The sequence below is a fragment of the Novosphingobium mathurense genome, assembly GCF_900168325.1.
Classification (GTDB): domain Bacteria; phylum Pseudomonadota; class Alphaproteobacteria; order Sphingomonadales; family Sphingomonadaceae; genus Novosphingobium; species Novosphingobium mathurense.
Window position 1 is genome coordinate 172,662 of record NZ_FVZE01000003.1, and the last position, 230,686, is coordinate 403,347.

Here is a 230,686-nt window from a genome sequence, read left to right on the forward strand (position 1 = left end):
TCGCAGCTATGAGGTGGACTGCAACGTCAAGGTCCTGCTCGATGCCTTTCTCGAGGTCTATCACCTCAAGTCGATCCACATCGACACGGTCGATCGCTTCCTGGACCACCGCGCGATGATCGTGAGCCTCTGGCCCAACGGCCACAGCCGCATGGCCACTCCCAACCGCCGTCCCGACTGGGTCGATCCCGGTACCGTGGGTATGCCGGAGATCCCGACGATCGGCGAGTTTCCGGCCAAGAACAACGTCAGCTACCAGATCTATCCCAACTTCGTGATGCCCCCGGCACCGACCGGCATCCCGATCCTGCAGTTCTGGCCGCTGGGGCCCAGGCGCTCGCGCGTCGTGTCGAGCTGGCTGGCCCCGGATCACGATCCGGAGAATCCGCACCCGCTTTGGCCCACGCGCCTCAACAACTGGGAACGGATCCTCTACGAGGACCTGCAGTACGCGCCGCAAATCCAGGAATCGCTGGAAAGCCCCGGCTTCAAGGGCATGCCGCTCAACTACCAGGAGCGCCGGATCTACCATTGGCACGAGGAACTGGACCGACGCATCGGCCTCAACCGCGTGCCCGAACATGCCCGCGTCGAACAGGTCCTGGATCCCTGGGTGCAGAAGGACTGATCCGCCACCGCGCAATCGACGCTAACAACGAACGGCAAAAGACAATCGGGAGAGAGCATGGCACATCTGGCAGGCAAGGTTGCCGTGGTGATCGGCGCGGCGAACCGCGACAACATGGCGCAGGTCATCGCCCGGCGGCTTGCCCATGATGGTGCGAAAGTCGTCGTCGCGGGCAGGAAAGCCGAGGAGCTTGAGCGGCTCGCAGCCGAAATTTCCGGCCATGCGGTCGCCGATTGCGATCTGACCAGCGAGGAAGACCTTGCCCGGCTTGCACAGGTGGCGGTCGAGACGTTCGGCGGCATCGACATTGCCGTCAACGCCACCGGCTGGGGGCTTCTCAAGCCCTTCCTCGATACGACCAAGGCCGAGATCGAGCGCATGGCAGCGCTGCAGTTCACCGGCGCGGTCCTGTTCTACCAGGCCATGCTGCGCGCGATGCGCGACGGCGGTTCCCTGATCCAGATTTCCTCGGCCACGGCTTCGATCATGCTGGAGGATCATGCCGCCTACATGGGGACCAAGGCCGGAGCGGATCATGTGATCCGCTGCGTCGCCAACGAGTTCGGCCACCGCGGCATTCGCGCCAATTCGGTGGCCCCGGGCTTCACCGTCACTCCGATGACCGGCAAGGCCGCGCAGAACCCCGCGATCATCGAGAGTTTCACCAAAGAGTATCCGCTGGGCCGTGTCGGCACGAGCGAGGACATCGCCGAGGCCGTCGCCTGGCTTGCCAGCGATGCCTGCTTCATGACCGGGCAGGTCCTGCAAGTGAACGGCGGCCTCACGTTGCGGCGCAATCCCACCAATGCCGAGATCGTCAGCGCGGTGAAGGCAGCGCGGGCTTCGGCATGATCCGCGGGGTTCATCACCTTGCGATCTCGACGCCGGATCTCGAGCGCTTCATCGACCATTACCGTCGCTGGTTCGGGTTCGAGCGGGTCGGCGAAGGTGGCTGGGAGCGCGGCAATTCCCGCATCGACACGATGGTCGGGCTGGAGGACAGCGCAGCGCGCTATGCCATGATCCGGCTGGGCAACCTGCACATCGAGGTGTTCGAGTATGCCAGCAACGACCCACGCGAGGTACACCCGCGCATGTGCGATCGCGGCATTACCCACTTATGCCTCTACTGCGACGATGTCTTTGCCGAATACGAACGGCTGAAGGGACTGGGCATGGCATTCAACTGCCCGCCCGGCGGATCGGGCATGACCCGTGCGACATATGGGCGGGACTGCGACGGCAATGTCGTGGAACTGCTGCAGATCGTCGATCCCGATTGCACCTTCGCCTTCGAAAAGCAGTGCGTGACCTGCTAGGCTCCAGTGATCCCGGCTGCGCACAGCGGTCCGACTGCGGCCCTGCCGTGCCGACTGAATCTCAACCGAAAGGGTCGCCTAAAGTGTCTGCCGCCAATCCTTTCCCGGACGATCCCGAAGTCGAACGTGAACTGGCCTATGCCTTCGAGACGATCGGCGAGGACCGCTTCCGGGTGGACCCGGTGCCGAGCGGTCTGCTGCGGCTCTACGGCGGAATGGTCGTTTCCCAGTGCCTGGCGGCAGCGCGATTGACCGTAGAGGAAGGCAAGGAAGCGCACAGCCTGCATGGCTATTTCTACAAGCCGGGCCAGGTCGACCTCGCCAATGAATTTGCCGTGACACGGGAAATGGACGGGCGCAGCTTCTCCAACCGCCTGGTGCGCATGTCGCAGAACGGCCATCCGCTCATGAATCTCATGGTCTCGTTCAAGACGCCGGAACCCTCCGCCTCGCACACCATGACGATACCCGACGTGCCGCCGCCCGAGGCCCTGCCCCGCGTCATCGATCTCGTCGAGGATTTCGGCCCTGCCCTGCCGGAACGCCACCGCCCCTTCTGGCAACGCCGCCAGCAGGTTGAATGGCGACCGGTCGAACCCTTCCCTTTCGACAACCGGGAAATCCTGCCGGCAACGCGGCATTTCTGGTTCCGGATAAGCGGGCCATTAGGCGACGAACTCCACGTCCATCAGCGCCTGCTCGCCTATGCATCGGATCTGCACATCTTCCATACCGGACTTGGCCCAATGGCGCTGGGCTGGGCCAACGATTACCTGCAGACCGCCAGCCTCGATCACGCGATCTGGTTCCACCAGCCGTTCCGCATCGACGAATGGCTGCTCTATGCTCTCGACAGTCCGGCTGCGAGCAATGCCCTCGCGCTGGGTCGCGGCAATGTGTTCCGACGCGACGGCACACTGGTCGCCACCGTCAGCCAGCAGGGGCTTGCGCGCGTTCTCGACGGGAAAAGGGAAGACAAGCTGTGAGCACTGCCGCATTCAAGCCGCGTGAACCCTATCGCACTTTCGAAGACCTCGTCGTCGGTGAAAAGCGAAAGTCGCGCTCACGCACGGTGACGCAGGAAGAGATCCTCGAGTTCGCCCGGGCCTACGATCCGCAATGGTTCCACACCGATCCCGAGAGTGCAAAGCAATCGGTCTTCGGGCAAGTGGTGGCCAGCGGTATCCATGTCCTCGCCTTGTGGCGCCAGCTCGATCACGAGATCAACTGGGACATCGATTTCGTGTGCGGCGTAGGCTGGGACGAGTTACGCCTCAGGCGCGCCATCCGCGCCGGCGACACGATCCACGTGACCAGCGAGATCGTCTCACTCGAGCCTTCGAAGTCGCGAGCCGACCGGGGGACTGCGAAGACGCACTATGCCGTGGTGCTGGAAGACGGTACCGAGGCCGTGACCTTCACCAGCATCAATCTGGTCTATACCCTCGAGGGTCGTCAACGGATGGCGGGCACCGCGCAGTAATCCGCGCGATGCCCACTCACCCCCTCATGGATCAACGCCGCTGATCGAAACGGCGGCCGAGCATGGCACCGGCAATATTGACCTTCTGGATGTCGATGGCGCCGCCGGCGATGCCCCAGCCCCAGGAATCGCGCAGGCGGCGTTCCATCGGGAAGTCCTTTGAATAGCCGTAAGCGCCCATCAACTGCATGGCATCGCCCGTGACTTCGCGGGCAATGGTGTTGGCAAAGCACTTGCCGGTCGAACTGTGCAGGACCGAGGGCAATCCATCCTCGGCCTGCGAAGCGGCGCGCCAGATCAGCAGGCGGGCGGCCTCCACCTTCATCTGCATTTCCGCCAGCTTGAGCTGCACGGCCTGGAACTCGGCGATCGGCTTGCCGAACTGCTTGCGCTCCTGAACGTATTCGCACACGTCCTCCAGCGCACCCGAGGCCTGGGCCAGCGACATCGTCGCATTGCCGCAGCGTTCGAGATCGAAGGCTTCCATCAGCTTCTTGAAACCGCCAGCAGGCACGATCACGTTGTCCAGCGGGATCTCGCAATCATCGAAGTTCAGGTCCGATGACGGGATGCCGCGAAAGCCCATGAGTTGCTCATTGGGGCCGAACGACAGGCCCGGCGTGCCTTTCTCGACCAGCACCGCGCCAATGCCCTTGGCACCGGGATCGTCCGACAGGCGGCAGTACACGACATAGGCGTCGGCATGGCCGCCGCCCGAACACCAGCGCTTGGTACCGTTGATCACGACCTTGTCGCCCCGGACCACACCCTTGGTCTTGAGATCGGTCAGCGCACTCCCGGCGTCGGGCTCGGACATCGAGACGGCAACCACCATGTCGCCGCTGCACACGGCCGGAACGATACGCTTGCGCAGCGCGTCGGAACCGAAATGCTCGATGGCGCGGACCGGCCCCACCGAAGATTCAAAGATCGGGAATCCTACTGCCGAGGAGATCTTGCCGAATTCTTCCAGAACGATCAGCGCCTCGATGTTGCCGAGGCCTAGTCCGCCCAGATCGCTGGACACGTTGATGCCCAGAAAGCCCAGGTCGGCATAGCGCTTGACCAGTTCGCGGCTGGGCGGACGGTTTTCGCGTTCGAGTTCGGCGGCGATGGCCGGCAGTTCGGCACGGGCGAATTCGCGGGCCGCTTCCTGCAGTTGCACCTGGTCGTCAGTCAGCGTGAAGTTCATGGTCGTGGTTCTTTCAAAGCAAATGAGGCTGTTCGATCAGGTTCGCGAGCGCGGCCATGAAGCGGCCGCCGTCGGCGCCGTCGATGGCCCGGTGATCGCACGAGAGCGAGAGATTGAGGACCGGCACGATGCGAATGGCACCGGCATCGTCGATCGGTTCGGGCCGCGCCGTGCCAACCGCAAGGATCGCGCCTTGCGGCGGGTTGATGATGGCATCGAACTGCTCGACGCCAAAGCCGCCCAGGTTCGACAGCGAAAAGCTCCCGCCGGTGAATTCCTCCGGCCTCAGCTTGCCGCTGCGTGCCTTCTGGGCGAGCCCTTTCATCGCCGTACCGATCTGCGCGACAGTCATGTCGTCGGCATTGAAGACGATCGGTGTGACAAGGCCCCTCTCGGTCGCTACGGCGACCGAGATGTCGGATGCGGCATAGCGGTGGATGTCGTTGCCATGGACCTGAATGTTGACCGCTGGCACTTCCATCAAAGCTAGCGCGCAGGCCCTGATCAGGTAATCGTTGACGCTCGGCCTCTCGCCTTCAACCCCGGCACGCATGGCAAGCAGCCGGTCAGCACGGACCCGACGCCGCACGTAAAAGTGCGGGATCTGCTGCTTGGATTCGCTCAGACGCCGCGCGATGGTGCGCCGCATCGACGACATCGGGGCAACGTCGAACCGGTCTCCTGAAACCGAAACGACCTGCGGTTGAGGTTGCCGCCTTGGCGCAGGCTGCGGCACAGCTTCGGCCGTCGGCGTATCCTGCTTGGGCAGAGCGGCCAGCACATCTGCCTTGCGCACGCGCCCGCGCGGCCCCGATCCGGCAAGGGACGAAAGATCGACACCTTCATTCGCGGCGATCCGCCGGGCGACCGGCGTGGCGAAGGCATCGCCTTCGGGCGTTGGCGGCAACACGCCGACAAGTTCGGGATTCGCTTCGGGTCTTGCCACCTGGTGGACGTCCTGCGCGGAGATTTTCCCGCCCCGGCCCGAACCGGAAATGACGGTCACATCGACACCCAGCCGCTCCGCCTCCTCGCGAGCCTTGGGAGTGATGGCAATGCCCTCGGGCACCGTGACTCTGGCTGGCGCCGCCTCTTCGCGCGGCGGTGCCGGAGCAGGCGATGCGACACCATCGTCATCCGGCCCGAAGCCGGATTCCGAAGGCGTAAAGCCCGAGATCAGCGCGTCGACTTCTTCGGCCGTCGCCTCGCCCCCATCCGAAAGGACGGCGAGCAACGCACCGACCGGATAAGTCTGGCCCGGCTCGGCCATGATCCGCACGAAGCGGCCGTCGCGTTCGGCTTCGACTTCGTTGGTGATCTTGTCGGTTTCGATGAGCGTCAGGACCGTGCCGCGGACGAAGGGCTCATTCTCGCCCACCATCCATTCGGCAATCGTACCTTCTGCCATCTCGATACCCCACTTGGGCATGGTGAAAGGCGTAAGTTTCGCCATGACCGGCCCTCCTAGCGGAATGCGAGGACGCGGCGCACGGCATCCTCGATCTTCTGCGGGGAAGGCACCCAGGCGCGCTCGAGGTTGCGGGCAAACGGGATCGGGCTGTGCGGCGCGGTGACCATCGCCGGCGGCGCCTTGAGACTGGTGAAGGCCCGCTCGGACACCATCGCGGCAATGTCTGCGGCCAGGCTGCAGCGCGGCGGGCTTTCATCGACGACGACAAGACGCCCGGTCTGTTCCACCGATTCCAGGATCGCATCCTCGTCGAGCGGGCTGGTCGTGCGCAAGTCGAGCAGGTCCATGCCAATTCCATCGGCACCCAGCTTGTCGGCCGCCTTTTCCGAAAAGCTCACCATGCGCCCGCAGGCGACCACGGTGACATCCCCGCCTTCGCGCACGACGCGCGCCTCGCCGAAACGCTGGCGAAAATCGCCATCAGGCACTTCACCCTTCACGCCATAGAGCGTCTTGTGCTCGAAGAACATGACCGGATCGTCGCCGCGCAGCGCTTCGGTCAGCAGGCCCTTGGCATCCGCCGGGGTCGTCGGCAGGACGACCTTGAGGCCCGGCATCGAGGTCAACATCGCATAGACCGACTGGCTGTGTTGCGCTGCTGTCTGCATGCCGGCGCCGTAGACCAGCCGCACGACGGCGGGGCACTTGGTCTTGCCTCCGAACATGTAGCGGAACTTGGCCATCTGGTTCCAGATCTGGTCGAGGCTGACGCCCACGAAATCGGCGAACATCAGTTCGGCAACCGGCCGCTTGCCCGAAAGCGCCGCGCCTGCCGCCGCGCCGATGATCGCGCTTTCCGAAATCGGCGTATCGATCACGCGTTCAGGGCCGAATTTCTCCCAAAGACCCGGGCTGGTACCCCAGATGCCGCCAATCGCCTCGGGACCGCCGGCGGTGCCGTTACCGCCCACGACGTCCTCGCCCAGAACGATGATGTCCTCGTCTCGCTCCATTTCGGCGTGGAGCGTACTGACGATGGCCTCGCGGATATTCATGACTGCCATGACGAGGCTCCCTCAGTAGTATTCGACATAGACGTCGTCGGCGACGCCTGCGGGATCGGGCAGATCGTCGGCCCGGGCCTCGGCTACGGCCTCGTCGATCAACGCTTCGACTTCGCTGTCGATGGCATCGAGCTCATCCGCCGAAAGGAGCACGGCCTCGGTCACCCGCGCGCGGAAAGCCTTCAGGCAATCTCGCTCCTCGCGCAGACGGTCGAGTTCGCCCTTGCCGCGATAGCGCTGGGGATCGCCCTCGAAGTGGCCATAGAAACGCTCGGTGTCGAGCTCGATGGCGGCCGGACCGTTGCCCGCCCGGACATATTCGAGCAGCTGTGCAAAAGTGGAATAAGTATCGAAGTAGTCGCAGCCATTGGCCCGCCACGCCTTCATGCCGAAGCCCTCGGCACGACTGGCGATATCGTTCGACGTACCGACCGCGTAGGCATCGCCGGTGTGCTCAGAATAGTGGTTGTTCTCGAAAACGAAGATGGCCGGGACCTTGGTTACGACCGCGAGGTTCATCGCCTCGAAGGTGGTGCCCTGATTACAGGCGCCGTCACCCGAAAAGGCGATGCCGACCCGTCCCTTGCCCTGCAGGCGCGCGGCAATCGCCGCGCCGACCGCCTGCGGGGCACCGCCGCCGACGATACCGTTGGCACCCAGCATGCCCACTTCAAGGTCGGCAATGTGCATCGAGCCGCCACGGCCCTTGCACAGCCCGCCGGCCTTTCCGTAGATCTCCTTCATCATGCCCTTCACGTCGCAGCCCTTGGCGATGCAATGACCATGGCCGCGGTGCGTCGAGACGATCTTGTCGTCCACGGTAAGCTGGTCGCAGATGCCCACGGCAACTGCCTCCTGCCCGGCATAGAGATGGGTGAAGCCGGCAATCTCGCCGGTCTTGATTTCGTCGTGCAGGCGTTCCTCGAACGCGCGGATCGTCTTCATCCGGCGATAGGCACCGAGCAGTTCGTCGCGATTGAATTGCATGCCCTCTCCCCGGCAAATGCGTGTGGCTAGATATCGCCCGGCTGCTTTTTCCCGGGTCCGTAGATGTAATCGTCGAGTGCGGAGTGAAAGTGCCTGATCCGCAGTTCCTGGTCCCCGATCCAGAGTCCCGGAAAATGATCTGACTGCATGCCCTGCTGCACAGTCGGCAGGTTGAAGGCATCCTGATCGAGCACCTGCCCGATTGTCTTGTCACCGTGACGGAAGCGCTGGTGGCGCACGCGCTCGGGCCATTCCTCGCCTTCGGGAACGAGCTCGAACATCCAGATGTCGTAATACATCTTGTTCGGGTCGCTCGCGTGCGGACGCTGGCGGAACAGCATGATATCGTCGGCATGCACATTGACCGAGATGTTCGGGAATATCAGGTAGTGATAATCGTCGGTCAGCTGATCGTCGTTGAGTTCGGAATAGTCCTTGCCCTGCTCGGCCCCGTGTTCACGCTTGAACAACTGGACGTCACGGCGAATATCGCTGACGCGACCTTCATATTCGGCCGGGTCCATGCCGGCATTGACCATGATCTCGTGAATGGCCGGCGGGATCTGGCTGGGCATGGCGACGCGCGGACTGATGGCCGCGAACGGGATCAGATAGCGGCTGTGCTTGCCATAGCAGTCGATCTGGACGTTGATGTCATCGAGATACCACTTCAGCTGCGGGTGAATGCCCTGCACGTGATAGGTCTCGTTGAAGGCATCGACCGATGTCTTCCAGTTGCAGTCCCATTCCACGGTTATGTCGCGTTTCCACGCCATGCGCTCGGGATGATAGGGCTCCAGATGCTGACGCATCGGCGCGATGAAATCGTCGAACGGCTCTACCTCGGGATCGAGCGAGAACCACACGAAGCTGTTCCATTCCACGCAGGGCAGCGGCGTGGCCGTCATTCCGGGAGGGCCGCCCTGGAAGAAGGTGCATATGTCCGGAATGTGCTCGAGCTTGCCGTCGAGACCGTAAGTCCAGTGATGGTACATGCACTTGAAATTCTCGGCATTGCCGCGCCCTTCGGGACGCAGGCGATTGCCGCGATGCAGGCAGACATTGGGGAAGCATCGCACCGATCCGTCGACCTGACGCACGATGAGCACCGATTCCTTCCCGATGTCGGTGCAGATGTAGTCACCCGGCTCCCTGATATCGTCCGAGCGGCCGCCAAGGAGCCAGACCTTGGTCCAGACCCGTTCCCATTCGAGTTTCATGAACTCGGGAGAATAGTAACGTTCGGCCGGGATCAGCGCGGTACCCAGCTCCGGATCGGGTGCCTTTTCGACCGGGGTTCCGTTGCCGGTGGTCTCCGGGTCGACACGCGGCACATCGACGACGCGTTTCACGTCCATCGCTGCCGCGTCCCATCCCATGACATGCCGTTTCATCAGAAGTGCGTCCGGTTGGTATAGCCCCCGTCGACAACGAGGTGCGATCCGTTGCACCAGCTCGCCGCCTCGCTGGCGAGGAAGACGATGGCCTTGGCCACTTCGTCGGGCCGACCGAGGCGCCCCATGGGCTGCTGGCGAAGCTGGGCATTGTAGAATTTCTCCATCGTGCCCTTGATCATGTCCCAGTTGCCGCCTTCGAACTCGATCGGCCCGGGGGAAACGACGTTGACGCGAATGCCGTCCTTTCCGTGGAACAGAGCGAGCTGCTTGCCCCAGGTGACCAGGCTGGCCTTGAGAGCGTTGTAGGGTTGCGGCCCGCCCATCGCTTCGAGCACGGAGGTCGTCGCAATCAGGACGATCGACCCCTTGCCCTGCTCGGTCATCGTCGGCACGACGCCTTCGACTGCGCGCACGGCGCCCATCAGGTCCAGTTCGAAAGCATTGTACCAGTACTTCTCGGTGCCCATGCCGCTGCCGGCCGAAGTGAAGGGCACCAGGATGTCAACGCCATCGAGCTCTTCGATCGCCCATTCGATCCAGGCCTTGTACTCGTCCGGCTGCCTGGCATTCGCCGGCTTGCCAACCACGCGGGTGCCGTACTTGCTCAGTTCGGCGACGGCGTCCTTGACGCTGTCTTCGCTGCGCGCGGTCAGCGCAATGTCGCAGCCTTCACGTGCGAGAACTTCCGCGACGGCATAGCCGATGCCGCGTGCGGCCCCCACGAGGATCGCTTTCTTGCCTGCCAATCCCAGATCCATCTCACCTCGTCCTTGTCGTTTCCCGGGTCGCGACTTTCTTGCCCTGCGACCGCCTTGCATTTTCATCCCAAGCCTAAAACCTTCGGCCCGCCCTGCGCAATAAAAAAGACAGTCACGACTGCTTTTTATAGTTTAGCGCAAAGGCATCATGCTGCCTGCAATTCGGCAATGAGATCCTCGCGCAGGCGGAACTTCTGGATCTTCGAAGTCGACATCGGCCATTCCTCGACGAAGCGGACATGGCGGGGCACCTTGAAGCCGGCAATGCGGCCTTTGCAGTGTTCGATCAGTTCCTGCTCGCTGACGCTTTCGCCTTGCGCCAGTTCAACGAAGGCAGCGGGCACTTCGACATAACGTTCGTCTGGAAGACCGACGACTTGCGCCAGCTTCACCGCGGGATGGGTCTGCAGCATGGCCTCGATCTCGGCCGCTGCGACATTCTCGCCGCCGACCTTGAGCATGTCCTTCAGCCGGCCATGGAACATCACGTTGCCATCGGCATCGATCGAGCCGATGTCACCGGTATGGAACCAGCCATCGCGGATCGCCTCAGCGGTCTTTTCCGGGGCATTGTAATAGCCCTTGAGCACGTTGGGACCGCCCAGCACGATCTCGCCACGCTCGTCCGGTCCGCAATCGACACCGGTTTCGGGATCGACGATCCGCACCTTCCATTCATCCAGCGGTACGCCGCACCGCCCGGTGCGGACTTCATAGCTGTCGGAGAGACGGCTGGTCGAAACCGTACCGGCCGCCTCGGTGAGGCCATAAGTACCTACCTGGATCGTGTGCGGCATCGCTTCGGCGACGGCGAGCTTGATCCATTCGGGCTGGACCGCGAAGTTCGAATTCATGACGCGCAAGCGCGAAAGGTCCGTCCGTTCGAAACTCGGGTGCGTGATCAGGCCCTGCATGATCGTCACGAAACTGGGGTAGGCGATAGTTGCCCCCTCTCGGCCCAGCATCTCCAGTCCGACGCCGGCATCGAAATGGGGAATGGTCATGTAGGCACCGCCCAGATCCAGGATCATCGTCATCGGCAGGATGCCCGCAATGTGGAAGATCGGCAGCGGAGACCAGACCTTGTCCTGCGAAGTGCACTCGTAACGCACGCCAAGGTTGCGGCTGTTCGCCACTTGCGCCCGGTGACTGATCATCGCGCCCTTGGGGTTGGCGGTCGTTCCCGATGTGTAGAGGATCATCGAGGTATCGCCGGGCTGCACGGCATCGATGCGCGCATCGATCTCGCGTTCGGCCACCGCTTCGCCTGCCCCCAGCGCAGCCTTGGCAGGAACGAGATAAGACGCGCAGTTGTCATCCAGACAGACCACGTTGCGCAGGCGAGGCGCCTCAGCAAGGGAAAGGTGCCAGGGGTCCTTCTGCTCGACGAGCGAAGGCATCGCTGCCTGAAGCCGGCAACCGAAATCAAGGTTTTCGGCAACCTTGCCGGTGGTGATCACTGTCACGAGATCGGCATTGTCCACCACATAGCCCAGCTCGCTGGCCTGGTAACGCGCATTGACCGGCACCGCGACGGCCCCGGCCATGGTGATCCCGTAGAATGCCGTGATGAAATCGACGCAGGTGGGCAGGAGAATGCCGACGTGTTCGCCGGGCTTCACACCCATCGCCACCAGCGCCCTGGCCCAATCGCGCGCAGCCCTGTTCAACTCTGCGTAGCTCAGCCGCCTGTCGGGGAACACGATCGCATCGCTTTTGGAATGACGCTCCGCCGAAGCACGGATCATCGCACCCATTGTCAGGATCGGCTTTCCATCGCCCATCGCCTGTTCTCCCAATCTTTTTTTTGCCCGCGATGCGCCCGTCGATCGACGAGTCAGGCCGGGGCTGTTCATTTGCAGCGAGCTTACCAAGGCAAATGGAAAATACAATCATTCATGTCTGTTTTAATTTTAGAAGTGCGGCGCGTTCCGGAGAGGCGATTTCCGCCAGCAGCGCAGGTCTCTGGCGACTCGCCGTGCTTGCGCTCAATATTGCATTGGGATTACAGGGCCTGTCCAAACAGATAGCCGCAGCCTTTCGCGGCTCGATACTATCAGGCGAATCACATGGCCCTCTCGCGCACCAAGTCGACCCGCACCGCCAAGGCAGCACCGAGCCGCAACACCGGCGGCACGCTGCAGGCCGCCAAGGCCGCACAGACGCGCAGCCGGTTGATCGAGGCTACGATCCGCTGCCTGGTCAAGTACGGCTATGCGAATACGACGACCCCGCGCGTTGCGCAGGAGGCGGGACTGTCGCGCGGTGCGATGATGCACCATTTCGAAAACGGCGCAGCCCTGATCAAGGCCACGATCATCGAGTTGCACGAGCGCCGACTGCGCGCCTTTCGCCGCGCCGCGGAAAAGCCCGAACACGATGTCGACAACCTGACCGAGACTTACTGGGCACAGGTTCAGAAGCCCGGTTTCATCGCCTTCCACGAACTGGCCGTTGCCGCGCGCACCGACAAGGAGCTGTCCGACATCCTGGTGCCGCTGCAGGAGGAATTCCGGGACCGCTTCAATGATCAGGCACAGGCGCTCTTCCCCGAGTGGCGCAGTTCGCCCGAAAAGTTCGACCTGGCCATGAACCTTTCGCAGACGATTCTCGAAGGCATGTCCATTGCGGTCCAGACAGGCGCGATGTCGTCCGAGAAGGTTCCGGCGATGCTGCACCACTTGGAAAACCAGATTCGCGAGCTCATGCCGCGCGAACAGTCCTGAGCACAAACATCGCGGGCTTGTGCGCCTCGACAGAAGCCCGATAACCTTAAAAACAATCTTGTTTGTCTTTTTGGTGCTCTGGCGTTACGTTGCTTTCCGGCAGAGGGAACAAACGGCGCAGTCCGGCCCTTGCCGTTGATAAGCAAGGACAAACGAATTGAGCGCCCCAAAGACCTTCGAACCCAAGATCTTCCGGCCCGAAGACGACGGTCCCGACCGGCCGCGCCGGGGCCTGGACGACGAATCGCTGCGCACGCAGACGACGATCTACCGCGACGACCTGCTTGCCGGGCAGACCATGCTGATCACCGGAGCCGGGAGCGGCATGGGCAAGGCCGCAGCCTACCTCGCCGCAAGGCTGGGGGCTCAGGTCGCAATCTGCGGGCGTGACCCGGACAAGCTGGACACCACGGTCAAGCTGGTGCGCGAAGAGACCGGCAGCGAAGTGCTCGCCGTGCCTACGAACATTCGCGATCCGGAAGCGGTCGAGGCGCTGATCGACAAGGTGCACGGCCACTTCGGCGGCATCGACACCATCGTCAACAATGCCGGCGGGCAATTCCCGCAGGACGCCATCGACTTTTCCCGCAAGGGCTGGCTGGCCGTCATCGACACCAATCTCAACGGCACCTGGTGGATGATGCAGGAAGCCGCCAAGCGCTGGCGCGAGATCGGCAAGCCGGGCAACATCATCAACATCGTCGCCAACGTCGAGCGCGGCATGCCGCAGGCAGCGCACACCTGCGCCGCGCGGGCCGGGGTGATCTACCTGTCCAAGACGCTGGCGACCGAATGGTCGCGCTGGAACATTCGCGTGAACTGCATCGGTCCCGGCGTGATCGAAACCGAAGGCTTCCGCATGTACCCGGAAGAGGCGCTCGCCCGCTTCCACAAGGCCAACCCGATGAAGATGCGCGGCAATGCCTGGGACGTGGCCGAAGCTATTGCCTATCTTTCTTCGCCTGCCGCCCGTTTCATCAATGGCGACCTGCTGATCATCGACGGCGGACAGGCGCAATGGGGTGTCATCTGGCCGGCCGGGATGCCGGACTATTTCAGCGAAGACGGCGCGGCCTGAAGCGCCGCCAAACCGTCAAAGAAACGAACATAGACGAAACGGGAGAAAAGGATGGGCCGGGTAGAAGGCAAAGTCGCGCTGGTCACCGGCGGCGGATCGGGACTGGGCGCTGCGGATTGCGAAGCCCTGGCGCGCGAAGGCGCAACCGTGGTGGTCACCGACGTTAAGCTTGAGCCCGCGCTGGCCGTGGCCGACCGGATCGGAAACGGCGCACTCGCGATGGCGCTCGACGTTTCCGACGAAGCTCAATGGATCGCGGTCATGCAGGAAATCGAGGCGCGCTTCGGTCGGCTCGACGTGCTCGTCAACAATGCTGGCGTCGTGCTCAATGCCGATGTCGAGGACACGACCCTGGAGCAGTACCGCTGGGTCAACGCGATCATGTCCGACGGTGTGTTCCTTGGCTGCAAGCATGCAATCCCGCTGATGAACCGCAACGACGGCGGTTCGATCATCAACATGAGTTCGACCGGCGCCCTGCTCGGCTATCCCATCTTTTTCGCCTATTCCGCCGCCAAGGGCGCAGTGCGGGCGATGACCAAGTCGATTGCGGTCATGTGCCAGGAAAAGGGCTACAAGATCCGCTGCAATTCAGTCCACCCCGGCGCGATCGAGACACCGATGGTGCAGACCGCTGAAGGCCGCGCGCCGCAGGAGGTGGCCGAAGGCGTATTGCCCCCGGGAACGCCGGGTCACCCCAAGGACGTCGCCGCCCTCGTTCTGTTCCTGGCCTCGGATGAATCGCGCTTCATCAACGGCGCAGAAATGGTCATCGACAACGGCGTGACAATCCGCCCGTTCTGATCCGACCCCAAGAAATTCGTCGCTGCGAACTTCCTTGGGGCGGTTCACAGCGACGACGGGAAGTGCGCAAGGCTGGTCTCCAAGCCCTCGCTTCTAGTTTTCCATCCAGCGATCCAGTTCCTTGTGGAAGTGGCGCAGGCGCGCTTCCTGTTCGCACCAGAGCGGACCGCGAAATCCCCGTGAGCGCGCGCCCTTCTGGACGATCGGCAGCAGGTCCGAGTCCTGGTCCAGCACTTCACCCATCCCCGGCGGCTCGCCAAGGCCGGTATGCACGACTTCGGGCCGCGTCGCGCCGGTCACGTCGACGTCCTCGCCCAGCCCCATCCAGCCCGGGGCCCCGTAACCGGGCGCATCGACATGGCGGTACATGATCGTGGTGTCGTAGGTGAACTGTTCCGGATCGCTTTCGTGCGGCTTGAAGCGATGGAGAAAGACCGCCTCGGGGTGGCAGCCGATCTGCATGTTGGGGAAGATCCCGAAGATGGTGCTGTCGGTCAGCTGCGCATCGGAGAAGTGCGAGTAGTCGAGTCCGATCTTCGCGGCCCGCTCGCGTTTGGCACGGGCTACGGCCTCACGGCTTTCCATCGCCGTGCCCGAGAAGCTTTCCGGATCGATACCGGCGTCTGCCAGCAGCATGGCTATGCCCGGATTGATGCCCTCCTGATCGGGAAAGTGCGAATTGGGCTGCGCCATCGGCACGAACTGGCGGCTGAGGCCACCGGGGAACAGGTCGATATGGGTGCGATCGTCGATCACGCCCATCGTCTGCGGGTGGATCGCATGGAGATGATAGCTCTCGTAGAAAGCATCGATCCCGCCCTTCCAGTTCGCCGCCCAGTCCGACCGGCGATGCTGGACGACATGCATCAGGTCGATCCGATAGGTTTCCAGCATCGGCAGCAGGGGGCCCAGATACGCCCTCAGCGGCGGCACGTCATCCGACATCGAGATGAACACCAGCCCTACCGCTTCCTCTGCGCGCACCGTCGAAAGGTCGGTGCCGTGGCACAGGACTTCCGGCCGGAAAGTATCCTCATCGGTGATCTTCCGGTTCTTGCCGTCCAGGCCGAAGCGCCAGGAATGGAACGGGCAGGTAAAGCTGTCCTGACTACCCATCTCGCCCGTCACCAACTGACTGCCGCGATGAGGGCAAACGTTGTAGTGGGCGGCGACGGAACCGTCGTTCTGCCGCACCACGATGAAGCTCTCCGGGCCGATGTCGAACTTTACCCAGTCGCCCGGTTCGGGCAGGTCGCTTGCCGGTGCGGCGAGCAGCCACGTCTTGGTGAAGACCTTCTCCCATTCGCGCGCGGAGAACTCGGGCAAGGTGTAGCGGATCGGGTCTGGCCGCTCCGTGCCATTGTCGATGGCAGGGGCCGGCTTGTCGAAGGGATGCTGAGAGCCCTTGTGAACTGCCCAGCTTCTGGGGTCGTAGTTCACGCGCTCTTCTCCCCTTTCATCCGGCGATCCAGCTCGGCGTGGAAGTGGCGCAGACGGCCTTCCTGCTCGCTCCACAGGGGACCGCGAAATCCGCGCGAACGCGCACCCTTCTGGACAATCGGCAAGAGGTCGGAGTCCTGGTCGAGCACTTCGCCCAGACCCGGTGGTTCGCCAAGCCCGGTGTGCACGATCTCCGGGCGCGTGGCGCCCGTTAGATCCACATCTTCCCCCAGTCCCATCCAGGCCGGAGCACTGTACCCCGGCGCGTCGACGTGCCGATAGAGGATGCAGGTGTCGTAAGTGAACTGGTTGGGGTCACTCTCATGCGGGACGAAGCGATGGAGGAAGATCGCTTCGGGATGGCACCCGATCTGTACATTCGGAAAGAGCGAGTAGACCACGGAATCGCTGAGCTGGCTGTCGCTGAAACGTTCGTATCCAAGGCCCAGTTCCTCTGAACGCTTGCGCTTGGCCTGCTGGACGGCCTCGCGGGTCTCAGCGGCTGTGCCATGGTAGTTTTCCGGATCGATGCCGGCGTCGCGCAGCATGAGCTGGATCCCCGGGTTGACCGTCTCCTGATCGGGATAGCGCGCGGCAGGCTGGGCGAAGGGAACGAACTGGCGGGACAGGCCACCCGGCCACAAGTCGATCTGGGTGCGATCGTCCATCAGGCACTGGGTCTGCGGATGAACTGCGTGCAGGTGGTAGATTTCCGCGAAGGCATCGACGCCGCCCTTCCAGTTCGCGCCCCAGTCGGACCGGCGGTGCTGAACGACGTACATCTTGTCGATATCGTAAAGTTCAAGCTGCGGCAGGATCGGGGCAAGCCACGTCTGCAACGGCTCGATCTGCGGATCCATCGAGATAAACACGAGGCCGACCGCGACTTCGCAGCGCACCGAAGTCAGGTTGCGGTCGTGGCACAGCACTTCGGGGCGGAAGGTCTCTTCATCCGTAACCGCGACATTCTTGCCCTCAAGGTCGAACTTCCAGCTGTGGAACGGGCAGGTGAAGCGTTCGAGCGATCCGAAGTCGTTCGTCACCAGCTGGCTGCCGCGGTGCGGGCAGACATTGTAGTGCGCGCGGACCTCACCGTCGTCGCCACGCACGATGATGAAACTTTCCGGGCCGATGTCGAACTTGAAGAAGTCGCCCGCCTCGGGGATGTCGGAAGCAGGACCGGCAAGCAGCCAGCTCTTGGCGAAGACCTTGTCCCATTCCTCGCGCATGAAGTCGTGATCGAAATACCGTTCAGGCGCGGGGCGGCCGGTGCCGTTGTCGATCTGCGGCGCGCGTTCGTTGAACGGGTGGGGCGCGCCGACATGGATGTTCCAGTCGTCGAAATCGAGCTTCATCATGGTCATCCCTCTCCATTTGGGATTTGTAACGGCGTTTGACCTTGCCGTCCTGATCCTTCCCCGGTCCGTCTTCCAGTCAGTCCGAATCCGATGGGGGTAGACTTGCATTAAAAAACAGTCATGATTGTTTTGCAAGATGCTTTGCGAATTGTTCGATATTCAGCGGCACGGGAGAGACGAAAGATGAGCCTGACTTACGGAAAGACATTCCAGATCGCCTATGTCGTGCCCGATGTGGACGCGGCGATCGATCACTGGACCGGCGCGATGGGTGTCGGCCCCTTTTTCGAATTCCCCCTGCCCCTGCCCTTCGAGGAACTGGCAGTGCGCGAAGAGGCCGTTCCGCTCGACGCCGACATCTTCGGCGCGATTGCCGTGAGCTACAGCGGCGACACGATGATCGAGCTGATCCAGCCGGGCACTGCCCCCTCCACCTATCGCGAATTCCTGGAATCGGGACAAAGCGGGGTCCACCACTTCGGGACATTCGTGGACGACTACGAAGCGTGCATGGCGCGCGCGCGTGCACAAGGCGTGCCGGTCCTGCTGGAAGGACGCCTGCCGCTTTCGCGCTTTGCCTACCTCGACACCGCCCGCCCGGGTCTCAGCCCGATCATCGAGATCATCGAGCCCTATCCGGCCATGCACGAAACATTTGCCATGATCCGCGAAGCCGTCGCCACCTGGGATGGCAAGGATGCGCGGCGAGCGCTGTAACGCCGCCGAGAGCGGAAAGGGGCGGACTGGCCGGAGCGATCCGCCCCCTCGCCCCAATTTCTTGTCGGGCAGCCCTTATTGCGTAGCAGGCAGCGCGAAGGCGACGACATAGTCGCCCGGCGTCGTACCCATGTACATGTGCCCACCCGATGCGATCACCACATACTGCCGCCCCGTCTTTGACGAGACGTAAGTGATCGGTGTGGCCTGCCCGCCTGCGGGAAGCCTGCCCTTCCACAACTCGCGGCCCGTCGCCGTCTCGAAGGCGCGCACGTAGTTGTCCATGGAAGCACCGATGAAGGTAACACCGCTGACGGTGTTGACCGACCCGCCCAGGTTGAAGGCGCCCGGCACCTGAACGCCCAGGGGCGCCGTATCCTGTGAAGTCCCGAAAGTGCGTTTCCACGCAAGCTTGCGCGTCTTCAGATCGATCGCGGCAATATGGCCCCATGGCGGCGCCTCGCAGGGAATGCCAAGCGGCGAGAGCATCGGCAACAGGCTCACGCCGTAGTTCGTGCCGACCTGCGGCAGATACCCGGGCGCATGGGAATCCGTGGCGTCAGCCGGCCTGTCGCTATCGGCACCGTGTCGGAACAGGCGCACTTCCTGCGGAACGGCCGAAGAATTGACGATAATCAGCTGCCGCTGCGGATCAATGCTGACGCTGCCCCAGTTGAGTATCCCGAAAGTACCCGGCCACTGGATCGCCCCCCGCTCGGACGGCGGGGTAAAGGCCCCGACATAATCGAGCGAGCGAAAGCGTATTCGACACCACATCTGGTCCAGCGGCGTGGTGCCCCACATCCCCGCCTCGGTCAGTGGATCGGGCGCAAAGGAAGGGAAGCCGGTGACGAAAGGCTGGGTCGGCGAATAGGTCTCGCCGGGCAGCTTGCCCTTGGGCACGGCGCGCTCCTCCACGCCGACAAGCGGCTTGCCGGTCGCGCGATCGAGAATGAAGATGTCGCCGCGCTTGGTCGGTGCGGCCAGCGCCGGGACCGTGCGATTGCCGACCGGGAAATCGAACAACACCGGTTGGGCGGGCACGTCGTAGTCCCACAAGTCATGATGCACGGTCTGGAAATGCCAGCGCACCGTGCCGGTCGCCGCATCGAGCGCGACGATAGAACTGGCATAGCGCTCGAGCATCGGCGTGCGATGGGTGCCGACATGGTCAGGCGTGGCGTTGCCGGTTGGCAGGTAGACGAGACCGAGCTTCGGATCGGCGCTGAACACGCTCCATGCATTGGCCGAACCGCGCGTCCAACTCTGGCCATGGCCGGGCCTTGGCGCATCGTCGGGTCGGCCGCTGTCCCAGGCCCATAGCAGCTTGCCGGTCTTTACGTCATAGGCGCGCACCACGCCCGATGGATCAAACTTCGAGAAGTTGTCGCGCACATAGGATCCCAGGATCGCGGTATTCCCCACGATCGCGGGCGGCGAAGTCGTATAGGACATGAGCGGGTCGATTGGTCCCATGCCGGCATCGAGATCGACGCTGCCGTCCTTCCCGAAGTCGGCGCAAGGCTTGCCGGTCAGGGCATCGCTCGCCAGCAGTCGGCCGTCGAGAGTCGCACTGATCACGCGCTTGGCGCATGAACCGGCCGCGGCAGGATCGCTGTGATAGGAAACGCCCCGGCAGTTGAACATCTGCGCATTGGCAGGATTCGCCTGGGGATCGCGCATCCACAGCTGCTTGCCGGTATCGGCATCGAGCGCAAAGACCTTGCCCGTCGGCGAGCAGAAGTAGAGCCGGTCCCCGACCATCAGCGGGGTCGCCATGAACGAGATCGGCGCCTTGATTTCGGGCCGCTTCTCGAGCGTATCGCCCGTCTCGAACGACCAGACCTTTTCCAGCTTCGGCGCATTTCCCGGCGTGATCTGCCCCGCAAGCGAATGACGCGTGCCCGAGGCGTTGCCGCCGTAGGCCGTCCATTGCGTTGCCGCCGGATCCACGGCAGGCACCGGCAAGGCCTGGGCCTGCCGTCCCGCTCCGACCAGATAGACAGGGACATTGGCGTAAGTAACGACAAGCAAGAGAACGCACAGCAGACCCGCGATGCCGGGGAGAAAGCGCGTGGCCGTGTCCCCGGCCCGGGTCAGCGTCCGGCGTACCGCCGGCAGGGCCAGAACCAGCGCGATCACTGCGGGCCCGGCAAGGCGCGGCAGAAGTTGCCAGAAGGCGCCGCCCACTTCCCACAGCGCCCAGCCCAGCGTTGCCAGCAGCATCGCGGCATAGAGCCACAGGCCCCGGCGATCCGCACGCCAGATCAGTCCCGCCGAGACAAGGCAGGCAAGCCCCGCAAGCAGATAGTAGAGAGAACCGCCCAGCATGAGGAGGCGCAGCCCCCCGCCGGCCAGAACCAGACCGACGATTGCCAGAAACCCGCCGACCAACCATCGCGGCCAGCGCGGCGAACCGTTCGCTTGCGCCATCTTCATGCTCTCCCGTACCCTTATAGTCCTGTCACCGGTCCATGGCCGGCACCTCTCGACCGGCGCGGGAGATCAGCCGGTTTCGATCACTGCAATCGGCGCGCGAACGTCCACCGTTTCGCCTTCCCGGGCAACGATTTCCAGCAGCGTGCCGGAAACCGGCGAAGGCACTTCGACCGTCGTCTTGGCCGCTTCGACTTCGACGAGGCTCTCGCCCTCTTCGACCTTGTCTCCGGGGCCCTTGAGCCATTTGACGATTTCGCCGTCCTGCATTCCCATGCCGTATTGCGGAAGAACGACCGTATATTGCGCCATGCGTATTCCTCCTCAGGCTGGAACGGGTGCGACCGCGCCGACGAGCCTGCGCGCGGCGTCGACGATGCGCTCGACCGAGGGATAGAGCGGCTTTTCGATGTGCGGACTGAACGGCAGGTGCGTGTCCGGCGTCGTTACGCGCACGACCGGCGCGCGCAGGGCGTGGAATGCGTGTTCCACGATCGTTGCCGATATCTCGCTGGCCGCGCTGCAGGTCATGTGCGCGGGATCGACGCAGATCGCGCGGCCCGTCTTGCGTACCGACTGCAGGATCAGGTCGCGGTCGAGCGGAGCCAGCGTGCGCGGATCGACAACTTCGATCGAGATGCCTTCCCTGGCCAATTGCTCGGCGGCCCTGAGAGCCACGTTGACACCGCCCGCAACACCAATGACGCTAATGTCGGTACCTTCGCGCTTGATGTCGCCCTTGCCCAGCGGAATCACGAAATCGGGATCGTCGGGAAGCTCGGACTTGTTCATCCAGCAGGTCGAGTCCTCGAAGCTGAGGACGGGATTGTCATCGCGTACGGCGCCCTTGAGCAGGCCCTTCATGTCATAGGCATTGGACGGGGCGATGATCTTGAGGCCCGGCATGTTCATGAACATGGAATAGGGGCGGTCGGAGTGCTGCGCCGCGTTGGAATTACCGTAAAAGAGGCACGACCGCAGCACCAGTGGAAGGCGCGCCTGCCCGCCGTAGATGTAGCGTGACTTGGCGATGATCGAGCAGATCTGGTCCATCGCCGGAAACAGGAACGATGAAATCGTGGCATCGACGATGGGCCGCATGCCGACCATCGCCGCGCCGCCGGCCGCGCCAATGAAGCCGTTTTCCGAGATCGGCGTATCGCGCACGCGCTCCTCGCCGAACAGGTCGACGAAGCCGGTCGTGGTGCCGAAGACATTGCAGCGAATATCCTCGCCCATCATGAAGACGCGCTCGTCGCGCTGCATTTCCTCCATCTGGGCCTGCCGGATCGCGTCGAGATAGGTTGCCTTTGCCATGTTGCTCTCCTTCTCAGGCGTGGGCCCGGACGTCGTCGGGAATGGGAAGACGCTCGACCAGGACATGGTCGAAGGCTTCCTCGAATTCGGGATAGGCGCTTTCGCGTGCGAAGCTCAGGGCATCTGCCACTTCTCCGGCGACCGCCTTGTCGATGGCGTCGAGATCGGCTGCTGACACTCCGGCCGCTTCCAGCCGCGCCCGGTAAAGCGTGATCGGATCGCGGCCGAGCCACTCGTCGTGCTCCGGTCCACGCGGGGTCAGTTCGCGGCCCATGTTTACGGCATGGTCGCCATAGCGATAGGTCTTCGTCTCTATCAGCGTCGGCCCCAGCCCTGCGCGGGCGCGATCGACGGCCTCGCGCACCGCATCTTCCACCGCATCGACGTCCTGCCCGTCGACGATCACGCCCGGAATGCCATAGCCCCTGGCGCGATCCGCGACATTTTCTCCGGCAACTGCATGGGCGGTCGGCGTGGACATGCCGAAGCGGTTGTTCTCGCACACGAAGATCGCGGGGAGCTTCCACACGGCGGCCAGGTTCATGCCTTCATGGACCGCACCTTCGCTGGAGGCACCATCGCCGAAGAAGCACAGCGCCACGCGGTCCAGCCCCTGCAGCTTGGCCCCCAGTGCCGCGCCTGCGGCAACGGGAGCGCCCGAGCCGACGATGCTCGTCTCACCAAGACTGCCCATCGCGAAATCGGACAGGTGCATCGAGCCACCCTTGCCCCTGCAAACACCGGTCGCCTTGCCGAGCAGTTCGGCCATGAGCGGGCGCAGGGCCGCGCCCTTGGCGATCGGGTGACCGTGACTGCGGTGATTGCCGACCATGTAGTCGTCATCGCGCAGCGCCATGCAGGCGCCGACGCCGGAAGCTTCCATCCCGGCGTAAGTATGCAGGGCGCCCGGGATCTCGCCCTGGGCATGGATGGCTTCCGCCTTCGCCTCGAACTGGCGAATGCGCTGCATCCGCCGGTACTTTTCGATCTTGCGGTCGTTATCGCCTGCAATGCTCATGTTATCGTTCCTCTCTCAAACAGCACCGGCAGGCTGCGCCATGGCGCGGTCCGCGGCTTGGGCCACGATCAGTTCGAGTGGGGCCTGGTACATCGATTCAGGCCCGTCATTCGTGATCGCGTAGACGTTTTCCATGTGGCAGGGGCCGAGCTTCGCGCCGAAGTAGAGACTGTCGAGCGAGATCAGCATGTCCTCTTCGAGGACGAAGCCCTCCTTGACCCCGGCAAGGCCCGCGGAAGGATAGGGCAACGGGATTTCCAGCGGCATGAGGCCGATCCCATGCGCCACGACCAGCAGCTTCTCAGGCGTGGCGACACCCTTGGACTTCAAGTGTTCATACCCGATTTGCGGCAGGCTGGCGGTGCTGACGCCCGGGCGCAGCTGTTCCACCATCATCAGGAAGGCATCCCGCAGGATATCGTGCTGCCGCCGGTATTCGGCGCTCGGTTCGCCGATGACGGCGGTGCGGTTGATGTCGACCCAGAAGCCATCGTGGATACCCTGGGTCTCGAGGATGACGATGTCGCCCCGCCGCAGGGCCCGATTGCCCTGAGTACGAAAAAGATCCGGGATGAAGTCATCCTGCTCGTAGGCACCGCCGAAGAGCATGGCGCCTTCGTCGACGGGGATGACTTCGTGGCGGACCATGAAATCGCAGATGCGTGCCTGAACGTCGCTCCAGTCCGCCCCTTCGTGCAGCAAAGAGCCGGCATGGGCGATGATCGCGTCGGCAATCCTGCCCACCTTGCGATAGCGCGCCAGTTCCTCGCCCGTCTTGACCACCCGCACGCGGATCATGAAGTCGAGTGCGTCCGAATATTCATGCTTCAGCCGAGACCGCAGCTTTTCCGACACGCGCGGTTCGTCGAAGCCGATCGCCTTTCCGGCCATGCCGTGATCGACCAGCGCCGAAGCGATCGCAGCCACGATGTCGCTCTGGCACTCTCCGGCAATCGCCCCGGACAGCGCCATCGCGTCCTGCGCCAGTTGTCCGCCCTTGCGATCGGGATCGATGTAGCGGCTCACTTCGCAGAAGTTGAGCATCTCGAACGTGCGGACTTCCCCGAAGGTGCAGCGTTCTTCCTGCCGGTTGAGCACGGCAACGATGCCCAGGTTCGCCTCGGGAATGACCAGCGTGAGCGGCTTGGCCGGATCGGCGTAGACGATCGCGGCAGCCACCGGCTCCATCTGGCCCCAGCGTTCGAGGACCGAGTGGTAGCCCGTGGCATAGCGGACGTCATGGGGGTGACTGAGCACGACAGCGGCCAGCCCTTCCCCGGCAAGCATGGCGCGCAGGCGATCCGCGCGCGGATTGGACGGGCTGGTCATGCCGCTTCTTCCATTCCTTCGTTGGCAATGTTGGAGCGGGCCGCGCCGCTGACGACATCGCGCAGGAACTCGTGATTGAGGATGAAGCGGATCTCGCCGTTCTCTTCTGTGAAGGCCACCGCGCCGTGGCCCATGAACAGGTATTCGGTCACTTCCTCGCAGCGCGCTTCGCTGTGGCGGGAGCCTATCGGCTCGTATCCGTAGGTCCCTGCCGGTGCCGAGCCGACATCGTAGATGAGCTCACCCTTGGTGACGAAGTACTGGCCGTGGCCCAGATGCCAGTGCGGCGCGAAAGTCGCGCCCGGTTCCATGTGTACCCAGAGCACCCAGTCGCCGGTTTCCTCGCTGTAGCGCAGCAACCGGATCGTCGTGCCCGTGCCAAGTTCGACTTCGCGGCAATCATTGATGTTGACGATCAAGTCACCCAGTTTTCCCGGATCATGTTCTTTCGTCATGGTCGCTCTCCTTTTTGGGTTTGTTCTGTCTTGTGTGGCTGAATCGTGCGCGTGTCCGTGCGGACAATGTTTCAGGTTCCGGCGAAAACGGGTCACTGCGCCGTGTAGCCGCCGTCCACGACGAGTTCCGAGCCATGCATATACCCCGATTCATCCGATGCGAGGAATCGCACCGCCTTGGCGATGTCGATGGGTTCGGCCATGCGGCCGATCGGATGGGCCGGGGCAAGACCTTCGGCAGCCTGTTCGACGGACTCGGCAAAACCGTTGTCGACGAAGCGCTGCAGAATGTGATCGACCATGCCCGTTTTCACGCCACTGGGATGGACACTGTTGAAGCGCACCTTGTAACCGAGAGCGGAAAATTCCATCGCGCAGGCCTTGGCGAACAGCCGCACCGCGCCCTTGGACGCGCAATAACCGGTATGCAGCGGAGAACCGATCAACCCTGCGACCGAGGAAATGACGACAATAGACGCGCCATGCGGCAATTGCTGGCCCGAGCGGCTCATAAGAGGGATGGCCGCCTTGGTGCCGAGGAACACCCCGTCGACATTCACAGCCATCTGCTTGCGCCACTGTTCGAGCGAAGTGTTCTCCAGTTTCTCGACCACGACGATGCCCGCGATATGGACAAGGATGTCGAGCTTGCCGTGATCGCGTTCCACCGCTGCGAGGACCTGTTGCCAGGAAGCCTCGTCGGTCACGTCCAGCCGGTGATAGGCACAGGACCCGATGCCCTCGTTCCAGTCGCCACCATCCTCGGGCAGGTCCGCGCCGATCACCGTAGCGCCCGCCGCGCCCAGAGCACGGCTGGTCTCCTTGCCGATCCCCCCGGTGCAGCCGGTAACCAGGGCAATGCGTCCTTCAAGCGATCCGATCATGCAGTCTCTCCCATAACTGGTGCATCTCCAAGCAGCTCGAAGCTGCGAATGTCGGCCTCCCCGTCGACGCAGGACCAGCCCTCGTCCGCCATCGCGACGTGGTAAGGACGCTTGGCGTGGTCCTTCCACGCCCGGTGGCTGGTAAAGATCTCGGTAAAGGCGAAGGCATTGGGCTCCGCTTCGGAGCGCATGACCTGAAACAGCAGGGTCTCCGGCTCGTTCGCACGCACATCCTTCTGCAGCTGGGTAATCAGCTCGATGAAGCGCTCCGTCTTGTCCGGCTTGGTGCGGACATGCATGATGACGCCAATCATGGGAGAGACCTTTCTGTATGTGGGGGCAATTGCTGGAAGACGCTGCAAAAGCGGCGCAAGGCCCGAACCCGGAAACGGCCAGACCGCTGATCGCGCGCCTGCTCGAAGCGGCACCCGGCAATGCCGACGCGCTTACGCTGGCTGGCATCGTCGCCCAGCGCACGGGTGACGGCGATGGCGCCCTCGCCGCCTTCGCCGCGGCGCGCGATGCCGATCCCGGCGATCCGGGACGGCATCAGAACCTTGCCGTCGCGCTCAAGAACAAGGGCGCCATCGAAGAGGCGCTGGCTGCCTTCGGCGCGGCACTGAAACTGCGGCCGGGCCACGCGGCCACGATGGCCAACCTGGGTTCCTGCCTGATCGCCGCGCAGCGTTACGGTGAAGCGGTGGATACGCTCGAAACCGTGCTCAAGACCGCACCGGGCCATCCCGACGCCCTGGTCAACATGGGCGTGGCACTCTCGCGCCTCGGCCGTCACGAAGAGGCCGCGCGCCGTTACCGGCAGGCGCTGGATGCAAGGCCCGGCCACGTCGAAAGCGCGCTCAACCTCGTCGATGCGCTTGCCGCGCTCGGCCGCAGGGACGAAGCCGAAACCCTCGCCCGGCAAGTGCTGACCGCCCTGCCCGGCCATGTCCGCGCGACGAACCAGCTCGGGCTGCTGCGTGAAGCAGCCGGCGATGCCCGGGGCGCTGCCGAGGTATTTCGCGCCGGGTTCGATCCCGCTGCGCCCAACCATGCGCTGGGCGTGAACCTTGCCCGCGCGCTGATCCGCGCCGAACGCTGCGAAGAAGCGCTTAAGGTCACCGGCTTTCTGCAAAACGCCTCGCCGACGATCACCACGCCGCTCGCCCTCTCGCTCGCAGCGCTGGAAAAACTCAGCCGCGCCGAGGAGCGCGACGCGCTCATGGCGATCGACCGCTTCGTCACCGTGCACGACATCGAGGCCGTCCACGGTTTCGCCGATCTGCAGCAATTCAACGCCAAGCTCGTCCATGAGCTGCGCGATCATCCCTCGCTCACCGAAGAACCCGAAGGGCTGGTAACCCGTGGCGGGCGGCAGAGCGACGATTTGGCCAAGGCGCAAAGTCCGGCCATCGCAGCCCTGTGCGCGCTGGCGACGGCGAGGCTTGCCGACGAGCACGCGCGTCTGGCCGCCATGGCAGCCGACCATCCCTTTCTCCGCGCCCTGCCCGCAGACTGGAGCCTCACCCTGTGGGGCACGATCCTGCGGCCCGGCGGCGAAGTGGGCGCGCATATCCATGCGCCCAACTGGATTTCCGGGGTCTATTATCCCGAATACAGGGCGCCCGCCGCTTCCGGCGACGAAGGCGCCTTTGCCATCGGCACCCTCCCGCAAGAGCTTGGCGGCGGCGGTCGAATGCGCGTGATGCAGCCCCGGGCAGGCCGCATGATCCTGTTCCCCTCCTACCTCTGGCACGCCACGATGCCCTTCGGCGGCAATGAGGAGCGCATCAGCTTTGCCTTCGATCTCGTTCCGACAGGCGTCGGTCAGCCGCATCGCCTGCGATAGCGCGGGGGCAGTCCCCCGGGGCGGGAACGGGATCCACCCCGGGAGACGACCGCTGGCGCTGAGGCAAGGAGAAGCCCCCGGCACCATCGATCAGAACTTCGCCGAGCCTTCGACGCCGAAGGAACGCGGCGGCGCATAGTTCGTGAAGTTGAACAGGCCGGCGACCGAGTTGGCCGAGACGCGATAGACTTCGTCCAGCAGGTTGCGGCCGAATACGGCAATGCGATACCTGTCGCTGGGGTCGGTCCAGGCGATGCTCGCCCCGACCAGGGTCCGCGCCTCGCCCTGCGAGAAATCGGCATTGAGCGTCGTGGATTCGAATTCCGACTGGTAGTTCACATCGGCACTGAGTGCGATAGTGCCCCATTCGGCCGGCGGGAATTCGTAGCGGGCATTGCCACTGAGCGTCCACTTGGGCGCGTTGCGCAAGTGGAGATAGGACGCATCGTCATTGGTCCCATCGCCATTCACGTCGGTGAAGAACTCAAGGTACTTGGCCCGCTGCCAGCCGAGCGCGGCACCAAGCGTCAGTCCCTCTGTAGGCGCGGCCGAAGCTTCGACTTCAAGGCCGTAGACCTTGGCCTTACCCGCGTTGGTGGTGCGGGTCTCCTGTCCCGGCAGACCGGTAATCGGATCGATGAAAGGAACCACGGCGTCGCGCTGGAGATCGTTGTACTTCACGTAGAAGGCAGCAAGGTTGACGCGCAGAACGCGGTCCGCCGTTTCCGTTTTCAGGCCGAATTCGAAGCTGTCTGCGGTCTCTTCCTTGAAGGGAAGCGCGGACGTGGCGGACATCGCCTGTTCGTTGTAGCCACCCGACTTGTAGCCCTGGCTATAGGTGAAGTAATTGTTGATGCCCGGTGCGATTTCCCAGCGGTAGCCGGCACGCATGGTCGGACGATCGAACTTGGCGCTGTCGGAATACTGCGGCCAGAACCCGGTTTCGACCAGCGAGCGGCGGACCTGCGGCTGCACCGCGAAGCTCTTGTCCTCCTTGGTATACCGCGCGCCGACAAAGATCGAGAACGGATCGGCCACCTTGTATTCGGCCTCGCCGAATACCGCGTAGGAATCGACCTTGTAGTACGCGGTAGACAGGTTCGGATCGGTCAGCGCGGTCGGATCGCCGAGGAAGCGCAGGAATCCCAGGAAGCTGGTCGCATTGGCGTCCATCTTCTGGCCCCAGTACATCCCGCCGACCGTGAACTTGATGCGGTCGGAGAAGTCCGAAGAGAAGCGCGCCTCGACACTGTACTGCTTGCGCGTATCGTCGCGAGTGGAGACGAACAGGTAGGCGTTCTCGCCGGTATAGTCTGACGGCAGCGAGGATTTCACCCGGCGCCAGCCGCCGACCACGGTGATCGTGCCCGCGCCTTCAAAGCTATGCTCACCGCGCAGGTACAACCCGTCGACATCGATGCGATGCCCGCTCAGGGTGCCCGGACAGGTCGCTCCGGTGGCCGAGCCTTCGCATAGCGTCGTACCGGTATCGAACGGGCTGGCGCCGGTCGTCTGAATGCCCGGGAAGCCCACGACATCGAACAGGAAGCCCGGCGGCGTCTCGTTCACCGATGGCGGAGAATCCCCGCGATCGCGCAGGATCTCGTAAGTGGCCATGATGTTGGTATCGGCGGTCGGCTCCCACAGAAGCTTGGCACGGCCGCTGAAATACCTCGATCCGCCCCAGCGCTGGCCACGTCCAGGGACACCCTGGATACCGTCGACGTCGTTGTTCTTCGTCAGGTGGTAATAGCCGTCGCTTTCCTGGAACGAGCCGGCGGCGCGGAAGTAGAGGTTGTCGGTGAAGGGGATGTTTATCGCCGCCTTCACATCCTTGGTGTTGAAGCTTGAATAACCAAGGCGGACTTCACCGCTGAAGCCCGGTTCGGGGCGCTTGGTGATCACGTTGACGACACCGCCGACGGTATTCTTGCCGAACAGGGTGCCCTGCGGCCCGCGCAGGACTTCGATGCGGTCGATGTCGAACAGGTCGAAGAGCTGGGTCTGAACGTGCGCAAGCACGAAGTCGTCGACGACGACTGCAACGGCCGGCTCGAAAGTCAGGATGATGTCGCCGGTGGATTGGCCGCGAATGCCGATCGAGGCGGCGTTGAAACCCGGGACATTCGTGATGACCACGTTCGGCACGTCGCCGGCGAGGCCGCGAATGTCGGTGGCGAACTTGTTGTCGATGGCCGATGCGGTGAAGGCGGAAACCGCGACAGGCGTATCCTGAAGCGATTCCGAGACACGCCTTGCGGTCACGATGATTTCTTCAAGGCCGCTGGCCTTCTGCGGAGCACCCCCGCCTTCACCGGCGGCATCGGGCGCCGTCTGGGCCAGGGCTGTCGTGCTTGCCGATGCGAGCAAACCGGTAACGAGCAGTTTCAGGGCGCAATTCAGGTGTCTGTTGCCGATCATAACGTTCCCCTCATCCATCGACTGCCTTGCTGTCGCGGCAGTTCGAATCACCGCGCCGTTTTTCGTGCGGCCCCTATAAATGAGTGCACATGTTCATTTTTGTGAAGACAAAAAATACAAACATGTATGATCTTTTTCTGCCGCATCGCAACGGCAGGCAAACAAGAGGGGATTGCTTTGGGCGCACCTACGCTCCTAGAAAACGGCAGAACGGCAAAAGGAACCGCTGTGCCAGAACGCGATGCTGCAACGCAAAAACGGCCCGCGAAAAAAGTGCCATCGATTCGGCGTCGCTACACCAGTCCTGCCATGCGCGAGCGGCGAAAGCGCATTGTCGACACCGCCCACCGCATCCTTGGCGAAGGCGGAGTGACCAGCCTGACGATCCGACGCCTGTCGCTTGAGGCGGAAGTCGCGCAGCGCACGATCTATCGCCTGTTCGGAGACAAGGACGGCGTGGTGTGTGCGACCGTCGTCGATCGCATGAAGGAAGTGCGCGCGCACATTGCCCGACGCCAGCAGACCTATACGCTGGACGTCGTCTTTTCCGAGCTCGACTGGATGGTCAGCGAAATGGAACGCGACACGCTCTATGCCCGGGTTGTCGTCGGTTTCGTGTTCGCCTCGGAACAGCGGCAACTCGAAGTGCAGGAACTCACCTCGGTCGCCCATAATCGCCTCATGGCGTGGTACGCGGTGATGAAGGCACAAGGCAGGGTACGCGACGATCTCGACATCGAGCAACTCGCCCGCGAGCATGTGATGCACGAATTCCTGGTCTATCGCCGCTGGTCGCTGGGCATCTGCGAGAGCCCGCAATGCCGCCTGGAACTGCACGCCTGCTTCCTGAAAACCGCGGCACTGGTACTTCTGGGAGATGACCGCGAAGAATACCTGCGCAAACTCAGCGAGATCCAGAAGCAGCTGAACGAGTTGGCACCTCAACCAAGCGACAAATGACGCCACAAGGCGCAAACGGGAGACAACCTGAAATGACCCAGGCTGAAATGAATCTGGCAGAGCTTTTCGCGCGCGAAGCCATTCGCGAACTGCGCGTCGCCTATTCGACCGGTTTCGACACCATCGACGAAGAGGCCGTCAGACAAAACTTCGCGAGCGACATCGTCTGCGCCTATCCCGCGGCCTATGGCGGCAGCTTCGAAGGAGCCGACGCCGTGATCGACCTGTTTCGCCAGACATGGGAACATTGCCAGGGACCACTGGACACCCTGCACCTGATCGCCAACCACTCGATCACATTGACCGGCCCCGACACGGCCAAGGGGCATTGCCTGCTGCTCGACCTCATAACCCGCCAGACCGCGACCTCGCCTTTCGCCACACGCGGCGGGCATGACAATCCGCTTTTCCTGATCGGTCGCTACGACGACGAATACGTGCGCGAGAACGGTCGCTGGAAGTTCCGCAGGATCGCCCTTACAGCGCTCTGGCCCGAGCGGCACTGAGACAGCCGGGCAGCGACATCGTCTTGAACAGCGAACAGGCCCTGCTCGCCGACCTCGACAGTGCCGGGGTCGTCTTCACCGTCCACGAGCATATCGCCGTGGCGACCGTGGAGGATAGCGCCGAGGTGACCGGCCATATCCCCGGCTATCACACCAAGAACCTGTTCCTGAAAGACAAGGCAGGCCGCTACTGGCTCGTCACCATGCCGGGTGAAGAGCGCGCCGACCTCAGGTTCATCGCCTCCCGGCTGGGCGCGGGACGCTTCTCCTTCGGCAAGCCCGAGGCGATGAAGGAACTGCTGGGCGTGACCCCCGGGGCAGTCACGCCGCTCGCCGCCTTCAACGATCGGGCCGGAAAGGTCACCGTCGTGCTGGACGCGGCGTTCGCGCCCGACGGGACCATCAACGTCCACCCCTTGCGCAATACCGCGACGCTGTCCCTGCGCACGACCGACCTGGTTGCCGCACTGGAACGGTGGGGTCACGCTCCGCTCGTGCTTTCGCTTCAGCCCGAAGACTGAGGATCAGCCCTCGCCGCTCGTTTCCATATCCTCACGCTTCACGCTGCGGTGATCGTCCTCGTTGAGGCCCAGCTTCCAGTAGCTGGAGATATAAAGTTCGGCCGTTCCCAGGCCCCGCTCAGTCCGCAGGTACTGGCGCATTCCGCGCATTGCCGTGAATTCGCTTGCGGCCCAGGCGTAGACCTTGCCCTCGGGCCAGGCGACGGCACGCACCGCATCGACCAGCAGATCGGGCTGCGAGCCCGGAACAGGGTTAATTAGCCAGGTAACCGCCACACCTTCGGGTGCGTCGATGGCCTGCTTGTCCGCCTCGCTCTGGATTTCGATGATGGCATTGCCCCGGGCATCCCGGTCGAGCGCTTCGAGGTTGACACCAATTGCCGGCAAAGCCGTCATGTCACCCGCGACGATGTAGTAGTCGAAGCCCGAGGGAAGCGGCTTTGCAGCCCCCGGACCGCCAAGCTCGATGGTCTGTCCGGGCTCGGCCTGCAGGGCCCATGTGGTGGCAGGACCCGCATGGCTTTCGCCGTCTCCATGCAGCGCGAAGTCGATATCGATCTCGCCCTCGCGCTGGTTGCGAATGGTATAGGTCCGCACGGTCGGCTTCATAGCGCCGGGAGCGGGAGGAAACATGAACTTCACGTAGCCGCCTGCATTCCCTTCGGGATAGCCGACCATACCGTCCCCACCCAGCGTGACGCGCAAAAGCGAAGGTGAAACCTGGCGGCTGGAAACGACTGTCATCTGACGGGGTGCAGGTCTGGGCACGCGAGAGCCTCCTTGTTGCGATCAATTTGCAGCAAGGGATAGAGGCACACGGGCTCAATGCAATCGCTGCCGCCATCGCACCGGTCTGATCCTAGCCATTTGCAATACCGGCACCGCCAAACTTATCACGCCATGAAAGGTGCGCTGCGAAGATCAATCGCCCGGTTTCATGACCGATCCGGCTACATCCTCCTTGTCGCCCTCGCGCAGCAGGTCTGCGCGCGAGCGGATATACTGACGCAGTCCATCGAGATCGGTCCGGGAGAGTTCCCCGAACTGGGGCATGCCGTTCGGCACGAGCGCTCCGGCCTTTACGACGGATGCAAAAGCCTCGGCATCGGGTGGGATGGGCGAGGTGCGCAAATCCGGCGCCGTGCCGCCACCGATCGCCGCAGTGCCGTGACAAACCGCGCAACGCACGTTGAAGATCCGCTCACCCTTCTGCGCCAATGCGGCATCGGGTTTGTAACCGGGATCGTCGAAAGCGACCGCCTTGTATGGTGTCTTGGCCGGCAAGGTCCCCTTTGCGCCGAGCGCGAAGGTGAGCACGCGGCGCTGCTGCGTACGATAGTCGATGCCGTACTTGGCAAACATCGGACCGAACAGACCGGCGCTCGTCCCGATACCGGCGACGACCGTGACGTATTGCTTCCCCTTGACGCTGTAGGTGATCGGCGGCGCGACGACCCCTGCCTTGGCATCGAAGTTCCACAAGCGCTTGCCGGATTCGGCATTATAGGCAGAGAAGCCGCCGTCCGGCCTGCCCTGGAACACGAGGTTGCCGCCGGTCGCCATGATCCCGCCATTGAGGTGCACTTCCATCGGGATCTTCCAGCGCGCCTTTTGCGCCACCGGGTCCCACGCGATCAGCCAGCCGGTGACATCCTTTCCACCATCGCCGATTGAATAGCCCACGCCGGGCGACAAACCCATGCCCCCTGCCCACTTGAAGGTCTCACGCGTGATCCCGGTATCGTCGTAAGTGACCTGCAGATCGATCGCCGGGATATAGGTCAGTCCGGTCTTCGGGCTGAAGGCCATCGGCATCCAGCTATGTGCGCCGAGCGGGGTCGGTCGGAAGGTCACCGGACCATCTTCGTAACGCACGTTGGGCGCTTCGACCGGGCGGCCGGTCTTCAGGTCGATCCTGCTCGCCCAGGTGACATCGACGAAAGGTTCGGCAGAGATCAACTTACCGTTCCTGCGGTCGATGACGTAGAAGAAGCCGTTCTTCGGGGCAGTCATGACTACCTGACGCGGTTTTCCGTCGATCTCCAGATCAGCCAGCTCCATGTCCATGGCGGCATTGAAATCCCAGCTCTCGCCCGGATTGATCTGGTAGTGCCACTTGTACTTGCCGGTCTTGGCATCGAGCGCGACGATCGAGCAGACGAACAGGTTGTCTCCCTTGCCCATCGAACGGATCTTGTGGTTCCATGGCGCCCCGTTGCCGGTGCCGATCAGGATCTGGTCGTTAGCCCTGTCATACGTGATGGCGTTCCAGACGCTGCCGCCGCCGCCATAGTTCCACCAGTCCCCGGACCAGGTCTTTGCCGCCATCTTCATGGCATCGTCTTCAAAGCCGTCTGCAGGATTGCCGGGCACGGTATAGAATTTCCAGAGGAACTTGCCGGTATCGGCATCCCAGGCGGTGACGAACCCACGCACCGGGCTTTCGTCCGAGCCGCCGTTGCCAATGATCACCTTGCCGTCGAACACCCGGGGCGGGCCGGAGATGAAAAGGGGATCATCCTTGGAGAGGGTCTCGGCAGTCCAGATCGGCTTGCCGGTCTTTTCGTCAATCGCGATAAGGCGGCCATCCTGCGTCGCGATGATGACCTTGTGGTTCCAGTAGGCAATGCCGCGACTGCCCCAGCCCTGCCGCAGCTTGATGCCGGCCATTTCAGGCGCATGCGGATCGTAAGTCCACTTCACCTTGCCGGTTTCGACGTCGATCGCCCGTACGACGCTGTATCCACTCGCCAGATAGACGGTCCCGCCCACCTCGATCGGTCCGGTCGCCGGATTGCCCGGCGGAAGATCGACCGACCAGGCAAGACCGAGCCGATCGACGTTGCCGTCATTGATCTGATTGAGCGGACTGTAATGCTGCTCCCCGTAAGTCCGCCCAAAGGCGGGCCAGTCCTTGCCATCGCTGCCATCGTCGAGTTGGGCGAGCCATTGCCGGTCCGTATCAGTGCCGATGCGGGCCTGATTATCGCCGCCGCTGCAGGAGGTCAGGGCAAGGGCGGCGACAGTCACCAGCATCAGGCGCGGCGCGGCATGCGGGGGGATATGTTTCACGCTTATCCTCTCTCGGGGCCACTTGCCTGCACCAAGCCGGACGCAGCCTCTTGCTTTGCGACACAAAAAATTAGGGGCTCCGGCGGTCCTACCGACAGAAGCCCCCTTTTCTTTACTGGTATTCGCCAAACTTAACGCCCAGCTCGACACCGAAGTAGCGCGGTGCACCATATTGCGAGTTGAGCCAGAGGCCGGCAACATTCTGGACACCGATACGATAACGCTCGTTGGTCAGGTTCTTGCCGACCGCACGAATATAGTACTTGTCATCCGTCTGTGCGAGCGTGATCGAAGCGTTAACGAGCGTCCGGGCATTGAGGAAAGTATTGCCCAGCGGGTCGTCGATCGCCTGCGTATTCAGGTTGCGTCCGGTATAGGCGACATTGCCATTGAGTGTGATCTTGTACTGGTCTCCAAGCGGCAAGCTATAGGAACCGTCAAGTGTCCACTGCCACTTCGGCGCTCGGTCGAGAGGAGCGCTCGAAAGGTCGTATCCGGCATTGTCCGCCGTATACGAGTTGTACTTGCCGTCCTGGTAGCCCAGCACGCCGCGCAGCGTCAGACCATCCACCGGGTTTGCCTGCGCTTCGACTTCGAGACCTTTCACCGTCGCGCTGGCGGCATTGACGAACAGCGTTACCTGATTGGGCTGACCATTCACCTCGATCGGCACGTTGAGCTGCTTTTGCAGATCCTTGTACTTCACGTAGAAGGCAGTCGCGTTGAACCTCAGACGATTGTCGAGGAATTGCGACTTGAAGCCCACTTCGTAGCTGTCGGCCTTTTCCGGATCCGTGGCGCGGGCAGCGGCGCGGAACGCGTCGAGATCCTCGCCGAAAGCCGCGAAGCCACCGATCTGGTCGTTGAAGCCGCCGCCCTTGTAGCCATGCGAGTACGTGCCGTAGACGAAGAGGTCGTCAGTCGCCTGGTAGCTCAGGCTTGCGCGGTAGGTCGGTTCACGCCACTTGTCCGATACGGTGACGACGCCTGCAGGGTACTTGTAGACACTGGCGTCGAGCGCGTTTTCGATGGTGATCGAGGGATCGAAACCACCGCCAAGCGCCGGGATAAAAGTCTGCTGGCGACCATACCAGGTCTTGTCGTCCCAGGTATAACGCCCGCCAGCCGACAAGGTCAGCTTGTCGTTGAACTTGAATGTACCTTCGAAGAACAGGGCGCGCGACTTGGCCTTCTGCGCGTTGCACAGCAGGTAAGGCGTGTTGTTCCACTCGCCAAAATCCAGTGGCCCGGAAGTCAGGTCGAGGAAGCCGAGAATCTGCGAAACGCAGAAGTCGATCTTGTCACGCTGGTAGAAACCGCCGGCAACGAAGTTGAACGGCCCCTGGAAGTCCGAGGCGAAGCGCAGTTCCTGCTGCCAGGTCTTGCGGTCGTCGTCACGGGTTGCGTCGAAGAAGGAGAGCAGTTGGCCGTCGCTGCCCTGTGCCGTCGCACCGGCATAGGAGTTCGGAATGCGCGAGCGCTGGAAACGATAGCCGGATACCGAGGTGAAAGTACCGAAGTCGGCATTGTATTCGATGTTGGCATAGATGCCATCCACCGAGATGCGCTGTCCCTTGCCCATCTTGAGCAGGGCATCGTTGCGACCGGTATAGGCCGCGCGGTCGAGGGGATCGGTCCCCTGCGCAGTGGGGTCGGTCAGGCCGAGCAGATCGGTGAGGAAAGCGTTCTCGCCGGTATAGAGATAGTTCTCGTTGACCGACGGAACGACCTCGGAGCGGTCGCGGATCCATTCGTACTGGAAGAGCGCGCTGAGTTGCGGGGTCGGTTCGACCAAGAGCTTGGCGCGCGCCTGCCAGACGTCCTTGCCGCCAAGCGTCGCGTTGTCGAGGCATCCCGTCGCGCCTTCGAACTTGCTGTCCACGAACCCGGTCACAGGACCGTAGCACGCCCCGTTCTTGTAATAGCCATCAGACTTTTCGTATCCGCCGACAAGCCGCACCGCGGCGATATCGCTGATCGGCACGTTCATCGCGGCCTGGATCTTCTTCTCGCCGAAGTCGCCGAATTCCACGCGACCTTCGACGCCCACGTAATTGATGATCGGCTTCTTCGTACGCACGGTCACGACACCGCCCGTGGTGTTCTTGCCGAACAGGGTACCCTGCGGTCCGCGCAGGACTTCGACCTGGGCGACATCGAAGGTATCGAGCAGCTGGGTCTGGACCGAAGGGACCACGAAGTCGTCGACGAGAACCGCGACCGGCGGCTCGAAGTAAACGATGATCGATGTCTGGCCCACGCCGCGCATGGCGAAGCTGGCTGCGTTGAAGTTCGCGATCGTTGCGGCGGAGAAGTTCGGCACGAACGCGGCGAGATCGCCAAGGTCGCGCGGGCTTGCCTGCTGGATCAGGGAACTGTCGACCGCCGACACCGAAACCGGGGTCGACTGAAGGTCGGTGGCGCGGCGGGTAGCAGTCACGACGATTTCGGCCAGGCCGGTGGACGTCACCTGCGTTTTGGCCGGTTGCACCGCATCCTGAGTGCCCGCTTCATCGGTTGCATCTTGCGCCCAGGCGGGGCTGGCCAACATTCCCGTAATCAGTGCCAGCGCACATGTTGACCCATAGAGCCTTTTCGTCAGCATTCGCTCTCTCCTTGTGGCCTCGCCATTGTTTGCGAGTTGATGGACTGGATAACAGGATTTTTCCGTTAAGCAATCAATCATGTTTGTTTTTATTGGGGGTGTCGGGAAGTGTGCTCTTACCGCATCACCCGATCGGCTGCCCTTCTTGCCGATCTCACGGGGGCTCCCGCGATACGAGGCATATATGATGCATTCATGATTGTTTTTATTTCGCTCTCGCCTATGCTGCCGCGAAGACCAGGCCGACGGCAACGAGTGCCGCGGCGAAGGCCCGGGAGAGCAACGAGTGAATGGACTGGAAGCCCGCGTTGCGAGGCTTGAAGCCGAATCGCAGATTCGGCAGCTCATCGCCCATTACAGCTTCGATATCGACGATCGCAAAATCGAAGCCGTGCGCTCGTTATTCACCGAAGACGGCGTTCTCAAATCCGCCGACGGGGTCATGTATGCCAAGGGCCGCGATGCCATCATCGAACAGTACCATGGCCGTTTCGATGTCCTGGGGCCCGGCCATCACTTCATGCACGACGTCCAGATCGACTTCACAGGCGATGGGAAGAGCGAGGCCACAGGACGCGTCTCGGGTCATGCCGAACTGATGCGCAAGGGCCAGATGATGGTTGCCGGGCTGCGCTATGCCGACCGCTACCGCAATACCGAACAGGGCTGGAAGTTCGCCGAGCGCGAGATCTCGTTTCTCTATTACGTGCCCTTGTCCGATTACCCGGACATCCTGCTCAAGCCCGACCGCAACCGGGCCTACGATACGCCCGCTCTGGCGGACTTCCCCGAACACCTGCCGTCCTGGATCGCCTACGAAAGATCGCGCGGCCGCGCCTGAGGAGAGAGTACATGGCCTTCAGTTTCCTGTCCCGTTTTCGCATCAAGGACGAAAGGCAAGACGATTTCATCGCCATGGCACGGCAGATGGAAGAGCTTTCCAAGCAGGAGCCGGGAACGCTGCACTACCAGTTCTTCCGACTTGGCGAGCCGGGCATGTTTGCCGTCTACGAAAGCTTCGCCGATGAAGGCGCCGACAAGGCGCACATGGAGTACGATCACAACAAGGATCTGATCGACCGCATCGTCGGCTGCATGGACGGCAGTTACGAGCGCGAACTTCTGTTCGATCTCGAACCCCATCCGAAGGGCTGAACCGATGGCTGGCAAGAGCTTCATTGCGCGCCTGTGCACCAAGCCGGAAATGCGCGAGCGCATGATCGAATTGCAGGCGGAGCTGAAGGGCCTCGTCTTCGAACATGAACCCGATGCGCTGGTCTACGAGTTTCTCCAGTCGGAAGACGATCCGGACCTGTTCCACGTGGTCGCCACCTTCCGGGACGAGGCGGCCTTCGAGAAGCACATGCACATCGACTTTCACGACCGCCTCGTGCCCGGCATTCTCGAATGCCTGGCGCAGGACATGGAACTCGCGTTTCACGCCTCGCTCGGTTAGGCGGATCAGCCCGGCGCTCTCCGCAAGGAGGATCGCCGGGCCCAGCCGTATTTATTCACCCTGCTCCTTGAGAAACAGCAGCGCCCCGGCTCCAATGAGCGACCCCATCGCCATGAGCAGTGATACGTAGCCAAGGCTCAGTCCGACATTGAACAGCAGGCCGGCCACTATCGGCCCGAGCGCGGCACCGCCACGGCCGATGCCGATAGCAAAGCCGGTACCGCCGGCCCGCACCGATGTGGGAAAACCCTTGGCGAAAAGGGCATAGAGACCGACCACCGCCGCGTTCGTGCAGAAGCCGGCGGCCGCAGCCACGATTGCCAGCCCGGTGAGCGTTTCCTGTTCCTGCCCGAACAGCGAAACGAGCACGGTCGATGCGAGCATTGCCGCGATCACCAGCGCGCGAACGCCGAAGCGGTAAGTGAGCACACTCAGCAGCGCGGCGCCGAGCAGGCCGCCGACATTGGCCCAGACCAGCACGTCGCCTGCCTTCGAAGCGGCGTAACCCATGTCGACGACGATCTTCGGGATCCACTTGATGATGTAGTAGAAGGTCATGATGTGGCAGAAATAGGCGAGCGTCAGCACGATGGTGACGCGCGCCAGTCCCGGTGCGAAGAGCTGCGCGACCGATACCTTGCGCGCCTTCTCGGGGGCGGGTGGCAATGCCTGCGCGATCTCGTGACCGAAGCGCCGCAAGGTCGCATTGATCCGCTCAAGCGCATTGGGGCCGCGCTTTTGCGCCAGATAGCCGATCGATTCCGGCAGCAGAAGCCATGCGATCGGCAGGAACACTGCGGTAATGATCGCACCGAAGGTGAACACGTCGCGCCAGTGTCCATCCGCGAGCAGGTTGGTCGCGATGGAACCGCCAATGATCGCACCCATCGGATAGCCCGCCGCCATGATTGCGACAGCGAGATTGCGATGACGGTCATTGGAGAACTCGGCGACCAGAGCATTGGTGCAGGCAAGCATGCCGCCGATACCAAGCCCGGTGACGAGACGTATCGCCGACAGTTCGATGACCGAATTGGCCAACGTTGCCATGCCCATGCCGCCGGCCATGATGACCAGACAGCCCAGCACGGTGGGACGACGTCCGATGCGGTCGGCAACGTTACCCAGCACCAGCGAGCCGGCGGCCATGCCGATCAGTTCCATCGACAGGACAAGGCCGAGGGCGGCACGGTCGATGCCCCACTCACTGGCGATGCCCGGAGAGGCAAAGCTGATCGCCAGCACGTCGAAGCCGTCGAGCGCGTTGAGCAGGATACACAGGGCCACGGCCGCAATCTGGAGCGGCCGCATCGCGCCCTGGGACAGGATGGACTGGGGGTCTTTGGTCATCGTCTCACTTGATCGTTAGGCATCGCATGCCGGGGCGATTGATTGTCTGTGGCGCGGTCGATCCGGCCATATGTCCTGTCGAGCCAGAATGCGGCGAGCATGATCACCGGCACCGGAAACGCCAGGCTGAGCAGGGCCGTGCCGCCGGCAACGTCGTGCATCGTCACGAAACCGATCAGCAACGGTCCGCAAAGCGCGCCGAACCGGCCCAGGCCAAGGGCCCAGCCGATCCCCGTCGAACGCAACCGGGGGGGATAGAACTGGGATGCAGCCGCAATCATGCCCTTCTGCCCGCCACCGATACCGATGCCGGCAAGCACTGCGGCAAGCAGGAACAGCCTGCCCCCCTCTCCCGTGCTCAGCCCCAACAGGACGATGCCGGCAAGGCCGATTGCGCTTACGCAAACAAGCGCCCGGAACGGCCCCATGCGGTCAGCCCACCAGATCATCGGCACGGCGCCGACGGCATTGCCCACGGTGAACAGGTTCGCAGCCGTCACGGCATTGGCATAATTCATGCCCTCGCGTGCGGAGAGCAGAGGCAGCCACCCCTGCACGGCATAGAAAAGACCGAGCCCGATCGAGCACATCAGCCAGAACAGCAAAGTGCCCTGCCGCAGGTCCGAGGTGAACAGGGAAGCGAGCGGGCGCGATTGCGGCGCGTGGGGCAGACGCGCGGGAAGCGCATCCCACAAGAGTCCCGCAGCGATCAACGCGGCCGGAAGGGTCAAGCCCCAGGCCGCACGCCAGCCATGCAGGGGAACCAGCCAGCCGCTTGCCAAACCGGCAGCGAGAAATCCGAACGAATAGGCGACATAGATCCCGACGACCTTTGCGCCGCGCCAACGCTGCATGCCGTGCTGGCTGGCCGCCGATACCGCGCAAGGGAACGCCGCGCCGATGGCAATGCCGATAAGAACCCGCCCCAGGATCAGGACTTCGACATTCGGGGCGAGGAGACATATCCCGGCTGAGGCGGCAAGGCCCAGCATGGCCGGGCAGACCACGGCGCGCGGTCCCAGCCGGTCGGCAAGGGGTGCCATGAAAAGGTAGCCGAGCAAGAGGCCGAAAATGGCCGCGCTGAGAAGAGGCCCGATCAGGCCTTCGGGCAGGTTCCAGTCGCGCACCAGCCCGGGCATTGAGAAGCTCAATGTCTGGAATGCAAAACCGCCCGCGAAAAGGGCCATGGCGCAACCCAGGATGAGTTGGACGCCATGGAATTTGCCTAGGATCACCCGGTACACCTCTCCCGCCAGCAGCCCTGCCGACGGGAAACGGCCCAACACTCCGGCCGGCATGGCAAGCAGGAATACCGGACCGGTCACGGCATCAGAACCGCAAGGTCAACATCGTCTTCACGAACAGGTTATCGCCATAACCTGCGCGACGTAAGACCTTTCCGGCATCGACATAGTTGATCATGCCGGCCAGGGCGACGTGAGGGTTGAGAGTCCAGTTGGCCTTGAGGCGTGCGATGTTCGCCACGTGCTTTCCGGCAACGTTCTGGGTACCGGCATAGGCCTGCGCATTCCCGCGATACGCCGCGTCATTCTCGTCCGGGCGCCAGTAGGATCCCCATTCGGCACTCACTTGCAGCTTGCGCGTGGGGGAGAAGCTGATCGTGGGCGCAATGCCCATGGTGTTGATCGCACCGACGAAGTTGTCATCGCTGAAGATCACCGTGGCATTGTAGAGAAAATTGAACGAGCCGACCTTACCGGCGGTGTCATAGTTTCCGCCACCCGACGCATAATCGGCATGAAAACCCAGCCGCGGCGCCGACTTGCCCTTGCCCAGCCCGACCGACTGGTTGGTGCTCACCGCCCAGGCATCGACACGCCGACCGGCAAAGCGGCCGTCCTGCTTGATCGCCGTCCAGTCGAAGGACAGGTTACCGCGCGATCCCCAGAGCCGCGCGCCATAAGTCTCGCGCCGGTCCTTGCCGCTGATCACGCCGAGTTTCCGGTCGGTATCCTCGAAATGGTAATAGAACGGATCGAAGAAGATCTGGCCCTTCGCGGCATTGCCCACGCCGGTGAGCAGGAAGCTGCCGTAGGCACCGGTCAGGGTTTCGCCATTGCCGATGCCGTCATCGAGGAAGCCCTTGCCCGGATCGGTCGGCTCGAAATAGAACGCGCTGAAGCGGAACCGCTTCCAGTCCATGGAGAGCCGCGCACCGTTCATCGAGACGCGGATGTTCGGGTTGTCGCGCGGGCTGATGATGAATCGCGGACCGTCGAAGAATTCCTGCCGGCCGATCGTGACGCGCGCCACGCCCGATGCCACTGGAGCACGCACCTCGGCGAAGAGCTGCTGGACCACGAGATCGTTCTCGAAGTTGGCGACGTGACGGGTCTCGTTCTTGCCGAAGATATGACCCGAGGTGAGTTCGCCATAGACCCGCACGGCCGGGCCGATCCTGAGGTCTGCGCCCAGGGTCGTGCGCGAGAGAACCTCGATGCGATCTGCCGAATCCTTGAGTACCGGGCGCGTCGCCACGCTGACACTGGTGCGCTGGTCGCCGTTGAGCGACAGGGAAATGCCGCCGTCGCCATCAAGCGGAATGTACTTGAGAGGGGAAGCCCAATCGCGCTTGGCCTTGGGATTGGCCAGGAATCGCCAATCCTCCGCGCCGCGCAGCATCGTGTAGTTCGGGCCCGTGCGCGGCCCCTGCCCATCGGCTGGTGCAGGGTAAGGCGACTTCAGCGGGTCACGCACCGACGGCGTGGCTGCGGCCTTGGCATTCGAGGGAGTCGCATCGGCGATCGGCTGCGCAGGCGCCTGCCGGTCGTCTCCGGTCGTGGCTGCGAAAGCGCAACCCGGTACCGTGAGACCGAACAGGAGTGCCGCGGACAGGCTTCGATCGCGCAGCGGATATATCCGGTTACGCTTCGTCATGTCCCTGGCTTTTCTCATCCGAGGGGAATTTCCATCAGGTCGCGACCCACCACGATCTCGCCCTTGTAGTGCTTGGCGACTTCGTCGCGCCACATGTCGTCGGTGATCCATTCCATGTCACCGGGCACGAAGTGGCTCAGCACCAGTTTCTTCACGCCTGCGCGCTTGGCGATCATGCCTACCTGCTCTGCCGAAGTATGGCTTTCGAGCAGGTGGTTGCGGAATTCGGGCGTGCCATTAGCCCGCTTCACGAGGGCATCCACGCCCGGGACATAAAGCACTTCGTGAACCAGGACATCTGCGCCCTTGGCAAAGTCGGCCAGGGCCGGGTTGTATGCAGTGTCCCCGGAGTAGACGACCGAACCGTAAGGCGTCTCGAACCGGTAGGCGAGGTTTTCCATGGGCGGATGCGGTGTCGTGAACGCGGTAACCGTCACACCGTCTGCAGACATGACTGTGCCCTGGCTCTGGCGGAAATCATTCGCGCGAAGGAGAGTATCGGGATGAGCCTTGCCTTCGTCAGCCATGCGGATGCGGATGTCCTCTCGGTTGAGGTGCCAGTAATCCGCAGCCAGCGCCTCCATGCCCGCCGGGCCATAGGCGTCGATCGGACGCCGCAGGACGCCTGCGGCCCACATGTTGTAGACCAGGTTGCCGAATTCGAGCTCGTGGTCCGAATGCATGTGCGAGATGAAGATCGCGCGAATGTCGGAGAGATTGAGCCCCGCCTTCACGAACTGCGAAGTCACGCCCATGCCGGTGTCGATGACGTAGACATTGTTGTCCACGACCAGGGCGTTCGCCGGATTTGAGCGCTTGCCACCCACGCGCGGACCGCCCTTGGTGCCCAGCAGAACGAGCTTCGCGCCCTTCGCACTCTTGGTGTCTGGTGCGGTGGTCGATGCTGCCAGAGACATGGCGGGAGTAGCGATCAGGCCACCAGCAGTCAGCGCCATTGCGGCGCGCAGCATGGTGCGACGGTTCAGCACAGACATGCGTGATTCGGAAAACATCGAATTCCTCTCCTCCACAATCGGACGCGGCATTGAGCCGATTGCCGGGGATCTATCATCGAGTCTGAGGTGGCGTCAATACGAATGCGAGTCTCATTCGGCTTTCAATTGGCTGGACAAGGACGCCCGGATCGGCGATCCCACGCTGCATGGCTGAAGGGGCAGCGAATTTCGATATCGAGGAAAACCTGACGAAAGTCGGGGTGATTCCGACACTTCAGGCACGCAGTCGGACCTTGCGCGATCGACTGATCCAGGAGGCACTGCGGATCGCGCGCAAGGTCCCGTTCGACGATGTCAGCATCAACGAAATCTGCGCTGCGGCGGACTGCTCAACCGGCGCCTTCTACTCGCGCTTTCCGGACAAGGTCACGCTTTTCAAGGCGGTTATGATCTTCGCCGCCGCCGAATCGGGCCCCATGCTCGAAAGCATGGTGCGCACCCTGCCTTTCGAGGAAATCCTGCCCAAGTTGATGGCAAGGCAAGTCGAACGCTTCCAGGAACAGGAAACCTTCTTCCGTTCCGCCTTCAAGGTCAGCCTCGATTCGCCCGAGGCATGGGAACCGTTCCGGCGCAATGCCAACAGCCTTGCCAATGCCTTCCTCGAACGCGTGCAATCCCATCCGGATATCGATCAGGAACAGGTCAGGTCGGATCAGGTCCAATTCGCCTTCCAGGTGATGTACGGTGTGCTGAACAACACGATCATCAACCGCCCCGGTCCCTTCCTGATCCAGAACAAGGATTTCCCTATCCTGCTTCAGGAGGCCATGCTGGCCACCATGCAACTCCCCCTGCGTAGGACCTGAGATTGCGCCGGGCCCCCTCGGGCCGGTTCAGAAGAGATCGAGGATGCGGCGTGCCTGAACGAGATGCGGCCTGTCGACCATCTTGCCATCGAGCTTGAGTGCCCCGACACCGGGATTGGCGGCAAAGGCTTCGACGATAGCGCGGGCATGAACAACTTCTGCTTCGCTCGGCGTGAAACCGCGATTTATCGTCTCCACTTGTGCCGGATGGATCGCCATCATCCCGGTAAACCCGTCCCGCCGGGCCCGCGCAACATATGCAGCAAGAGCATCGGGCGCATCGATATGCGGAAACACCGTCTCGATTGCGCGGGTCTGCGCGGCATGGGCGCCGAACAGGCACAGGCTGCGCACCATTTCGTAAGGAGCGGTATAACTGCCGTCTTCTTCGCGAGACGTCGCTGCCCCGATGGCAGCGGGCAGGTCCTCCGCCCCCCAGGTCAAGCCGGCGAGACGTTCTGCAACTTCACCATAAGTGCCGAGTTGGAACACCGCTGCGGCCGTTTCCGTGGCGATCGGCAGGATCGGCGCAATAGCCTCCGTCCCTTTGATCTGCGTCTCCATCAGGGCGGCAAGCCGGCGCACGCTCGACGCCCCTTCGGCCTTGGGCAGGACGATCCCATCGGGCTTGCCAGGCAAAACGGCACCGAGATCATCGGTCGTCAGATCGCCGTCGAGCGGATTGACGCGCACGAAAGTCGGAACCTTGCGATCACCTTCAAGCCACTCGGCGATCGCTTCGCGTCCGACCTGCTTCTTTTCGGGCGCGACCGAATCCTCAAGGTCGAGGATCAGCGCGTCCGCACCGCTCGCCGCAGCCTTGCCGAAGCGCTCGGGGCGGTCAGCCGGTACGAACAACAGGGAACGCAGTTTCATGCCACTCTCCGCATCCGGGATACTGCCGGGGATACGCCCCGGTTAGGCGCCGATCAGTTCACGACCGATCAGCATGCGCCTGATTTCATTGGTGCCCGCACCGATGTCCAGCAGTTTGGCATCGCGCATGAAGCGCTCGACCGGCCAATCCTTGGTATAGCCTGCCCCGCCCAGCGCCTGCACCGCCTCAAGCGCGGTTTTCATGGCATTTTCCGAAGCCAGCAGAATCGCCCCGGCGGCATCGAAGCGCGTTGTCCTGCCCGCATCGCAAGCGCGCGCGACCGCATAGACGTAGGCCCGAGCGCTGTTGAGCGCGACGTACATGTCGGCGATCTTCGCCTGCATCAGCTGGAATGCCCCGATGGGCTTGCCGAACTGCTTGCGCTCCCGGACATAGGGGAGAACGACATCGAGACAGGCCTGCATAATGCCCAATTGGATACCGGACAGAACCGTACGTTCGTAGTCGAGACCCGACATCAGCACACCGACGCCGCCGCCGACCGGGCCCATCACGTTCTCTTCAGGAACTTCGCAGTCTTCGAAGACCAGTTCCGCCGTGGGGGAGCCGCGCATGCCGACCTTGTCGATCTTCTGTCCGATCGAGAAGCCCTTGAAGTCCTTCTCGATCAGGAACGTCGTGATGCCGCGCGATCCTTCGCCGGTCTTGGCGTAGACGACCAAAGTATCGGCATAAGTGGCATTGGTGATCCAGAACTTGGTGCCGTTCAGGATATAGCGGTCGCCCTTCTTCTCGGCCTTCAGCTTCATCGATACGACGTCGGAACCTGCGCCTGCCTCGGACATCGCCAAGCTGCCCACGTGCTCGCCGGAAATCAGCTTGGGCAGATATCGCGCCTTTTGCTCTTCATTGCCCCAGCGCCGGATCTGGTTGATACACAGGTTCGAATGCGCGCCGTATGACAGGCCGATCGAGGCCGAAGCGCGCGCCACTTCCTCCTGCGCAACGACATGCTCGAGATAACCAAGGCCGAGCCCGCCCCACTGCTCTTCAACCGTGATACCGTGCAGGCCGAGTTCGCCCATCTGCGGCCAGAGTTCGCGCGGGAACCAGTCCTTCTCGTCGATTTCCGCTGCAAGCGGGGCAATGCGATCCGTCGCAAAGCGCCACGTACTCTCGCGGATCATGTCGGCGGTTTCACCGAGGGCAAAATCGAAATCGGTCATTGCGTCTCTCCTTGCCGTTCCTGATAGCGCGGTTCAGTGCATAGGAAAAATTGAACCTACCTCAACGACTGCATTGGCATTATCTATAGCGCAAAACGCTTGCCTCCCGGAGCCCGCTTATGCTGGATCGTTACCTGCTTCGCTATTTCCTCGCCGTCGTCGACCAGGGTAACTTCTCCCGCGCAGCCGCTCATTGCAATGTTTCTCAGCCAACGCTCTCCGTCGGCATTGCCAAGCTGGAAAGGATCCTCGGTCACGCGCTGTTCGTTCGCTCGAACCAGCGCGTGGAACTCACAGACGCCGGCTCGCGACTTCTGGCGCACGCCCGGCGGATCGAGCGCGAGTTCAATCTGGCGCAACAGGCAATGGAACCGGCAAGCGCCCTGCCTTCGCTCCGGCTCGGCGTTCTGTCAACCATCCCGGCTCGCGTCATTGCCGGCTCCATCGCCAGGGTCCGGCCGCAGGAGATGTATCGCTTCGAACTCCTGTTCGGCAGCGAGAGGGAACTGACCAGCCAGCTTGCAAAAGGCCGCATCGACCTGGCTCTGACGCTGGTCGAAAGAGGCGCCGACCGCTTTCTCGAACGCAGCATCCTGACCGAAGGCTATGCACTGGCCATGGCACAAGATCACCCCCTTGCCGGTGCAGAGGCCATCGAGGCGGGACAGCTTGTCCATGAAGTGATGATCGTGCGCCGCCATTGCGAGGCCCTGTCCGATATCAGCCGGCATTTCACCGAGAGCGGTGTCAGACCCCACTTCTCGTTACGCTCCACCAATGACGAACGTGTTCTCGAAATGGTGGCCGCAGGACTCGGGCTCACCGTCATGCCCGAATGCTATGTCCACGAAGGCGTCGCGCGGCCGCGCCTTGCAGGATTTCCCGACAAGCGGACGATCGGATGGATGGCGGCCCACCATGCAGAACACCTTTTGGCGGGACCGGAGAAGATCATCGACACCATCGAAGCAGAATTGCGTGCCCTGCGGGGAAGCACAGCGAATTGAAGACGCCCCCACCGCGCGTTCCGTTGGCCGATGACATTGAGTCCGAGAGGGTGTATAGCAATTTTCGATTTACTATACATTGTTTTTAAATCTATGATTTATTGAGTTTTTTATGCCCGATTCCGAAGCCTGCCCCCCCGAACAGGATCCTGCGGTGCTCTCAGCCCTATATCTTGGGAGGATACAGGCAGCGGTTTCACAGGCCAATGACGGCGCCATGTGCGTTCTCGCCGGTCGACTGATCCGCGAAAGCCTTGTCACTGCACTGCGACAGGAAGGTCATTCCTTCACCGATGAGCGCTTCTTCGACTGGTTCGCCGGGCTCAGCACACTATCAGACGTCTCGGCACACAAGCTGCGCCCTCCCCGCGCCCTTTGCCAGGCAATCCTGACCGAGTTCCGGCACAATCCCTGGTCCCATCTCGCAGAGGCTTCGGAGAGAATGGCCAGAGCATTCCTTGCCCCGGTAGACCTTGAGCGGAACGAAGGGCACGAGGATACCAATGCCTTGCTGGCTGAGGCGAGGCTTGTGGTGGACGCTATCGAGCCATGCGATACGGACCTTCCCTTCACGCCCGTGTCCGCCCTTTTTTCGGCTGCCCGCAAATCGCTACGCTTTGCCAGGCAGGAGCGCGGGATCGAACTGATCAAGGGGCCGCGATCGGCCGTTGCGGTGGAAGTCAATGAGCAGACCCATTCGCGCTGGGCGCTGGACATCCTCTCCGGCAATTACCTGGCCCCCAAACACGGCCTTCCTATTTCCGCCCCCCTGCCCGGCCTGCTGACTTTCGCGACAGAGCATAACGATCCCTTCGACGATGACATGCCTTCTATCGCCCGGCCTTCCGGCAGCAACAGGGAAAGCCTCATTGCCCTGCGCGACGCGCTTTGGTCTCTAGATCGTCGCCTCCTGGATGCAATCAGGGATGCCCACTGCATTGCCGACAAGCTGCAGAACCGCCGCTCCAACGGCCGCGCGGGAGATGTCGCATTCTATCTCGCAGGCTTTGGCATCCTGCGCGGCGTCCAGATCGAGAGGGTGATCGGTGCCTCACGTCTGGGCGTTCGCACGATTATGTCCACGCTTGTACAAGCGGGCTTGGTCGAAGGTGAGACCTCTCGTAATGCAGCGACCATGTTCCGCTTCGCTCCACGGGAGGTGAACCATCCTCACGCGGCGCAAGACCCGGAAGACTTCGCGTTCTCATCTCAGGCGATCGACGAATTCCAATCTTCCATGGATGCCATCGACGAATTGCTTCGCCGCACTTCACGAAGTCAGAGCGAGGATGGGTGCTAAGCAGCAGCGCTGCAACATGGGCAGATTGATAGCTGCGCATGGCCTGCTGGGCCATCTGCCTATTTTTTAGGCGACACAGAAGCCCGCAGAACGCAAAAACATGGCCACCGTGACCCAAGGGTTATCAGAGGATCGCCCTCACCCCACAGGCCATCTGAAGCGGAATTTCGCGAGAAAGCCGCCCATCACGGCTCCAAACTTGCAAAATCGGTCCTCCAGTCACTGCCGATACGAAAAGGGGCAGGATCGCGCCCTGCCCCTTCAGCGACACTGAAAGTAACGCCAGTCAGGCGTCGAGAAGCTTTCGAATGGCCTCGAGCACTTCATCGGTCGTCGCGCCCGATCGCGGCAGCACCTTGAGATTGAGCCCGCCTCTTGCCGGACGAGCGTAGCGCAGCATGGGCTTGCCCTTGCGTGTCTTGACCAGCTCCTCCTGCGCTCCCTTCTTCGACGTCGCGACCGTCGCCTTCACCAATCGCTTGGCGACTTCGGGACCGGTCAACTTCACGCCCAGATCGTCACGCTCAGCGATGATCGCCTGACCTTCTGCGACCATCAGACCCAGCGCGCGCTGATCGCCGGTCAGTGGCTTGAGGTCGCGTGCGACGCGGACCGTGATGTCATGGGTGTCGGCAAAGACATTCACGATCTCATTCGGCAGACGCGCCACGTCAAGCAAGCGCGTCAACCACGAGCGGGAGATCTTGAGATGCTCGGCCATCTCGCTCTGCGATCCATCGTAGAACTCGTCGAGCGCGCGCAGATATTCATTCGCGCGCTCCCAATCGGAGATGTCCTTGCGTGATCGATTCTCGATATCGGAGACCCGGAAGGCCTCTTCATCGGAGACGTGCTGGATGGTGACGAGGTACTCGTACTCGGGATGATGATGCTCGCGCAGCCACTGCACCGTCCACCAACGGCGCACACCGGCGATGATCTCGTAGTCATATTCCGGATCGTCGTGAAGCTTGCGGACGATGGCCGGGATGCGCTGCTTCTTGGCGGAGAGGAAGGCATCGATAAGGTCGCGGCAGGTCTCCTCATTGAGGTGATCGATGTCGCGATTGTGGAGACGCCAGGGCCTGCAGCGTGCCGGGTCGACCCATTCGGTCCGGTCGGTCACAACCTTGCCCGACGCAAGGCGCGCGAGGGTCTGGCTGCGGCTTGCCATGATGCTTTCAGCCGGCGCCGAGACATCCAGTTCACTATCCTCCAAGCCTTCGGTGAGGCTGCTTCCGAAGCCGCGATTGCCTTTAGCCATGATGCATTTCCTGTCTTCCGCCGCCGTTCTCACGAGCCGGTTGCCACGTGGCAACAAGCCCATTCCGATCCTCTTCCCAAGCCCACTTCAAGCCAGCCTGAACGAGGCATCCTTCATCGTGCAGGCTGACTTTTGCAGCCCCCTGCCCCGCAGTTGCCACGTGGCAACCGATCACGAAAATTGCTCCGCGCGACTCTCCCACGAGCGCAGAACATCCTGCTCTATGTCATGGCAGACGTCGCCAAGGAACTTGACGCAGCGGTTGTGCACTTCGTGCGACGTGACCGGCCGATCGAGCTCGAAAACCGTCTTCATGCGCGAGCTGGCATTGTCGATTTCCGCGCTCGTCTTCAGCACGGAATTGATCATCGAACCGCCGAACACCTGCCGCATCATCGACAGGATCTCGCGGTGCATCGACTTGCTGTCATCGACACGACTGCCCACAAGCCGGATGAAATTATAAGCTGGCTTCACCCTGCCACCGAGCTTCTCAAGCTGGTGCATGGTGGTGCGCGCCATGTCGATGAACGAGACAGTCGAGGCGAAGTCGATGACACTCGGCGGCATCGGAATGACCATCGCATTGGCGGCCTGAAGCACAGCCATCGAAACCATGCCCAGCGCCGGCGGCGGGTCCATGATGACGATGTCATAATCGTCGACGACGCTGTCGATCGCCTGGGCAATGAGGTCGATGATGTCGAAGCTCTGGTGCTGCGCAAGGTAGCCCGCGATCTCGTACTCCAGATTATAGAGCTTGAGGTTCGCCGGGATCAGGTCGAGCCCGAAGAAATGCGTCTTGCGGATGATCGAACGCACGCCGAGCAGTTCCGGATTATGGAAGTGACCATAGAGAGTGTCATCCTCGCCAAGGTCGACGTCGGGCCGATAGCCGAACATCATGGTCGAACTTGCCTGACTGTCGCAGTCGATGAACAGGACACGGTAACCACGGATGGCAAAGTGCTGGGCAAGGTGCAGGGCAATCGTCGATTTGCCGACACCGCCCTTGAAGTTCGAAACCGAGATGATCGCCGGCGTGTCGGTCGGCTCGCGCCAGGGCCGCGTCCCGAAGACCTCGCGCATGTGATCGAGTTCCTGCAGGGTATATTGCACCCGGTGCCCCGAGGCCGTCCGGTCACGCGGCGGCAACCTCCCGTCACGCTCGGCCTCACGAATGGCTGACGCCGTTCGTCCGACGAGCGAGGCCGCCTTTGAAATGGGATAGGAGGGCCCGACCTTGTGACCGGTTTCCGGATCGAGAGCACCGTCCCTGATCCTTTTCAGGATCGTCAGGGCTTTCCTGTGGAGCAGGCCAAGGCCATCATTGGTCAGGTCGTCAGCCTGAATTTCAAGACTGGGATGTGTCGCCATATACACCAACTTGTGAGATTGAGGCCGCACAGTAGCCTCGTTGCAAGTTTCGAGCAATGAACGTCCATCAATCTTACAACTTCACCGATGATCTCCGTGCCAAAAGGCTTCCTGACCATGTTTGGCAGGGCAGGGCAGGGGTAGCCGACCGATGATCTCCGTGCCGTTTGCCCCGCAATCGAATCGTTCCGAGTCGAAATTTCCGCCCATCCGAGACGAAGGAGGCCCGATCTATACCTGAACCGATGATCTCGGTGCCAACCGATGATGAGCGTGTGTTTTACCGATGATCTCAGTGCCATAGCCACCGATGATCTCGGAGCGCATACCTATTACAAGAATCCCTAATCAAAATCCGATTCGCGAATCGGCTTCAATGGGTTTGGAAGGGTTTTTGCAGTGCCTCGGGGAAAGGGCACCGAGATCATCGGTCGATTTGTAGGTTTCAACCGCGAAAACACACCAAAACTGCCAACCTGCTTGCCAATCCTGCTCAAAGCTGTTGTTACATAAGGACCTTAGGCCCCGGATTCGGGAAGGGATGGGCGACATGAGCGGGGATACGAGCAAACCGATCGGGCACCAATATGCTCTGGCCATGCTGGATGGCGGTGAGGACCGTGTCCGCTCATTGGCCAAGACTGCCGGCACACAGCTCACGATGGATGCCTTTCTGCGCGTTCAGGACGAGGAACCGGTTCCGGCCTTTCTCCACTCGGCGCTTTGCGCGATGTCATTGCCCACAAAGCGGCCCAAGGATGAGACGCAACCCATCCTGCGCGAAGACGGAAAGTATGCTCTGGCCATCAATCCGCGGCCTGTCCTGCAGACTGTCGATGGCAAGCCGGTGCTCAGGAGCCTTGGTGTTCCCTATGGCGCCTATCCACGTGTCGCGCTTATCTACCTGCTTTCGCAAGCCGTCACGAAGCGCTCACGTGACGTCTATCTCGGTCGCAACTTCACCGAATGGATGCGTCGGCTCGGCTATCAGACCGTGTCTTATGGACCGCGCGGTACTGCCAACCGTATGCGCGAGCAGGTGGACCGCTTGCTGGCCTGTGAATGGCAGATCCGATGGGATGGCACAGAAGCGGGCGACAATGCCTTTGCCGTGCGCGATGTGAAGATCTCGAACGAATATGCAGGCTCGCTTGAAAAGAACGGTGCCTTTGCGCGCGAAATTCGCATGTCGGAGGCGTTCTACAGCCACTTGATCGAACACGCCGTGCCTCTGAACGAGATCGCAATCCGGGAATTGAAGGGCACGCCTACTGCGCTCGATCTCTATACCTATCTGGCTTACCGCCTGCCGCGCATTACGAGCAACAAGGGCCAAACCATCTCCTGGGACCAACTCGCACGCCATCTTGGCAACAGCGCGGATTCCAAACGGTTCCGCCAGACCGTGCGCGAGACGATGCAGCTGGTTTCAGCCGTTTATCCCAACGCCAATGTCGATCTCTCGGGCCGCAAGGTCGTGCTTCACCCGTCTCCGGCCCCGCTCGAGCGCAAGCTGGTCGGGCCGCACCTGCGATTGGTCGGGGCTGCCGCACCGGAAAAGGCACCGAGATCATCGGTCGCTCTCGAGCGGAAGATCCGCCGCGAAACACCGCAACTGACCGAAGAACTCCGAGCCTTTCCGGAAGGCAGCCTGAGCTTCGGCACACGCGAAGCTGCATTTCGCAAGATCGGTCTCGAGAAAGGACAACCCTGGTCAGTCGATACCATGGCGGACGCCTTCAGGGCTGGCTTTCCCGGAATCGCCAAGCTGCGCACTGACACCGAATGGCTGCGCGTATGGGAAGCCTTCGTCGTCAGCTATGCCAAGCGCCGGTCGCAGGATGGAGCCGACTGACCGATGATCTCGGTGCCATTAACATACTAATCAGAGAAGAATGGCGGAGGCCACAAGAAGTAGGCAAATTCAGATCGCGGTACTTTTCACCCTGATGAGGGAAATCGAGTGCCGCTGCGTATAGCCGTGCAAGCGAAAGTTTTTCAGGATAGCACTCAATGGACGATCTCGAACGGTTCATAGCCCAATTGCGGGACGAACCTGTGCCGGCCAGGCTTGGCGCGCTGGAGAATTCGGTCATGGCCGGGCTGAACACAGCGCGCGAGCGCCTGGTGGCTCGGCGCGGTATCGCGCTTGCCTGTGCGGTTGCAGGACTGATCGGGTTGTGGGGCGGGCTGGCAATGCCGGGTGCACCTACAGGACATGAGGATCCGCTCCTCGGTCTACCCGCGGCCGCGCCTTCGCACTTGCTGGTTTCCTGATCATGGCGGGCCTGCGCGGCTACCTTCTTGCCATTGCCCTGGCTTTTCTTGCAGCGCTGGCCGCTCTTCTGATCGGGCAGAAGCTGCGCGCGGGTGACAATCATGAAAGCCGGCTTCATGCCGTGCTGCACGAGGAACTCGATCTCGATCCGGCACAGGAAGCGCAGATTGATCGCCTTGAGCACGATTTTGCCGAAAGGCGCAAGCTGCTCGACGGGCGCTTGCGTCAGGCCAATGCGCAGCTGGCAGAGGCGATCGAGCGTGAGCATACGTATGGTCCGGCAGTCGAGAAGGCGGTCGACCAATCGCATATGGCGATGGGCGAGTTGCAGAAGGCGACGCTTCGGCATGTATTCTCCATGCGCGCCGTGCTCCAGCCGGATCAGGCCAGGCGGTTTGATTCCGCTGTTGCGCACGCCCTGACCACGCCGCCAGAGGAATGATCCGGCGTGTCCGGGCAGGGGGGGCAAACCGGAAAAGATAGGGTCGGTCAAGGCGACGATGCATCGGCGGTGGCAGCTGCCCTTGCCGGTCGTCAGTCCGGATTCGATGTCCTCATGAAACACCACCGAGAGGCGGTGTTCCGTTTCGTGCATGGCCTGACCGGCAACGAAAGTGACGCGCTCGACGTCACCCAGGAGAGCTTTGTCGCCGCGTTCCTCGCTCTCAACCGCTATGATCGCACGCGTCCTTTCCGCGCCTGGATCCTGCGCATCGCGCGTAACAAATGCCATGATTGGGCCCGGCGGCGAACGGTGCGTCGGTTCTTTTCCTTCGCCGTGCCGATCGACGATGCCATCGACATTGCCGACCCCGAGGAGAACCCGGAGGAGGCCCTGTCATCGCGTCGGGGCGTGGAGAGAATCCACGCGGCGATTGCCAGTCTGCCGGCCAACCTCAAGGAACCGCTGCTGCTATGTTCGCTGGAAGACATGACGCAGGACGAGGCTGCCGAAGTCCTCGGTATCAGCCGCAAGGCGGTGGAAACCCGAATTTACCGGGCTCGCCAGAAATTGTCGCAATTGCTTGAGGGGTGAGCGCCGGATCTGCGTATTATCGGCGATGACTGCTCTCGATCCATTCAACCGCCGCCGTTTCCTTGCCTTGTCCGGTATGCTTGCCGGGGGCCTTGGGCTTTCCGCAATGACACCCGCCTGGGCCCGCAGCGGCACCCCGGGTACGGCAGGCTTCGGCACGCTCTCGGGCGATTCCATTGCGCTCCAGATCGGCGAAAGCCACTTCGCGACCGGCGGCCGTTCGGCCCATGCGATTACCGTCAACGGTACGCTGCCCGCACCGCTCCTGCGTTTGCGCGAAGGGCAGAATGTACGCCTTGCCGTGACCAATACCTTGCGGGAACAGAGTTCGATTCACTGGCACGGCCTGCTACTTCCCTTCCAGATGGACGGGGTACCCGGCGTCAGCTTCCCCGGCATCGATCCGGGCGAGACGTTCGTGTACGAGTTCCCGATCGTCCATTCCGGCACATTCTGGTACCACAGCCATTCCGGGATGCAGGAAGCCGTCGGACTTTACGGCCCCATCGTCATAGATCCGGCCGGTCCCGATCCGATTGCCTATGACCGCGAGCATGTTCTGGTCCTGTCGGACTGGAGCCCGATGCATCCGCATGAGCAATTGCGGCGCCTCAAGATGATGGGCGGCTACTTCAACCGCCAAAAGCAGACCCTTGCCGGATTGCTGGCAGGCAAGGACCAGAGCCTTTCCGATCGCCTGGAATGGGCGCAAATGCGCATGGATGCGACCGACATCTCGGATGTGACCGGCTCCACCTACAGCTTCCTGATCAATGGCCATGGCACACAGGAAAACTGGACGGGCCTGTTCAGCCCCGGAGAGAAGGTCCGGTTGCGGGTGATCAATGCCTCGGCCATGACGAACTTCAATTTCCGCGTACCCGGCCTTCCGCTGAAGGTCGTCGCGGCCGACGGCAACCACGTCCAGCCCATCGAAACCGATGAAGTTCAGATCGCGATCGCCGAGACGTACGATTTCATCGTCGAGCCGGGTGAGGCGGACAGCTACGCGATTGTCGCCGAGGCGATCGACCGTTCCGGCCTCGTACGCGCGTCGCTGGCGCAGCGGCCCGGGCTTGTGGCGCCGGTTCCGGCGCTGCGTGAAAGGCCGCTGCTCACCATGCGCGACATGGGCATGGACATGTCCGGGATGGACATGGGTGAGGGCGGCATGATCGACCTGAGCAAGCCTGCCAATGAATCGATGGACGGGCATTCCATGTCGATGCGCGATCCCTCGGTCGCGCCCGGCGTGAAGATGGGGCCGGGCGTGGCGACGCTTTCGCCGATGCCGGTCGACCGGCTTGCGGATCGGCCGACCGGACTGGAAAACGTCGACCACCGCGTCCTGACTTATGCGGATCTGCGCGCGCTCGATCCCAATCCCGATCCGCGCACCCCAAGCCGGGAAATCGACGTCCATCTCACGGCGAACATGGAACGCTACATGTGGTCGATCGACGGCGAGGCGCTTTCGGAGGGCCCCGATCCGATTCCGTTCCGACTCAACGAACGGGTTCGCGTGAACCTCATCAACGACACGATGATGCCGCATCCGATCCACCTGCACGGTCACTTCTTCGAACTGGTCAGCGGCGAGCCCGGGCACCGGGTGCGCAAGCACACCGTCAATGTGCTGCCGGGCGGGAAAGTGTCGTTCGACCTGACTGCAGACGGGGAGGGCGACTGGGCCTTCCACTGCCACATGCTGCTGCACATGCATTCCGGGATGATGCGCATCGTCACGGTTCGCGATGAGGGGGAGGCGGCATGATGGCCCGTCTCTCGATCCGCACGGCAGCTTCGGCATCGCTACTTGTCATCGCCCTGCTCTCGCCGGAAATGGCTGCGGCACAGCAGCAGGAAGCGCCCATGGACCATTCGCAGATGGACCATGGGAGCATGGATCATTCCATGCACGGATCCGTGGAGGATCAGAACGGCATGAACATGCCGATGGAAGGCAGCGAGGCCATGCCCGCCGGCGACCATGCGATGCATGATATGCAGGACATGCCGATGGAAGGCAGCGAGGCCATGCCCGCCGGCGACCATGCGATGCATGATATGCAGGACATGCCGATGGACATGCCCATGGGTGAGGACCATTCGGCCCACGCCGGCCACACGATGTCCGCGCCGCAAGTTGTCGATCAGCCGGGTAAGGCGCCGCCACCCCAAGTGCCGACCGATCATCCTGCCGACCGCTATTTCCCCCAGGACCGGATGCAGGCGGCGCGCGATGCGCTGTTGAAGCATTCCGCCTTCTCTACGCTCGCGCTCCAGGTCGATCGCCTCGAATATCGTATGAAGGACGGCAAGGACGGTTATGGCTGGGAGGGGGAAGCCTGGTACGGCGGCGATATCGACCGGATCGTCGTTGCCAGCGAAGGAGAGGGCACCTTCGGCGAAGCTGCGGAACGCATCGAGGTCGCAGCCTATTGGCGCCATGCTCTCGACCCCTGGTTCAATCTGCAGGTCGGGGCTCGGCATGACTTTCGTCCCGATCCGCAGCGCACTTATGCGTTGCTGGGTATCCAGGGGCTTGCGCCTTACTGGTTCGAGGTCGAAGGGCAGTTGCTCGTATCCGACAAGGGCGACGTGCACGCCCGGGGCAAGGCTTCCTATGACCAGCGCCTGACTCAGGTGCTGGTGCTCGAGCCTGAAGTCGAATTCGACTTCGCCTTCCAGGACGTGCCGGAGATCGGTGTCGGAGCCGGCTTCGAACGGGTAGAGATGGGCGCGCGTCTGCGCTACGATGCCAACCGTTCGCTTGCACCGTACATTGGCGTGAACTGGGAACGCAAGCTCGGCGAAACCGCCCGCATCGCCCGCGCGGCGGGAGAGGGGGCTTCCGATGTTTCTGCCGTGGTGGGCATACGCGCCATGTTCTGATCGCCCGATCGCGCTCAGAGAAGCGAGTTGGCGTCAATAACCCTGGACCGAAGAAAAGCGGCGCAGCCATATTCGCTGCGCCGCCTGTAATTTTAGATCGGTATTCGTATCTGGCTGTCTTTCCGGCGACCGAAAGCTACGGCCGCCGGAATTTCAGGTCATCAGAATTCTACGCTGCCACGAATGCCATAGGTGCGGGGCGGCTGGAACTGGTATGTATTGTTGTTGGCCACGAAGTTCTGCGCTGCATAGGACAGAATGTTCTTGTCGAAGATATTGCGCACATAGGCCTGGATCTTCCAACCATTGTCGGAAGCATAGCCGAGCGAGGCGTTGGCTACGAAGTAGCTGCTCGATTCCACGTCCGGCAAGTTGAAGACCGAATAGTAGAAGTCCGAGGAATACTTGCCGTCGACATGCGCCGTGACCTTCCCGCTCGAAAGCGGCACGTCCTGGTCGAGCGATACAGTAGCCGTGAAGCTCGGCGCATTGGGCAGTTCGTTGCCGCCGATATTGAAGGGAACGTCGTCGCCATTGTTGACGATGATGTTTTTGCCGAACTTGGTGTGGAGCCATGAAGCATTGACCCCGGCACGTGTATTCTGTCCGAGCAGAGCCTTCACTTCGCCTTCAACACCGTAGATCTTGGCGCTGCCCACGTTGAAGACGCCGGCACCTCCATTAAGTGCATCCGAGTTCTGCGAGGCCTGGTAACCGCGGTAATCGAAGTAGAATGCCGCGGCATTGACCTGCAGTGTATTGCCCAACAGCGAGTTCTTGGTGCCGAATTCGAAGGCGTCGAGTTGCTCGGGACCGTAGTCCACGGAAGCGCTGCTGCCGTTGGAATTGAAGCCGCCCGACTTGTACCCGCGATCGTACTTCGCATAGATCAGCGTGTCCGGCGTCGGGTGGTAGTTCAGGCCGACATGCCAGGTCGGCTGGCTGTCACTGATTTTGCCGTTGCCCGGAGTGGTCAGCAGGAACGGCGGGCACGAGCCGTCTGCGGGGAAGTCGTTCGCGCAAAGCGGGAAGGCTAGCGCGGGCAGGTTGAGAACTGCCTGACCGACGCGGGTCTTCTTGTCCCAGGTGTAACGCCCGCCGACGCTCAGCTCGAGCTGATCGGTGAGGTCGAAATCGATCTGTCCGAACACGGCCTGCGAGCGGGTCTTGATGCGGTAATCGAACTTGATGCCGTAACGGAAGGACTGGTCGGCATTGGGTGCGCCTGCCAGGAACCCGGTTTCGGGATCGAACAGGCCGGTCATCTCGCGGTTGAACAGTCCGGAATCGACTGTGTTTGTCTCCTGGAAGCGGAAATAGCCTGCCTGGAAGAAAACGCGGTTGGCTGGATCATTGCTGACGCGGAATTCATGGTTCCAGGTTTCGGGCTTCTCGCTTTGGCGGAACTGGCGATTGGCCGGATAAACCGGGCCGGTCGCATCGAGCACGTTGCGCCAGCTCTGTTTGTCGTAACCGCCAGAATAGATGAAATTGATGCCGAAATCGGCATCGTAGGACAGTTCCCAGCGGAAGCGATCACCGACAACGTCCGTCGAAATCGGAGCTGTATTGGGGAATGCCGCCAGATCGCTGAAATCGGGCTTGGGACTACCAAGGGGCACCGCCAGGGAGGCATCACCATTCACCTTGCGGGAATCGTGCTGGTAGGAAGCCCAGGCGGTGAGACCGCCGGACTGGTAGAGGGCCTGGATGCGGCCCGAAGCGAAGTCTTCGTCATCGCCTTCGCGGGCAGGACCGTCAAGATCGCGATATCCGTCATGGTGCATGAACGTGCCCGACGCACGCACTGCCAGACTGTCGGTCACGGCCAGATTGCCGCCCATTTCGCCGTTGAAGGTGCCGAAATTACCGACTTCAACCGAACTGTATCCGCCGTTGCGGAATTCCGGGCGCTTGGTGATGATGCTGACAAGGCCGCCGGTCGAGTTGCGTCCGTTGAGGGTGCCCTGGGGACCCTTCAGGACTTCGATACGTTCGATGTCGTACATCGAAGAATTGATCGAGAAGGAACGGTTCGTATAGAATCCGTCCCGTGCAATCGGGACCGACGGATCCCCGATTTCGGTGGTGTCGGTAGAAGCGATACCGCGCACCGCGATATAGGCCGCGCCGGCGTTGTTGGAGATGTTGACGCTGGGATCGATCGCACTGAGGTTGCGGATCGAGTTGATTCCCTGATCGCGAAGGGCGTCGCCGGAATATACGTTGAGCGCAATCGGGGTGTCCTGCGCGTCGGAAGCGGTACGGTTCGCGGTGACGATGATATCGCCGAGCCCCGCTTCGTTCTGCGCATCGTCGGAAGCATTTTGCGCCAAGGCCACACCGGGCATTGCCAACGCGGATACAGAAATAAGAAGTAGATTCAACCTCATGCACATCTCCCTTGCCGTGTGGCCATCTCTTGCGGCCAATAGCGTTTAAAACAGGAACGCTAATTCGATTTAGCCCAACTATTGGCCACACCGGGCATTGTCAATGAGGACTCAGGAATCCGTCCAGTGTAGTGCGAAAAAGCAACATCTGCATCGACGGCGATTATAAATCACTGTATTTGCGCGGCTTTTGAGGGCCCCATCTTTGCATGAAAGGTGGAGGTGTATAAAACGCCCGGAGAAGCTCAATCTGCTCGTTCGAGGACCGGCTCAACCATGCATGATGGCTCTGCCTGCATGGCTTTCCCGTTCCTGCGCAAAGAGAGGGCGATCGTCAAATTCTCGATTCTCTGAAGCCAGTGCGTATCGCCAACGACAACGTCTGAGGTAGCGTGGGGCTGTGGCGACGCGGCGGCAGGGAAGGAGCGGCAATGAGCCGCGTTCCCTTCTGGCGTCGATCAGGCTCGGTAGATATGACTCACAGATCGGCGCTGAGGTAAGCGAGGCACATTCTGCCGAGTTCGATCTTGAGTTCAGCCCAGTCCTGCTGGAGGGCGCCTTCGCCGGTGGAACCGAGGCTGAGTTGCCTTGCAAGGGTGGCGAAGATGATCTGGTAGGCGGCGTTGGCCTTTTTCTCGCATTCGTTGCCGCCGAACTGGTCGCGGTATTCGAGCATGGACTCGATGCCGAGCGCGGCGGCCCGGTTGGCGCTGGTGCGGCCCGGTTCGGCGACGAGCGGATCGAAGGAGGCGCGTTGCATGCTCAGGCGCAGGAGCGGGGCATGCTTCTTGAGCAGTTCGGCAAAGGCTTCGACGTACTGCGGCACGAGGGTGGCGAGCGAGGTGGCCTTGCTGCGCACCCTGGCGATCATCGCGTCCTCGTCGGCAGCCATCTTGGCCAGGTGGTTGCCGATGACGGCGCGAACGAGGTTCTCCTTGCTCTCGAAGCGCAGGTAGATCGACCCGATCGAGACGTTGCCGCTATGGCTGACGTCCTGCAGGGTAAACTCCTCGCTGCCGCGTTCGAGCATGAGCTTCTCGGCGGCGACGAGCATGCGCTCCAGAGAAGCCTTGCTGCGGCCCTGCAGTGGCGTCTTGCTGACCGTATCGACGCTCAGCGTCGCCTTGGCATCCTTTGTTTTTGCTTTTCTCGGCATAGGTTTCTTCTGGAGCCCGCATAAAAAAGGAACGTCAATTCTATTTCATCGCGGCAATCCGGATGCCCGCGGCCGTGGCGCGACATCTCGAGGCTCCCTGTGCAACGGCAAGTCCCTTTCGCCATCAGGTCAAACGAAGGACTGCCAGCGGTTCAAGCCGCCTTAAAGGCCCAGTTTGAGCGCATCGACCGTGAACTTGGCACCGATGATCAGCGCGTCCTTCGTCGGACTACCGCGAAACGGATCGCCGGTCCGGTCGGGATTGTGGATGTACTGGATATTGGGCGAGAGCCGGATCGCGGGGCCGATCTGCGCGCTGTAGGACAGCTCCATCATGACCTGGTGGCGCGAGACCCTTGCGCTGCCGCCAGCGGCCAGATCCGCGGCCCGCATGCGCTGCATCGCCAGATTGCTGAAGCGCTGGTCGCTGATCATGAAGCCGATACTGTCTTCGTCCCGCCCCGGGAAGGTGCCGGTCTGGACCAGCCCGAGGTCGAAGAAGCGGCTTTCCTCCACGCGACCGGACAGGTTGGTCATGGCAACGCCGTAGACACTTAGCCCTCGCTTCGATGTCGGATCGGGGCGGGTGAGTTGCTGTTCGAAGCGGAAATAGAGGCCCGAGCGGCCATTGTGGACCTGGGCCGGACGACCGCTGAGAATGGCAATGCCGCCCATGTCGTCACGCAGCGGGTCGTCATAGTCGCCCTTGTCGATCCAGCCGCCAAGAATGTAGCGGAACGGCAGGAGTGCCGACTCTCCACTTTCGTAGCTCAATTCCCAAGGAACGATCACGCCGGTCGCATTGCCGATGCCGAAATCCGTGCCGTGGTCGCTGGCCTGTTTGCGATCCGGGTTCACTTCATAAGCGCCGACATGCGCAAAGATGTTATCCGTCAACTGCGCCTTGGCGTGGATCATCCAGCTCGACGCCGGGAAATAGGTGAAGTTGCTGTTCTTGAAGACGAAGGTCGGGTTGCCGCAGCCCGAGTTGCCCTGGAACTGGCAGTAGAGCGGAGAATTGAGGAAATGGATGTTTGCCTGGCTGCGGCCTGCCTCGATCACCAGCCGGTCGTCGAAAAGGTGCTGCTCCCAGGTGAGGATCGCGAGGTGGGTGTTCTGGGTGCCCCAGATTTCCTGAACCGAAGTGTTGTTGCCGATGGCGATTGCCGAAAGGCTTTTTCCATGGCGGTTGGTCACCGCGACATGAAGGGTACCGCCGCCGATGCCGGCGATCCGGTCCATGTCGAAATCGGCTCCGGCATAAACCTGCCCGGCGTAAGCTGCCTCCTTGCGCAGCCCTCCACTGACGTTGCCAGCCGCTTCGCCCGTATAGCTGAGCGTCAGGGTGATGCCCTGATCGGCGAGCGGCTGGAAGGACTGCGGTTGCTCTGCAGGAGCGGCCGGGGCGGGGGCCGCATTGCCCACTTCGCCTTCGCTCTGCGATTGCGCCCGGGCCGAATGCGGCGCGGCGGCGATGGACAAGGCGAGGGCGGCTGCGCCAGCAAGAGCGGCGCATTTGGAGGATACTGAAGGCATTGGATTATCCTTTGCGGATGTTCTTTTCTTGTTGTTGTCGCAGGCCGTTCAAGCCGCAGCGGTTGTCACCGGGGGGCGTTTGAGCAGCCCCACCAGCACGGCGCTGATCAGTGTCCCGGCGACAATGGCGATGGCGTAAGTCGCAAGGTGGGTCACGGCGCCCGGAATGGGCAGGACGAAGATGCCGCCATGGGGAACCTTCAGCTCCACGCCTGAAGCCATCGAGATCGCCCCGGCCGTGGCCGAACCGGCCATCAGTGAGGGGATGACCCGCAGGGGATCGCGCGCGGCGAAGGGAATGGCGCCTTCGGTAATGTAGGCAAGACCCAGTGCCGCTGCCGCCCCGCCTGCTTCGCGCTCCTCGAGCGTAAAGCGATTGCGGAACAGGCGCGTCGCCAGCGCCACGGCAAGGGGCGGCGTCATTCCGGCGGCCATCGTTGCGGCCATCGGAGTATAGACATTGCTGGCGATCAGCCCGACCGAGAAGGCATAGGCCGCCTTGTTGACCGGTCCGCCCATGTCGAAGGCCGACATCGCACCCAGGATCATGCCCAGGAGCAGTGCACTCGAACCCTGCATCGAACGCAGCCATTCGGTCAGGAAGGCCAGTACGGCGGCCACGGGTGTGCCGATCGCATAGACCATCAGCAGGCCGGTCAGCAGCGTGCCCAGCAGCGGCAGGATCAGGACCGGCTTCAACCCCTGCAGGTTCTTGGGCAGGCGGATCAGGCGGTTGAGGACTTCCACGCCGTACCCGGCGATGAAGCCCGCCGCGATGCCGCCAAGGAAACCGGCGCCGATCTGCGCGGCGAGCATTCCGCCCACCATGCCCGGGGCAATGCCGGGACGGTCGGCAATGGAAAAGGCGATGTATCCAGCCAGCGCGGGAACGATGAGCGCGAAGGCGCCCTGCGCGCCGATCTGGAACAGCGTATGCGCCAGCGTGCCCTGTGCGGCATCGGCATTGGCGCCGATGCCGCCGAGTGCAAAGGCAATGGCAATCAGCAGGCCGCCTGCCACCACGAAAGGCAGCATGAACGACACGCCGGTCATCAGGTGCTTGTAGGGTCCTGCACGCTCTTTCAGTCCCGTGGGTGCCTTGATGTCGGCACTCGCGGCGGCTTCGCCGCCTTGGACCTTCGCTTCGGCCAACGCCCGCTCGATCAATTTCGCGCCGCCTGAAATCGCGGGTTTGGTGCTGGAGGCAAAGACGCGCTTTCCGGCAAACCGGGCGCGGTCGACCTCGCGGTCGGCGGCGATCATCACGACATCGGCTTCGGCGATTTCATCGGCGGTGAGGGGAGTACCCGCACCGACCGAACCCTGCGTTTCGACGCGGATCGGATAGCCGAGCTGCCGGGCGCCTTCGGTCAGACCCTCGGCGGCCATGAAGGTATGCGCAATGCCGGTCGGGCAGGAGGTGATCGCGACGATGCGCGGAGCGGCCTGATCGGCAGTCGGGTCATCGGCCTCGTCGTCACCATCGAAGACCAGCGCGGCGGCGGGGTCGGCGAGGACGGCTTCGAGTGTCATGTGTCGGTCGGCGCGATGGGCGAGCGTATCGTCGGCCAATTCGTCGGCGACCAGCAGCAGTCTTGTACCGGCGCCTGCCGCATCGTCGCCCAGAGGGTTGAGCACGCCTTGTTCTGTGCGCACCTCGATCTCGATATCGTGGCCTTCGGTGCGGGCCGCGAGACGCAGGGCCTCGCCCGCCAATACGCCCTGTACGGAAGAGGACCCGGCCTCAACGATCGCAAAGACCTTTTTCATCATGCCTCTCCTGCCGTCGTTCTCGCGGCTGTTGAAATCGGGGTTAGCGTCACTTCGTCGGCGAGCGCGTCGACAGTGGCGAGCGCGGGCAGGTTCGGGCCGGCCATGCCCAGCTTCGCCACCGCGAAGGCCGTGGCGAGCCGCGCGGTTCGCTCCAGCGAAGCGCTCTCGAGCAGGGCTGCCGCAATTCCGGCGACCATTGCATCGCCGGCACCGACCGTGCTGGCCAGTTCGCCGATCGCGAGTTGGGCTGTCAGTGCGCCTTCATGGGAAACGAACAGCGCGCCGTCTTCCCCCATCGAGACAACGACCAGTTCGACGCCGCTGCTCCGCAACAGGTCCGCCGCCTCTACCAGCGCTGGCAGGTCGGGCAGGTCGCGGCCGAGCAATTGCGCAAGCTCGTCGCGGTTAGGCTTGACCACATGCGGTGCCTTTGCAGCTTCCAGTGCGCATTTCAGCGGCAGGCCGCTGGTATCGAGTATGATCCGGCAACCACATGCGCGCAGCCGTTCGAGCAGCGTGGCGTAAGTATCTGGCGGACAGCCGGGGGGAAGGCTGCCCGCCAGCACGACGAGGTCGCCTTCGCGGGCCGCGTCGCAGATCGTGGCGGTGACCATCTCGGCCCGCCCTGCATCGACGGCCAGGCCATCGAGATTGATGTCGGTTGTGCCCGCGGGATCGACCAGCTTGAGGTTGACCCGGGTGGCTCCGGCAATGCGGATGAAGCGGTCTTCGATGCCCTTGGCGGCGAACAGCGCGTCGAACGGGGCCGCATTGTCGCTTCCCAGCAATCCGTAAGCGGAAACATCGACGCCCCAGTCGGCCAGGCAGCTGGCGACGTTGACGCCTTTGCCGCCGGCGTTCTGGCGCACGGCATGGGCGCGGTGGACGGCGCCCGGTTCCAGCCGGTCGAGCGTTACGGTCTGGTCGATGGCCGGGTTGAAGGTGACGGTGAGGGTGCGCATCAGATTGCCTTTCCGTCGAGCGCGCGCACTTGCGCCGCCCCGTCCATGGCCAGGGCACGTGCGGCCAGGTCGGCCAGTTCGCCGCGGTCGCAGCCGCGCAGCCTTGCCTTGACCGCAGGAATGTCGCGCGGGGTCATCGACAGTTCGTCAACGCCGAGGCCGATCAGCAGCGCGGCGCCGAACGGGTCGCCGGCGATGCCGCCGCATACGCCGACCCATCGGCCGTGGGCCCGGGCGCCTTCGACGGTGGTGGCGATCATGCGCAGGACTGCCGGGTGCAGGCTGTCGGCTTCACCGGCCAATTCCGGGTTCTGGCGATCGATCGCGAGGGTGTACTGGGTCAGGTCGTTGGTGCCGATCGAGAAGAAGTCGGCATGGGCCGCGAGCTGGGCTGCCTGCACCGCCGCTGCGGGCACTTCGATCATGATGCCGATCGGCACTTGCGGCGCATCCAGTTCGGCGCGGACGGCTTCGCAGCGCTCGCGAAGGGCAAGCAGTTCGTGGGCCGATGTGATCATCGGGAACATGATCGAAAGATTGCCGCCTGCCTTGGCCGTCCGGTACAGCGCGCGCAGCTGGGGCTCGAGAAGGTCGGGGCGGCGCAGCAGCAGGCGCGCGCCGCGCACGCCGAGGAAGGGGTTTTCTTCAACCGGCAGTTCGAGGTGGGGCACCTGCTTGTCGCCGCCGATGTCGAGTGCGCGCACGATCAGCGGACGCTCTTCGTTTTCAGTGGAAAGAGCATCGATCATGGCGCGGTAAACGGCGAATTGTTCGTCCTCACCGGGGGTGTTGCCGCTTTCCAGAAAGAGGAATTCGGTGCGCATAAGGCCCACGCCTTCGCCACCCTGGGCCAGTGCGAAGCCGACCTGGTCCGGGCGGTTGACGTTGGCCGCGATTTCTACCCGGTGGCCGTCGCGGGTGATCGCGGGTTTGCCGCGCTCTTCTTCCTCGGCGATGCGCTGGGCCGTAAGTTCGGCAATCCAGTCGCGTGCAGAGGCAAGGTCTTCTTCCGAAGGTTCGAGCCAGACGCGGCCGCCGTCGCCATCGACGATGGCGGTCGAGCCCGGGGCCATCGCCAGCAGGTCTGCCCCACCGGCGACGACAGAGGGCAGGCCAAGCGTGCGCGCAAGGATCGCACTGTGCGAAGTCGGTCCGCCAAGCGCAGTGGCGATACCGGCGACCCTCGATGTGTCGAGCGTAGCGGTATCGGACGGGGACAGGTCGGCGGCAACGAGGATGCAGGGTTCTTCGGGCAGGTCCGCGAGCGTTCCGGTGACGAGCCCGGGCTCGATCTCTGCAAGGACGCGGCGGCCGACGTCTTCGAGGTCGGCAGCACGCGCAGCCAGAACCGGATTGCCCAGTGCCGAAAGCTTGCCGGCAATGCGCTGAACGGCCTGATGCCAGGACCAGGCCACGCCGTGGCCTTCGACCATGAGCTGGCAGGTCAGCGTGATGATGTCGGTATCTTCGAGCAGTTCGGTCTGCGCCTTGAAGATGGCGGCCTCCGAAGCGCCGAGGCGCCGGGTGGTATCGTCGATCAGCGCCTTCATCTGCGCGCGCGTGCGCACCAGTGCTTCGTTGAGCAGTTCGCCGCCGCTTACCAGGTCGACCGGTGCATCGGGCACGGACAGCTCGCTTGCGGAAAGGACGTGGATCGGCCCGATCGCAAGGCCCGGGCTGGCGGCGACGCCCGCGATCATGCGCGGGCTGCCGACCGGCGTCCAGCAACGCACGGGCGCCTTGCGCTTCTCGGCGGCGCGCGCGGCGTCTTCCTTTTCGCGAGAGGTCAGGCCCCGGACGGTAGCGACGAACTTCCCGAGCGCGCCTTGCGCTGCCGGACCTTCGGCCGAGAAAGTGACTTCGTCCCCGCAACGCAGGCCGAGCTGCAGCAGGGCCACGAGATTGCGCGGATCGGCGCTTTCGTTTCCGTGACGCACACGCAGGCGTACGGCGCTGGCACGGGCAGCTTCCACCCATGTCGATGCGGGGCGGGCGTGCAGTCCGGTCGGATAGTCGACGATCCAGGCGGCGGTATGGGCCAGGTCCTCAGCCGGAGTGGAGGCAGCGGCCGGGGCTCCATCCTCGAGCAGCGCGCGAGAGAACGCGGCGGGGTCGTCGGTTGCGATCAGGGCCTGCAGGCGTTCCTCGTCCTGGATGAGCCGGGTAAGCCGGCGCAGGATGGTAATGTGGCTGTCCGAGTTGGCGGCGATGCCAACGACGATGTGCGCGCGCTGTCCCGGGTTCCAGTCGATGCCTTCGCGAAGCTGGAGGATGGCGATGCCGTCGTTCCGGACAAGGCCCTTGTCCTCGCCCAGTCCATGCGGGATCGCGACGCCGGAGCCGAGAAACGTATTGGCCACGGCTTCGCGGCGAACCATGCTTTCCTCATATCCGGGCGCAACGCAACCGGCGGCGACGAGGAGTTGGCCGACCTGGCGAATCGCATCGGTCTTGTCGGTAGCGCTGGCATCGATCCGGACGAGATCGGCCGCGTGCGACGCGGGAATGGCGTCTGCGAGCATGGTATTTCCTCTCCTCTTGCTTCGATGAGAAAACGTTTTCTCAATGAAATTGTCAAGAGGGCTTGTGATTTTCGTCGATCCTGAGGCATAGTCTGAAGGATCGAGAGGGCGTTTGCCGTAACGATAAGAGAACGATTTCCAATGGCGGTAGGTATCAAGGAGGTGGCCAAAGTTGCCGGTGTTTCCCCAGCTACGGTGTCCCGAGTCCTGGCAGGACGCGCCGTGGATCCGGAGATGTCGGAACGTGTGCTCGCCGCCGTCAAATCCACGGGTTACCGCCCGAATCTCGCCGCGCGGCGCCTGCGGTCACAACATACCAACACAATCGGGCTCGTCGTCGCGGACATCCGCAACCCGTTCTTCACGGCCGTATCGCGCGCCGTTGAAAGCCTTGCGGCTGCGCGTGGCCTGCGGGTCATTCTGTGCAATACCGACGAAGATCCCGAGAAGGAGGCCGCCTATCTCGAGCTCCTGCACGAGGAGCGCGTATCGGGTGTAATTCTGGCTCCGACTCGCCAGCGGGTCGCTGCGGCCGGACGGCTGGAACTGGATTACCCGGTCGTCCTCATCGACCGCTCGACACCCGATGGTGAGTTCGACAGCGTCGTGCTCGACAATGCGCGCATGGCTGAAGTGCTTGTTGAGCACTTGCATGTGCAGGGCCATCGGCGGGTCATTGGCCTGTTCGGCGCTGCGAGTTCCACCGGCATCGAACGGCGCGAAGGTTTCTGCAAGGCAGCCGAGCGGCTGGGACTGGAAGTGGAAGCCGTAGCCGTACCGCATGCAGCGCAGGCAGCGGCACAGGCGATCGCGGACCTGCTGGGGTCCCCCAAACGACCCGATGCCCTGATTGCCAGCAACGGTGTGATGCTGGTCAACGTCTTGCGGGCCCTGCGCGGTCTGGGCCTGGAAGTGCCCCGCGACATTGCCCTTGCCGGTTTCGACAACAACGACTGGATGGAGTTTGTCGGTGGGGGGATCAGCGTGATCGAGCAGCCGGTAGAGGAGATCGGGCGCACGGCGATGACGATGCTGCTCGATCGCCTCGACCATCCCGATGCTCCGGCGCGCAAGGTCGTGCTCGGCGGGCGACTGGTTGCTCGTGGGTCGAGCCTTCGTGCCGGTGCGGAATGCGGCGTAGCCGGGGCATGAGCTTCAGGGAACGCACCAGTATCGGCCGCGAAACGCGCTTGTGCATGTCGCTTTCGGGACGACCGGGCAATGCCGGATCGCGCCTGCACAACTGGCTCTACGGCCATTACGGACTGGATTACGTTTACAAGTCCTTCTCTACCGGCGACCTGGCCGCGGCGGTCGGTGGCATACGCGCGCTGGGGATACGCGGCTGCGCGGTCTCCATGCCGTTCAAGGAGGAAGTCATCCCGATGCTGGACGGGCTCGAAGCATCTGCCAGGGCCATCGACAGCGTCAACACGATCGTCAACGATGACGGCGCACTCACCGGTTACAACACCGACTACGTGGCCGTCCGTGACCTGCTGGCGCGTCGCGGAATCGACCCGGCAATGCCGTTCCTGCTGCGGGGAAGCGGCGGCATGGCAAAGGCCGTGGTCGCCGCCCTGCGCGACAGCGGCTTTTGCCACGGCACCATCGTCGCGCGAAATCGCCGGAGTGGAGCTGCGCTCGCGGCCCAGTATGGCTTTGCGTGGCGAGAGGACATGCCCGCTACGGAAGCGCCGCTGCTGATCAATGTCACGCCGCTCGGGATGGAAGGGAGCCAGGCAGATCGTCTCGCCTTTCCGGCAGAGCAGATCGGGGCCTGCGAGATCGCCTTCGACGTGGTTGCCCAGCCCGCGAACACGCCCTTCATCCGCGCCGCGCAGGCTGCAGGGAAAGTGACGGTCTCGGGCGCGGAAGTGATCGTGCTGCAGGCAATCGAACAATTCGCGCTTTATACAGGCGTGCGACCGGACGCGAAAGCAGTGGCGCAGGCCGCCGCTTTCGCCCATGGCGACGAAGTTGCGGAGAAGCTGCGAGAGGCGTAACCGCCATCCAGGTTCTTCCAGGGACCCAATGACAGGCGCCGATCCGGGGCGTGCAAGGCGAAGGATAACGATGCAACCGATCACACTGACCCGCTTCCTCATCGAGCAACAGCGTCGCGAGGACAGCGCCTGCCCCGCCGAACTGCGCCTGCTGATCGAGACGGTCGCCCGGGCCTGCAAGACGATTGCCCACGCCATTTCCAAGGGTGCGCTCGGCGATGTGCTGGGCAGCCTCGGTTCGGAGAACATCCAGGGCGAAGTGCAGAAGAAGCTCGACGTCATCGCCAACGAAATCCTGCTCGACGCCAATGAATGGGGCGGTCACCTAGCGGGCATGGCCTCGGAAGAGATGGAGACGATCCACCCCATTCCGAACCGCTTCCCCAAGGGCGAATACCTGCTGCTGTTCGATCCGATCGACGGGTCCAGCAACATTGACGTGGACCTGTCGGTGGGGACGATCTTCTCGGTGCTGCGCGCGCCGGAGAACTCTGCGGGCCGCGATGTGATCGAGGACGATTTCCTTCAGTCCGGCCGCGATCAGGTCGCGGCAGGCTATGCGATCTACGGGCCGCAGACGCTGCTGGTCCTCACCCTGGGCAATGGCGTCTACGAATTTACGCTGGATCGCGAAATGGGCGCCTGGCGCATGACCGACGGCCCGCTGAAGATTCCGTCGGGCACGAAGGAAGTGGCGATCAACATGGCGCGGCGCGAGCAGTGGTCGCCCGAAGTGCGTCGCTACATCGACGATCGCGTGGGCTGCGAGGCCGGGCCGTTGGCCGGGCAGTACAATATGCGCTGGACGGCATCGATGGTCGCGGACATCCACCGCATTCTCAAGCGCGGCGGAGTGTTCCTCTACCCGGCCGACCACCGCCAGCCCGGCAAGGCCCGCCTGCGTCTGCTTTATGAGGCCAACCCGATGAGCATGCTGATCGAGCAGGCAGGCGGTCGCTCCAGCGATGGCGCTGCCTCCATTCTCGACGCGCAGCCGACCAGCCTGCACCAGCGCATCGGCGTCGCCCTTGGCGATCCGGAAGAAATCGAAGCGCTGCTCTCGCAGACCGTCTGAAAACGTCAGGGCCCGTCACGGGCCCTGACAACGGAAGTTGGCAGGGTGGTCTCAGTCCGGCTGGTCACCCAGCGATACGTATAGCCGCGAGATTCTTGAGGTCTGGATGCGCCACTGGCCATCCTGCCTGCGATAGGTCTCGTGGTAGTGACCGCAGCCGTGCAGGGTGAGAACGGTCCCGCTTTCGTCCCAGATCTGGTCTTCCATGGCGATGACGCCGCGGGCCGTGTCCGCAGAGAGAATGTCGACCTCGTGGCAATGCCCGTGGTGGACGGTGCGGCTCGTTTCCACTGCACCCACGATGAACTGGGTGATCACGTCGCCGCCTTCATAGACCCAGTCGTTGCTGTCCGCCGCGCGGCCGCCTTCCCCCTTGCCGTCGACGCTGAGCGAGGCTCGAGCGTCAAACACCGCATCGTCTGCAAAGACAGTGCGCAGGTTCACCCAGTCCTTGGTGTCCATGTAGCGAAAATAGCGGCTTTTAAGCTGCTTGATCTCCTCAATCGCGAGCAGGCGTTCGCTGGCATCCATCGGCATTCTCCCGGAATTTATCGTTGAAGCGGGCAGGCTTGTTCCTGTCCGATCATCGCGCATGCCGAAGACACCTGCACCTCGCCGAGTTGCTAGGCCGAAGGCCGGGTGTGGCCGCGGCGGGACAAGGGCCAAACCGAAGGCTTAGCCCGGATGCCAAGCGGCCATCGGCGCGCGGGAGCCTTCGAGTTCCGGGAGGTTTTCCGGTCCAGCTCTTATGACTTTGCGAGGTCAGCCGTTGTTGCGAAAGTGGGGCATGACGTCGCTGGCGAGGAGACGCAGTGTCCGGTTGCCCCATTCCAGGCGCTGCTGGGTGACGGGACCGGTGGTGGTGCCACACAGGATGTTGCCGATGCCCAGTTCGGCATAGGGTTCAAGGTGCTCGCGCACGGTCTTCGGGCTTCCATAGAGACACCAGGTCGCGATCCAGTCCTCGGTGAGGGCCATAGGAGTTTCGTCGGTCTTGGTGTTGGCGGCGTCTTGTTCGGCCTTGTCGCCGTAGAGCTTCTCGCGATCGACGGCGGCCTGGTAGCCCTTGAGGATCGCTTCGAGCTCCTCGCGAGCCTGGTCGTCGCTCTCCGCAACGTGGACGCACTGGTAGCTGTGGGTGGTCCAGGAAAGGGCATCTGCGACAGTTTCGTCGCTGTGGCCGGCCGCAAGCAGCATGTCGCGGTAGGCAGTGAAGTACTTGGTGACGTGCTTGAGCGGCTCGGTTCCGCCGATTTTTGGTGGTGTGAAGGCCGGGATAAAGGCAGGCCAACCATGCTCGGCCGCACGACGCGCGCTGGCTTCCTTCATGGCCACGGGCATGAGGCGTGCGTGTCCCTTGGAATAGGGGGCAGGCGCGATGCGCTGAAGGACCTTGCCGCGATAGGTGCCGTTGTCGAATTCGACAGGCGCGTCGGCCATGGTCTTGGCCCAGAGCTGCTCGGCGATGGCAAGGTTGGATTCGGAGACTGGGGAGGCGTCCTTGTAGTTGACGCCGAAGCCGATCATTTCTTCAGGGGTGGTGCCAGAGCCGACGCCGACGAGCAGCTTGCCCTTGGTCAGCTGATCCAGGATATTGATTCGCTCGACGAAGCGCACCGGACTGTGCAGCGGGACGGACGTGACTGAGAAGCCGAAGTGCAGCTCGGGAAACTTGGCAGTCAGGTATGCAGCGAACATCATCGGGTCGCTGGCCACGGGCATGTAGCCGGTGAAGTGATGATCGGGCAGAAATACGGCATCGAAGCCCAGTTCGGCCGCAAGACCGGCATGCTCTATATTGTCCAGGATGAACTGCTGATCCTGCTCCGGCGCCGTAGTCCGGCCAGCAAGAAATACGGAAAAGCGCATGGCGGCTGTGTCCTCTCATCACAAGCAGCCGGAAGCTCCGGCCTGTGTCGTTCTTGATTAATATTAGAACTATAATTCCTTTAATGCAAGTGCCACGATTGCACTTGCCGCGCGGCACGGACTCAGTACCGGCCGATATAGGCGCGCGTCCCATCCACGCAGCTCCATGCGGGCGCGATGCTTTGTCGAAAAGCAGAACAACGGTACTTGGTTCAGAAATCTTGCCCGGAGACGGGACCGGGAAGCGCCGATACGGTTGTCCGATCAAGACGTCCGACAGTGGTTCAGCATGCTGCTCGCTGGTTCAGTGCACGATAGCCCGGAAAGGTCTCACAGATCGGCGCTGAGGTAAGCGAGGCACATTCTGCCGAGTTCGATCTTGAGTTCGGCCCAGTCCTGGGGGTGTACGGCTTCGCCGGTGGAACCGAGGCTGAGTTGCCTTGCAAGGGTCGCGAAGATGATCTGGTAGGCGGCGTTGGCCTTTTTCTCGCATTCGTTGCCGCCGAACTGGTCGCGGTATTCGAGCATGGACTCGATGCCGAGCGCGGCGGCCCGGTTGGCGCTGGCGCGGCCCGGTTCGGAGACGAGCGGATCGAAGGAGGCGCGTTGCATGCTCAGGCGCAGGAGCGGGGCATGCTTCTTGAGCAGTTCGGCAAAGGCTTCGACGTACTGCGGCACGAGGGTGGCGAGCGAGGTGGCCTTGCTGCGCACCCTGGCGATCATCGCGTCCTCGTCGGCAGCCATCTTGGCCAGGTGATTGCCGATGACGGCGCGAACGAGGTTCTCCTTGCTCTCGAAGCGCAGGTAGATCGACCCGATCGAGACGTTGCCGCTATGGCTGACGTCCTGCAGGGTAAACTCCTCGCTGCCGCGTTCGAGCATGAGCTTCTCGGCGGCGACGAGCATGCGCTCCAGAGAAGCCTTGCTGCGGCCCTGCAGTGGCGTCTTGCTGACCGTATCGACGCTCAGCGTCGCCTTGGCATCCTTTGTTTTTGCTTTTCTCGGCATAGGTTTCTTCTGGAGCCCGCATAAAAAAGGAACGTCAATTCTATTTCATCGCGGCAATCCGGTTTCTGCCAGCTGATAGGCCATGCGCAATGGGGCAGGGCTCAGGCCAGTTCGGGGCGGCGGGCACGGCCGCTGGCGAACAGCGCAAAAATGCCGATCATCACCGCCAGCGCCAAACTGCCGGCAAGGAGGAAGGCACCCTGCATCGTTCCGCTGGCAAGGTTGAACTTGTGCACGAACCAGGGCGAGGCGAACTGGCCGAAGAAGAAGGCACCGGTCCAGATGCCCATACCGGTGCCGCGGTGCTCGAAGGGAAAGCGGGTCTGGGCCCAGGCGATGAGTGTGGGGACGGTCATGCCCGCGCCGGTCTGCTGGATGGCAAGGCCTACGACCATTTCGGCCGGGGTACGCGCAAGGCCGATGATGGCCAGACCCGAGCCGAGAATGAACAGGAAGGTACCAAGCTGCACGGCATTCGGGCGCGACGCCATGACGCGGAAGATCACTGCGCCGAGCATGACGAAGAGGCTGGGCAGGAAGGTGATCTTGCTGACCGCTGCCGGGTCGCTCACGCCGACTTCGCCGAAGGCGATGCTGCCATTGACGATGAAGACGTAGTAGAGCGCGGCTGAGAAGAAGGTCATGGCCGCAACCGCCAGCGCATGGCCGAGCGGGAAGGGGCGACGCTGCTCGCCGGCGAGAGGCTTGGCCGTCTTTTCTGCTTCCTGATCCTGACCCGAGCGCTTGGGTTCGTAGAGGCAGGCGAGCATGGCGAAGTAGATCGGGAAGGCAACGAGGTAGACCAGAAAGCCGCCGTTCCAGCGCACCGATGCGACAAGACCTGACAGGAGAATCACACCCGAGGCGAGGAAGGGGCCGACGAGACCTTGCAGGAAAAGCCAGTTATGGCGTCCCTTCTCGTCCCAGTAATCGGCGATGAGCGTGTTGACGATGGTCAGGATGCCAGCCTCGCACACCCCCAGCGCCAGGCGCGAGGCGAAGATATGGTCGAGATCGTCGAGGAAGAAAGGTGCCGTGCCGAAGACGCCGTAGAAGAAGGTGCAGAACAGGAGCAGCCGGCGCCGGCCGAAGCGGTCGACGAAGAAGCCAGCGAAAGGCGCGAGGATGGCGATGGTCAGGCCCGGGGCGGTGACCATCATCGGCACCTTGGTGGCGGCATCGGGATCGGTGCGGAAATGCTGGATCATCGCTGCCACGATCGGGAACATCGAGACGATCGCGAAGATCGGCAGAAAGCCGGCAGCGACCAGGGTGATTCCCTGGGGCTTCATCGTGAGATTGCTGAAAAAGCGGCGAATCGGTGTCATTCCACTCCCACTCCGTGCCATTGCGGCAGCGTGTATTAGAATTCGAATTTCTATCGGCTACTGGCCTTTCGCCGATCGGTCAATCCAGTTCACGCGCGACTCATGGGCTTGACCGATCACCCCGACAGCAATTAGAACAGCCATTTCAAACCTAACGGCAGATGGGGAGGAATTCTCGCAATGTCCCGATTGCGGATGGGCATGATTGGCGGCGGTCCCGGCGCATTTATCGGTCCCGTGCATCGAATCGCAGCAGAGCTTGATCGCGAGATTGAGCTGGTCGCCGGTGCTTTCAGCAGCGATCCCGAACGCTCGCGCAAGGCTGGGGAATCCTATCGGATCGAGCCGGCCCGCGCCTATCCCGATGTCGCGACCATGCTGCGAGAAGAAGCCGCGCGCGAAGACGGCATCGACTTCGTTGCGGTTACCACGCCCAATCATCATCACCTTCCGGCTGTGCGCGCTGCGCTGCAGGTCGGATTGCCTGTCATCTGCGACAAGCCAGCGACCGCAACGCTGGATGAGGCGATCGAGATGGCCGAGCTGGTCGCTTCCGCCGGTCTGCCTTTCGCGCTGACCTACACGTATTCGGGCTACCCGCTCGTGCGTGAGATGCGGGCGCGCATCGCTGCCGGCGATCTGGGCCAGATCCGCAAGGTCATTGTCGAATATCCGCAAGGCTGGCTGGCGCAGCAAGCCGAAGGCAAGCAGGCCGAATGGCGGGTCGATCCCGGCCGGGCCGGGATCGGCGGGTGCATCGCCGACATTGGCGTCCACGCTTTCCAGCTCGCCGAATTCGTGACCGGTCTCAAGGTCACGCGCATCATGGCCGATCTCGGCGCCGTGGTGCCGGGGCGCGTCCTCGACGACGATTGTCAGATCCTTCTGCGCTTCGAGAACGGTGCGCGCGGCGCGCTGCTCGCCAGCCAGATCTCGGTCGGTGAACGCAATGGCCTGCGCATTCGCGTCTATGGCGAGAAGGGGGGTATCGACTGGCGACAGGAAAGCCCCAATGCCTTTGCTCTCTATCACCTCGATGGCCGTACCGAGCTGGTTCAGGCCGGCGATCCGGGGCTGGGCGCTGCAGCTGTTGCCGCCAGCCGCACGCCGGGCGGCCATCCGGAGGGCTATCTGGAGGCTTTCGCCAACCTCTACCGCGATTTCGCCAAGCAGTTGCGCGGTGAGCCGGGATCGCTGGTGCCGGGCATGGCCGATGGCCTGCGCGGCATGCAACTGATTGACCTTGCCGTGCGTGCCAGCCGGGAAGAGCTTGGCTGGATCGATTTTCCGGCCTGACGATACAACAGAGAGAACTGCCATGAAGACGATCAAGGGTCCGGCCATTTTCCTTGCCCAGTTCGCCGGGGACGAAGCACCGTTCAATTCGCTCGATGCGATTGGCGACTGGGTCGCCTCGCTGGGGTACAAGGGCGTGCAGATCCCGAGCTGGGACGCGCGCCTGTTCGACTTGGCCAAGGCTGCCGAAAGCCAGGACTATTGCGACGAGGTGAAGGGCTCGCTTGCCGCGAAGGGACTGGCGATCACCGAGCTTTCGACGCACCTTCAGGGCCAGCTTGTGGCGGTTCATCCTGCCTATGACGTGCAGTTCGACGGATTCGCGGCAGAGCATGTCCGCGGCAACCCCAAGGCCCGGCAGGAATGGGCGGTCGATCAGCTCACGCTTGCCGCAAAGGCAAGCAGGCGGCTCGGCCTGAATGCCCACGCCAGTTTCTCGGGCGCGCTGGCATGGCCCTACGTCTATCCCTGGCCGCAGCGTCCGGCAGGCCTGGTCGAGGACGCCTTTGAAGAACTGGCTCGCCGCTGGAAGCCGATCCTCGATACCTTCGACGAGAACGGCGTCGATCTCGCCTACGAAATCCATCCGGGCGAAGATCTGCATGACGGCGCAACCTTCGAGATGTTCCTTGAGCGGGTTGGCAATCACCCGCGTGCGAACATTCTCTACGATCCTTCGCACTTCGTGCTGCAACAGCTCGATTACCTGGCGTTCCTCGACATCTATCGCGAGCGCGTGAAGTGCTTTCACGTCAAGGATGCCGAATTCCGTCCCTCGGGGCGCATGGGCGTCTATGGCGGTTACCAGTCGTGGGTCGATCGACCGGGACGCTTCCGGTCGCTGGGCGACGGGCAGGTCGATTTCGCACAGATCTTTTCGAAGATGGCGCAGTACGATTTTGGCGGGTGGGCCGTGCTTGAGTGGGAATGCGCGCTCAAGCATCCCGAAGCCGGTGCGGCCGAAGGGGCACCCTTCATCGCCGATCACATCATTCGCGTGACCGAGAAAGCCTTCGACGATTTCGCGGACAGCGGCAGCGACCGCGAGGTCAATGCACGGATCATGGGAATCGGCGCATGAGCGGCACGTCTTCCGGCTGGACCCGGCGCGATTTCGCCGGGGGGGCGGCACTTTTCGCGCTTGCCTTGGGCATCCCGGCCGCAGCGGTCAAGCTTACCGACCTTGATGCGGCCGACGCGCCGAGCGATCGCCAGCGCAAGCTTATCGCCGAAGTGTCCGAGCTGGTGATTCCGAAGACCGATACTCCTGGCGCTGCCGAAGTTGGCGTCGGCGATTTCGTCATTCTCGCCCTGGCACACGGGCTTTCGGGCACGCGCGATCCAGTGGCAACGGGCGTGATAACGCCTGCCCTCGCGCCATTCCGCCGCCGAGACGGGTCCCTGAGTCACCTTGACTGGCTGGAGAGCCGGCTCGATCATGCCGCGGGAGGCGATTTTTTGCGTCGCGGCCAGGATGAGCAATTGCGCCTGCTGACCGCGATCGACGGCGAAGCCATGGCCCGAGGCGCGGAATATTCGCCCTGGGTCGCGATCAAGGGACTGATCCTGACTGGTTACTACACCAGCGAAGTCGGCGGATCGCAGGAGCTGCGGTACGAACTCGTGCCGGGCAAGTGGGAGCCCGATATTCCGATACAGCCCGGCGACAGGGCCTTCTCAAGTGACTGGACTGCGGTGGATTTCGGCTGATAACAATGGAAAATCTGCAATTTGATGCGATCGTCGTCGGCTCGGGCATCACCGGAGGCTGGGCTGCCAAGCAGCTGACCGAAGCGGGCCTCAAGGTGCTCATGCTCGAACGCGGGCGCAAGATCGAGCATCAGGTCGACTACGAGAACGAGACCAAGGCGCCTTGGGAAATGCCGTTCCGCGGCGTTGGCGATACCGAGCTCTACAATCGTGAATACTCGGTGCAGATGCTCAACCGGCACTTCACCGAATTCACGCAGGATCACTTCGTCAACGATGCCGACCAGCCTTACCAGAAGACGAAGGGGAGCGATTTTGACTGGTTCCGTTCCTACCAGCTCGGCGGGCGTTCGCTGACCTGGGGACGCCAGTGCTATCGCTGGTCTGACTACGATTTCGGCGCGAACAAGCGCGACGGCTTCGGCACCGATTGGCCGATCCGTTACGCCGATCTCGCTCCGTGGTACGACATGGTCGAGGACTTCGTCGGTGTTTCCGGCTCGCATGAAGGGCTGCCCCAGCTACCCGACGGCAAGTTCCTCCCGCCGATGGAGCTCAACTGCGTCGAGGCTGCCCTGCGTGAGCGTATCCTTGCGAAGTATCCCGATCGCTTGATCACCATCGGCCGCACCGCAAACCTGACAGAGGCTCGTCCCGAACAGGGCCGGGCGCATTGCCAGTATCGTTCGATCTGCGCGCGCGGTTGCTCCTACGGCGCCTATTTCTCGACCCAGTCGGCAACGCTTCCGGCTGCGAAGAAGACCGGCCTGTTGACTGTTGTAACCGACGCGCAGGTCACGAAGCTGGAATATGATGCCCAGACCAGACGCGTCAGCGCCGTTCACTGGATCGACACCAAGACCAGTGAGCGTAAGCGGGCCAGCTCGCGCATTGTCTTCCTCAACGCCGGTGCCTTCAACTCGGTGCACGTCCTGCTCAATTCTGCAAGCGAGACCATGCCCAACGGTCTTGCCAATTCGAGCGGTGTATTGGGCACGCACATCATGGATCATGCCAATACCATGGCGGCGATGGCCGTCGTGCCCGGTTTCGAAGACAGGACCAGCTTCGGGAACCGGCCGACCGGTATCGTGATTCCCCGATTCCGCAACCTGGACAAGCTGGATGGTGACGGCTTCACCCGCGGATACTCATTCCAGGGCGGCGCCCTGCAGGGTACCTGGACGCGCGGCAAGCGCATGCCGGGCATTGGAGAGGACTTCAAGGAAGAGCTCCACAAGATCGGTCCCTGGTCGATGGTGCTTGTCGTCTTCGCCGATTCCATGCCGCGGGCCAGCAACCGTCTGACCCTCAGCAAGCGTCTCGATCCGCGGGGCGTGCCGCAGCTTGAGATTGCATTCGCCCACGGCAAGGAAGAGCTCGCAGCACTCGCCGACGCCAAGAAAGAGGCTGCGGCCATGCTCAATTCGGCTGGAGCGCACGTGGTCATGGGCTTCGACCAGCCCGGCCATGGTGGCACTGCCATCCATGAAATGGGCGGTGCACGCATGGGTTGGGATCCGAAGACTTCGGTCCTCAACCGCTGGAGCCAGTCCCACGACGTGGCGAACCTGTTCGTGACCGATGGCGCACAGATGAGTTCGTCTGCCTGCCAGAATCCCTCGCTTACGTACATGGCCCTCACTGCAAGAGCCTGCGACGCGGCAGTGAAGATGCTCAAGGAAGGCGTCATTTGACCGAAGTTGCGTCGCCGCCGCTTGCGGTGCACCAGAGCGTAGAAGATACCGCCGGAAACCTGACCGATCGCCAGAAGACCCTTGCCTACCTGACACTGATGGTGGCGCTGGTCCTGGAAATCGTTGACGTTACCATCGTCAACACGGCCCTGCCCGTGATCGAAAAGGATTTCGGTTCAGCTGCCGCCGAAGCGCAATGGGTGTCGGCCGGGTACTCGCTTGCCTTTGCGCTGCTCCTGATGCTGGGCGGCCGTTTGGGTGATGCGCTGGGCTATCGCCGTCTGTTCATCGGGGGCGTGGCCGGCTTTACGCTGGCTTCGGTCCTGTGCGGTCTTTCGACAAGTCCCGAACAACTGATTGCCGCGCGCGTGGCGCAGGGCTGTGCCGGGGCGATGATGGCACCGCAGGTCATGGCCTTGATCCAGGTCCTGTTCGAGCCTCTGGAACGCGTGGCAAAATTGGCCTGGGTTGGCGTGATAGGCGGTCTTTCCGCCATCGCCGGGCCGATCATCGGTGGCCTGCTCATTCACGCCAACCTCTTCGGGCTCGGCTGGCGTAGTGTCTTCCTCATCAATGCGCCGGTAGGCATGATCGCCTTGATCGTTGCCTGGAAGCTTTTGCCCAAGGCTCGCTCCGAACATGCCCGCGGCATCGACGGTTGGGGAACCCTCATGTTCGCGGCGGGTATGGCAAGTCTGCTGTTCCCGCTCGTACGCGGGAGCGACCTCGGCTGGCAACCCTGGCACTTCGCGCTTCTTCTGGCTGCGCCGGTCCTGCTGTTGCTGGTGTGGCGGCGGACGCAGCAGAGGACCGAACGCGGCGCTGCCAGCATGTTCCACCCCGAACTCTTTTCCCAGAAGCAGTTCCCTATGGGCCTGATGCTGGCATTGCTTTTCGGTACTTCGACGAGTGGCTTCCTTTTCGTTTTCGCCTTCGGCGTGCAGAAGATTTTGGGATACTCGCCGCTTCAGACTGGCCTCCTGCACATTCCATTCAGTGTCGGGGTCATGATTGGCATTGCCTTCCTGGGGCGCAAGCTGATTGCCAGCCATGGCAAGTGGGTCCTTGTTGGCGGGGTTACCTGCATGGTCTTGTTCTCGGCCGGTACGCTTGGTTGGATCGCAACGGGCGGACAGGGCTGGTGGGTGCTTGGCTGCCTTGCGCTGGCAGGCGCAGGGATGGGTATGACCAATGGCCCGTTGACCCCGGTGATCCTTGCTCGTGTCGACCGGCAGCATGCAGGCGCGGCCAGCGGGCTGATAAAGACGGTGCAGGAACTGGGGATGGCTCTTGGCGTGGCGATAGTCGGCACCGCCTTTTTCGCGAGCGCGCAGGCAGGAGAGGTGGGACAGGTCCTGCCGGCCATATTTGTGATCGTGGCTCTGTTGCTCGGGTGTCTCGTCCTGGCCATTCGCCTTCCTGCCCCATTGTTCCCCGAGCACGACGCTTGACCGGAAATTAGGTTCCAAGTCGGCGCTCTTGGCGCCTGACTTTGAGTTACCTGCTTGGATCGCCGGCGCGGTAGTGGGCGGCTGCCGTCGGCCCAACTGAACTGCGGGCGAATGGCAAGTTTTCAGGCTTTTGATCTGGAAGACGCTTTTCCGGCTCCGCCAACGAAACGAGCGTATAACGCAACGGTCATTCACAGCCGCACAGAGGGTGTTCTTGACCTGGACCGATCAATCGAATCTGTCATGTCCTCGTGTGAGTGAACCCGAGATGGATATGGTCCGTGCGGCGTGATACGCGCTATTCCCATCCTCGATAACATACCGGATGGGATACAAGATGGCCGACCTGAAACTTGAAACGATGACCGTGCATGCCGGGTGCGAACCCGATCCGACAACCAATGCCCGGATCACTCCCATCTACCAGACGGCTAGCTATGTGTTCGACAGTGCCGAACATGCCGCGGATCTGTTCGCGCTGAAGCAGTTCGGTAACATCTATTCGCGGATCATGAATCCCACAAACGACGTGCTGGAGAAGAAGATCGCAGCACTTGAGGGAGGTGTCGGCGCGCTCGGCGTGGCAAGCGGCCACGCGGCGCAGTTGGTGGCGTTTCACACCTTGATGGAACCGGGTTGCAATATCGTCGCCGCGCGCAGGCTGTATGGCGGTTCGCTCAACCAGATGGGCGAAGCGTTCCGTAAGTTCGGCTGGGAAACCCGCTTCGTCGATGTCGACGATCCTGAGAATGTCCGCGCCGCGATCGATGAAAAGACTCGCTGCGTCTTCATCGAGAGCCTTGCCAACCCCGGCGGCGTAGTGACCGACATCGCGGCCATTGCAGACATCGCCCATGAAGGCGGTGTTCCCCTGATCGTCGACAATACGATGGCCAGCCCGATGCTGTGTCGCCCATTCGAGCATGGGGCCGACATAGTTACCCACTCGACGACCAAGTTCCTCAACGGACATGGCAATTCCGTCGGCGGCGTGATCGTCGATTCCGGGCGGTTCGACTGGAAGGCGCAAGCGCACAAGTTTCCCAGCCTGACGCAGCCGAACGGTTCATATCACGGAGCGGTCCTTGTCGATGCGCTGGAGCCGGTCGGTCCCATTGCTTTCATCATCGCCTGCCGCGTTCTTGGCTTGCGTGACTTGGGGCCGGCCATGGCACCGCAGAACGCATGGCTCGCGCTCACCGGCATGGAGACGCTGGCACTGCGTATGGAGCGACATTGTGACAACGCACTGGCGGTCGCAAAATGGCTCGAACAGCACGAAAAGATCGAATGGGTTTCCTATGCCGGGCTTGAGGGCAATCGTTACAAGCCCCTTGCCGACAAATACCTCGGCGGCAGGGGCGGGGCGGTCTTCACCTTCGGGGTGAAAGGCGGATTTGAGGCGGGCGTGAAGCTGGTTTCCAGTGTCAAGCTGTTCAGCCATCTTGCCAATATCGGCGATACGCGCTCGCTCATCATCCACCCCGCCTCGACCACGCACAGCCAGCTTGAAGGTGACGAACTCATTGCTGCCGGGGCGGGCCCGGACGTCGTGCGTATATCGGTTGGCATCGAGCATATCGACGACATCATTGCAGACCTCGAAACGGGGCTGAGCAGTATCTGATTTGCACGCCGGCAATTCTTCTGGCTGACAGGACGGTGCAAACCGGCCTGTCAGCGCGGAGCCGTGGCCGTCAACGACCGCGGCGTCGGCGCAGTCGGTGCTACCATCCGCGCCGGGCATCGAGCGCGATTCCGGCAAGGTTCTGCTCGCGCTTGATCCAACGGATTCTTCCGGGCCGATATTGCTCAATAAGTGAAAGGAACGCGGCTGCATGGTCCGACCGTGCTTGCCCGGTCGACGCCGCGAAGTTGGCCTGCCGGGTCACGTCCAGGGAATCGCCGACAAATTCGACATTCCGCTCTCCGAGTTCTTGAGCCAATTTGATCGCGAAGAGCAAGGCCAGCCATTCAGCGTCCGTGTTGGACCCCGTTCCCAAATCGTCGAAGAACTGCGCCTGACCGCGCACTACCACTGCGGCTTCCATAAAGCCCGGGTTGGGGCGACAACCACCATCGAAGAATACCTTGAGCCTGCGTTTCATGATTGCAGCGTATCATCCCATCGGCGCGCGCGACACCTGCCAAGGATGCATGGCACCGCGTTTCCGGGACCACCCCCTTTGCCGAAGCCTCCTTGCGCGGCCGCTTGGTCAGCGCCAGCGGTTAGCCCAAAGCTCGATATCTGAATGACCTGAAGGCAACCTTTCCCTGACCGGAAGCGAACAGCGCCGGTCTCAGGCTGAGCAGATTGTCGACCGTATTCGCATTGTAACCGGATACGTAGGTCCGCACGGCGTGGCGGGTCCAGGCCTTGCCGTCGAGACTGTAGTAGAAGGTGACGACCTGGTCCCGGTTGGAGATGCGCATGTGCATGTGCCGCACGGCGGGCGCAGGCTCGGGCCAGTAGGACGCCTTGCCGCCGCGATAGGTCGTCATCCGCTGGCCGTCGATGCCCATGCCAAGAAACAGGCGATCGTCGAAGAAGAGCAGAAGGCCGCCCTGCACCTCGCCGGTAAGTTCTAGTTCGACCTCGATCTCGTAGGCGCGGTCGCCCACCTGCTGCGTAAGCGGCGAACTGTCGGCAGGCCCCGTGCCCTTGCCTGCAAGGGTCAGCTGGCCGTCGGCCACGACGACCCGCGCCACCTCGTCGGGTGCGCTGGCGTAGAGGCTCCAGAGCCGGCCCAGCGCAGTAACCCGGAAGGAGTCCGAGTGCGCCATGCCGTGCGTCTGCGCCAGACCGGCGGGCTTGCGCAGCGGCTGCGATAGGTCTCCTCCGGCTGCGCGGAACCAGCCGTCCGGCGTCCATTCGATCGGCTCGAGCAATGTCTGCCGCCCAAGCGTCTGATACCCGTTCTCGTAGCCGTGGTAGACCATGAACCAGCGTCCGTCGGGGCCTTCGACGCATGTCGCGTGGCCGCGCGACCACCACAGTTCGTCCGCCGAGCGCGTCCGAACGATCGGGTTGTGCGGGCAATGCTCCCAGGGGCCGTTGACCGATCTCGAGCGCGCGACGACGATCATGTGTCCGGTGGCCGGTCCGCTGGTCCCGCCGACGGCGTTGACGAGATAGAACCAGGCGCCGCGACGGAACAGCTTGGGTCCCTCGGGCGACCAGGCTTCGGTGATCCAGTCGTCGGGATAGCGCCAGGCCTCGTAGGCCGTCTCGACCGGTCCCGCCGTTGCAAGACCGTCAGGCGTGAGGCGGACGTGCTTGCCGTCGTTGAAGAACAGGTAGCGGTGGCCGTCCTCGCCGACAACGTGACCCGGATCGATCAACCCGCCGATGCCCAGATCGATGGGGTCACTCCACGGACCTTCCATGGAAGGCGCGTGGATGACGTAGATGTTCGCGAAGCTGGCAAGCGGCGGCGACCAGGGCGCCTTCATGAAGGGAATGTAGATGAAATAGCGGTCGCCGTGCTTCGCGATGTCTACGGCGAAGACCGTGCCCAGCGGCCTTGCCAGCGCGGGGCCGAGCGGGCGCCAGTTCACCAGATCGCGCGAATGCCAGATCAGCAGACCCGGCGCTGCGTCGAACGACGAATGCGTCATGTAGTAGTCTTCGCCGTCCTTGAGCACCGACGGGTCGGGATAGTCTCCGGCAAGCACCGGGTTGAGGAACCGGCCGTCGCCGAGGTCGGCCTTGCGCTGGCCTTCGATGCCTCGTGGCCACTTGGGGGCTGAAGCCTTGCATGTATCGCCTGCGGGATCGGGTCCGGCGGCCTCTACGCGACTGGCACCTGACACCAGGACAGTGCCGGCAAGCGCAAGTTTGATTGCATCGCGGCGAGACTCCATTCATCCCTCCAATTATTAGAATTTGTCTTCCAGTAACGGGAGGGGTGAGGGTTGCAAGCCGCTTCATGGATATTCACCGACGCGCGTCGCAATGTTCAGGGAGAACCGGTTGGCTTGTCCAGCGAATGCAGCGTCTGGATGGTCGCCTTTATTCTGCCAGATCATTGCCGAAATGAATGGTCGGCCGCGATTGACGCTGGCGCACCGTTTTTCTAAGCGCGCTCACTTGAACAACCCACGGGGTGTCCTGGCGCTGTCAGGGCTGAGAGGTGGATCGCGGCGCATTCCGGCGTCCAGTCCGCAAACCCGCGAACCTGATCCGGTTCATGCCGGCGGAGGAATAGGGACAATGCGACGCCAAGCCACACGTTCGTCTGCCATTTTCACGGTGCTCGGCGCCGGCCTCTCCATGGGCATGCTCGCCCCTGCGCACGCTGAGGAAGTGGCCAGCGAAGACCCTATCGTCGTCACTGCACGCGGTCGGCCCGAGGCGCAGATCGCAGTGCCCGATACCGTGACCGTGTTCACGCAGGACGACATCGTCCGCCGCAAGCTGACCACCATCGACGAGTTCGTCGCCGCGACGCCCGGCGTGTTCATGATCAACGATCAGGACCCCGGCACCAACATGATAACGGTGCGCGGCGTTTCGACCAACCGCAACCAGTCGCCGTCGATCGCCTACGTGGTGGACGGCCTGGCGCTTGCCGATTCCGAGCTTTTCACCCTGCGCACGTACGATGTCGCGCGCGTCGAAATCCTGAAAGGCCCGCAGGGCGCGCTCTTCGGACGCTCGGCATCGGGCGGCGCTGTGAACATCGCCACCAACGATCCCTCCGACGTTGCGGGCGGCATGGCCTCGCTCGGGATGGGCAATGGCTTTACCTGGACGGCGGACGGCGTGGTCAACGCGCCGGTTTCGGACAGGGTGCAACTGCGCCTCGCGGGCTCCTATCGCAACAGCGACGGCTTCATTCGCAACAGCTACCTCGACAGGAAGGTCGACGGCTTCATCAGCCGCAACCTGCGCCTGAAAGCCAACATTGCAACCTCCGAAACGAGCACGCTCAAGCTGCGGATCGGGTGGGCGAACGAGGAAGGCGGCGCGGCCTACATCTCGTCCGAGAACGTCACGGGCCGCAACGACGGGCGGCTTTCCGGTGCGATCCTTACCGATCCGCAGGGCGATTTCGAGGGCCGTGCATCGCGTGAGTGGTGGGGTGCCCAGGCGACCTTCGAGCAGGAACTGGGCGATGCCCTGATGCTCACATGGTCGGGTGGTTACGACAGCTACCACAAGGACTTCGTCGAGGAACTGGATTTTCGCCACGATACTCCCGTTACGCTGGGCGGCGTGCCGCTGTTCCCGAACGGTATCCAGCCCATCTCGCAGCCGGTCGACATCGAGGCATGGACCAGCGAACTGCGCCTGACATCGCAAGGGGCCGGGCCCCTGCGCTGGCACGCGGGCTTCTTCTTCCAGCGTCTCGAACGCGACCGGACCGATGATTTCGGCCCGCTCCTTTTCGGTGCCGAGCCGCAGCGCGCCGAGACCCGCTCCAACCAGATCGGCCTCTTCGCTCAGGCCAGCTACGACATGCTGCCCTCGTTCGAGGCAACGCTGGGCCTTCGTTACGACCGCGACCGCCGCAAGGAAGACACCGTCGGCACCGATACCGCGACAATCTACGCCCGCCGCGCGAAGACATTCGACAAGTGGCAGCCCAAGATCTCGCTGGCCTGGCACCCGACACAGGACTTTACCGCCTATGTCACCGGCAGCGTCGGCTTCAAGGCGGGCGGCTTCAACCCGCTTCCCGGCGCCTCGGACATCTGGACCGCCAACTTTGCGGCGGAAACCGTCAAGTCGCTGGAAGCGGGCGTCAAGGGGCGCCTCGCTGACGGGCGCGTGCGCTTGGCGCTGGCGGGCTTCGTTACCGACTACAGCAATTTCCAGAACACCGTCTTCCTCGGCAATTCGGTGGTGCTCTCGGTGCCCAAGGTGGACGTCCACGGGTTGGAAGCTTCGGCGCAGGCCGAACTCGGCCTCGGCTTCCGCCTCGATGGTGCCGCGGCATGGACGCACAGCCGCGTCGGTCGCTACACCACGCCCAATCCCACGCCCGAACCCGGCGAACCGGCGACGATCGACCTTACCGGCAATCGCACGCCCAATGCCCCCGACTGGACGCTGAACGGGGGGATCGGCTGGCAGGGCGATGCGGGACCCGCCAAGGTCGACGCGCGCCTCAGCGTCGCGTACGTCTCGCGCGTGGACTTCGAGATCGACAATATCCTGCATACGCCCGGATATGCTTCGGTCGACGGCAGGGTCGGCGTCGACCTCGGTCCGTGGAGCCTTGAGGTCTGGGCGAAGAACCTCTTCGACAAGCGATGGGCGATCTCCGCGTTCGGCCAGCAGCAGTTGCCGCTGCTCCTTGGCCTTGGTCCCGACGGCCCGTTCGACAGCTTCACGATCAACTCCGGCCGCCAGTTCGGCGTCGGCGCCACCCACCGTTTCTGAGGGAAGGACGAGCCCATGAGCTTCTGCGACACGATCTGGCAGGACGTGACCCCGCTGCGCCGCGCGATCCTTGCCCAGCCTTTCCTTGCGGAACTGGCCGACGGTTCGCTTCCGCCCGAAAGCTTCCGGCACTACATGCTGCAGGACAGCCTCTACCTCGCCGAATATGCCCGCGTGCTTGCGATCGCCTCCGCCCGCGCGCCGACGGCTGCCGGACGGCTCGAATTTTCGGATGGCGCCAAGGTCGCGGTGCAGGTGGAAGAGGCGCTGCATCAGGCCTTCTTCGCGCAGTTCGGCGTCACTCCAGAAATGGCGCGCGAGGCCGAGGCGACGCCCGCCTGCCTTGGCTACACCGGCTACCTCGCCAGCCTTGCCGCGACGCGCAGCTACGAGGAACTGATCGCGGGCGTCTTGCCCTGCTTCTGGGTCTACTGGGAAGTCGGCTGCGACATCAAGCCGCGTGCCGCCTCGCCCAATCCCTACGCGGCCTGGATCGACACTTACGCGGCCCCCTCTTTCGGCGAGGCCACAGCCCGCGTGCGCGCGCTGGTGGACGAGGCCGCCGCCAACGCCACCCCGGCGACCCGCGCCGCGATGGAAACGGCCTTTCGTATCGCCACGCGCTATGAATGGATGTTCTGGGATTCCGCCTACCGGCGCGAGACCTGGCCGATCTGAGCGGCTCTGATGAACGTCGGCTTCGAATTGGCGCCGACGTTCATCTGCTTGCCCCTAAGCAAGCATCAATTGCCCACCTGAGCTTCATCGGCAGCCTCGGCCCGGCGTAGCTGCATCATGCGCCGGCGTGCGCGGATCGCGCCTGCATCTGTCTCCAGAATGGCTGGACGTGCATCCCAGAAATCGCGTGTGCCAAGCGATTGTTGCGCCGCTTCGATCATCGGCTCGTCCTCTTCGATAAAGACTTTCCGCGCGAGGACTTCTGCCTCGCGAGTGGCTTCATGATCGTAGAAGTAGTGGCTGCTCGTCGAGGTCTCGGGCGTGATGATGTGCGGATTGACCATTTCCGGCACTACCATGTCCCGCCGTTCTGTACCCGTTCGCGACAGGCCGACGGTGAGCGCCATCGCTGCAGGGGCGTGCCAGCGCATGTATAACCACTGGTCAACTCGCGCACCGTCAGCGACCATCGGCGCGGCCCATGCCGGGGCCGGGACAGCTTCCATGTCCCAGTTGTTCCAGATCGCGCCGCTCTCGTCGGTCACCACCGATTGACGGCCAGCGAAGATCGAACCGTTGACGCCGAAACTCTCGACATGGAGAAACTCTATGTGCGTAAGATCCATCAGGTTGTCGGTCACAAGTTCATAATGGCCCTGTATCACAAGATGGCTGCGCTGCATGCCGTCGCGGTCAACGAAACCGAAATCGGGGATGAGGCGAGCGTCGGCCTTATTCGGGTCGCCGGGCCAGAACCACAAGGCGCGATGGCGCAGAATTACCGGCATCGTTCGCGCTCTCACATGAGCTGGCGGCGGTCCCGGGAAAGGACTATGTACGCAGGTTCCAGTGCGGTCAAAGCCGAGCCCGTGATACGGGCAATGGATGACATCGGCCTCGAGTTTCCCTTTGCTGAGCGGGACGAAACGGTGCGGGCAGCTATCGGCAAGCATGGCGTACGTTCCGTCGGAGAGGCTGGCGATCAGCCATTTCTCGCCAAGCAGCGTGCGCGAAAGCATGCCGCCATCGGGAATTTCATGATCCCACGCCGCCATATACCATAAGTTGCGAACGTAATCGGCCATCGGGTTCTCCCAGTTCTTCGACATGGGAGGGGACGATGTTTTTGCATACCGCGCCGCCTCCCGAAGGATCGTCCCGAAGGACAAAGCGGCCTGCAGCATGGCAGCGCCGGGCCTGGCCCTCACGCTACCTTCCCAAGCAAAGCATGTAACATGCTTCGCTACCAGGCTTGGCAATCTGCTAACTAGAATACCCTTTCCAGTCAAGATTCGCTGATGAGTCTCGTCGGATGGTCAACGAGCTGGCGCGTGGCATAGGAGAGTGGACGGGCGGCTTGCCAGCCTATCAAAGCCTTCACCATTGGTGCGGTTCAGCCGCCGAATTACGCATCCCAGAAGCGGACTGTCCGCTTATTTCTCAGAAGAGTGCACAAGTGCTTTGTGTGGATGATTTTTAATGAGCGATCTGCGCGTTCAGTAACCCATTGTTTACCATCAATTCCTACTGCCGATCCCAGATTGTGATGGGGCAATAGGGGCGAATAATGGCAACTGCTACGGGGCAGGACCCTCGGCTAGTCCGGGGCGGTGGATTTTTATGGATTGCAGAACTTGTCGTAGCGTTTGGCCTGGCCATCCCCTCCGTCGCCCAGGCCCAGTCTGTCCCCCTGACGCCGCCAGCTCGAAGCGATCTGGAGCCGCTGCCGCAGGAACAGGCTGCCCCTCGACCGCGATTGACGGTTGACGAGCGCATCGAGCGCGCGCCCTGCGCGCTGGAAGATCCGGCCTACTCCTCGATCAAGATCAGGATTGCCACAGCCACGTTTCGCAATCTGGGTCCGGTAGATGCCAGCGAACTGGCTGATACCTATGGCGATTTCGTCGGCACCGAACAGCCGATCAGCGTGGTGTGCCGGATTCGCGATGCGGCCGCGACCAAGCTTCGGAAACTGGGCTATATCGCCGCAGTTCAGGTGCCCGCCCAGCGCATCGAAGATGGTGCAGTCAATTTCGAAGTGCTCTACGCCAAGGTCACGTCGATCCGCGTGGTGGGCAAGGTCGGCCGTAATGAGCGGTTGATTGAGAACTATCTATCCAAGCTGGCCGACGGTCAGCTGTTCAACCGCTTCCAGGCCGAACGCTACCTGCTGCTGGCCCGCGACATTCCGGGCTATCAGGTGCGCCTTTCGCTCAAGCCAGCAGGCACCGGCGCGGGCGAGATGATCGGCGAAGTGCGGATCGACTACACCCCGGTCACGGTCGACTTCAGCGCGCAAAATTATGCCGGTCCCGGCACCGGCCGCTATGGCGGGCAGCTGCGGGCGGTGTTCAACGGCCTTACCGGCATGGGCGATCGCACGACGCTGTCCTTTTATTCGACGGCGCAGGTCCATGAGCAGAATATCCTGCAGGCGGGTCATGAAATGGCGCTGGGCGGAAATGGCCTGCGGATCGGTGGGCGCGTAACCTATGCCTGGACCCGACCCGATTTGGGGCCTGCCGTCCCCGACGTTTCGGCGCGTACGCTGTTTGCGAACGTCGAGGCGATCTACCCCTTCCTTCGCAAGCAGGCGGTTACCATCCGCGCTGCCGCCGGTCTGGATTTCGTCAACCAGAAAGTCGATTTCGGTGGCATCCCCCTCAGCGAAGATCGTCTGCGGGTGGGCTATGTGCGGCTCGACCTGGACGCGATCGATCTCAAGGGCATGGGGCCGGGCGGCTCGATCCTCTGGAAATTCAACGGATCGCTGGAGGCGCGCAAGGGTCTCTCCATCTTCGGTGCCAGCCCTGATTGCATGACCCAGCAGGCGACCTGCCTTGCGACCGGCTTCGTTCCGCCCAGCCTGATCGGCGGCGATCCCAATGCCTCCGTTTTCCGCTTCAACGCCAATCTCGAACTGCATCCGCTGCGCCGTTTCGCCGTGACATTCTCGCCGCGCGCGCAGGTCAGCACGGCAGGGCTGTTCTCCTTCGATCGCTTTTCCATGGGCAATTACACGGTCGGGCGGGGCTTCGATCCGGGCACTGTGACCGGCGACGATGGCATTGGTATCCAGACCGAGCTGCGGCATGAAGGTTTCCGGCTCAATCCGCGCAGCAATGTGGAATTTCAGCCCTATCTGTTTCTCGACAATGGCTGGACCTGGGACCGTTCATCGCCGACGGGCGGCGCGCAGCCGCTGCATTCTCTGGGCGGTGGCCTGCGAAGCCGTGTCGGCGGCCGTGCGCGTCTCGACCTTGCCGTCGCCTTCCCCCTGACGACCCTACCCGGCGAGACGGGACGCCGCGATCCGCGCTTCCTTGTCACCTATTCGATGAATCTTTTGCCCTGGAGCACCCGCTGATGCGCCCCCGTTCGTCTCTCTCCCTACTGCGTAACGCCTCGCTCGTCGCGCTGCTCGCGGCGATGCCGCAGGTGGTCTGGGCGCAGGCCTTTCAGGGCACCGGCACGGTCGATTTCGGCAGCGCGACCATCGATTCTTCGGTCGCAGGCGTCGACAATATTACCGTCGACACCGCGCACACAACGATCACCTGGACGCCCACCGACACCGGAACGGGCGGCGGCGCGATCAACTTCCTGGCCAGTGGTGACACGGTCAATTTCGCGGCGAACGGTGCGCTGGGCAGCAACTATGTCGTGCTGAATCGCATCGTGCCCGTCGACCAAACGCGTGCGGTGCGGCTTGACGGCAACATCACCAGCGACGCGGCCGGCAGCGTGTGGTTCTACAGTCCCGGAGGCCTGCTGGTGGGCAGCACGGCGCGGATCGATGTCGGCAGCCTGTTGCTCACAACGGGCGATCCGGTGGTCGACGGCACGGGCGATTTCATGGCTAATGCCGGTCAGTTCAGCATCGGTCCGCAGTCAGGCAGCACATCGGCCATTGTGGTCGAGGCCGGGGCCGAGGTGCGCTCTGAAAACGTAGGGCAGAACAATTATATCGTCGCTGTCGCACCACGCATCCAGCAGGACGGCCTGCTGAGCGCGCGCGGTTCCGTGGCGCTGGTCGCGGCGGAAAGCGCCGACTTCGCGATTGATAACACTGGGCTTTTCAACATCAGTGTTACGAGCGGATCCGGGGTTGCGACCAACACCTTTACCCATACAGGTTCTACCGGCGGTCCTGATGTCGCCGGGGTCGGTGAGACGCGCCGGGTCTATATGGTGGCGGTTCCCAAGAACAACGCGATCACGATGGCGATCGAATCGAGCGGTTCGATCGGCTTCGACGTCGCAGGCGCGGCCAGCCTTGACGGCAACACCATCGTTTTGTCGGCCGGGCACAATATCGCCGACAGCGGCTCGGGCAATCCGATTGCCGTGGGTCCGGCAAGTTCGGGCACGGCGGACATCAGCATCGCCCGGGGCAGCTATACTTCGAACGGCTATGTCAGCGCAGTCGGCAACGTCACTGTTACCGACATGACCGCAGGCGGGACGCCCGACATAAGCTTTGCGTCCAATCTTTCGATCCACGCCAACAATGCCGCAATACTGCGTGCCGAACAGGGCACCATTTCGATAGGCGGCGACCTGGTGCTCGAGGCGGACGCAGGCAGTACCGGTGCGGGCAGCGCGTCGCTGGAGGCAGGTCTGGCCGGAACCGCGGTCAATATCGGTGGCAATCTTCTGGTTTCTGCCAGCGAGATCAACACAAGCAACTTCTATGCATCGGGTGGCGCAGCCCAGTTGCTGAGTGATGGCGGTCTCATCACCGTCGGCGGATCGGCAGTCGTGGCAGCCAATGCCATTGGCTTCGATACCGGCATCGGCAGCGGCGGATCGGCCTATGGCGGCTCTGCAATTGTCACGATCGGTGCGGGCGGTGGGCTGCTCGTCTCGGGTGGTTCGTTGACGGTCGACGCGTCTGCAAAGGGCGGGGCCGCCGGTGATGGCTCCGGCGATCTCGGTGGCGATGCCTATGGCGGGTTTGTGAAGGTCGAAACCACGGGCGGCACCATTGGCGTGGCAGGCACCCTTGCCATCGGCAGCAGCGCTATTGCGGGCGACGCGGGGCTGACGAACGGAACCGGCGGTGAAGCCTTGGCCTATCAAGCACCGGAACTGCTGATCCAAGGCGCGATCACGACCGGTGGTCTTTCGCTGGACGCCCGGGTAAAGGGTGGCAGTGGCAGCAGCGGCGGCAACGCCTATGCTTCATCGCCCATTTTCACCCTTAGCCCGGGAAGTATGCTGACTGTATCGGGCGACGCGCTATTCGATACCTCGGCCCATGGCGGCGACGGAGCCGTCGGAACCGGCGGCTACGCCGTAGCGGGCAACGTCAAACTCGCAGTCGGGGACAGCGCGGCGACGATCGATCTGCAATCCAATGTCGGGTTCAATGCATCGGCCATTGGCGGCAACAGCGCGAGCGCCGCCGGTGGTGCTGCGACCGGCGGAACGGTGCTTCTGGCCGCCGATGCCGGCACGTTCAAACTGGCGAGCACAGGCGGGTCGCTGGCCTTTGACACCAGCGTTCAGGCCGGAACAGGCACCATCAGCGGCGTTGCCCAGAATGGCTTTACGCTGTTCAGCGCAGCATCGAACGCCACGGCATCCCTTGGCGCGGGGGGCGGCTCGCCGGGCGACATCGTCATCAACGCGCCGATTACGGTCGGCGGCAACAGCCATCTCAAGATCCTCGCCGCAGGGTCGATCGACGTGGCGGGCACGGTGACTGGCAGCGGCGCGAACGCGCACCTTACCCTGCAGGCGGATTCGGACGGCAATGCCGCCGGAACGGTTACGGCACAGTCCGGCCTGTTCAACCTGACCGGCACGGGCAACCAGATCGACATCTATTATAATCCGGCCAGTTTCGGCACCCCTACGGATTTCTCCGGCAGCGTAGTGGCCGGTAACCTGACTGCCTATCAGTTGGTCTATACCCTGGCCGACCTTCAGGGGATCAACAACTTCCTCGGCCAGAATTTCGCGCTGGGCACCGACATTGACGCTTCTGCGACCATCGGCTGGAACGGTGGCGCGGGTTTTGTGCCGCTGGGCACGGGATCGCAGTATACCGGCAATTTCGATGGCCTGGGCCATGTCATCACCAACCTGACCATCAACAGGCCGGGCGTGACGCAGGTCGGTCTGTTCGCCTTGGCCGGTGGACCGGCTTCCCAGCCGGCCATTTCGATCCGCAATGTCGGCTTGATCAACGCCAGCATCATCGGCGGCGACAGTGTCGGCGGCCTGATCGGCGCAACCGCCAATTGCGGCTTCTGCGGCGCGGTCAAGGTTTCGAACAGTTTCGTGACGGGGACCGTGACCGGCCAAAGCAATGTCGGCGGCCTGATCGGCGGTACCGGCATGAATACGTTCGTCGACGGGTCGCATTCGACCGCGGCCGTGATCGGAAGCGGCAGTAGGATCGGTGGCCTGATCGGCGGGGCCTATCATGCCGTGGTCACCCGGTCATTCTCGACGGGCATCGTCTCCGGCGCGGACAACAGCACCGAAGTCGGTGGCCTGATCGGCTGGCATGACTATGGCAGCATTGATCAGTCCTATGCCAGCGGCGACGTCGTAGTGGGCGCGGGCGCGCAATTTGTCGGCGGGTTGACCGGTACCAACTGGGTTTCGGTGTCTCGCTCATACGCGCTGGGCGATGTGATTGCAGGATCGGGCAGCGACAGTATTGGCGGTTTGGTCGGGCGGAATATCGGTCCGGGTTATGGCACCATCAGCGCCAGCTACTCGACCGGCGCGGTTATCGCGCAGGGCGGAACCAATGTCGGTGGTTTCGTCGGCGACAATGCGGGCGGCGTCATCTCCAGCAGCTATTGGGACGGCTTTACCAGCGGTCTGTCGGCAGGCTTTGGCGCCAACACCGGTACGATTACCAACCTGCTGTCGGTGACCGGCGACCCCAGCCAGTCGGGGGCAGGCAACTATGCCTTTGGTTCGACGGCCTATGCCAACCTGAACCCCAACGACTGGATCTGGATCAAGAACGCTACGCGGCCGATCGGCATTTGGGAACAGCCCCAGTTCCAGTCCGGCGTGGCATCGATCGGCAGCATCCATCAAATGCAACTGGTAAGCCTCGCGCTCGAACGCAATTATCGACTGTCCCATAACATCGATGCGACGGAGACTGCACGTCTGAGTGGCGTGTGGGGGCAGGACGGCTTCATCCCGCTCGGTGATGGCGAGCCACCATTTCTGGGCGTATTCGATGGTGCGGGCCATGTCATTTCCGGTCTGGCGATCAACCGGCCTTCGGAAAGCGAGGTTGGCCTGTTCCGTTATAATGCCGGCACGATCCGCGACCTTGGCCTTGTCGATGTCAATATCCTTGGCGGTCTGGGCTGGGTTGGGGCGATTGCGGGAGGCAATTCGGGAACGATCACGGGGTCCTTCGTGACTGGCGTCATCAACTCCGGCGGGTCGGACACGGGTGGTCTGGTCGGCATGAATCAGAGCACCGGGATCATTGACAATAGCTGGTCCGGAGTGAACGTCAGCGGAGGCAATTATATTGGCGGTATCGCCGGTTCCAATGATGGCAGCATATCCTTCACCTTCGCCAATGGCGTCGTGACGGGGGCTGGCGCCGGCGGTCTCGTCGGCTCCAACTCGCCGTCCGGTTCGATCCTCAACAGCTATTGGGACAGCGAAGCATCGGGCGTGTCTGTGGCCTGCTCTATCGACGGCGGAACAAGCTGCGCTAACGCCGGCATGTTGACCACCGCCCAGTCGAGGCTGGCTTCCAGCTTTGCAGGCTGGTCGCTCGATACGACCGGCACCGACACTGCGATCTGGCGTATATACGACGGGCTATCGACCCCGCTGCTCAAGGCGTTCCTTCGCCCTCTGGTGGTCGGACCAACCGACACGACATTGGTCTATGACGGGACCGTGCCGCTGCTCAATGCCATCCCCCTGGGCGCGGACCTGAACCATCTGTTCGGCACGGCGGGGATCAGCGGCGCCGGGCGCAATGCAGGCAGTTATTCCGTCAGCTATTCGGGCGGGCTGTCGTCCGACCAGCTGGGCTATAATATCATTACGGCCCCCGCGGCGACTTTGACGATCACGCCAGCGGCACTGACTCTGAACGCCGTCACGGATGGACGCATCTATGATGCTACGATCCTGTCGAGCGGATCGGTCGGCATCGTCGGTCTCCAGGGCGCCGATAGCATTAGCGGCCTGACGCAGTCGTTCGACAGTGCCAATGCCGGCACGCGTACGCTGTCCGTCGATACGGGGTACACGATCAACGACGGTAACGGCGGGGGCAACTATACCGTCTCGTTCAACACGGCCTCGGGCAGCATCACCCCGGCGGCGCTGGTTCTGAGTGCTGTAAGTGATACGCGCACTTACGATGCCACGGTCGGTTCGACTGGAAGCATTGGCATCAGCGGCCTGCAGGGCGCCGATAGCATTGGCGGCCTGACGCAGTCGTTTGACAGCGCCAATGCCGGCACGCGTACGCTGTCCGTCGACACGGGGTATACGATCAACGACGGTAATGGCGGGGGCAACTATACCGTCTCGTTCAATACGGCCTCGGGCAGCATTACTCCCGCCGCCGCGACAATCACCTATACCGCGAATCCGGTCAGCAGCGCTTACGGCGATGCGCTGGCTGGGCTGACCGGCACGGAGAGCGCGAGTGGGTTGTTCGGATCGGACACGCTGGCCACGGTAACGACCGGCACCGCGGTCTATTCTACCTCTGCCAGCGCACTGAGCAACGTTGGCAATTATGCCGTTACGGGATCGGGACTGAGCGGAAATTCGGCGAACTACAGCTTCTCCTTTGTCCAGGACCCTACGAACGCCATCGCCCATTCGGTTATCGCGCGGGCGATTACAGTAAACGGCGATTTGCGCGACCGGCTCTATGGCGATGCCAACCCGATCCTGACCTATACGGTCGGCGGTGCGGGACTGGTCAATGGCGACACGCTGACCGGATCGCTCAGCACCACGGCGGACACATTGTCGGGCGTCGGTTCCTATGCAGTGACGCAAGGCACGCTGGCTGCTTCGTCCAACTACGCGCTGACTTATGTCGATGGATCGCTGAGCGTCACGCCCCGGTCGCTCATCATTAGCGCCGACCCCGCAAGTCGCGTGCAATTCGACCCCAATCCGGCGTTGACCTACACGGTAGGCGGCGATGGTCTGGTAAATGGCGACAGCCTGGCCGGCGCGCTGACGACTACCGCGACGATCGCTTCGCCTGCAGGGTCGTATCCCATCACGCAGGGCACGCTGGCTGCTTCGTCCAACTATACTGTGACCTACACCGGCAATGACCTCACGGTTCTTCCCTGCAGCGCGGCCAATGGTTGCGCCGGATCGACCGTGCCCACGATCGCAAATCAGGTGAGCAGTTCGGTGCAGCAGCAGGAACAGAGCGCGGCATCGCAGACCGAAGAGGAGCAGAAGGAACAGGCCGCGGCCGAAAGCACGGGCAATCCCAAGGTTGTGGTCAACAGCGTGATAGACACCAGGAAAGTCAGCCAGCCGCCACCGGTAGACGAGCCGGTCTCGGGAACCGGCAATTCATCCCTCTGGATTCCGGGAGACCTATGATGAAGCGTATTGTTCCATGGCTGGCTGCCACGGCATTTGCCCTTGCCCAGGGTCCTGCCCTCGCATCGCCAGTTGCCATATCGGCATCCGACAGTTTCCGCGTCGGCGATCACGGCGTGCTGTGCACCGCGCAGAGGCGCAGCGAAGACAGCCGGTTCACATCCATGTTCGATCGGGGCTATGATGTGGTCTGCCGCGACGCCGCAACGCCGGTTGCACGGCTCTATGCGCTCAAGGCACCTGCAGGCGACCCGGCGAAGGGAACGGACAAGGACCTGTCCTGCGCCAACCCGGCGGAAGCGACGATAGCCGATCTGGGCGGCGTTGCAAAAGTCGAGTGCCGCAATAGCGCCGGCCTCAATTACACCATCTACCGCCTGCGGCGCGGCGGCGAAACGCTGAGCGCGGAAGGCCTGTCGGCCTATGACAGCGCGCTGCAGGTCGGACTGCGCGCGCTTGCCGCGGATCGCCCGGTGAGCGGCGAGATTTCCGTCGCTACCACCAATGCCGGCGACCCCGCCGCGTTTGCGCGGGTCCAAGCGGCCAGCCTCGATCCCGCTCAGGCGCTTGCTGCCGGTTATGACCGCAATATTGAAGGCAGCTACGCCGAAGCGTCGGAGTTTTTCGAGGCGCTGGTTGGCCGGGTTCGGATCAACGACAGCGAGGCCAACAAGGCGGCGGAATATTACGCCAATGCCGCCATGCAGCAGTCGAACCTGGGCCATATGGCCGAGGCGGACCGCCTTTTCGCTGACGCGGCCAAGGTTGCCGACGGGTCGGACGCCCTGTTCGGACGCTTGTTTCGCAACCTGCAGGCGATGCACAGGCTCAATCAGCTCGATGCCGAAGGCGCCCTTGTCGCTCTCGACACCGCGGTTCCGGCCATCGCTGAGGCGGCGGGATCGAGCGAACGGCTGACCGGCGGTTTCATCGACAAGCAGCTTTCGCAGCGGCTTCAGGTCGATGACGACGCCATGATCAAGCTGGGCGGAGGTGCGACCCACCTGTCCGAAACCGAGCGCGGCACATTGCTGGATGCCCAATCCCATTATCTGCGCGGCGTCGCCCGGCGGATGAAGGGCGAACCTGATGCGGCCAGATCGGAATTTGCAACGGCAATGTCCGATTATGCGTCGGTACGTGGCGGGGCGGTGCGATCGATGCACTGGATGATCGCCAGCATCTTCACCGAACAGGCCCAGTTGGCAGAGGCTCAAGGCAAAGGCAGCCTGGCGGAAAGCCATTTGCGCGAGGCTCTGCGCATCTATGAGGATGATTATCCGGAATCGGCGACGGTTCTGTCCGCCAAGGCGCGGTTGGCTGCATTGCAGGCCAGGCATGGAGCCATGAGCGATGCCATCCCTGCCTATCGCCAACTGGTGCGCGATGCCGCGCACGTTCCGGGCGGCAGTGAAGCTCTGCGCGCCCTTATCAAGCCCTATTTCGAGGCGCTTGTCGCCAAGGGCGATATGCAGTCCGCCAACGACTTCTTCCTGGCCAGCCAGGCTATGGTGCGTCCGGGCGTCGCCCAGACACAGGCCGTGTTCGCGCGCGAATTGTCGGGCGGTAGCGATGAGGCATCGAGCCTGTTTCGCCAGTCGATCAGCCTGACCCGCGATATTGTCGTCACCGATGCTGAGATCGCCCGCCTTGGCGCGATTGACACGCGTACACCGGAGGAAAATCAGCTGCTTGTTGCTGCGCAGGCGCATCGCCAGCAGGTGGGCGCCGATCAGACCGCGTTGCTGGCCCAACTGGCTGCATTCCCCAAGTTTCGCGTCATGGCGAGCTCGACCCTGGAACTGGAAGGAATGCAGGCCGCGCTCAAGCCCGGCGAAGCCTATTACAAGCTGCTGATTGTGGATGAGACGGCCTATGGCATGCTCGTGCGACCGGATAACAGCCGGATTTTCAAGATCAAGGCTACCCGCGACGAGCTGGAAAAGCTGACCGATGCCATCCGCGATTCCATCGTCATCGAGGAATCGAACCAGCTCGTGACCAATCCCTTCAATCTTGTCGCCGCGCACAAAATGTATGACCTGCTCTTTGGAGCGGTGGCCGGGGAAGTTCCGTCGATCAGGCATCTGGTGTTCGAACCCGATGGGCCGCTGCTCAAGTTGCCGGCCAACGTATTGGTCATGGATCAGGCCAGCGTCGACGCCTATGTCGCGCGCCAGAAGGCCAAGAATCCGGACGAATTCGACTTCACCGGCACCGCTTGGCTGGGCCGCGACCGCATGATCTCCACAGCCGTTTCCGCACAATCGTTCATCGACGTGCGTCGCCTGCCCGCTTCCCGTGCCGCGCGGAATTATCTCGGCATGGGGCAAAACGCACCGGCAGCCAGGCTGGAATGGGCACCGCATAGCGAGCAAGGCCGCGACCCTTGCGACTGGGCCCTTTCCGTCTGGAACAAGCCAATCTCCTCGGCCGAACTCAGGCTTGCTTCGCTGCGCCTGGGCGGAATGGATAATGAGGTTGTGACGGAGGAGGGATTTTCCGACACCGCTCTGCGCGAGCGTGAGGATCTCAAGGATTTCCGCATCATCCAGTTCGCGACCCATGGCCTCGTCACCGCGCCGCGTCCTGGCTGCCCGGCGCGTCCGGCGCTGGTGACCTCCTTTGGTCAGCGGGATTCCGACGGACTTCTGAGCTTCAAGGAGATCTTCGACCTTCGGCTGGACGCTGACACGGTGATCCTCTCAGCCTGCGACACCGCTGGCGCGGCGACGGCGGCGGCGACGCGCGAAGCGGGCATTGGCACCGGCGGCAATTTCGCGCTCGACGGTCTGGTGCGCGCCTTTGTCGGCGCCGGAGCGCGATCGGTCATCGCAAGCCACTGGCCGGTACCCGATGATTATGACGCCACCAAAAGGCTGATGTCGCTGATCTACGAGGATAGCAGTACCCGCCCGATCGGCGAATCCATGCGCTTGTCGGAGAACCTGCTGATGGACGATCCCTTGACCTCCCATCCTTATTATTGGGCAGCCTTCGCCATTGTCGGCGACGCTGCAAAGCCGCTGTCCAGCGGCGGAACCGGCCAATTGGCCGACACGCAGGGTGCTGTGAACCAGAAGGAAACCCACCAATGAGCGATCGCCAGGAGAAAGCAGCCAGAGGCTTTTCCAAAAGGCTGGGCAAGCTGGCGACGCAGATCGGCCGGACCCGCATCGCGCTATCGCTGGTCGGGCTGGTTCTGGCTGTGCTGGTTGCCAAATTCAGCTGGAACCTGCCTTTCGCCATCGATGCCGAACATGCCCTGTTCGATGCGCGGATCATCGCCACCGCTCCAACGGTGGAGCAGGACACTCGTGTCGTCATGGTCCCCTATACGGACGAGACGCTGATCCGCACGGGCAAGCGGTCGCCGCTGGACCGCACCACCCTGGCCAAGGCGCTGGCGCGGATCGACGGCATGGGGGCGAAGGGGATCGGAATCGATATCCTGATCGACCAACCGCAGAGTGACGACGACCTGCTCATCAAGACCTTCCAGTCGATGAAGACGCCGACTTTCCTCGCCCATGCCTCCATCGACACGGCGAGCGACAAGATTCTCTACGAACAGCAGCAGTTTCTGGAGAATTTCCAGAAGGAAATCGCCAAGGGCGGCAATGTCCATCCGACTAGCATCGTCATTCAGACCGATTCCGACAATGTCATGCGCAAATGGGCGGACATCATCCCAGGTGCGCCGCCGCGCATGCCCAATGCGCTCAATCCCGGCGACAAGGCCTTCGCCGATTATACCGGCAGCCTGGCCTATCGTCGCCCTGCGCTGAAGGATCAGCCGATTTTCGCGGCCATCCCCATCGACACCTTTGCCAATGACGATCTGTTCCAGTCGCCCGAGGCGTCGGCCATGTTCGCGCAGCAGATCAAGGGCAAATATGTCCTTATCGGCGGCAATATCCAGGATATCGATATTTTCCAGACCCCGCTGACCCGCGGTGCGGCCGAGGACGAAGCGAAGAATATCTGGGGGGTGGAGCTATTCGCGCACATGCTGGCCCAGATGATGGATGGTCGGCTTCTGAAGCCGGTTCCGAACTTCGTGCTTTGGTTGGCGGCGATCGCCGCCGTCATTGCCGGCGCCTTTACCGCCTCTTTCAATCGTAAGCCGCTTGTGTCCGGTTCACTGCTCGCGGTCCAGATTGCGGCGTTGGGCGGCATTCCGTTCCTGCTCGCCGCCAATGACATCGAAACCTATGGCCTTCCCGCCTTCGGCTGGATCGTGGGCTGGCTGGCCGCCTTCATCATTGCCGGATCGGCGGCGCGAGCGCTGAGCGCCGAACAGCGCCGCTTTGCGCAGGGCGCGCTGGGCAAATATCTGCCTGCCGACATTGCCGCGGAAATCATGAAGGACCCCGATTCCCTTCAGCTTGGCGGACAGAAGCGCGAAATTTTCGTGATCTTCTCCGACCTTGAGGGCTTCACCAAACTGAGCCACGCCATCGAACCGGAAATGGTGGCGAAACTGCTGAACCGATATCTCGACATGTTGAGCGACGTGGTGTTGGCCCATGGCGGGACCATCGACAAGTTCGTCGGTGACGCCGTCGTTGCCTTCTGGGGGGCGCCGATCAGCCGCCCGGACGACGGCGAACGCGCGGTTAAGGCGGCGCTTGCCATGCATGCTGCCGGCGAGGAGTTTCGCCGGACCGTGCCCGAAGGCGTGCCGCCGATCGGCATGACCCGCGTGGGCCTGCATTATGGCGAGGCCATCGTCGGCAATTTCGGCGGCGAAGGGCGCATTCAGTATACCGCGCTGGGTGACAGCATGAACACCGCTGCGCGCCTTGAATCGGCCAACAAGCAGACCAAGTCGGCCGTGCTTGTCAGCGAGAGCGCGAAGGAGCGTTGCGGCATGGATATCTTTCGGCCGCTGGGCAATGTCGTGCTGCGCGGCCGGGCTTCGTCGATTGGCATTTTCGAACCGGTTCCCGACATGCCCGTGGCCGAGCGCAGGCAGTTCTGCGAAATAGCCGACAAGGCTATCGGCGGCTGCTCGGATGCCTTGAGCGAGCTTGAAAAGAAATCGGAAACCATAGTGGCCGACAAGGCCTTAACGCAGTTGATTTACCGACTGAAAAACCAAGAAGCTGGAGGGTATTTTGTTCTCGACTAAGAAGTTGTCGGCACTTGCAGGCGCCGTTCTCGCCCTGACCGCCGCCGATGCGGCGCTTGCCGGAACCATCGTCGTCCGTTCGTCCGGGCCCTCGGCTGCCTCCTATCCGGTGGGCAAGTCTCTCGCGGCGGGTGCGAAGCTGACGCTGAAGCCCGGTGACGTGATCACCGTGCTCGATGCCAGCGGCACGCGTGTGCTTAAGGGACCCGGGCAGGTCGCGGTTACCGGTTCGGGCGCGGCGACGGGTTCGGGCCTGACCGCTCTGCTCGCCAACACCGGCGCGCGCCAGTCGCGCACCGGGGCGACCCGCAGTGCCATTGGCGGCGGTCCTGCGCGTAGCCCGAACGTCTGGTATGTCGATGCCTCGCGCGGTGGCACGCAATGCCTGGCCGACGCCAACCTGACGGCGATCTGGCGTCCGGACAACGCTACGGAGGGTTCGGCGACCCTGACCCGGGAGAGCGACGGCAAGAGCGCAGTCGTGGATTTCCGCGCAGGCCAGTCGGTTCGCGCCTGGCCGGTCGAGGAACTGCCCGTTGCCGAAGGGGCGCGTTTCAAGATCGCGCTGACGGGCGCGGCGCAGTCCGTCACAGTCAAGGTCGCCATGGTGAATCCGGCCAACGCCGATCTCGATGGTGTCGCCTCGGCGTTGCTGGCCAAGGGCTGCAATAACCAGATGGACGTTCTGGTCGAAGGTTCCAAGCAGGAAGCCGGACCGGGGCTCGCGTCGAACTGATGGTTTCTGGCCGGGTTGGGGGACCCGGCTGGTGCCACGCACTTCTGAGGGGCAACAGGTGCTGATAGCGCAAATCACTGACATTCATCTGGGCTTCGAGCCGGGCAATCCAAGTGAACTGAACAGGCAGCGGCTCGACATGGTGCTCGCTCGTTTAATGAGCGGGCCGAACCGGCCTGACCTGTTGCTCGTCACGGGCGATCTCACCGACAAGGGGGATAGCGAGAGCTATGCACGGTTGGAAGAGGCGCTGGCGAGCTGCCCGTTTCCGGTGTACCTGTGTGTCGGCAATCATGACCTGCGCGATGCATTCCGGGCGCAGTTTCCTAACGTCCCGGTCGCCTCCGGCTTCATCCAATATGCGATTGAGTTCGATGCGCTGCGCATTCTCGTGCTGGATACGCTTGAGGAAGGGCGTCACGGCGGAGCGTTCTGCGAAACCCGGGCGGCCTGGCTTCGCGCTACACTGGCGGAAAGGCCTGACGTGCCCACCGTCATCGCCATGCACCACCCGCCGACGGAGATGGGAATCGACTGGATGGACACGGTGTCCCAGGAACCCTGGGTCGCCCGTTTCGGGCGAACGGTCTGGTGTGCCGATCAGGTGAAAGCCATAGTCTGCGGCCATGTCCATCGGCCGATCATGACGCTTTGGCAAGGGCGGCAACTGACCGTGTGCGCGTCATCTTCTCCCGAAGTCGCGCTGGATTTCCGTCCGATCGATCCCGATGCGACCGATGGACGCGCGATGATCGTCGCTGAAGCGCCGGGACTGGCGTTTCACCGTTGGGATGGCGAACGGTTGATTACGCATTTCGACGTTGGTGGCCAGCGCCAGATCCTGGCGACATATGATGCGAAGATGCAGGCGTTAGTCCGGCATTTGCTTGAAGAGCGTCCGGCCGAAGCGGGCGATCCTGCCTCCTCTCTCGATTGGAAGCGTCCCGCACAATCGCGCACCGCCTAGTTCTCCATTTCATTCCGTTAGCCAAGCGGAACGGGATCGTCGGGTTTGAAGCGCCGCCGGTTCCTCAAGCGATGCGCGAGCCCCGGTGAGCGGGCCCGCTGCCGGGCAACGGGCCCAGGCGCTGTCGTGGCCAGGGGAGGCGCACCAACAGGGGCGAAGGCTGCGCATGGGCGTAGCGTTCCCGGTTGCTTTCCCCCTTCGGCTGCATCGCTGCGGTCCCTGGCTATAACCCCCTGAATTGAAATGCAGATCGGCCGGCCCTGACTCTCCGATCTGTCCCGGGATTAGCAGGCACATCGTAGTCGCGGCCAAGGCCGCAGCAACGGCCGTGCGCTATTCATCAATCCGACCGCTCTTCTGGCGGGCATTGACTCTACTCGGAAACGAGTTACATATCGCGTTATATAATATGGTATGGAAAATGACATGGACGACGTAATTGGCGATATGGGGCCGTCGTTTCTGGGCAGTCGGCTTAAGCGGCTGGCTGAGCGGATGCAGGCTGGCGCGATGAGCACAATCGCTGATGCGGGGCTACCGCTCCAGCCGGGGCACATGGCCGTATTGGCGGCGCTGCGCGGCGGGGCCATGACTATCGGACAGCTTGCCCGCGTAATCGGGATCAGCCAGCCCGGCATTACCCGCAGCGTTGGCCAGCTGGCAAAACTCGGGATTATCGCCGACGTCCACGCGGCAGACCAGCGCACCCGTTGCGTCGAGTTGACCACAGCTGGGCACGCCGCGGCCGAGCGGGCGGCAACCGATCTATGGCCTCGTATCGGCATGGCTGCCGAGGAAGTGATCGCCAACCTGTCGGGCCCGTTCATGGCCCAGCTTGCCGCGATCGAACGGGCACTCGACGAAGCCTCGATAGCTGAACGTGCAGCACGGGCAGAGCCCGGCGGCCTCAGGCTTCGCGAGTATGAGGACGCGCTGGCGCGCGACTTTCACGACATTAACGTTCAGTGGATTACATCGATGTTCTCTCTGGAACGGACCGACCGCGAGGTGCTGGAGAACCCCCGAGCGAGGATTCTGGAACCGGGAGGCGCAATCCTTTTCGTCGAGGCGCCGGGCTTGGGCGTGGTCGGCACATGTGCGTTGCAGAAGACCGGCGCCTCGAGCTTTGAACTGACCAAGATGGGCGTGCGCGAGAGTGCGCGCGGCCTCAAGGCCGGGGAATTCCTGCTGGATGCGACGATTGCTCGCGCAAAGGCGATGGGAGCTGACCCGCTTTATCTGCTTACCAACCAAAAGTGTGCAGCGGCGATCCACCTTTACGAGAAACTCGGCTTTGTTCACGATGCGGGGATCATGGCGCAATTTGGAGCGCGGTATGAGCGCTGCGATGTAGCGATGCTATATGCAGGGGACCGGCAGAAGGAAGCATAGGCGCGCGCCCCTTGGCGATCGCCTATAAATGCCAGAGTCGAGACAGTGCATTTGTAATGACCCACGATGGCAATGACGAGCTGGCGACAGGAGCCGACAATCCTGTGAAACCGATATTGCGTCCGGACGGTGTGAAGCAGCAATTCGCCCGATTTTCACGGAAGCGTCAGTCGGGTGCATGTGCCGCTGCCAGAAGCGCCTCTATTGCCCATTGACGCACCAATCGTGCTTCTTGCTCGTCCAGGCCCACAACATCACTCAGGGCGATAAACCCTTCGGCTCCCACGATCATCGATAGCGCAGAGACGAGGCGTCTGAACACCGTTTGGTTCAATTGAGGCTCAAGCGAGGCAAGAGCAGTCTCGATCATGGGCTGTCGTCGGTTCTGACGAAGCGGCGGCTCGTCCGATGCGTGCGTGACCGAACGCTCGAGGGTACGGGCAAGCATAAGGCGCAGCGCTGCCTCCTGTTTGCGGCAGGCGGTATCAAGAATGTCATCGACCAGTGCCAGGCGTTGTGCCGGATCGGTTGTCTCACAGCCATCGAAAGCATGGGTTGCATCGGGCACCAACACATCGACCATGGCTTCGTTGAGCAACGCATCCAGCCCGGGGAAATAACGATAGGCTGTGGCCCTCGCGACGCCAGCTTCGATCGCAATTTCATCCAAACTCGGCTTTTCGCCGCGAGCGAGCAGCACTCCCGTGGCGCGAAGAATTGCTTGGCGCGTCCGGGCTTTCTGGTTCGATCTGTTACCTGTCATGAAAGCTGCTGCGCAATGGCCGCGCTATCGACCCAGACATTTTCCCGTCGAATTTGGCCTTCCTCGGAGAATTCAAGAACATGAAGCAGACGAAAAGTGAGGGGACGTCCCCGTCCCTCAAACCCGAACGGTCTGCCAACCGCTGTTCCGCTCCATACTGATTCATCGATAAGGAAATTCTCGCCGTAGAGACGGCGTACGGTTCGCACGCTGCCATCCGCCAAGTCGGCGAAAAGGCTTTCGTAGAACGCGCGTGCTTCGCCCGGACCATGACTGGGGCCGAGTGGCCAACCGACGATATCATGCACCACGTCGTCGGTCAGGGTGGACAGTACGCCTTCCACATCATCGCGGGCTTCGAACCCGAAATGTTCGTCCAGCTTTGCATCCATCAGGTCGCGGGTCAGCATACGATTCGACTCCTCACGCAATTGAGACCAAAATCTCATAGTGAGATTTTGGTCTCATGCAAAGTTGATATCGAGTTCTGCCATGCTTGAGAGGTGCCTTTGGGCAGTCAGTCCGCACGGTCCACTGCGTTGGGAAAGGGCAATCAGGCAAAGATCCTCAGGTCGCAGAGCCTTTCGATCTGCTGCACGATATCGGACTGCTCTGTCTCCCGTGCGACATGGTCGCCGAGGATCTCTGCAGCAGTCCGGAAGGCTGGCTCGCGAAGGATTCGGGCGGCAGCGTCACCGATGTCCTTTGCGGAAGCCGTCGGCGCTAGGGTCAGGCCAGCGCCGTGCGCGGCTATGCGCGCTGCATTGCCATCCTGGTCCCTGCCGTGCGGAATGACGAGCAGCGGGAGCCTGTTGACCATAGCGCGGGCGAGCGTGCCGTGCCCTCCATGGGTGATGACGAGTGAGGCATCGCGCATGAGCGGACCGTGCGGCGCGCTCGCAACGAGTTGGATGTTGTCCGCCGCCGACAGTTCTTCCTTGGCGATTGTTGGGCCGAGCGTCACCACCGCCCGAACCGGCAATCGCGCCAGGCCATCGATTACCCGCTGGAGCACGGCTATGTGGTTTTGGAATGTCGTACTGAACGAGACGACAACCAGCGGCCGCCGGTCCTTCGGTTCGCTGTCCACCGATGAAGCATCCCACGGATCAGTCCAGGCTGTCTCGTCGATCTGCGGACCGACGTAGCGATAGGCTGGCGGCACCGGTTCCCGCACCATGTCGAAATGCCGACTGATGGCAATCAGCGTCATGCGTAGACAGGCGAGTTGATCGAGCAGTCGATCGAGTGGCTTCAGTCCGAGTAACGCACGCGCAGTGTTGAGCGCAGGCAGGCCGGAGTCGAACACGGCGCGAAAGCCTTCGGCCATGGCAGCTGCCTGCACCATTTCCTCTGGGGTCGGGAGTCGCTCTGGCATCGGGCCAGCCTGTGGGGCGTTTTCAACCGGGAAAAGGTGGATGTTGCAGGCCATGGCGATCACCGGCTGGCCAAAGGATTCGCACCCGGCCATGACCCCGAAGAGGAAGTCGTTGGTGATGACGAGGTCGGCAGACTCACGCCGGAGTTCCTCGATAACATCCGCGGCATAAGCATAGGCGGGGCCGGCAAAGACTTGCTCAATTGCCTGCGCAAATCCTTCCGCAGGTGTCGCAGCAGCCCAATCGCGGATGAGTTCGCTTTCGCGTCTGCGGTCGGTGCGGTTGGGTGCCCGATTCCAAGGGATGAAGCGTAGCCCGATAGCCTCGGCTTCGGGTCGGTTGCATTCATCGGACATGACGCGCACTTCGTGCCCGGCGTCGCGCAGCTTGCGGGCGAGCGTCAGCATCGGGCCTACCGACCCACCGCCTTCCCAGGTCGTGATGAGTAAATTCAGCTTTTTCCCGGCATCAGACATCGATGGTCTCCCGCGCTTTGAAAGTTTCGGCGCCAAAGGCTTCGGGCGCAATAGCCAAAGCTCCCGCGCAAAGGTCGCGCATGGTCCGCCGAAGTTCAGGTACACCTCGGCGCATATCGACCCGCACGAGCTTCCAGATGTAGATATCGAGCGCGACCACGAGGGCATCATGGGCCTGCAAGCGCCATTCTGACGGCATGCCGTCAAGCCACGGCGCGAAGACCTCTCCAACCCAGGCGCGGTGATGCCGCCGTCCCGTATCGGTCACCGCCTTGATCTGGGCGTGACGATCTTCCTGTGCCAGCAGGCGCATGACAAGCCCGCCCAGTTCCTCATATTCGGCGATGATCACATCGAGAGCTTTGGCTACATCGCCCGCCGTCACGCGGCGCGCTGACGTGATCGAACTTTCCATGACATTCTGCCCGGCGTCGAGCAAACCATCCTTGCCGCCGAAACGGCGGATCACGGTCTGGACCGTCACGCCCGCATCGCTGGCCACATCTTCCAGGCGGATCTCATCAAACCAGTAACGCTCCATACGCGCCATGAAGGCCGAGAGGATGCGTTCGCCGGTCTCCGCTGCTGCCGCAGCTCGGGCAGTTTGGCGATAGGGGCGAGAGGTCGATTCGTCTTTCATGTAACATCAGGTAACATGAAAGACGCGCCGTGTAAATTCCATGTTTGTTCGACTAACATGGAATTTACACGGCGCGTGGGTATTTCAAGTCGGGAACGGCATTTGCGCCGGGTGGCAAGGAATGCCTGATAAGGCCGCGTGGCATTCTCAATCGGTCGGACCGCGAATGGCAACGAGGCCGTTATCCGGGCATTCGAGTGCCAACCCGCTACGCGGCAGTAGCGTTCGGATCTGATGTCGTGCTGATCCTGCCGGAACTCGGTGAACGGAGAGCTATATTCAATGCGACCAGTTGAGGCGCTGAATATCAGTGAGGGTGTTAGGCGAGGGTTTCGACGAGCTCGGCGATTTCGAAGGTGAAGCCTTTCCATCCTCGCGTCCGGGAAGCTTCTTCGGCAGGTACACGTTTGCGTCTGGCCTCCGCGAGCGAGCGGCTATGCCCCCAAAACACTTCCGTCTTACCGTTTTCGAGCTCTGCCACAATTCGCCAATAATGGGTGAAGCTGTCGGTTGTAGGCCCGATAGTCTTTACATAGCCATCAGGCATGGTCGCAGTGAGATACCGACGCCTTTTCTTCATGGGTATCCCATTCACTCAACGTCGGCTCAATGCAATATGGTTGTTCGGACTCTCCAAACATGCAGGCGAACAGCTTGGTCCTTCACGCTTAACGCTGCGGCCTGCAACCTTATCTGACTACCGAAACTGTTCACTCGCACATTGCAGTGCCCTGTCGAGGGCCAGAAGCGCCCAAGGCCCGCCGGATGCAATCACGATTGGCCCAACAGGACTACGCGCCTTGCTCCGGACAGTGGATGGCTGGTTCACGATGAACCTCAACCTCCAGTATACCTTCTTCGCCGCGAGCTATGGTTACGATGCCGGCCTGGCGAGCGGCGAAGGGCGAGGCTTCTGTACTTCGCTGCAAACGCGCTTTCGATTGCAGCCGATTTTGATCGCAAGGATTGACGACCCCGTCCAGAAGGACGGGGTCGTTCCCTATGAAAGAGGCGCCCTAGGGCCGCTTCGTTGATGTCTGGTGTGAGCTGAAAGGGTGGATGGTCGTCAGAAGGTGACGCGCTTGACGTCGGTATTGACCGAAGGGAACGGCAGGTACGACACGCGAAGCTGTTCAACCAGCGAGAGTTCGTGTTCACCCTTCGGGAAGCCGCCCGGATATTGGACCGAGATCGTTGCCGGGGTTCCGAATGGCCAGCGGCGGTCGTAAGCGGTTTCCATCTCGTCGAGCGAGATCGGGCCTTTGCCTTCGTCGAAGCGCACCGCATCGCGGGCAACGGTCTCGCCATCGATGGAGACATCGAGCTTCTCGATCATCGAGAGACCGATGCCACGGTAGTAGCCAAGCTTGGCTTCGAAAGCGAACCCGGTGGGCGCGTCGGCCGGACCGGTGTTGCGCAGGGTAGTTTCGTCGATCAGGTATTTGTCAAACATCAGGCGTTCTCCAGCTCGGCTTCTGCCTTTGCGATGAGGCGGTCGAACATGACGTGCTGGCGGCGAACCTGCTCGCGGCTGTCGACTTCCATCACGTCCTGGATCCAGCGATTGCCTTCGTACTCGCTCGAAAGCGTGCCTTCCCAACCGCACTTCACCAGCTCGGGAATGACGTCCTCGTAGGCCAGCGATGGATCGGTGCAGTCCTCGTTCATTTCGTAGAACTTGGCCTGGATGTGGCGGAAGTAGGGCGCGTAGTCCTTCAGGCGCTTCGGGTTGGCGTATGGCGCGTGGCGCAGCGTCTCGGCCATGGCGATCTCGGCCTTGTTGCCGCCCATCTTCACCGCGACTTCGTAGATCGTGTACTCGCACATGATCTTCTGTTCATGCTGATCGACGATGAACTGGGTAATCTCCGGACGGGCGCCCTGGCGTTCGAAGCGCGCGCGGAAGGCTGGCGGATAGTGCTTCATGAAGATGCCCATGTCGGGCAGGATGCCCAGGTGCTTGGTCTTCAGACGATCGGCAACGTCGATCGTGCGCAGGATCCAGGCATGTTCAAGGTGCCAGGGAGCGTGCACTTCGACGCCCATGTGGATGTCCAGTTCCTCGGCGAGCGGTACGCACTTTTCGAGGATGTCGGGGCGCACGAAGATGAGGATGCGCATGTTCTTGATGCCGAAGCGATGGCAAAGGCGCAGGTCGCGCTCGATGCTGGCGACCTGTTCCTCGTCGGACAGGAGCTCGCCCTTGCGCAGCTTGGTGTCGAGGAACATGTCGTAGCAGGTGAAGTGCGTGCCGTGACGCTCCATCATTTCCTTCCAGCGCTCGACTTCGGCGTCGCTGATGTCGGGGAAGGTAGGCATGTTCTGCTCAGGCAAGATCTCGATGCCCTTGGCGCCGATAGATGCGGCGTAGGCTACGCAGTCCTCCACGCTCATCTGGCCGAGGAACATCTCCTCCTGGAAGCTGTAGAGGCTGACGCCTCGTTGTATCTTGGACATTCGTCGCTCCGTGTGTTTGTCCGGGACCCGGTCGGGTAGGGGATGTTTTCGTGTTATACTGAGGGGCACGCCCCGGTCCGATCGCAGGGCACCGGCTATGAAATTCAGACAGTGATTCGCGTCGATGATCCAGTCGCATCGGCTGGCAGTTTCTCGGCTCGACGCTCCCTTGTTCGCGCGCTCCTCTTCGCGGTTTACAGCTCGTTCGGCCCGTGAGCATTGCGCCGCTTACTTCGCCAAAACCCCAATCATGGATGATGCTTGGGGCGGGCTGAGCCGCCTCAACGTCAAGACTTGGCACTATTATCAATCGCGCCTGCTTGCAATTAAAAACTAAAACCGTCATTCGTATTCATGGATGCTGGTTGCGCTTGACGACGCCTGCGGCTCGGACTAGAACCAAATTCTAGTTTCGGTCGCCGCGGAGCTTCAGGGCAATCGTGGCGTGCGAAATTCGGCGTATAGGCTTGGGAGAGTTCTTTGGAATCAATGGAGACAGACGGCGCCTTGCGGCGGCGGCGCTCGATGCAGGTTGCTGATGGCGATTCCCTTGCTGTGCTGCCGATGCATTCGCCCCAATATTCAAATAGGCGCGCGCCTCGGTCCCTGTCCGGCAGTGTCTCGTCCGTTCCTATCTCAATTTTCGACTATCTGAGGTTTCCGCAATGAAAGATCTGAGCGCGCTTATCATCGGCGGCGGCATCGGCGGCCTTTCGGCTGCGATCGCGCTGCGCCGTGCCGGTCACCGGGTGACGGTGATCGAGAAGGACCCGGCGTGGTCGGTTTATGGCGTGGGCATCATCCAACAGGCGAACGTGGTGCGCGCGATGGACCAGTTGGGTGTGCTCGATACCTTTCTCGATGCTGCCTGCGGGTTCGATGCGGTAGAGGTCTACCTGCCTGACGGCACCCGCGTGGCGCGGGTGCCTTCGCCGGCGTTGGTCGAAGGCAAGCCCGCCAATGTCGGCATCGGCCGGCGCGCGCTGCAGAAGGTTCTGGGCGACAGTGCCAAAGAACTGGGTGCCGAGATCCGCCTGGGCGTGACGGCTGAACGCCTTGACGATGACGGTGCAGGCGTGAACGTGACTTTGTCCGACGGGCGGGAAGAGCGCTTCGACGTCGTCGTGGGCGCTGACGGTGTCTATTCGCAGACCCGCGAGGCGATTCTGCCCGACGCAGAGACGCCGCAGTTCACGGGTCAAGCGGTGTGGCGCTACAACTTCCCGCGCCCGGCAGATCTCGATGCGCTGCACGTATACAACGGTCCGATCGGATCCGGCCTTGTGCCGATGTCCGAAGACCTGATGTATATGTACGTGACGACGCCCGAGCCGGATAATCCCTGGTACCCCACCGAGGGCATCGCTGCGGCCATGCGTTCCAAGCTTGCCAAGGCAGCCCCGCAGATTCGTGCGCTGGCCGATCAGATCACTGAGGACGAAGGCGTCGTCTATCGTCCGCTTGAGGGCATGATGCTTTACGGCCCCTGGAGCAAGGGCCGCATCGCGCTGATGGGCGATGCCGTCCATGCGACCACGCCCCATCTGGGCCAGGGCGCCGGCATGGCGATCGAGGATGCCCTCGTTCTTGCCGATGAGCTGACCAAGGCCGACACGCCCGAAGCCGCCTTCGAGGCCTACCGCAGCAGACGTTTCGAGCGCTGCCGCTACATCGTCGAGAAGTCGCTCGAGATCTGCCACGGCCAGATCGGCAAGGGCCCGCCGGTCGACAATCACAAGGCTACCGCGGAGATGTTCGCGGTGGTTTCGCAGCCCATCTGATCAGTCAATCTTCAAGGACCAATGCCATGAGCCGAGTAACCGAAATCCGCTATGTCGGATATGGCGTCGAGGACTTCGATGCCGAACGCAAATTCTACACCGATGACTGGGGGCTCGTCGAAGTCCCCGGTTCTGCCGACAAGGGCGACATGGCCTGGTTCAAGACCCAGGGTCATGGCGAACACCACGTCGTGCGCCTGCACAAGTCGGATGCCAACCACGTCGAAGTGATCGCGCTTGCCGCCGACAGCCGCGCCGATGTCGATGCGCTGTTCGGCAAGATCGAGGCGGCGGGTTGCAAGGTCATCTTCGCACCCAGGGAATTGGATGCTCCTGGCGGCGGCTATGGCTTCCGCTTCTTCAGCCCCGATGGCCTGCCCTTCGAGATCTCGGCCGGCGTCGAGACGCTCGACGCCCGCGAACTCGAGCGCTGGGAAGGCGTGCCGCTCAAGATCAGCCACATCGTCCTGCACTCGCCCGACCACCAGGCGATGGTGAAGTTCTTCACCGACGTGCTGGGTTTCAAGATCTCCGACTGGCTCGGCGACTTCATGTGCTTCCTGCGCTGCAATGAGGCGCACCACCGCGTCGCCATCCTGCCCGGACCGCCGTGCCTCAACCACGTCGCTTACGACATGCTGAGCATCGACGACATGTTCCGTGGCGCGCATCGCCTCAAGCAGCACGGCACCGACATCCGCTGGGGTCCGGGCCGTCATACCGCGGGCAACAACACGTTCAGCTACTTCGTCACTCCGGGTGGCTTTGCCGTCGAGTACACTTCCGAGCTGGAAGTGGTCGACTTCGAGACGCACGAGTACAAGGTGCACAAGCCCGCGCCGATGGTCATGGACCAGTGGGGCATCGGTACCGGCGGCCCGCAGACGATGCCGCATCCGGCACCCGACGCTCGGCTGTTCCAGGCATCGGAGGTCTGATCGATGGCTCTTTTCGAATATTTTCCGAACTACATCTGGAACCTCTCGGTCGCGATCGCGATGGAGAGCGGCGGTCGGATCGGCGAAGTCATCGACATGTGCAAGCCGATCAAGGATGCGGCCGATGCCGGGGCCGATGCGGGCACGCCCGCGTTCATGAAGCAGTGGGTGGCGATGGGCGACAAGCTCATCGAACTTGCTGCCGAGGACGAGGCCAAGGGCCGTCTGTTCTCCGCCTCGAACAAGCTGGAGCGCGCCGCGCTCTACATGTTCACCGGCGAGCGCATGCAGGGCCACGGCCATCCTGGCCGCAAGGAGACTTACGCCAAGGCCCGCGCGGCCTTCGACAAGTCGACACAGTTCGGCAAGATCAACCGCGAACGCGTGGAGATTCCGCTGGAGACGGGCACGATGCCCGCGCTGTTCACCCGCGCGCCGGGCGAGGGCCGCAAGCCGGTGGTGGTCTTCTGCAATGGCCTCGATAGCTGCAAGGAACTGCTCTACTGGACGCAGCTGCCCGAGCAGCTTGCCCGCCGCGGCATCTCGACCCTGTGTGTCGACCAGCCGGGCTCGGGCGAGGCGCTTCGCCTGCAGGACCTGCCGGTCGATCCGCATTCGGAAAGCTGGGCCAGCAAGGCCGTCGACTGGCTCGAGCAGCAGGACAACGTCGACCCCAAGGCGATCGGCATGACCGGCATTTCGTTGGGTGGCCACTTCGCGCCGCGCGCGGTTGCCTACGAGCCGCGTTTCGCTTCGGGCGCGGTCTGGGGCGCCAACCACAACTGGCGCGAAGTGCAGGACAAGCGCATGGCGCGCGAGGGCGAGAACCCGGTCCCGCACTACTGGGCGCACGTCCACTGGGCTTTCGGGGCCAAGGACCAGGACGATTTCCTCGAGAAGTCGTCCGCGATGAACCTCAATGGTCACATGGACAGCATCAAGGTGCCCTTCCTCGTGACGCATGGTGCCAATGACCGCCAGATCAGCCCGCAGTACGCCGACGATCTCTATGACCAGCTGGTCAATTCGCCGCGCCGCGAGAAGGTGATCTTCACCGCCCGCGAAGGCGGTGTCGAGCACGTGGGCGCCGACAACATGAGCTACGGCCGCGATCTCATCTCCGACTGGTTCGCCGAAACCCTCGGAGGCAAGACCGCCTGAACTCCAGCCCGTAATGGGCTGCACAAGGCCGGCGCATCGCCCGATCCTCCTCTCCTCCGGTCGGGCGATGCGCCGGTATCAATATTGAAAACAGCGCGTATTCCATGACATGCGCGCGAACGAATGGGAAAACCGCCTATGGCCCGCCGCTTCGTCGACCTGTCGATCACGCTGTGCAACGATGTCGTCAGCGATCCGCCTTTTCTGAAGCCGGAAATCACCTACCAGACCCATGGCGAGACGCTGGGCGAGCTGGGGCACTTCTTCCCGGGCATCACGGCCGAGCAGACCCCTGACGGCGCCGGCTTCGCCGCGGCCGAATGGGTCAAGCTGACCACCCACAGTGGCACGCACCTCGATGCCCCCTGGCACTTCCACCCGACTCAGGACGGCGGCAAGCCCTCGCTGACGATCGACGAGATCCCGCTTGAATGGTGCTTTCAGCCCGGCGTGAAGCTCGACTTCCGGCACTTCGAGGATGGCTATGTCGTCACCGCCAAGGATGTCGAGGAAGAACTCGCGCGCATCGGCCATGAGCTCAAGCCGCTGGAGATCGTCGTCATCAACACCACGGCGGGCAAGGCGCTGGGCGATCCCGACTACGTCAGCCGCGGTTGCGGCATGGGCTACGAAGCGACCATGTACCTGACCGAACGCGGCGTGCGCGTGACCGGCACCGATGCCTGGTCGTGGGATGCTCCCTTCGTGCACACTGCCAGGAAGGTGGAAGAGACCGGCGATACCTCGCTGATCTGGGAAGGACACAAGGCGGGTCGTGACATCGGCTACTGCCACATCGAAAAGCTGCACAACCTGGAAGTGCTGCCCGCTGACGGCTTCACGATCTCGTGCTTCCCGCACAAGATCAAGGGCGCCTCGGCAGGTTGGATCCGCGCTGTCGCCATCTTCGAGGACTAAAACCCCATGCGTCTAGCCACGATTGCGGGTGCCACGCCCGACGGAACCCTTGTCGTCGTCTCCCAGGACGGGAGCCGCATGCTCGCGGCCGGTCCGGACATGCCGAACCTGCTGGGCGTCATGGAACGCTGGGATGCGGCGCAGCCGAAGCTTGCGGACCTGGCCCGGCGCCTTGAGGCCGGTGAGGGCGAGCCGCTCGATTCCGCGGCCCTGCGCGCGCCTCTGCCGCGATCGTGGCAGTGGCTCGACGGTTCTGCGTTCGGCACCCACGGCGATCTCATGCAGATCGCCTTCAAGCTCCCGCCGATCGAGACCGACAGGCCACTCATGTACCAGGGACTGTCCGACCGTTTCTACGGTCCGACCGATCCGGTGCCGTTCCCCGATCCGGCGGATGGTATCGACTTCGAAGGCGAGTTCGGCGTGATCGTCGATGCCGTGCCGATGGGGACCACGCCCGAAGAGGCGATGAAGCACATCCGGCTTGTCGTGCAGATCAACGACTGGTCGCTGCGCACGATCGCTCCGGTCGAGATGAAGACCGGCTTCGGCTGGGTGCAGGCCAAGCCCGCCTGTTCCATGGCGCCTTTCGCCGTGACGCCAGAGGCGCTCGGTGACGGCTGGCAGAATGGCCGCGTATGCCTGGACCTCGCGATCGAATGGAACGGCAAGGCTTTCGGCCACGCCAATGGCGCAGCGATGGACTTCGGCTTCCATGAGCTGGTCGCGCATGCCGCCCGGACGCGCGATCTTGTTGCGGGAACCGTGATCGGATCGGGAACCGTCTCCAATCCCAATTATGCCGAGGTGGGATCGAGCTGCATCAGCGAAGTGCGCGCGATCGAGATGATTGCCGAGGGCAAGCCATCGACCGCGTTCATGGGCTATGGCGATACGATCCGCATGGAAGCACAGGACAGTGATGGCTTTGCCCCCTTCGGGGCGATCGACCAGCGCGTGGCCGAACCTGCCGCACGCTGATCGATCGGGAATATCCGGGAATGCCTGTGTTTAGGCATTCCCGGTTACTGTCTGGTCCTTAGCGGCGCTATCAGGCCGGCTTGCGCCAGAGTGCGAAGATCTTCGCCACGTCCACCTGGCTGTCCCAGCTGCATTCCGCACCCTGTTCGATGATGAAGGTGTCGCCCTTGGAAAAGGTCGACTCGCGGCCATCGGCATCGACGAACGTCACGCTGCCTGCAAGCAGGTGCATCAGTTCGCAATGGTGGAAGAAGATCGGCTTGCGCTGATAGGGCGTGGAATCCCACACTCCGCATTTGAACGCCTCATCCGCCGAGGCAAACATCGTGTTTGACCGGCAGGACGGTGTTTCGCCCAACAGGAGCTCGGCCGCGGGCGGATTGGACGGAGACAACGCGGCATCATTGGCGATGGGCGAGATGCCGGGAGTGCCGGGATTCCCCTCCAGGTAGCGCATGAACAGCAGCTTGGCCGGAGCCGAGCAGGACCATGTAAAGGCGGTGCCGCGCGCCACGCCGCAGCTCTCGCCGGCTGCGAGATCGAGAGAACCGGTTGCATCTGCCAGGGTTACGGCGCCTTCGAGTACGAAGACCCAGGTATCTCCCCGATCTTCGCGTGTCTCGCCCTTGCCAGCGGCAAGGGCGAACAGGCCGACTTCACATGGGCCGCTGCGTATATCCACGAGGTGCGCACCGCTGGTGAAGGGGTCGGCGTCGTCGTTGCCTGCTGCGGGAAGGTTAGCGGCCATGGCGCGCAAATCGATGAAAGTGGGACAGCCAGTCAGGGTGTTCACATTGGTCTCCGGAAATATGAGAGTGGACTCGATAGCCCGAGAGGTCGTTGGTCCTTCGACCTTTTGGGAAAATGGCAGGTATCAATCATTGTGTTCGCGTGTCGCAGGACACGGACCGGGATTGGAGGCATCGGCTCAAGGGTATTTGGGCCAGAACGTCGGCGGCCGCTCAGATCGCCAGGCCGCGTCAATCGGCGTGACTGGGTGCAATATCGGCAAGTGGCCGTGCCGAGGCTTTGCGTCGAACAGGGGCTGCCCGATGACAGCGACGTTTGCCATGTCCGGTTCTGTCCTTTCCGCCGAGCCAGCCGTTTTGCCTGCCCCGATCGATTGCATTCTTCGATGCCTCCATCGTGACCAATTCCTTGCGGCATTTCCTGTGGAAGTTGCATTTGGCACAGGGAGATGCGCGCGGGCATCGGCCATGGTGGCAGTAGATGCTGCCGCAGCTTGGCGAGTTTGGGGATCCTTGGCCGTGGTCACGCACCGATCAGGGGGCGGCAAAGGCGGAGGGAATCGTCTGGCCCCAAGGCACACTGGCTGCGCATCTGCTGAAAGTGCGCATCTTTTCAGTGCAATCTTCCGAGCCCGGGATGCCATGTGTCTGGGAACGGGAGCATATGCTTCTCACCTGTCCGGGCATTGCCACGTAGAACCGAGGTCTCGCATCCATGTCTCCAGTCGTCGAGCGAATTCACAGTGACGAGAAACTGCCTGCCGCCGCCGATGTCGTGATCGTCGGTGCCGGTATAGTCGGCTCGGCGACTGCCTATTATCTCGCCAAGCGCGGACTTTCGGTGGCGTTGATCGAAAAGGGCAATGTCGGTTGCGAGCAGTCGAGCCGTAACTGGGGCTGGTGTCGCCAACAGAACCGCGACGCCCGGGAAATGCCGCTCTCGCTGCTTTCGATGCGCCTCTGGGACGAACTGGCGGGCGAGATCGGCAAGGATCTCGGCTTCCGGCGCTGCGGCCTCGTATACGCGACCGACGACGAAAAGATGCTGGCCGGGTGGGACAGCTGGCGCCCGGTGGCCAAGGAGTTCGGCGTCAACACCCGCATGTTGAGCGCGACCGAGGCGGCTGACCGCATTCCGACGACGCGGCGCAAGTGGGTCGGCGGATTGCACTCGGCGGACGATGGCAAGGCCGAACCGGCCCTCGCCGCACCGGTTCTTGCCGAAGGTGCGCGCGCATTGGGTGCCACGATTCACCAGCAATGCGCCGCGCGTGGTCTGGATATCGCGAACGGCCAGGTCGTGGGCGTACACACCGAAAGGGGCACGATCCGAACCAGCGCCGTGCTCTGTTCTGCCGGTGCGTGGGCCTCACGCTTCCTGCGCCCTCATGGGGTGAGCTTTCCGCAAGCCAGCGTTCGCCAGACTGCACTGCGGACCAAGCCTACGGCGAATGTCGGTGAAGTTCTCTATTCACCGGACTTTGCCATGACCCGCAGGCTCGACGGCAGTTACACTTTGGCGATCAGCGGCCGTGCAGTGCTTGAACTGACGCCGAAGGGCATTCGCTATGCGCGCGAGTTCATGCCGCAATTCATCCAGCGGCTGAAAGCCGTCCACGTCGGTATCGGCAAGTCTTTCCTGACAGGTCCGGATTCTGCATCGGCCATGCTGCTGAACGATCAGAAGATCTTTGAGAAGACACGGGTCCTCGATCCCGAGCCTCTGAGCGGTCAGGTGCGGCAGATCATGCACAACGTCCGTACGACTTTCCCGGAACTGGCGAACGTCGAGATCGACAGTGCCTGGGGGGCCTTCGTCGACTGCACGCCCGATGCCGTCCCGGTGATCTCGCCGGTAGAAAAGATTGACGGCCTGTTTCTTGCCGCTGGCTGTTCGGGCCACGGTTTCGGTGTCGGGCCGGGCATCGGCTACCTTGCCGCCCAGCTCATCGTCAACGACACGCCCAGCGTCGATCCCACGCCTTTCCGTCTCTCGCGGCTTGTCGATGGATCGAAGGTGGAAGTCGGCGCGCTCTGATAACGGGCATGCTGGGGTGCCTTAGAAGGCACCGGTCAACAAGGCCGCTTTCAGGACCGCTCGCGCTTGGGCGGTCCTACCACGCTTCCCACAGTGGCTTGTGCCGCCGTCTGTCGGCGGCGGTTTGCTCGGGCAGCTTGTCGAAGGCAGGCCAGAAGCCCAGCGTTTCGTACATGGAGCGTTCCAGATAAGGATAGGCGTCGCCGGCGGCGCTATCCACGCGGGCGCATTCGCCCAGTTCGGGAAGGCTTATGCGATAAAGTCCGTGTCGCTTGCGCGAGTGCATCACTGACTCCCAGGCTCGTTTCCGTGTCCGGGTACGGGCAAATACCCGATCGCATCCATCCGAGCGAATCCAAAATGGGGGTAGGGGGCCGGGGAGGTCATGCGGCCTTGGCGCTTTTTCCCTGAACCTTCGCGATATAGCCGCTCACATGCCCGGCCTCGATCGGCCGGCTGTAGAAGTATCCCTGAAGGTGGGTGCATCCGGCGCTTCGGGTAGGGCCGACCAGATGATCCTCGCTGATGCCTTCGGCAACCACTTCAGCGCCGACATGACGCGCCATAGTTACCGCCGCTTCGAGGACGGCCAGCGACGCGGGATCCTGCCCGAGGTCCATGACGAGGCTGCGGTCCAGCTTCATTCGGTCGAACTTGAAGCTCTTTACCATCGAGAGCGAGGAATAGCCCGTGCCGAAATCGTCGAGGGCGATGCGAAAACCCAGGTTGCGCAGCAGGTTCAAGGTCAACAGCGCGCGGGTGTTGCGTTCGATGGAAAGCGACTCGGTCACTTCCAGGAAGAGCCTTTGCGGTGCGATCCCGTTCTGGCGGCAACAATCGAGCAGGAAAGTGCTGAACCCGTCATGCTGCAACTGCAACGGCGATAGGTTGAGGCTCATCTGGATGTCTGGCCACTGGGCGAAGTCTTGCAGCGCCCTGCGGATGATCCATTCGCCCAGGCGAACCATCAGCCCGCTCCGCTCGGCGGCAGGGATGAAAGTGGAGGGCGGGACTTCGCCCAGTTCGGGGTGCTTCCAGCGCACCAGAGCCTCGACCTCGCGACAATCCTCGTCGATCGAGTGGATCGGCTGATAGACCATGCGCAACTGTCCGGCATCGAACGCAGCTTCCAGGTCCTTTTCGAGGGCACGGTCGATCGAGCGTTCCTCAGCCATGTGCGCGGCGAAGGCCGTGGCGCAATTGCGACCGTTCTTCTTCGAGGCATAGAGCGCAAGGTCGGCGTTCCTGAGGATGGCATCGACATCCGATCCGGTAGGCAGTTGGACCTCGACCACGCCCAGAGAGACAGTGGAGGCGACGGAAAATTCGCCCAGGCTGAAAGGTTCGCGCATTGCCTCGACAAGCGCCGAGCCCATCGCGATGGCGGACGCCTGTCTTGTCAGCGGCAAGGAAACGGCGAATTCGTCGCCGCCGACGCGCGCCACCACGCTGCGCTCGCCGAGGAAATCTTTCATTCGCGCGCCGATGATGCGGACCAGTTCGTCCCCAGTGGCATGGCCGTAATCGTCATTGATGTGCTTGAAGCGGTCGATGTCGATCAGCATGAAGGCGAAGCGTCCTTCCTTGCTGCCATTCAGCAGCTTCTCGGTCGCTTCCTGGAACGCGCGGCGGTTCGGCATTCCCGTAGCCGCATCGGTAAAGGCAAGGTTCTTGACCGCCTTGGCGTTCCGCCGAAAGGTTTCGAGCGGTCCGGAAAGGGCCTGCAATTCCTTCAGCCGGAATTCGCCGATCTCTATATCGAGGTCGCCGTCGGCCAGTCGCTGCAGCGCGCGGTGCATGCGGCGAACCGCGGGCAGGATGTTCCTCATCAGGTCGAACAGGACGATGAGGACGACCAGTATCGTGACGCCGCCGGTGCCCAGCACGAGGAATTGCCAGCGTTCGATCGAGGTGACCAGTCGGGCTTGTGCTGCCTGACGATGGGCATGGGCCTTTTCGACCACCTGGGTCGCAAGGGTTTCCATGGCCGCGTTCTTCGCCTCGACTTTCGCGATCAGCCCCGCCTTGCCGCCGTTGGCGGTCTGGACCTTGAGGATAGCGCTGACATGCTGGTCGAGATCGGCGAAGAGTTGGGAAGCTGTCTGCAAGTCGGAGAGTACCGTACCGCTGTCGCGAAGTTTGGCGAGCCGGTCTCCGATAGCGATGGCGGCATCGGTCAAGGCATCGCTGGTCGTCGAAATGTTACTGGCAACGAGCCCGCGATTGGTGGCCGTGCGCAGTTTGCCGACTGCTTCCGCGAACTGATCGGCGTTTTCGGCAAGCGCAGAGGCGCGCACGAGGGCGTCGCTTTCCCGCTGCAGCCCGAAAGCTTCCCTTTGCGAGACGAACTGCAGCAGCAGCGTCAATGCGACAATCAAGGCCATGGCGCCGATCAGGCGCTTTTCCAGCGAACCGAAGAACCTGCCAGCAATCGCAATACAGTTTGTCATCTTGCACCCGAAACTGCGCGAGCGACGACATGCCTCCGCGCCTGATATCTGCGGGGCTGATAGGAGCGATTCCCTAAAAAAGTCTAATTATAACAGAGCTTTATGTCCTAAATTCGTCATTAAACTGTCACAATCGAGGATCGCCGTGCGGGGATTGCCGAAAGGTGCTCTTGGGGATTGGCAGCATGCTGCCGACCTCTCCTATACAAGTCAGGCCGGACCCACGCGCGTGGGTCCGGCCTGATTCTTCGCTGATGCCTGGATGGATCAGTCTGGTTCGTATCCGAGGATGGCCTTGACCTCGAGGAACTCTTCCATGCCCTCGATACCGTATTCCCGGCCGTTACCGGATCGCTTGTAGCCGCCGAAGGGTGCCTGCGGGTCCCATGCCGGATAGTTGATCAGGACCTGCCCCGACCGGATGCGACCGGCCACGGCGCGCGCCTGCTCCATGTCCGTGCCCTGGACGTGAGCGCCAAGGCCATAGATCGTGTCATTCGCAATCGCGACGGCTTCCTCGATGCTGTCATAGGGTATGATGACCAGGACCGGCCCGAACACTTCTTCCTGCGCGATCGCCATTTCGGTCGTGACCTCGGAGAAAATCGTCGGCTTGGCGAAATAGCCGCACTCCAGCCCCTCGGGCTTGCCAGTCCCGCCGCACAGAAGTTTCGCGCCTTCGGAGATCCCGACACCGATCATGTATTGCACGCGCTCGAACTGGGCGCGATTGGCGATGGGGCCATGTGTCGTGCGTTCGTCGCGCGGATCGCCGACGACAAACTGAGCCGCAGTTTCGGCCGCGATCCGTTCCACTTCGGCGAGCCTGTCGCGTGGGACGATCATGCGGGTAGGCGCGCTGCAGGATTGCCCAACGTTGCGGCAGCTCGAAGCGACGCCCGGCGGAACGGCCTTGTTCAGGTCGGCATCGGGCAGGATGACGTTCGGCGACTTGCCCCCCAATTCCAGGGCAACCCGCTTGACGGTATCGGCCGCGGATTTCGATACCAGCACGCCGGCACGGGTCGAGCCGGTGATCGAAATCATATCGATGTCGGGATGCGCGGAGAGGGCTTCGCCCACTTCCGGCCCGGTGCCGCTGACAAGATTGAATACGCCAGCGGGAATGCCAGCATCGCAAACGATCTCGGCGAAGAGCAGCGCGCTCAACGGGGCGAGTTCGCTGGGCTTGAGTACGACCGTGCAGCCGGCCGCAAGAGCCGGTGCGACTTTAGCGGTGATCTGGTAGAGCGGCCAGTTCCACGGGGTGATGAGGCCACACACGCCGATCGGCTCGCGCGCGATCGCGGTTGTCCCGCGCATGTGCAGGAAGGGGTAAGCGGCAAGATTTTCCGCAGCGACGCGAACGTGCTCGGCCGCGAAGGGCACTTGCGCCGTACGGGCAAAGGTCATGGCCGCACCCATTTCGCGCGAGATTGCCTGTGCGAGAATATCGGCTCGCTCGAGGATCAGTTCATGGACCCGCAGGAGCAGGCGCGCCCGTTCGGCCACCGGCGTCGCCGCCCAGCCGGGGAAAGCGCCGCGTGCAGCCGAAACGGCGGCATCAACATCCTCGCGGGTGGCAAGGACGATCTCGGCGATCGTCTCTTCGTTTGCGGGATCGATGACCGGCGCTGTCCCGGTGGACAGCGACTCGATCCAGTGACCGCCGACGAGGATGCGGTCGAAGCGGCGGGAGGCTGAGAGGTGGGAGATGGGATCGGTCACGTGAAACGGTCCTTCAGATCAGTATCTATGCCCACCATGGGCAGGGAACGGAACTCGGCAAGATGCCCGGAGGACAGCGGATCTCCGAGACTTGTGGATCACTTCGGATGGCATGCCAGCGTGCTTCACGCGCGACCTAGCCCAGCGATTGGCTGGCAAGGCCATAGACGCGGGCGGGGCCGCTCGGCTGGGGTGGGTCGCCGCGCACCATGGTATTGAGGGTGTCGACATGCGCCAGGCCCTGAGTTACCAGCCACGCTCCCAATTCCGAGCCGATTGACGTGTCGATCCGCACGAATTTTCCCTGCAGGCGCGACAGCGCGTCGGCGAGCAGCTTGCGGGCATCGTCACTGCTTTCGGCAACGACCGGCCCGATCACATGTCCGCGCCCGAATTCGCGGGTAATTGCAAAGCCATGCGGACGTCCGTCCTGACCCCGCAGAACACGCAAGTCTCCCGCTTCGATCAGGCGGGCGATCAGCTCGCGTCTGGTCATGGCCGTTGCCGCACCATCGAGTTCGAGGACCGCGGGAAGATCGGTGCCTTCGGCCGGTTCAACGCCTTGCGATGCGCGATCTTCGGTCAGGTTTGCTGCAATGCCCTGATACTGGCAGTTCTGGTCGAAAGTCACGAAGCCGCGCCGTCGATAGAGCTCGAGCCCATCGAGAGTCGCGACAAGGATGACCGAACGACCGCCGAGCGTGGACATGAGGGCATCGAAGATGCGTGAACCCAGCCGCTGGCCCTGGAACTGGTTGTCGACGATGATCGAGCCGACGGTGGCGAACTTATCGCCATAACTCCAGGCGCATGCGCTGGCGATGAGCCTATCGCCAATTCGCAATGCCAGGCCATGACCCAGCCCGCAGGCGAAGCGCCAGTCCTCGAGGCGATGCGGCCAGGACAGCGCAGCGGAAAGGGCGACCGCCTGGGGCAGGTCTTCGGCAGTAAGTGCATCCGGTCCGGAAATTGCGTCCGTCATAATCTCATCGACCACATGGGGCCTTTCGCTGGTTTAGGCCTGTAGCTTGCAGGATAGGCATCGGCCCGCCACCATTGTGCTGCTTTGGCAGTGGCAACCGCATATGCTGCCAAATATTCTCCTGCGCTCGGATTATGGCACTGCCGCAAGAAAGAAGCGTCATTATTCGGCCAGATCACATGGGCGCGACGCGCGGCAGAATGTGCCCTTGGACGAGAGCCTTATAAACCGGACGGATCGAACACGCCGGCGAATGCCACCAGAACGAGAATTCCCACTGCGCAGCCGGTTTCGACAATCAGCGAGCGGGTGAGGCGTTGCCTGGCACCCGGAAGGCCGGCTTCGAGCGCGGGCACGAGTCGCCAGCGATTGCCGGCTGCCAACCCCAGCATGGCGATGAAAAGCAGGACTTTCGCAGCGATGAGCAGCGACCAGGCGCTTTCCGGCACCAAGCCGGAAGGTGCAGTGATCAGGTATCCGTTGGCAATGCCGGTGACGGCAAGAAGGACGACGATCAGCGTGCCGGTGCCGGCAAAGCGTGAAAGTGCCTTGAGCTTGTCGGTCTCATCGGTGCGGCCAAGGGCGTCATTAACGAAGCAGGCGAGGGCGCCCAGCCATGTCGCCGCGGCGAGGAGGTGGATCACGTCCGAGATCTGATGAAGCGTGCCGCTCGCTCCTTCACCGGCGCCGGCATGGCCGGTCCACGCGCACGTCGCCAGGGCGAGCGCCCCAAATGGGGCCAGCGCGGCGTGGCGCGGGAAGGTCAGGGCGAGCAGGAGTAGCACCGCAAGTGCGGCGGCACGTACGATGAGTACGTCGCCGAGCGGGGTTGCGCCCAGCACGGCCGTGACCGTCGCCGCGTCCAGATCGGAGACGGAACTGGCGGCCATGACGGCGACGGAAGCCAAGGCCCAGAGGCACGAAACCGCGAATGCAGCAAGGGCAAGCGTGGCCATGAGCCAGCGCTGTCCCCTGCCTGCAGTCCGCCGTCCGTCGGTCAGTTGGTAGATCGGCAGTCCCGCCGCGAGCAGGAGCAGAATGAAAGCCGCAAGCCGCGACGCGATCAGGATGCCGTCTGCCACGGGAATCAGCGAACGGTGAAGCTGTAGCTGCCTTCGATGCGGTGCTGGTCGGAAGCGACCGCATGCCATTTGAGCGTGTAGCTGCCGGCAGGAAGGGCGCGGGGCAGTTTCACCTTGATGCTCTTGCCTTCGGCCTTGGTTGTGAAGCCGCTGATCGGCATGGGCTTGTGACTGGCCATCCCCGGCATACCGGTCATCACCAGTTCGATGCCCGAAAGGGGGCCGACCAGCGTCTCATTGAAGTTCAATGTGATCTCGGTCGGCTTGGCGACGCTGGAATCGGCGGCAGGCGTGGAGGACACCAGCTTCGGGTGAGCCATGGCGATACCGGGAACGACAAGTGCCAGAGCGGCCAGCGATGCCAGCGCGGAAGTGAGGGGCAGGCGGGGCATAGTGAATTTCTCCTAGGCATGGCCGGTTTAGTGCGGCGCATGAAGGCAATACGCGTCGTGCCGGCCGATCCCTCACCTCGCCTCAAAAAAGTGGCAGCAGGCATTATCAGCATTCGACGATCTGACCGAATTTGCCGAGACGGAGTGCCTTCCCGGCATGACGTGACGGACCGGGTATCGAGAAAAGCAGCCGCTGTCGCGGACCCGGAGATAGCTTGTATTCATGCTTTCTAGATCCGTCCTGGCGGCCCTGGCCGCCCTGCCTTTCCTGTCGGTTCCAGCTCATGCGCAGGCGGAGCTGGCGGGTCAGGTCGATCTACTGGAGATGCATGTCGGCAAGGGCGATGACCATTTCCTGTTCGACAGCACCTTCACGCTCAGCGGCGAGCGTCACGGCGTGGCGCTCAAGCTCGAAGGAGGCAGCGATGTCGGGGCGCATATCGATGAAGTTACCGCCCAGATGCTCTACAGGTATTCGCCAAGCGGCAACACGAATATACTTCTTGGCGCACGCAACGACTTTCGGTCCGGCAGCGATCTCAGCCATGCCACATTGGGTGTCGAGGTCCAGCTGACCTCGGCGATCTCCGGTGAACATTACCTCTGGCTTTCCGAAGATGGCGATATAACCGGCGCGGCGATGGTCGTTGGCACGCTGTCGCTGGGCGAGGAGCTTTGGCTTGAGCCGCGCGTTGCTGTCGGCTGGTCGGCGCGGGCGATACCGGCCGAGGACGTCGGAGCAGGCATCGGAGAACTGGAACTGTCCGCTCGCCTGCGGCGGCAGATCGGTCCGCTCTTCAATGTCTATGGTGGCATCATCGACGAGCGATTGGTCGGAGATACACGCGACATCGCCAGAACGCAGGGTGACAATGGACATGTCACCCGCGCGGTCATCGGGCTTGGCCTGAACTTCTGAACCTGCGGCTGCTGAACCGCAGGGGTCGCGTCAGTCCTGCAGCCAGTGCCGGGCAAGGGCGACGTGCAGGCGAATGCCGGTTTCCATCACGTCGTCGTTGAAATCGTAATGCGGGTTGTGCAGCGGCGGCGGATTGTCGCCGCGGCCCTGGCCCAGCCAGAGATAGGCGCCGGGCCGTTCCTGCAACATGAAGGAGAAGTCCTCGGACGTCGGCGCCGGTTCGGGTGCCAGCTCCGCGCGCGCGACCGTCGCAGCAACTTCCAGCGCATCCTTCGCTGCATCCGCATCATTGATCGTCGCGGGGTAATAGCGATCGTATTCAAGCGAACCGCGCACTTCGAACGAGGTCTCGATTCCCTTGATCATCTGGCGCATGCGCTCCTCGATCCGGTCCTGCACGACCGGATCGAAACTGCGCACGGTGCCGCCGATGCGCACGCTGGCAGGCAGCACGTTGTGCGCATGGCCGCCGGCGATCTCGGTGACGGAGAGAACGGCGTTGGCGCTGGGCGGGATGTCGCGGCCGATAACGGTATTGAGCTGCTGTACGAGGCTGGCGGCGGCAAGGATTGCGTCGGGCGTGTCATGCGGAAGCGCGGCGTGACCGCCCTTGCCTTCCAGCACGATATTGAACTTGTCGGCCGCGCCCATGATTGCGCCGGGGCGCGTGGAGATCGTACCTGCAGGCAGGCCCGGCCAGTTATGCAGGGCATAGACCCGCTCGCAGTCGAAGCGTTCGAACAGCCCGTCCTCGATCATGTGCCGCGCGCCGCCGAGCCCTTCCTCGGCGGGCTGGAAGATGAAGTTGAGCGTGCCCGAGAAACCCGGGTCGCGGGCAAGAACCTGCGCTGCGCCAAGCAGCATGGCCACGTGTCCGTCATGGCCGCAGCCGTGAAAACAGCCGGGAACCGTGCTCGACCAGGCGGCATTGGTCCGTTCCTCGATGGGCAGAGCGTCCATGTCGGCGCGCAGGCCCAGCGTGCGCTTGCCATTACCGCAGCGCAAGACGGCGACGATACCGGTCCCGCCAATTCCTTCGTGCACTTCCAGCCCGATCGCGCGAAGCTGCTCGGCGATGCGCTGCGCGGTGCGATGCTCTGCAAATCCCAGTTCGGGATGGGCGTGGATGTCGCGGCGGAAGGCAATCAGCGGTTCGAGCAGGTCGGCAATATCGTTCATCGGTCTCGCATTCGTCCGGTCATTCGCCGAACAGGTTCTGGATCGGGAAGTGGTGCTTGATGAAAGGGCTCTTGATCACGACGTAGCTGAAATACTTTTCGATACCATAGTCGCTTTCGAGCATTTCCTCGATGATCGACTGGTAGTGGGTCACGCCGCGGGCCACGAACTTGAGGAGGTAGTCGTAGCCGCCGCTGACGAGGTGGCATTCAACGATTTCGTCGATCTTGGCGATGCGCATCTCAAAGCGGGAGAAGTCGCCCCGGCGGTGCTCGCTCAGCGTCACTTCGGTAAACACGGTGAGAAATTCGCCGAGCTTGTTGAGATTGATGTGGGCGCCATAGCCGGTAACGTATCCGGCGCTTTCCAGGCGCTTGACGCGTGTCAGGCATGGGCTGGGCGAAAGCCCCACGGCATCGGAAAGTTCGACATTGGTGATGCGACCGGATTGCTGCAGCATCGCCAGGATCTTGAGATCGATGCGATCAAGTTTCGGCCCCAGTGCCATGTTATTTTCTCCTCAGCCGAGCGCTTGGCGAACGTCGGGCATTTCCAGCAATTGATCGAGCGACCTTTCGACACGCTGGAATATCAGGTCCATCTCGCTTTCGGAACAGCAGAGTGCGGGCGCGAAGCCGATTACGGCATTGGCGAAGCAGCGCACGATCACACCGTTGTCCCAGGTGAGCTGGGAAAGCCTGCCCGCGATGTCGAGATCGGCCGCGAAACCGGCCTTGGTTTCCTTGTTGCTGACCAGTTCGATTGCGCCGAGCAGGCCGCGGCCGCGGGTATCGCCGACGAGCGGGTGCGCACGGATGCGCTCGAGGTGATGGTCGAAGCGCTTGCCGGTCTGCACACCGTTTTCGAGCAGGCCGTTCTCGTAGAGCCGGATCACTTCGAGGCCGACTGCGGCGCTGACCGGATGGCCGGAGTAGGTGAAGCCGTGGCCTACGGGCAGGGCCGCCGGGGCGGAGTCGGCGATCGACTGGTAGACGTGATCGGCCATGAGCACCGCGCCCATCGGGGCGTAGCCGGAGGTCAGGCCCTTGGCGAGCGTCAGGAAATCGGGCGAGACGCCTTCGTCGTCGCAGGCAAACATCGGGCCGGTGCGGCCAAAGCCGGTAATGACTTCGTCGACGAGCATAAGGATGCCGAGCCGGTCACAGGTTTCCCGGATCGCCTTGAGCCAGCCGCGCGGGGGGACGATGACACCGCCCGAGCCCTGGATCGGTTCGCAGCAGAAGGCCGCGACCTTGTCTGCACCCAGTTCTGCCACCTTCGCTTCGATCGCAGCGACGGTCGAGGCGATCACCGCGGCATCGTCATGGCCCTCGGGATGGCGATAGGGATAGGGAGATGCGATATGATGCTGCCAGGGACGCGGCAGGTCGAAGCCGCGATGGAAATTCGCCAGTGCGGTCAGCCCCGCGCCGTTAGAGCTGGAACCATGGTAGCCCCATTCCAATGCGATGAACTGCTTCTTCTCCGGCTTGCCGATCGCATTGAAGTAGTGGGTGATGTAGCGGATCGCGCTGTCCACTGCGTCGGAACCGCCCAGCGTGAAATAGACATGGTCGAGCCCTTCCGGCGCAAGCGAGGCTAGCTTGTCTGCCAGCAGGATCGCCGGTTCACTGCCGAAGTGGAAGTAACCCGTGGCGTAGGGAAGGCGGCGCATTTGTTCCATCGCCACTTCGACGATCGATTCCTGTCCGTAGCCGACGTTGACGCACCACAAGCCGGCGAAGGCGTCGAGAACCTTCTTGCCTTCGATATCGGTGAGCCACATTCCATCGCCCGACTCCAGGACGCGCGCGCCGTGCGCCTCGTGCCCCCGGAACGATGTGACCGGGTGGATCAGGTGCCGCCTGTCGAGATCGACAAGCGACTGGTTGGAACGATGTGCGGGAGAGCGGGAGGGAGCGTTTTCCATGCTGCCGATGCTATCGCACGGAACCGGCGGGTTGCGCTGAAATGAGGCCTGTCAGTACTGTCGAAGGACAAATCGCGGCAGGGCGACGGCAGATTGTGCCGCGCCCTGCCGGCACCATTTCAGCCGATCAGCGAAGCCACGGCCTTGCCGCAGGAAACGGTGTCTGCCTTGCCGCCCAGATCGCCGGTGCGTCCGGTTTCGGTGGCAAGAGTCTCCTCAATGGCGCGCATGATCGAGGCCGCCGCTTCGGCTTCGCCGAGGTGTTCCAGCATCATCGCCGCGGACCAGATCTGGCCGACCGGATTGGCAATGCCCTTGCCGGCGATATCCGGTGCTGAGCCGTGGACCGGTTCGAAGAGCGAAGGATGCGTCCCGTCGGGATTGATGTTGCCTGACGGGGCGACGCCGATCGTGCCGGTGCAGGCAGGACCGAGGTCAGACAGGATATCGCCGAAGAGGTTGGAAGCGACGACGACGTCGAAACGCTGCGGGTTCATGACGAACTGCGCGGTGAGAATGTCGATGTGGTACTTGTCGTGCGTAACCCCGGGATATTCCGCCCCGATGGCTTCGACCCGCTTGTCCCAGAACGGCATGGTGATGGCAATGCCGTTGGACTTGGTGGCGCTCGTCACGTGCTTGCGTTCGCGCTTCGTGGCGAGGTCGAAGGCATAGCGCAGGACGCGGTCCACGCCGTGGCGCGTCATGACCGTTTCCTGGATCACGATTTCGCGTTCGGTGCCCGGGAACATGTGTCCGCCCACGGAACTGTATTCGCCCTCGGTGTTCTCACGCACGACCCAGAAGTCGATGTCGCCCGGCTTGCGGCCCGCCAGCGGGCAGGGCACGCCGGGCATCAGGCGCACCGGGCGCAGGTTCACGTACTGGTCGAATTCACGGCGGAACTGCAGCAGGGACTGCCACAGGGAAATATGATCCGGGACCGTGTCGGGCCAACCGACTGCGCCGAAGAAGATTGCGTCGACCTTGCCGATGCGATCCTTCCAGTCGTCGGGCATCATCTGGCCGTGTTTGGCGTAGTAGTCGCAGCTGGCAAAATCATGCCACTGCAGGTCGACTTCGAAGCCGTGTGCGGAGGCCGCGGCTTCAAGAGCGCGCGTGCCTTCTGGCATGACTTCCTTGCCGATGCCGTCGCCCGGGATGACCGCGATCGAATAGCGGCGCTGCGCGCTCATGCCTTTGCCCCTTACAGTTCCAGCCCGCCGATGTGGAAGGCTTTGGTTTCCAGATATTCCTCGATGCCCGCCGTGCCGCCCTCGCGGCCGAGGCCCGATGCCTTCATGCCGCCGAAAGGCGCCATTTCCATGGCAATCGAACCGGTATTGAGTGCGACCATTCCTGTCTCGAGTGCCTCGGCGACCCGGAAGGAACGCGAAAGGTCGCGGGTGTAGAAGTAGCTGGCCAATCCGTAAGGCGTGTCATTCGCCATGGCGATGGCCTGGGCTTCGTTCTCGAAGCGGAACAGGGGTGCGATCGGTCCGAAGGTCTCTTCGCTGGCAAGGCGCATTTCGGCATGGGCATCGGCGATGACCACGGGCCGCACGAAGTTGCCGTCCTCGCGCCCGCTACCCGAGGCGACAAGCCGTCCGCCGCGATCGAGCGCATCGGCGATGTGCTCGGATACCTTGGTGACCGCAGCGGCATTGATCAGCGGGCCTACGGTTGCCCCGGTCTCGAAGCCGGGTGCCGCGTGCAGTGCTGAAACTGCCGCGGAAAGCTTCGCGGCAAATTCGTCATGCACCGCTTCGTGCACGAAGATGCGGTTGGCGCATACGCAGGTCTGGCCCGAATTGCGGAACTTGCTGACCATGGTGGCCTTGACCGCCAGATCGAGGTCGGCGTCCTCGAAAACGATCAGGGGGGCATTGCCGCCCAGTTCCAGGCTTACCCGCTTGATGGTGTCCGCGCACTGGCGCATGAGCAGAGATCCGACCCGGGTCGAACCGGTGAAGGAGAGCTTGCGCACGTCGGGGCTGGCCGCAAAAGTCGCGCCAATTTCCTGCGGCATGCCGGTCAGGACATGGACGAGGCCGGAAGGAATGCCGGCCCGCAACGCGAGCTGGATGAGCGCCAGCGCGGTGAAAGGCGTGAATTCCGAAGGCTTGATGATCACCGGACAGCCGGCGGCCAGCGCAGGTGCACACTTGCGGGTGATCATGGCGGCAGGGAAGTTCCATGGCGTGATGATCGCACTGGGACCAACCGGCTCCGTCAACACGAGGATGCGGCGATCGCGTTCCGGCGAAGCGACATTGCGCGCGCCGACCCGGCGACCTTCTTCGGCAAACCACTTGATGAAGGTGGCTGCATAGCGAATTTCGCCCTGTGCTTCGGCCAATGGCTTGCCTTGTTCGGCCGTCATGATCCGGGCCAGGTCGTCGGCATTTTCAAGGACCAGGTCGTACCAGCGCTCGACAAGGGCGCAACGTTCACCGGCCGTGCGGGCGCGCCACTCGGGCCAGGCGGCCATCGCCGCATCGATCGCGGCCTGAGTCTCGGACTGGCCGCAAGGAGGTACGAGGCCGACGAGACTGTCGTCGGCCGGGTTGTTGACGGCAATGCCGGTCGCCTTGTCCGCCATCAGCCATTCGCCGGCAACGAGGGCTGCTTCGCGCAGCAGCGAGGGGTCGCGCAGTTCCAGCATCAGCCGAACGCCTGCGAAGCGACAGCGAATATCTTGGCCGCGCCGGAACCCCGCGGTGGCTTGCCCCGGACCATCGTCGTGACCTTGCCTACACAGGGCAGGCCGATATCCTCGAGCCATTCGGACAGGCCGGTCCCGACCAGCGCGTCGATCCGGCAGAACCTGCCCGCCTTGGCACCCAGCCAGTGCGTGACCAGCGCCTGCGCACCGCCAAGGTCAGGCGCTACGATCGGGGCGATGACGCGACCGCGACCGAAGCGGCGCAGCAGGGCAAATCCGACGGGTTCGTGATCGCGCGAGAGTACCACCGACTGGCTGTCGCGCGCGATGCGCCGCAAAAAGAAGTCGCGGTCCATGCCAAGTGCTTGGCTGTACATTGCAGGCAACATGTCGTCGGTCCCTCCCATCGGGCGCACGCGCTCGCCCGGGCGCAGTTCGGCCAGTGGCATCGTCGGCGCCAGCCCCTGGTGCTGATGCACGGTGGCGAACGGTTCGAAGCCGAGCTTGGCATAGAGCGGAATGCCGTCCGCCGTTGCGTTGAGCGTGACGTTCCAGCCTTCGAGCCGAGCAAGCATGGCTTCCATCAGTTGGCGGCCGATGCCCTCGCGCTGCTTTTCCGGGGTGACGATGACCATGCCGATCGAGGCGAAGTTGCCGCCATAACGCCAGACCATGATCGAACCGACGACCTTGCCCTCGCTCTCGGCAACGATCCCTTCGCCCAGTTCGTAGAAGAGCTCCCAGTCCTCGGTCCGGTGCGGCCACGACTGCTCGGCGGAAAGTTCGACTGCGCGCTGCAGGTCCTCGATAGTCATGTCACGCAATACGTTGGAGGCCTTGGTCGCAACCACCATGTCGATTTCTCCGCTTCGGCCCGGCGGATTTCAGGATGCCGGACCGTTGAATTCAGCTGCCCTCTAACGTTTGTGAGAAGGCATGGGATGCCGGTTTTCCCGGTTAATCGGAACAATATTGCGCTTTGCCGGAGGGTTCCCCGGCATGATCTAACTGACTTCCGCCAGGCCCGCCGATGAAAGATTGGCAAGCGTGTGATGGCATAGAATCGCCTGCCCTTCGCCCTCGCGCAGCGGTGCAGGCATGGCATCGCATGTCCCCGCGATGGCTACAGGGCAGCGCGGCAAAAAGCGGCACAGGGCCTCTCCAGCCGAATTCTTGAGCGAGGCGCCTGGCATTGCGGCACGTTCGACGGCGGCGCGCTGGGCGAGCCATGTGCGATCCATGTCGGGCACCGAGTCGACCAGCAGTCGCGTGTACGGGTGACTGATCGCACCGGCGAATTTGGCCTGTCGGGACAGTTCCACGGCGGTGCCCGAATAGAGCACGAGCATGTTGTCGCAGAACGCCTTCACGGTCGAAATGTCGTGGCTGATGAACACCGTCGCGATGCCGAGGTCGCGTCGCAGTTCGTCGATCAATTCGAGGATCGCTGCGCCGACAACCGTGTCGAGTGCGGACGTCACTTCATCGCATAGCAGCACGTCCGGCTCGGCCGCCAGCGCGCGCGCAAGGTTGATGCGCTGTTTCTGGCCGCCCGAAAGTTCGGTACTGCGGCGCGTTTCCAACCCGCGCGGCAGACGGATCAGATCGAGCAGTTCGGCAACCCGTGCAGCTGCCGCGCCACCCTTGAGTTGGTGGTAGAAGGCCAGCGGCCGGGACAGGATCTCTCCAACGGTGTGCGCCGGGTTGAGCGCAGTGTCCGCGTTCTGGAAAACGAGCTGGATGCGCCGCAATTGCTCTCGGCTGCGATCCGCCATGTCGGCTGGAAGCACTTCGCCATCCAGGCAGACTTCACCACCGGCCGCCGGCAGGAGCCCGGCGATGACGCGCGCCAGCGTCGACTTGCCCGATCCGGATTCGCCGATGACGCCGATGGTCGCTCCGCGCTTCAGCGCGAAACCTACATCGCTGAGCACGGGGATCGCTGGCTTGCCGTTTGTGATGCGACCATAGCCCGCCTCGATAGCCGAAACGGTCAGAACCTTGTCTTCGCTGGCATCGGCGGACGGACGTATGGCCGGACGCGCGGCAGCGAGAAGGGAGCGGGTATAGTCGCTCGAAGGGGCCTCGAGCACTTGCCCGGCGGTGCCTTCTTCGCTCGTGCGCCCATTCTTGAGCACGACGATGCGGTCCGCGACCTGGGCGACGACGGCAAGGTCGTGACTGACATAGATCGCCGTGGCGCCGCTGGCGGCGATGGCGGCCTTGAAGGTGCGCAGGACTTCTACCTGGGTGGTAACGTCGAGTGCCGTCGTGGGCTCGTCGAGGATTACCAGTTCGGGATCGGTGATGAGCGCCATGGCGGCCATGAGCCGCTGCAGCTGACCACCGGAAACCTGGTGTGGGTAGCGCCGGCCGATTGTCTCGGGCGAGGGCAGGGCGAGAGAGCGGAAGATCTCGATCGCCTTGGCTTCCGCCTCCTTGCGGTTCGCAAGGCGGTGAACCAGCAGCGGTTCGATGACCTGCGCCATGATCGGGCGCGAGGGGTTGAAGGCCGCTGCCGCGCTTTGCGCGATGTATGAAATGCGCCGTCCGCGAACCTTGGGCAGCTCGTTCGCATTCAACTGGTCGATGCGCATGTCGCCTACGCGAATGGTGTCTGCCGTAATGCGCGCACCGAAACGCGAGTAGCCCATCATCGCGAGGGCGATAGTCGTCTTGCCCGATCCGGATTCGCCGATGAGTGCGAGCACTTCGCCCTTGGGAATTGCGAAAGAGACGTCCTCGACGATGGCCTTCCTTGTGCCATCGGGCAGGGTGACGTCGATGACGAGGCCGTTAACTTCAACTGCAGGCGCGCTCATGCCTTGCCTCCCGGCTTGAGGGCATCGATCAGCAGGTTGGCGCCCACTGTCAGCGTGGCGATCGCCAGGGCGGGGACGATGATCGCCAGCGCGCCTTCCGTGATGCCGGAGATGTTCTCACGAACCAGTGAGCCGAGGTCGGCATGGGGCGGCTGGACGCCAAGGCCGAGGAAGCTCAGGCCCGAAAGCAGGAGCACGACGAACACGAAGCGCAGACCGGTATCGGCGAGGAGGGGGTGGATCATGTTGGGCAGGACTTCGCGAAGGGCGATATGCACCGGGCCTTCACCGCGGGCGCGGGCAACCTGCACGAAATCGAGTGCGACAAGGTTCATCGCCAGCGCCCTGGCAATGCGGAAATTGCCGGGAACGTATGTCAATGTGGCGATGAGAAGCAGCAGCGGGAGCGAGGAGCCGAATGCCGCCACGAGGACCAACGCGAAAATCTTCGACGGGATGGAAATGAACGTGTCCATCGCTCGGGAGATGACTTCGTCGGTCCAGCCGCCACGGATCGCGGCCAGCAGTGCAAACGACGTTCCGATGCAGACAGCAAGGATCGCTGCGCCCAGCGCGAGGAACACGGTGTAGCGCGATCCCCACAGGACGCGGCTGAGCACGTCACGGCCAAGGTAGTCGCTGCCGAGCCAGAACCGGGAAGAGGCTCCGCTGAATACGTCCTGGTCGACGAAGGCGCCGACGGAATAGGGCGCCAGCGATGGGCCGGCGAGCGCAATGGCGAGCCAGAAGACGACGAGGGTCAGCCCTATGCGGCCCGATGCCGGCAGATTGCGCAAGAAGGAGGTGAGCTTTCCGGTCATGCGCGCAGTCTCGGATTGGCGAGGATGGCGACGATGTCCGCGACCAGCATGAGGGCGAGGTATGTCGCGCAGAAGATCATCGCGCAGGATTGCAGCAGGGGCATATCTCGGCTCGTCACGGCATTGACCATAAGGCTGGCCAGGCCGGGGAAATTGAAAATAGTCTCTACGATGATCGCACCGCCCATGAGGTAGGAGAGCGAGAGCGCCATGGCATTGACTACCGGACCGACGGCATTGGGCATGACGTGGAACAGGACGATGCGCGAGAAGGGCACGCCTTTGAGCTTGGCCATTTCGACATAGGGCCGGTCGAGCTGGTCGGCGACGGCAGCACGCGTCATGCGGGCCATCTGCGCAACGACCACGCAGGTCAGCGAGAAGACCGGCAGCGCCATAGAGCGCAACATTTGCCCCCAGCTTGCATCGGGCGTGACCAGGGCGATCGAGGGCAGCCACAGAAGCTTCACCGAGAAGACGAGAACACCCAGTGTCGCGATCAGGAATTCTGGCATGGCGACCAGCGAGAGGGTCGTGATGTTCAGCATGCTGTCAAGCTTGCCGCCACGATTGATCGCGCTCGATATGCCGATGGTCAGGGCAATGACGGTCGAGATGACCGCGGTGATCCCGGCAAGCGTCAACGAGTTGGGCAGGCGGTTGGAAATGATCTGGCCGACCGGCATGTTGGCGACGTAGGACATGCCGGCATTGCCCCGCACGATTCCGCCTAGCCAATCGACGTAGCGGACGTGAGCAGGGCGATCGAGACCCATTTCGTGTCGCAGTGAGGCAACCTGTTCAGGCGTCGCGCTCTGGCCCAGGAGTTCCTGCGCCGCATCGCCGGGGAGAAGGCCGCTCACCGTAAATATCACAAGGGAAACGAGGAACAGCGTGAGCAACGAAGAGAGCACGCGCTTGCCGATCAGCGGCACGAGCTTGGCTAGCGAGGATTGGGGTTTTTCTGGAGCCGACATCAGTCTTCCCACCAGACATATTCGGCGAAGCGGTAGCCCATGAAGGCACCGAGCGGGACCGGGCGCAGCCCCTTGAGGCGGCGATCGTAGCCGTCGATGAGGCTGATGAAGACCGGGATCGCCACGCCGCACTTGTCGTGCACGATGCGTTGCATCTCGCCGTAGAGTTCACCGCGACGTGCTTCGTCGGCTTCACCGCGCGCTTCGATGAGCAGGCGGTCGAAGCGTTCGTTCTTCCAGCCGCTCTCGTTCCAGTCTGCCTTCGAGTCGAAGAACAGGCTGAAAATTAGGTCGGCGGTTGGCCGCGGATTGCAGTTTCCGAAGCTCATGGGATGGCGCATCCAGTGCGTCGACCAGTAGCCGTCGGCGGGTACGCGGTTGACTGCAAAGTTCAGCCCGACCTTCGAGCCGTATTCCTGCAGGATCGAGGCCATGTCGACCGACCCTTCAGCCGCGGTTGAGGCGAAGACGGGAAGGCGCACGCCGCTCAGCCCGGCGCGCTGCACATGCCAGCGCGCCTTGTCGAGATCGAGCACGGTCTGCGGCACGTCCGGATTGAAATAGGGCTGGAAGGGCGCGATTGGCTGATCGTTGGCGATGGTGGCGTAATTGCGGAACAGGGCGCGCTTGATCAGCGGACGGTCGATCATCAGCTTAACCGCTTGCACGAAATCCGCATTGCCGGTCGGCAACTGGTCCTGGCGCATGACCAGATCGGTGAAAAGCGCGGAAGGGGTTGCCATCACCGCATAGGCGGGATCGACCTCGACGCGCCGGGTCGAGCGCGGATTAATGGCGTTGCACAGCTGGATGTCGCCCGAGAGCAGCGCGTTCACGCGGCTTACCTCGTCCGGGATTGCGATCAGTTCGACACGCTCCAGGTGCGGGCGCCCCGGGATCCAGTACTCTTCGTTGCGAATGACCTCGGTGCGCACACCCGCCTGGAACTTGGCGAGACGGAAGGGGCCGGTCCCCGTGCCGTCGGGAGAGCTTTGTCCGGCGCGCACGATCAGGAAGTGCGGCTGGGCCATGATCGTGGGCAGGTCGGCATTGGCGCCGGTGAGGCGGAGCACTACCCCATAGCGACCGTCCGCGCGTATTTCGGCGAACTGGCTGGCGATGGTTGCCATTTTGGACGCGACCGCCGGGTCTTTGTGACGCAGCAGTGAATAGACGACGTCTTCTGACGTCAATTCGCTGCCGTCGTGAAAGCGCACGCCACGTTGAAGTTCGAAATGCCAGGTGATCCGGTCCGCGCTTTCGATGGTCTTTGCCAACGAAGGACGCGGTATGAGGCTTTCGTCCTCGATACAGGTCAGTCCGTTGTAGAGCATGAAATGGCGAACGTAGTCCGTGGACAACGAGCCTTTGGCCGGGTCGAGCGTATCGGCAGTAGAGGCGGCCTGGGTCGCGACCCGAATGCTGCCGCCCTTTTTCGGTGCAGCCTTATGCTCGTTGCTTCCGCAGCCGCCCAGGGCCAATATGCCAGCCCCGGCAAGTCCTGCGCCGATTACGCTTCGCCTCGACAGGTTGTTGCCGATCAGCATGCCCTGAAGTCCTTCGCGCGGCTTCGTGACCCAGCCGCCAACGCCTCGCGCCGCCCCGATCGGGGGAACGGGTGACGCGAGACGCGGCGGGTGAGCGGGATTGTCACGTTGCAGGCGATCAGAGGCCGACGACTGCCGGCAGGCAACCGATGTGCGGGATCTCAATGTCGCGGTAGTTCGCATTCGACGGCTCATGGCCGCGGCCGACGAATACGCGGCAGCCGAAGCCGAGGTCCGTTGCCGTATTCTGGTCGTAGCGGAAGCTGGAAGAGACGTGCATCATCACTTCGGGGCCGCAACCAAGCTGGTCGAACATGTATTCGAATGCCTGCATGCGCGGCTTGTAGGCCTGGGCGCTTTCGGCCGTGTAGACACGGTGGAAGGGCGCGCCGAGCAGGGCGACGTTGTGCGGGATCTGATCGTTCATCGCGTTGGAGAGGATGACGAGCGGGATCTTGTCGGCAATCTTCGAAAGGCCGCCGGGCACGTCGGGATGCGGACCCCACTTGGGAACCATGTGGTAGATGGAATCGGCGTCGGCTTCGCGGTATTCGACGCCGAACGCCTTTGCGGTGCGGCGCACGGCGTTGCGAATGACTTCCTGATAGGGCTTCCAGGGGCCCAGTGTCTCGTCGAAGCGGTAGGTCGAGAAGACGGAACACATGTGATCCATGGCCTCGGCCGGGATACGATCTGCAAAGAACTCGCGGGCCATTTCCGACATTTGGAAACGGATCAGCGTGCCGTAGCAGTCGAAGCTGATGTACTTGGGCCGGAACGCGGGGGTGAAGCTGGGACTGGCGCTGGTCATCTCGTCGCTTGATCCTCTTGCGCGGGCCACACATGCCTCGCGCTTCTCGATATGAATAAGGCCACTTCCGCCGCGTCACTTGCTTCCGATTGCAGGGAAGAAGTGAGGCAATTTGCGGCTTTGTCCTCGTGAATTCGGCATAGCATGCCGCAGCTCAATATCCCCTTGCACGGTCCACTTCGCCGTCCGGTTCTTCGCCCGCAAGGACGCGGCGCAGATTGGCGATCAGCGAATGCACCGCTGTTTCCCTGCGGGTGACGCCGGCTATGTGCGGAGTAAGGAAAATCGCAGGATGCGAATAGAATGGATGGCCCTGCGGCAGCGGCTCCGGACTCGCCACATCGAGGAACGCTGCCGACAGTTGGCCTTCGTCAAGTGCTGCGCACAGGTCTTCGGCAATGAGGTGGCCGCCGCGCGCGGCATTGATGATCGCCGCCCCGTGCGGCAGGCGATCGAAGAGTTTGCGGCACAGTATGCCGCGGGTCTCTTCGGTTAGTGGAAGCAGGCAGACTAGGATTTCGCAGCGGGCGAGGAACGGATCCAGACCGTCCGGCCCGGCATAAGTCTCGACACCCTCGATATCGGCTCCACAGCGGCTCCAGCCCAGCAGGTTGAAGCTGAGCGGCCTCAGGGCCTGGATGGACGCGCGCGCCAGTTCGCCGAGGCCAAGGAATCCGACCGTGCGTTCGGAGCAGAGCAGGACGTCGCGCTGGGTCCATCGGCCCGCGCGCTGCTCTGCCAGGTAGAACGGCAGGTCTCGGTGAAGGGCCAGCGCCGCCATGACGATGTATTGCGCCATGGTTACGGTAATGCCCGGCTCGATCATGCGCACGACGCGAACATGCGGCGGGACGAGCGAGAGATCGAGCTGGTCGACGCCCGCGCCGATGCTGAAAAGGACTTCCAGATTAGGCAGGCTTGCGATCAGTTCGGGCGTCAGGGTCCAGGCGACGAGGAAGCGGATCTCCTTCGCATCGCCAAGGTCGGGCCAGCAGCGAAAATCGACTTCGGGCATTTCGCGTGCGAAGATGTCGCGCCAGAGCGTGCCGCGCTCTTCATCGCCGCAGTGTAGGATCGAGGTCATTTCTTGGTTCCCGGTCGAGAGGAGCGGCTGCGCCACCATTGCAGAGGGCCGCTGATGCAAAGGAAAATGAGTGCGAGAGCTTCGATCATGAGCAGCAGGCGGCCGGGAAGGCCGAAACTGTCTCCGGCATGGAGCGGCAGGACAGTCAGCCACAGTGCAGGATTTTCCCGGGACTTCAGGACTCCGTCGATACTGGGCGCGGTGGCATCGATGCTCACGACGTCGACGGCGCGTGGACCGGCCTCGTCTGCGAAAAGGTTGACGGCAAGCGTGCCGTCGGTCGCGAACCGGATGTCGCGGACGTGGGCTTGGGGAAGGCGATCGTGCAGAAGCGCGATGGCGCTGTCTATCTGGTCGTCGCTCAGGGAAGTTGTGCGGATCGGGGCCGTGGGCGATGGTCCAAGCGGAAGGTCGGCGGCGGCGAGCAGTAAGCCGGTTATCGCGCTGAACAGCACCAGGATCGAGGCGATGGCCCCGGCGCTGCGATGATAGAGCCGCAGCTTGATGCGCGAAGGCAGGCTGCGGCGCACCTTGAGCGAGGCGATGATGCGGCCGCGTCCCGGCCACCAGTGTTTTACTCCGCTGGCGCCGATCAGGAAGAGCGCGAGGCCGTTGAGCGCAACGATGGCGATGCCGAGCCAGTCGCCCAGCAGTCGGTAATGGATCTGCAGCGCCGCCTCGATCGGAAAGCGCCAGATCGGCCCAGAGGCAAGTACATGGGCATTGCCTGGATCGACCGAAGCGTAACGCACTTCTCCTTGCGCACCGGAAAGCTGCGCAAAGGCGGCCGCGTCGGCGTTCGAAGGCATGAAGAGGCGGGTAATCCGCATGGTCGGGAAGCTGTGGTGAACGCTGTCGAGCAGGGTCGATACTGGCGCCGGTTGTGTGCCAGGGTTGCTCTGGCGCGTCATTGCGGCGGGATCGATCATCTGCGCCAGCGGCTCGCGAAACAGGATCAACGCTCCTGTCAGGGCCTGGATCAGCAGCAGGGGGGCAAAGGCCAGGGCGATCCAGCGATGGATGCGAAGGAAAGTACCGGGTTTCATGGCTGTCCTGAATATAGCGGCCGCCGCTCCCTGCTGGGAAGGGAGCGGCGGGAACGCTGTCGGGAGGCCGTCCTTAGAAGGAGAAGTCAACCCGGAAAGTTACCGCGCGCGGCTGGCCCGGCGAGACCCAGTACCGGTGGTAAGATGCCGGATAGTAGGTCACGTTGAACAGGTTTGTGGCATCGACGCTGAGCTTGACGCCATCGCTGGGCGCATAACTCGCCAGGGCGCGAACCAGCGTGTAGTCGGGCAGGTAGAAGTCGATGCCCGTTTCGCCGAGACGCTTGCTGGTGTAGTTGACTCCGCCGCCGATGGTTACGACGCCGGCATCGCCGAGATCGAATTCCTTGGTCACGAGCAGGTTGGCTGCGTGCTTGGGAATGTTGATCAGCGGATCGCCGGGCTGAATGTTCAGGCCGAAGCTGACGTCGAGTGCAGCGCTGGTCCACACGGCGTCGGTGTAGGCGTATGTCGCGAAGACATTCAGCCCGCCGGGCAACTTGGCGTTGACGTCCGCCTCGATGCCCCGGCTGCGAGCCTTGCCGGCTGCAAGCGAGAAACCGGCATTTACCGGGTCGCTCGTCAGGATGTTGTTCTTCTTCATTGTATAGGCGGCAAGCGTTGCAGTGATCATGTTATTAGGTGACACGAAGCGCAGGCCGGCCTCGTAGGACTTGCTGGTTTCCGGTGCGAACGGGTTGCCGGCAAAGTCGATACCGCTGTTGGGACGGAAACCCGTGCCGTAGCTGGCATAAACGCTCAGTGTGTCGGTGAGCTGGTAGAGCGCGCCGATCGTCGGGCTGAACCGCTTCTTGACGACTATGGTGGTTGTGCCGTTGAGGTTGTTCACGATCTCCTGGCGGAAGTGGTCATAGCGACCGCCGCCACGGATCTTGAACGCATCGGTGATGTCGATCTGGTCCTGGAAATAGACGCCCCAGGACTTCTGGGTTTCTCTGGAGTCTTGGATCGTCGAGGTCGGGATTGGAAGCTGACCATAGACCGGATTGTATATGTCAATCGCGTTGTTCGCAGCCGTAATCGGAGTGCCGGCCGTATAAGGACTTGGACGGAACCGCATCTGGTTCAGATTGATCTTGAAGCGATCCCAGTCAGCGCCAACGAGGACATGGTGCGCGATCGAACCGGTGTAGAGTTTGCCCGAGATCTCGCCGCGGAACACCAGGTTGGTGGTGTTGTAATCGCGGTGGCGGCGCTGCCTGGAAAGGTAGTTACCGGTCTCTTCAAGCGTCTGGCGGCTGCCAGCCAGTTCAGGATCGCTCGAATAGCCCCTGAACTTGGTATCGCGGTAGCCGAAACCGGCCAGGAAGACCCAGTCCTTTGCGATGTCCTGCTGGAACTGGACCTGGTGACCGAGTACCTTGACCTTGGTCGGGCCATCGCCGGGTTCACCAAGGAACGTTGAGCGCGGGATCAGGCCGAGTACACCGTCGACGGCAACTACGCCGCGATCGAAGGGCACTTCCTGATCGACGAACTCCATTTCGTAGCTGATGCTCGTCGAGGACGAGGGTTCGAACAGTACGGAGGGCGATGCGACGATCTTGTTCGAATCGACCGTGTCGCGGAAGCTGCCGGCATCCTGCGCGGCGCCATTGAGACGAATCGCAACCTTGTCGGTCAGGGCAAGGTTGTAGTCGCCTTCGACGCGATAGGTCGAGAAGCTGCCGGCCGAAGCTGCAAAACTGCCGAAGGTGCTGTCGAGCGTTGCCTTCTTGGTGATGATATTCACCGTACCGCCGGGCTCGCCACGGCCGAATACGGCGCCGTTCGGGCCCTTGAGGACTTCGATGCGCTCGATGTTCGAAGCATCGCGCGGGCCGCCGTAACCGCGGCCACCGTTGAAGCCGTTGACGAGGAAGCCGCTCGGGAAGTTCTCATCGCCGGCAAAGCCACGGACCGCGAATGCATCCCACAGGCCGCCGAAATTGTTCTGACGGGCGATGCCGCTTGCCAGGTCGAGGGCGGTATCGAGTCGGGTTATATTCAGGTCCTGGAGCATCTTGCCGTCGATCTGCTGGACCGACTGCGGGATCTCTGCGAGCGGAACATCGCCGCGATACTGCTGGCGCTGGCCGACGACGGTAATCGTGTCGTCAGTGCCGGCATCATTCGGCGCATCGTCTGCCATGGCAATGGTTGGGAAGGCGATCATTGCCGTCCCTGCCAACAGGGAAGCTTGAACTGCGGAATTTAGAATTCTCATCTTCTGACCCCTCACTTGAGTTGTTCCCACGTCCTGCAAATTCCATTCGAGCAGATCTTGTGCGCTACATACTCCGCCAATTTCCGCGGATTCAGCGACCTGTCCGCTTCTTTTTGCTACGTCGAGGCTATCTGGAGCCTGACAAATCTTTCATCGTAACTGGGGGGGGCGAGCGAATGATTATGACGAATTGTGGTCATAGTCCAATTATTCTGCCGTGCCCTTGTCGAAAGGTTGTTCAGCAGGACCTGCCGGTCCCGATAAGTTGATTGTGCACTTGCGATATTGATGGGTTGATGATTGGGCGGATGCTGGATTCGCTGTTTAGTTATGCATTTGTGCGACGCAGCATTATGGTGACGTGCCTGCACTATGTCGGCTCCAGTCAAACCCATTCCGGGGCTCCGGAACAAATTATTATGCTCTTTCTAATTTCGGCGGGGCAAAAAAGAAGGGCGAAGCGCCGGATGGAAGCGCTTCGCCCTTGTTCAGGCTCGGGAATGTCCCGGGTGGATCAGGGTTTGAAAAGATCTTTGTAAAAGCCGGCCACCTTGACAGTCACCTTGACCGGGGTGTCGCCCTTGTTGCGCCAATACCAGCCATGCGTGCCGTCGAAAGTCGCAGTGAAATCGCCTTGACCCGCTTCACTCTGGCGTTCTTTCCAGTAGCTGGTGAATTCATCGTCTGCGGCGTTCACGGGTTCACCGTGCATATCGACCTTTACCGCTCCGCCCGTCGAACGCCACGAAAAGACGAAGCTGTCGCCCTTGACCATGTGCGCCTTGATTTCTGCGCCGCTGTGCGGAGCCAGGTCGAGGGTAAGCTCGTCTTCGCGCCAGGGGGTAGCGCGTTCGATAGAAGCGCGCGTCGGCGTTGCCAGTGCGGAAGTCGGGCCTGTCACGGCGGGGGCGGTATCGTCTTCCTCTTCCAATACGGCCATGCCGGAGATGCCCAGTCTGGCGCCGATGCCGGTTGGATCGATGCCATATTCGGCAGGCAGGACGAACAGGGTGAGGACGCCCCCCGCCGCGACGGCGGCACCAAGGCAAGCCTTGGCGAGTGTGGCCGGAGTGGCCTGGACGTTGCGCGGAAGCGCGGCGGTATCGGTGGGATAGGAAGTGGCCATGTCAGGCTCCCTGGGTGAAGTAGCCGGTCAGCTGGTAGCCGACGAGGACGAAGCCGGCGCACATCAGCGCCGCGTTTGCAGCGATGGCGCTGCGCTGGAAACTTCCGCTCAGGCGCCAGATGTTCATGGCAATGAGGATCAGGCCAAGTGCCATGAACTGCCCAAGCTCGACGCCGACATTGAACGACAGCAGGTTCGGTATCATACCCTCGGGCGAGAGAGTAAGGTCCTGCAGTTTGGTCGCGAGGCCGAAGCCGTGGAACAGGCCGAATACGAATACCGCGGCACGCGGATTGGGCGCCCAGCCGAACATCGTGCGAAAACCGTCAAGGTTGTCGATTGCCTTGTAGGCGACGGACAGGCCGATGATGGCATCGACGATGTAGGGATTGGCTCGAATGTCGAAGATCGTGCCGATCAGCAGAGTGGAGCTGTGACCGATCGCGAACAGCGTGACGTAAGTCCCGATGTCCTTCATCCGGTACAGGAAGAAGATGACCCCTGCGAGGAAGAGCAGGTGATCATATCCCGTCACCATGTGCTTCGCGCCGAGGTACATGTAGGGCAGGATGGCGATGCCCGAACTGCCCTCGATAAAGGCTCTGTCAGCCTCTCCCACGCCGTGGGCCTGGGCCGTTGCCGCCAAAGCCAATGCAGCGAAAAGTGCGCCGCCTGTTGCCAGCGGACGTCCCGCCGCACCAAGGCGGCGGGACGCAGCAAGGAATGCCTCGCGCATTGGCGTCAGATCTTGAAGCTGGCGAACGTCTTCGCGCCGCTGCTCTTGTTGACCATCGAGACGACGACCTTTGAACCGGCCTGGAGTTTGACGCCGGGCGCAGCGAATTGGTTCCCCTTGACCGCACTCATTGCCGAAGTGGACTTGGCACCCGAGGCACTCGTCACGATCAGCTTGGCGCTGAAATCGCTGGCCGGCAGGGGTTCGTCTTCCTCGCTGATGTAGACATCGACGCCCTTGGCGCCCTTGACGAGTTCGAAAAGGGTTTCGCCCGACATCTGGACCATGCCGCCGTGTTGGGGCTTCATGCTGCCGTGCGCATAGGCGGCGCCCGGGATCAGGGCGGCAGGGGCCGCGACCAGCAGGCTTGCGGCGAACATGGCGGGAAATGCGGAAATCTTCATCGTTGTATCTCCGTGTATCGGATGCGCGATTACCGGCTTTGTCGGCCGATACCGCGGATCATTCAGGCAGATGCGGCAGAACGAACGAAAGCGAAGAGCGATGTTCGACCTGGTCGTACTTCGTAGGCTGGTCAGAGGGTGCGACGTAGATGCCGACCAGGACATTGAGGCCCTGATTGCGCAAGGTGATCGTGGCCGTGCCGTCAGCATCGGTCTTCACCGGGACCTGGTCGGGATCGGTGACGTAGTCGGAAATGATCTGGACGCCTGCTGTGGGCTTTCCGTTGAGATAGGCGCGGACCTTGAGTGGCTTGCCCTTGTCTTCGGGAATCGTGCCGACCGGAACGAGTTGGAGTGTCATGCCTTCGAAAAGCGGTACTTGTGTCTTCGGCAGCTTTTCGAGGTGCAGAGCGTATTTCCAGTTGTGCTCGGACAGGGCGACGTCGGCAACTTCATCCTTCGTCGTGTTGTGCCATACCCCGCTATTGTCCTTGGTCCAGTTGCCGTAGTCCATGACTGCCGTCACAGCTTGGATCGGCTCGTCACTGTCGACAACAGGAACGATGCCGGCTTCGCGCAGTGTCGTTTCCACCGGCTGCCAGTTTTCGTCATAGCCCTTCACGAGCGTGATATGTTTCATGCGGCCAACGGCATCGAGATCGTCGGCGCCCACGCCGTAGATCAGGGCGACTTGCTTGGCGCGTTGTGCGAACCAGATGGCATGGGCATCGGCAGGCGTTATCGAGGTAAGTCCAAGCGCCAGGGCTGAGGCTAGAGTGGATGCGAGCAGGAAGGGCGAACGTCGCGACAATGATCTTCTCCTCGGGTTTTGTTGAACGCAGCATGAGGTGATGCCAGCGCAACATATTGCTTTTTGTGCGAGCCCGATCGGAAGCAAATTGCGAAATAGCCAGCTGCGCAGCAGCATCGCATGCTGCGGCCTTTATTGGTCGCATTGCGGTTATGCAGTGGGCCGGCTCTGTCCACAGGCGCTTGCAGGGCGCCGATTTCCGGCCTTTGGGAAGATTATCGCTGGGCGGCTAGAGGTGCCTGCCCCTGCGTTACGGCAATGCCCATTGCCTCCAGGGCGATGCGAATGTCCCGGATGTTGCCGAGCTGGAACGTGCCGCTTATCTGCGCTTGCGCATCAGCGGGGTCATCGAGGACGAGCGGTCTTGACAGGTAGGGGTTGAGCTTTTCCAGAACCTGCGAGACCGGTTGGGCATCGAAGCTGACCGCCCCCGTCGTCCACTCGCTGACGCTGGCAGGATCGCTCTTTGCGATGATGTAGCTGCCGCTCATGTCCCGGGACAGTTCCTCTCCAGGTATGAGTTCGGCAGTCTGGACGCTGTCGGCAACCCGTACCTTGCCCTGTGAAAGCATGACGATCGGATCGTCGCGGCGTTGCGACACCATGAAGCGCGTTCCCAATGCGGTCACGCTGCTATCGCCCGAAGTGACGATGAAGGGGCGGTCGGCGTCATGCGCGACGTCAAAGAAGGCGCGGCCCTGTTTCAGGGTCAGGCGACGTGCATCGTTGGACAGCGATACTTCCACGCGCGAGACCGCGTCGAGCGTCACGGTAGAGCCATCGGAAAGCCGATAGGCACGGGGCGCCTCGTGTCCGTTCGCCAACACCTGCAGCGCCTGGGAAGCGGTTACGCCGGGGCGGTCGACCCAGATATAGCTGCCCAGTCCGAAGACGAGGAGCAGGCAGGCGGCAATCGGGGCCCAGTGAGCAAGCGTGCGACGCGGCGAACGTGCCTCGGTCTCGCTATCGTCTTCTTCGTCGGCGCCATCATTGGCAGCCAGCCGCGCACGCGCTGCCGATCGCATGGAAAGGATGCGCGGATCGTCCTTCACGGCATCGAGCGATCGCCACAGGTCTTCGGCTTCCTGCAGCGCTTGCGGCTTTTCCCCCGAAGGCCGTGTCTTGCCTGAAGGGTCGCGCAGGAAAGCAGCCAGTTCCCTGTCGCTCATGCCATCGCCTTGCGAATGCCGATCAGTCATCGCTCTGCTCCAGCAATGTGCGCATCGCCTTCATCATATGCTTCTCGACCGCGCTGACCGAAATGCACATGGCTGCCGCAATCTGGCGGTTATTCAGATTTTCAAACCTGCTCAACACGAAGATATCTCGCGTACGCTCCGGCAACCGGCCGATGCGCGCAACGATCCTTTCCATCTCATCCTTGCCCATCAAGACGCGCTCGGGCGTGATCTCCTCAACAGGATGGCGAACTTCGGTCAATTCATCGTGCCGGTTGGCGGCTCTGACCTCACTGCGGCGGAAGCGATCAGTCACCACGCTGCTGGCAGTGCGAAACAGATAGGCGCGCGGATTTTCGATGACGCTCCTGTCGGGAAGCCGGCAAAGGCGCATCCAGACGTCCTGCACGACATCATCCACATCCTCGGCTCGATCGATGCGACGCAGCAGCCATTGTCGCAGTACGGGCAGATGCGGGATAATCGCGTTGTGCAGGGTGTTAAGTTCGCTCATCCGTGGCCCAAGTGTGAAAAAACTCGTGCGCCGACTGTCATGAACGGCGAATCGGGTTAGGGTAGCCAAACATACGCGCATCAGGAAACACGCAAGAGACTTCGAATTTGGCAATCTTACGGCTGGCCCTGATCGTTGCCGCGGCGTGGACCTTTTCCGCACTCGCGGGATCACATGCGTTCGCCGCGCCGAACCGCATTTCGCTGGCCGATGCCCTGCAGGCTCTGGCGCGGCGCGGGCACCTGTCCATTCTCTTTCGGCCGGAAACGGTATCCGGAATCACCGCGGAGCAGCCCGGCAAGTCGGTCAGTCCTGAAGCCGGCCTCGAGGCCGTGCTGCGCGGAACGGGCCTGCGTGCAAAGCGCATTGCGCCGCGGTCCTTCGTGATCGAGCGCGTGGAACAGGGCAAGGCCGAGAGCATTGGACATGCTTCTACAATAGAGGTCGAGCGAGCGGTACACCCAAGCGCCCCTTCTTCCATCGTTGTGACCGCACTGCGAAGACCAACGCTCTTGCTCGATACGCCGGTCAGCATGGTCGTACTGGGCGGGGATGAGTGGCGCAGGTTCGCCGGACGGACCAATGCCGACGTCGTCAAGCTGGCTCCAAGCCTGGCGATTTCTTCGCCGGGCTCGGGTCTGGACCGCATGTCCCTGCGCGGTGTGTTCAGTGCGGGCGAGCCGAGCGTCGGGCTCTACTACGGCAACGTACCGGTGCTGGGGCCTTCGGGCTCATCTTCGGATCCGGGCCTCATGACGCCCAATCTCCTCCTGGTAGATGTCGAGCGGATCGAGGTGCTGCGCGGGCCGCAGGGCACGCTCTATGGCGCAGGCTCCCTTGCGGGGACGATGCGGGTCCTGTTTCGCCAGCCTGAACTGGATGCCAACTCCGGCAGCGTGGATGCCTCGGTGTCGCTGGTGGAAGGCGGAGGCACGGGCTTCGATGCCTCCACGGTGGTCAACATGGTCGTTGCGCCCGATCGCGCGGCCCTGCGCGCAGTTGCCTATCGCAGGCGCGAAGCCGGTTTCGTGGACAACGTTCCGTTGAGGAAGAGCGATATCGGCACCAGGGATGATGTGGGCGCGCGGCTCTCCCTGATGTGGGAGCCCGAAGTCGATTGGTTTCTCTCTCTCGAGGGCGCCTACCAGGAGACCGATTTCGATGATTTTGGCAGCAGTAGCGGAGACCTTGGCACCTATCGGACAGGCCGTGAAGTGCGTCTGCCCTTCTCGAGCCGGTTCTGGATGGTTTCGGGCATAGTTCGGGGCGCGCTTGGCAGAGCCGACATGGAGCTTTCGGCGTCGCGCTATCGGTGGGTGCCGCGCCGCAGCCTCGATTTCACCAGAGTGCTGGAAGATCTGCGCGGAGACCAGCATGCCTGTGCGGGCTACTTCGGGCGTTTGCCCGAAATCGGGTGTTCGACCGGGGAACTGGCCGATTTTGGCAACTATCTGGATTCGGTAACCCCGGCAGTCCTGGATCAACCGCTGCGCGTGACCGGCACATCGGCGGAGCTGCGCGTTTCGGGGAGCGGTAAGCTCGACTGGACGACCGGACTTTTCTTCAATCGTCGGATCGATAGCGGTGAAAGCTCAGCCCACCGGGTCGATGGCGAAGGCATGATCGACGGTGAGACGCCTGCACAGAGCCTGCGAAGGTTCTCAGGTGCGCTGAGGCAGTTTGCGGCCTTCGGCGATCTGACATGGCACGTTACCGACCTGCTCGATATCACAGCCGGCGGGCGTTATTTTCGCTATCGGCGTTACGCCAGCGGAGAGAGTCTGTGGCGCAATCCGGCAACCGAACTCTATGGCAGTGATGCTCCGGTCTCCTATGGCTACTCGACGAGAGGAACTGCAGGCCGCATCCGCTTGGATTTCCATCCCGGCGCCGATTGGTTGATCTACGGAGAAGTCGCACAGGGGTTTCGGCCGGGCGGCGTCAACATCATACCGGGCTTGCCGAGTGAGGCGGCCGTTTATCGTGGGGACCGGATCGTCAGTCGTGAACTGGGCTCGCGCCTGTCGCTTGCGCGTGACGCGGTTCAGATCAGTGGTGCGCTGTTTCGCCAGACTTGGTCGGACATGGAAGTCTCGGCGATCACCAACAATGGCGCCTTTGCCATTATCAGCAATCTTGGCAATGCGCGCATCGATGGGGTCGAACTGGGGTTGGACGCGCGCGCTGGCGAGCATTTCGAGGCGCGGGTGCAGACGACATACCTCGATGCCCGCCTCACCTCCAACCAGTTGAGTGAGATCGCGCAGGCAACGGGTCGGCGGGGCGACCGGCTGCCTTATGTCGCCCCGCTCATCGTCAGCAGCGTTCTGACAGGGCGCTGGAACCTGGATGAGGGTATGCGTCTCACAGTCGGCTTATATGGGCATTATACTGGCCGGCATTATTCGAGGTCGGATCGCGGCGACATTCGCGCAATGCGGCTCGGGGGCGGCGGATCGATCGATCTTCGCGCGAGTTTGGAATTGGCCGGGCATTCCTTGTCCGTCGGTGTGAGCAACCTGACAGGGAGTCACGAACGGGTCTGGGCAGCCGATACCGTATTCGCACCGCGAACAGTCACGCGGATCCAGCCGCGGACAGTCTCGGTCGGTCTGAGTTCAAGATTCTGATTTACAATATTATTTTTTCGCCCCCTGCTGCACTGCAAAAAAACTTTCACATTCCGGTACGGACTCGTCGCGGATTTGCGTCTTCCTGATTGAATACCCTTCGGGTCGCACCAGAGGGTAAGTCGGAGATGTGGCGCTGTGACCGGATTGAACGGCAATGCAGACGGAAAAATCGGGCAGCTGTCCGTAATCCTGTTGCCTGCCGAAGCGATCGGTCGGCTCCGGCCCCTGCTCCGCCTTCAAAGTCCAGAACAACAGAACAAGAGACGTCAGGGAAGGATCGCTCGGAAGGCTGGCAGACCGCCAGACATAATCGTCCTGAACCAAGGGGGGCATTCTTCCATATGAAGTCTTCGATCACCACGGCCACACTTCTGGCCGCCGTATCCCTGTTTCCGATGGCAACAATGGCCCAAACGGCAAATTCCGTTGCCGATAACGAAAGTGCCGGAGCCAACGAAGGCATTCTCGCTTCGGGCGACATCGTCGTCACGGCCCTGCGGCGCGATTCCACCCTGCAGGAAACTCCGATCAGTATCGCGGCGATGAGCGGCGAGACGCTGCGCGACATGGGTTCCAGCGAACTCTCCGGTTACTTCCGCCAGGTTCCCAACCTCAACGTGACGCAGGGCCAGATCGGCAGCAGCCGCATCAGCATCCGCGGTGTCAACGCGGCCGGTGAAGCCACCGTTGGACTTTATTACGACGAGACGCCGGTCACCGGGCCTAGCGGCACGACGCAGGACCCCGGTGCGGTGGCAGCCAACCTGAACCTCTTCGATGTCGAGCGCGTGGAAGTTCTGCGCGGTCCGCAAGGTACGCTTTACGGCGCAAGCTCCATGGCAGGTACCTTGCGCATCATCTTCAATAAGCCCGATGCCTCGACTTACGAGACGGCTGCAGAGGCCGAAGCATCGGCGATCGACGGCGGCGGTACCGGATATGGCGCCAAGGCCATGGTCAACATGCCCATCGTGGAAGACAAGCTGGCGGTTCGTCTTGTCGGCTACTATCAGAAAAAGCCGGGCTTCATCGACAATGTCCGTTACGGCGACAGGAACATCAACGACAGCACGGCGCGCGGCGTTCGCGCCCTGATCGGCTACGAGCCGGGGCCGGACACGACCGTCACGGCCACTGCCATTTACGAGAAGTCCACGGCTGACGATCAGCAGGGCTGGTATCCCCAGGTCGGTCGCTACAAGACGGACTCCTACGTGCGCCTGCCCTTCAACAGCGAGATGCAGCTTTACAATCTCAAGGCGGACCAGGACTTCGGCTTCGCCACGCTGACCGCGACGGGCACCTACTACAAGTTCAACATCGTGCGCACCGTCGACTTCACTCCCGCAGTGGCCGCGCTCGGCTCGCTGCCCAGCACTTGCAGCGCCTACTACGGGTTGAGCGCCGCGTGCTCGGCGGACCAGCAGAGCGCCTTCAGCGATTATGCGTCCTCCGTCCTGCCTGCGATCGGGTATCAGCCGGCATGGCTCAAGTCGCAGAACTACGAAGTGCGGCTGGCGTCCAACGGCACCAACTTCATCGACTGGACGATCGGCGGCTACTACGAGCACCGCAAGGACCACATCGACAGCAACGTGACCAGCGTCAGCGCCGTGGACGGGGCGATCCCCGACCCGCTGCGTAACCTGAGCTATCGTTACGTCGAGACGAAGGTGCGGCAGATGGCCGGGTTCGGCGAAGTAACCCTGCATCCGACCGACAAGCTCAGCCTGACGGGCGGCCTGCGGTATTACGACTACACGAAGTCCACCGGTGGCGAGGCGACGCTCGCCAGCCCGCTGACCGCCAGCATGCTCGCTGACTATTCGAAGGTGAAGGCGAGCGCTCACGGCCTGATCGAGAAATTCAACGTCAGCTACAACTTCACGCCGGATCTCATGGCCTATGCCACCGCGGCCAAGGGTTTCCGCCCGGGCGGTGCGAACAATATTCCGATCCTGCCGGAAAACCTCATTGCCTATGACGCCGATAGCCTGTGGAACTATGAAGCCGGCATTAAGACCAGCTGGCTGGGCGGCGATGTGGTCTTCAACGCTGCCGTGTTCCAGATCGACTGGAGCAACATGCAGCTGAGTGCGCGCACGGCCGACGGCCTCTACTCCTTCCTGACCAATGCAGGTGCAGCGCGCATCCGCGGCGGTGAAGTGGACCTGACGGTCCGCCCTCTGGCAGGTCTCTCGCTGTCCGTTTCGGGCGGCTACACCGATGGCAAGCTGACCGAAGACCAGGCAAACGACGACATCCTCGTGACTGCATCGAGCGGCAGGAAGGGCGATCGTCTGCCCAACAGCCCAAAGTGGAGCAGCGCTGCTTCGGCTTCCTACAAGTGGGCACTGAACGATCGCTTCGACGGTTTGCTGCGCGCGGACTTTGCCTACACGGGCAAGATGAAGTCGAATGTCAGCAGCACCGATCCGTACCTTACCTACTACGGGGACTACGCAACCCTGAACCTCAGGGCTGGTGTTGAGAACGAGACCTGGGGCATGGCGGTCTACGTCAACAATGTCACCGATACGGTGGGTAACGTCAGCCAGACCAACGGCTTCGGCTACAGCAACCTGACCTTCTCGATCCAGCCGCGCACGTTCGGCGTGAATTTCCACTTTGCAATGTAAGGAGACCCAACCGATGAAGAAGTCACCACTCTTGCTGATTCTGGCGGGACTGGCTGCCTCTCCGGCGGTTGCGGCTACGCCCGACCCCAAGGCAGACCTTGCGCGGATCGATGCCGTGCTCGACAAGAACTATCCGCAGCTCCAGGCGCTCTACGAGGACATTCACGCGCATCCCGAAGTCGCCTTTCAGGAAACGCGTACGGCGGCATTGCTGGCTGGCAAGATGCGCAAGCTCGGCTTTACCGTGACCGAGAAGGTCGGCGGCACCGGCATCGTTGCGATCTATCGCAACGGTGACGGGCCTACCGTCCTCGTGCGGACCGAGCTTGACGGTCTGCCAGTTCTCGAAAAGACCGGCTTGCCCTATGCCAGCCATTACACGCAGGAGATCGACGGAAAGGTCACGCCTACGATGCATGCCTGCGGGCATGACATCCACATGACCTGGTGGGTTGCCACGGCGGAAGCCCTGCTGGCGATGAAGGATCGTTGGCACGGAACGTTGATGTTCATCGGCCAGCCCGCCGAAGAAACCGTCAGCGGTGCCAAGGCCATGCTCGACGATGGCCTGTTCACGCGCTTCCCCAAGCCCGACTATGGCTTCGCCGCCCATGTCGGACCCGATGCCACCGGCAATGTGCGTTTCAAGGAAGGCATGTCTTCCTCGGCCTCGGATCAGCTGCGCATCACCTTCAAGGGCAAGGGCGCACACGGCTCGATGCCGGCATCGAGCATCGATCCGATCGTGATGGGCGGGCACTTCGTGAGCGACGTCCAGTCGATCCGCAGCCGGGAGGTCGATCCGGCCAAGTTCGGCGTGATCACAGTCGGCAGCTTCCATGCCGGAACGGCAGCCAACATCATTCCCGATACGTCGGTCCTGCAACTCACCTTGCGTTCGCATGAGCCCAAGGTGCGGCAACAGCTGATGGACGGCGTGAAGAAGACGGCCGACGCCGTTTCGGCCATGGCCGGCGCGCCAGACCCGCAGATCGATTACCTCTATGGCACTGCGGCACTCTACAACGATCCGAAGCTGACGGATTCCGTTGCGGCCGTGGTCAGGGAGGCTGTGGGCGGTAATGTCACGGTGGAATCGGAAGACAAGCCGGCGGCTTCGGGCAGCGAAGACTATTCGGAATTCGTTACGGCAGGCGTCCCGTCGGTCTTCGTGGGCATTGGCGGAGTCGATGCGGACGTGCTGGCAGGTTACGTCAAGAAGGGCGAGAAGCCCCCGGTGAACCACTCGCCGTTCTTTGCGCCCGATCCCGAACCGGCAATTCGCGCGGGCGCGCAGGCGCTTTCGCTGGCCGTGCTCACGGTAGCAGGCACCGAATAACCCTGGGTCAGGGGAGCGCTCCTGCGTTCCCCCAAAGATCCCCTGCATGAAAAAGCCCCGCATGTCGCAGTGTCATGCGGGGCTTTTTTCTGGCCGATAACGGCGCCTCCGGGCGCCTTACCGGCGTGTCGCTTACTTGAAGACCGGCGAAAGCTTCGGACGGTCCTTGCGGGCCGGCTTCGAGCTGGCGGAACTGTCGGCAGTCGAAGGCGCGGCAGCGCTCTTGCTTTCGGGGGCCGGACTGGTCGCGCTTGCAGCGGGAGCCGGCGTTGCTGCCGGAGCCGAAGCAGGGGCGTCCTTTTTGCTGTCCTGTGCCGCAGTGGTCTTGGCGGCAGCCTTGGGTGCAGCAGCCTTCTTGGCCGCAGGAGCCTTCTTTGCACGGGGCTTGGCCGGGGCCTTGGTCGCCTTCTTGGCAGGCGCGGCCTTGGCCGCCGCGGGCGCTGCGTCTTTCTTGGCATCGGGCGCGGTGGCTGCCGGCTTCGCGGCGGTATCAGCTGCCTTCGCAGCCGGTGCGCTCTTTGCCTTTGCAGTCGTGGCACTCTTCGCGGCGGTCGTCTTCGCAGCAGCCCTGGGCTTGGTTGCGGTCTTCTTGGCAGCAGCGGACTTCGCCTTCGCCGGAGCCTGCGCCTTGGCCGGTGCGGCTTCCTTGGCCTTGGCCGCAGGAGCGGCGGTGTCCTGGCCGCTGCGATCGATGTTCTTGGCTACCTTGCGGCGCAGCTCGGAATAGGCCCGGGCCACGATCGGGTAGTCCGAAGGCAGGTCGTAGCGTGCCTTGTATTCGGCTTCGGTCAGGCCGTGCTTGCGCAGGTGGCGCTTGAGCGTCTTGAACTTCTCACCGGTGATGAGCGAGACGATGAAGTTCGGATCGCTGTGCGATTCCTTGGCGGATACGGCCGGTTTGACTGCGGCGGCAGGCTTGGCCGGCTCAGCGGTTTCGGCCTTGGCAGCCGACTGCTCTGCCTTCGGCGCTGCGGCCGGTTTTGCGGCGGCGGGCTTGGCAGGAGCCTTGTCCTCGGTCTTCGCCAACGCGGGCATCGGCGCATCTTCGCCGAATTCCGAAACGGCCTTGAATACATCGCTGAGCAGCGAAGGTAGCTGAGAGGCATTCAGCTTGTTGTTGTTCACAAAGGCTGTGACAAGGTCCAGCGAAGCCTGACGTGCGTCGAAATCTGCCATATCCATCCAACTTGAAAGTAGCTCTGCGCGAGCAGGGGAGTCTCAAAACGGGCCCATAGACACTATTGGTATATTAGATGTCAAATATTCGATTGCATAGAGTGAAATGTCCGTTCCCGTGATGGGACAGCGCTACCGGGGTAATGGGCATGAAAAACCCCGGGGGCTTGCCTTGAAGCCCCCGGGGTCGGATTTGTTTCCGTCAGGTCAGAATTCTTTGCGCACCGTCATCCCGATCTTGCGCGGGCTGCCGATGTTATATCCGAGACGCGCCCGGCCGCCGCGTTCGCGATCCAGCGACATCAGGGCGTTCTTGTCCAGCAGGTTGTTGACGTAGAGCGACACGGACAGGCCGTTGTCGAGGCTTACGCTCGTCGAGAGATTGACGAGATCGTAGGACGGAAGGCGATAGGATCCGAAGTCATAGGCTCCTGTTCCGAATGCGCCGGTCGCGGGATCGTAGAATATCGAATTGGTAAACGATCCTGCGCCCGGTTCCTGGTCGGCAAGCTGGGTGAAGCGATTGCCGACGTGCTGGTAGCTTGCGGTGAAGGCCCAGTCGATGCCGTCACTGATCTCGGTTTCGTATGTGGCCGAAGCCGAGATCTGGAACTTCGGGACAGTCGGCAGGCGATTGCCCTTGCGGATACCGGCGATGACCGCGCCCGAACCGTCGAGGACGGTGCTGTCGATCTTGGAATCGATGTAGCTGCCGTTCACGCTGACGTCGAAACCGTCCATGAGCCGGGCCGCGAGTTCGGCCTCGACGCCGGTCGTATGGGCCTTGGGTACGTTGAACAGCACGCGCGAAGAGCAGCTGCCGGCATCGGCGGTGACTTGGAGATTCCTGATCTCGTTATGGAACACCGCACCGTTGAAGGTGATGCCACCAGTATGCGCCTTGATGCCGCCTTCGTAGTTCCACAGCGTTTCGTCGTCGAAGGTCGGGCGGTTGCCGTATGTCGCTGCGTCCGGACCGGTCGCTCCTCCCGAACAGAGCGGGATATTCAATGGATCGTTGACGCCACCGAGGCGGAAGCCTTTCGATGCCTGAAGGTTCAACGTGACGTCCGGACTGGCTTCAAAGCTGGCGATGAAGCGTGGCGAGAAGCCTGTGGAACTGGTCTTGTCGCCGATATTGTTGTCGCCATTCGCGAAGATGCCGCCAGAGACGAAGTCGCGCTTTTCCTTGAAGTCATAGTAGCGACCGCCGGCGGTGAGCTTGAACTGCCCCAACTTGTAGCTGGCCTCGCCGAATACCGCCGCCTGCTTGATGATGTACGGGATGTCGGCATTGTAGGGCGAGTCTGCCGGGAAGCCGTTTGCGACCGAGGCTGAAGTTCCGGCACCAAGTGTGGCGTCGACGATCGCATCGTATCCAGGAGTCGGCAGGCGCTGCGCGTATGTGCGGTCGACGTGGCTGTAGAAGCCGCCGAACACCCACTGGAATGGCCCGGTGCCGGTGGAAGCCAGGCGCAGTTCCTGGGTCCATTGCTTGAGCTTCGTTCTGTCGCGCAGTTCGGAAGGCAGGTTCGCCAGCGATCCGTCGACACCCAGGTCAAGGGCGAAGGGCGAAACGGAGACCGAGCCGGTCAGCGCCGAAGCATCGCGAGCGACCAGAATGTTGCGATGGATATAAGTCGTGACCGAGGTGACGGCGATCGTGTCGGTCACGTCTGCATTGATCGTCAGGTCCGCCAGCGTCGTCTTGTCGCGGAACTGTTCACGCAGCTTGAGGTACTGGGTCCGCTCCGGAAGGATCTGCGAGGCATCGATCAGCGGATTGTAGTAGAGGTGGTAAGTATCCTCGCGGTTGAAGCCGTTGGTCTTGATATCCTGATAGATGATGCGCGGGGTCACCTTGATGCCCGGGCTCGGTTCCCACAAAACGCTGGCACGTCCGCCGTAGCGATTGCCATCGTTGATGTTCTTGCCCGCTGCCGGGCCGATCGCATCGACGAAACCGGCGTAGTGTTCGGCATAGCCTACAAGCCTGATCGCCGCGGTTTCGCCGAGCGGTACGTTGACGGCCGCCTTGCCGTCATATCCGACATCGCCGCCTTTCAACACATTTGCACCAGCTTCCACAGTGCCTTCGACGATGTCGAGCTTGGGCTGCTTGGTGATATAGCGGACCGTGCCGCCTTCGGAGCCGGAACCGAACAGCGTGCCCTGCGGGCCACGCAGCGTCTCGATACGATCGAGGTCGAACAAGTCGAAGTCGGGCGTGAACAGTGACAGTGAGATCACCGATTCATCCATGTAGACGCCAACCTGCTCCTTCACGCCGGGCTGGTCGCGTACGACCTGGCCGGCGGAGACGCCGCGGATCGAGACCTGGCTCTGGCCGGGGCCGAGGTTTTGGACGGTCAGGCCGGCGATGGAGCGTGAAACGTCCTCGATCGAGGTGGCTCCCGAACGGCGCATGGCTTCTGCGGTCTGAGCATTGATCGAAAACGGAACGTCCTGGATGGATTCGTTGCGCTTGGTGGCGGTGACGATGATTTCGTTGTTGTAGGTTTCCCCGCCGCCCTGATTGGCTTCGTCCTGCGCTGCAGCAGCAGCGGAAAAGGCGATCAGGCTGAAACAGACGCCGCCGACAAACATGGCCTTGGATTGAAGTCTCGTATTCATTTCGTTCCCCTCCCTAATGGAGAAATGATTGAATATTATGTATATAGTTCTACGAGAATTGGATTTTCAGGTTTTGTGTTCCTCCTGCACGAACATGTAATCCGTTCTTTCGCCTTTGGCGCGTGGCAGGTGCATGGCGGCTGTAATTTTTGCGCCGCCGTTGCACTTTCGCCACGTATCGCACTGGCCGGCCTGAACGTGTAATCGTCGAACCCGTACGAACTGGGGAAAGGGTCTTTCGATACGATCCTGTGGAAGAATGCGCGGTTGCATTATCCTGGCACGTGGTTGGGCCAATTGCAGAAAGAAAATTGCGCGGGGCATAACCCTGATGGGTTATGCCCGAAGTCGACCCAGAGCCTACCAGAGTCCCCGGAGAATTGATTACGGGAACATGCAATGAGTGATGGCAAGTCAAGGCGTTCGATCAGGAGCGCAATCATCGGCGCGGGGATGGCGGGGATTCTCGCTGCAATAAAGCTGAAGCAGCGCGGCGAGGATTTCGTTGTGTTCGAGAAGGCGGACCGCATCGGCGGGACCTGGCGCGAAAATCGCTATCCCGGTCTGACCTGCGACGTACCCTCGCACGCCTATACCTACTCTTTCGAGCCCTATCCCGACTGGAAGGCCAACTTTGCCGACGGTGCCGAGATCCACGGTTACTTCGAGATGGTAACCGACAAGTACGGTATTCGCGATCAGATCCGGTTCGGGTGCGAGGTCACCGCAGTCGATTGGGATGATGCGACCAGCAGTTGGACCGTGACCATCGCATCGGGAGAGACTTATGTCGCCGATGTGGTCATCGCGGCCTCGGGTGTTCTGCACCATCCCAAACTGCCCGAAATAGAAGGGCTGGATAGTTTCGAGGGCAAGTCTTTCCACACGGCTCGTTGGGATGACGAGGCAAAGATAGACGGCGGATGCGTCGGCCTGATCGGGTGCGGGTCGACCGGGATCCAGATCGTTACCGCCATCAACAGGCGGGTCGAGCGGCTGGTGCATTTCCAGCGCAGCCCGCAGTGGATCCTGCCGGTTCAGCAGTTCGCGTTCACTGACGAGCAACGCGCCGCCTTCCGGGCCGATCCGAAGCTGATCGATGCCATCCGCTACAGCGATGAATACCTCGGCGCGGTCCTTCGCTTCACGCGCGCGATTACGGATATCGACGGAGCGCAGATGCAGGAGATCGAGGAGATCTGCAGGCAGAACCTGGAGACGTCGGTGCGGGATCCGGAGCTGCGCGAGAAGCTGCGGCCCGATTATCGCGCTGCCTGCAAGCGTCTGATCTATTCCTGGAGCTACTACGAAGAGGTCCAGCACCCAGCGGTCTTCGTGGAAACTGGTGGCATCGCTCAGGTCGAACCCAAGGGCGTGCGCATGGCCGACGGCACTTTCCATGAACTGGACACGCTGATCCTGGCAACCGGCTTTCGTGCCGATCGCTTCATCCGGCCGGCCGGTGTGACGGGGCAGGGCGGCAGGACGCTCGATGATTTCTGGTCGGTCCGGCCCAGTGCCTATTATGCGGTGACCCTGCCGGATTTTCCGAACTTTTTCATGCTCAATGGTCCGACCGGTCCAGTCGGCAACTTTTCGCTGATCGACATTGCCGAGCGGCAGTGGGCCTATATCGACCAGTTGATGGATCTCCTGCGCACCGGTGAAGCGCGCGCCGTTGCTCCGAAGGCGAGTGCCCATGCCGATTACGAGGAGCGCCGTATCGCGGCAGCGAAGACGACGATCTTCGGATCCGGGTGCTCGAGCTGGTATCTCGATGCCACCGGCGTCCCGTCAAGCTGGCCATGGGGTTACGAGGACTTTGCCGAAGCCATGACCGTGCCGAAATTCGAAGACTACGCGATCGCTGCCTGAGCGGGCGAATGAAAGGGGAGTCGGGTGCTATGCGCCCGGCTCCCCTTTCGATTCCGGCCTTACCGGTTATCCTCGCTGCGAGGAAATGTTGCCGCCGTCGACGACCACTTCGGCCGCGGTGATGTAACTGGCTTCATCCGAGAGCAGGAAACGCACGACGCGCCCCACTTCTTCGGGCGCGCCGAGCCGTTCAAGCAGGATACGCTTCTCGAAGTGGCCCTTTTCCAGGTTCTCTACTGCAGGGCGCATCATGGCGGTGAGGATCTGGCCGGGCGATACGGAGTTGATCCGGATGCCGTCGCGCGCCAGTCGGTCGGCCAGCGAGCGTACGAGCGAGAGCATGCCGCCCTTGGCTGCCGAATAGATCGGATTCATGGCGTTGCCGAGCGTGGCGTTGATCGAAGTGATGGCTACGATCGCCGACCCCGGGTTCCGCGCAAGGTCGGCTGCCATGGCCTGGGTCATGAACGCCAGGGCGCGCAGGTGGATGTCGATGCCCGTCTGCCAGCTCTCAGGCGTGATGCCTTCCAGCGAGCCGGTGTCGACGACGCCGGCGCAGTGAACCAGGCCGCCCAGCGGAGGGAGAGCTGCGCGGCACCGTTCCAGCGCGGCCTCGAAGTTCTCAAGCCGGCGCATGTCCACTTCTTCGAAATGGCATTTCGTGCCTGTGTCTTGTGCCACGAGGGCGGCGGCGCGCTCTGCCGCCTCACCGTTGATGTCCCAGATGGCTACGGGGCGGCCCACCGCGGCGAGGGCGTGGGCAGAGGCAAGGCCGATGCCCGAGGCGCCGCCGGTAACGATCACGGCGCTGCCGGGGCTGCTGAGTCTGGGTGAATACGTGCTGGTCAAAACGGATACCTTTCCTGGAGTCGTTGTACTGCGGGGCTAGGCTGCGTTGAAGTGGCGCCACGCAGCACAGCTGTCGGGTTACTTCTTGCCCGAGAGGCGGTTGATGAGCTTGCGGGCAATGCCGGTGGTGTGTTTGTCTTGCGCGCCATAGCCCGGCTGCATCACCGAAACGGTAATGGCATCGCGCACGACGATGCTTTCGTCCCGAGCCTGCGCGGGCGTTGGGGCGGCCTTGTTTAGATCGATGACCACGCCAGGCAGGCTCTGTCCGCCCGCGCCCATGGCGCGCGCCACGGGGGACTGGCTCATGTCCTCGGTGAAGTGGACATCGTAGGCGTTGTAGGTGCCCACGCGGGTTAGCTTCCAGCTGTCCTTTGCAAGGTCATCGGGAAAGTTGACATTGAGCGAAATGCCCGCGGGTAGCAGGGACCTGCCGGCCGCACCTGCGTCCAGCGCGTCGACCAGTTCGGCAGACAGCGCCGCAACGGTCGCGGATTGCGGATTGGCGAGGCCGGTATTGTCGGTCGTGCCGACGCCGGCGCTGAGGGCCACGGCCGGGATGCCACGGGCCGATGCATATTGCACGACATTGACAGTGCCCGAGCTGACGATGATCTGGCCGACGTTTTGCCCCTCGTTCGGGCCGGACAGGACAAGGTCGGGTGCCTTCGCCCAACGCTTTTGCGCCAGGACATCTATCCCGTAGAGGACGGCCATCACCGGAGTCCCGTCGACATAGTTGAAGTCTTGCGCGGGGATTCCTTCGCGGTCGATCGGGCCGACGCCGGGTGCGCCTTTCTTCGCAGCGCCATTGTGGCAATCCTGCGAAAGCGGGCCGAGCGGGCGCATGAACTTCACGGCGCCGCCCATGCCGCTCTGGCCTGTGCAGGGGATCGATACGATGACATCGTGCCCCTCGGCCTTCAGCGCCTTGTACAGTGCTACCACGTTGCTGGTGAGGCCGTCGTCGTTCGAGACAACGATGTTGCGTGCCTCAGCGAGCGCGGGGGCGGCGACAAGGGCGGTTGCAAGCAGCAATCGCGTCAGCATCGGGTATATCCTTTCTTGTGTTTGATGGGGCCCTTGCATGTCTTGCGAGGGCCAGTCGTCTCGCGTCTAGGATCGAGCTTTTTCTGTTTTATGTCAGTTATTTCGGTCAATCACGGTTCGCCTTGAAGAACGGCTGCCCGGATCAGTCGGCGCAGCAAGCGGCGATATTCGTTCAAAGTGTCGGGATCGCCCGGCTCATAGCGGCGGCTGTCACCGATAAGATTGCTGTTGTTCACGTAGAAGAGGATGCCTCCCGCCACGCCGTTCAGCACGAACATCGGGGAGACCGGACGGAAGCTGCCACTCGCCACCCCCTCGTTGACGATGGCTTCCAGATCGTCGAGCGCCACGAACGAGAACTCGATGGGATTGCCGCCGCGCGGACGCACATCGGCGATCAGGCGCTGGATGATCCGCGCAGCGGTGGGCCGGGCAACCATGAAATCCAGCCAGGCGTCGGTCAGCGCGATGAGGCGCTCCAACGGACCGGTGATAGTCTCCAGACGCTCGCGTGAGAACTCGTGCATGGCATTGAAGATGTCCGCTTCGACGGCATCGTAGAGCTCCTGCTTGCCGGCGAAGTAATAGACCATGGAAGGGCGGCGCACGCCGACGATCTGCGCGATGTCTTCAAGGCGTGCATCGCCGAATCCCACGTCGGCAAAGACGGTTTCAGCGGCTTTCACGATCGCCTCGCGCGTTGCCTTGCCGCGTAGGTTTCTGGCTGCCTTCATTAACTTCTCCCTGCCTCACGATCCGACCGGGACACGATAGTCGGTCGAAGCACCGCTTGCTTTTCTACCTTCATGTAGGTAGAAAAGCAAATGCGTAAGCAATGCTGCTTTATGATACGCATTGGGAGGATGCATGAAACACTTTTCAAAAACCCGCGCATTTCTGTGCGCTGGCGCCGCGACGATGGCCTTGGCGGTTCCTGCAATGGCTGAAGAAGCCGGCAACGAATCGGGCTTTAACGAAATCGTGGTCACCGCACAGAAGCGTGAAGAGTCGCTCAAGGACGTGCCGGTTTCCATCGTCGCGCTCGGCCTCGCGGACCTTGAAAACAAGGGCGTTACCGACCTTACCGATCTCAAGACCCAGGTGCCGGGCCTGCAGGTAACGCCTCACCCGAACAGCGCGATTACTGCGCGCGTGTTCATGCGCGGGGTCGGTAACAACGACGACCAGATCACCATGGACCCCAGCGTCGCGGTCTATATCGACGGCGTCTATGTCGCACGCAGCCAGGGTCTTGCCTCCGATGTCGCCGAATTGGAGCGGGTCGAAGTGCTGCGCGGTCCGCAGGGATCGCTCTACGGTCGCAATGCCACCGGCGGCGCAATCAACTTCATTACCCGTGCGCCCGAGCTTGGCCAGTTCGGATTCGAACAGAAGCTGACTTATGGCAACTACGATCAGTTCCGCTCGCGCACCCGCGTGAACATTCCTGTAGGCAATACGCTGGCGGTCGAACTGGGTTATCTACATGCGCAGCTCGATGGCTACGTCGACAACCTGGGAACGGGCGTGAAGCGCTTCGGGGATCAGCGCCGCGACGGCTATCGCGCAGCGGCCCTGTGGCAGCCGGGCGATACGGTGCAGGTGCGCTATACTTACGATCGTTCCGAAATCGACGATACGCCGGCATTCATCGCCTACGTCCCGTTCTATCCGCAAATGGCCGACCGTCCCACCGCAGGCTCGCCTTCGGTCAGCAACCTGCAGGCCAATGCGGTCGTCTCGCAGGGGCACAATTTGACGGCAAGCTGGGATGTCTCGGATGACGTCACGATCAAGTCGATCACCGGCTACCGCAAGCTGCGCAATCGCACGATGCAGGACTATCACAGCGGCGTCTTCGGACCTTTCCCGTTGTTCCGTACGGCCTTCGATTCCAGCCAGGACCAGTTCAGTCAGGAACTCCAACTGATCGGCAGCGCCTTCGACAAGCGGCTGGAATATGTCCTGGGTCTCTACTATTTCGATGAGAGCGCGCACAGCTTCGACACCACGGTTGTTCCCGGGCGCCCGCGAAGCGAACGCACCGTCACTATCGATAACAGGGCCTATGCCGTCTACGCACAGGCTACATACAACCCGGCTATCCTCGATGATCGGCTTTTCGTCACGTTGGGCGGTCGCTGGTCGCGCGATGAGCGCAAGGCGACCCTGCAGGACGTGGCGGTGCCTTCTGCGGGCGACCCCATCGTCGGTACGCCGGGGAACGGTGATCGCGCATTCGAGAATTTCAGCCCCAGTGCCTCGCTGCGCCTAGCGCTGAGCGACACTACGAGCATCTATGGCAAGGTCGTCTCCGGCTACAAGACCGGTGGCTTCAATGTGCGCGCCAGTTCGGTCGATCGCTTCAACGCAGGCTTCGGGCAGGAGACGTTGACCTCTTACGAATTCGGCGTGAAATCGGAACTGCTCGACCGGCGTCTGCGGGTGAATGCGGCGCTCTTCACCACCAAGTACGACGACATCCAGGTCAACGTGCAGTCCGATCCCAACAACATCGCCCGAACCGACGTGCTCAATGCAGGCAAGGCGACGATCAAGGGCTTCGAGCTCGACTTCTCGCTGCGCCCGACGAACGGCCTGACGATCTCGGCCAACTATGCCTACCTCGATGCCAAGTACGATCGCATCGTCGACGGCGCGGGCAATGATGTCACTGCGCAGTTCACTTACATCCAGGCACCCAAGCATACACTAGTGACCAGCGTGGAATACGAGTTCCCGCCTAGCCCCATCGGGACCTTCGCTATCTATGCGGATTACTTCACCAAGAGCCGCTATTCCTCGTCGACTTCGGACCCGCGCTATATCATCGGCGACTATGGTCTGCTTAACGGTCGTATCACGCTGTCGGACATTCCGGTCGGCTTCGGCAACTGGCAACTTGCCGTCTTCGGTCGCAACCTGACCGACAAGGTCTACTACGCCGATCACTTCAACGCCGGTGTTCCGAGCGCCTTCTTCGGCCAGCCGCGCACGTACGGCGTGGAGCTGTCCTTCAAATACTGACAGGGAAAGGGCCGCGATCATCCTCCCGATGGTCGCGGCCCTTTCGTGGCTGTGCTCCGTTAGGGGAACTGGCTGCAGGCGGGGCCGTCACGATCCCGCCTTTCGTGCGAAGCCTTGTTTGGATCAGGCAGCCTTGGCCGTAATCGGAGCGAGGCGACCGAGGCTGCCATTGGCCCAGCCCAATATCTCTTGCCCCCCGTTCGAACGCAGGTCGTAGACCTTGCCGACAAGCACGTCATGCGTGCCGAAAGGCAGGCATTCCCCTATCTCGCAGAACAGGTTGGCCGGCGCGCTATCGATATACCAGACTTTGCCGGAGCGCTGCCATTCGGGGCCGACAAATCGCCGGTCGCGGCCATGGTAGCTGGCAAAGGGCTCCAGTGCGGCGTGGTGCTCGCTTGCCAGCAGGTTCACACAGAAACGGCCGGCACGGATCATCGCGTCATGAGCGGAGCCCGAGCGGTTGATGGCTATCGCCATCGCGCAAGGTTCGAGCGAAACCGGCATCATGGCCGACATCGCAAGGCCCACGGGTTCCTCGGTCTGGGGATCGTAACTGGTCACGATGCCGACCGGTGCGGGAAGGTGCCTGAGGACCCGCTTCATCTGGTCTGCAAAGGCGGAGTTTTCTGTTTGCTGCATGACCGTGCCTCCTTTGATACGCAAAATCGGCAATCAAATGCGATTAAGGCAATGCTTGCACTGTATCATAGAGCATATCTAACGCAAATCGTCAATTGCGGGCGCGCAAGGTCGCGGGCTGGTTATCCCGCCAGTCAGGTGGAAAGGATCAGTCGGATTCGCCGGGCTTGGTGATCTTCGCCATTCGGGCGTTGTACTTGATCGTCTTGACCGCAATCGAAGTCTCGACGTGATGCACGCCTTCGATCGTGAGAATGCGGTCGGAGGCGGTCTCGACCAGCGTGTCAAGTTCCTCGAACAGGCCGAAGGCGGTAATGTTGAACTGACCCATGGTCAGCAGGACGGCATTGATCAGCGGAACCTGGGCGATGGCGTCGGCCACTTCGCGGACCCGGTCCACTTCCGCCTGGACGTTGATGAAGGCCAGGCGTGTCTTGCTGGCAATCTCGTATCCCGTGATGGCGGTGAAGGCGAGCAGTCCGTCCTGCTGCAGCCTTTTTATGCGACCGCGTACGGTGCCTTCGGTCACGCCAAGGTCGGTCGCGATCCGCCGGTTGGACACGCGCGCATCGCGGGCCAGAAGGCGGATCAGATCCTGGTCCAGTTCGTCGAGGACGATATCGCTCATGTTACTGGCCCTCTTCGATCGGGGCGACGTCGAACTGGTATTTCACCACGTCGACGACAACGGCCGGGGTCATCGAGCGGATGCCCCGAACTTTCGAGAGCGTATCGAACAGGAACGCATTGAGTTCGGAAAATTCCTTGAGTGCAACCAGCACGTCGATGTCGTAGCGGCCAGTGACGAGATGGACGGCGAAAATCTCCGGCAGCTCGGCAAGTTCATGGGCGACATCAGACGCACGGCGGCCATCGATTTCGATGGCAATCTTCATCAGGACGTTGAAGCCATGCGCCGAAAAGTCCGAGACGCCGACGACGCGCAACTGGTTGGCGTCTTCCATGCGCTTGATGCGCGTGGAAACCGTTGTGGCCGTAAGACCCAGCGTTTCAGCGATCTGCTGGTTGTTGGCACGTCCATTGAGACGCAGTTGCTCGACGATCGCGTGATCGGTAGCATCGAAACTGAACGACTGGCTCATATCCCCCGGGCGTACCTGATTTGCCTTACGCGCCGATGATTTGCGCGTCGCTGCCCCCTTCGTCAACCGTGGCACCGGCTTTTTCAGACTTTCCCGGTACGCGATGGGGCCAGGGCAATGCCTCGTGCGGGGGCGATGCGATCATCCATGGGTCAGTTCTCCCTGTTTTGCGCGGGCCGGTTCCAAGCCGCAGACTTGGGCCACGGCATCGGCGGCGCCGCGCATGGCGCCTTCGATGTAGCTGACGCCGGTGGCATCGCCGAAGACATGCACTTTCATGCCGGCGGCCTCGATCGCTTCCGCCAGCGAGGTATCGCCATGTGCGCCGCGCGCGACGATCACGTGCCCTGCGCGCACGGATCGGTTCTCGCCGGACGCATCTGTGAAGGTCACGTGATTCTTGGTGATGGCGATGTCGGATGCGCCGGCATGAAGCCCAACGCCATGTTCGGCAAGCTCGGCCAGCATACGCATGCGGCGCACCAGCATCAGGCCCTTGCCCATGCGCGGGGCCTCGTCGATGACGTGAACCTTGCGGCCGCGCTCGACTAGGAATTCAGCCAGTTCCAGCCCGACCAGCTCGCCGCCGATGATGGCGATCTCATCGGCCAGCGGCATCCAGGTCCGTGTGGCCTTGCGGACCAGCGACAGGTTCGCGCTCGCGCCGGTCGCTGCGCCGATCTTCGTTGCCATGCGCGAAAACAGCGAAGTCTTGCGCTTGAGTTCGCTGGTCGTCTCGCCCAGCATCATGTTGCGCATGTCGTCGCCCGAATAGACATGCTCCAGGTCGCTGCCCGGCAGGGGCGGCATATCGCGCACGGCGCCGGTCGCGACGAGCACCGTCTCGACGCCAAGGCCGGCCAGAAGCTCGGGGGTCGCCTCGGTGGAGAGGCGGACGTCGATACCGGCTTCGGCGACCTGACGGCGCAGCCAGTTGAGGATGCGCTCGTTGGGTTCATAGGCGAGCGAGGCGAAGCGCAGCGTTCCGCCAAGCCGATCCGATTTCTCGATCAGCGTTACCTTGCGCCCGCGCGCTGCCAGCCTGCGGGCTGCTTCCATGCCGCCCGGTCCGCCGCCGACGACGGCGATGCGTCCGGCTTGCGGGGCTTGCGGAGCTGCGCCAGCGGATTTGCGGCATCGCGATTCAAAGCCGAGGTCGGGGTTCACCGCGCATCGCACCACCTCGCCCATGTAGATCGCCGAGATGCAGGTGTAGCAGTAGATGCAGGGACGCACTTCGTCGGGAGCGCCCCGTGTCAGCTTGGCGGGCAGGTGTGGATCGGCCAGCAATTTGCGGCCCATCGCAATGAAGTCGAGCTCGCTCTTGCCGATGGCCCTGTCCGCGACTTCGGGTTCGACCCGGCCCGAGCCGATCACCGGAATCGATACGGCAGAGCGGATCTGCGCCGTTGCCTCCAGGTTCCATGCCTCTATCTGCGGGGTATGCGATTGCGAATGAAGTTTGCCGTTGCCCGTCTCATGGTAGGCGGTGACGGTGATCGCGTCGGCGCCGGCCCGTTCGACCAGTCTGGCAAGGTCCTTCGCAAGATCGATGGTGATGGCACCTTCCTTGCCGACCTCGCGGGAGTCGATCTTCATCCAGACGGGGAAGTCGGGGCCCACTTCGGCACGAACCGCGCGGATCACCTCGAGCGCCAAGCGCGCGCGGTTTTCGAGAGGACCGCCATACTCGTCTGTGCGCTTGTTCGAATAGGGCGAGATGAACGAAGACAGGAGGTAGCCGTGGCCACCGTGGATTTCGATGCCGTCGAATCCTGCCTGCCTGGCGCGGCGCGCTGCCTCGGCGAACTGCCGAACGACCAGGTCGATGTCGGATTTCTCAAGCACCTTGATCTGCGGGACCGGCAGGCCCTGCATGCCGGCCAGTTCCTCCATCAGGAAGTAGTCGGTGAAATTGCCTTTGGGATTGGGCGGAAATCCCGGTGCCCAGAGCGGTTCGCCATAAGCGAAAGCGGAATGGGCGGCGACGAGGCCGCCATGGTGGAGCTGCGCGGCGATCTTGGCCCCGTGCGTGTGCACGCGGCGGGTCAGCTCTTGCAGCCCGGGCAGGAAGCGGTCGTCGGATATGGCGGTCTGGTTGATCGACACTGCGCCGACCGGCCATGCCACCCCGGTAACGCCTGAAATGATCAGTCCAGCACCACCGCGCGCCTGTTCCTCGTGGTAGGCGATCAGGCGCTCGCCAACCGTTCCGTCCGGTTCCGACAGGCTAACGCCCATCGCCGTAACTGCGATCCGGTTGCGCAATGTCATCGAACCGATGCGGCCCTCCGACAGGAGATAAGGAAACTGGTTTGACGCCACGATACTTTTGCTCCGCCCTCTGGGCCTCTCCATACTGCGTCCGTTGCCGCAGCCTGCTTGAGATCGGTTCTAGCCGGAAATCAAATAAACGCAATAAACAAGCTTTATAGTAACGCAAAATGTGCATTATTGGCGTCAAAATACCTGAAAACGCGTACATCTGGGCGTGATGTCATCCGCCTTGAGTGTCAGGCGTGGAGAGAATCCGTGCCTGCGAGGCTGGTGGGCAAAGTCGTAACGCCTGTCGGCGTCGGGACAGGCATCTGGGCGCACACGATCAGCGTAAACTTGCGCGGGCATCTGCTGTACACCCGGGCAGCCGTGCCCGCCTTGCCTAGGGGCGGGGGAGGTTCGCGTGTCAGTACGTCTCCCGATGCCAGCCGGAGCGGCCATACTGCGCCATTTCCAAAAGTGGACTGAATGCCCCGGTGCGCCCTGTCGCCATTCGCTGGCTCAATGGTCAGATGCCCCACGTGAATGGCGGCGCGCTCTATCGCTAGCCCGTCAGGTGGGCGATGAGCGAGACGAGCTGGGCCTGACGATGAACGCCGGTCTTTGCGAAGACGCTACGCAACTGCACTTTCGCGGTATTGTGGGCAATCCCGATCAGTCTGGCCGCGTTGACGAGTGTCTCGCCGCCGGCCAGCACGGCGGCAAGGCGCGCTTCTGCCGGGGTAAGGCCGAAGAGGTCGCGCAGGACTTGCGGCGATGGCGGGCCGTCCTGCCCGGGGCGGGAAAGCAGCAAGGCGAGCGCGCCGCTTCCCGCGCCGACGGCAGGAACGTCGATCGGCCTTGCGGTTGCCACCAGATCGCCGTTTGCCGGCCGCTCGATCCGGAAGCGGATTGGGCCGTCGGCATAACTTTCGGCCAGCATGGCATCGATGCGTCGCGCATCGGCCTGTAGGTCGAAGGTGAGCCGTTCGCCGGAAAGGCGCAAGCCTTCGCCTTCTATCAGGAGTTTTTCGGCAAGGGCGTTCTGGCTGACGACCCGGCGTTCACGGTCGAGAACGATCAACGCGAGGCCCAATCCCTGCGTCGCGGAATGGAAGGCACCATGCTGGGCGCCGGCGAACTGCAGCTTTTCGAACAGGCCTGCGGCGATACGCAAATGGGGAACGATCGCCTGCAGGCGTTTGCGTTCTTCGGGCCGGAACTCGGCTTCGTCCTCCTGTCGGGTCACCCGGAATCGCGCTTCGAATCCGCGCGGGAAGCGCAGATCGACACCGATTACCTGCTCACTGTGCGCCTCGCGCATGTAGTCGCTGAAGACTGCGTAGGTTTCTTCGGGAAGACCGGCAAGAAATCCGCGATAGGTGAGCACTTCGCCTTCGGGCAGTCCGCGAAAGGGATCGTGGGCGAAGTAGGTCCGGATATAGTCCTCGCTGCGCTGGGGATCGGCGCCGGGCGTCACGAAAGTGCCTGGCATATCGTTGTCGGGCGTCGTGATGATGAGCGTTGCGAAGGCCGCATCCATCCAGTCGGCCAGCGCCTGGAGGAAGGCCTGCCAGGGGCGCTCGCCATCGATCCCGCCGTAAAGCGTGGCCAGCAGGGCCGACAGGGCAGCGGTATCGTCCTTCATGAGGTTTCGATACCGCGAGCGGGTCGGCTGAGCCAGCCCCGGTCCGCCCCGCCGCGACGATTTCCCTGCGATCAGCCCACTTCGGCCAGTTCTTGCGCCTTGCGCGCTTCCTGCGCCCGGAAATGCGGGATGACCTTGTCCCCGATATTGGTAATCGTCTTCATGATCGCCTCATGCGGGATGCCGCCCATCTGGAAGATAAAGAGGATTTCGTCGGCCCCGGCATCGATCAGGCGCTGGACGTAGCGAATGCAATCGTCCGGCGTTCCATAGGCGTCCTGCGCTACGGTGTAGTTCGAGAGATGCTCGTCACCGACGGGAATGGCTTCTTCGGACAGGTAGGCGACGGTCTGCTGCTTTTCCTGCTCGAGAATCGCTGCCTGCTCGTCGCCGCTGAGTTCCTCGTCGACAGTCGGTTTGGGGCCGCCCTGATACCAGTAAGCGATCGATTCGGCGAAGAAGCGCTGGCCTCGCAGGCCGATCCGGCGGGCCTCTTCGCGGTCGTCGAGCACGGTTGCGGCGCAAAGCGCGGCAAGATGTTCGGTGGGGCGGAACCCGACCTGGTCCTCGGCCTTGCGGTTGCGGAATGCCTCGCGGTAGATTGCGTTCTTCTTGGCGATTTCCTCCGGGCCGGAGAAGCCGAGGACGAGAGCGCCGATACCGCGGGCTCCGGCCGCGATCAGCGTGTTTTCGCGCGTGCAGGCCATGTACATCGGCGGGTGGGGATCCTGATAGGGCTTCGGATGGATCGGCCGCTTGGGGATCTGGATGTACTGGCCATCGTGCTCGATCTCATCCTGCACCATGATCCTAGGGATGAGGTACATCGATTCATCGATCATCGGCTGCAATTCGCCCAGGTCGTATCCGAAGGTGCCCGCTTCCTGCTGGGTTCCGCCCTTGCCAACGCCAAAATGCAGCCTTCCCTGAGACAGAATGTCTAGCGTCGCGATGCGCTCTGCCACCTTGACCGGGTGGTTCATGGCCGGGGGCAGGCAGACCACACCGTGCCCGACGTGGATGCGGCTCGTCGCGCCAGCGATGAAGGCGAGAACGGTTTCCGGCGCCGACATATGGGCGTACTGGGTCAGGGCAGTGTGTTCGACGCACCAGATGCAGTCGAAGTCCTTCTCTTCGGCGAGCTTGGCCTGTTCCACGATCTGGAGGAACACGGCCTGCTCGTTTTCGCGGCTGGTATCCACCATCTGTGCTTCGTAAATGATTGAGAATTTCATGTTCTGCAGCTCTCCCCGGCCGATGACACGGCGCGATTCCTTCTCTGATTCTTGCACGCTAACGGAGGGCGGGGCGGCTTTCATAACCCGATCGGGCTATCCGGCGCCCGAATGATCATATCGAGCTTAAGGAACGCAATGGAAATTCAATTTAGCCATTATTTGTTGTAATGCGTAATATGGTTGTTATTTGTCAGCGCAAATATCAATAAGCTGATTGAAATGAATTTTGGAGAGACCTGATGAACGATGTCGTTGCCGATCTGGCCGCGCGCCTCGCTGCTCTGGAGGACAAGGAGGCGATCCGCCTGCTCAAGTCCCGTTACCTGCGGGCCTGCGATCTCAAGGACGTCGAGACTGTACGAGACTGCTTCGATCCCGACGAAGTCGCGATCGCATATCAGGGCTTTCCCGTTTTTCACCGGCGCGACGATTTCGTCGAGGTTTTCCGGCAGATGGGATGCCAGCCGGGCGTGCACGATATCCATCATGCCACGAACTGGGAGATCGAAATTACTGGCCCCGATAAAGCCAGGGGCCTTTGGTCGCTGAACTTTCGCACGATCCTCGTTGGACTGCGACAGATCACACGGCTCGCCGTCGAGTACGAGGATGTCTACAGGCGCAAGGGCGAGCGCTGGTACATCGCCGAAACGGTCAGCAGGGTTACATCCGTCATTACCGAGGAAGTCGACGAAGCCGGTGCGATCAAGGTCGTCAGCTACGGCGAAATGCCTCAGGCCCCGGCCGAGCCCGGCTGACCGGCAGGCGGAGCCCGGAACGCCGGCTTCGGCATCAATCGGTCAGGGCAGGGTAATCGATGTAGCCGCGCTCTTCGCCGGTATAGAGGCGGGCGTAATCCGGCTTGGCGAGCGGCGCGTTCGTGCGCAGCCGTTCGACGAAATCGGGATTCGCGATGAAGGGGCGACCGAAGGAGATCGCCTCGGCCCGGCCGCTTTCCAGTAGTTCGCAGCCAGTGTCCAGCGTCAGCATGTTGTTGGCGATGACGGGGCCTGAGAAGTGCCCGCGCACGAAGGACAATGTGTCGAGCGTTTCCAGTTTCATGTCGACGACATGCAGGTAGGCGCAATGCAGCGGATCGATGGCATCGAGGAACGGGGCGAACGTGGCTGCCGGATCGGGATCGGTCATGCCGTTGTACGCATTGCCGGGCGAAATGCGCACGCCGACGCGGTCGGCCCCGATGGCAGCGGCGAGTGCCTCGACCACCATGGTCGGAAAGCGTGCGCGCCGCAGGGCATCGCCGCCATAGGCATCGTCGCGCCGGTTGCTGTTCGCATTGAGGAACTGGTTGATGAGGTATCCGCTCGAGCAGTGCAGTTCCACCCCATCGATGCCTGCCTCGCGCGCATTGCGCGCGGCCTGGGCGAACTGGGCGGCAACGCCGGGCAACTCTTCGGCATCCAGCGCGCGGGGCATGGCGCATTCGACTGGCACACCGTCCGGCCCGGGCACCCTGTCGGGACAGGGCAGGGCGCTGGGGGCGACGATATCGGCCTCGAAACCGCGGTTTTCAGGCACGACGACGCGGCCCACGTGCATGAGTTGCATGACGATGCGACCGCCCTCGGCATGGACGGCATCGGCCACCTTGCGCCACCCGTCGATCTGGGCATCGGAATGGATGCCGGGCGTGCGCCAGTATCCCTTGCCTTCCGGGCAGGGCTGGGTGCCTTCGGTGACGATCAGGCCTGCGCCGGCTCGCTGCCGGTAGTACTCGATCATCATCGGCCCGGGCGCATCGCCGGAACCGGCGCGGTCGCGGGTCATCGGAGACATGACGACGCGATTGGACAAGTCCAGGCTCCCTAGCGTTATAGGGGAAAAGATGGACCTCATAATCCGCATTCTCCATATCAAATACGTAATTGACGTTGATTTGCGTTACAGGTTAGACGAAGAAATGCGATATGCAAGAGGAGTGAGAGGATGATCGACTACGGCCTGGAGGGCAAGGTTGCCCTTGTGACCGGCGCGAGCGGTGGAATCGGCCGCGCAGCGGCACTGGCGTTCGCCCGTTCGGGAGCGAAGGTGCTGGTCTGCGACGTCAAGGACGAGGAAGGTCGCGAGACCGTCTCGATGATCGAGGCGGCAGGCGGCACGGCGATCTGGCAGCGTTGCGACGTCAGCAGCTCGTCCGAAATCAAGGCGATGGTGGGCCGGGCGGTCGATGCCTGGGGCCGTCTCGACTGCGCGTTCAACAATGCCGGCGTCAATCTCCTCGGTCGCGACGAGTTCGCGGACGAGAACTGGGACGTCGCGATCTCGATCAATCTGACGGGCGTCATGCGCTGCATTCGCGAGGAGGCCGAGGTGATGCTGCGCAATGGCGGGGGGGCGATCGTCAACACCTCGTCGATCAACGGCCTGGTCGGCAATCCCAATCAGCCCGGCTACGTCGCATCCAAGCACGGAGTCGTGGGACTGACGCGCCAGGCGGCGCTGAAGTGGGCTAAGGAGGGCATTCGCGTCAACGCGGTCTGTCCCGGCGTAATCGAAACGCCGATGACCGCTCCGATCGTATCCGATCCGCAGCTTCGTTCGCTGGTGGACTCGATGACGCCCATGGGCCGCTTCGGCAAGCCTGAGGAGATTGCCGAAGCGGTGGTTTGGCTCTGTTCGGATGCGGCCAGCTTCGTGACCGGCCATCCGATGGTGATCGATGGCGGTGCGATCGCATTCTGATCGCGTTCGGGAGGAAAAGACGCAGGGCGCCGGCCGTCAGGCCAGCGCCTCACGCAGCCGGGCACTGGCGCGGTCCAGATAGGGCAACGCATCGGGTACGGCCGAGAACATGGAGGCAAAGCCGTGGATCATGCCCGGCGCGATCTCGGCTTCCGTCGGCACCCCGGCCTCGGCAAGCCGCGCAGCATAGGCCATGCCTTCGTCGCGAAGCGGATCGAACTCCGCGGTGATCACTGTCGCCGGGGGCAGGCCAGCCAGATCCTCCGTCCGGTGGACGGTCGCCAGCGGGACATGTCCGGAGTTCCTCGGCCCCACGTAGTGATCCCAGAACCATTGCATCATCGCCGTCGACAGGAAGCCGCCGTTTTGGCCGTGCTCTGCATAGGACGATAGCGTGAAGTCATTGTCGGTGACCGGGTAGATCAGCAGTTGGTGCCGCAGGGGCGGGCCGCTCTCGTCGCGAGCGCGGATGGCAACGGCTGCGGCAAGGTTCCCCCCTGCGCTGTCTCCTGCGACCGCCAGCCTGGTGGTGTCGACGCCCAGAGCCTTCCCGTTCGCGGCGGCCCATGCGAGTGCATCGTAGCAATCGTCGAGGCCGGCCGGGAAGGGATGCTCCGGGGCAAGCCGATAGCCGACCGAAAGAACGGCCGATCCGCTCTCACGCGCAAGCTGGCGGCATAGCGCGTCGTGGGTGTCGAGGGTGCCGACAACCCATCCGCCGCCATGGTAGAACAAGGTCAATGCCACGTCGGCAGCCGTTCCCTCGGGTACATAGAGGCGCGCCGGGACGCTTCGTCCCTCCAACGCGAGATCGATGTCCTCGACCCGGGCAAGAGTCAGTCCCTCGGCATCGAACATCGGGTTGTCGTTGAGGGCGCGGACCTGCTCGGGAGTCGCTTCCGGGAAGGAGGGCATCTCCATTTCGGCCATTGCGCCGAGCAGGGCTTCGATCTGGGGATTGAGGGGCATGGTCCTGATTGTTCCTTCGGTCAGGCCGGTCAGGCGGATTGCACGGCGAACTGCGCTACGATGTCCCGCACCGCCGCAGCGATGTCATTGCGGGTATAGCCCAGGAGCGCGACTTCGTCCGCATCGGGCTCATAGGCAATCGTGTTCCCGCGTCCCTGCGGGATTGCCACGTCGGGCAGCAGCGGCAGTTCGGCATCACGCTCCTCCATCACCACCGTGCTGCCCACGGCATCGAAGAAGAGCTGGAAGTATTCGCGGAAGGTGAGGTTTTCGTCACCTACGAGATAGGCTTTGCCCGGCTCACCGCGTTCGAGTGCACCGGCGATGGCTTCGGAAAGCGAGCGGAACGACATGAAGTTGGTGCCGCCCGGCGGTGCGAAGTGCTCGATCGGGATCTGGCCCAGCGCCCACTGCACATAAGGTTCGAAGATCGCGCTGGGCAGGCCCGGCACGGTTCCGACCATGAATGGTGCATTGACGCTGATTACGTCGAATCCGGCGCAGCCCTGTGCTCGCGCGCCTTCGCAGGCGGCCTTGCGCGACTGGATATAGACATTGCCCGCCACCAGCTCCGGACTTGCCTGCGGATAGAAGCTGCCAAGCTGGATAGCGCGGGTGACACCTGCTTCGCGCGCGGCGGCGAAGAAAGCGGGGATGGACTCGGCATTGGCGTGCATGAAGTGGGCGGCAATGTCGCTTCCTTGCGGGATGTGGCGCGGGTCGTTGCCGGCTGCGAAGACGACCCAGTCGAAGCCACGCAGACGTTCGGGCGTGAAGTCGCCTGCAACATAGTCACCCTTGAGGAACGGCATGTCGGCCATGGGCGTGCCGATCGAAGGCGTATTGCGCCCGGCCACGGTTACCTGATGGCCGAGGCCCGCGAGGTGGATGGCGGCATGGCCGCCAAGGGCGCCGGTGCCGCCGACGACGAGGACTTTCTTGCTCATGATATGTTGGCTCCAATGGAGGGTCGGACCGCGATCCCTGTATCGGGACTGCGATGAAGCAGGTTGCTGCCATCGACGGTCGCGATGACAATGTTGAGGTGCTGCGCGATGTTCCAGGTCATGCAGGAAGCCCGCGCAATGGCGCCGGTTATGGGTGCAGTCTGTTCTGCCAGCGCGCCGTTCACGCCTGTTGCACCTTGACCGGGCGGGTCTCTTCCCAATCGATCACGAGGCGCCGGTGAGCGATGCGCCACAGCCCTTCTTCGTGCCGCCATCGGTCGATGTAGCGGATCGACCAGGACAGGATCACGTCGCCGTCCTGCAGCAGGTGGTCTGCGGTCGCGTAAGTTTCGCTGCGTGCTTCATGCCCTTCGAACTCGGCATGGACCTGATGGACGGTATGGCGGGTCGTGCGAAACATGCGCGAGAGCAGGTCGAGCGATCCGAGGTTCGTATCGAGTCCTTCCGAGCGAAAACCGGGCCCTTCAATGACGCAGTCTTGTGTCAGCACGGCGCGCCACAGGTTCTTGTCTCGCCGGTCGGCGCCAAGGGCATAAGTTTCGCAGGCGTGCCGCAGCGCAGCCACTTCGGCGATCTCGATTGCCGTCATGAAGGGATCCTTATGCCGTTGCCCGAGACGATGGGAACAACGGTCCATTCACCGTCCTGCGTGCGCGTCCATCCCGATGCGGCCAGCGCGCCACCGTCGACATGGATGGCGGTGCCCGTAACCCAGCTGGCAAGCGGACTGGCGAGGTAGAGCGCAGCCCCGGCGCAGTCTTGCGGGCGGCCAAGCCGGCCAAGCGGTATCCATTTGTCCTCATGCACGCGATTTTCCGCAGGGATCATGTAGTCCAGCGGAACCTGTCGGGTGTCGGTCGTTTCCGGCGCTATGTCGTTGACCCGGATGCCTTCGGGACCGAGCTCAAGGGCAAGGCTCTTGGTAAACCCGGCGATGCCTGCCTTGGCGGCGGCATAGACCGAGCAGCCCGGAATGCCGCGATAGGCTTCAATCGAGGTGACGTTGATGATTGCACTGCCCGGCGCCGATCTGCGTAACAGCGGCAGCATGGCAGACGTCATCCGCAGCAGTTGGCCGAGATTGACGTCGAGTACCTCGCCCGCTTCTGCGGACGACAGCATGGCAAAGGGGCGAGGATGCACGAAGTGGCCGACGTTGTTGACGAGGACATCGAGCTTGCCGCTGACCTGGGCAACCCGTTCGGCTCCAATCGCCGGAAATTCCGGTGCGCAGACATCGCCCTTCAGAACATGCATTCCCGCCGTTTCGAGGTCGGCGCAGAGATCCCCGTCGATTTCGGCTGCAAAGACCTGGGCGCCGCAGGCGTGGAAGGCGTCGGCAATGGCTCTGCCGATTCCCGATCCGGCGCCGGTTACAAGGACGCTCTTTTCGCTGAAATCGAAGGCAATGCCGCGCGTGATGGGGGGATCGGATGGCACGATTTCTCCTCTTCCATTTTCTTCTTTGTTACGAATAGTGATGATTGATCGATATGAAGTCAATCAAATGCGCAAAAATATATTGCCGTTGTGACGACTTCACGCATAAAGGGTGAAAAAGGGAGAATCCAATGAACAGGCTTGAAGGAAAGGTCGCGCTCGTGACCGGCGGATCGCGCGGCATCGGCGAGGGAATCGTTCGCCGCTTCGTCGAGGAAGGCGCGCGGGTGATGCTCACCGATGTACTTGTCGACGAAGGCGAGGCCCTGGCTTCGCAGTTGGGCGATGCCGCCCGCTTCCTGCGGCATGACGTTACCTCGCGCACGGATTGGAACGATGTGATCGCCGGAACCGAAGAGGCCTTTGGCCGCATCGACGTGCTGGTCAACAATGCCGGCGTGATCGTCTTCAAGGCCTTCGAGGATCTGAGTGAGGCCGAGATCGACAGGCTGATCGACATCAACCTGAAGGGTGTCATCAATGGCTGCCAGGCCGTGGTGCCCGCGCTTGAGCGCGCCGGTGGCGGCGCGATCGTCAACATGAGCAGCGCCGACGGCATTTCGGGGGCGAACGGGGTTACCGTCTATTGCGCGACCAAGTTCGCCGTGCGCGGCTTGACGAAGGCGCTCGCGATGGAGCTGGGGCCGCGCAAGATCCGGGTCAATTCGATCCACCCCGGCGGCATCTATACACCGCTCGCCAATCCGATGAATGCACCGAAGGCGGAATACGACAAGGGGTTCTGGATCTACCCGGCGCAATGTGCCGGGGAGCCCAGCGATATCGGAGCCGCGGCGGCCTATCTAGCGTCCGAAGATGCACGCTATTGCATGGGGACCGAGCTGTCGGTCGACGGGGGCCTCAATGCGGGCCATTACTACATGGGAATGCCCGGATCGCCCACACCTCCGCAGGGATGATGTCCTGAAGCGAAGCGGGGGGCGGGAGCCGGCCCGACCGGCCATTCTCCCGGACCCCGCTTTCACGCCTCGGGCGTTCAGTAGATCGCCGCCGGGTTCTTCTCCCTCGGGCACCCAAGGGTATCGCGGAACGAGACGCGCTCGTTGCCCCGGTCGGTGATGCCCAGTTCCTTGGCGATTTCGGCGACGATCAGGGTCCGGCCCGAGAGATCGTCGCGGTTTGCCGCGCGGTCGATTGCATCGAGGACATGGGCGGAAAACTCAGGGTTCTCGGCCATGGCGATGAGCTGCTCGTACTGCTCGGGATGGGTCTTGGCCGAGATCTGCGCGCGCTCGGTCATCTGCATGCCAAGCCACAGCGATACCGCGATCACGCCCGATCCGCGCAAGTCATGTTCCATGTCGTGGGCAAGCTTGTCCAGACCGGCCTTCTGCGCCCCATAGGCTGGGCCGTGCATGTAGCATGTGGCACCGAATGAGCTGGTCATGGCGATGCAGCCCGATCCTTGCGGTACCATCATGCGCGCGGCGTGCCAGCTTGCGACGTAGGCGCTGCGCAGCCCGACATCGAGGATCTTCTGGGCGTCGAGTTCCTTTTCCCAGAAGGGCATCTTCTCGATCAGCTGGTGGTGCATGTAGGCGGCATTGTTGACCAGCACGTCGAGCGTGCCGGCATTCTCATCGGCGATCTGTTCGAACAACCGGGCGACCTGCGCATCGTCGGCATGGTCGCAGACGACAGGCACGCCTTCTCCGCCCAGTTCGTCGATCCTGGCCGCCGTTTCGGACACGGTTCCGGGCAGGACGCTGCCGTCCCAGCCCTTGGCATTGCCCGGCGTCACCGTACGGCCGGTGACATAGACCCTGTAACCCAATTCACCCAGGCCGCGGGCAATACCCGCCCCTGCACCCCGGCTGGCGCCGGTAACCAGTGCAATCCTGCGATCTGCCATCAGGCAACTCCCTTTCTTCTCATGTCATTGGCAGCGCCGGTGGCGAATGCCGAGCGCTGGCGAAATTCCCGGGGCGAAAGGCCGGTAGCCCGCCTGAATGCCCGCGAGAAACTGTTGGCGTGGTCGAAGCCACATTGCCTGGCCACTTGCTTTACCGGCAGTTCCGGCTCGGCGAGCAGATGCTTGGCCTGTTCGACCCGACAGGCATCGATATAGGCCGAAACGGACTTGCCGGTGAGGGCGAGGAACTGGCGATGCAGATGGCGCGGGCTGATACCGCACAAGTCGGCCAGCTCCCCCACCGCGGGCAGCGTCCTGCCATTCTCGATGCGCTCGCGGATACGGCGAAATTGCCATGCGGCCAGTCGGTTGCACGCCTCGGCTTCAGCGCCGCGGTCGAACATGCGCCGCACTTCGATGCTGACGAGTGCGAAGAGCGACTGCAGGGCTGCCGCAGATCGGTCGATCGGGTTGGTCAGTTCGCGGTGCGCCAGCCTCAGCAGGCCGCGCAGGGCCTCGCTGCGGATGTTGAGCAGGCCCTGCAGAAAGCCCAACGACAGCACTCCGTCGCCCATGATCGCACCTGTCTCCGTCTGGTCGAAGACGAAACGCACGACACGGATCAGGCGTCCGTCGCAGCGGCCGGCGATCTTCACGCCGGGGCAACGCACGACAAGGGTGCCCATGAAGCAGTGCTTGTCCGGTGCGATGTCCGGAAACCATGCCGATGCATCGGTCGCAAAGGGCGGGAGGGACATTTCCACCCTGAGGCTGCGTTCGCTGCGCTCGAATTCGACGAAGTCCGGCCATTGCCATTCGACAAGCTCGACACGCCCGCCGTCAAGCGCGCACGATTCGATTACCCGGGTCGAAAACTCCATGAACGCCTCCGCTGGTTCTCAATCCCGTTCGCCGAAATCGAACTGGCTGGTGGGGATGACGTCGATCCGGGTGAAGTCGATGAAGGCTTCGCAGCTTGCTGTCATCGCCTGCGCATTGCGCTTGAACTTCGCTTCATCATCCCCCGCATCGAAGAAGACGCGGGGATCATTCATCGCCTCGCGCGGGAAGCACTCTTCGACAAAGGCGTCATAGGCTGGCGCGTCCTCGGTCAACGGGCGAACGATCAGGTTCTGAATGTATTCGAAGTTTGCCTGGGTCTCGATCGCGACGCGGGTGTGATGGCTGTGCCAGTGCGCAATCGCGGCGCTGCGGCCCATGTCGGGAAGGAAGGAGATGAAGCTGGCCTGGCTCCATCCACAGGTCCGTTCGCCCGGCTGCGAAATATGATCGGTGTTCGCGATGATCTCCGACTCACAGACCAGCCACAGTGCGAAGCGGGCACAATGCGCATTGAGCGCGGCGTCCACGGCTTGCCGGAACCGTGCATTGGACGAAGGCATCCAGAACTGGACGACGGCATCCTGCTGTGGCCGCTGCCAGCGCTGTACCAGCGGATCGGCCGTGGCGATTGTCTCGTCGCGGATGTTCAGACGGATCTTGCGTGCGCCTGCAGCCTCAAGCGCTGCGGGGAGGGTGGCGAGCAGCCTGTCCCCGAAGCTTGCGCGGCTCTCCTCTTCCGGCGACCAGAGAGCGCCAATGACCTTTTCCATTGCCCCTCTCCTCAGTCGAAATTCGCCTGTCCGCCATCGAGCGGCACCGTTGCCCCGGTAAGGTAGCCCATGTCCGGTCCGCACAGGGCGACGATGGCGCGGCCGATGTCCTCTTCCAGCCTGCCGATCCTGCCGAGGGGGATCGTCTTGAAGAACGCTTCTGCTTCTGTGGGATTGTTCTCGATCCAACCCTTGAGGCCGGGCGATTCCGCATGGGGCGCAATCGTGAGAACGCGAATTCCGGCACGGCCCCATTCCGATGCCGCCGCCCGCGTGAGTGCGCGCGTCGCCTGCTTTACCGCTCCGTAGGCCCCGTAGAAGGCCATGTCCCAACGGATGCCTGCAGACGATGCAAAGTTGAAGATCGTGCCTCCGCCGCGTGTGGCCATGATCGGCTTGACCAGCTTCATCAGTCTCAGGCTCGCCAGCGGACCGGACAGGAAGCCGTTCAGGAACGCCTCGTCGGTCACGTCCTCGAGCAGGCCGAGGGGGACTTCCTGGGCATTGTTGACGAGCACGTCGATACCGCCGAACGCCTGTGTCGCTGCATCGACCACTGCTTTCAGGTCATCGGCGTTCTTGACGTCGCAGACAAGCGGGATCGCCCGGCCACCGCGTTGTGCGACAAGTCTTGCGGTCGCTTCCACCTTGGCGAGAGTGCGACCGGTGGCTACGATATCGGCGCCCGCCGATGCCATGGCCAATGCAATGCCCTGGCCTACGCCCTGACCCGCACCGGTGATCAGCGCAACTTTGCCGTTCAAGTCTGTCATGTCCTCTCCCGATGGCAGAATCACCATTGGCCTTGTTCGTAGAAAATTTCGATGTATGTTACGCATCAAATCGATCATGTGGCAACCATTGCCTTTATATGCGTCGAACAAATGCGGGAGAGCAAAGCAATCATGGAAAATTCAATGCGCCTGTCAGGTTGGAGCGCGGCATGAGCGTTGCAGTCGTTACCGGGGCCGCCGGCGGAATCGGTGCTGGCCTGGCGCGCGAAGCCGTGCGCCGTGGGATGAAAGTGGTCCTGGCAGATCGCGACGCTGCCATGCTCGATCAGGTTGCCGCGCCCCTTGGCGAACGCGCGCTGGCGGTAGCGACCGACGTTACCGATCCTGCTGCAGTGGAATCCCTGGCCGATGCCGCTTGGGACAGGTTCGGCAGTGTCGACCTGCTTTTCAACAACGCAGGCGTACTGGTGACCGGCACGACCTGGGAAATCCCCAAGGCGTCATGGGAGAAAGCCTGGGCAGTCAACGTGGAAGGTGTGCTCAATTGCCTGCGCACTTTCGTGCCCCGCATGCTGGCGGCCGGTACGCCCTCGCGCATCGTCAATACCGCCTCTGTAGGCGGCTTCCTGCCTTCGCCTATGATGTCTCCCTATTCTGCCACCAAGTTCGCGGTCGTCGCCCTGACGGAAAGCCTGCACGGCGAATTGCAGGCGATGGATGCGCCGATCGCTGTGTCGCTGTTGGCACCGGGGCCAGTGAAATCGGGCATATTCCGCGAGACGCCGCCCGAAAGCGCCAGGGGCTTTCACTCGACGATGACCGGAATGTTGGAAGAAAACGGACTGACCGGCGATGAATTCGCTCCGCTTGTGCTCGACGCGGTGGCGCGTGGGGAGTACTGGATAATTCCGCAGCCGATGACTTTCGACGACGGATTTGCTGCCCGCAATGCGCAGATCACCGCGCGTCAGACCCCGCAGTTCCAGCTTCTCAGGGACGAATGATGCACGCGACTGTCAGCCAACAGGATTCCCAGGACATGGCCGCGCCCCACCTGTCGTGGGACAAGGAAGTCGACGTCCTTGTGGTCGGTTCCGGTGCGGGTGGAATGATGAGCGCGCTGGTCGCCGCCAGTAACCGCGCCGAAGCTTTGGTTATCGAGAAGGCGGCCCAATGGGGCGGTACTTCCGCGACCTCGGGCGGCGGTATCTGGATTCCGGGAAGCGATCAGGCCAAGGCGGCGGGTTTCGAGGACAACCTTGACGATGCCTTTACTTATGTGCGCGGCCTTTCGGCGGACAACGTGCCCGATGCCAATATCCGAGCTTATGTCGACAATGCTGCGGCAATGTTGCGCTGGCTGACCGCGAATACCGAGGTCGAGTACGTCGCCCAGCCTTATCCCGATTATCACGCTGAAAATCCCGGTGGTTCGGCGCAGGGCTTCCGCACGCACCTCCCGCTTGAATTCGACGGGAGAAAGCTGGGCAGGGATGTGAAGACCCAGCGCTTCCCTTCGCCGGCGGCAAGCCTGTTCGGCTACCTGCAATGGTCGTTCGCCGAGACCTACCTGCTCCTGTATCGGACAAAGGGATGGGCCAGCGGCCTCGCCAAAAGTATGGCCCGATACTGGTTCGACTGGCCATTCCGGTTCACGAGCCGCAAGGATCGCCGCCTTACTCTCGGCAATGCCCTGACCGGTGCGCTGCGCGCGGCGCTCAATGACAAGGGCGTGCCGGTCTGGCTCGAAACGCCGATGCGGGAAGTCGTGCGGCGGGATGGCGTGGTCGTGGGCGTGGTGGTCGAAAGGAACGGCAAGCCCTATCGTATTCGCGCGCGCAAAGGCGTGGTCCTTGCCGCGGGCGGCTTCGACAAGAACCAGGACATGCGTGACGCGAACGCACCGCTCTATCCCGCTGCGCGGTATTCGGGTGGCGTTACCAGCAATACGGGCGATGCGATCCGGGCAGGTGCCGAGATCGGCGCGGGCACGATGAACCTGCAGTCGGCCTGGGCTGCCCCGGTGTTCTACGTCCCCGGTGAAGACCGTGGCCGCCTCTGCACGATCGAGCGCGCATTGCCCGGCTGCATCATGGTCAACCGGTCGGGCGAACGCTATCTCAACGAAGCGGCATCCTATCACATCGTTGGCCAGCAGATGGCAGCGCGCCAGCGCGATCACGGCGATGCTTCGCCGAGTTGGATGATCTTCGATTACCGCTATCGCCATCTTTATCCGATGGGGCCGGTACTGCCTCTCATGCCGGACTGGATGCACAAGGGCGCCGTCAGGTCTATCCTGAAGAAAGCATCGACGATAGAGGCGCTTGCTGGCAAGATGGGTGTCGATCCGGGCAAGCTTTCGGCGACGGTCGCCCGTTTCAACGCAGACGCGGCAAAGGGCGTGGACAGTGCGTTCCATCGTGGCGAACCGGCCTACGACAGGATGTACGGCGATCCGCGCAATCAGCCCAATCCCTGCCTTCGTCCGCTGAGTGAGGCGCCGTTCTACGCGCTGCCGATCTATCCCGGCGATATCGGTACGAACGGCGGTCTGCAGACCAATGCCAAGGGGCAAGTCGTCGACCAGGAAGGCACCGCCATTCCGGGACTTTACGCGGTGGGCAACAACGCGGCCTCGGCCATGGGCGAAAGTTACCCCGGGGCGGGCGTGACTCTCGGTCCGGCGCTGACTTTCGGCTATATCGCTGCGCGTGACATGACCGGCGCGAACGATTGACCGCGGCGCGCGCACCCTTTGAACGAAGCCGCGCCTAACCTTCGGCGAATTCGGTGGCTGAATCGATGACCCCGGAGGTGTCGAAGGGGCGCATGGCGCACATCATCGTGAACCAGCGGCGCGGGCGCAGGCTGTTTTCGCGGTCGCGGTCCCCGAGCGCCTGGGCCTCGCGGCGCAGGCGCTCGAACATTTCGGCCAACTGCCCGGCGCCCGCGTCGGAGAGCTTGAGCAGTTCGGAAGTGTAGGTCGAATCCGGCGCACCGAAGTCCATCGTCATGAACTGGACCTTGAGATATTTCTCGAAGAGTTCGCGCATCGGCAGCTTGCGGAAGATCAGGTTGCGGTCGACCAGCGGGCGCACGCGATTACCGCGCAACCGGTCGATCAGGGCAAGCCGTTCGAGCTTGGCGAGAGCCGGATCCAGCAGCGATGGGGACAGTTCGAAATCTTCTGCCAGCTCCTGTGGACTGGCTCCGGCCAGGATCGTCATGAAAAGGAATGACAGAAATACATCCGCGGAAAGGGCGCGTTCCTGAGCGAGGGTGAGTTCACGCTTCATTCCAGAGCGCGCCTGTTCGGCTTCGCGGGCCAGCTCGGAGATCGACATTCCGCAAAGTTCCGCAAGCGTTTCCAGGCGCTTGAGTGTCAATCCCTTGCCCACCAGCCAGCGCTTGGCGGTTGCTTCTCCGATGCCTAGGGCCTCGGCAAGGCGGGGGGCTGTCCAGCCATCGTGGCGCAAGTGTCTGCGCAACACGCCGAGCATGGCTTCCGTTACTGAATCGTATCGCATAACGATACGAATAGGCGCAGAAATCGATCCGGCTGGCAAGGCGTTTCTTCGCGAGAATCAGCGGCTCACCTATGATCGTATTCGCGACAGATCCACTCGGCTCGAACACAGGCCGAATACACGAATCGTCGGGAAAAGAAACATTCGGGAGAGAGCGTCAATGGAAGACATGCTGATCAGGAATGGTACCGTGGTAGACGGCACGGGCGCACCGGCCTTCGCAGCGGATGTCCGCGTGTGCGATGGCAGGATTGCCGAAGTCGGACCGAACCTCGAAGCGCGGGGCGAGCGCGTCGTCGATGCTTCGGGGTGCTACGTGACGCCCGGTTTCATCGAAAGCCATACCCATTACGACGGCACCATGTGGTGGCAGCCCGATCTCGATCCCCTGCCGGGCTATGGCGCGACCACCATGATCCTTGGCAATTGCGGATTTTCAACCGCACCGCTCCATCGTTACATGCCGGCACAGAAGCAAATGATCGGCATCTTCTCCTTCTTCGAGGACATTCCCGAAGGGCCATTCCTGCAGAAGCTGCCGTGGGACTGGAACACCTGGTCGGAGTATCGCGCATCGGTCGAACGCAACGTGAAGGTCCCGCTCAATTACGCGGCCTATGTCGGTCATATCGCCATTCGCCTTGCCGCGATGGGTGTGGAGGCATGGGATCGCGAGGCCACACCCGAAGAGATCGCGCGCATGTGCGAACTGCTCGACGATGCGCTGGCGGCAGGGGCGCTTGGGATGTCGGACAACCTGCATGACCATGACGGGCAGGACCGTCCAGTCCCCACGCTCAAGGCCAATGATGCGGAGTTCGCGGCGTTATTCGATGTCATGGAGAGATACCCGAACTCCTGTTACCAGGTGATCGTCGATACTTTCATGCGCATGACCGGGCCGGCTGACCTAGAAAGGCTTGCCGGTCTGCTGGGAGGTCGCAAGATCCGGGTGCAGATCGCCGGGGCCGTGCCGACGCTGGAGTTCCAGAAGGGCATCCTGCCGGCCATGCAGGAATCCCTGCGCAAGATGCGCGAGGCGGACGTCGACGTATGGCCGGGCTTTGCCCATGTTTCGCCGACCAATGTCCTTTCGATCACCAAGTCCCTGATCTTCGCCCAATCGAATGATTTCGTCTGGCATGAGGTCGTGCTGGCGGATGACCACGCCGAGAAGGCCCGGCTGTTGGCCGATCCCGAATGGCGCGCCCGCGCGCGGGAAAGCTGGGACACGAAGGCCTGGGATCACTCGCCGCTCAAGAACCCCCAGGAACTGCATCTCATCGATAGCGAGAACGGTGCAGGGCCGCTCAACATGACCTTGAAGGAATATGCGGAATCGCTTGGGCTGCACCGCTCGGATGCCATGGCGGACTGGATTCTCGAGAACGGCACCCGTTCGACCGTGCATATGGCGCCATTCCCCAAGGACGAGGCCCTGACGATCGAGCTGATGCGCGATCCCAAGACAGTGGGCAACATTTCGGACGCCGGTGCGCACCTGCAGATGCTGTGCGGGGGCGGCGAAAATGCGCTGCTGCTGACCCAGTACGTGCGCGATGAAGGAAGTCTTTCGATCGAGGAGGCCGTGCATGTCATGACCGGCAAACTTGCGGGCCATTTCAATCTTGCCGATCGCGGCGTCATTGCGCCCGGCAAGCGAGCGGACGTCGCGGTCTTCAATCTTGATGAGATCGCGCGACAGGAAATGGAGAAGGCCAATGACGTGCCCGACGGTCGCGGCGGTACGACCTGGCGCTTCACCCGCAAGCCGATGCCGACGCGCCTGACCCTCGTGAACGGCGTTCCGACTTTCGAGAACGGCGCCTACACCGGGGCCAAGCCTGGCGAGTTCCTCTCTCCGGCGATCGCTCCCAGCGATGGTCTGGCCGTAGCCGCCGAGTGATTGTGTGATTCCATAAAGTCAATTTCAAACCGGTGGGCAGCGCTTCCTCAAGAGAGGCGCGCCTACTTATCCTGGAGAGGAATTCAACAATGACCGAAGCCAAGATCGGTGACGCGGATCGCGCCTATTTCAACGGCGCGATCCGACAGGTCGCTACGGAAAGCTCCGTGCTCGTCAGTTCGAGCCGCTACCTCAACCATGGGGGACTGCGCGAGTTGATCGCGCAGGAAATGCTGCGCCGCAACGGCGCGGATCTGCCCAATACCGCCTATATTCCGGAGGTGGCGCAGATCTTTCACGATCTTGAGGACATGCCCCGGATCATGGAACTTTTCGAAATGGAGAAAGCGCGACTTCCCGAATTTCGCAAGTGGCTCGAGGGCCGCAGCCTGGCAAATTTTACCATCGCCGAGCTCGAAGGGTGTGCCTCGGGGACCTTGGGAGAGGCGATCCGCGAATTCATGGTGAATTCGGGCTATCAGCTCGACCTGTTCTTCCAGGAGGTCCAGGTGGTGAACGACTTCACCTACTACCTGCGCCAGACGGCGCTGACCCACGATATCGAACACATGGTGACCGGCTTTGGCCCCAACCACGGGGGTGAACTGGCGTTGTTGAGTGCTAACATGCATGCCAAGGCGCGCTATTTTCATCCCGAGCTTGCGGCCTTTTTCTCCCGCATCGCCTTCTACCTGAAAGCCAAGACGGTGATGAAGGACGGCTTGCACTATCCCGAGGCGATGGTCGTCCATCTCGAGGCGGAATTCCGCGGTGCGCAGCAGGGCCGGAACTGGAAGTTCCCGCTGATGCTGGTCGATTGGCGCGCCTACACGGATTGGCCGATTTCCGCGATCCGCGAGGAATTCGGGATCGCTCCGGCCGAGGAAGGGCTCTGGCTGGAAACGAACCGTCTGTGCAACGAGGATGACCCCAACTACGGCGTCCCTGTCACGGAAGCGGCCGAATAGCGAGATGCGCAGCGCGGCGTTGCAGCAGCGTCGCTTACGCTTGATCTTCACGATACGGAGCAGCCGCGAGCGATACGCCAATCGCTCGCGGTTCCGGCGCCGAGGCATGCGCCATCACGGGCACGCCTCGTAGCGGCCCGGTCGTTCCCGTCGCGCTGGGTCGCAACGGGGGGCGCGGGGCCGTGTGTTCGAACCGGATCCAAAGACGATCCGAAGGGGAGAGGGTCGATCTTCGATCATCCGATACAAAATCATCAAACTTGGGAGGTGCATGCATGAAGGGTTTTGACTTCGCGTATTTCGTGGGCTGTTCCGCAATCGCTGTTGCGGCTGCAGGCCTTGCCGCGCCAGCCGAGGCGCAGGCTATTCCCGGGGCAGAAGGCACGGAGCAGGTCGGCGACATTCCTGTCAGGGGTATCCGGGAGATTATCGTAACCGCACAGAAGCGCTCTGAAAATCTCCAAAACGTACCCGTGGCGGTCACGGCGATCACCGCCGACCAGATCCGCAATTCCCGGATCGAGAATATCGCAGACCTGCGTTCTGTCGCGCCAAATCTCTATGTCGTTACGCAGGCCGGCGGCAATGGCATTCCCACAACGACGATGCGCGGACAGGTGTCAGGTGCGGCTTCCAATCCGACCATCGACAACGGCATTTCCTACTATATCGACGGGGTCTATCTCGGGGCGCTGAGCGGGATCATCTTCGATGTTGCCGATATCGAACGGATCGAAGTCATTCGCGGTCCGGCCGGAACTCTCTTCGGCACGAACTCGACGGGAGGCGCGGTAAACTACATCACTTCGGGGCCGAAGGGCCAGTTCGCAATCCGGCAGGATGCCAGCTATGCGCGCTTTGGGTCGTGGCGCAGCAAGACCCGGGTCGACCTGCCCGAATGGAACGGCCTCAGCGCCTCGGTCAGCTACCTGCACAACGAGCGAGGCAGCAATGTACGCAATTTCGATCGGATCACACTCGACTACAGCAACGAGACTTCGGGCAAGGTCGGAGCGCTGACTTCGGCCAAGCATCTCGATGAAAGCCTGACGGACGCCGTTCATGCCGCCTTGCGGTGGGAGCCTCTGGACGACCTGACCATCGACTACAAGTTCGACTGGTCGCGTCAGAAGTCCTCGCCTGCTCCTGTCTACCTGTTGGGCTTTCCCGATACGCCCGGGGGAATCGCCGCCTATCAGCTCGTCGCCTCGCAGATCTTCTTTGCCGGTCCCGCGATCGACGACTACGTACAGACCGAGCGTGGCCGCATCGCCTATAACGACACGACGACGCGCAACGTTACGAAGACGAATAGCCACCTCGTCGTTGCCAGTTATCGCGCGAACGACAACTTTTCGATCAAGAACACCACGAGCTGGCGTTCGCTGGAGCGCAATGCCTTCACCTCGAACCTCGATGGTGCGGGAACGGTTCAGGTTCCGATTGCCTTCGCAGGCGACGGCACGCCGATCGCGTTTGCTCCCATGGCCCTGCTCTCGGTGCGGTGCTGCAACCAGCTGCGCCAGTTCAGCAACGAATTGCAGTTCAATCTCGATACCGATCCGCTTACCGCCACGGCCGGACTGTTCTACTACAATCGACGGACGCCGCCCGGCACCAATCCCTTCGGCCTTCCTGTAGTCGATACCTTCCAGGTATTTCCGGGGAACAGCCATCCCGGCGCCCCGATCGGTAGTTTCGACCGCAGTTTCTACTACAAGGTGCGCCAGGTCGCCGGTTATGGTCAGGTTACCTATCACCTGAACGATGCCGTCGATGTGACGGGCGGCGTTCGCTACACGCAGGACGACAAGACCTTCTTCGATACCTCCGCTGGGGAACCCGGAGAGACGTACAGCTATTCGAAGGGCAATTTCAGCTACCTGGCAAACGTGACGTACAAGCCGAGCCCAGACCTGCTGCTTTATGCAAAGTACGTCACCAGCTTCATTGCGGGGGGCAATTCGGCTGGGCCCCTGGCGGTGGACAGCACCACCGGCAACGTCTTCCAGGGTTCGGCAATCCCCTACCAGGAAGAGCGCGCCTATTCCTGGGAAGGCGGGGTCAAGGCCGAATGGTTCGACCGACGCCTGCGGACGAACCTGGCGCTTTTCCACGTGCGCTATACCAATCTGCAGACCCCGATATTTGCCTCTTCGGGTTGCATCACCTCGCCCGGCGGGCTTTGCGAGCCGATCGTCTCTTCGCAGTTCACCACGAACTTCGGCAAGGCGCGAGCCTATGGTCTCGAATTTGAGATCACAGCTGCACCCATCGATAACCTGACGCTGGTCGCCGGGGGCAGCTATACCGATTTCAAGTATCTCCAGATCGATCCACTGGTCCTGGCCAGCGGCGGGGTAACGCGGGTGGAAGACTACCCGGTATCGATGCGTCCGAAGGTTCTGACCAACGTGTCGGCGGAATATGTCGTGCCGCTGGATGGGGACGCCCGGCTCTCGATGCGGGTCGAGGGGGCCTTTCGCTCGAAGATCGTCGTCGGCGCCAGTCGTTTCGGCAATGCGGGGTTCGCCGCCGCAGGGATCGACTATGACAACGAATATCTGAATGTAATGAACACGCAGAACGCGCTGCTTACCCTCAATGCGCGGGTTTCCGTGATGGATGTCCCGCTGGGTAGGGCGAATGCCACGGTCTCCGTGTGGGGCCGCAACCTGACAAACAGGCAACAGCTCAACTTCGTGGCGACCACCGGCGTGACGGCCGCTGGGCTGTTCGATAATCCGGTGACTTACGGCGTCGACCTGTCGATCGCGCTCTGATCAGGCAGAAGCCCCGCCTTTCCGAGAAGGAAGGCGGGGCCTTTCGATGGCCCGAGGCGGGCCCCCGATCAGGTTCAGTAAGAAATGCCCAGCGTGATGCCGTAGGTGCGCGGTTCGGCGTAGAAGCCGCCTGCATAACCGAGTTGGCCGAAGTCCACGCCGCGCACGAAGTCCTTCGCGTTGGTGAGGTTCTTCGCCCAGATCTTGAGGCTTCCCTCCATGCCGCCCAGCGGCATCTTGTCGATGCCGATCTGTGCATCGATCAGATCGCGGTTGTCGCCCTTGATCTGCTCGTTGAACGGGGAAGAGGTGGCGCTGGTGAAGCTGTACTTGCCGTCTTCGTGCGTATAGCCGATGCGCCCGCGCAGGACCGAATTGCCCCAGTTAAGCGGGAACTGGGCGTTGAGGGCGAGGTTGGCTGTCAGCGGTGAGGTATAGCCCGGCGTGACGATCGAGGCGATGTTCACCGGCGGAGCGCCAGGCGTGGTCGACTGGCCGGCAAGGAATTCCTTGTACTTGATGTCGACGTAGCCGAGGCTTCCTTCGAGCGAGAAGTTGTCGGTCAGGATCGCCTGGGTTTCGACTTCGAAGCCGTTGTAGATGACCTTGCCCGCGTTGCCGATCCGCGTCGCGAACGTGCCGATCGGGGCGTCGGTGCGCGGAACGTTGACCGCCAGGTCCTTGTAGATATTGTGGTATGCAGCGACGTTGAGGCGCAGGCGGCGGCCGAACAGTTCGCTCTTCACGCCGATTTCGTAGGACGTCACGTTCTCCGGCTCGAAGTGCGGAAGTTCGGTCGTGCCGGTGATGACCGGGTCCTGCGAATTGAAGCCGCCCGAACGATAGCCGGTGGCCGCGCGGGCATAGAGGTTGATGCCCTCTGCGACGTCGTAGCCCGCCATCAGGTTCCAGGTGAACTTGCTGAACTTGGCCTCGCCGGATTCAGGTACGGTCAGAGGAGTTGCGCCGTTCTGCAGGCGCAGCATCTTCTTCTGGTCCCAGGTGTAGCGGCCGCCTGCGGTCAGCCGAATGCCGCTGCCGCGACCGCCGGGGAAGAACGTGAATTGACCGTAAAGTGCCTTGCTCTCGCTCTGTGCAGTGTAGGCGAGGCGGGCAAGCGTCTGGACGAGCCGGTACTGTTCGGGATTGGCCGCGACGAAAGCCGGGCCAAGCGCACCGAAGTTGCCCAGGAAGACCGAACTGGTGTCGAGTACGTAGCCGCTGTTCTGGTAGCCGTCTTCCGAGCCCTTCTCCCAGAAGTAAAAGCCGCCCACGACCCAGTCGAGATTGTCAGTGTCGCCCGAAACCTCGATTTCCTGGCTAAACTGCTTGTGACGGCGGCTATTGCTCGTATCGAACAGCCCCTGTGTCGTGGTGGGTACGGCCGCAGAGGCGATGAAGGGCCGGGCCGCAGCCGGGATTGAGGGAATGTACTGCAGCAGGCTTTCGGGCATGCCGTTGAATAACGTAGCATTGGAGAACGCCGGGCCGGTAATCTCGCCCATGCCGTCGATGTCGGCCACGGCGTAGCTGCGCCAGAAGCGATATCCCGTTGTCGACTTGACCTTGAAGCCGCCGAAGTCGTTCTGCACCTGGATGTTGTGGCCCCAGCTCTTGTCGCGGGCGGTGGCAAGGATATTGTTGCACAGCGTCTTGCGATAGGCGCGGGTCGGCACGGCCAGATCTGCACATTCGGGATTGGTGAAGGTTACGCCGGCAAGGTATTGCTCCACGGGAGCCTGCTGGGTCACGACGACCGGCTGGCCATCGACCACAATTGGATCGCGATAGGTTCCGTCAGCCACGTTGGTGAGCTGGAAGGGAAGCGGCGTGCCTTTGACGCGGCTCCAGTCGAAAATGTACTGGAAGCTGCCGGTCCCGCCCAGTTCGATCCGCGCCGAACCCCGGAAAGCGTCGCTCTTGCGGCCGCCCGGATCCTTCGAATCGTTGGGTTGGAGAATATTGTCGACCATGCCGTCACGCTGGCTGTGGCTGTACGAAAAGCTCGTGGCGATCCCGCCGATCTCACCGGGATCGACCAGGATCTTGCCGTTCCAGGCATTGAAATTGCCGTAACCGGCCTCGGCCTTGAGGCGGAATGTGGAAGACGGTGAGCGCGAGATGAAATGGACTGCGCCACCCGTGGTATTGCGTCCGAACAGCGTTCCCTGCGGGCCGCGCAGGACTTCGACGCGTTCGATGTCCATGACGTCGAGACCCATCGCGCCGGAGCGAGCGATATAGACGCCGTCAACGTAGAGGCCATTGGCTGCGTCGATGCCGAAGCTTTCGCTGCCGCCGTTCGAAATGCCGCGCATCGAGAAGACCGCGGCGGTGTTGCTCGTCGTGCCGGAAACGATGGTGACGTTGGGTGCAAGACCGCTGAGGTCGCGGGAATCCTTGATGCCGAGCTGCTCGACCTTTTCAGAGCTGATCGCGCTGATCGCGATCGGCACGTCCTGCAGGTTCTCGGTGCGCTTCTGCGCGGTCACGACGATTTCGCTGAGGCCCGTTTCCTTGTTGGGGGCCGCGCCGTCCTGAGCGAGGGCCTGTCCGGCGAAGGCGAGCGTGCTGGCCCCGGCGAGCAGCCGCATGGCGGCATATGCATAACGTGTCGGCATCGAATTGGATCTCCCTAGATAGCTTTTTCTCGTTCGCGAGGTCGGCGCCAGGCCTTTTCGCGAGGTTGGTTTTCGTTCGGTCAGGAAGGCATGTAGAGCTGGGCGGCCTTGCCGCCGTCCACGGGCAGGGCTACGCCGGTGATGTAGCTGGCCGCATCCGAAAGCATGAAGACGATGGCCTGCGCGAGTTCTTCGGGCTTTCCGCCGCGCCCCATCGGAATGGCTTCGGCAGTTTTCGCGGCCAGTTCGGGCGCGCGATCCGCAAAGTCCTGGGTGCTGGCGGTCTGGACCTGACCCGGAACGACCGCATTGACGCGGACGCCTTGCCGGGCACCTTCCATGGCGGCAACGGCGGTAAACTGGATGAGCGCTGCCTTGGATGCCGAATAGCTCGACATATTGGCCGTGGCCCGAATTCCGCAGGTCGATGAAATATTGACGATCGAGCCGTGACCGGCCGCGCTCATGACCTTCATCGCCGCCTTGGTGCTCACGAATACCGCATCGGCATTGACGGCGAAGTCCTTGCGCCATTGTTCGAGCGTAAGCTTGCCGATTGGCGCATAGTGCGTGGACATGGCATTGTTTACGAGCATGTCGAGCCTGCCATACTTGCGGGCAGTGTCTTCGATCATGGCGGTGAGGGCCACATCGTCGGACACGTCGAGGATGATCGCTTCGACCTGACCTGCGCCATTTTCCGCTGCAATCGCCGTGCAGGCCTTGTCGAGCATTTCCGGACGGCGTCCGCAGATCACTACGTGCGCGCCGCGCCGCGCAAGCAGCGTGGCGGTTGCCAGTCCGATGCCGTCGCTGCCACCGGTGACGATGGCGACTCGCCCTTCAAGATCCCGTTCCATCGGTTTCGCATCTTCCCATTTTTTGAAGGCTTTCTTCCGCATTGCGCGGTGGTCATGCGCTTCTGCTTGCCGTGCCTTGCCTCATGAATTCTGCAAAATGCGGAAAATGTAAATCCCAAAAATACGAATTGTTCGGTCTTCATATGCGCAGTGAGGCCCTGTCATCCTGTCGGGAGGAAGTTTCTGGTTTAGTTCATAAATCCCGATATAACTGATTTATATAGTAAAAATTCTCGGCACTGGCGGAGATGATGCTTGCTGCTTGCCGCGCTGAACGGCTATCGCAATTCGCGTAAAAATAATTATCTTGAAATACGCGATGGTGGAAATATCCTCGGCACCAGAAACAGGATCGTCGCGAGTCGTGGGATCACATTGTCCGAAGCGGTCGGCATGACTGGCTAGCCGGGCGGACGATCTCCGGGGTGCGTCGGCAAAAATGGTATCCGGCGGGAGAGTGCCTTTGCAAAATCTAGGCGGCGATAGCGGCATGACCCGGGGCGATCCGGTATTTGCGGCAGTCACTGCGCCGGGAACGCCGTTCGAGATCGGCGAGACGGACGGCGTGCGCACTTTCGTGAATGCGCCGACCGATCTTGCCCAGCTTGTCGAAAGTGCGCGTCGTTTCGGTGACCGCACGCTCGTGGTCGATTTCGACGGACCGGCCGGTGAACGGCGCCTGAGCTATGACGACGTTTTCGCATGGCGCGACCGGGTCGCCGGGCAGCTTGGTATCTCCAGGGGCGATCGGGTCGCGATCTGCATGCGCAACCGGGCCGAATGGATCGTTGCCTTTCTGGCGGTCATCCAGGCCGGGGGCGTCGCCGCGGTCCTCAACAGCCGCGGTTCGCCTCCTGAGCTGGTTGCGATGATCGAGGACGTCACGCCGGCGCTTGTCCTTGCCGATGCAGAACGTGCGGCCGCAATCCGGGAAGGCGGATACCAGGGCCCCATTCTGGACCTGACGCAGCCGCTGGAAGCGGGAAACAATCGCCCTGTCGAAACGGGTGTGGCCGCTCCTCGCGATCCCTGCGCAATCCTTTTCACCTCAGGCACGACCGGGCGAGTTAAGGGTGCCGTCCTTTCGCACCGCAGTCTCATCACCGGACTTCTCGGAACGCAACTGACCGGCTCGATGGTTCTCCACAACCTTGCGAAGCAGTACGGCGTGCCGGTTGAGACGATCATGCAGCAGGTGCCGAACCAGGCGATCCTGCTCGTCTCTCCGCTGTTCCACATCTCGGGCCTTGGCTCGGGGTTTCTCGCGCCGATGCTGTCGGGCGGCAAGATCGCGATCATGCGCCGTTGGGATGCGGAAGAGGCTGTTCACCTGATCGAGAAGGAGCAGGTGACCCAGCTTTCAACCGTACCCACGATGCTCTGGGACCTCGTAAACCGGGCACAGCTGGCCAATGCCGATCTCGGCTCGCTGCGCAACATCGGTTCGGGCGGGCAAGCACTGCCGCTCAACCTGCTCGAAGAGGTGCACCGCCTCTGCCCCAAGGCCATGCTCGGCGTCGGCTATGGGATGACGGAAACTTCCGGTGCGATCGCTCAGGCGGTAGGGGAAGACTTTCTGCGCGCCCGGGCGTCCGCCGGCCGGGTCCTGCCGCTGGTCGACCTGCAGATCGTGCGGCCTGACGGCAGCTTGTGCGGCAATAACGAAAGCGGGGAAATCATGGTGCGCAGCGCCATGGTGATGAATGGCTACTGGAACCGGCCGGAAGAAACCGCGAAGGCCATAACCGACGAAGGTTGGCTGCACACCGGCGATATCGGCTACCAGGACGAGGACGGTTTCATCTTCATCGTCGACCGGTCGAAGGACATGGTCATTTCCGGTGGTGAAAACATCTACTGCGCCGAAGTGGAACGCGTTCTGAGCGAACTGCCGCAGGTCAGGGAATGCGCGACTTTCGGGATTCCCGATGATCGGCTCGGCGAACTTCTGGTGGCCGTCCTCGATGCCGATGGGATCGATGAAAGGGCCGTCATCGACTGGGTGGGCGAACGTCTGGCGCGATACAAGGCTCCGGCCCGGGTCGCGTTCTCGGGCGGACCGCTACCCCGCAACCATGTTCACAAAATCGACAAGATCGCGCTGCGCGCGGCTTGGCCGCAACTCGCTGCGGCGAACTGAGAGGAGACATATCGCATGGGCATGCCCCGCGACATCAAGATCATCGACTGCATGCTGGGCATTCCGGAGGCGGAGGACCGTTCCGAGTGGTTTGCGCCGTTTCGCCCGCTGATCAAGGATCAGCAGACCCTTTCGCAATTCGCCATGCCTGCGCAGTACATGTTCAAGGACATTCCGCAGACCGGCACTGTCGACGATTTCGTCTCCTGGACCGTCGACCAGATGGACATGTACAACATCGACAAGGCGCTGGTCGGCTGGAACGACAATGCGACGTCCTACCGCGCGAAGGAAATGTTCGGCGACCGGTTCTTCTTCGATCTGCCGATCGATCCCAATCGCGGGATGGAGGAAGTGCGTCGGATCAAGCGGATCCACGCCGAAGTCGGCCTTTCCGCAATCAGCTGTTTCCCGGCGGGCACGCTGCCGCAGGTGGCGATCAACCACAAGTACATGTTCCCGATCTACGCCTGCGCCGAGGAACTGGGCCTGCCGATCCTGCTCAATGCCGGGATTCCCGGTCCGCGCATTCCGATGGAAACGCAGAAAGTCGAACATCTCGACGAGGTGTGCTGGTTCTTCCCGGACCTGAAGGTTGTGATGCGTCACGGCGCCGAGCCGTGGGAAGCGCTGGCCGTCAAACTGATGCTCAAGTGGCCGAACCTCTATTACTCGACCAGCGCATTCGCGCCCAAGCACTATCCGAAGGCGATCATCGATTACGCGAATACACGCGGTGCCGACAAGATCATCTATGCGGGCTACTTCCCGATGGGGCTCAGCCTCGAGCGGATCTTCTCGGACATGCAGAACGTCCCCTTCAAGGACGAGGTATGGCCCAAGTTCCTGCGCGAGAACGCCATGAAGGTCTTCGGGCTCTAGGTCAGAAAGGAGCCGGGAAGTCTGCTCCATTCGAGAACCCCGTCCGGAGGCGGAGACAACCCCCGCCACCGGCTGCCCCCCAAGTTGGGGGAATGCAATTACCAGGAGAGCGGTCATGACTGCGACTGACGATACCCTTACCACCGACGCGCGCACCCCGCCCGTCGCCGTGTGGCAAATTCTTGAAAAACTGCGCGGGCAGGACCTGGTCGACTGGCGGCTGGCCGAAGTGACCGGTCGCGCCTCGGTGGAGGAGCGCAATCTCGACACCGGTATTCCCTTCGGCTGGTATCCGATCGACCTGTCGGCAAATCTGGCGGTCGGCGAAGTGAAGCCGCTGCGCTATTTCGCAAAGGATCTCGCAATGTGGCGCGGCGAGGACGGTGAGGTCCGCATCGTCGATGCCTATTGCAAGCACCTTGGTGCGCACATGGGCCATGGCGGCAAGGTGAACGGCAACCTGCTTGAATGTCCGTTCCATGCCTGGCGCTACGACGGCAGCGAAGGCGTGGTGAAAGACATTCCCTATGCCCGCGCGATCCCCCCGCAAGTGAAGCGCAAGTGCATCCGCACCTGGCATGTGGTCGAGGTGAACCGCTGGATCTGGGCCTGGTACCACCCGCAGGACATCGATCCCTTGTGGGAAGTAGCGGTGCTGCCGGAGGCTACAGATCCGGACTGGACCGAATATGAGATCCATGAATGGAACGTCTGGGGCTCGATCCAAAACATGGCCGAAAACGGCGTCGATTTCGCCCACTTCAAGTACATTCATGGCACCGCCAACGTTCCGGACGGTGAGTTGCGCTGGGGCGAATGGGGCCGCGGAGCGGATGTGAAGGCCAAGATGGGCACGCCGATGGGCGAGGTCGACGGACTGATCAGCTATGACACCATGGGCCCGGGGCAGAGCTGGACGCGCTTTACCGGGATCTCCGAGACACTGCTGGTGGCTTGCCTTACCCCCGTCGATCAGGACCATGTCCATGCGCGGTTCTGCTTCACCCAGCCCAAGGCGCAGGCGGAAGGCCCGATGGGACGGCTTGCCAAGGGGCTGATCCGTGACATCTGCAAGCAGTTTGATCAGGACAAGGTAGTCTGGGACCGCCAGAAATTCGAACCGAACCCAATCATCTGCGATGGGGATGGTCCGATCCCCCAGTTCCGCAAGTTCTATTCGCGTTTCTACGCGCAGGATTGAGGAAGGCAGGTCATGTCAGGAAAGAGGTCAGGCGTGACGCGCCGTGAGATGGTTTCGGGTGCGGTGGCTTTCGCGGGGATGGCCGCCGCACCCGGCCTTGCCGCGGCGAAGCAGGCGAGCAGCCCGCTCGATACGCATGATGCGATGGGACTGGCGCAACTGGTGCGCGATCGTCAGGTTTCGCCTGCCGAATTGCTCGATGCGGCGATCGGGAAGGCTGAAGCGCTCAACCCGCGCTTCAACTTCATGGCGCAGAAGCATTACGACTATGGCCGTGCGGCCATCGCGAACGGCCTTCCCGAAGGTCCGTTTCGCGGTGTCCCGTGGTTGCTCAAGGACCTCAACACCTACATCGCCGGCCTCAAGACCGAAAACGGCAGCCGCTTCTTTCGCGGCTATCGGCCCGAAGTAACCTCCGAACTGGTGCGGCGCATCGAGAAGTCAGGCTTCGTCATATTCGGCAAGACCTGCGTGCCGGAACTGGGCCTGACCGGCACGACCGAAAACAAGATCACCGGCGATACGCGTAATCCCTGGAACCCGGCGCATATTGCTGGAGGTTCCTCGGGCGGCGCGGCAGCGGCAGTGGCGGCGGGGGTACTGCCTGCCGCGCATGCAACCGACGGCGGCGGCTCGATCCGCATTCCGGCATCGTGTTGCGGCCTCTTCGGGCTCAAGCCCAGTCGCGGCCGTGTGCCGATGGGCCCGCCGCGTACGGAAGGATGGGGCGGGCTCTCTGTTCATCATGCCGTGACGCGCAGCGTGCGCGATTCCGCGGCCATCCTCGATGCGACGCAGGGGCCGGAGCCGGGCAGCCGCTATGCCGCGCCGACCCCTTGTGAAAGTTTCCTGTCGCAAGTCGGCAAGGCACCGGGCAAGCTGCGCATCGCCCTCATGCTCGATGCGCCTGCGGGCTCGCCGGTCGATCCCGAATGCGTCGAGGCGGCGCGCAAGGCAGCGCACTTGTGCGAAAGCCTTGGCCATCGCGTCGAGGAAGCCGCGCCCAAGCTGGACATGGCCGCGATCGGTGCAGCGACCTTCGTCCTGATCGCTTCCAACGTGGCAGCCGACATGCTCGATCGTTCGAAGGTGACAGGGATCACGATTGGCCCGGAGGTACTCGAGCCGATCACGCTGGGTTTCGTCGCCTATGGACAGAAGACCACGGGGATGGACTTCGCGCGCGCCAACAATACGCTTCAGTCCGCGGCGCTGACGATGGCCCGGTTCATGGCCGATTACGATGTCATCCTGTCCCCGACTGTGGCTGCGCCGCCTTTGCCCCTGGGCCGGATCAACCTGTCGCCCAATGTCGGCTTCGAGCAGTGGGGCGCGCGGGCGGGCGGCTTTTCGCCCTTCACGCAGATCGAGAACCTGACCGGGCAGCCGGCGATGTCGGTGCCGCTGGCCATGTCCGCAACGGGGCTGCCGATCGGCGTCATGTTCGTGGGTCGCTACGGCGACGAGGCAACCCTGTTCCGGCTTGGCGGGCAGCTCGAAGCCGCAGCCCCCTGGAAGGACAGACGTCCGCACATCTGATGCGGTGGCCTGTAAAGATGAAGCGAAATCAGGAGAGAATGTGATGCGAGGACTGGCTGGCAAGACGGGGATCGTCGCTGGAGGCGGGCGCGGTATCGGCGCTGCGACCGCGTGGCGTCTCGCCGCCGAGGGCGCTGCCGTCGTGATCGGCGATATCGTCGAGGAATGGGCCATCGAAACCGCGCGCGCCATTCGCGAGGAGGGTGGCAAGACAATCGGCGTGCGTCTGGACGGGACCAGTGCTGTGTCGCAGGCTGATATCGTCGGCGCGGCGCTGTCCGAGTTCGGTGGGCTCGATTTCTACCATTCCAATCTCGCGGGCGGGACCGAGGGTGACATCGACATCCTCAACTGCAGTGAGGAAGTGCTCGACCGCTCCTTCGCGATCAACGCCAAGAGCCATTTCCTGGCGACGCAGGCCGCCTTGCCGGTACTGCTGGAGCGCGGCGGCGGGACGATGATCTATACCTCGTCGGGCGCCGCGATCTCGGGCAATCCGCTGCAGGTCGCCTATCCGATGACGAAGAACGCGCTTCATGCACTGGTCCGGCACGTTGCGCGAAAGTTCGGCAAGCAGGGCATTCGCGCCAATGGGATCTGCCCGGGCGTCGTGATGACGGAAGCCGTGGCGCAGCATCTCACCGACGAATACGTGTCCTCGATGCTGGAGGCGATCCCGCATCGCCGGCTCGGCCAGCCCGATGATATTGCCGGGGCCGTTGCGTTCCTGGCCTCCGACGACGGCGAGTGGGTCAACGGCCAGCTTTGGCATGTGAATGGAGGGTCGCTGCTGCGCGACTGATGTCGTCCGGTGGTTTGGGGATTTGCATGGCAGCGGAGTTGCTTAGGATTCGACGAGCCCGACCATTGCTGGCAATAGAAGGCGCGCAACAGGCAGCAGCTGGAAGGGATCAGAGCAAGAGCATGGACGATCTGTCGGATTTCGACGAGACGGACCTGAGGATTGTCGAGCAGTTGCGGCGCAATGGGCGCGCTACCCACCAGCAAATCGCGAAGGCGCTCAATCTTGTACCTACGACGGTTTCAGCGCGCATCCGCCGCATGGAGGAATCGGGCACCCTGCGGGTCGTGGCCGTCTCCGATTTCGCGGTCCACGGCTATCATGTCCTCATCCATATCGGCGTTGAGGTGAGCGGCAGGTCTCCGGCCGATGTGGCCGAAGACCTGGCGCAATTCCAGGAAGTCTTCGCTGCCTACCTCGTCACCGGCCGATATGAAGTGAGCATTCTCCTCGCATTGCCGAACATCGAAGATCTGTCGCAGTTCATTGCGAAGAAGTTCTCCAAGGTGGAGGGCATCCGTTCGATCACCCAGTCGATTGGTCTGGATATCATCAAGTACGGGCTCGACGGCAGGGAGGGCGCGCAGTGAGCTGGCCGGACCTGGACGATCTGGATCACCAGATCATCGCCATCCTTTCGCAGGACGCACGCGTTTCCAATCGCAAGATCGCGACGGATCTGGGTGTTAACGAGGGAACGATACGCGGGCGCCTCAAGCGATTGCAGCAGGACGGCCTGATTGCCTTCACCGCACTGACCAGCCGCCGCCTCGATCGCGGCAGCAACATGGCTTTCGTCGCCGTTCAGGCCGACATGCAGCACTTCCGCCAGATCGCGCGCGAACTGAAGCGTATTCCGACGATCCACTCGATCATGACGATGTTGGGCCCCTTCAACATCATGACGACCTGCGTCTACCGCGAGATCGAGGACCTGCATGCCGTTACGGTTGCGCAAATTCTTGCCGTGAAGGGCGTCTATCACGTGGAGACCTCCATCGCGGTGAAGACGGTCAAGTTCACAAACGGTGTTGTCAGCGTGAGCGCCGCGAACAGCGGCTGAGGCGTAATCCAGAAATAATTCGGGACGCAGGCTCGCCTCGCGATCGATCGGGATCGCGGGGCCAAAGCCCCTTGCACAATTCCTGCAATCATTAATGCGGATATTATGATATATAAAAATCCGCAAATTGAAGCTTGATACGCAACTAATATCGATATAGCGTGAAAATGATTAAGGCATTATGCCGCATTATGGCGAGAGTCTCCTGCGACGCACTATCGGGTCTCAAGACCTACTACAGGCGTTGGGTGGTGGGGCCGCATGGCCCGAGAAAGCCGGGGGCAAGATCGCCGAGAGGATCGTGAAGGCATTCAGCAATGGAATTTGCATTTTCAGACGAACAGCAGATGATCGCGGAGACGGCGCAGGCTTTCTTCACGCAAAACGCCACCAGCACTCGGACCCGCGCGGCGATGGCGGGGGACGGCATCGACCGCGATCTATGGCGCTACTTCTGTCAGGATCTGGGCTTCGCCGGGATCGCCATTGGCGAAGACCTTGGCGGGGCGGGGCTCGGGCTTGTTGAGCTTGCCATCATCGCCGAAGCAGCCGGAGCGCAAGTGGCGGCCTTGCCGATGCTGGGGAGCCTGCTGCAGGTAGCTCCGGCAATTGCCGCTGGCGGTAGCGATGCGCAGCAGGCTGAGTGGCTTCCTGCGCTTCTTTCTGGAGAGACCATCGCCGCCTATGTCGAGGTCTCGGACCTTCGCGTTGAAGGGCAGTTGCTGACCGGAACCTCGCGTTTCGTCACGCACGGCGCGGCGGCGGACTTGCTTTTGGTGACGAATGGCGAAGGCGCCTGGCTGGTTCGCGCAGATACACCCGGCGTCACGGTGACCACCCAGACCAGTCTCGACCAGACCCGTCCTTTCGCCCGCGTCGAACTGGATCAGGTCGCGGCGGAAGCGCTCGCCGATCCTGCTGGGGGGCTCGCCTGCGCTTATCGCACTGCGCTCGTCGGCATTGCCGCCGAGGCCCTGGGCGGGGCGCAGTCATGCCTCGACAGGACAGTCGACTATTCGAAGGAGCGTATCCAGTTCGGCCGCCCTATCGGTTCGTTTCAAGCCTACAAGCATCGCCTTGCGGACATGATGATCGAGATCGAGCAGGCCCGGTCGGCAGTATATTGGGCGGCCTGCGCGCTGGACGAGGAGGCCCCGGATGCACCGCTCGCACTGCACGCGGCCAAGTCCTTTGCGACCGATACCTATTTCCGCTGCGCCGGGGACATGATCCAGCTTCACGGCGGTATCGGTTTTACCTGGGAGCATGATGCGCACCTGTTCTTCAAGCGCGCCCGCTCGCTTCAGACCATGCTCGGAAACGGCGATTGGCACCGCGAAAGAATTGCCTCGATGATCTTGGGAGAAGCGGCATGAAGCTGGGATTTTCGCGCGAAGACGAGCTTTTCCGCCAGGAATGCGCTGACTGGCTCAATGGCCAGATGGCCGGTGAGTTTCGCGACATCAAAGGCGTCACCAAGCTGACCGGCAGTCCGCAGCGGCGCAAGGAATGGGAGCAGCAGCTTGCCGCCCACCGCTGGTCGTGCATCGGCTGGCCGGAGCAATGGGGTGGTCGCAACGCCACCTTGTCGCAGCAGGTGATCTTTGCCGAGGAATATGCGCGTGCGGGCGTACCCGGCCGGGTCAATCACATCGGCATCGAACTTGCCGGGCCGACGATCCTGACCTTCGGCACCGAGGAACAGAAGCAACGCTTCCTTCCGGACATCGCCGCGGGCAAGACGATCTTCTGTCAGGGGTTCTCGGAGCCCAATGCCGGCTCCGATCTCGCCGGAGTGCGCACAAAGGCGCGGCTCGAGGACGGCGAATGGGTCGTCAACGGCCAGAAGATCTGGACCAGCCTAGCCCACATTTCCGACTGGATCTTCGTCGTCACGCGGACCGAGGAAGGGTCGCAAGGACCCAAGGGCCTCAGCTTCCTGATGATGCCGATCGATCAACCGGGCATCGAGATCCGGGGTATCCGCCAGATCAATGGCGATGCCGAATTCAACGAGACCTTCTTCACCGATGCGCGCTGCCCGGCCGATAGCCTGATCGGCGCCGTTGGCGATGGCTGGAAGATCGCGATGGGCCTGCTCGCCTTCGAGCGCGGCGTCTCCACCCTCGGGCAGCAGATGGGCTTTCGCAATGAGCTGGACGAGATCATTGCCGCGGCCAAGGCCAACGGCGCGGCCCAGAACCCGTTGATCCGCCAGCGCATTGCCCGGGCGGAAATCGGGCTACGCCTGATGCGCTACGGGGCTTTGCGCATGCTATCGCAGACAGACAATTCACGCATGGACGGCGCGGCGCTGACCTACAAGATCCAGTGGGCGACCTGGCGACGCAGTCTGGGGGAACTGGCCATGGACGTGCTGGGCCAGGAGGGCGAGATCAGCCCCTATTCGGAATACGAATGGGATACACTGCCCAATCTCTTCCTGTTCTCCCGCGCGGATACGATTTACGGCGGCACCAACCAGATCCAGCGCAATCTCATCGCGGAGCGGGGCCTTGGCCTGCCGCGCGAGCCGCGCTGGACGTCGTAACGGCAGATGGACCAGGAAGAAGACGCCTTCGAACGGCTCAAGGGCATCGCTCCGCGGGGGCACCATGCCTTGCTTGGCATCTTCAATGTCGATGACGGGCCGGACTGGGCCGAGCTCGCCTGCCCCTTCTCGCCGGACTTCCTGATGGACGCAGGGGCAGGGCTCGTCTCGTCCGGGCCGGTCGTTTCGCTGATCGATGCCGCCGCTGGTGCCGCCATCATTGCTCGGACACGGCAATGGCGGGCAATGGCAACGCTCGACCTGCGCGTGGATTACCTGCGTTCGGCCAGCGCGGGACGCACGCTTTATGCGCGTGCGACCTGCTACCACGTGACGCGCAAGGTCGCTTTCACCCGTTGCAATGTCCACGAGGGCCAAGGCGCCGATCCGCTTGCCTTTGCGACTGCCAGCTTTTTCTTCACGGGTGCCTCATGATCTCCGCCACGCCTTATGCGCAGTTGCTTGGCATTGGCGACTGGATGGACAGCGACGGAAGCACGGGGTTGGTCCTGAGGGCATCTTCCCAGCTAGAAGGTCGTGAGGGATTCCTTTATGGCGGGGTCATCGCCAGTCTGCTTGAACTGGCCTGTCTCGAGGCCGTGTCGCGCGAACTCGACGATCCGGGGCGGCGACCCAAGCCGATCAACATGACCTATGACTTTCTGCGCGGCGGGCGGATGGTAGACTGCTATGCCAAGGCGCGCGTCGTGCGCATCGGCAAACGCGTCGTGAATGCCGATGCCACCTGCTGGCAGTCCGATGCGCAGGTACCAATCGCCACGGGACGGATGCACCTGCTGCTCGCCTGACCGGTCCGCGTTGAAATTCTGTCAGTCTTTGGCCGTTTCAACGAAGCGTTTCCGGTAGGCATCGAAAGCGCGCCGCACGTCTTCCTCGTCGAGGCCGAACCGGGCCAGAGAGTAGTCATGCATCGGGCGTTGCTCGCGCTTGTTGCCGGCCATGAATTCGCTGAGCGCTGCGTCCATTGTTGCGTCGACCGGGACGCCGATCCTCTCGAGTACGCGGTGTGCCTGTTCGAGAGGCTGGCGCACTACCAGGCGATAGTCGATGTCGATGAAGCGCTCTTCGCCGATCCGCGCGCGCGCCTGTTCGAAACGCCGCATCCATTCGACGAGGCGGGGAAACCAGAAGGCGCCGACTTCCTTATCGGTGAGCGTGCTGGAAAGCTTGTAGAGCGCGGCCTCCATGCTGACATAGCTGGGTACGATGTCCACGGGATCGCGATGGGTCATGACCAGCAAGGCATCGGGAAAGGCGTTTGCGGCCAGCTCGGCGTAAGGCAGATTGGATGGGCTCTTGAGGATCCACTTCGCGCCGCGTCGTTCGGGTGCTTGCCATTGCAGGTACTTGAGGATCGTCTTGAGGTCCTCGTGCCCGCGCGACTGGTCGTAATTGTCCAGCCAGTTCGAGAAGGAGGGTACGAAGCTCATGCCCTCGATCATGGTCGAGACGAACATCTGGCCGAGGATCAGGATCTCCTCGTCCGGTGCGTCGGGTTCCAGTGGATGGATCGAGGCGAGTTCGGGTGCCGCCTCGAGCCAGCCATCGATCATCGCCTGGGCATAGGCACGGCGCTCGTGCGGTTGTCCGCGTTTCTCGCCCGGGAAGGGTGCGAAGTTCTGCGCTTCGAACCAGCGGATTGCCGTCATGCCCGGCGCGCTGGCGAGCAGGCGTTGGAAGATCGTGCTGCCCGTGCGCGGAAGCCCAAGTATGATGGCCGCGACTTCGACCGTCTCCCCGAGGATTTCCGGATGGCGTTTGATGTCCTCAACCATGCGCAGGCGGCTGGCAAGGCCCTTGACGATGACTTCTGTCTGCGCGGCAATCCCCGCGGCGGTCAGACGTGCCTCGGTATTGGCCGCCGCGATATAGCGGTCCATGGGTTCGATGAACCACGTGTCGCCGAAATCGGACAGACCGGTCCGTTCGCGGGCGGCGGCAAGCAAGGAGTCCCTGTCCAAACAGGGGGTTTGTGCGGGAGATTGCTCAAGCCGTTCGATTGCCTTTGTCATTGTTCTGAACTCTCCCGTAAGGCCAGCAATGCTGGCGCATCACGCTCTGCCATCGTGGTGGCAGGGCATGCTCTCACGCAGCGTGATGGCAGATGTCCGCATTGAAGGTCAACATGAAACGTGCTTATCAAATACGCATCAGTTGGGTAAATAGAAGATATATGCGTTATATGCGAAATGATTACAGGGATTTTATCTGAAATGAAGTGTTCGTCAATTCGGTGCTGCGGCCAAGGAGAAACAGGCAATGAACCCCCAAGACCTGCTCGCACGGATCGAGCTGCATGATCTCGTCATGCGCTATTGTCGCGGTTGTGACAGGCGCGATTTCGCCCTAGTTCGATCGCTGTACCATGACGATGCAACCGACGATCATGGTTCCATGTTTCGTGGCCCCCCCGATGCCTTCGTTGCGTGGTTGCCGCAGGCCATGGCGCCTTGGGAACTGACGATCCATACCATCGGCAACAGCCTCTTCGCGATCGATGGCGAACGCGCCGAGGGAGAGCATCATGTTCGGGCGTACCATCGCACGTTTCCTCCCGAGCGCCGTGAGCTGATCGTTCATGGCCGCTATCTCGACCGCTACGAACGTCGTGACGGAATCTGGAAGTTCGCGCACCGCTCGCTCGTATTCGACCACGGGGAAGTGCGTGCGGTCGATGAAGAAGGCATGGCGCTGCTCGGCACAGAAGCGGCACACGGCACTTGCGGTCGCGACGATCCCTCGTGGGGTTACGAACTGCTCTCGCGTTGCGGTGACTGAGCGGTCAATCGCGCGCCAAGCCTGTCCTGCAGGAAGGCGATGAGGCCCCGCAAGGCCGGACTGGGTGGGGCCTTGGCGCGGTGTACCAACCAGAGAGGATAATCGTCCTTGGGATCGGGTTCCTCGAGACGTTCCAGTGACGTTTCCGCGTCGGCGGCAAAGCACCACAACTTCGCGGAACCGAAGCCGGAAAGGACGGCTTGTTTCATCTGCGGCCAGGAATTGAATGTCATGAGGCCCCGGGCCTCTGCCTCGACGCCCGAAGGGTTCGCGGCGATCCATTGGCCCGGGAGCAGGGCATCGACTTCATGACCCCAGCCCAACGCCTGCAGGCGCTTGCCGCCGCGCAGGGCATAGCGCGCCTGTGAGAGCGTAGCGATTTCCACGCCGGCAACGCGGCGGGGAGGCTTGCGAAGGATTGCAAGGCCGAGGTCCGCCCGGCGATGGGTCACCGCATCGACCGGGTCCAGTTCTCCCAGCACTTCGATCGCGATCCCGGGCATTTCCTCACCGAAGGCGAGGAGGTCGGGCACGAATTCCGAGACGATTCCCGCGCTTCCGGCGATGCGGACCAATCCGCCGTTCTGCGCTTCCGGGCAGAGCCTTTCTCGCATGGCATCGACTTCGGTCTCGATCCGCCCCGCTGCTTCGAGCAGATATGCCCCTTGCGGCGTGGGTTCGGGGCCTGTGGGAGTGTATCGAAACAGAGGCACGCCAAGCGTTTCCTCAAGCGCCTCGATGCGCCTGCCGACAGTCGTGCGATTGACGCCCAAACGCCGTCCGGCTGCCGTGTAGGAACCTGCCCGTACCGCCGCGAGGTAATAACGTAGATCGTCCCATTGCATGATCCGTGCATAATTGCACAAGAGGTGTGCATCGCAAAGACACTTCGCATTCGGGGTCTGTTTCCGGTAAACGGTTCTCAAATGCGCCGCACAAGCACGGCGCTGCTACAGGAGTTGATGCAGATGGCTACCACCAGCGAGTACGGCCTCGGCGAGTTCGCTTTTGCACGGGGCTGGTTCATGATCGGCGAGGCGCAGGAGGCGACGAAGATCCCGGCCCCGATCCGCTATTTCGGTAAGGACCTGGTCCTCTATCGCGGCGAGTCCGGCCAGCCCTACGTGGTGGACGCCTATTGTCCGCACATGGGCGCACACCTGGCCAGGAACACGACGAGCTACATCGTCCGCGATGGCGAACATGTTCAGGGCGAATCGATCCGCTGCCCGTTCCATGGCTGGGCTTTCGGTCCCGATGGCCAGTGCAAGCACATCCCCTACTCCGACTTCATCCCCAAGGCGGCCAAGCTGCGGACCTATCCGGTCGTGGAGAAGGCCGGAATCCTATGGATGTGGCACGATCCCGAAGGACTTGAGCCGGACGTCGAACTTCCCGACTTCGGGGGGCATTACGGAGAATCGGGCTGGGTCGAATGGAAGATCGACTACATGGGCGATCTTGACGTCCACGGCATCGAGATCGTCGACAATATGGCCGATTTCGGACATTTCATCCCGATCCACGGCGCCAAGGACTGGCAGTACTTTGCCAACGAGTTCAAGGGACATGTCGTTCACCAGTACTACAGTGCAGGACACCGCACGCTGACCGCTGCAGACGAGGACCAGCTCGTGCTCGATACTTGGTACGAAGGGCCGGGCTTCCTCCAATCTGAAATGGCGGGCGCCTATGACAGTTTCATCATGATCGCGAACACGCCGATCGAGGATGGCAAGACGCGCTCGTGGCATGCCCTGATGGTCAAGGTGCATGACGGTTCGCGCGCGACGACCGAAGAGGACCGGGCGATCGCCTTCGAATACCAGGAAGGCAGCCGACTTGCCTTTGCGCAGGATGTCGAGATCTGGGCGAACAAACGCGCGTGCCTCAATCCGCTCGCCATTCCCAACGATGGGCCCTATGGCAAGGTGCGCAGCTGGTACAAGCAGTTCTACAATTCGCGCGACAAGGCAGCCGAGATCCAGAAGCGCGTTAACGGGCTGGTCGTTACGCTCGACAAGCGTCCCGGCAACAAAGCGGCCTGACCACCGGTCCTTACCGGGCAGGCGGTCACGACAACTAGCGACATTCGGGAGAAGAGACTTGGCAACATTTCCCAGCGGCTGCGCCCTGTTGTTCGGCGGCAACGGCGGCATCGGCCGCGGTGTGGCCAGGACATTTGCCGATAGCGGCAGCGACATCGCGGTGGTCTATCGTTCGAAGCCGGATGTGGCCGAAGAAGTAGCGCATTACGCCAGGAGCAAGGGCGTGGCCGCCAGTGTCCATGCTGCCGACGTGACCGATCCCGAACAGGTGGCGGCCGCTGTCGAGGGAGCAGTTGCCGCACACGGCAGGATACACACCGTCGTATGGGGCGCCGGACCTCTGGTAAACCAGCGTTACCTGGCTGAGACGCCCATGGCCGAATGGCGCCACGCTTTCGATGTCGAAGTGCATGGCTTCTTCGCAGCGGCACGTTCGATCATCCCGCACATGCGTGAGCAGGGGGGCGGCAGTTTCGTGACACTCGGCTCTGCGGGGCATGACTGGTGGCCTGCGCGCGATGGCATGTCCGTTGCGGTCAAGGCGGCCAATGAGCAACTGGTCAAGGGCATCGCCAAGGAAGAAGGCAAGCACAATATCCGTGCCAATTCCGTTCTGGTCGGTGTCATCGATGCGGGCCAGTTGCATGAACTCACGAGGCAGGGGCAGTTCGACGAGGCTTGGGTTGCCGAGACTCACAAGCTGTTGTGCCTTGCGCGATGGGGGACCGCCGAGGAGATCGGCCATGCCTGTGTTTACTTCGCTTCGAACGAAGGAGCGTACACGACCGGGCAATCGATCTCGGTGTCCGGCGGTTTCGGCGTTTGATCGAGGGCTGATCCACCCGGTGATCGGGTGGATCTTTCATTCTCGGAAATGATGGCAGGGTTGCGGCCCGGTTCCGGTGGCGGGGCCGGGCCTTCTTGCTGTCCGGAGAGATCGGCATGGGAATTCCGGCCTGCATGAGCGTCATCGGAAGGGCATGGAACACAATCGGCCGAATGAACGCAATCGGACGCGAAATGACGCCTGATTCGTCATATGCGTTATAAATCGAGTCAATCTATACGAACTATGATAAGGATTCGTCGATAACGCCCCGAAACAAGGGTATGAAAAGGGAGATCTTCTACGCCATGAAATCCACAATGCTCGCCGGTACCGCCGGCCTGGTCTTGATGACATTTTCGGGCAGCGCAGTTGCGCAGGAAAATGATTCTGCACAGGACGCCGCCAACCAGCCTGCAGGTGGGCTCAACACGATCGTTGTTACCGCACGCCGCTCGGCAGAGACCTTGCAGGACGTGCCCGTGGCCGTGACTGCACTCAGCGGCGATTTCATCGATCGCCAGAACATCTCGGAGCCCACCGACGTCCCCCAATTCGCGCCGAACCTGACGGTCGAGCAGCAGCCTTCAAGCCTTTCGGCTGCGACGATCTATATCCGCGGGATCGGTAATCAGGAGCCGTCAGCGGTCTCTGAACAGGGCGTGGGTATCTATCTCGATGGCGTCTATCTTGCGCGCTCCGCGGGTGCGGTGTTCGACCTGATCGATCTTGAACGTATCGAGGTTCTGCGCGGACCGCAGGGAACCCTGTTCGGTCGCAATACGATCGGCGGTGCATTGCAGTTCATTTCGAAGAAGCCGGCCGATTCCATGGGTGTGACAGCCAAGGCGGGCTACGGTCGGTTCAACGAATGGTACGTGAAAGGTCGCCTCGATACCGGCTATATCGTTGGCGACTCGATCAAGGCTTCGATCTCGGCGCAGCACCGCGAAGGCGACGGTTACGTCAACAATACCCTGGTGAGCAGCGCGAAGGATCCCGGTGCGCTGAAAGCGAACTCGGTGGCCGTGGGGATCGAGGGCGACTTCGGCGATCTGACAATCAATTACAATTTCGATTGGGACAAGCGCGACGGTACGCCCGGCTTCTTCCAGATCGTTGCAACCACGCCGCTTTTTGCCGACTACTTCTCGCAGTCGGCCAGCTACGGAGGTGCGCCATTCCTTTCCAGTCCGGTGCGGCAGGGCACGGTGCAGCAGGCGGGGTTTATCGACCGGAGCGGCGACTACCGCTACACCAGCAAGACCAAGGTGCAGGGGCACGCGCTGACGATCACCTATGATCCGATGCCCGAGCTGACGATCAAGTCGATTACCGGCTATCGCAAGTTCTTCCAGGACACGATCCTCAACCTGTCGGGCAATGGCGAACTGCTCGGACAGGTCGTTGATTTCAGCTCGCCGACGCTCGTCTCGGTCCAGCCGATCTCGCCCTACACCGGCAACAACGCGCCGCAAAAGCAGTGGCAGATCAGCCAGGAACTGCAGTTCCTCGGGAAATCCGGCGATTTCAGCTACCTGGTCGGCACCTACATCTTTCATGAGAAGGCATCCGAGTACAATCGCCAGGCGCTCACAATCGTCACGCCCGTGGCTGGCCTGCCGTTCCTGGGTTTCCCGCAGAGCGTTGCCGACGGCATCGCGGCGCTCAATCCGGGGCTTGAGACTGTCGGCGTCAACGCCGCGCCGGTTCAGGCATTCGGCGGCAAGTCTGATTCCATCGCGGTATTCGGGCAGCTGACCTGGAAGCCGGCCGCGCTCAACGATCGACTCGAAGTTACAGGCGGCCTGCGCTACACGGCAGACGACAAGCAGGTGTACCTTGCCGGCGACGTCAATCCGGTTCAGCGCGGCCGCGTGAGCTACGACAATGTCTCGTGGCTGGCCTCGCTGTCCTACGAAGTGTTCGATGACGTGATGGTCTACGGCCGCGTATCGACCGGTTATCGGTCGGGGGGCATCAATCCGCGCACGAATATCGTCAATACTTTCGCGCCGGAGAAGGCCACGGCCTATGAAGTCGGCCTCAAGTCGGAAATGCTCAACCACCGGCTTCGCCTCAACCTTGCCGGCTATGTAACCGACTACAACGATCTGCAGGTGCAGCAGTTTGCAGCGGGCACGGGCGGTGCCACTTCGCTGATCGTCAATGCGGGCAAGGTGCGCCTGTCCGGCTTCGAGGCGGAATTGACGGCACTGCCGTTCACCGGGTTCCAGATCGACGCCTCGGTGGGTTACGTCAATACCAACTACAAGACCTTCCTGTTCCGTGACCCCGGCACAAACACGGTGATCGACGTCGCGGATCAGGCGCGTCCGCTCTATACGCCGAAGTGGAGCACGCATATCGGTGCCGAGTACTCGGTTCCGGTGGGCGATGCGCTGGTGCGGCTGCGGGGCGACTATTCTTACCGGGGCAAGTTCTACTTCAACGCGCTCGACAATACCGCGCCGTTCAATGAACAGATCGTCTCGCCTTCCAGCGACAAGGTGAAGGCACGCCTGTCGGTCGAAGACATCAAGCTGGGTGCGGGCAAGCTGGATCTGGGCATCTGGGGAGACAACCTGCTGAACCAGAAGCGCCTCGCCTCTGCGATCGATTTCGGTGCGCTCGGCTTTGCCGGGGCCATGTTCCAGAAGCCGATTTCCTATGGCGTGGATGCGCGCATCACTTTCTGACTTGGCGCAAGGCGAGGCGAGGATCGAGGTCTTCGCCCCGCTCGCAGCGAATGCCCGTGAGAGCGAAAGCAATGAAAACAGCAGGGGGCGAAGGGCTCCCGGGAGAGGTCATGGACAGTGTTTTGACCGGCGGGCGCGGTGCCATCGCCTGGCGTGCGTTTCTTTGCCAGAATCTTGCAGTCGGCGCAGCCTTCGGCGGGTTCGGCATCGCGGTACTGCCGATGCAGGAACTTTTCGATGTGGGTCGGGGCCTTGCAACGCTTGGGCTTGCGTTGGCCGTGCTGGTGATGGGCGCAGCGGGGCCGCTCGTCGCGAACCTGATCGCCCGCTTCGGTCATCGCACCACCATCCTGTCGGGGATCGCGCTTTCGGGCATCGGGTATCTGCTGCTGGCGCTTGCGCCAACGCTCGGGCCGGACGGGATCTATCTCGTCTTGTTTGCCTATTGCCTGCCCATCGGCATCGGCCTTGTCATGTTCGGTCCGTTTGCGGCAAGCATGCTGGTGAGCGGCTGGTTCCAGCCCAACCCCGCGACAGCGCTGGGTTTCGTCAACATGCCGCTCCTGTTTGCCATACTTCCAGTTGCCGGGGCACCGATCATCGCCACCTATGGATTGGGCACGTTCTACCTTCTCCTGGCAGGACTGCATCTGCTGTTGCTGCCGATTGCCATGGGCGTCAGGGATCCCGCTGAGCATTCGTCCGGTCATGGTCGTGTGCGAGCAACCACCTCAATGCGCGGCATCCTGTCGCGCCCGGTCTTCTGGCTCATTGCAGCCGGTGGAGGGACCTTGAGCGCCATCGGTATCGTCGGTGTGTCTCATCTTGTCGCATTCGGCGTGGAGCGGGGCATCGCCGAAGAGCAGGCAGCGATGCTCCTGTCCGCGACCGGGGCTGCCAGCGTTGTCGGGTCGCTCGCGGTCGGGATGATGTGCGGATACCTGGGAGCGGCGCGAGCCCTGGCGCTGATCGGGCTGGTTACGGCTGCTGGCTGGGGTCTCCTGCTGGCAACGACGAACATCCCGGTGATGCTGACCGTGGTGCTGCTGGTCGGTGCCGGTGGGGCAGGGGTATTCCCTGCTGTGAATGTGCTGGCCGGGCAAATCTTCGGTGTCGGCGCGTTGCATCGCGTTATTGGGCTCTATGGGCTCGCGAACCTGCCCTTCACTTTTCTTCTGCCGCCGCTTGCGGGTGTCCTGCATGACCGGGCAGGGGGCTATGGGCCGGTCGTCATGAGCCTGATCGCCAGCGCTGTTGTCGTCGCCCTGTTGTTTCTCGGCCTGTCGGGGATGCGCCGACGCGGCGGCGCTGCCGCGGAAATGGTCTGAGCGAAGGTGCGCGCATGACGGGTAGACTGCAAGGAAAGGCAGCGCTGATCACGGGCGCGGCAGACGGCATCGGCAGGGGGGCGGCACGCCGAATGGCGGCTGAAGGAGCCGGCGTACTCATCGTGGATTTCGACGAACGGCAGGGCGCGCAGGTGGCCGCCGAGCTTTGTGCGCAGGGTGCACAGGCTGCGTTCTTTCCCTGCGACGTCACCGATAAGGATCAGGTGAAGGCTGCCGTCGCCCGATGCGTCGATCAGTTTGGTGGCATCGATATCCTTGTCAACAACGCCTATCGGGGACGGGGCGCTTCGCGGATCGAAGGCAAGGACGACGCCGCCTTCGCTGACGCAATGTCCATGTGCCTCTATGCTGCCAAGTGGTCTATGGAGGCGGCGTTTGCGCACATGCGCGCCAGGGGCTGGGGCAGGATCATCAACGTGGCATCGCTCAACGGCGTCAACGCGCACATGGGTACGGCGGAGTACAATGCGGGCAAGGAGGCTCTTCGCGCCTATTCGCGCACTGCAGCCCGCGAGTGGGCGCGTCACGGTATTTGCGTGAACCTTGTCTGCCCGGCAGCGCGTTCTTCCTCCTTTCGCCACTTCGAACAGATGCAACCGCAGGCAGCTGCGGCGACGGAAGCAGCCAATCCCATGGGACGTATCGGCGATCCCGAAGCCGACGTCGGCGGAGTCATGCTGTTCCTGGCAAGCGAGGACGCACGCTACCTGACCGGGAACACCCTTTTCGTCGATGGCGGCGGCCATATCAACGGTGTCCCCTGGATGCCCGACCTTGGTCCTGAAAACTGAAGAAGGACAACGGCTTTCCGTCTCGCCCCCATTGACGCTATGTAACATCTTCAAGTTGGCCAGGCAGTCGCGATGCTACTGGCGATCAGGGGAGGTTATCTTGGCGGCACCCATCGTGAGGCGAGTGATCAAGTTTGCGGGATGGCTGGTCCTGGCATTGGCCGTTCTGCTCGCGGGCGTGATTGCTCTGAACTGGGACACGGTAAGGCGCACGGTCCTGGGCGGCTATCACACGCATGAAGTAGAGCCACCTGACCTGCCTGCCGGATTGCAGGGATCGGCAGTGCTGGCCTTTTCCAAGACCAATGCCTTTCGCCATGAGGACGCCATTCCGGCGGCAAACCAACTCCTCAAGGATATTGCCAAGGCGCGTGGCTGGGGCTTCTTTGCGACAGAGAACAGCGCCGTTTTCTCCCCGCAGATACTGTCGCGCTTCGATGCGGTGGTCTTCAACAATGTGAGCGGCGACAGTTTGAGCGAGGCGCAGGAGGCGGCCTTGCGCGCATTCATCGAGGGCGGCGGCGGTTTTGTCGGAATCCATGCAGCGGGTGACGGCTCGATCCCATGGGACTGGTATCGTGAGCGGGTGATCGGAGCCAAGTTTACAGGGCATCCCATGGATCCGCAGTTCCAGCAGGCACGGGTCGAGGTCGAAAGCGCTGGCCATCCTTCCACGCGCGGCCTTTCACCCGCTTGGAATCGGACCGATGAGTGGTATTCCTTCGAGGCATCGCCGCGCGCAGCCGGAGTGCACGTCCTGCTCGCACTCGACGAGGCGAGTTTCCCCAATCATAAGGCTTTCGGAAAGGATCTGGCGATGGGATCGGATCATCCGATCGCCTGGTGGCGATGCACCGGCAGTGGCCGGGTCTTCTACACGGCGATGGGGCACCAGGCTTCGGCTTACGGCGAACCGGAGATGGCCGCGATGCTGGCGGGAGCGCTTGACTGGACGATGGGCAAACAGCGGCCCGATTGCCCCGCCGCACGGTAATGCGGCGGGGCGCGCCATTGCGCGCTAACCCAGATTGTCCTTTCCGGCGGCGATAATGGCAGGATCTCCGGTATGCGCCTGCCACAAGGCATCGCGGCGCACGATCCGCCAACCCTCCTGCCGCCGCTCCCAGTGGTCGATGTACTCGCCATTGGAATCGAATATCGCTCCGGCTGGAGTGTCGGCCCGCTGGTGGCGTGCCTGCACGTAACTGCGGCTCAGCGCCGTGTCGCCGGCGATGTCTACCCAGATGCTGCCCAGCAGGTGCTGCGTTCCACCGCAACGGTCGAGATATCGGGACATGTTGTCGACCAGTGCGGCCATTCCGGAGCGCTCCCCTCCCTGCCCGTAATCGAAGGTGAGATCGTCCGCGAAGACCTCGCCCAATGCGGGCCAGTCTTTCGTGTCGAGGATTCGGGCAAAGCGGGCAAGGCCACGACGTATTGCGCGTTCGTCGATCAGTTCGCGCAGTTCCGGGGGTGAGGGCATGGCATCGGCCGAAACAGGGAGGGAAGAGGCCCGCTGGTCGACCAGGAACATGCATGTCATCTCGCGGTCGAACAGGTTTTCCTCGTCCTCGGCGATGCGCAGCGCGATATCAGGCAGGGACGCTCGCTCGATGAAGCGATCATAGGCGCTGCGATCGTCGAACGTGATCTGGGTCACGACATCGAAGTCCGGCGCGGCGGCAGCCGGAAAGATGAACGCCCCTTCGGTAATGAGGTAATTGCGCCGGTAATCCCTGATCTCCGGAAACAGCGACGCGATAAGCGGCGCGTGTTGCGTCTCGTAGTACGCGACGAAGGCCCCGGTGCTCATGGCCGTACGGCGTTTGAGCAGGGCGATGCATTTCACAGTCATGATGGTATCCTCAGTGGGCAAGACGCTCGTCCCGGGATCTTCGGAGAGCCGCGAGGCGAGGATGCGTGAGTGGCGGCAGCGATTCTCATGGCCCTGCCATGGCGCGTGCCGCTCGACGGCCCGAATAGATACAGTCGGCATAGGACAGGCCGCTGACGTAAAGGTTAGAGCAGATCCCCACGGCATTGCGCCCGGCGGCGTAAAGGCCGGGAACGGTGCCCTGACCGTCGCGGGCGCGCACGGCACCGGTGGTTTCGTCGACGGCAAGACCGCCAACCGTCATGCAGGCGATGGGGAACATGCGCGCGTCGACCGAAGCGTCGATCGCGTAGAAAGGCCCATGTTCCAACACGGCCATTTCGTCGGGGCTCTTGTGGAAGGGGTCGGGCTCTTCACCGCGTGCGGAGCGATTGTAGGTCGCCAGGGAAGCGGCAAGAATCTCCGGGTCGCAGTCGAGCTTCTCGGCCAGTTCCCGGGCCGTCTGGCCCTTGATTGCCGCGAACAGGACGTTGACGAGCGTGATGTCGCGCTGGAAGCCCAGAACGCCTTCGCCGAAGGCATCCCGCAGCGATTGCCGATATAGCTTGCGGTCCATCACGATATAGCCGCGTCCGCCATGGCGCTCGACCATCTCGTCACCGATACGCGCGCCGTACCAGGTCTCATTGCAGAACCGTTCCCCCTTGCCGTCGACCAGCATGGCCTGCCCCCAGGCCTGCGGCGGAGACAGGAAGCGCCAGGCCGATACCCGCTCCATCAGTGCGGTTCGGCCTCCGGCAGAAACGCCCAGCATGATGCCGCTGCCATTGTCTCCGAGCGTGCCGTTGGGCAGGCCATTGGCGTAATCTGGTGCGAAGTGGCGAACCATCTCGGGATTGCAAATGAACCCGCCGGCGCTGAGGACCACGCCGCGACGTGCACGGATCCATGCGCTCGCGCGGTTCTGCGCTTCCAGCGCCCGCGCCTTGGCGAGACGGCGGTAGCCCATGGCAAAGGTGATGCGTGCCCCCGGAAAGGTGGGCGAGAGCATCGACATCCATTTGTTCGCGGCGGCGACATAGCGCGAATGTTTCTTGCGGATCTCCGGATCGAGGAGGCGTTCCACGCGCACGCCGATCACCCTTCCGTCTGAATCAAGCGCGAGTTGACGGGCTTCTGCATGAGTGCGCATGACAAGCCCGAGATCGAGCGCGGCCTGCTTCAGCGGCTCCCAGATTCCGGTGCCCAGGCCCCAGGGTTTGCCGCCGTTACGGCGAACAGTGCGATGGCCGCGCGGGGCGGGCGGGGTCATGTCGCGAAACGGTCCGGCAAGGCTGCTGTCCGGGTGATAGAGGTACTTGTCCAACGGCGGATAGGAGGTCTTCTTCGGCCAGTAGCTGGCTTCGAACGGCGCGCCGTGATACCGCAGCCAGTCGAGAGTTTCTGCGCTGCTTTCGCAGAAGTCGCGCAACGTCTCGGCGCTGACGACATCGCCAACCTCGTGGCGCAGGTAGTCTTCCATGCGTGCCGGATCGTCGCTGACACCCGCTTCGCGCTGGATCGATGTCCCGCCGCCTGCGTAGTAGACGCCGCCATTGGCGGCCGAAGAGCCACCGCCATCGAACCGATCGAGCGCGATGACCGACAGGTCGCTTTCAAGGCCCTGCAGCGCTGCAGCCACACCCGCACCACCGAGGCCGACCACCACCATGTCCGCTTCCTCGTCCCAGTCGTGCCCTTCAGGCTCCGAAAGGATGAGCGGGGCGTCGATCTCAAGTCCCCATAGGCGAATGTCTCGATGGGACGGCGGGATCGGCGCTTCTTCGCGCAGGGCCCAAGGGCTGCGCGCCATGGTTTTCGGGGGAGGCGTCACTCTGCCCGGACCCTGACCTTCGGCGCATCCTTGCCACGCCGCATGGTCTCGATGAACCTGTCGAACGGGGCCGGCTCGGCCACCGGGCCGCCGTGGTCGCCCTTGCGTGCCCAGAACTCGTCGAAGCTGGGGAACAGCTTGTGGAAGTTGCCCTCGGTCCATTCGGTCCCGGGCCAGCGCATCTTCCGGTCGCCGATCGGCGGCTTGTTGAGGTCGGTCGCGTACCAATAGAGCGGCAGGCGGCGCGCAAAGTACCACCGCCCGTCGCGGCGCACGTAATTGTCCGAGTACATCATTTGCATGATGACCCATTCATCGCCGGTTTCGTGTTCGTTCTTGGAATAGACGATGCCGCGGGCGTGATCGGCATCCTCGAATTCGATCACGTGTCCGCCGATATGATGCGACGTCCCGGTGAAAGGGGCGCGCAGGGTCGTGTCCATATATTCGCGCAGGGCCTTGCGCCCGGTTGTGTCACGACCGACGCGAACGTCCTCGGGAAACAGCGAAACCATTGCGTCCATGTCACGCATGTCCAGGGCAAGTGCGTAGCGCGCGGGAAGCTGGCGAATGGCTTCGAGGGACTCGAGGCGATCGAGGCGGTCTTCAATGCTGCGTTCCGTCACGCTCAATCTCTCCATGAATGCATATATGCGTAGGATATTATGATATCTGTCTTCGTAATAGACAATTCTATTGCCCATTCTGTCAAGAAATCATAGATTGTCGGCATTCAAAAATACGCGATGCTCGAATCGGGCGCGTTCGCAGGAGGATGGGATGAGGAAGTTTCTTTGCAGCACCGCTATGATGACCGTTGCGGTCCTCACGGCCGTTCCGGCCCTTGCGCAGGAGAACTCTGCGCAGCAGGGGACGTCTGACGACGATTACGGAATCGGCGCCATCGTCGTCACCGCGCAGAAGCGGTCGGAAAACATCCAGGACGTTCCCATCGCGATTTCGGCGGTGAGCGAGCAGTATCTCGAAAGCCGAGGTGTCGATTCCATCGACAAGCTGGGCACCATCGCGCCCAACGTGAAGATCGAACGCGCGCCGTCGTCGAAGACGATCTCCCAGATCTCGATCCGCGGTTCGGTCACCATCAATCCCGCGATCACGTGGGAACCTGCGGTGGGGCTCTATCTCGACGGCGTCTATATCGCCAAGGCGCAGGGCTCGATCTTCGACATTGCCGATCTCGAACGGGTCGAAGTGCTGCGCGGTCCGCAAGGCACGCTTTATGGCCGCAATGCTCTGGCCGGTGCCGTCAATCTCGTGACCAAGAAGCCCAGCGGCGAAGCAGGCGGCATGGCAGAGATCACTTACGGCAGCTTCAATGAATGGAAGCTGCGCGGGGTCATCGACCTGCCGCAGATGGGAATCTTTTCGGCCAAGGTCTCCGGTCAGTATCGCAAGCGGGACGGGCTGATCGACCTTGTCCCCGATCCATACGATACACCCGGATCCTCGCTGCCGGTCCGCAACCGGACGGACTCGATCAAGTCGGGAAGCTTCATGGTGCAGTTGCGCGCGGAACTGTCTGACGACATTACCGCCGATTACACCTACGACTATTCCAGGAACAAGCAGACTCCGCCGTTCTCGCAGCTGCTGCGGGTCAACCGCAATGGCGATCCGCGCGACATCTTCGATCCGAACTCACCCGGTTACGCTTTCGGTGGGGCCTTCTTCCCGCTCAATCTCTACACCGACCCCAACCGGGTCGGCACGGCTTCGATCGATGGCGACGTCTATGAGCATTCGCGCAGCTATGGTCACGCGCTGACCCTGACCGCCAACCTTGGTTCGGCCGAAGTGAAGTCGATTACCGCCTATCGCGACCTCGCATGGTCCGATGGCCTCGACCTCGACGGATCGCCACTCGCCGTGGCCTACACGCAGCGCATTACCGACTACCATGCCTTCAGCCAGGAACTGCAGGTGACGGGCGAGGCGCTGTCGGACAAGCTCAAGTACGTCGTGGGTGCCTTCTACTTCAGCGAGAAGGCCGAGACGAATAACCCGCAAACCTATTTCGGGGGCGGCCTCGACCTGACATCGAACTACGGTTCGCATACCAAGGCCTATGCGCTCTATGCGCAGCTCGACTACAATCTCACCGACGCGCTCAAGCTGACGCTGGGCGGGCGCTATACGCATGAGAAGAAGGACATCAGCCGCTTCCTGCGGGTGAACCTCGACGCGGCCAACGGCATCTTCACGCCGACGGTCGTCGCGGATCTGCCCTACGGCACTTTCCCGGATGCGAAGTACAACAACTTCTCTCCCGCCGCGACGCTCAGCTACGAAGTGACTCCGGACGTCAACGTCTATGCCCGCTTTGCCCGTGGTTTCAAATCGGGCGGGTTCAACGGTGAGACCAATGTATTCTTCGATCCTGCAGCCCCCGCAGGCTGTCCGGCCGGAGCCACCGAGCTGTGTCGGCCCTACCGCCCGGAAAAGGTCGACAGCTATGAGCTTGGTGCGAAGACCCAGCTTCTGGGCAACGCCCTTGTGTTCAATGTCGCGGCCTTCCGGGACGAACACAAGGACATGCAGCTCGCCATCTTCACCGCGGAAGGGGCTGCGGCCTCGATCGTGCGCAATGCCGGTGCGGCCCGCATCCAGGGCCTGGAATTCGAACTCGTCGCGCGGCCCGTTTCGGGCGTGACGATCAACGGTTCGCTGGCATTCCTCGATTCCAAGTACAAGAGCTTCATCGACGGCGGCGTCGACGTGGCGGACAACCGTGCGTTCCCCCATGCGCCCAAGACGACCGCCGCGCTCGGCGTCGACTGGCGCGTGATCGAGGGGGGCTGGGGCAAGCTGAACCTCTACGGCGATCTCAGCTACGTTTCGAAGTACTATACTTTCCCTTATGCGCTCTCCACGGATATCGCTTCGGACCAGAATGCGCACAACACGCAGTCACCGGGTCGGACTATCGTGAACCTGCGGGCAACGGTTTCCGAAGTCATGCTCGGGGGTGTCGAGGCGTCCATTTCCGCCTTCGTGCGCAATCTCACCAAGGAGGACAGCCCCAACAACTTCATCGACTTCGGACCCGGTTTCGGCGGGATGACGCTGGGCTACTTCCCGGAACCGCGTACCTTCGGCGTTACCGCAGGCGTGAAATTCTGAGCCGGCCGGACGGGAAGGACAGACATATGCTTTTCGAAGGGAAAAGGGCGCTCATAACCGGCGCGGCATCGGGTATCGGGCGCGCAACCGCCATCCGATTTGCTGCCGAAGGTGCGCAAGTGACGATCGGCGATCGCAACGTGCAGGGCCTGCAGGAAACGGCGGCGATGATGGCCACGCCGCCGGTGATCCAATCTTACGATGCAATGGACCACGCTTCGTCTCGGCACCTTGTCGACGTGGCGGCGAAGGAAGGGCTCGACATCCTGTGCAACATTGCCGGAATGCTGAAGTGGGGCCCTTCCCGGGACTTTGCAGTCGAAGACTTCGAGCGCCTGATGACGATCAATGCGACAAGCGTTTTCGTGCTTTGCCAGGCGGCGCTGCCGCATCTTGCAAAGTCCAAGGGCAATATCGTCAATACTGCCTCTACGGCCGCGCTTCAGGGAATCGCCTATACTATCGCCTATTCGGCTTCGAAGCATGCCGTGGCTGCGATCACCAAGGGGCTGGCCATCGAATATGGCGCTCGCGGGGTGCGGGTAAATGCGATCTGTCCCGGGCATGTGGAAACCCCGATGACCCAGACCCCGCCGCCTGAAGGTGATGTCGACTGGTCATTGGTGATGCGCAATGCGCCCAAGCTCGAAAACGGCGCCTGCGCCCCGGAAGATATCGCCGAAATGTTTGCGTTCCTGGCCAGTGACAAGGCCCGGAAAGTGACCGGCTCGCTATTCACGGTCGATGGGGGGCAACTCGCGGGGTGAGTAGCATGCGGGCGGTTTCCTGCCCGTCGAGGAGGGCATTGGCGCGATGAATGACGCGCCAGCCCTCGGCCCTGCGTTCGAGAGTCCAGCAATTGGCCGCAACGCGGTGCGCCTCGAACTGCCCGTCGCCAAGATGGCGGAAGATCACACTGTGTCCGCGCGCACTGGCAAGGTCGCCGTCCAGTTCTATGGCGACGGGGCCAAGCAGGTGAGCGCATCCCTGACACATCAGCGACCGGTGGTTCGCCCCCTCGATCAGGCCGGCAATGGCACCGCGCCCTTGTGCGGCGGCGAATCCGACGACTTCGTATTCACCGTTATCGGTCCAGAGTTGCGAGAGCGCTTCGCCGTCGCCGCTGTCGGCGAGCGGCCCGTATTGGGCAATGATCGAACGAATCGCCTCGAGGTCCTCGAGGCGTTGAAGACGCTCGGCAAGGCTTTCCAGGGAATGGGTCATGCCAACCGTTCTGGCGCCTCATGCGCCTTGAGCAAAGCGAAAAAACCGGGAGAACTGCAATGAATGACGCATCGTGCGGCAATGCCAAGCTCGGCCACGTATGGCGTGAATTCTGCGAAGAGCTTGCGCAGGCCGGAGATGTTCTGATGCGTGAGGAAGCGCCGGGCGCGGCGATCGACCAGGCCGAAGGGCTGCGCTATCTTTCGCGCCTGACGCGCACGGCGCTCAACATGCTCGTCGACAGCGCCGATCCCGATTTTCCACGCCTCTTCCTGCTCTGCGACGACAAGATCAAGATCGGCGCAGACAATCCCGACAACCTCTATCAGCAATGCGTCGTCAGCGCGGACCGCGAGTATCGCATCACGGGCAAGCGCAATACGGTTCCCTATTTCTCTATCGGCAGCAAGGCGAACCGCTATGCGACCGACGGAACCATGGCCTCCACCGGTGAGATCGAGTTCGCGGACATGGAGTTCGGACCGGACGGCAGTTTCGAGATCGTCGTCAGCAAGGATGAGAAGCCGGGCAACTGGTTGCCCATGTCGGACGACACGTCTCTGCTGATCGTACGCCAGACGTTCGACGACAAGAAAACGCAAGTCCCCGCCGACGTCCGCATCGAGCGGATTGGCCCCGGTCCCGAGACACCGCTTGTGCTGAGGCCTGAGCAGATCGAGAGCCAGCTGAAGGGCGCGGCGCAGTGGGTGCGCGGAACCGCCAATACTTTCGCTGACTGGTCAGAGTGGTTCAAGGCGCAGCCGAACCGGATCTATGACGGTGATCAGGCGGTTTTCTACCGCGCCGGCGGCGATCCCAATATCTGGTATGGGCATATCTACTTCGATCTTCAGCCCGGCGAGGCGCTGGTCATCCGGGCAACGCCGCCAGAGTGCCGCATGTGGAATTTCCAGCTCGACAACTGGTGGATGGAATCGCTCGATCACGTGAACAACCCGCACGTCTGGATCAATGGCAGCATGGCCAGATACGAGCCGGACGGCAGCGTCATCGTCGTTTGCGCCGACGCAGATCCCGGTTTCGCCAACTGGATCGATCTTGCCGGACATCGCGAGGGGACCGGGCTTTGGCGCTGGCTGGGTGCCAAGGACCACCCTGTCCCGCAAGTGGAGGTGGTTCGGCTCTAGGGCTCCCCTCTTCCATGTGCGGCAACTTTGTCTGCTCCAGGCCCGGAAGATTTGCGCCGATGGGGCCGTCTTCCCTTATGGCCTCATGCAGGTCGGATCGACGACCGGCGCGATCCCTCGATAGATGTAAAAGGGCAAATCCTGCGTGATCGATATATGCGCATTATATTACCTACAAATGGATGCAAAGATGATTTATTATAAATAATAATGGCATTTTTGCGTAAAAATTATGGTCTAATAAGGCTGGGGCGTGTACGGTGCGGCAATGCGCCTCTCACTCGATCATCTGACGGTCATCGATGCGGATCCGGTCGAACTTGTCGAGGCTGCGCACGATGCGCGCTGTACCGGTGTCTGCCTTTTCATCCAGTCGATGCCGGTATTGCCGATGATGCCGAGGTTCGACTTGTGCGCGGATCGTTCCGGTCGGCGTGACTTCGTCAAGCGGATGGCGGATCACGGAGTCTCGCTGGACCTTGCCTATCCGTTCACTTTGGCCGGGCGTACCCGCGTCGAGGACTATGTGGTGGCCATGGAATGCGCGGCCGAGTTGGGTGCAGGTCTTGTCAACGTACTTTGCTACGATCGCGAGGTGTCGCGCCGCGCTGAAAACTTCGCCGGGTTTTGCGACCTTGCGGCCGGTTTCGACCTCGCGGTAGCCGCCGAGTTCTATCCGCTTTCGCAGATCGGATCGCTTGCTGGCGCGCTCGATCTGGTTCGGGCCTTGGACCGGCCGGGGAGGGTTGGTGTCAATGTCGACTTGCTGCATCTGATGCGGTCAGGCGGATCGATCGCCGAACTTGCCGCAGCTCCGGACGAATTTGTCCTCTTTGCGCAAGCCTGCGATGGCCCGCAGGCATGCCCGACAGATGATCTCGGTGCGGAGGCGTCAGGCGAGCGGCTCCTGCCGGGCGAAGGCGTGTTCGACGTAGGCGGATTTCTCGGGGCATTGCCGGAACACTGCCCGGTGAGCGTGGAGATACCCCGGCTCAGCGCGCTGCTCTCGGGCGAGCCGCGTGGTGTCAGGGCTCGCCGTGCAGTCGAAGCGGTCAGGCGCGCAGCCGCGCCAGTTCCTCCGGGTTAAGATCTAGGTCGGCGGCTCTGACGCCTTCTTCGATGCGGGCCGGGCTGGATCCGCCCAATACGGGGATCGTCTGGTTCGGCTGGTTGATCAGATAGGCGAGCACCACGTCGTTGATCGCCACGCCATGGCACCTTGCCAAGTCTTGCGCCGCCGCAAAGCGCCTTTGGTTGACGGGATTGCCATAGCGCGTGGCGAGATCGGTTGCGACTTCACGCTTTTCTTTCATGGCGAAGTAGCCGCCGCTGGTGGGGGCATAGGCCATGATCGGAAGCGTTTCATGCAGCGTTTCGTATTCGCCCTCGTAGTAATGTCGGTAGCCCTGCGCGCGCGTCGAACATAGCGCCCTTGGTGGCGATAATCCTGTCGGAACGATTGCCGCTCGTCTTGAGCCAGGTGCCGATGGCGCGCCCGCTCAGACCGCTTGGGTCCATTCGATGAGATGGCTGATGTCGCGGCGCTCATCTGGCTTGCGCCCGGTTCGGGCAAGGTGATGCGCGGTGATCTGGATCGCCGGATCGAGTGGAAGGACGACTTCCATGACCCGGTCGTAGATGGTGCAGGCGATTTTCCAGACGCCCCCTTCACGCCGGTATTGATCGCGGTAGATCGCCGTCCCGGACGTATGGGTCTTTTCTTCGAGGTTGATGAAGATATCTTCCAGGTACCAGATCCCCTCGGCTGAATTGTCTCCGGTCAGCCTGATCTCCGGCATATGGCCGTGATGCATCGCCACTGTGCCGGAATGGAAGGAATTGGCGAGGAATTCGATCATGTCGTCCCGGCCGGACAGTGCTACCTTGTAGGAACCGCCGCGATACTCGACGGCCACGTCCTCCGTGAACAGCGACGCGAGAAGGTCCATGTCGGCAGTGTCGATGCCACGGAAATAGCGGTGCTTGAGCGTCCTGATATCTTCCAGATCGCTCAGGTGTTGCAGTGTATAGGCCATGGTTTCAGGCTTCCTCTAGTGCCGTGAACATTGCTTCGGCGCGCGCTTTCAATGCCCGTGCGCTGTCGTCGAAGGCGCGTTTCACCCAGGGACCGGCGAACCGGTACACATGGATTCCGTTGTTGCCGAGAAACGCGTCGGTCGAATGGTAACGACAGGTGTTGTCGCCAGTTGCCTCGATGATCTGGTCACGGCGGGCGGGATAGGGCCAGGCATCGCTGTGGATCATTTCCCAGCTCAGCAGCCTTTCCGGTTCGAAGGCGCAAATATACTCGCAGTTGGGGACCAGCGATCCCGGAGCGGCATAATTGACGAGCGTCATTTCGACCGCTGCGCTCATCTCCAGCGTGGAGACGGCGCGCACACAGAAAGGATTCCATTCGGCATAACGGGACAAGTCGGTCAGGATGTCCCACACGATACGCGCGGGGGCGTCGATCTCCACCGTATCGCCCACGGTTACAGCATCGGGATCAAAGCCGCTGACCGGATCGTCGTTGAGCTTTGGCGCGTTTTTCATCCAATCCAGCATGTTCTTCGCTCCCTCAAACAGCAACCCAGTCGCCGCCGTTGACGTCCAGCGCGGCTCCGGTCATCTCGCTCGCATAATCGGAGAGCAGGAAATAGACCGCCTTGGCGCAATCGGCGTCGGGCGGAATGTGGCCGACCGGAATTTCGGCGCTGCGCTGGTTGCGGAAGGCCTCGGCCCCGTCACCCAGCGATGCGATGTATTCCTCGAGTGGTGCGCCCATCATCCATCCCATCAGGGCGGTGTTGACGCGGATGCCGCTGCCCGAAAGTTCGACT

Annotated in this window: 199 protein-coding genes and 1 riboswitch (2 of these 200 only partly in view); of the genes, 88 read left to right on the forward strand and 111 right to left on the reverse strand. The window is 62.3% G+C overall.

The genetic code is table 11. The features are described 5' to 3' along the window. The 5 genes from B5483_RS11865 to B5483_RS11885 form a co-directional block, all read left to right on the forward strand. Positions 1–628, forward strand: the 3' portion of a protein-coding gene (locus B5483_RS11865) for an aromatic ring-hydroxylating oxygenase subunit alpha (RefSeq protein WP_079730501.1). Its footprint begins 599 nt before the window's first position; 628 of the gene's 1,227 nt are visible here — the last part of the coding sequence; its start codon lies off the left edge, out of view; it ends in the stop codon at positions 626–628. 57 nt (positions 629–685) lie between these two features. Further along, on the forward strand, positions 686–1,480 hold the full coding sequence (locus B5483_RS11870) for an SDR family oxidoreductase (RefSeq protein WP_079730502.1): 795 nt from the start codon (positions 686–688) through the stop codon (positions 1,478–1,480). Then, the gene (locus B5483_RS11875; RefSeq protein WP_079730698.1) at positions 1,477–1,947 is read left to right on the forward strand and encodes a VOC family protein; all 471 of its coding nucleotides are present in this window, start codon (positions 1,477–1,479) and stop codon (positions 1,945–1,947) included. Before B5483_RS11870 ends, B5483_RS11875 begins: the two co-directional genes overlap by 4 nt. Before the next feature lie 83 nt (positions 1,948–2,030). Beyond that, positions 2,031–2,933 carry an acyl-CoA thioesterase gene (locus B5483_RS11880; RefSeq protein ID WP_245829067.1) on the forward strand — a complete coding sequence of 301 codons (903 nt, stop codon included), beginning with the start codon at positions 2,031–2,033 and terminating at the stop codon, positions 2,931–2,933. Next, complete coding sequence (locus B5483_RS11885) at positions 2,930–3,430, forward strand: MaoC/PaaZ C-terminal domain-containing protein (protein WP_079730504.1); 501 nt, start codon at positions 2,930–2,932, stop codon at positions 3,428–3,430. The genes B5483_RS11880 and B5483_RS11885 overlap by 4 nt, the downstream gene beginning before the upstream one ends. A gap of 31 nt (positions 3,431–3,461) precedes the next feature. Here the strand turns inward: B5483_RS11885 and B5483_RS11890 are convergent, their stop codons facing one another. The 7 genes from B5483_RS11890 to B5483_RS11920 all read right to left on the reverse strand — a co-directional run bounded on the left by B5483_RS11890 (position 3,462) and on the right by B5483_RS11920 (position 12,023). Next, complete coding sequence (locus B5483_RS11890) at positions 3,462–4,622, reverse strand: acyl-CoA dehydrogenase family protein (RefSeq protein ID WP_079730505.1); 1,161 nt, start codon at positions 4,620–4,622, stop codon at positions 3,462–3,464. 13 nt (positions 4,623–4,635) lie between these two features. Then, entirely contained in the window at positions 4,636–6,075 is a 1,440-nt protein-coding gene (locus tag B5483_RS11895) for a 2-oxo acid dehydrogenase subunit E2 (RefSeq protein WP_079730506.1), read from the reverse strand. 11 nt (positions 6,076–6,086) lie between these two features. Then, the gene (locus B5483_RS11900) at positions 6,087–7,097 is read right to left on the reverse strand and encodes an alpha-ketoacid dehydrogenase subunit beta (RefSeq protein ID WP_054945123.1); all 1,011 of its coding nucleotides are present in this window, start codon (positions 7,095–7,097) and stop codon (positions 6,087–6,089) included. Between the two features lie 12 nt (positions 7,098–7,109). Next, complete coding sequence (locus B5483_RS11905; RefSeq protein WP_054945124.1) at positions 7,110–8,084, reverse strand: thiamine pyrophosphate-dependent dehydrogenase E1 component subunit alpha; 975 nt, start codon at positions 8,082–8,084, stop codon at positions 7,110–7,112. Positions 8,085–8,110: 26 nt separating this feature from the next. After that, positions 8,111–9,478, reverse strand: a complete 1,368-nt coding sequence (locus B5483_RS11910; protein WP_245829070.1) for an aromatic ring-hydroxylating oxygenase subunit alpha — start codon at positions 9,476–9,478, stop codon at positions 8,111–8,113. Then, positions 9,478–10,239 (reverse strand): SDR family NAD(P)-dependent oxidoreductase, encoded by a 762-nt coding sequence (locus tag B5483_RS11915; RefSeq protein WP_079730507.1) that lies wholly within the window; start codon positions 10,237–10,239, stop codon positions 9,478–9,480. The genes B5483_RS11910 and B5483_RS11915 overlap by 1 nt, the downstream gene beginning before the upstream one ends. 146 nt (positions 10,240–10,385) lie before the next feature. Next, on the reverse strand, positions 10,386–12,023 hold the full coding sequence (locus tag B5483_RS11920; RefSeq protein ID WP_079730508.1) for a class I adenylate-forming enzyme family protein: 1,638 nt from the start codon (positions 12,021–12,023) through the stop codon (positions 10,386–10,388). 285 nt (positions 12,024–12,308) lie between these two features. On the opposite strand from B5483_RS11920, the gene B5483_RS11925 reads away from it, so the two are divergent. The 3 genes from B5483_RS11925 to B5483_RS11935 all read left to right on the forward strand — a co-directional run bounded on the left by B5483_RS11925 (position 12,309) and on the right by B5483_RS11935 (position 14,847). Continuing rightward, positions 12,309–12,965 (forward strand): TetR/AcrR family transcriptional regulator, encoded by a 657-nt coding sequence (locus tag B5483_RS11925; RefSeq protein WP_054945127.1) that lies wholly within the window; start codon positions 12,309–12,311, stop codon positions 12,963–12,965. 157 nt (positions 12,966–13,122) lie between these two features. Then, entirely contained in the window at positions 13,123–14,043 is a 921-nt protein-coding gene (locus B5483_RS11930) for an SDR family oxidoreductase (protein ID WP_054945128.1), read from the forward strand. A gap of 51 nt (positions 14,044–14,094) precedes the next feature. Beyond that, entirely contained in the window at positions 14,095–14,847 is a 753-nt protein-coding gene (locus B5483_RS11935; protein WP_079730509.1) for an SDR family oxidoreductase, read from the forward strand. A 93-nt stretch (positions 14,848–14,940) separates the two neighbouring features. On the opposite strand, the gene B5483_RS11940 is transcribed toward B5483_RS11935, so the two are convergent. Both B5483_RS11940 and B5483_RS11945 read right to left on the reverse strand, forming a co-directional pair. Beyond that, on the reverse strand, positions 14,941–16,287 hold the full coding sequence (locus B5483_RS11940) for an aromatic ring-hydroxylating oxygenase subunit alpha (RefSeq protein WP_079730510.1): 1,347 nt from the start codon (positions 16,285–16,287) through the stop codon (positions 14,941–14,943). Beyond that, complete coding sequence (locus tag B5483_RS11945; protein ID WP_079730700.1) at positions 16,284–17,642, reverse strand: aromatic ring-hydroxylating oxygenase subunit alpha; 1,359 nt, start codon at positions 17,640–17,642, stop codon at positions 16,284–16,286. Before B5483_RS11945 ends, B5483_RS11940 begins: the two co-directional genes overlap by 4 nt. A gap of 186 nt (positions 17,643–17,828) precedes the next feature. On the opposite strand from B5483_RS11945, the gene B5483_RS11950 reads away from it, so the two are divergent. After that, the gene (locus tag B5483_RS11950; RefSeq protein ID WP_054945131.1) at positions 17,829–18,362 is read left to right on the forward strand and encodes a VOC family protein; all 534 of its coding nucleotides are present in this window, start codon (positions 17,829–17,831) and stop codon (positions 18,360–18,362) included. 75 nt (positions 18,363–18,437) lie between these two features. Here the strand turns inward: B5483_RS11950 and B5483_RS11955 are convergent, their stop codons facing one another. The 8 genes from B5483_RS11955 to B5483_RS11990 all read right to left on the reverse strand — a co-directional run bounded on the left by B5483_RS11955 (position 18,438) and on the right by B5483_RS11990 (position 26,115). Next, on the reverse strand, positions 18,438–20,795 hold the full coding sequence (locus tag B5483_RS11955) for a membrane-bound PQQ-dependent dehydrogenase, glucose/quinate/shikimate family (RefSeq protein ID WP_079730701.1): 2,358 nt from the start codon (positions 20,793–20,795) through the stop codon (positions 18,438–18,440). Positions 20,796–20,867: 72 nt separating this feature from the next. After that, complete coding sequence (locus tag B5483_RS11960) at positions 20,868–21,110, reverse strand: biotin/lipoyl-containing protein (protein ID WP_079730511.1); 243 nt, start codon at positions 21,108–21,110, stop codon at positions 20,868–20,870. Positions 21,111–21,122: 12 nt separating this feature from the next. Then, the gene (locus B5483_RS11965) at positions 21,123–22,115 is read right to left on the reverse strand and encodes an alpha-ketoacid dehydrogenase subunit beta (protein ID WP_079730512.1); all 993 of its coding nucleotides are present in this window, start codon (positions 22,113–22,115) and stop codon (positions 21,123–21,125) included. 13 nt (positions 22,116–22,128) lie between these two features. Next, entirely contained in the window at positions 22,129–23,133 is a 1,005-nt protein-coding gene (locus tag B5483_RS11970; RefSeq protein ID WP_079730513.1) for a thiamine pyrophosphate-dependent dehydrogenase E1 component subunit alpha, read from the reverse strand. A 15-nt stretch (positions 23,134–23,148) separates the two neighbouring features. Next, positions 23,149–24,462, reverse strand: coding sequence for a M24 family metallopeptidase (locus B5483_RS11975; protein ID WP_079730514.1), 1,314 nt, complete (start codon positions 24,460–24,462; stop codon positions 23,149–23,151). Beyond that, complete coding sequence (locus B5483_RS11980; protein WP_054945135.1) at positions 24,459–24,917, reverse strand: cupin domain-containing protein; 459 nt, start codon at positions 24,915–24,917, stop codon at positions 24,459–24,461. The genes B5483_RS11975 and B5483_RS11980 overlap by 4 nt, the downstream gene beginning before the upstream one ends. A gap of 92 nt (positions 24,918–25,009) precedes the next feature. Further along, complete coding sequence (locus B5483_RS11985) at positions 25,010–25,801, reverse strand: SDR family oxidoreductase (RefSeq protein ID WP_054945136.1); 792 nt, start codon at positions 25,799–25,801, stop codon at positions 25,010–25,012. Further along, positions 25,798–26,115 carry a putative quinol monooxygenase gene (locus B5483_RS11990; RefSeq protein WP_054945137.1) on the reverse strand — a complete coding sequence of 106 codons (318 nt, stop codon included), beginning with the start codon at positions 26,113–26,115 and terminating at the stop codon, positions 25,798–25,800. Before B5483_RS11990 ends, B5483_RS11985 begins: the two co-directional genes overlap by 4 nt. A 17-nt stretch (positions 26,116–26,132) precedes the next feature. On the opposite strand from B5483_RS11990, the gene B5483_RS11995 reads away from it, so the two are divergent. Continuing rightward, positions 26,133–27,647, forward strand: coding sequence for a tetratricopeptide repeat protein (locus B5483_RS11995; RefSeq protein ID WP_079730515.1), 1,515 nt, complete (start codon positions 26,133–26,135; stop codon positions 27,645–27,647). A gap of 90 nt (positions 27,648–27,737) precedes the next feature. On the opposite strand, the gene B5483_RS12000 is transcribed toward B5483_RS11995, so the two are convergent. Beyond that, positions 27,738–30,068 carry a TonB-dependent receptor gene (locus tag B5483_RS12000; protein ID WP_079730702.1) on the reverse strand — a complete coding sequence of 777 codons (2,331 nt, stop codon included), beginning with the start codon at positions 30,066–30,068 and terminating at the stop codon, positions 27,738–27,740. Between the two features lie 273 nt (positions 30,069–30,341). Between B5483_RS12000 and B5483_RS12005 the strand changes: the two genes are divergently transcribed. Genes B5483_RS12005 through B5483_RS12015 form a run of 3 tightly spaced genes read left to right on the forward strand, consistent with a single transcriptional unit; the run spans position 30,342 to position 32,055 of the window. Further along, positions 30,342–31,028: a TetR/AcrR family transcriptional regulator gene (locus B5483_RS12005; RefSeq protein ID WP_054945140.1), complete on the forward strand. Its 687-nt coding sequence runs from the start codon at positions 30,342–30,344 to the stop codon at positions 31,026–31,028. Between the two features lie 32 nt (positions 31,029–31,060). Then, positions 31,061–31,534, forward strand: coding sequence for a nuclear transport factor 2 family protein (locus B5483_RS12010; RefSeq protein ID WP_176168024.1), 474 nt, complete (start codon positions 31,061–31,063; stop codon positions 31,532–31,534). Positions 31,535–31,557: 23 nt separating this feature from the next. Further along, complete coding sequence (locus B5483_RS12015) at positions 31,558–32,055, forward strand: prolyl-tRNA synthetase associated domain-containing protein (RefSeq protein ID WP_139383978.1); 498 nt, start codon at positions 31,558–31,560, stop codon at positions 32,053–32,055. Between the two features lie 3 nt (positions 32,056–32,058). Here B5483_RS12015 and B5483_RS12020 read toward each other — a convergent pair whose 3' ends face one another. From B5483_RS12020 to B5483_RS12030, 3 genes are all read right to left on the reverse strand, one after another. Next, positions 32,059–32,823, reverse strand: coding sequence for a siderophore-interacting protein (locus tag B5483_RS12020; RefSeq protein WP_245829073.1), 765 nt, complete (start codon positions 32,821–32,823; stop codon positions 32,059–32,061). Positions 32,824–32,976: 153 nt separating this feature from the next. Continuing rightward, positions 32,977–35,127, reverse strand: a complete 2,151-nt coding sequence (locus B5483_RS12025; RefSeq protein ID WP_245829076.1) for a PQQ-dependent dehydrogenase, methanol/ethanol family — start codon at positions 35,125–35,127, stop codon at positions 32,977–32,979. A 112-nt stretch (positions 35,128–35,239) separates the two neighbouring features. Next, positions 35,240–37,732: a TonB-dependent receptor gene (locus tag B5483_RS12030; RefSeq protein WP_079730520.1), complete on the reverse strand. Its 2,493-nt coding sequence runs from the start codon at positions 37,730–37,732 to the stop codon at positions 35,240–35,242. 286 nt (positions 37,733–38,018) lie between these two features. On the opposite strand from B5483_RS12030, the gene B5483_RS12035 reads away from it, so the two are divergent. Genes B5483_RS12035 through B5483_RS12045 form a run of 3 tightly spaced genes read left to right on the forward strand, consistent with a single transcriptional unit; the run spans position 38,019 to position 39,188 of the window. Beyond that, the gene (locus tag B5483_RS12035) at positions 38,019–38,573 is read left to right on the forward strand and encodes a nuclear transport factor 2 family protein (RefSeq protein ID WP_079730521.1); all 555 of its coding nucleotides are present in this window, start codon (positions 38,019–38,021) and stop codon (positions 38,571–38,573) included. Positions 38,574–38,584: 11 nt separating this feature from the next. Next, complete coding sequence (locus B5483_RS12040; RefSeq protein WP_079730522.1) at positions 38,585–38,887, forward strand: putative quinol monooxygenase; 303 nt, start codon at positions 38,585–38,587, stop codon at positions 38,885–38,887. A 4-nt stretch (positions 38,888–38,891) separates the two neighbouring features. Then, complete coding sequence (locus B5483_RS12045) at positions 38,892–39,188, forward strand: putative quinol monooxygenase (RefSeq protein WP_079730523.1); 297 nt, start codon at positions 38,892–38,894, stop codon at positions 39,186–39,188. A 51-nt stretch (positions 39,189–39,239) separates the two neighbouring features. Here the strand turns inward: B5483_RS12045 and B5483_RS12050 are convergent, their stop codons facing one another. From B5483_RS12050 to B5483_RS12065, 4 genes are read right to left on the reverse strand one after another with little or no spacing between them, the layout of a single operon-like run. Further along, complete coding sequence (locus tag B5483_RS12050; protein WP_079730524.1) at positions 39,240–40,538, reverse strand: MFS transporter; 1,299 nt, start codon at positions 40,536–40,538, stop codon at positions 39,240–39,242. Further along, on the reverse strand, positions 40,535–41,863 hold the full coding sequence (locus B5483_RS12055; RefSeq protein WP_245829079.1) for an MFS transporter: 1,329 nt from the start codon (positions 41,861–41,863) through the stop codon (positions 40,535–40,537). Before B5483_RS12055 ends, B5483_RS12050 begins: the two co-directional genes overlap by 4 nt. Before the next feature lie 4 nt (positions 41,864–41,867). Further along, entirely contained in the window at positions 41,868–43,436 is a 1,569-nt protein-coding gene (locus B5483_RS12060) for an alginate export family protein (protein ID WP_245829082.1), read from the reverse strand. Positions 43,437–43,450: 14 nt separating this feature from the next. Further along, positions 43,451–44,431, reverse strand: a complete 981-nt coding sequence (locus tag B5483_RS12065; RefSeq protein ID WP_245829085.1) for an MBL fold metallo-hydrolase — start codon at positions 44,429–44,431, stop codon at positions 43,451–43,453. On the opposite strand from B5483_RS12065, the gene B5483_RS23195 reads away from it, so the two are divergent. Continuing rightward, the gene (locus B5483_RS23195; RefSeq protein WP_176168011.1) at positions 44,430–44,606 is read left to right on the forward strand and encodes a hypothetical protein; all 177 of its coding nucleotides are present in this window, start codon (positions 44,430–44,432) and stop codon (positions 44,604–44,606) included. The genes B5483_RS12065 and B5483_RS23195 overlap by 2 nt on opposite strands. Continuing rightward, entirely contained in the window at positions 44,599–45,258 is a 660-nt protein-coding gene (locus B5483_RS12070) for a TetR/AcrR family transcriptional regulator (RefSeq protein WP_054945148.1), read from the forward strand. The genes B5483_RS23195 and B5483_RS12070 overlap by 8 nt, the downstream gene beginning before the upstream one ends. A gap of 27 nt (positions 45,259–45,285) precedes the next feature. Here B5483_RS12070 and B5483_RS12075 read toward each other — a convergent pair whose 3' ends face one another. Together B5483_RS12075 and B5483_RS12080 are read right to left on the reverse strand one after the other, a co-directional pair. Beyond that, positions 45,286–46,134 carry an HpcH/HpaI aldolase/citrate lyase family protein gene (locus tag B5483_RS12075; protein ID WP_079730525.1) on the reverse strand — a complete coding sequence of 283 codons (849 nt, stop codon included), beginning with the start codon at positions 46,132–46,134 and terminating at the stop codon, positions 45,286–45,288. A 42-nt stretch (positions 46,135–46,176) separates the two neighbouring features. Then, positions 46,177–47,322 (reverse strand): acyl-CoA dehydrogenase family protein, encoded by a 1,146-nt coding sequence (locus tag B5483_RS12080; protein WP_079730526.1) that lies wholly within the window; start codon positions 47,320–47,322, stop codon positions 46,177–46,179. 119 nt (positions 47,323–47,441) lie between these two features. On the opposite strand from B5483_RS12080, the gene B5483_RS12085 reads away from it, so the two are divergent. Together B5483_RS12085 and B5483_RS12090 are read left to right on the forward strand one after the other, a co-directional pair. Then, the gene (locus tag B5483_RS12085) at positions 47,442–48,329 is read left to right on the forward strand and encodes a LysR family transcriptional regulator (RefSeq protein WP_079730527.1); all 888 of its coding nucleotides are present in this window, start codon (positions 47,442–47,444) and stop codon (positions 48,327–48,329) included. 508 nt (positions 48,330–48,837) lie between these two features. After that, positions 48,838–49,629, forward strand: coding sequence for a hypothetical protein (locus B5483_RS12090; RefSeq protein WP_245829088.1), 792 nt, complete (start codon positions 48,838–48,840; stop codon positions 49,627–49,629). Between the two features lie 286 nt (positions 49,630–49,915). Here the strand turns inward: B5483_RS12090 and B5483_RS12095 are convergent, their stop codons facing one another. Together B5483_RS12095 and B5483_RS12100 are read right to left on the reverse strand one after the other, a co-directional pair. Continuing rightward, positions 49,916–50,893, reverse strand: coding sequence for a ParB/RepB/Spo0J family partition protein (locus B5483_RS12095; protein ID WP_079730529.1), 978 nt, complete (start codon positions 50,891–50,893; stop codon positions 49,916–49,918). A gap of 171 nt (positions 50,894–51,064) precedes the next feature. Beyond that, a complete protein-coding gene (locus B5483_RS12100; protein ID WP_054945154.1) occupies positions 51,065–52,270 on the reverse strand; it encodes an AAA family ATPase in 1,206 nt (401 codons plus the stop codon). Positions 52,271–52,820: 550 nt separating this feature from the next. Between B5483_RS12100 and B5483_RS12105 the strand changes: the two genes are divergently transcribed. The 6 genes from B5483_RS12105 to B5483_RS12130 all read left to right on the forward strand — a co-directional run bounded on the left by B5483_RS12105 (position 52,821) and on the right by B5483_RS12130 (position 58,479). Next, on the forward strand, positions 52,821–54,125 hold the full coding sequence (locus B5483_RS12105; RefSeq protein WP_054945174.1) for a replication protein RepA: 1,305 nt from the start codon (positions 52,821–52,823) through the stop codon (positions 54,123–54,125). Between the two features lie 158 nt (positions 54,126–54,283). After that, on the forward strand, positions 54,284–54,547 hold the full coding sequence (locus tag B5483_RS12110; RefSeq protein ID WP_079730530.1) for a hypothetical protein: 264 nt from the start codon (positions 54,284–54,286) through the stop codon (positions 54,545–54,547). A 2-nt stretch (positions 54,548–54,549) separates the two neighbouring features. Continuing rightward, entirely contained in the window at positions 54,550–54,990 is a 441-nt protein-coding gene (locus B5483_RS12115; RefSeq protein ID WP_079730531.1) for a periplasmic heavy metal sensor, read from the forward strand. A gap of 114 nt (positions 54,991–55,104) precedes the next feature. Next, positions 55,105–55,584 carry an RNA polymerase sigma factor gene (locus B5483_RS12120; RefSeq protein ID WP_231634548.1) on the forward strand — a complete coding sequence of 160 codons (480 nt, stop codon included), beginning with the start codon at positions 55,105–55,107 and terminating at the stop codon, positions 55,582–55,584. A 25-nt stretch (positions 55,585–55,609) separates the two neighbouring features. Next, entirely contained in the window at positions 55,610–57,358 is a 1,749-nt protein-coding gene (locus B5483_RS12125; protein WP_079730532.1) for a copper resistance system multicopper oxidase, read from the forward strand. Then, positions 57,355–58,479, forward strand: a complete 1,125-nt coding sequence (locus B5483_RS12130; RefSeq protein WP_245829091.1) for a copper resistance protein B — start codon at positions 57,355–57,357, stop codon at positions 58,477–58,479. The genes B5483_RS12125 and B5483_RS12130 overlap by 4 nt, the downstream gene beginning before the upstream one ends. 161 nt (positions 58,480–58,640) lie before the next feature. Here B5483_RS12130 and B5483_RS12135 read toward each other — a convergent pair whose 3' ends face one another. The 6 genes from B5483_RS12135 to ptsP all read right to left on the reverse strand — a co-directional run bounded on the left by B5483_RS12135 (position 58,641) and on the right by ptsP (position 68,821). Continuing rightward, positions 58,641–60,830, reverse strand: coding sequence for a TonB-dependent receptor (locus tag B5483_RS12135; RefSeq protein ID WP_176168026.1), 2,190 nt, complete (start codon positions 60,828–60,830; stop codon positions 58,641–58,643). Between the two features lie 520 nt (positions 60,831–61,350). Next, positions 61,351–62,028, reverse strand: coding sequence for a TetR/AcrR family transcriptional regulator (locus B5483_RS12140; RefSeq protein WP_079730534.1), 678 nt, complete (start codon positions 62,026–62,028; stop codon positions 61,351–61,353). 162 nt (positions 62,029–62,190) lie between these two features. Continuing rightward, positions 62,191–63,564 (reverse strand): carbohydrate porin, encoded by a 1,374-nt coding sequence (locus B5483_RS12145; RefSeq protein ID WP_079730535.1) that lies wholly within the window; start codon positions 63,562–63,564, stop codon positions 62,191–62,193. 48 nt (positions 63,565–63,612) lie between these two features. Next, on the reverse strand, positions 63,613–65,334 hold the full coding sequence (locus B5483_RS12150; protein WP_079730536.1) for a PTS fructose transporter subunit IIC: 1,722 nt from the start codon (positions 65,332–65,334) through the stop codon (positions 63,613–63,615). Beyond that, positions 65,334–66,299: a 1-phosphofructokinase gene (pfkB, locus tag B5483_RS12155; protein ID WP_079730537.1), complete on the reverse strand. Its 966-nt coding sequence runs from the start codon at positions 66,297–66,299 to the stop codon at positions 65,334–65,336. The genes B5483_RS12150 and pfkB overlap by 1 nt, the downstream gene beginning before the upstream one ends. Beyond that, a complete protein-coding gene (gene ptsP / locus B5483_RS12160; RefSeq protein ID WP_079730538.1) occupies positions 66,299–68,821 on the reverse strand; it encodes a phosphoenolpyruvate--protein phosphotransferase in 2,523 nt (840 codons plus the stop codon). The genes pfkB and ptsP overlap by 1 nt, the downstream gene beginning before the upstream one ends. 141 nt (positions 68,822–68,962) lie before the next feature. Here ptsP and B5483_RS12165 point away from each other — a divergent pair, with 141 nt between their 5' ends. The 3 genes from B5483_RS12165 (at position 68,963) to B5483_RS12175 (ending at position 71,902) form a co-directional block, all read left to right on the forward strand. Then, positions 68,963–69,973: a LacI family DNA-binding transcriptional regulator gene (locus B5483_RS12165; RefSeq protein ID WP_079730539.1), complete on the forward strand. Its 1,011-nt coding sequence runs from the start codon at positions 68,963–68,965 to the stop codon at positions 69,971–69,973. Then, entirely contained in the window at positions 69,970–70,827 is an 858-nt protein-coding gene (locus B5483_RS12170) for a shikimate 5-dehydrogenase (RefSeq protein ID WP_079730540.1), read from the forward strand. Before B5483_RS12165 ends, B5483_RS12170 begins: the two co-directional genes overlap by 4 nt. A 70-nt stretch (positions 70,828–70,897) precedes the next feature. Next, entirely contained in the window at positions 70,898–71,902 is a 1,005-nt protein-coding gene (locus B5483_RS12175; protein ID WP_079730541.1) for a class 1 fructose-bisphosphatase, read from the forward strand. 51 nt (positions 71,903–71,953) lie between these two features. Here B5483_RS12175 and B5483_RS12180 read toward each other — a convergent pair whose 3' ends face one another. The 4 genes from B5483_RS12180 to B5483_RS12195 form a co-directional block, all read right to left on the reverse strand. Next, the gene (locus tag B5483_RS12180; RefSeq protein ID WP_079730707.1) at positions 71,954–72,433 is read right to left on the reverse strand and encodes a nuclear transport factor 2 family protein; all 480 of its coding nucleotides are present in this window, start codon (positions 72,431–72,433) and stop codon (positions 71,954–71,956) included. Between the two features lie 231 nt (positions 72,434–72,664). Then, positions 72,665–73,771: an LLM class flavin-dependent oxidoreductase gene (locus B5483_RS12185; RefSeq protein WP_054947553.1), complete on the reverse strand. Its 1,107-nt coding sequence runs from the start codon at positions 73,769–73,771 to the stop codon at positions 72,665–72,667. 330 nt (positions 73,772–74,101) lie between these two features. Next, positions 74,102–74,779, reverse strand: coding sequence for a TetR/AcrR family transcriptional regulator (locus B5483_RS12190; protein WP_054947552.1), 678 nt, complete (start codon positions 74,777–74,779; stop codon positions 74,102–74,104). 101 nt (positions 74,780–74,880) lie between these two features. Further along, positions 74,881–76,128 (reverse strand): MFS transporter, encoded by a 1,248-nt coding sequence (locus B5483_RS12195; RefSeq protein WP_342743667.1) that lies wholly within the window; start codon positions 76,126–76,128, stop codon positions 74,881–74,883. A 159-nt stretch (positions 76,129–76,287) separates the two neighbouring features. Here B5483_RS12195 and B5483_RS12200 point away from each other — a divergent pair, with 159 nt between their 5' ends. The 6 genes from B5483_RS12200 to B5483_RS12225 all read left to right on the forward strand — a co-directional run bounded on the left by B5483_RS12200 (position 76,288) and on the right by B5483_RS12225 (position 83,888). After that, complete coding sequence (locus B5483_RS12200; protein ID WP_079730542.1) at positions 76,288–77,403, forward strand: Gfo/Idh/MocA family protein; 1,116 nt, start codon at positions 76,288–76,290, stop codon at positions 77,401–77,403. A 22-nt stretch (positions 77,404–77,425) separates the two neighbouring features. Further along, positions 77,426–78,484 carry a sugar phosphate isomerase/epimerase family protein gene (locus B5483_RS12205; RefSeq protein ID WP_079730543.1) on the forward strand — a complete coding sequence of 353 codons (1,059 nt, stop codon included), beginning with the start codon at positions 77,426–77,428 and terminating at the stop codon, positions 78,482–78,484. Continuing rightward, positions 78,481–79,113 carry a gluconate 2-dehydrogenase subunit 3 family protein gene (locus tag B5483_RS12210; protein WP_079730544.1) on the forward strand — a complete coding sequence of 211 codons (633 nt, stop codon included), beginning with the start codon at positions 78,481–78,483 and terminating at the stop codon, positions 79,111–79,113. The genes B5483_RS12205 and B5483_RS12210 overlap by 4 nt, the downstream gene beginning before the upstream one ends. A 5-nt stretch (positions 79,114–79,118) precedes the next feature. Further along, positions 79,119–80,810, forward strand: coding sequence for a GMC oxidoreductase (locus tag B5483_RS12215; protein ID WP_079730545.1), 1,692 nt, complete (start codon positions 79,119–79,121; stop codon positions 80,808–80,810). Then, positions 80,807–82,261 (forward strand): MFS transporter, encoded by a 1,455-nt coding sequence (locus B5483_RS12220; RefSeq protein WP_245829094.1) that lies wholly within the window; start codon positions 80,807–80,809, stop codon positions 82,259–82,261. Before B5483_RS12215 ends, B5483_RS12220 begins: the two co-directional genes overlap by 4 nt. 337 nt (positions 82,262–82,598) lie before the next feature. Then, positions 82,599–83,888 carry an O-acetylhomoserine aminocarboxypropyltransferase gene (locus B5483_RS12225; RefSeq protein ID WP_054946308.1) on the forward strand — a complete coding sequence of 430 codons (1,290 nt, stop codon included), beginning with the start codon at positions 82,599–82,601 and terminating at the stop codon, positions 83,886–83,888. A 100-nt stretch (positions 83,889–83,988) separates the two neighbouring features. Here the strand turns inward: B5483_RS12225 and B5483_RS12230 are convergent, their stop codons facing one another. Together B5483_RS12230 and B5483_RS12235 are read right to left on the reverse strand one after the other, a co-directional pair. Further along, positions 83,989–84,369 carry a ribonuclease HI gene (locus B5483_RS12230; RefSeq protein WP_176168027.1) on the reverse strand — a complete coding sequence of 127 codons (381 nt, stop codon included), beginning with the start codon at positions 84,367–84,369 and terminating at the stop codon, positions 83,989–83,991. Between the two features lie 121 nt (positions 84,370–84,490). Continuing rightward, positions 84,491–86,125: a family 43 glycosylhydrolase gene (locus tag B5483_RS12235; RefSeq protein ID WP_079730546.1), complete on the reverse strand. Its 1,635-nt coding sequence runs from the start codon at positions 86,123–86,125 to the stop codon at positions 84,491–84,493. A 228-nt stretch (positions 86,126–86,353) separates the two neighbouring features. After that, positions 86,354–86,483, forward strand: a riboswitch (TPP riboswitch). On the opposite strand from B5483_RS12235, the gene B5483_RS12240 reads away from it, so the two are divergent. Both B5483_RS12240 and tenA read left to right on the forward strand, forming a co-directional pair. After that, the gene (locus B5483_RS12240) at positions 86,475–88,649 is read left to right on the forward strand and encodes a TonB-dependent receptor (protein ID WP_079730547.1); all 2,175 of its coding nucleotides are present in this window, start codon (positions 86,475–86,477) and stop codon (positions 88,647–88,649) included. (Overlaps the previous riboswitch by 9 nt.) 15 nt (positions 88,650–88,664) lie before the next feature. Further along, positions 88,665–89,327, forward strand: coding sequence for a thiaminase II (gene tenA / locus B5483_RS12245; RefSeq protein ID WP_054946304.1), 663 nt, complete (start codon positions 88,665–88,667; stop codon positions 89,325–89,327). A 65-nt stretch (positions 89,328–89,392) separates the two neighbouring features. On the opposite strand, the gene B5483_RS12250 is transcribed toward tenA, so the two are convergent. Beyond that, the gene (locus B5483_RS12250) at positions 89,393–90,412 is read right to left on the reverse strand and encodes an aromatic ring-hydroxylating oxygenase subunit alpha (RefSeq protein WP_079730709.1); all 1,020 of its coding nucleotides are present in this window, start codon (positions 90,410–90,412) and stop codon (positions 89,393–89,395) included. 671 nt (positions 90,413–91,083) lie between these two features. On the opposite strand from B5483_RS12250, the gene B5483_RS12255 reads away from it, so the two are divergent. The 7 genes from B5483_RS12255 to B5483_RS12285 all read left to right on the forward strand — a co-directional run bounded on the left by B5483_RS12255 (position 91,084) and on the right by B5483_RS12285 (position 107,144). Beyond that, the gene (locus B5483_RS12255) at positions 91,084–92,694 is read left to right on the forward strand and encodes a ShlB/FhaC/HecB family hemolysin secretion/activation protein (protein ID WP_054946303.1); all 1,611 of its coding nucleotides are present in this window, start codon (positions 91,084–91,086) and stop codon (positions 92,692–92,694) included. Next, positions 92,694–98,915: an MBG domain-containing protein gene (locus tag B5483_RS12260; protein ID WP_079730548.1), complete on the forward strand. Its 6,222-nt coding sequence runs from the start codon at positions 92,694–92,696 to the stop codon at positions 98,913–98,915. Before B5483_RS12255 ends, B5483_RS12260 begins: the two co-directional genes overlap by 1 nt. After that, positions 98,915–102,013: a CHAT domain-containing protein gene (locus tag B5483_RS12265; protein ID WP_079730549.1), complete on the forward strand. Its 3,099-nt coding sequence runs from the start codon at positions 98,915–98,917 to the stop codon at positions 102,011–102,013. The genes B5483_RS12260 and B5483_RS12265 overlap by 1 nt, the downstream gene beginning before the upstream one ends. Further along, positions 102,010–104,049, forward strand: a complete 2,040-nt coding sequence (locus tag B5483_RS12270) for an adenylate/guanylate cyclase domain-containing protein (protein ID WP_054946301.1) — start codon at positions 102,010–102,012, stop codon at positions 104,047–104,049. Before B5483_RS12265 ends, B5483_RS12270 begins: the two co-directional genes overlap by 4 nt. Before the next feature lie 4 nt (positions 104,050–104,053). Beyond that, positions 104,054–104,785 carry a hypothetical protein gene (locus B5483_RS12275; protein WP_176168028.1) on the forward strand — a complete coding sequence of 244 codons (732 nt, stop codon included), beginning with the start codon at positions 104,054–104,056 and terminating at the stop codon, positions 104,783–104,785. Between the two features lie 58 nt (positions 104,786–104,843). Then, the gene (locus B5483_RS12280) at positions 104,844–105,752 is read left to right on the forward strand and encodes a phosphodiesterase (RefSeq protein ID WP_079730551.1); all 909 of its coding nucleotides are present in this window, start codon (positions 104,844–104,846) and stop codon (positions 105,750–105,752) included. A 426-nt stretch (positions 105,753–106,178) separates the two neighbouring features. Further along, positions 106,179–107,144, forward strand: a complete 966-nt coding sequence (locus tag B5483_RS12285; protein ID WP_079730710.1) for a bifunctional helix-turn-helix transcriptional regulator/GNAT family N-acetyltransferase — start codon at positions 106,179–106,181, stop codon at positions 107,142–107,144. Between the two features lie 166 nt (positions 107,145–107,310). Here B5483_RS12285 and B5483_RS12290 read toward each other — a convergent pair whose 3' ends face one another. The 5 genes from B5483_RS12290 to B5483_RS12305 form a co-directional block, all read right to left on the reverse strand. Beyond that, positions 107,311–107,907 (reverse strand): TetR/AcrR family transcriptional regulator, encoded by a 597-nt coding sequence (locus tag B5483_RS12290; protein WP_079730552.1) that lies wholly within the window; start codon positions 107,905–107,907, stop codon positions 107,311–107,313. Next, positions 107,904–108,317, reverse strand: coding sequence for an ester cyclase (locus tag B5483_RS12295; protein WP_079730553.1), 414 nt, complete (start codon positions 108,315–108,317; stop codon positions 107,904–107,906). Before B5483_RS12295 ends, B5483_RS12290 begins: the two co-directional genes overlap by 4 nt. 143 nt (positions 108,318–108,460) lie before the next feature. Continuing rightward, positions 108,461–109,762, reverse strand: coding sequence for a glycosyltransferase (locus tag B5483_RS12300; RefSeq protein ID WP_176168029.1), 1,302 nt, complete (start codon positions 109,760–109,762; stop codon positions 108,461–108,463). Beyond that, positions 109,755–110,312 (reverse strand): TetR family transcriptional regulator, encoded by a 558-nt coding sequence (locus B5483_RS22870; protein ID WP_217698206.1) that lies wholly within the window; start codon positions 110,310–110,312, stop codon positions 109,755–109,757. The genes B5483_RS12300 and B5483_RS22870 overlap by 8 nt, the downstream gene beginning before the upstream one ends. A gap of 409 nt (positions 110,313–110,721) precedes the next feature. After that, entirely contained in the window at positions 110,722–110,982 is a 261-nt protein-coding gene (locus B5483_RS12305; RefSeq protein ID WP_054945828.1) for a hypothetical protein, read from the reverse strand. 250 nt (positions 110,983–111,232) lie between these two features. Between B5483_RS12305 and B5483_RS12310 the strand changes: the two genes are divergently transcribed. Further along, on the forward strand, positions 111,233–111,436 hold the full coding sequence (locus B5483_RS12310) for a hypothetical protein (RefSeq protein ID WP_176168031.1): 204 nt from the start codon (positions 111,233–111,235) through the stop codon (positions 111,434–111,436). Between the two features lie 32 nt (positions 111,437–111,468). On the opposite strand, the gene B5483_RS12315 is transcribed toward B5483_RS12310, so the two are convergent. Further along, entirely contained in the window at positions 111,469–111,855 is a 387-nt protein-coding gene (locus tag B5483_RS12315; RefSeq protein ID WP_079730556.1) for a C-glycoside deglycosidase beta subunit domain-containing protein, read from the reverse strand. Further along, positions 111,855–112,859, reverse strand: coding sequence for a sugar phosphate isomerase/epimerase family protein (locus B5483_RS12320; protein WP_079730557.1), 1,005 nt, complete (start codon positions 112,857–112,859; stop codon positions 111,855–111,857). The genes B5483_RS12315 and B5483_RS12320 overlap by 1 nt, the downstream gene beginning before the upstream one ends. A gap of 665 nt (positions 112,860–113,524) precedes the next feature. On the opposite strand from B5483_RS12320, the gene B5483_RS12325 reads away from it, so the two are divergent. The 5 genes from B5483_RS12325 (at position 113,525) to B5483_RS12345 (ending at position 118,638) form a co-directional block, all read left to right on the forward strand. Further along, positions 113,525–114,640 (forward strand): FAD-dependent oxidoreductase, encoded by a 1,116-nt coding sequence (locus B5483_RS12325; RefSeq protein ID WP_079730558.1) that lies wholly within the window; start codon positions 113,525–113,527, stop codon positions 114,638–114,640. A 26-nt stretch (positions 114,641–114,666) separates the two neighbouring features. Next, a complete protein-coding gene (locus B5483_RS12330) occupies positions 114,667–115,578 on the forward strand; it encodes a VOC family protein (protein ID WP_079730559.1) in 912 nt (303 codons plus the stop codon). A gap of 3 nt (positions 115,579–115,581) precedes the next feature. Then, entirely contained in the window at positions 115,582–116,739 is a 1,158-nt protein-coding gene (locus tag B5483_RS12335) for an alpha/beta hydrolase family protein (RefSeq protein WP_079730560.1), read from the forward strand. A gap of 138 nt (positions 116,740–116,877) precedes the next feature. After that, on the forward strand, positions 116,878–117,657 hold the full coding sequence (locus B5483_RS12340; protein ID WP_054947479.1) for a cyclase family protein: 780 nt from the start codon (positions 116,878–116,880) through the stop codon (positions 117,655–117,657). Between the two features lie 6 nt (positions 117,658–117,663). Next, positions 117,664–118,638, forward strand: coding sequence for a fumarylacetoacetate hydrolase family protein (locus B5483_RS12345; RefSeq protein ID WP_054947480.1), 975 nt, complete (start codon positions 117,664–117,666; stop codon positions 118,636–118,638). A gap of 70 nt (positions 118,639–118,708) precedes the next feature. On the opposite strand, the gene B5483_RS12350 is transcribed toward B5483_RS12345, so the two are convergent. Then, entirely contained in the window at positions 118,709–119,431 is a 723-nt protein-coding gene (locus tag B5483_RS12350) for a cupin domain-containing protein (protein WP_245829097.1), read from the reverse strand. A 671-nt stretch (positions 119,432–120,102) separates the two neighbouring features. Here B5483_RS12350 and B5483_RS12360 point away from each other — a divergent pair. After that, on the forward strand, positions 120,103–121,425 hold the full coding sequence (locus B5483_RS12360; RefSeq protein ID WP_054947482.1) for an NAD(P)/FAD-dependent oxidoreductase: 1,323 nt from the start codon (positions 120,103–120,105) through the stop codon (positions 121,423–121,425). Positions 121,426–121,501: 76 nt separating this feature from the next. Here the strand turns inward: B5483_RS12360 and B5483_RS12365 are convergent, their stop codons facing one another. The 6 genes from B5483_RS12365 to copC all read right to left on the reverse strand — a co-directional run bounded on the left by B5483_RS12365 (position 121,502) and on the right by copC (position 128,059). Continuing rightward, positions 121,502–121,711, reverse strand: coding sequence for a hypothetical protein (locus B5483_RS12365; RefSeq protein ID WP_054947485.1), 210 nt, complete (start codon positions 121,709–121,711; stop codon positions 121,502–121,504). A 97-nt stretch (positions 121,712–121,808) separates the two neighbouring features. Then, positions 121,809–123,875 (reverse strand): putative bifunctional diguanylate cyclase/phosphodiesterase, encoded by a 2,067-nt coding sequence (locus tag B5483_RS12370; protein ID WP_079730562.1) that lies wholly within the window; start codon positions 123,873–123,875, stop codon positions 121,809–121,811. A 267-nt stretch (positions 123,876–124,142) separates the two neighbouring features. Then, on the reverse strand, positions 124,143–125,603 hold the full coding sequence (locus B5483_RS12375; RefSeq protein ID WP_079730563.1) for an aldehyde dehydrogenase family protein: 1,461 nt from the start codon (positions 125,601–125,603) through the stop codon (positions 124,143–124,145). Between the two features lie 136 nt (positions 125,604–125,739). Continuing rightward, a complete protein-coding gene (locus tag B5483_RS12380; RefSeq protein ID WP_079730564.1) occupies positions 125,740–126,585 on the reverse strand; it encodes a GNAT family N-acetyltransferase in 846 nt (281 codons plus the stop codon). 221 nt (positions 126,586–126,806) lie between these two features. Beyond that, positions 126,807–127,667, reverse strand: coding sequence for a copper homeostasis membrane protein CopD (gene copD / locus B5483_RS12385; protein WP_079730565.1), 861 nt, complete (start codon positions 127,665–127,667; stop codon positions 126,807–126,809). A gap of 5 nt (positions 127,668–127,672) precedes the next feature. Next, positions 127,673–128,059, reverse strand: coding sequence for a copper homeostasis periplasmic binding protein CopC (gene copC, locus B5483_RS12390; RefSeq protein WP_054944565.1), 387 nt, complete (start codon positions 128,057–128,059; stop codon positions 127,673–127,675). Between the two features lie 223 nt (positions 128,060–128,282). On the opposite strand from copC, the gene B5483_RS12395 reads away from it, so the two are divergent. Next, positions 128,283–128,978 carry a copper resistance protein B gene (locus tag B5483_RS12395; RefSeq protein ID WP_054944564.1) on the forward strand — a complete coding sequence of 232 codons (696 nt, stop codon included), beginning with the start codon at positions 128,283–128,285 and terminating at the stop codon, positions 128,976–128,978. 30 nt (positions 128,979–129,008) lie between these two features. On the opposite strand, the gene B5483_RS12400 is transcribed toward B5483_RS12395, so the two are convergent. The 20 genes from B5483_RS12400 to B5483_RS12495 form a co-directional block, all read right to left on the reverse strand. Continuing rightward, positions 129,009–130,157 carry a M20 aminoacylase family protein gene (locus B5483_RS12400; protein ID WP_079730566.1) on the reverse strand — a complete coding sequence of 383 codons (1,149 nt, stop codon included), beginning with the start codon at positions 130,155–130,157 and terminating at the stop codon, positions 129,009–129,011. Between the two features lie 19 nt (positions 130,158–130,176). Next, positions 130,177–130,665 (reverse strand): Lrp/AsnC family transcriptional regulator, encoded by a 489-nt coding sequence (locus B5483_RS12405; protein WP_054944562.1) that lies wholly within the window; start codon positions 130,663–130,665, stop codon positions 130,177–130,179. A gap of 12 nt (positions 130,666–130,677) precedes the next feature. Then, positions 130,678–132,087, reverse strand: a complete 1,410-nt coding sequence (locus B5483_RS12410; RefSeq protein WP_079730567.1) for an aspartate aminotransferase family protein — start codon at positions 132,085–132,087, stop codon at positions 130,678–130,680. 119 nt (positions 132,088–132,206) lie between these two features. Further along, positions 132,207–133,283, reverse strand: coding sequence for a tartrate dehydrogenase (locus B5483_RS12415; protein WP_079730568.1), 1,077 nt, complete (start codon positions 133,281–133,283; stop codon positions 132,207–132,209). 11 nt (positions 133,284–133,294) lie between these two features. Further along, on the reverse strand, positions 133,295–134,755 hold the full coding sequence (locus B5483_RS12420; protein WP_425435042.1) for an NAD-dependent succinate-semialdehyde dehydrogenase: 1,461 nt from the start codon (positions 134,753–134,755) through the stop codon (positions 133,295–133,297). Beyond that, positions 134,752–135,606, reverse strand: a complete 855-nt coding sequence (locus tag B5483_RS12425) for a GNAT family N-acetyltransferase (RefSeq protein ID WP_079730570.1) — start codon at positions 135,604–135,606, stop codon at positions 134,752–134,754. Before B5483_RS12425 ends, B5483_RS12420 begins: the two co-directional genes overlap by 4 nt. A gap of 150 nt (positions 135,607–135,756) precedes the next feature. After that, complete coding sequence (locus B5483_RS12430; RefSeq protein WP_054944557.1) at positions 135,757–137,574, reverse strand: ABC transporter ATP-binding protein; 1,818 nt, start codon at positions 137,572–137,574, stop codon at positions 135,757–135,759. Next, complete coding sequence (locus B5483_RS12435) at positions 137,571–138,395, reverse strand: ABC transporter permease (protein ID WP_054944556.1); 825 nt, start codon at positions 138,393–138,395, stop codon at positions 137,571–137,573. The genes B5483_RS12430 and B5483_RS12435 overlap by 4 nt, the downstream gene beginning before the upstream one ends. Continuing rightward, positions 138,392–139,387, reverse strand: a complete 996-nt coding sequence (locus B5483_RS12440) for an ABC transporter permease (protein WP_079730712.1) — start codon at positions 139,385–139,387, stop codon at positions 138,392–138,394. Before B5483_RS12440 ends, B5483_RS12435 begins: the two co-directional genes overlap by 4 nt. After that, entirely contained in the window at positions 139,372–140,919 is a 1,548-nt protein-coding gene (locus B5483_RS12445) for an ABC transporter substrate-binding protein (RefSeq protein ID WP_054944554.1), read from the reverse strand. Before B5483_RS12445 ends, B5483_RS12440 begins: the two co-directional genes overlap by 16 nt. Before the next feature lie 118 nt (positions 140,920–141,037). Then, the gene (locus tag B5483_RS12450; protein ID WP_054944553.1) at positions 141,038–141,730 is read right to left on the reverse strand and encodes a haloacid dehalogenase type II; all 693 of its coding nucleotides are present in this window, start codon (positions 141,728–141,730) and stop codon (positions 141,038–141,040) included. A gap of 154 nt (positions 141,731–141,884) precedes the next feature. Beyond that, on the reverse strand, positions 141,885–142,814 hold the full coding sequence (locus B5483_RS12455; protein WP_079730713.1) for a 2-hydroxyacid dehydrogenase: 930 nt from the start codon (positions 142,812–142,814) through the stop codon (positions 141,885–141,887). Next, a complete protein-coding gene (locus B5483_RS12460; protein WP_079730571.1) occupies positions 142,811–143,860 on the reverse strand; it encodes a PepSY-associated TM helix domain-containing protein in 1,050 nt (349 codons plus the stop codon). The genes B5483_RS12455 and B5483_RS12460 overlap by 4 nt, the downstream gene beginning before the upstream one ends. 73 nt (positions 143,861–143,933) lie before the next feature. Beyond that, positions 143,934–146,087, reverse strand: coding sequence for a TonB-dependent siderophore receptor (locus B5483_RS12465; protein ID WP_079730572.1), 2,154 nt, complete (start codon positions 146,085–146,087; stop codon positions 143,934–143,936). 514 nt (positions 146,088–146,601) lie between these two features. After that, positions 146,602–147,213: a hypothetical protein gene (locus tag B5483_RS12470; RefSeq protein ID WP_054944550.1), complete on the reverse strand. Its 612-nt coding sequence runs from the start codon at positions 147,211–147,213 to the stop codon at positions 146,602–146,604. A 1-nt stretch (position 147,214) separates the two neighbouring features. Continuing rightward, entirely contained in the window at positions 147,215–147,949 is a 735-nt protein-coding gene (locus B5483_RS12475) for a HupE/UreJ family protein (protein ID WP_079730573.1), read from the reverse strand. Between the two features lie 5 nt (positions 147,950–147,954). Further along, entirely contained in the window at positions 147,955–148,353 is a 399-nt protein-coding gene (locus tag B5483_RS12480) for a hypothetical protein (RefSeq protein WP_054944549.1), read from the reverse strand. 58 nt (positions 148,354–148,411) lie between these two features. Further along, positions 148,412–149,164, reverse strand: a complete 753-nt coding sequence (locus B5483_RS12485) for a DUF4198 domain-containing protein (protein WP_139383983.1) — start codon at positions 149,162–149,164, stop codon at positions 148,412–148,414. 215 nt (positions 149,165–149,379) lie between these two features. Continuing rightward, the gene (locus B5483_RS12490) at positions 149,380–150,363 is read right to left on the reverse strand and encodes a FecR family protein (protein WP_245829107.1); all 984 of its coding nucleotides are present in this window, start codon (positions 150,361–150,363) and stop codon (positions 149,380–149,382) included. Further along, positions 150,356–150,856: a sigma-70 family RNA polymerase sigma factor gene (locus B5483_RS12495; protein WP_054944547.1), complete on the reverse strand. Its 501-nt coding sequence runs from the start codon at positions 150,854–150,856 to the stop codon at positions 150,356–150,358. Before B5483_RS12495 ends, B5483_RS12490 begins: the two co-directional genes overlap by 8 nt. A 107-nt stretch (positions 150,857–150,963) precedes the next feature. On the opposite strand from B5483_RS12495, the gene B5483_RS12500 reads away from it, so the two are divergent. Next, positions 150,964–153,486, forward strand: coding sequence for a TonB-dependent receptor (locus B5483_RS12500; RefSeq protein WP_245829109.1), 2,523 nt, complete (start codon positions 150,964–150,966; stop codon positions 153,484–153,486). A 9-nt stretch (positions 153,487–153,495) separates the two neighbouring features. Here B5483_RS12500 and B5483_RS12505 read toward each other — a convergent pair whose 3' ends face one another. Continuing rightward, positions 153,496–153,813: a hypothetical protein gene (locus B5483_RS12505; protein WP_079730575.1), complete on the reverse strand. Its 318-nt coding sequence runs from the start codon at positions 153,811–153,813 to the stop codon at positions 153,496–153,498. A 17-nt stretch (positions 153,814–153,830) separates the two neighbouring features. On the opposite strand from B5483_RS12505, the gene B5483_RS12510 reads away from it, so the two are divergent. Then, positions 153,831–156,128 (forward strand): TonB-dependent receptor, encoded by a 2,298-nt coding sequence (locus B5483_RS12510; RefSeq protein ID WP_079730576.1) that lies wholly within the window; start codon positions 153,831–153,833, stop codon positions 156,126–156,128. Positions 156,129–156,141: 13 nt separating this feature from the next. Then, positions 156,142–157,467 (forward strand): amidohydrolase, encoded by a 1,326-nt coding sequence (locus tag B5483_RS12515; protein ID WP_079730577.1) that lies wholly within the window; start codon positions 156,142–156,144, stop codon positions 157,465–157,467. A 132-nt stretch (positions 157,468–157,599) separates the two neighbouring features. On the opposite strand, the gene B5483_RS12520 is transcribed toward B5483_RS12515, so the two are convergent. Beyond that, positions 157,600–158,643, reverse strand: coding sequence for a MucR family transcriptional regulator (locus tag B5483_RS12520; RefSeq protein WP_245829112.1), 1,044 nt, complete (start codon positions 158,641–158,643; stop codon positions 157,600–157,602). A 207-nt stretch (positions 158,644–158,850) separates the two neighbouring features. Next, the gene (locus tag B5483_RS12525) at positions 158,851–161,277 is read right to left on the reverse strand and encodes a TonB-dependent receptor (protein ID WP_245829115.1); all 2,427 of its coding nucleotides are present in this window, start codon (positions 161,275–161,277) and stop codon (positions 158,851–158,853) included. 399 nt (positions 161,278–161,676) lie between these two features. Between B5483_RS12525 and B5483_RS12530 the strand changes: the two genes are divergently transcribed. Continuing rightward, positions 161,677–163,152 (forward strand): flavin-containing monooxygenase, encoded by a 1,476-nt coding sequence (locus B5483_RS12530; RefSeq protein ID WP_079730580.1) that lies wholly within the window; start codon positions 161,677–161,679, stop codon positions 163,150–163,152. A gap of 66 nt (positions 163,153–163,218) precedes the next feature. Here the strand turns inward: B5483_RS12530 and B5483_RS12535 are convergent, their stop codons facing one another. The 3 genes from B5483_RS12535 to B5483_RS12545 form a co-directional block, all read right to left on the reverse strand. Continuing rightward, complete coding sequence (locus tag B5483_RS12535) at positions 163,219–164,001, reverse strand: SDR family NAD(P)-dependent oxidoreductase (protein WP_079730581.1); 783 nt, start codon at positions 163,999–164,001, stop codon at positions 163,219–163,221. A 78-nt stretch (positions 164,002–164,079) separates the two neighbouring features. After that, entirely contained in the window at positions 164,080–165,051 is a 972-nt protein-coding gene (locus tag B5483_RS12540; protein WP_079730582.1) for a 5'/3'-nucleotidase SurE, read from the reverse strand. Between the two features lie 110 nt (positions 165,052–165,161). After that, complete coding sequence (locus B5483_RS12545; RefSeq protein ID WP_054944540.1) at positions 165,162–165,785, reverse strand: TetR/AcrR family transcriptional regulator; 624 nt, start codon at positions 165,783–165,785, stop codon at positions 165,162–165,164. A gap of 205 nt (positions 165,786–165,990) precedes the next feature. Between B5483_RS12545 and B5483_RS12550 the strand changes: the two genes are divergently transcribed. Then, positions 165,991–168,078 carry a TonB-dependent receptor gene (locus B5483_RS12550; RefSeq protein ID WP_245829119.1) on the forward strand — a complete coding sequence of 696 codons (2,088 nt, stop codon included), beginning with the start codon at positions 165,991–165,993 and terminating at the stop codon, positions 168,076–168,078. Positions 168,079–168,201: 123 nt separating this feature from the next. On the opposite strand, the gene B5483_RS12555 is transcribed toward B5483_RS12550, so the two are convergent. From B5483_RS12555 to B5483_RS12580, 6 genes are all read right to left on the reverse strand, one after another. Then, positions 168,202–168,720: a flavin reductase family protein gene (locus B5483_RS12555; RefSeq protein ID WP_054944538.1), complete on the reverse strand. Its 519-nt coding sequence runs from the start codon at positions 168,718–168,720 to the stop codon at positions 168,202–168,204. Between the two features lie 148 nt (positions 168,721–168,868). Continuing rightward, the gene (locus B5483_RS12560; protein WP_054944537.1) at positions 168,869–169,348 is read right to left on the reverse strand and encodes an Lrp/AsnC family transcriptional regulator; all 480 of its coding nucleotides are present in this window, start codon (positions 169,346–169,348) and stop codon (positions 168,869–168,871) included. A gap of 1 nt (position 169,349) precedes the next feature. Beyond that, positions 169,350–169,823 (reverse strand): Lrp/AsnC family transcriptional regulator, encoded by a 474-nt coding sequence (locus B5483_RS12565; protein WP_054944536.1) that lies wholly within the window; start codon positions 169,821–169,823, stop codon positions 169,350–169,352. A gap of 141 nt (positions 169,824–169,964) precedes the next feature. Further along, positions 169,965–172,148 carry an oxidoreductase gene (locus B5483_RS12570; protein WP_079730584.1) on the reverse strand — a complete coding sequence of 728 codons (2,184 nt, stop codon included), beginning with the start codon at positions 172,146–172,148 and terminating at the stop codon, positions 169,965–169,967. 496 nt (positions 172,149–172,644) lie between these two features. After that, positions 172,645–173,727, reverse strand: coding sequence for a helix-turn-helix transcriptional regulator (locus B5483_RS12575; RefSeq protein ID WP_054944535.1), 1,083 nt, complete (start codon positions 173,725–173,727; stop codon positions 172,645–172,647). Between the two features lie 71 nt (positions 173,728–173,798). Continuing rightward, positions 173,799–174,962: an LLM class flavin-dependent oxidoreductase gene (locus B5483_RS12580; protein ID WP_079730716.1), complete on the reverse strand. Its 1,164-nt coding sequence runs from the start codon at positions 174,960–174,962 to the stop codon at positions 173,799–173,801. Between the two features lie 242 nt (positions 174,963–175,204). Between B5483_RS12580 and B5483_RS12585 the strand changes: the two genes are divergently transcribed. Continuing rightward, positions 175,205–175,723 (forward strand): nuclear transport factor 2 family protein, encoded by a 519-nt coding sequence (locus tag B5483_RS12585; protein ID WP_079730585.1) that lies wholly within the window; start codon positions 175,205–175,207, stop codon positions 175,721–175,723. 34 nt (positions 175,724–175,757) lie between these two features. On the opposite strand, the gene B5483_RS12590 is transcribed toward B5483_RS12585, so the two are convergent. Then, complete coding sequence (locus B5483_RS12590) at positions 175,758–176,831, reverse strand: alkene reductase (protein WP_281251241.1); 1,074 nt, start codon at positions 176,829–176,831, stop codon at positions 175,758–175,760. Positions 176,832–176,912: 81 nt separating this feature from the next. Here B5483_RS12590 and B5483_RS12595 point away from each other — a divergent pair, with 81 nt between their 5' ends. Beyond that, positions 176,913–177,668: an SDR family oxidoreductase gene (locus B5483_RS12595; RefSeq protein WP_079730587.1), complete on the forward strand. Its 756-nt coding sequence runs from the start codon at positions 176,913–176,915 to the stop codon at positions 177,666–177,668. 36 nt (positions 177,669–177,704) lie between these two features. Here B5483_RS12595 and B5483_RS12600 read toward each other — a convergent pair whose 3' ends face one another. Genes B5483_RS12600 through B5483_RS12620 form a run of 5 tightly spaced genes read right to left on the reverse strand, consistent with a single transcriptional unit; the run spans position 177,705 to position 181,045 of the window. Continuing rightward, on the reverse strand, positions 177,705–178,637 hold the full coding sequence (locus tag B5483_RS12600) for an alpha/beta hydrolase (protein ID WP_079730588.1): 933 nt from the start codon (positions 178,635–178,637) through the stop codon (positions 177,705–177,707). Between the two features lie 29 nt (positions 178,638–178,666). Next, positions 178,667–179,584 carry an NAD-dependent epimerase/dehydratase family protein gene (locus tag B5483_RS12605; RefSeq protein WP_079730589.1) on the reverse strand — a complete coding sequence of 306 codons (918 nt, stop codon included), beginning with the start codon at positions 179,582–179,584 and terminating at the stop codon, positions 178,667–178,669. Then, a complete protein-coding gene (locus tag B5483_RS12610) occupies positions 179,581–179,769 on the reverse strand; it encodes a hypothetical protein (protein WP_079730590.1) in 189 nt (62 codons plus the stop codon). The genes B5483_RS12605 and B5483_RS12610 overlap by 4 nt, the downstream gene beginning before the upstream one ends. Next, on the reverse strand, positions 179,766–180,194 hold the full coding sequence (locus tag B5483_RS12615) for a nuclear transport factor 2 family protein (RefSeq protein WP_054944528.1): 429 nt from the start codon (positions 180,192–180,194) through the stop codon (positions 179,766–179,768). The genes B5483_RS12610 and B5483_RS12615 overlap by 4 nt, the downstream gene beginning before the upstream one ends. Further along, on the reverse strand, positions 180,191–181,045 hold the full coding sequence (locus tag B5483_RS12620; RefSeq protein ID WP_217698207.1) for an SDR family NAD(P)-dependent oxidoreductase: 855 nt from the start codon (positions 181,043–181,045) through the stop codon (positions 180,191–180,193). Before B5483_RS12620 ends, B5483_RS12615 begins: the two co-directional genes overlap by 4 nt. A gap of 131 nt (positions 181,046–181,176) precedes the next feature. Here B5483_RS12620 and B5483_RS12625 point away from each other — a divergent pair, with 131 nt between their 5' ends. Continuing rightward, on the forward strand, positions 181,177–181,965 hold the full coding sequence (locus B5483_RS12625; RefSeq protein ID WP_079730591.1) for an SDR family NAD(P)-dependent oxidoreductase: 789 nt from the start codon (positions 181,177–181,179) through the stop codon (positions 181,963–181,965). Positions 181,966–182,042: 77 nt separating this feature from the next. Here B5483_RS12625 and B5483_RS12630 read toward each other — a convergent pair whose 3' ends face one another. Genes B5483_RS12630 through B5483_RS12645 form a run of 4 tightly spaced genes read right to left on the reverse strand, consistent with a single transcriptional unit; the run spans position 182,043 to position 185,304 of the window. Further along, on the reverse strand, positions 182,043–182,918 hold the full coding sequence (locus B5483_RS12630) for an SDR family NAD(P)-dependent oxidoreductase (protein ID WP_054944526.1): 876 nt from the start codon (positions 182,916–182,918) through the stop codon (positions 182,043–182,045). Beyond that, positions 182,918–183,799 (reverse strand): helix-turn-helix transcriptional regulator, encoded by an 882-nt coding sequence (locus B5483_RS12635; protein WP_054944525.1) that lies wholly within the window; start codon positions 183,797–183,799, stop codon positions 182,918–182,920. The genes B5483_RS12630 and B5483_RS12635 overlap by 1 nt, the downstream gene beginning before the upstream one ends. A gap of 18 nt (positions 183,800–183,817) precedes the next feature. Next, the gene (locus B5483_RS12640; RefSeq protein ID WP_079730592.1) at positions 183,818–184,531 is read right to left on the reverse strand and encodes an EthD domain-containing protein; all 714 of its coding nucleotides are present in this window, start codon (positions 184,529–184,531) and stop codon (positions 183,818–183,820) included. Between the two features lie 11 nt (positions 184,532–184,542). Next, positions 184,543–185,304, reverse strand: coding sequence for an SDR family NAD(P)-dependent oxidoreductase (locus tag B5483_RS12645; RefSeq protein WP_079730718.1), 762 nt, complete (start codon positions 185,302–185,304; stop codon positions 184,543–184,545). A 170-nt stretch (positions 185,305–185,474) separates the two neighbouring features. Between B5483_RS12645 and B5483_RS12650 the strand changes: the two genes are divergently transcribed. Further along, a complete protein-coding gene (locus B5483_RS12650) occupies positions 185,475–186,269 on the forward strand; it encodes an SDR family NAD(P)-dependent oxidoreductase (RefSeq protein ID WP_079730593.1) in 795 nt (264 codons plus the stop codon). Between the two features lie 35 nt (positions 186,270–186,304). After that, a complete protein-coding gene (locus B5483_RS12655; RefSeq protein ID WP_176168033.1) occupies positions 186,305–188,005 on the forward strand; it encodes an FAD-binding protein in 1,701 nt (566 codons plus the stop codon). A 34-nt stretch (positions 188,006–188,039) separates the two neighbouring features. Here B5483_RS12655 and B5483_RS12660 read toward each other — a convergent pair whose 3' ends face one another. Next, a complete protein-coding gene (locus B5483_RS12660; RefSeq protein WP_231634430.1) occupies positions 188,040–188,795 on the reverse strand; it encodes a helix-turn-helix domain-containing protein in 756 nt (251 codons plus the stop codon). A gap of 160 nt (positions 188,796–188,955) precedes the next feature. Between B5483_RS12660 and B5483_RS12665 the strand changes: the two genes are divergently transcribed. From B5483_RS12665 to B5483_RS12675, 3 genes are all read left to right on the forward strand, one after another. Next, positions 188,956–190,701 carry an N-acyl-D-amino-acid deacylase family protein gene (locus B5483_RS12665; RefSeq protein WP_079730594.1) on the forward strand — a complete coding sequence of 582 codons (1,746 nt, stop codon included), beginning with the start codon at positions 188,956–188,958 and terminating at the stop codon, positions 190,699–190,701. 89 nt (positions 190,702–190,790) lie between these two features. Beyond that, positions 190,791–191,669: a Coq4 family protein gene (locus B5483_RS12670; RefSeq protein ID WP_079730595.1), complete on the forward strand. Its 879-nt coding sequence runs from the start codon at positions 190,791–190,793 to the stop codon at positions 191,667–191,669. A gap of 275 nt (positions 191,670–191,944) precedes the next feature. Further along, complete coding sequence (locus B5483_RS12675) at positions 191,945–194,452, forward strand: TonB-dependent receptor (RefSeq protein ID WP_079730596.1); 2,508 nt, start codon at positions 191,945–191,947, stop codon at positions 194,450–194,452. Between the two features lie 74 nt (positions 194,453–194,526). Here B5483_RS12675 and B5483_RS12680 read toward each other — a convergent pair whose 3' ends face one another. Both B5483_RS12680 and B5483_RS12685 read right to left on the reverse strand, forming a co-directional pair. Next, positions 194,527–197,073, reverse strand: coding sequence for a TonB-dependent receptor (locus B5483_RS12680; RefSeq protein ID WP_054944520.1), 2,547 nt, complete (start codon positions 197,071–197,073; stop codon positions 194,527–194,529). 80 nt (positions 197,074–197,153) lie between these two features. Further along, complete coding sequence (locus B5483_RS12685; protein ID WP_054944572.1) at positions 197,154–197,933, reverse strand: SDR family NAD(P)-dependent oxidoreductase; 780 nt, start codon at positions 197,931–197,933, stop codon at positions 197,154–197,156. Positions 197,934–198,188: 255 nt separating this feature from the next. Between B5483_RS12685 and B5483_RS23200 the strand changes: the two genes are divergently transcribed. The 12 genes from B5483_RS23200 to B5483_RS12740 all read left to right on the forward strand — a co-directional run bounded on the left by B5483_RS23200 (position 198,189) and on the right by B5483_RS12740 (position 208,920). Then, on the forward strand, positions 198,189–198,338 hold the full coding sequence (locus tag B5483_RS23200; protein ID WP_176168034.1) for a hypothetical protein: 150 nt from the start codon (positions 198,189–198,191) through the stop codon (positions 198,336–198,338). Positions 198,339–198,423: 85 nt separating this feature from the next. After that, a complete protein-coding gene (locus tag B5483_RS12690; protein WP_079730597.1) occupies positions 198,424–200,073 on the forward strand; it encodes a class I adenylate-forming enzyme family protein in 1,650 nt (549 codons plus the stop codon). A 15-nt stretch (positions 200,074–200,088) separates the two neighbouring features. After that, positions 200,089–200,955, forward strand: coding sequence for an amidohydrolase family protein (locus B5483_RS12695; protein ID WP_079730598.1), 867 nt, complete (start codon positions 200,089–200,091; stop codon positions 200,953–200,955). 115 nt (positions 200,956–201,070) lie between these two features. Further along, on the forward strand, positions 201,071–202,156 hold the full coding sequence (locus B5483_RS12700; RefSeq protein WP_079730599.1) for a Rieske 2Fe-2S domain-containing protein: 1,086 nt from the start codon (positions 201,071–201,073) through the stop codon (positions 202,154–202,156). 12 nt (positions 202,157–202,168) lie between these two features. Then, complete coding sequence (locus tag B5483_RS12705; protein ID WP_079730600.1) at positions 202,169–203,695, forward strand: amidase; 1,527 nt, start codon at positions 202,169–202,171, stop codon at positions 203,693–203,695. Positions 203,696–203,738: 43 nt separating this feature from the next. After that, positions 203,739–204,497 (forward strand): SDR family NAD(P)-dependent oxidoreductase, encoded by a 759-nt coding sequence (locus B5483_RS12710; protein WP_079730601.1) that lies wholly within the window; start codon positions 203,739–203,741, stop codon positions 204,495–204,497. 26 nt (positions 204,498–204,523) lie between these two features. After that, complete coding sequence (locus B5483_RS12715) at positions 204,524–205,087, forward strand: Lrp/AsnC family transcriptional regulator (protein WP_245829127.1); 564 nt, start codon at positions 204,524–204,526, stop codon at positions 205,085–205,087. Continuing rightward, complete coding sequence (locus tag B5483_RS12720; protein ID WP_079730602.1) at positions 205,084–205,560, forward strand: Lrp/AsnC family transcriptional regulator; 477 nt, start codon at positions 205,084–205,086, stop codon at positions 205,558–205,560. The genes B5483_RS12715 and B5483_RS12720 overlap by 4 nt, the downstream gene beginning before the upstream one ends. Positions 205,561–205,877: 317 nt before the next feature. Beyond that, entirely contained in the window at positions 205,878–206,936 is a 1,059-nt protein-coding gene (locus tag B5483_RS12725) for an acyl-CoA dehydrogenase family protein (RefSeq protein ID WP_079730603.1), read from the forward strand. Further along, a complete protein-coding gene (locus B5483_RS12730) occupies positions 206,933–208,111 on the forward strand; it encodes an acyl-CoA dehydrogenase family protein (protein WP_079730604.1) in 1,179 nt (392 codons plus the stop codon). Before B5483_RS12725 ends, B5483_RS12730 begins: the two co-directional genes overlap by 4 nt. Positions 208,112–208,117: 6 nt before the next feature. After that, a complete protein-coding gene (locus B5483_RS12735) occupies positions 208,118–208,546 on the forward strand; it encodes a PaaI family thioesterase (RefSeq protein WP_079730605.1) in 429 nt (142 codons plus the stop codon). Then, positions 208,543–208,920, forward strand: a complete 378-nt coding sequence (locus B5483_RS12740) for a PaaI family thioesterase (RefSeq protein WP_054944511.1) — start codon at positions 208,543–208,545, stop codon at positions 208,918–208,920. The genes B5483_RS12735 and B5483_RS12740 overlap by 4 nt, the downstream gene beginning before the upstream one ends. Before the next feature lie 21 nt (positions 208,921–208,941). Here B5483_RS12740 and B5483_RS12745 read toward each other — a convergent pair whose 3' ends face one another. Further along, positions 208,942–210,093 (reverse strand): sulfotransferase family protein, encoded by a 1,152-nt coding sequence (locus tag B5483_RS12745; protein ID WP_245829130.1) that lies wholly within the window; start codon positions 210,091–210,093, stop codon positions 208,942–208,944. Between the two features lie 298 nt (positions 210,094–210,391). Here B5483_RS12745 and B5483_RS12750 point away from each other — a divergent pair, with 298 nt between their 5' ends. Next, complete coding sequence (locus B5483_RS12750) at positions 210,392–210,910, forward strand: nuclear transport factor 2 family protein (protein WP_054944509.1); 519 nt, start codon at positions 210,392–210,394, stop codon at positions 210,908–210,910. On the opposite strand, the gene B5483_RS12755 is transcribed toward B5483_RS12750, so the two are convergent. Next, complete coding sequence (locus B5483_RS12755) at positions 210,880–211,755, reverse strand: LysR family transcriptional regulator (RefSeq protein ID WP_079730721.1); 876 nt, start codon at positions 211,753–211,755, stop codon at positions 210,880–210,882. The genes B5483_RS12750 and B5483_RS12755 overlap by 31 nt on opposite strands. 123 nt (positions 211,756–211,878) lie before the next feature. Here B5483_RS12755 and B5483_RS12760 point away from each other — a divergent pair, with 123 nt between their 5' ends. The 6 genes from B5483_RS12760 to B5483_RS12785 all read left to right on the forward strand — a co-directional run bounded on the left by B5483_RS12760 (position 211,879) and on the right by B5483_RS12785 (position 219,617). Continuing rightward, entirely contained in the window at positions 211,879–212,958 is a 1,080-nt protein-coding gene (locus B5483_RS12760; protein ID WP_054944569.1) for a 3-ketosteroid-9-alpha-monooxygenase, oxygenase component, read from the forward strand. A gap of 58 nt (positions 212,959–213,016) precedes the next feature. After that, on the forward strand, positions 213,017–213,784 hold the full coding sequence (locus tag B5483_RS12765) for an SDR family NAD(P)-dependent oxidoreductase (protein ID WP_079730607.1): 768 nt from the start codon (positions 213,017–213,019) through the stop codon (positions 213,782–213,784). A 308-nt stretch (positions 213,785–214,092) separates the two neighbouring features. Then, on the forward strand, positions 214,093–216,483 hold the full coding sequence (locus B5483_RS12770) for a TonB-dependent receptor (RefSeq protein ID WP_245829133.1): 2,391 nt from the start codon (positions 214,093–214,095) through the stop codon (positions 216,481–216,483). Between the two features lie 110 nt (positions 216,484–216,593). Next, positions 216,594–217,811 carry an MFS transporter gene (locus B5483_RS12775; RefSeq protein ID WP_079730608.1) on the forward strand — a complete coding sequence of 406 codons (1,218 nt, stop codon included), beginning with the start codon at positions 216,594–216,596 and terminating at the stop codon, positions 217,809–217,811. Positions 217,812–217,825: 14 nt separating this feature from the next. Then, a complete protein-coding gene (locus tag B5483_RS12780; protein ID WP_054944505.1) occupies positions 217,826–218,623 on the forward strand; it encodes an SDR family NAD(P)-dependent oxidoreductase in 798 nt (265 codons plus the stop codon). A 115-nt stretch (positions 218,624–218,738) separates the two neighbouring features. Beyond that, on the forward strand, positions 218,739–219,617 hold the full coding sequence (locus tag B5483_RS12785; protein ID WP_176168035.1) for a ThuA domain-containing protein: 879 nt from the start codon (positions 218,739–218,741) through the stop codon (positions 219,615–219,617). Between the two features lie 24 nt (positions 219,618–219,641). Here B5483_RS12785 and B5483_RS12790 read toward each other — a convergent pair whose 3' ends face one another. The 3 genes from B5483_RS12790 to B5483_RS12800 form a co-directional block, all read right to left on the reverse strand. Beyond that, positions 219,642–220,478 (reverse strand): nuclear transport factor 2 family protein, encoded by an 837-nt coding sequence (locus B5483_RS12790; protein WP_079730609.1) that lies wholly within the window; start codon positions 220,476–220,478, stop codon positions 219,642–219,644. An 85-nt stretch (positions 220,479–220,563) separates the two neighbouring features. Continuing rightward, complete coding sequence (locus tag B5483_RS12795) at positions 220,564–222,309, reverse strand: FAD-binding protein (protein ID WP_079730610.1); 1,746 nt, start codon at positions 222,307–222,309, stop codon at positions 220,564–220,566. A 17-nt stretch (positions 222,310–222,326) separates the two neighbouring features. After that, positions 222,327–222,956, reverse strand: a complete 630-nt coding sequence (locus tag B5483_RS12800) for a nuclear transport factor 2 family protein (protein WP_245829136.1) — start codon at positions 222,954–222,956, stop codon at positions 222,327–222,329. Between the two features lie 154 nt (positions 222,957–223,110). On the opposite strand from B5483_RS12800, the gene B5483_RS12805 reads away from it, so the two are divergent. Both B5483_RS12805 and B5483_RS12810 read left to right on the forward strand, forming a co-directional pair. Beyond that, the gene (locus B5483_RS12805) at positions 223,111–225,471 is read left to right on the forward strand and encodes a TonB-dependent receptor (protein ID WP_054946036.1); all 2,361 of its coding nucleotides are present in this window, start codon (positions 223,111–223,113) and stop codon (positions 225,469–225,471) included. Positions 225,472–225,497: 26 nt separating this feature from the next. After that, a complete protein-coding gene (locus B5483_RS12810) occupies positions 225,498–226,238 on the forward strand; it encodes an SDR family NAD(P)-dependent oxidoreductase (RefSeq protein WP_079730612.1) in 741 nt (246 codons plus the stop codon). Here B5483_RS12810 and B5483_RS12815 read toward each other — a convergent pair. Then, complete coding sequence (locus B5483_RS12815) at positions 226,207–226,695, reverse strand: nuclear transport factor 2 family protein (protein ID WP_079730613.1); 489 nt, start codon at positions 226,693–226,695, stop codon at positions 226,207–226,209. The genes B5483_RS12810 and B5483_RS12815 overlap by 32 nt on opposite strands. A 59-nt stretch (positions 226,696–226,754) precedes the next feature. Here B5483_RS12815 and B5483_RS12820 point away from each other — a divergent pair, with 59 nt between their 5' ends. Further along, a complete protein-coding gene (locus B5483_RS12820; protein ID WP_079730614.1) occupies positions 226,755–227,843 on the forward strand; it encodes a DUF1214 domain-containing protein in 1,089 nt (362 codons plus the stop codon). 268 nt (positions 227,844–228,111) lie between these two features. Beyond that, positions 228,112–228,930, forward strand: a complete 819-nt coding sequence (locus B5483_RS12825) for a sugar phosphate isomerase/epimerase family protein (protein ID WP_079730615.1) — start codon at positions 228,112–228,114, stop codon at positions 228,928–228,930. On the opposite strand, the gene B5483_RS12830 is transcribed toward B5483_RS12825, so the two are convergent. From B5483_RS12830 to B5483_RS12845, 4 genes are all read right to left on the reverse strand, one after another. Beyond that, on the reverse strand, positions 228,896–229,192 hold the full coding sequence (locus B5483_RS12830; protein WP_139383984.1) for an aldo/keto reductase: 297 nt from the start codon (positions 229,190–229,192) through the stop codon (positions 228,896–228,898). The two genes, B5483_RS12825 and B5483_RS12830, sit on opposite strands and share 35 nt — an antisense overlap. 150 nt (positions 229,193–229,342) lie before the next feature. After that, positions 229,343–229,879 carry a nuclear transport factor 2 family protein gene (locus B5483_RS12835; protein WP_054946042.1) on the reverse strand — a complete coding sequence of 179 codons (537 nt, stop codon included), beginning with the start codon at positions 229,877–229,879 and terminating at the stop codon, positions 229,343–229,345. A gap of 4 nt (positions 229,880–229,883) precedes the next feature. Next, positions 229,884–230,399: an SRPBCC domain-containing protein gene (locus tag B5483_RS12840; protein WP_245829139.1), complete on the reverse strand. Its 516-nt coding sequence runs from the start codon at positions 230,397–230,399 to the stop codon at positions 229,884–229,886. 25 nt (positions 230,400–230,424) lie between these two features. After that, positions 230,425–230,686 carry the 3' end of an SDR family oxidoreductase gene (locus B5483_RS12845; protein ID WP_054946043.1) on the reverse strand. It continues 509 nt past the right edge of the window, so the window shows 262 of its 771 coding nt (coding positions 510–771); the start codon falls outside the window, past its right edge; the stop codon is at positions 230,425–230,427.

Excerpts from the sequence above, each read along its gene's own strand:
- B5483_RS11870 (WP_079730502.1), top strand. The coding sequence starts at position 686 with ATGGCACATCTGGCAGGCAAGGTTGCCGTGGTGATCGGCGCGGCGAAC.
- B5483_RS11875 (WP_079730698.1), top strand. The coding sequence starts at position 1,477 with ATGATCCGCGGGGTTCATCACCTTGCGATCTCGACGCCGGATCTCGAG.
- B5483_RS11890 (WP_079730505.1), bottom strand. The coding sequence starts at position 4,622 with ATGAACTTCACGCTGACTGACGACCAGGTGCAACTGCAGGAAGCGGCC.
- B5483_RS11895 (WP_079730506.1), bottom strand. The coding sequence starts at position 6,075 with ATGGCGAAACTTACGCCTTTCACCATGCCCAAGTGGGGTATCGAGATG.
- B5483_RS11900 (WP_054945123.1), bottom strand. The coding sequence starts at position 7,097 with ATGGCAGTCATGAATATCCGCGAGGCCATCGTCAGTACGCTCCACGCC.
- B5483_RS11905 (WP_054945124.1), bottom strand. The coding sequence starts at position 8,084 with ATGCAATTCAATCGCGACGAACTGCTCGGTGCCTATCGCCGGATGAAG.
- B5483_RS11910 (WP_245829070.1), bottom strand. The coding sequence starts at position 9,478 with ATGAAACGGCATGTCATGGGATGGGACGCGGCAGCGATGGACGTGAAA.
- B5483_RS11915 (WP_079730507.1), bottom strand. The coding sequence starts at position 10,239 with ATGGATCTGGGATTGGCAGGCAAGAAAGCGATCCTCGTGGGGGCCGCA.
- B5483_RS11920 (WP_079730508.1), bottom strand. The coding sequence starts at position 12,023 with ATGGGCGATGGAAAGCCGATCCTGACAATGGGTGCGATGATCCGTGCT.
- B5483_RS11925 (WP_054945127.1), top strand. The coding sequence starts at position 12,309 with ATGGCCCTCTCGCGCACCAAGTCGACCCGCACCGCCAAGGCAGCACCG.
- B5483_RS11935 (WP_079730509.1), top strand. The coding sequence starts at position 14,095 with ATGGGCCGGGTAGAAGGCAAAGTCGCGCTGGTCACCGGCGGCGGATCG.
- B5483_RS11945 (WP_079730700.1), bottom strand. The coding sequence starts at position 17,642 with ATGAAGCTCGATTTCGACGACTGGAACATCCATGTCGGCGCGCCCCAC.
- B5483_RS11950 (WP_054945131.1), top strand. The coding sequence starts at position 17,829 with ATGAGCCTGACTTACGGAAAGACATTCCAGATCGCCTATGTCGTGCCC.
- B5483_RS11955 (WP_079730701.1), bottom strand. The coding sequence starts at position 20,795 with ATGGCGCAAGCGAACGGTTCGCCGCGCTGGCCGCGATGGTTGGTCGGC.
- B5483_RS11960 (WP_079730511.1), bottom strand. The coding sequence starts at position 21,110 with ATGGCGCAATATACGGTCGTTCTTCCGCAATACGGCATGGGAATGCAG.
- B5483_RS11965 (WP_079730512.1), bottom strand. The coding sequence starts at position 22,115 with ATGGCAAAGGCAACCTATCTCGACGCGATCCGGCAGGCCCAGATGGAG.
- B5483_RS11970 (WP_079730513.1), bottom strand. The coding sequence starts at position 23,133 with ATGAGCATTGCAGGCGATAACGACCGCAAGATCGAAAAGTACCGGCGG.
- B5483_RS11975 (WP_079730514.1), bottom strand. The coding sequence starts at position 24,462 with ATGACCAGCCCGTCCAATCCGCGCGCGGATCGCCTGCGCGCCATGCTT.
- B5483_RS11980 (WP_054945135.1), bottom strand. The coding sequence starts at position 24,917 with ATGACGAAAGAACATGATCCGGGAAAACTGGGTGACTTGATCGTCAAC.
- B5483_RS11985 (WP_054945136.1), bottom strand. The coding sequence starts at position 25,801 with ATGATCGGATCGCTTGAAGGACGCATTGCCCTGGTTACCGGCTGCACC.
- B5483_RS11990 (WP_054945137.1), bottom strand. The coding sequence starts at position 26,115 with ATGATTGGCGTCATCATGCATGTCCGCACCAAGCCGGACAAGACGGAG.
- B5483_RS11995 (WP_079730515.1), top strand. The coding sequence starts at position 26,133 with ATGTGGGGGCAATTGCTGGAAGACGCTGCAAAAGCGGCGCAAGGCCCG.
- B5483_RS12000 (WP_079730702.1), bottom strand. The coding sequence starts at position 30,068 with ATGATCGGCAACAGACACCTGAATTGCGCCCTGAAACTGCTCGTTACC.
- B5483_RS12010 (WP_176168024.1), top strand. The coding sequence starts at position 31,061 with ATGACCCAGGCTGAAATGAATCTGGCAGAGCTTTTCGCGCGCGAAGCC.
- B5483_RS12030 (WP_079730520.1), bottom strand. The coding sequence starts at position 37,732 with ATGCTGACGAAAAGGCTCTATGGGTCAACATGTGCGCTGGCACTGATT.
- B5483_RS12040 (WP_079730522.1), top strand. The coding sequence starts at position 38,585 with ATGGCCTTCAGTTTCCTGTCCCGTTTTCGCATCAAGGACGAAAGGCAA.
- B5483_RS12045 (WP_079730523.1), top strand. The coding sequence starts at position 38,892 with ATGGCTGGCAAGAGCTTCATTGCGCGCCTGTGCACCAAGCCGGAAATG.
- B5483_RS12050 (WP_079730524.1), bottom strand. The coding sequence starts at position 40,538 with ATGACCAAAGACCCCCAGTCCATCCTGTCCCAGGGCGCGATGCGGCCG.
- B5483_RS12060 (WP_245829082.1), bottom strand. The coding sequence starts at position 43,436 with ATGACGAAGCGTAACCGGATATATCCGCTGCGCGATCGAAGCCTGTCC.
- B5483_RS23195 (WP_176168011.1), top strand. The coding sequence starts at position 44,430 with ATGCGTGATTCGGAAAACATCGAATTCCTCTCCTCCACAATCGGACGC.
- B5483_RS12065 (WP_245829085.1), bottom strand. The coding sequence starts at position 44,431 with ATGTCTGTGCTGAACCGTCGCACCATGCTGCGCGCCGCAATGGCGCTG.
- B5483_RS12070 (WP_054945148.1), top strand. The coding sequence starts at position 44,599 with ATGGCTGAAGGGGCAGCGAATTTCGATATCGAGGAAAACCTGACGAAA.
- B5483_RS12075 (WP_079730525.1), bottom strand. The coding sequence starts at position 46,134 with ATGAAACTGCGTTCCCTGTTGTTCGTACCGGCTGACCGCCCCGAGCGC.
- B5483_RS12080 (WP_079730526.1), bottom strand. The coding sequence starts at position 47,322 with ATGACCGATTTCGATTTTGCCCTCGGTGAAACCGCCGACATGATCCGC.
- B5483_RS12085 (WP_079730527.1), top strand. The coding sequence starts at position 47,442 with ATGCTGGATCGTTACCTGCTTCGCTATTTCCTCGCCGTCGTCGACCAG.
- B5483_RS12095 (WP_079730529.1), bottom strand. The coding sequence starts at position 50,893 with ATGGCTAAAGGCAATCGCGGCTTCGGAAGCAGCCTCACCGAAGGCTTG.
- B5483_RS12100 (WP_054945154.1), bottom strand. The coding sequence starts at position 52,270 with ATGGCGACACATCCCAGTCTTGAAATTCAGGCTGACGACCTGACCAAT.
- B5483_RS12105 (WP_054945174.1), top strand. The coding sequence starts at position 52,821 with ATGAGCGGGGATACGAGCAAACCGATCGGGCACCAATATGCTCTGGCC.
- B5483_RS12110 (WP_079730530.1), top strand. The coding sequence starts at position 54,284 with ATGGACGATCTCGAACGGTTCATAGCCCAATTGCGGGACGAACCTGTG.
- B5483_RS12115 (WP_079730531.1), top strand. The coding sequence starts at position 54,550 with ATGGCGGGCCTGCGCGGCTACCTTCTTGCCATTGCCCTGGCTTTTCTT.
- B5483_RS12120 (WP_231634548.1), top strand. The coding sequence starts at position 55,105 with ATGAAACACCACCGAGAGGCGGTGTTCCGTTTCGTGCATGGCCTGACC.
- B5483_RS12125 (WP_079730532.1), top strand. The coding sequence starts at position 55,610 with ATGACTGCTCTCGATCCATTCAACCGCCGCCGTTTCCTTGCCTTGTCC.
- B5483_RS12130 (WP_245829091.1), top strand. The coding sequence starts at position 57,355 with ATGATGGCCCGTCTCTCGATCCGCACGGCAGCTTCGGCATCGCTACTT.
- B5483_RS12135 (WP_176168026.1), bottom strand. The coding sequence starts at position 60,830 with ATGCCCGGTGTGGCCTTGGCGCAAAATGCTTCCGACGATGCGCAGAAC.
- B5483_RS12140 (WP_079730534.1), bottom strand. The coding sequence starts at position 62,028 with ATGCCGAGAAAAGCAAAAACAAAGGATGCCAAGGCGACGCTGAGCGTC.
- B5483_RS12145 (WP_079730535.1), bottom strand. The coding sequence starts at position 63,564 with ATGCCTTCAGTATCCTCCAAATGCGCCGCTCTTGCTGGCGCAGCCGCC.
- B5483_RS12150 (WP_079730536.1), bottom strand. The coding sequence starts at position 65,334 with ATGAAAAAGGTCTTTGCGATCGTTGAGGCCGGGTCCTCTTCCGTACAG.
- pfkB (WP_079730537.1), bottom strand. The coding sequence starts at position 66,299 with ATGCGCACCCTCACCGTCACCTTCAACCCGGCCATCGACCAGACCGTA.
- ptsP (WP_079730538.1), bottom strand. The coding sequence starts at position 68,821 with ATGCTCGCAGACGCCATTCCCGCGTCGCACGCGGCCGATCTCGTCCGG.
- B5483_RS12165 (WP_079730539.1), top strand. The coding sequence starts at position 68,963 with ATGGCGGTAGGTATCAAGGAGGTGGCCAAAGTTGCCGGTGTTTCCCCA.
- B5483_RS12170 (WP_079730540.1), top strand. The coding sequence starts at position 69,970 with ATGAGCTTCAGGGAACGCACCAGTATCGGCCGCGAAACGCGCTTGTGC.
- B5483_RS12175 (WP_079730541.1), top strand. The coding sequence starts at position 70,898 with ATGCAACCGATCACACTGACCCGCTTCCTCATCGAGCAACAGCGTCGC.
- B5483_RS12180 (WP_079730707.1), bottom strand. The coding sequence starts at position 72,433 with ATGGATGCCAGCGAACGCCTGCTCGCGATTGAGGAGATCAAGCAGCTT.
- B5483_RS12185 (WP_054947553.1), bottom strand. The coding sequence starts at position 73,771 with ATGCGCTTTTCCGTATTTCTTGCTGGCCGGACTACGGCGCCGGAGCAG.
- B5483_RS12190 (WP_054947552.1), bottom strand. The coding sequence starts at position 74,779 with ATGCCGAGAAAAGCAAAAACAAAGGATGCCAAGGCGACGCTGAGCGTC.
- B5483_RS12195 (WP_342743667.1), bottom strand. The coding sequence starts at position 76,128 with ATGGCACGGAGTGGGAGTGGAATGACACCGATTCGCCGCTTTTTCAGC.
- B5483_RS12200 (WP_079730542.1), top strand. The coding sequence starts at position 76,288 with ATGTCCCGATTGCGGATGGGCATGATTGGCGGCGGTCCCGGCGCATTT.
- B5483_RS12205 (WP_079730543.1), top strand. The coding sequence starts at position 77,426 with ATGAAGACGATCAAGGGTCCGGCCATTTTCCTTGCCCAGTTCGCCGGG.
- B5483_RS12210 (WP_079730544.1), top strand. The coding sequence starts at position 78,481 with ATGAGCGGCACGTCTTCCGGCTGGACCCGGCGCGATTTCGCCGGGGGG.
- B5483_RS12215 (WP_079730545.1), top strand. The coding sequence starts at position 79,119 with ATGGAAAATCTGCAATTTGATGCGATCGTCGTCGGCTCGGGCATCACC.
- B5483_RS12225 (WP_054946308.1), top strand. The coding sequence starts at position 82,599 with ATGGCCGACCTGAAACTTGAAACGATGACCGTGCATGCCGGGTGCGAA.
- B5483_RS12230 (WP_176168027.1), bottom strand. The coding sequence starts at position 84,369 with ATGAAACGCAGGCTCAAGGTATTCTTCGATGGTGGTTGTCGCCCCAAC.
- B5483_RS12235 (WP_079730546.1), bottom strand. The coding sequence starts at position 86,125 with ATGGAGTCTCGCCGCGATGCAATCAAACTTGCGCTTGCCGGCACTGTC.
- B5483_RS12240 (WP_079730547.1), top strand. The coding sequence starts at position 86,475 with ATGCGACGCCAAGCCACACGTTCGTCTGCCATTTTCACGGTGCTCGGC.
- tenA (WP_054946304.1), top strand. The coding sequence starts at position 88,665 with ATGAGCTTCTGCGACACGATCTGGCAGGACGTGACCCCGCTGCGCCGC.
- B5483_RS12250 (WP_079730709.1), bottom strand. The coding sequence starts at position 90,412 with ATGGCCGATTACGTTCGCAACTTATGGTATATGGCGGCGTGGGATCAT.
- B5483_RS12260 (WP_079730548.1), top strand. The coding sequence starts at position 92,694 with ATGCGCCCCCGTTCGTCTCTCTCCCTACTGCGTAACGCCTCGCTCGTC.
- B5483_RS12265 (WP_079730549.1), top strand. The coding sequence starts at position 98,915 with ATGAAGCGTATTGTTCCATGGCTGGCTGCCACGGCATTTGCCCTTGCC.
- B5483_RS12270 (WP_054946301.1), top strand. The coding sequence starts at position 102,010 with ATGAGCGATCGCCAGGAGAAAGCAGCCAGAGGCTTTTCCAAAAGGCTG.
- B5483_RS12285 (WP_079730710.1), top strand. The coding sequence starts at position 106,179 with ATGGACGACGTAATTGGCGATATGGGGCCGTCGTTTCTGGGCAGTCGG.
- B5483_RS12290 (WP_079730552.1), bottom strand. The coding sequence starts at position 107,907 with ATGACAGGTAACAGATCGAACCAGAAAGCCCGGACGCGCCAAGCAATT.
- B5483_RS12295 (WP_079730553.1), bottom strand. The coding sequence starts at position 108,317 with ATGCTGACCCGCGACCTGATGGATGCAAAGCTGGACGAACATTTCGGG.
- B5483_RS12300 (WP_176168029.1), bottom strand. The coding sequence starts at position 109,762 with ATGTCTGATGCCGGGAAAAAGCTGAATTTACTCATCACGACCTGGGAA.
- B5483_RS22870 (WP_217698206.1), bottom strand. The coding sequence starts at position 110,312 with ATGGCGCGTATGGAGCGTTACTGGTTTGATGAGATCCGCCTGGAAGAT.
- B5483_RS12305 (WP_054945828.1), bottom strand. The coding sequence starts at position 110,982 with ATGAAGAAAAGGCGTCGGTATCTCACTGCGACCATGCCTGATGGCTAT.
- B5483_RS12310 (WP_176168031.1), top strand. The coding sequence starts at position 111,233 with ATGAACCTCAACCTCCAGTATACCTTCTTCGCCGCGAGCTATGGTTAC.
- B5483_RS12315 (WP_079730556.1), bottom strand. The coding sequence starts at position 111,855 with ATGTTTGACAAATACCTGATCGACGAAACTACCCTGCGCAACACCGGT.
- B5483_RS12320 (WP_079730557.1), bottom strand. The coding sequence starts at position 112,859 with ATGTCCAAGATACAACGAGGCGTCAGCCTCTACAGCTTCCAGGAGGAG.
- B5483_RS12325 (WP_079730558.1), top strand. The coding sequence starts at position 113,525 with ATGAAAGATCTGAGCGCGCTTATCATCGGCGGCGGCATCGGCGGCCTT.
- B5483_RS12330 (WP_079730559.1), top strand. The coding sequence starts at position 114,667 with ATGAGCCGAGTAACCGAAATCCGCTATGTCGGATATGGCGTCGAGGAC.
- B5483_RS12335 (WP_079730560.1), top strand. The coding sequence starts at position 115,582 with ATGGCTCTTTTCGAATATTTTCCGAACTACATCTGGAACCTCTCGGTC.
- B5483_RS12340 (WP_054947479.1), top strand. The coding sequence starts at position 116,878 with ATGGCCCGCCGCTTCGTCGACCTGTCGATCACGCTGTGCAACGATGTC.
- B5483_RS12345 (WP_054947480.1), top strand. The coding sequence starts at position 117,664 with ATGCGTCTAGCCACGATTGCGGGTGCCACGCCCGACGGAACCCTTGTC.
- B5483_RS12360 (WP_054947482.1), top strand. The coding sequence starts at position 120,103 with ATGTCTCCAGTCGTCGAGCGAATTCACAGTGACGAGAAACTGCCTGCC.
- B5483_RS12365 (WP_054947485.1), bottom strand. The coding sequence starts at position 121,711 with ATGCACTCGCGCAAGCGACACGGACTTTATCGCATAAGCCTTCCCGAA.
- B5483_RS12370 (WP_079730562.1), bottom strand. The coding sequence starts at position 123,875 with ATGACAAACTGTATTGCGATTGCTGGCAGGTTCTTCGGTTCGCTGGAA.
- B5483_RS12380 (WP_079730564.1), bottom strand. The coding sequence starts at position 126,585 with ATGACGGACGCAATTTCCGGACCGGATGCACTTACTGCCGAAGACCTG.
- copC (WP_054944565.1), bottom strand. The coding sequence starts at position 128,059 with ATGCCCCGCCTGCCCCTCACTTCCGCGCTGGCATCGCTGGCCGCTCTG.
- B5483_RS12395 (WP_054944564.1), top strand. The coding sequence starts at position 128,283 with ATGCTTTCTAGATCCGTCCTGGCGGCCCTGGCCGCCCTGCCTTTCCTG.
- B5483_RS12400 (WP_079730566.1), bottom strand. The coding sequence starts at position 130,157 with ATGAACGATATTGCCGACCTGCTCGAACCGCTGATTGCCTTCCGCCGC.
- B5483_RS12405 (WP_054944562.1), bottom strand. The coding sequence starts at position 130,665 with ATGGCACTGGGGCCGAAACTTGATCGCATCGATCTCAAGATCCTGGCG.
- B5483_RS12410 (WP_079730567.1), bottom strand. The coding sequence starts at position 132,087 with ATGGAAAACGCTCCCTCCCGCTCTCCCGCACATCGTTCCAACCAGTCG.
- B5483_RS12415 (WP_079730568.1), bottom strand. The coding sequence starts at position 133,283 with ATGAGCGCGCAGCGCCGCTATTCGATCGCGGTCATCCCGGGCGACGGC.
- B5483_RS12425 (WP_079730570.1), bottom strand. The coding sequence starts at position 135,606 with ATGGTGGTTGCGACCAAGGCCTCCAACGTATTGCGTGACATGACTATC.
- B5483_RS12430 (WP_054944557.1), bottom strand. The coding sequence starts at position 137,574 with ATGAGCGCGCCTGCAGTTGAAGTTAACGGCCTCGTCATCGACGTCACC.
- B5483_RS12435 (WP_054944556.1), bottom strand. The coding sequence starts at position 138,395 with ATGACCGGAAAGCTCACCTCCTTCTTGCGCAATCTGCCGGCATCGGGC.
- B5483_RS12445 (WP_054944554.1), bottom strand. The coding sequence starts at position 140,919 with ATGCTGATCGGCAACAACCTGTCGAGGCGAAGCGTAATCGGCGCAGGA.
- B5483_RS12450 (WP_054944553.1), bottom strand. The coding sequence starts at position 141,730 with ATGACCAGCGCCAGTCCCAGCTTCACCCCCGCGTTCCGGCCCAAGTAC.
- B5483_RS12455 (WP_079730713.1), bottom strand. The coding sequence starts at position 142,814 with ATGACCTCGATCCTACACTGCGGCGATGAAGAGCGCGGCACGCTCTGG.
- B5483_RS12460 (WP_079730571.1), bottom strand. The coding sequence starts at position 143,860 with ATGAAACCCGGTACTTTCCTTCGCATCCATCGCTGGATCGCCCTGGCC.
- B5483_RS12465 (WP_079730572.1), bottom strand. The coding sequence starts at position 146,087 with ATGAGAATTCTAAATTCCGCAGTTCAAGCTTCCCTGTTGGCAGGGACG.
- B5483_RS12470 (WP_054944550.1), bottom strand. The coding sequence starts at position 147,213 with ATGGCCACTTCCTATCCCACCGATACCGCCGCGCTTCCGCGCAACGTC.
- B5483_RS12475 (WP_079730573.1), bottom strand. The coding sequence starts at position 147,949 with ATGCGCGAGGCATTCCTTGCTGCGTCCCGCCGCCTTGGTGCGGCGGGA.
- B5483_RS12480 (WP_054944549.1), bottom strand. The coding sequence starts at position 148,353 with ATGAAGATTTCCGCATTTCCCGCCATGTTCGCCGCAAGCCTGCTGGTC.
- B5483_RS12490 (WP_245829107.1), bottom strand. The coding sequence starts at position 150,363 with ATGACTGATCGGCATTCGCAAGGCGATGGCATGAGCGACAGGGAACTG.
- B5483_RS12495 (WP_054944547.1), bottom strand. The coding sequence starts at position 150,856 with ATGAGCGAACTTAACACCCTGCACAACGCGATTATCCCGCATCTGCCC.
- B5483_RS12510 (WP_079730576.1), top strand. The coding sequence starts at position 153,831 with ATGAAGTCTTCGATCACCACGGCCACACTTCTGGCCGCCGTATCCCTG.
- B5483_RS12515 (WP_079730577.1), top strand. The coding sequence starts at position 156,142 with ATGAAGAAGTCACCACTCTTGCTGATTCTGGCGGGACTGGCTGCCTCT.
- B5483_RS12520 (WP_245829112.1), bottom strand. The coding sequence starts at position 158,643 with ATGGCAGATTTCGACGCACGTCAGGCTTCGCTGGACCTTGTCACAGCC.
- B5483_RS12525 (WP_245829115.1), bottom strand. The coding sequence starts at position 161,277 with ATGAATACGAGACTTCAATCCAAGGCCATGTTTGTCGGCGGCGTCTGT.
- B5483_RS12530 (WP_079730580.1), top strand. The coding sequence starts at position 161,677 with ATGAGTGATGGCAAGTCAAGGCGTTCGATCAGGAGCGCAATCATCGGC.
- B5483_RS12540 (WP_079730582.1), bottom strand. The coding sequence starts at position 165,051 with ATGCTGACGCGATTGCTGCTTGCAACCGCCCTTGTCGCCGCCCCCGCG.
- B5483_RS12545 (WP_054944540.1), bottom strand. The coding sequence starts at position 165,785 with ATGAAGGCAGCCAGAAACCTACGCGGCAAGGCAACGCGCGAGGCGATC.
- B5483_RS12550 (WP_245829119.1), top strand. The coding sequence starts at position 165,991 with ATGGCTGAAGAAGCCGGCAACGAATCGGGCTTTAACGAAATCGTGGTC.
- B5483_RS12555 (WP_054944538.1), bottom strand. The coding sequence starts at position 168,720 with ATGCAGCAAACAGAAAACTCCGCCTTTGCAGACCAGATGAAGCGGGTC.
- B5483_RS12560 (WP_054944537.1), bottom strand. The coding sequence starts at position 169,348 with ATGAGCGATATCGTCCTCGACGAACTGGACCAGGATCTGATCCGCCTT.
- B5483_RS12565 (WP_054944536.1), bottom strand. The coding sequence starts at position 169,823 with ATGAGCCAGTCGTTCAGTTTCGATGCTACCGATCACGCGATCGTCGAG.
- B5483_RS12575 (WP_054944535.1), bottom strand. The coding sequence starts at position 173,727 with ATGAAGGACGATACCGCTGCCCTGTCGGCCCTGCTGGCCACGCTTTAC.
- B5483_RS12580 (WP_079730716.1), bottom strand. The coding sequence starts at position 174,962 with ATGAAATTCTCAATCATTTACGAAGCACAGATGGTGGATACCAGCCGC.
- B5483_RS12585 (WP_079730585.1), top strand. The coding sequence starts at position 175,205 with ATGAACGATGTCGTTGCCGATCTGGCCGCGCGCCTCGCTGCTCTGGAG.
- B5483_RS12590 (WP_281251241.1), bottom strand. The coding sequence starts at position 176,831 with ATGCGGATTATGAGGTCCATCTTTTCCCCTATAACGCTAGGGAGCCTG.
- B5483_RS12595 (WP_079730587.1), top strand. The coding sequence starts at position 176,913 with ATGATCGACTACGGCCTGGAGGGCAAGGTTGCCCTTGTGACCGGCGCG.
- B5483_RS12600 (WP_079730588.1), bottom strand. The coding sequence starts at position 178,637 with ATGCCCCTCAATCCCCAGATCGAAGCCCTGCTCGGCGCAATGGCCGAA.
- B5483_RS12605 (WP_079730589.1), bottom strand. The coding sequence starts at position 179,584 with ATGAGCAAGAAAGTCCTCGTCGTCGGCGGCACCGGCGCCCTTGGCGGC.
- B5483_RS12615 (WP_054944528.1), bottom strand. The coding sequence starts at position 180,194 with ATGACGGCAATCGAGATCGCCGAAGTGGCTGCGCTGCGGCACGCCTGC.
- B5483_RS12625 (WP_079730591.1), top strand. The coding sequence starts at position 181,177 with ATGAACAGGCTTGAAGGAAAGGTCGCGCTCGTGACCGGCGGATCGCGC.
- B5483_RS12630 (WP_054944526.1), bottom strand. The coding sequence starts at position 182,918 with ATGGCAGATCGCAGGATTGCACTGGTTACCGGCGCCAGCCGGGGTGCA.
- B5483_RS12635 (WP_054944525.1), bottom strand. The coding sequence starts at position 183,799 with ATGGAGTTTTCGACCCGGGTAATCGAATCGTGCGCGCTTGACGGCGGG.
- B5483_RS12640 (WP_079730592.1), bottom strand. The coding sequence starts at position 184,531 with ATGGAAAAGGTCATTGGCGCTCTCTGGTCGCCGGAAGAGGAGAGCCGC.
- B5483_RS12645 (WP_079730718.1), bottom strand. The coding sequence starts at position 185,304 with ATGACAGACTTGAACGGCAAAGTTGCGCTGATCACCGGTGCGGGTCAG.
- B5483_RS12650 (WP_079730593.1), top strand. The coding sequence starts at position 185,475 with ATGAGCGTTGCAGTCGTTACCGGGGCCGCCGGCGGAATCGGTGCTGGC.
- B5483_RS12655 (WP_176168033.1), top strand. The coding sequence starts at position 186,305 with ATGGCCGCGCCCCACCTGTCGTGGGACAAGGAAGTCGACGTCCTTGTG.
- B5483_RS12660 (WP_231634430.1), bottom strand. The coding sequence starts at position 188,795 with ATGCGATACGATTCAGTAACGGAAGCCATGCTCGGCGTGTTGCGCAGA.
- B5483_RS12665 (WP_079730594.1), top strand. The coding sequence starts at position 188,956 with ATGGAAGACATGCTGATCAGGAATGGTACCGTGGTAGACGGCACGGGC.
- B5483_RS12670 (WP_079730595.1), top strand. The coding sequence starts at position 190,791 with ATGACCGAAGCCAAGATCGGTGACGCGGATCGCGCCTATTTCAACGGC.
- B5483_RS12675 (WP_079730596.1), top strand. The coding sequence starts at position 191,945 with ATGAAGGGTTTTGACTTCGCGTATTTCGTGGGCTGTTCCGCAATCGCT.
- B5483_RS12680 (WP_054944520.1), bottom strand. The coding sequence starts at position 197,073 with ATGCCGACACGTTATGCATATGCCGCCATGCGGCTGCTCGCCGGGGCC.
- B5483_RS12685 (WP_054944572.1), bottom strand. The coding sequence starts at position 197,933 with ATGGAACGGGATCTTGAAGGGCGAGTCGCCATCGTCACCGGTGGCAGC.
- B5483_RS12690 (WP_079730597.1), top strand. The coding sequence starts at position 198,424 with ATGACCCGGGGCGATCCGGTATTTGCGGCAGTCACTGCGCCGGGAACG.
- B5483_RS12695 (WP_079730598.1), top strand. The coding sequence starts at position 200,089 with ATGGGCATGCCCCGCGACATCAAGATCATCGACTGCATGCTGGGCATT.
- B5483_RS12700 (WP_079730599.1), top strand. The coding sequence starts at position 201,071 with ATGACTGCGACTGACGATACCCTTACCACCGACGCGCGCACCCCGCCC.
- B5483_RS12705 (WP_079730600.1), top strand. The coding sequence starts at position 202,169 with ATGTCAGGAAAGAGGTCAGGCGTGACGCGCCGTGAGATGGTTTCGGGT.
- B5483_RS12710 (WP_079730601.1), top strand. The coding sequence starts at position 203,739 with ATGCGAGGACTGGCTGGCAAGACGGGGATCGTCGCTGGAGGCGGGCGC.
- B5483_RS12715 (WP_245829127.1), top strand. The coding sequence starts at position 204,524 with ATGGCAGCGGAGTTGCTTAGGATTCGACGAGCCCGACCATTGCTGGCA.
- B5483_RS12725 (WP_079730603.1), top strand. The coding sequence starts at position 205,878 with ATGGAATTTGCATTTTCAGACGAACAGCAGATGATCGCGGAGACGGCG.
- B5483_RS12730 (WP_079730604.1), top strand. The coding sequence starts at position 206,933 with ATGAAGCTGGGATTTTCGCGCGAAGACGAGCTTTTCCGCCAGGAATGC.
- B5483_RS12735 (WP_079730605.1), top strand. The coding sequence starts at position 208,118 with ATGGACCAGGAAGAAGACGCCTTCGAACGGCTCAAGGGCATCGCTCCG.
- B5483_RS12740 (WP_054944511.1), top strand. The coding sequence starts at position 208,543 with ATGATCTCCGCCACGCCTTATGCGCAGTTGCTTGGCATTGGCGACTGG.
- B5483_RS12750 (WP_054944509.1), top strand. The coding sequence starts at position 210,392 with ATGAACCCCCAAGACCTGCTCGCACGGATCGAGCTGCATGATCTCGTC.
- B5483_RS12755 (WP_079730721.1), bottom strand. The coding sequence starts at position 211,755 with ATGCAATGGGACGATCTACGTTATTACCTCGCGGCGGTACGGGCAGGT.
- B5483_RS12760 (WP_054944569.1), top strand. The coding sequence starts at position 211,879 with ATGGCTACCACCAGCGAGTACGGCCTCGGCGAGTTCGCTTTTGCACGG.
- B5483_RS12770 (WP_245829133.1), top strand. The coding sequence starts at position 214,093 with ATGAAATCCACAATGCTCGCCGGTACCGCCGGCCTGGTCTTGATGACA.
- B5483_RS12775 (WP_079730608.1), top strand. The coding sequence starts at position 216,594 with ATGGACAGTGTTTTGACCGGCGGGCGCGGTGCCATCGCCTGGCGTGCG.
- B5483_RS12780 (WP_054944505.1), top strand. The coding sequence starts at position 217,826 with ATGACGGGTAGACTGCAAGGAAAGGCAGCGCTGATCACGGGCGCGGCA.
- B5483_RS12790 (WP_079730609.1), bottom strand. The coding sequence starts at position 220,478 with ATGACTGTGAAATGCATCGCCCTGCTCAAACGCCGTACGGCCATGAGC.
- B5483_RS12795 (WP_079730610.1), bottom strand. The coding sequence starts at position 222,309 with ATGGCGCGCAGCCCTTGGGCCCTGCGCGAAGAAGCGCCGATCCCGCCG.
- B5483_RS12805 (WP_054946036.1), top strand. The coding sequence starts at position 223,111 with ATGAGGAAGTTTCTTTGCAGCACCGCTATGATGACCGTTGCGGTCCTC.
- B5483_RS12810 (WP_079730612.1), top strand. The coding sequence starts at position 225,498 with ATGCTTTTCGAAGGGAAAAGGGCGCTCATAACCGGCGCGGCATCGGGT.
- B5483_RS12815 (WP_079730613.1), bottom strand. The coding sequence starts at position 226,695 with ATGACCCATTCCCTGGAAAGCCTTGCCGAGCGTCTTCAACGCCTCGAG.
- B5483_RS12820 (WP_079730614.1), top strand. The coding sequence starts at position 226,755 with ATGAATGACGCATCGTGCGGCAATGCCAAGCTCGGCCACGTATGGCGT.
- B5483_RS12825 (WP_079730615.1), top strand. The coding sequence starts at position 228,112 with ATGCGCCTCTCACTCGATCATCTGACGGTCATCGATGCGGATCCGGTC.
- B5483_RS12830 (WP_139383984.1), bottom strand. The coding sequence starts at position 229,192 with ATGGCCTATGCCCCCACCAGCGGCGGCTACTTCGCCATGAAAGAAAAG.
- B5483_RS12835 (WP_054946042.1), bottom strand. The coding sequence starts at position 229,879 with ATGGCCTATACACTGCAACACCTGAGCGATCTGGAAGATATCAGGACG.
- B5483_RS12840 (WP_245829139.1), bottom strand. The coding sequence starts at position 230,399 with ATGAAAAACGCGCCAAAGCTCAACGACGATCCGGTCAGCGGCTTTGAT.